173 protein-coding genes, 2 tRNA genes and 1 riboswitch (1 of these 176 cut by a window edge) are annotated in these 173,580 nt (G+C 72.2%); of the genes, 77 read left to right on the top strand and 98 right to left on the bottom strand.

The genetic code is table 11. The features are described 5' to 3' along the window. Positions 1-337 precede the first annotated feature (337 nt). The 3 genes from ACH4OW_RS22515 (at position 338) to ACH4OW_RS22505 (ending at position 3,438) form a co-directional block, all read left to right on the top strand. On the top strand, positions 338-1,189 hold the full coding sequence (locus ACH4OW_RS22515; protein ID WP_398029766.1) for a DUF4097 family beta strand repeat-containing protein: 852 nt from the start codon (positions 338-340) through the stop codon (positions 1,187-1,189). Positions 1,190-1,193: 4 nt separating this feature from the next. Then, complete coding sequence (locus ACH4OW_RS22510; protein WP_398029765.1) at positions 1,194-2,348, top strand: helix-turn-helix transcriptional regulator; 1,155 nt, start codon at positions 1,194-1,196, stop codon at positions 2,346-2,348. 205 nt (positions 2,349-2,553) lie between these two features. Then, positions 2,554-3,438 (top strand): hypothetical protein, encoded by an 885-nt coding sequence (locus ACH4OW_RS22505; protein WP_360141169.1) that lies wholly within the window; start codon positions 2,554-2,556, stop codon positions 3,436-3,438. 56 nt (positions 3,439-3,494) lie between these two features. Here ACH4OW_RS22505 and ACH4OW_RS22500 read toward each other — a convergent pair whose 3' ends face one another. Further along, the gene (locus tag ACH4OW_RS22500) at positions 3,495-4,058 is read right to left on the bottom strand and encodes a Clp protease N-terminal domain-containing protein (RefSeq protein WP_398029764.1); all 564 of its coding nucleotides are present in this window, start codon (positions 4,056-4,058) and stop codon (positions 3,495-3,497) included. Next, positions 4,058-4,267 (bottom strand): helix-turn-helix domain-containing protein, encoded by a 210-nt coding sequence (locus ACH4OW_RS22495; RefSeq protein ID WP_360141175.1) that lies wholly within the window; start codon positions 4,265-4,267, stop codon positions 4,058-4,060. Before ACH4OW_RS22495 ends, ACH4OW_RS22500 begins: the two co-directional genes overlap by 1 nt. A 157-nt stretch (positions 4,268-4,424) precedes the next feature. Here ACH4OW_RS22495 and ACH4OW_RS22490 point away from each other — a divergent pair, with 157 nt between their 5' ends. Continuing rightward, on the top strand, positions 4,425-5,108 hold the full coding sequence (locus tag ACH4OW_RS22490) for an antibiotic biosynthesis monooxygenase (RefSeq protein ID WP_398029763.1): 684 nt from the start codon (positions 4,425-4,427) through the stop codon (positions 5,106-5,108). A 26-nt stretch (positions 5,109-5,134) separates the two neighbouring features. Here ACH4OW_RS22490 and ACH4OW_RS22485 read toward each other — a convergent pair whose 3' ends face one another. Beyond that, entirely contained in the window at positions 5,135-5,893 is a 759-nt protein-coding gene (locus tag ACH4OW_RS22485) for a TetR/AcrR family transcriptional regulator (protein WP_360141181.1), read from the bottom strand. 137 nt (positions 5,894-6,030) lie between these two features. On the opposite strand from ACH4OW_RS22485, the gene ACH4OW_RS22480 reads away from it, so the two are divergent. Continuing rightward, entirely contained in the window at positions 6,031-6,267 is a 237-nt protein-coding gene (locus ACH4OW_RS22480; protein ID WP_398029762.1) for a hypothetical protein, read from the top strand. On the opposite strand, the gene ACH4OW_RS22475 is transcribed toward ACH4OW_RS22480, so the two are convergent. The 3 genes from ACH4OW_RS22475 to ACH4OW_RS22465 all read right to left on the bottom strand — a co-directional run bounded on the left by ACH4OW_RS22475 (position 6,206) and on the right by ACH4OW_RS22465 (position 9,183). After that, positions 6,206-6,850, bottom strand: a complete 645-nt coding sequence (locus tag ACH4OW_RS22475) for a HutD family protein (protein WP_398029761.1) — start codon at positions 6,848-6,850, stop codon at positions 6,206-6,208. The two genes, ACH4OW_RS22480 and ACH4OW_RS22475, sit on opposite strands and share 62 nt — an antisense overlap. Positions 6,851-6,878: 28 nt before the next feature. Next, positions 6,879-7,841 carry a zinc-binding dehydrogenase gene (locus ACH4OW_RS22470; RefSeq protein WP_398029760.1) on the bottom strand — a complete coding sequence of 321 codons (963 nt, stop codon included), beginning with the start codon at positions 7,839-7,841 and terminating at the stop codon, positions 6,879-6,881. 124 nt (positions 7,842-7,965) lie between these two features. After that, positions 7,966-9,183: an NADP-dependent malic enzyme gene (locus ACH4OW_RS22465; RefSeq protein ID WP_360141193.1), complete on the bottom strand. Its 1,218-nt coding sequence runs from the start codon at positions 9,181-9,183 to the stop codon at positions 7,966-7,968. Between the two features lie 525 nt (positions 9,184-9,708). On the opposite strand from ACH4OW_RS22465, the gene ACH4OW_RS22460 reads away from it, so the two are divergent. From ACH4OW_RS22460 to ACH4OW_RS22450, 3 genes are all read left to right on the top strand, one after another. Continuing rightward, entirely contained in the window at positions 9,709-10,683 is a 975-nt protein-coding gene (locus ACH4OW_RS22460) for an ABC transporter substrate-binding protein (RefSeq protein ID WP_360141196.1), read from the top strand. Positions 10,684-10,766: 83 nt separating this feature from the next. Next, on the top strand, positions 10,767-11,714 hold the full coding sequence (locus ACH4OW_RS22455) for an amino acid ABC transporter permease (RefSeq protein ID WP_360141199.1): 948 nt from the start codon (positions 10,767-10,769) through the stop codon (positions 11,712-11,714). A gap of 17 nt (positions 11,715-11,731) precedes the next feature. Continuing rightward, the gene (locus ACH4OW_RS22450) at positions 11,732-12,484 is read left to right on the top strand and encodes an amino acid ABC transporter ATP-binding protein (protein WP_398029781.1); all 753 of its coding nucleotides are present in this window, start codon (positions 11,732-11,734) and stop codon (positions 12,482-12,484) included. A 113-nt stretch (positions 12,485-12,597) separates the two neighbouring features. Here the strand turns inward: ACH4OW_RS22450 and ACH4OW_RS22445 are convergent, their stop codons facing one another. After that, the gene (locus tag ACH4OW_RS22445; RefSeq protein ID WP_360141205.1) at positions 12,598-13,359 is read right to left on the bottom strand and encodes a class I SAM-dependent methyltransferase; all 762 of its coding nucleotides are present in this window, start codon (positions 13,357-13,359) and stop codon (positions 12,598-12,600) included. A gap of 79 nt (positions 13,360-13,438) precedes the next feature. On the opposite strand from ACH4OW_RS22445, the gene ACH4OW_RS22440 reads away from it, so the two are divergent. Next, positions 13,439-14,068: a CGNR zinc finger domain-containing protein gene (locus tag ACH4OW_RS22440; RefSeq protein WP_398029759.1), complete on the top strand. Its 630-nt coding sequence runs from the start codon at positions 13,439-13,441 to the stop codon at positions 14,066-14,068. On the opposite strand, the gene sodX is transcribed toward ACH4OW_RS22440, so the two are convergent. Continuing rightward, complete coding sequence (gene sodX, locus ACH4OW_RS22435) at positions 13,972-14,436, bottom strand: nickel-type superoxide dismutase maturation protease (protein ID WP_398029758.1); 465 nt, start codon at positions 14,434-14,436, stop codon at positions 13,972-13,974. The genes ACH4OW_RS22440 and sodX overlap by 97 nt on opposite strands. A gap of 186 nt (positions 14,437-14,622) precedes the next feature. Here sodX and sodN point away from each other — a divergent pair, with 186 nt between their 5' ends. The 5 genes from sodN (at position 14,623) to ACH4OW_RS22410 (ending at position 19,349) form a co-directional block, all read left to right on the top strand. Then, the gene (sodN, locus tag ACH4OW_RS22430) at positions 14,623-15,018 is read left to right on the top strand and encodes a superoxide dismutase, Ni (RefSeq protein WP_030017226.1); all 396 of its coding nucleotides are present in this window, start codon (positions 14,623-14,625) and stop codon (positions 15,016-15,018) included. A 223-nt stretch (positions 15,019-15,241) separates the two neighbouring features. Next, positions 15,242-15,841 (top strand): chemotaxis protein CheB, encoded by a 600-nt coding sequence (locus ACH4OW_RS22425; protein ID WP_360133006.1) that lies wholly within the window; start codon positions 15,242-15,244, stop codon positions 15,839-15,841. Then, a complete protein-coding gene (locus ACH4OW_RS22420; protein WP_360133009.1) occupies positions 15,841-17,709 on the top strand; it encodes a CheR family methyltransferase in 1,869 nt (622 codons plus the stop codon). Before ACH4OW_RS22425 ends, ACH4OW_RS22420 begins: the two co-directional genes overlap by 1 nt. Before the next feature lie 28 nt (positions 17,710-17,737). Then, positions 17,738-18,595, top strand: a complete 858-nt coding sequence (locus ACH4OW_RS22415; RefSeq protein WP_360133012.1) for a GAF domain-containing protein — start codon at positions 17,738-17,740, stop codon at positions 18,593-18,595. A 22-nt stretch (positions 18,596-18,617) separates the two neighbouring features. Then, positions 18,618-19,349 carry an ANTAR domain-containing protein gene (locus ACH4OW_RS22410; protein ID WP_398029757.1) on the top strand — a complete coding sequence of 244 codons (732 nt, stop codon included), beginning with the start codon at positions 18,618-18,620 and terminating at the stop codon, positions 19,347-19,349. 33 nt (positions 19,350-19,382) lie between these two features. On the opposite strand, the gene ACH4OW_RS22405 is transcribed toward ACH4OW_RS22410, so the two are convergent. After that, positions 19,383-20,339, bottom strand: coding sequence for a LysR family transcriptional regulator (locus ACH4OW_RS22405; RefSeq protein ID WP_360133017.1), 957 nt, complete (start codon positions 20,337-20,339; stop codon positions 19,383-19,385). A 221-nt stretch (positions 20,340-20,560) separates the two neighbouring features. Between ACH4OW_RS22405 and snpA the strand changes: the two genes are divergently transcribed. After that, the gene (snpA, locus tag ACH4OW_RS22400) at positions 20,561-21,211 is read left to right on the top strand and encodes a snapalysin (RefSeq protein ID WP_398029756.1); all 651 of its coding nucleotides are present in this window, start codon (positions 20,561-20,563) and stop codon (positions 21,209-21,211) included. 182 nt (positions 21,212-21,393) lie between these two features. Here snpA and ACH4OW_RS22395 read toward each other — a convergent pair whose 3' ends face one another. The 5 genes from ACH4OW_RS22395 to ACH4OW_RS22375 form a co-directional block, all read right to left on the bottom strand. Further along, a complete protein-coding gene (locus tag ACH4OW_RS22395; RefSeq protein WP_360133023.1) occupies positions 21,394-21,939 on the bottom strand; it encodes a hypothetical protein in 546 nt (181 codons plus the stop codon). A gap of 25 nt (positions 21,940-21,964) precedes the next feature. Next, positions 21,965-22,714: a GAF and ANTAR domain-containing protein gene (locus ACH4OW_RS22390; RefSeq protein ID WP_360133026.1), complete on the bottom strand. Its 750-nt coding sequence runs from the start codon at positions 22,712-22,714 to the stop codon at positions 21,965-21,967. A 110-nt stretch (positions 22,715-22,824) separates the two neighbouring features. Then, positions 22,825-23,184: an STAS domain-containing protein gene (locus ACH4OW_RS22385; protein WP_398029755.1), complete on the bottom strand. Its 360-nt coding sequence runs from the start codon at positions 23,182-23,184 to the stop codon at positions 22,825-22,827. Positions 23,185-23,396: 212 nt separating this feature from the next. Beyond that, a complete protein-coding gene (gene crcB / locus ACH4OW_RS22380; RefSeq protein WP_360133029.1) occupies positions 23,397-23,771 on the bottom strand; it encodes a fluoride efflux transporter CrcB in 375 nt (124 codons plus the stop codon). Then, the gene (locus ACH4OW_RS22375) at positions 23,768-24,205 is read right to left on the bottom strand and encodes a fluoride efflux transporter FluC (RefSeq protein WP_398029754.1); all 438 of its coding nucleotides are present in this window, start codon (positions 24,203-24,205) and stop codon (positions 23,768-23,770) included. Before ACH4OW_RS22375 ends, crcB begins: the two co-directional genes overlap by 4 nt. Before the next feature lie 216 nt (positions 24,206-24,421). On the opposite strand from ACH4OW_RS22375, the gene ACH4OW_RS22370 reads away from it, so the two are divergent. The 3 genes from ACH4OW_RS22370 to ACH4OW_RS22360 all read left to right on the top strand — a co-directional run bounded on the left by ACH4OW_RS22370 (position 24,422) and on the right by ACH4OW_RS22360 (position 27,705). Further along, complete coding sequence (locus tag ACH4OW_RS22370; protein WP_398029753.1) at positions 24,422-25,180, top strand: FadR/GntR family transcriptional regulator; 759 nt, start codon at positions 24,422-24,424, stop codon at positions 25,178-25,180. Further along, entirely contained in the window at positions 25,173-26,462 is a 1,290-nt protein-coding gene (locus ACH4OW_RS22365) for a CynX/NimT family MFS transporter (RefSeq protein WP_398029752.1), read from the top strand. The genes ACH4OW_RS22370 and ACH4OW_RS22365 overlap by 8 nt, the downstream gene beginning before the upstream one ends. A gap of 112 nt (positions 26,463-26,574) precedes the next feature. Continuing rightward, a complete protein-coding gene (locus ACH4OW_RS22360; protein ID WP_398029780.1) occupies positions 26,575-27,705 on the top strand; it encodes a magnesium and cobalt transport protein CorA in 1,131 nt (376 codons plus the stop codon). Positions 27,706-27,744: 39 nt separating this feature from the next. Here ACH4OW_RS22360 and ACH4OW_RS22355 read toward each other — a convergent pair whose 3' ends face one another. Then, the gene (locus ACH4OW_RS22355; RefSeq protein WP_398029751.1) at positions 27,745-29,121 is read right to left on the bottom strand and encodes an FAD-dependent monooxygenase; all 1,377 of its coding nucleotides are present in this window, start codon (positions 29,119-29,121) and stop codon (positions 27,745-27,747) included. Positions 29,122-29,212: 91 nt separating this feature from the next. Here ACH4OW_RS22355 and ACH4OW_RS22350 point away from each other — a divergent pair, with 91 nt between their 5' ends. The 3 genes from ACH4OW_RS22350 to ACH4OW_RS22340 all read left to right on the top strand — a co-directional run bounded on the left by ACH4OW_RS22350 (position 29,213) and on the right by ACH4OW_RS22340 (position 33,240). Beyond that, a complete protein-coding gene (locus tag ACH4OW_RS22350) occupies positions 29,213-29,797 on the top strand; it encodes a TetR family transcriptional regulator (protein WP_398029750.1) in 585 nt (194 codons plus the stop codon). Between the two features lie 59 nt (positions 29,798-29,856). After that, the gene (locus tag ACH4OW_RS22345) at positions 29,857-30,882 is read left to right on the top strand and encodes a helix-turn-helix transcriptional regulator (protein ID WP_398029749.1); all 1,026 of its coding nucleotides are present in this window, start codon (positions 29,857-29,859) and stop codon (positions 30,880-30,882) included. 81 nt (positions 30,883-30,963) lie between these two features. Then, positions 30,964-33,240 carry a heavy metal translocating P-type ATPase gene (locus tag ACH4OW_RS22340; protein WP_398029748.1) on the top strand — a complete coding sequence of 759 codons (2,277 nt, stop codon included), beginning with the start codon at positions 30,964-30,966 and terminating at the stop codon, positions 33,238-33,240. Here the strand turns inward: ACH4OW_RS22340 and ACH4OW_RS22335 are convergent. After that, the gene (locus ACH4OW_RS22335) at positions 33,224-33,640 is read right to left on the bottom strand and encodes a hypothetical protein (RefSeq protein WP_398029747.1); all 417 of its coding nucleotides are present in this window, start codon (positions 33,638-33,640) and stop codon (positions 33,224-33,226) included. The genes ACH4OW_RS22340 and ACH4OW_RS22335 overlap by 17 nt on opposite strands. 254 nt (positions 33,641-33,894) lie before the next feature. Here ACH4OW_RS22335 and ACH4OW_RS22330 point away from each other — a divergent pair, with 254 nt between their 5' ends. Beyond that, entirely contained in the window at positions 33,895-34,833 is a 939-nt protein-coding gene (locus ACH4OW_RS22330; protein WP_398029746.1) for a beta-ketoacyl-ACP synthase III, read from the top strand. A 73-nt stretch (positions 34,834-34,906) separates the two neighbouring features. Beyond that, complete coding sequence (locus ACH4OW_RS22325) at positions 34,907-35,332, top strand: VOC family protein (protein ID WP_398029745.1); 426 nt, start codon at positions 34,907-34,909, stop codon at positions 35,330-35,332. Between the two features lie 34 nt (positions 35,333-35,366). Here the strand turns inward: ACH4OW_RS22325 and ACH4OW_RS22320 are convergent, their stop codons facing one another. From ACH4OW_RS22320 to ACH4OW_RS22310, 3 genes are all read right to left on the bottom strand, one after another. Then, positions 35,367-35,591, bottom strand: a complete 225-nt coding sequence (locus tag ACH4OW_RS22320; protein ID WP_360133060.1) for a hypothetical protein — start codon at positions 35,589-35,591, stop codon at positions 35,367-35,369. Between the two features lie 92 nt (positions 35,592-35,683). Next, the gene (locus ACH4OW_RS22315) at positions 35,684-36,595 is read right to left on the bottom strand and encodes a glutaminase (protein WP_360133063.1); all 912 of its coding nucleotides are present in this window, start codon (positions 36,593-36,595) and stop codon (positions 35,684-35,686) included. A gap of 10 nt (positions 36,596-36,605) precedes the next feature. After that, entirely contained in the window at positions 36,606-37,325 is a 720-nt protein-coding gene (locus tag ACH4OW_RS22310; RefSeq protein WP_398029744.1) for a helix-turn-helix domain-containing protein, read from the bottom strand. Positions 37,326-37,429: 104 nt separating this feature from the next. Between ACH4OW_RS22310 and ACH4OW_RS22305 the strand changes: the two genes are divergently transcribed. The 3 genes from ACH4OW_RS22305 (at position 37,430) to ACH4OW_RS22295 (ending at position 39,432) form a co-directional block, all read left to right on the top strand. Then, a complete protein-coding gene (locus tag ACH4OW_RS22305; RefSeq protein WP_360133069.1) occupies positions 37,430-37,663 on the top strand; it encodes a hypothetical protein in 234 nt (77 codons plus the stop codon). Positions 37,664-37,868: 205 nt separating this feature from the next. Continuing rightward, positions 37,869-38,462 (top strand): peptidoglycan recognition family protein, encoded by a 594-nt coding sequence (locus ACH4OW_RS22300; RefSeq protein WP_360133072.1) that lies wholly within the window; start codon positions 37,869-37,871, stop codon positions 38,460-38,462. A gap of 40 nt (positions 38,463-38,502) precedes the next feature. After that, the gene (locus tag ACH4OW_RS22295) at positions 38,503-39,432 is read left to right on the top strand and encodes a 1-aminocyclopropane-1-carboxylate deaminase/D-cysteine desulfhydrase (RefSeq protein ID WP_398029743.1); all 930 of its coding nucleotides are present in this window, start codon (positions 38,503-38,505) and stop codon (positions 39,430-39,432) included. Here ACH4OW_RS22295 and ACH4OW_RS22290 read toward each other — a convergent pair. Continuing rightward, entirely contained in the window at positions 39,429-41,027 is a 1,599-nt protein-coding gene (locus tag ACH4OW_RS22290) for a Na+/H+ antiporter (RefSeq protein ID WP_398029742.1), read from the bottom strand. The two genes, ACH4OW_RS22295 and ACH4OW_RS22290, sit on opposite strands and share 4 nt — an antisense overlap. Before the next feature lie 99 nt (positions 41,028-41,126). On the opposite strand from ACH4OW_RS22290, the gene ACH4OW_RS22285 reads away from it, so the two are divergent. From ACH4OW_RS22285 to ACH4OW_RS22270, 4 genes are all read left to right on the top strand, one after another. Next, entirely contained in the window at positions 41,127-41,387 is a 261-nt protein-coding gene (locus ACH4OW_RS22285; protein ID WP_360133081.1) for a UBP-type zinc finger domain-containing protein, read from the top strand. Positions 41,388-41,459: 72 nt separating this feature from the next. After that, on the top strand, positions 41,460-41,948 hold the full coding sequence (locus ACH4OW_RS22280) for a GNAT family N-acetyltransferase (protein ID WP_360133084.1): 489 nt from the start codon (positions 41,460-41,462) through the stop codon (positions 41,946-41,948). Between the two features lie 269 nt (positions 41,949-42,217). After that, positions 42,218-42,631, top strand: coding sequence for an anti-sigma regulatory factor (locus tag ACH4OW_RS22275; RefSeq protein WP_360133087.1), 414 nt, complete (start codon positions 42,218-42,220; stop codon positions 42,629-42,631). A 43-nt stretch (positions 42,632-42,674) separates the two neighbouring features. Next, positions 42,675-43,604 carry an RNA polymerase sigma factor SigF gene (locus ACH4OW_RS22270; protein WP_360133316.1) on the top strand — a complete coding sequence of 310 codons (930 nt, stop codon included), beginning with the start codon at positions 42,675-42,677 and terminating at the stop codon, positions 43,602-43,604. A gap of 268 nt (positions 43,605-43,872) precedes the next feature. Here the strand turns inward: ACH4OW_RS22270 and ACH4OW_RS22265 are convergent, their stop codons facing one another. Further along, positions 43,873-44,244 carry a hypothetical protein gene (locus ACH4OW_RS22265; protein WP_398029779.1) on the bottom strand — a complete coding sequence of 124 codons (372 nt, stop codon included), beginning with the start codon at positions 44,242-44,244 and terminating at the stop codon, positions 43,873-43,875. Between the two features lie 306 nt (positions 44,245-44,550). Between ACH4OW_RS22265 and ACH4OW_RS22260 the strand changes: the two genes are divergently transcribed. Both ACH4OW_RS22260 and ACH4OW_RS22255 read left to right on the top strand, forming a co-directional pair. Beyond that, positions 44,551-45,519: a diacylglycerol kinase family protein gene (locus ACH4OW_RS22260; protein ID WP_360133093.1), complete on the top strand. Its 969-nt coding sequence runs from the start codon at positions 44,551-44,553 to the stop codon at positions 45,517-45,519. Between the two features lie 322 nt (positions 45,520-45,841). Beyond that, the gene (locus ACH4OW_RS22255; RefSeq protein WP_003983230.1) at positions 45,842-46,099 is read left to right on the top strand and encodes a WhiB family transcriptional regulator; all 258 of its coding nucleotides are present in this window, start codon (positions 45,842-45,844) and stop codon (positions 46,097-46,099) included. A gap of 502 nt (positions 46,100-46,601) precedes the next feature. Here ACH4OW_RS22255 and ACH4OW_RS22250 read toward each other — a convergent pair. After that, positions 46,602-48,071 (bottom strand): PAS domain-containing sensor histidine kinase, encoded by a 1,470-nt coding sequence (locus ACH4OW_RS22250; protein WP_360133319.1) that lies wholly within the window; start codon positions 48,069-48,071, stop codon positions 46,602-46,604. A gap of 402 nt (positions 48,072-48,473) precedes the next feature. Continuing rightward, on the bottom strand, positions 48,474-49,130 hold the full coding sequence (locus ACH4OW_RS22245) for a TetR/AcrR family transcriptional regulator (protein ID WP_360133097.1): 657 nt from the start codon (positions 49,128-49,130) through the stop codon (positions 48,474-48,476). A gap of 80 nt (positions 49,131-49,210) precedes the next feature. On the opposite strand from ACH4OW_RS22245, the gene ACH4OW_RS22240 reads away from it, so the two are divergent. After that, positions 49,211-49,966, top strand: coding sequence for an SDR family oxidoreductase (locus ACH4OW_RS22240; protein WP_398029741.1), 756 nt, complete (start codon positions 49,211-49,213; stop codon positions 49,964-49,966). A gap of 248 nt (positions 49,967-50,214) precedes the next feature. On the opposite strand, the gene ACH4OW_RS22235 is transcribed toward ACH4OW_RS22240, so the two are convergent. After that, on the bottom strand, positions 50,215-51,288 hold the full coding sequence (locus ACH4OW_RS22235; protein WP_398029740.1) for an SIS domain-containing protein: 1,074 nt from the start codon (positions 51,286-51,288) through the stop codon (positions 50,215-50,217). Positions 51,289-51,848: 560 nt separating this feature from the next. On the opposite strand from ACH4OW_RS22235, the gene nagB reads away from it, so the two are divergent. After that, positions 51,849-52,631 carry a glucosamine-6-phosphate deaminase gene (gene nagB, locus ACH4OW_RS22230; RefSeq protein ID WP_360133106.1) on the top strand — a complete coding sequence of 261 codons (783 nt, stop codon included), beginning with the start codon at positions 51,849-51,851 and terminating at the stop codon, positions 52,629-52,631. A 133-nt stretch (positions 52,632-52,764) separates the two neighbouring features. Here the strand turns inward: nagB and ACH4OW_RS22225 are convergent, their stop codons facing one another. The 4 genes from ACH4OW_RS22225 to ACH4OW_RS22210 form a co-directional block, all read right to left on the bottom strand. After that, the gene (locus ACH4OW_RS22225) at positions 52,765-54,309 is read right to left on the bottom strand and encodes a glycoside hydrolase family 3 protein (RefSeq protein ID WP_398029739.1); all 1,545 of its coding nucleotides are present in this window, start codon (positions 54,307-54,309) and stop codon (positions 52,765-52,767) included. Positions 54,310-54,317: 8 nt separating this feature from the next. Beyond that, a complete protein-coding gene (locus ACH4OW_RS22220) occupies positions 54,318-55,148 on the bottom strand; it encodes a carbohydrate ABC transporter permease (protein WP_360133112.1) in 831 nt (276 codons plus the stop codon). Continuing rightward, on the bottom strand, positions 55,145-56,128 hold the full coding sequence (locus tag ACH4OW_RS22215) for a carbohydrate ABC transporter permease (RefSeq protein WP_398029738.1): 984 nt from the start codon (positions 56,126-56,128) through the stop codon (positions 55,145-55,147). Before ACH4OW_RS22215 ends, ACH4OW_RS22220 begins: the two co-directional genes overlap by 4 nt. A 153-nt stretch (positions 56,129-56,281) precedes the next feature. Beyond that, a complete protein-coding gene (locus ACH4OW_RS22210; protein WP_398029778.1) occupies positions 56,282-57,514 on the bottom strand; it encodes an extracellular solute-binding protein in 1,233 nt (410 codons plus the stop codon). A gap of 347 nt (positions 57,515-57,861) precedes the next feature. Between ACH4OW_RS22210 and ACH4OW_RS22205 the strand changes: the two genes are divergently transcribed. The 6 genes from ACH4OW_RS22205 (at position 57,862) to ACH4OW_RS22180 (ending at position 63,643) form a co-directional block, all read left to right on the top strand. Further along, entirely contained in the window at positions 57,862-58,620 is a 759-nt protein-coding gene (locus tag ACH4OW_RS22205) for a GntR family transcriptional regulator (RefSeq protein WP_360133325.1), read from the top strand. A gap of 76 nt (positions 58,621-58,696) precedes the next feature. Beyond that, positions 58,697-60,853: a carbon starvation CstA family protein gene (locus ACH4OW_RS22200; protein WP_398029737.1), complete on the top strand. Its 2,157-nt coding sequence runs from the start codon at positions 58,697-58,699 to the stop codon at positions 60,851-60,853. Continuing rightward, positions 60,850-61,047 carry a CstA-like transporter-associated (seleno)protein gene (locus ACH4OW_RS22195; RefSeq protein ID WP_398029736.1) on the top strand — a complete coding sequence of 66 codons (198 nt, stop codon included), beginning with the start codon at positions 60,850-60,852 and terminating at the stop codon, positions 61,045-61,047. Before ACH4OW_RS22200 ends, ACH4OW_RS22195 begins: the two co-directional genes overlap by 4 nt. A 125-nt stretch (positions 61,048-61,172) precedes the next feature. Then, complete coding sequence (locus ACH4OW_RS22190; RefSeq protein ID WP_360133123.1) at positions 61,173-61,448, top strand: DUF3311 domain-containing protein; 276 nt, start codon at positions 61,173-61,175, stop codon at positions 61,446-61,448. After that, positions 61,445-63,079 carry a monocarboxylate uptake permease MctP gene (gene mctP / locus ACH4OW_RS22185; protein ID WP_398029735.1) on the top strand — a complete coding sequence of 545 codons (1,635 nt, stop codon included), beginning with the start codon at positions 61,445-61,447 and terminating at the stop codon, positions 63,077-63,079. Before ACH4OW_RS22190 ends, mctP begins: the two co-directional genes overlap by 4 nt. Before the next feature lie 54 nt (positions 63,080-63,133). Continuing rightward, positions 63,134-63,643, top strand: a complete 510-nt coding sequence (locus ACH4OW_RS22180) for a GNAT family N-acetyltransferase (protein WP_398029734.1) — start codon at positions 63,134-63,136, stop codon at positions 63,641-63,643. Between the two features lie 39 nt (positions 63,644-63,682). Here ACH4OW_RS22180 and ACH4OW_RS22175 read toward each other — a convergent pair whose 3' ends face one another. Both ACH4OW_RS22175 and ACH4OW_RS22170 read right to left on the bottom strand, forming a co-directional pair. Further along, a complete protein-coding gene (locus ACH4OW_RS22175; RefSeq protein WP_398029733.1) occupies positions 63,683-65,044 on the bottom strand; it encodes a TolB family protein in 1,362 nt (453 codons plus the stop codon). Positions 65,045-65,093: 49 nt separating this feature from the next. After that, positions 65,094-66,440 carry a TolB family protein gene (locus tag ACH4OW_RS22170; protein ID WP_398029732.1) on the bottom strand — a complete coding sequence of 449 codons (1,347 nt, stop codon included), beginning with the start codon at positions 66,438-66,440 and terminating at the stop codon, positions 65,094-65,096. A gap of 299 nt (positions 66,441-66,739) precedes the next feature. After that, positions 66,740-66,881, top strand: a riboswitch (cobalamin riboswitch). A 159-nt stretch (positions 66,882-67,040) separates the two neighbouring features. On the opposite strand from ACH4OW_RS22170, the gene ACH4OW_RS22165 reads away from it, so the two are divergent. Continuing rightward, positions 67,041-69,479, top strand: a complete 2,439-nt coding sequence (locus ACH4OW_RS22165) for a ribonucleoside-diphosphate reductase subunit alpha (RefSeq protein ID WP_398029731.1) — start codon at positions 67,041-67,043, stop codon at positions 69,477-69,479. A gap of 2 nt (positions 69,480-69,481) precedes the next feature. Beyond that, entirely contained in the window at positions 69,482-70,546 is a 1,065-nt protein-coding gene (locus tag ACH4OW_RS22160; RefSeq protein WP_398029730.1) for a ribonucleotide-diphosphate reductase subunit beta, read from the top strand. Between the two features lie 81 nt (positions 70,547-70,627). Here the strand turns inward: ACH4OW_RS22160 and def are convergent, their stop codons facing one another. The 4 genes from def to ACH4OW_RS22140 all read right to left on the bottom strand — a co-directional run bounded on the left by def (position 70,628) and on the right by ACH4OW_RS22140 (position 74,061). After that, the gene (gene def, locus ACH4OW_RS22155; protein ID WP_360133143.1) at positions 70,628-71,269 is read right to left on the bottom strand and encodes a peptide deformylase; all 642 of its coding nucleotides are present in this window, start codon (positions 71,267-71,269) and stop codon (positions 70,628-70,630) included. Between the two features lie 68 nt (positions 71,270-71,337). Then, positions 71,338-72,324, bottom strand: coding sequence for a hypothetical protein (locus tag ACH4OW_RS22150; RefSeq protein ID WP_360133146.1), 987 nt, complete (start codon positions 72,322-72,324; stop codon positions 71,338-71,340). 643 nt (positions 72,325-72,967) lie between these two features. Continuing rightward, the gene (gene rsrA / locus ACH4OW_RS22145; RefSeq protein WP_398029729.1) at positions 72,968-73,375 is read right to left on the bottom strand and encodes a mycothiol system anti-sigma-R factor; all 408 of its coding nucleotides are present in this window, start codon (positions 73,373-73,375) and stop codon (positions 72,968-72,970) included. Beyond that, positions 73,372-74,061, bottom strand: coding sequence for a sigma-70 family RNA polymerase sigma factor (locus tag ACH4OW_RS22140; RefSeq protein ID WP_360133328.1), 690 nt, complete (start codon positions 74,059-74,061; stop codon positions 73,372-73,374). Before ACH4OW_RS22140 ends, rsrA begins: the two co-directional genes overlap by 4 nt. A gap of 344 nt (positions 74,062-74,405) precedes the next feature. On the opposite strand from ACH4OW_RS22140, the gene ACH4OW_RS22135 reads away from it, so the two are divergent. Next, entirely contained in the window at positions 74,406-74,999 is a 594-nt protein-coding gene (locus ACH4OW_RS22135) for a helix-turn-helix domain-containing protein (RefSeq protein WP_398029728.1), read from the top strand. A gap of 44 nt (positions 75,000-75,043) precedes the next feature. On the opposite strand, the gene ACH4OW_RS22130 is transcribed toward ACH4OW_RS22135, so the two are convergent. From ACH4OW_RS22130 to ACH4OW_RS22085, 10 genes are all read right to left on the bottom strand, one after another. Next, on the bottom strand, positions 75,044-75,670 hold the full coding sequence (locus tag ACH4OW_RS22130) for an alpha/beta family hydrolase (RefSeq protein ID WP_360133155.1): 627 nt from the start codon (positions 75,668-75,670) through the stop codon (positions 75,044-75,046). A 45-nt stretch (positions 75,671-75,715) separates the two neighbouring features. After that, positions 75,716-76,534 carry an SOS response-associated peptidase gene (locus ACH4OW_RS22125; protein ID WP_360133158.1) on the bottom strand — a complete coding sequence of 273 codons (819 nt, stop codon included), beginning with the start codon at positions 76,532-76,534 and terminating at the stop codon, positions 75,716-75,718. Between the two features lie 35 nt (positions 76,535-76,569). Next, positions 76,570-76,809, bottom strand: a complete 240-nt coding sequence (locus ACH4OW_RS22120) for a tyrosine-type recombinase/integrase (protein WP_398029777.1) — start codon at positions 76,807-76,809, stop codon at positions 76,570-76,572. 219 nt (positions 76,810-77,028) lie between these two features. After that, entirely contained in the window at positions 77,029-77,514 is a 486-nt protein-coding gene (locus ACH4OW_RS22115) for a hypothetical protein (RefSeq protein WP_398029727.1), read from the bottom strand. Between the two features lie 79 nt (positions 77,515-77,593). Continuing rightward, positions 77,594-77,824: a DUF397 domain-containing protein gene (locus ACH4OW_RS22110; protein WP_398029726.1), complete on the bottom strand. Its 231-nt coding sequence runs from the start codon at positions 77,822-77,824 to the stop codon at positions 77,594-77,596. Between the two features lie 37 nt (positions 77,825-77,861). Further along, on the bottom strand, positions 77,862-78,038 hold the full coding sequence (locus ACH4OW_RS22105; protein WP_398029725.1) for a hypothetical protein: 177 nt from the start codon (positions 78,036-78,038) through the stop codon (positions 77,862-77,864). A gap of 170 nt (positions 78,039-78,208) precedes the next feature. Then, a complete protein-coding gene (locus tag ACH4OW_RS22100; RefSeq protein WP_398029776.1) occupies positions 78,209-78,718 on the bottom strand; it encodes a DUF5753 domain-containing protein in 510 nt (169 codons plus the stop codon). A gap of 98 nt (positions 78,719-78,816) precedes the next feature. Next, positions 78,817-79,110 (bottom strand): helix-turn-helix domain-containing protein, encoded by a 294-nt coding sequence (locus ACH4OW_RS22095; RefSeq protein ID WP_398029724.1) that lies wholly within the window; start codon positions 79,108-79,110, stop codon positions 78,817-78,819. Further along, positions 79,035-79,553: a DUF6879 family protein gene (locus ACH4OW_RS22090; RefSeq protein ID WP_398029723.1), complete on the bottom strand. Its 519-nt coding sequence runs from the start codon at positions 79,551-79,553 to the stop codon at positions 79,035-79,037. The genes ACH4OW_RS22095 and ACH4OW_RS22090 overlap by 76 nt, the downstream gene beginning before the upstream one ends. Beyond that, a complete protein-coding gene (locus ACH4OW_RS22085; RefSeq protein ID WP_073758361.1) occupies positions 79,534-79,740 on the bottom strand; it encodes a hypothetical protein in 207 nt (68 codons plus the stop codon). Before ACH4OW_RS22085 ends, ACH4OW_RS22090 begins: the two co-directional genes overlap by 20 nt. 328 nt (positions 79,741-80,068) lie before the next feature. Here ACH4OW_RS22085 and ACH4OW_RS22080 point away from each other — a divergent pair, with 328 nt between their 5' ends. The 4 genes from ACH4OW_RS22080 (at position 80,069) to ACH4OW_RS22065 (ending at position 83,686) form a co-directional block, all read left to right on the top strand. Then, positions 80,069-80,782 (top strand): M50 family metallopeptidase, encoded by a 714-nt coding sequence (locus tag ACH4OW_RS22080; protein ID WP_360133174.1) that lies wholly within the window; start codon positions 80,069-80,071, stop codon positions 80,780-80,782. Positions 80,783-80,883: 101 nt separating this feature from the next. Then, on the top strand, positions 80,884-82,251 hold the full coding sequence (gene aroA, locus ACH4OW_RS22075) for a 3-phosphoshikimate 1-carboxyvinyltransferase (RefSeq protein ID WP_398029722.1): 1,368 nt from the start codon (positions 80,884-80,886) through the stop codon (positions 82,249-82,251). Between the two features lie 13 nt (positions 82,252-82,264). Continuing rightward, a complete protein-coding gene (rsgA, locus tag ACH4OW_RS22070; RefSeq protein ID WP_398029721.1) occupies positions 82,265-83,272 on the top strand; it encodes a ribosome small subunit-dependent GTPase A in 1,008 nt (335 codons plus the stop codon). A gap of 90 nt (positions 83,273-83,362) precedes the next feature. Then, the gene (locus tag ACH4OW_RS22065) at positions 83,363-83,686 is read left to right on the top strand and encodes a multidrug efflux SMR transporter (RefSeq protein ID WP_360133183.1); all 324 of its coding nucleotides are present in this window, start codon (positions 83,363-83,365) and stop codon (positions 83,684-83,686) included. A 12-nt stretch (positions 83,687-83,698) separates the two neighbouring features. Here the strand turns inward: ACH4OW_RS22065 and ACH4OW_RS22060 are convergent, their stop codons facing one another. After that, positions 83,699-84,361, bottom strand: coding sequence for a TetR/AcrR family transcriptional regulator (locus ACH4OW_RS22060; protein ID WP_398029720.1), 663 nt, complete (start codon positions 84,359-84,361; stop codon positions 83,699-83,701). A 140-nt stretch (positions 84,362-84,501) separates the two neighbouring features. Here ACH4OW_RS22060 and hisN point away from each other — a divergent pair, with 140 nt between their 5' ends. Beyond that, entirely contained in the window at positions 84,502-85,305 is an 804-nt protein-coding gene (hisN, locus tag ACH4OW_RS22055) for a histidinol-phosphatase (RefSeq protein ID WP_360133189.1), read from the top strand. Between the two features lie 188 nt (positions 85,306-85,493). Continuing rightward, positions 85,494-85,907 carry a CBS domain-containing protein gene (locus ACH4OW_RS22050; RefSeq protein WP_360133334.1) on the top strand — a complete coding sequence of 138 codons (414 nt, stop codon included), beginning with the start codon at positions 85,494-85,496 and terminating at the stop codon, positions 85,905-85,907. 103 nt (positions 85,908-86,010) lie between these two features. Here the strand turns inward: ACH4OW_RS22050 and ACH4OW_RS22045 are convergent, their stop codons facing one another. After that, positions 86,011-87,474 carry a catalase gene (locus tag ACH4OW_RS22045; RefSeq protein ID WP_398029719.1) on the bottom strand — a complete coding sequence of 488 codons (1,464 nt, stop codon included), beginning with the start codon at positions 87,472-87,474 and terminating at the stop codon, positions 86,011-86,013. 156 nt (positions 87,475-87,630) lie between these two features. Here ACH4OW_RS22045 and ACH4OW_RS22040 point away from each other — a divergent pair, with 156 nt between their 5' ends. The 3 genes from ACH4OW_RS22040 to ACH4OW_RS22030 all read left to right on the top strand — a co-directional run bounded on the left by ACH4OW_RS22040 (position 87,631) and on the right by ACH4OW_RS22030 (position 88,634). After that, complete coding sequence (locus ACH4OW_RS22040) at positions 87,631-88,050, top strand: Fur family transcriptional regulator (RefSeq protein WP_360133195.1); 420 nt, start codon at positions 87,631-87,633, stop codon at positions 88,048-88,050. 103 nt (positions 88,051-88,153) lie between these two features. Further along, on the top strand, positions 88,154-88,357 hold the full coding sequence (locus ACH4OW_RS22035; protein WP_360133198.1) for a hypothetical protein: 204 nt from the start codon (positions 88,154-88,156) through the stop codon (positions 88,355-88,357). 82 nt (positions 88,358-88,439) lie between these two features. Next, positions 88,440-88,634, top strand: coding sequence for a hypothetical protein (locus ACH4OW_RS22030; protein ID WP_360133200.1), 195 nt, complete (start codon positions 88,440-88,442; stop codon positions 88,632-88,634). A gap of 108 nt (positions 88,635-88,742) precedes the next feature. Here the strand turns inward: ACH4OW_RS22030 and ACH4OW_RS22025 are convergent. From ACH4OW_RS22025 to ACH4OW_RS22010, 4 genes are all read right to left on the bottom strand, one after another. Further along, positions 88,743-88,816 (bottom strand) — tRNA-Met (locus ACH4OW_RS22025). A 132-nt stretch (positions 88,817-88,948) separates the two neighbouring features. Next, a complete protein-coding gene (locus tag ACH4OW_RS22020) occupies positions 88,949-90,811 on the bottom strand; it encodes a tetratricopeptide repeat protein (protein ID WP_398029718.1) in 1,863 nt (620 codons plus the stop codon). 210 nt (positions 90,812-91,021) lie between these two features. Beyond that, positions 91,022-91,095: transfer RNA gene (locus ACH4OW_RS22015), tRNA-Met, on the bottom strand. A gap of 68 nt (positions 91,096-91,163) precedes the next feature. After that, entirely contained in the window at positions 91,164-94,076 is a 2,913-nt protein-coding gene (locus tag ACH4OW_RS22010) for a UPF0182 family protein (protein ID WP_360133337.1), read from the bottom strand. A gap of 136 nt (positions 94,077-94,212) precedes the next feature. Here ACH4OW_RS22010 and ACH4OW_RS22005 point away from each other — a divergent pair, with 136 nt between their 5' ends. After that, a complete protein-coding gene (locus ACH4OW_RS22005; RefSeq protein WP_360133206.1) occupies positions 94,213-94,767 on the top strand; it encodes a PPA1309 family protein in 555 nt (184 codons plus the stop codon). A gap of 58 nt (positions 94,768-94,825) precedes the next feature. Here ACH4OW_RS22005 and ACH4OW_RS22000 read toward each other — a convergent pair whose 3' ends face one another. The 4 genes from ACH4OW_RS22000 to ACH4OW_RS21985 form a co-directional block, all read right to left on the bottom strand. Beyond that, a complete protein-coding gene (locus tag ACH4OW_RS22000) occupies positions 94,826-95,917 on the bottom strand; it encodes a PDZ domain-containing protein (RefSeq protein WP_360133208.1) in 1,092 nt (363 codons plus the stop codon). 152 nt (positions 95,918-96,069) lie between these two features. Continuing rightward, positions 96,070-96,249: a hypothetical protein gene (locus ACH4OW_RS21995; RefSeq protein WP_030662384.1), complete on the bottom strand. Its 180-nt coding sequence runs from the start codon at positions 96,247-96,249 to the stop codon at positions 96,070-96,072. A 164-nt stretch (positions 96,250-96,413) separates the two neighbouring features. Then, the gene (locus tag ACH4OW_RS21990; protein WP_398029717.1) at positions 96,414-96,875 is read right to left on the bottom strand and encodes a molybdenum cofactor biosynthesis protein MoaE; all 462 of its coding nucleotides are present in this window, start codon (positions 96,873-96,875) and stop codon (positions 96,414-96,416) included. A gap of 128 nt (positions 96,876-97,003) precedes the next feature. Beyond that, positions 97,004-98,155, bottom strand: a complete 1,152-nt coding sequence (locus ACH4OW_RS21985) for an SDR family oxidoreductase (protein ID WP_398029716.1) — start codon at positions 98,153-98,155, stop codon at positions 97,004-97,006. Positions 98,156-98,347: 192 nt separating this feature from the next. Between ACH4OW_RS21985 and ACH4OW_RS21980 the strand changes: the two genes are divergently transcribed. Both ACH4OW_RS21980 and ACH4OW_RS21975 read left to right on the top strand, forming a co-directional pair. Further along, the gene (locus ACH4OW_RS21980) at positions 98,348-99,835 is read left to right on the top strand and encodes a zinc-dependent metalloprotease (RefSeq protein ID WP_360133216.1); all 1,488 of its coding nucleotides are present in this window, start codon (positions 98,348-98,350) and stop codon (positions 99,833-99,835) included. Then, a complete protein-coding gene (locus ACH4OW_RS21975) occupies positions 99,832-100,359 on the top strand; it encodes an NUDIX hydrolase (RefSeq protein WP_398029715.1) in 528 nt (175 codons plus the stop codon). The genes ACH4OW_RS21980 and ACH4OW_RS21975 overlap by 4 nt, the downstream gene beginning before the upstream one ends. A 99-nt stretch (positions 100,360-100,458) precedes the next feature. On the opposite strand, the gene ACH4OW_RS21970 is transcribed toward ACH4OW_RS21975, so the two are convergent. The 4 genes from ACH4OW_RS21970 to ACH4OW_RS21955 form a co-directional block, all read right to left on the bottom strand. Beyond that, entirely contained in the window at positions 100,459-101,217 is a 759-nt protein-coding gene (locus ACH4OW_RS21970) for an AIM24 family protein (protein ID WP_398029714.1), read from the bottom strand. A 21-nt stretch (positions 101,218-101,238) separates the two neighbouring features. Then, a complete protein-coding gene (locus ACH4OW_RS21965; RefSeq protein WP_398029713.1) occupies positions 101,239-101,922 on the bottom strand; it encodes an AIM24 family protein in 684 nt (227 codons plus the stop codon). Between the two features lie 11 nt (positions 101,923-101,933). Further along, a complete protein-coding gene (locus tag ACH4OW_RS21960) occupies positions 101,934-103,646 on the bottom strand; it encodes a TerD family protein (protein WP_398029712.1) in 1,713 nt (570 codons plus the stop codon). 116 nt (positions 103,647-103,762) lie between these two features. After that, a complete protein-coding gene (locus ACH4OW_RS21955; RefSeq protein ID WP_398029711.1) occupies positions 103,763-104,362 on the bottom strand; it encodes a M48 family metallopeptidase in 600 nt (199 codons plus the stop codon). Positions 104,363-104,562: 200 nt separating this feature from the next. On the opposite strand from ACH4OW_RS21955, the gene ACH4OW_RS21950 reads away from it, so the two are divergent. Both ACH4OW_RS21950 and ACH4OW_RS21945 read left to right on the top strand, forming a co-directional pair. Continuing rightward, positions 104,563-105,699, top strand: coding sequence for a ThiF family adenylyltransferase (locus ACH4OW_RS21950; protein WP_360133339.1), 1,137 nt, complete (start codon positions 104,563-104,565; stop codon positions 105,697-105,699). A 34-nt stretch (positions 105,700-105,733) separates the two neighbouring features. Next, a complete protein-coding gene (locus tag ACH4OW_RS21945) occupies positions 105,734-107,131 on the top strand; it encodes an ABC1 kinase family protein (RefSeq protein WP_398029710.1) in 1,398 nt (465 codons plus the stop codon). A gap of 17 nt (positions 107,132-107,148) precedes the next feature. Here the strand turns inward: ACH4OW_RS21945 and ACH4OW_RS21940 are convergent, their stop codons facing one another. From ACH4OW_RS21940 to ACH4OW_RS21920, 5 genes are all read right to left on the bottom strand, one after another. Continuing rightward, positions 107,149-107,349 carry a hypothetical protein gene (locus ACH4OW_RS21940; RefSeq protein WP_398029709.1) on the bottom strand — a complete coding sequence of 67 codons (201 nt, stop codon included), beginning with the start codon at positions 107,347-107,349 and terminating at the stop codon, positions 107,149-107,151. A 162-nt stretch (positions 107,350-107,511) separates the two neighbouring features. Further along, entirely contained in the window at positions 107,512-107,841 is a 330-nt protein-coding gene (locus ACH4OW_RS21935) for a hypothetical protein (RefSeq protein ID WP_360133240.1), read from the bottom strand. Next, positions 107,838-108,191, bottom strand: a complete 354-nt coding sequence (locus ACH4OW_RS21930; protein WP_003984433.1) for a WhiB family transcriptional regulator — start codon at positions 108,189-108,191, stop codon at positions 107,838-107,840. The genes ACH4OW_RS21935 and ACH4OW_RS21930 overlap by 4 nt, the downstream gene beginning before the upstream one ends. 120 nt (positions 108,192-108,311) lie before the next feature. Further along, on the bottom strand, positions 108,312-108,644 hold the full coding sequence (locus ACH4OW_RS21925) for a hypothetical protein (protein ID WP_398029708.1): 333 nt from the start codon (positions 108,642-108,644) through the stop codon (positions 108,312-108,314). A gap of 142 nt (positions 108,645-108,786) precedes the next feature. Further along, on the bottom strand, positions 108,787-111,063 hold the full coding sequence (locus ACH4OW_RS21920) for an ATP-dependent DNA helicase UvrD2 (RefSeq protein ID WP_398029707.1): 2,277 nt from the start codon (positions 111,061-111,063) through the stop codon (positions 108,787-108,789). Positions 111,064-111,260: 197 nt separating this feature from the next. Here ACH4OW_RS21920 and ACH4OW_RS21915 point away from each other — a divergent pair, with 197 nt between their 5' ends. Next, positions 111,261-111,506, top strand: coding sequence for a mycoredoxin (locus tag ACH4OW_RS21915; protein WP_360133249.1), 246 nt, complete (start codon positions 111,261-111,263; stop codon positions 111,504-111,506). A gap of 51 nt (positions 111,507-111,557) precedes the next feature. Here ACH4OW_RS21915 and ACH4OW_RS21910 read toward each other — a convergent pair whose 3' ends face one another. Continuing rightward, positions 111,558-112,661, bottom strand: a complete 1,104-nt coding sequence (locus ACH4OW_RS21910) for a helix-turn-helix domain-containing protein (protein WP_398029706.1) — start codon at positions 112,659-112,661, stop codon at positions 111,558-111,560. Positions 112,662-112,776: 115 nt separating this feature from the next. Here ACH4OW_RS21910 and ACH4OW_RS21905 point away from each other — a divergent pair, with 115 nt between their 5' ends. Further along, a complete protein-coding gene (locus ACH4OW_RS21905; RefSeq protein WP_398029705.1) occupies positions 112,777-112,941 on the top strand; it encodes a hypothetical protein in 165 nt (54 codons plus the stop codon). Between the two features lie 67 nt (positions 112,942-113,008). Here the strand turns inward: ACH4OW_RS21905 and nudC are convergent, their stop codons facing one another. From nudC to ACH4OW_RS21880, 5 genes are all read right to left on the bottom strand, one after another. Continuing rightward, the gene (gene nudC, locus ACH4OW_RS21900) at positions 113,009-113,944 is read right to left on the bottom strand and encodes an NAD(+) diphosphatase (protein ID WP_360133256.1); all 936 of its coding nucleotides are present in this window, start codon (positions 113,942-113,944) and stop codon (positions 113,009-113,011) included. Between the two features lie 253 nt (positions 113,945-114,197). Continuing rightward, the gene (locus ACH4OW_RS21895) at positions 114,198-115,598 is read right to left on the bottom strand and encodes a dipeptidase (RefSeq protein ID WP_398029704.1); all 1,401 of its coding nucleotides are present in this window, start codon (positions 115,596-115,598) and stop codon (positions 114,198-114,200) included. A gap of 10 nt (positions 115,599-115,608) precedes the next feature. Next, a complete protein-coding gene (locus ACH4OW_RS21890; protein WP_398029703.1) occupies positions 115,609-119,391 on the bottom strand; it encodes a UvrD-helicase domain-containing protein in 3,783 nt (1,260 codons plus the stop codon). A 92-nt stretch (positions 119,392-119,483) separates the two neighbouring features. Continuing rightward, positions 119,484-122,765, bottom strand: coding sequence for an ATP-dependent helicase (locus ACH4OW_RS21885; protein ID WP_398029775.1), 3,282 nt, complete (start codon positions 122,763-122,765; stop codon positions 119,484-119,486). A gap of 321 nt (positions 122,766-123,086) precedes the next feature. Beyond that, positions 123,087-123,557, bottom strand: a complete 471-nt coding sequence (locus ACH4OW_RS21880) for an MGMT family protein (protein ID WP_398029702.1) — start codon at positions 123,555-123,557, stop codon at positions 123,087-123,089. 173 nt (positions 123,558-123,730) lie between these two features. On the opposite strand from ACH4OW_RS21880, the gene ACH4OW_RS21875 reads away from it, so the two are divergent. Further along, on the top strand, positions 123,731-126,742 hold the full coding sequence (locus ACH4OW_RS21875) for a lysylphosphatidylglycerol synthase domain-containing protein (protein WP_398029701.1): 3,012 nt from the start codon (positions 123,731-123,733) through the stop codon (positions 126,740-126,742). Positions 126,743-126,805: 63 nt separating this feature from the next. Here ACH4OW_RS21875 and moeZ read toward each other — a convergent pair whose 3' ends face one another. The 12 genes from moeZ to ACH4OW_RS21815 all read right to left on the bottom strand — a co-directional run bounded on the left by moeZ (position 126,806) and on the right by ACH4OW_RS21815 (position 141,592). Next, the gene (moeZ, locus tag ACH4OW_RS21870; protein WP_360133268.1) at positions 126,806-127,984 is read right to left on the bottom strand and encodes an adenylyltransferase/sulfurtransferase MoeZ; all 1,179 of its coding nucleotides are present in this window, start codon (positions 127,982-127,984) and stop codon (positions 126,806-126,808) included. A gap of 99 nt (positions 127,985-128,083) precedes the next feature. Next, a complete protein-coding gene (locus tag ACH4OW_RS21865; RefSeq protein ID WP_398029700.1) occupies positions 128,084-128,890 on the bottom strand; it encodes a spherulation-specific family 4 protein in 807 nt (268 codons plus the stop codon). After that, positions 128,878-129,855: an NAD-dependent epimerase/dehydratase family protein gene (locus ACH4OW_RS21860; RefSeq protein ID WP_360133274.1), complete on the bottom strand. Its 978-nt coding sequence runs from the start codon at positions 129,853-129,855 to the stop codon at positions 128,878-128,880. The genes ACH4OW_RS21865 and ACH4OW_RS21860 overlap by 13 nt, the downstream gene beginning before the upstream one ends. A gap of 333 nt (positions 129,856-130,188) precedes the next feature. Beyond that, positions 130,189-131,451: a hypothetical protein gene (locus ACH4OW_RS21855; RefSeq protein WP_398029699.1), complete on the bottom strand. Its 1,263-nt coding sequence runs from the start codon at positions 131,449-131,451 to the stop codon at positions 130,189-130,191. Further along, on the bottom strand, positions 131,448-133,211 hold the full coding sequence (locus ACH4OW_RS21850; RefSeq protein ID WP_398029698.1) for a glycosyltransferase: 1,764 nt from the start codon (positions 133,209-133,211) through the stop codon (positions 131,448-131,450). Before ACH4OW_RS21850 ends, ACH4OW_RS21855 begins: the two co-directional genes overlap by 4 nt. A 178-nt stretch (positions 133,212-133,389) precedes the next feature. Next, a complete protein-coding gene (locus ACH4OW_RS21845) occupies positions 133,390-135,072 on the bottom strand; it encodes a dipeptide ABC transporter ATP-binding protein (protein ID WP_398029697.1) in 1,683 nt (560 codons plus the stop codon). After that, the gene (locus ACH4OW_RS21840; RefSeq protein WP_360133286.1) at positions 135,069-136,058 is read right to left on the bottom strand and encodes an ABC transporter permease; all 990 of its coding nucleotides are present in this window, start codon (positions 136,056-136,058) and stop codon (positions 135,069-135,071) included. Before ACH4OW_RS21840 ends, ACH4OW_RS21845 begins: the two co-directional genes overlap by 4 nt. After that, complete coding sequence (locus ACH4OW_RS21835) at positions 136,055-137,032, bottom strand: ABC transporter permease (protein WP_398029696.1); 978 nt, start codon at positions 137,030-137,032, stop codon at positions 136,055-136,057. Before ACH4OW_RS21835 ends, ACH4OW_RS21840 begins: the two co-directional genes overlap by 4 nt. Then, positions 137,029-138,774 carry an ABC transporter substrate-binding protein gene (locus tag ACH4OW_RS21830; RefSeq protein WP_398029695.1) on the bottom strand — a complete coding sequence of 582 codons (1,746 nt, stop codon included), beginning with the start codon at positions 138,772-138,774 and terminating at the stop codon, positions 137,029-137,031. The genes ACH4OW_RS21835 and ACH4OW_RS21830 overlap by 4 nt, the downstream gene beginning before the upstream one ends. 210 nt (positions 138,775-138,984) lie before the next feature. Next, positions 138,985-139,080 carry an Ms4533A family Cys-rich leader peptide gene (locus tag ACH4OW_RS21825; RefSeq protein WP_360133295.1) on the bottom strand — a complete coding sequence of 32 codons (96 nt, stop codon included), beginning with the start codon at positions 139,078-139,080 and terminating at the stop codon, positions 138,985-138,987. Positions 139,081-139,169: 89 nt separating this feature from the next. Next, positions 139,170-140,315 carry a DUF3152 domain-containing protein gene (locus ACH4OW_RS21820; protein WP_398029694.1) on the bottom strand — a complete coding sequence of 382 codons (1,146 nt, stop codon included), beginning with the start codon at positions 140,313-140,315 and terminating at the stop codon, positions 139,170-139,172. Positions 140,316-140,539: 224 nt separating this feature from the next. Further along, positions 140,540-141,592, bottom strand: a complete 1,053-nt coding sequence (locus ACH4OW_RS21815) for an alpha/beta hydrolase (RefSeq protein WP_360133301.1) — start codon at positions 141,590-141,592, stop codon at positions 140,540-140,542. Between the two features lie 172 nt (positions 141,593-141,764). Between ACH4OW_RS21815 and ACH4OW_RS21810 the strand changes: the two genes are divergently transcribed. The 4 genes from ACH4OW_RS21810 (at position 141,765) to ACH4OW_RS21795 (ending at position 143,688) form a co-directional block, all read left to right on the top strand. Next, positions 141,765-141,983 carry a hypothetical protein gene (locus ACH4OW_RS21810; protein WP_398029693.1) on the top strand — a complete coding sequence of 73 codons (219 nt, stop codon included), beginning with the start codon at positions 141,765-141,767 and terminating at the stop codon, positions 141,981-141,983. A 148-nt stretch (positions 141,984-142,131) separates the two neighbouring features. Beyond that, positions 142,132-142,773, top strand: a complete 642-nt coding sequence (locus ACH4OW_RS21805) for a TetR/AcrR family transcriptional regulator (protein ID WP_360133307.1) — start codon at positions 142,132-142,134, stop codon at positions 142,771-142,773. A 214-nt stretch (positions 142,774-142,987) separates the two neighbouring features. Beyond that, on the top strand, positions 142,988-143,215 hold the full coding sequence (locus ACH4OW_RS21800; protein WP_360133309.1) for a DUF3107 domain-containing protein: 228 nt from the start codon (positions 142,988-142,990) through the stop codon (positions 143,213-143,215). 200 nt (positions 143,216-143,415) lie between these two features. Next, on the top strand, positions 143,416-143,688 hold the full coding sequence (locus tag ACH4OW_RS21795; protein ID WP_360127866.1) for a hypothetical protein: 273 nt from the start codon (positions 143,416-143,418) through the stop codon (positions 143,686-143,688). Positions 143,689-143,762: 74 nt separating this feature from the next. Here the strand turns inward: ACH4OW_RS21795 and ACH4OW_RS21790 are convergent, their stop codons facing one another. Beyond that, positions 143,763-144,518, bottom strand: a complete 756-nt coding sequence (locus ACH4OW_RS21790) for a ferritin-like fold-containing protein (RefSeq protein ID WP_360127863.1) — start codon at positions 144,516-144,518, stop codon at positions 143,763-143,765. Between the two features lie 463 nt (positions 144,519-144,981). On the opposite strand from ACH4OW_RS21790, the gene ACH4OW_RS21785 reads away from it, so the two are divergent. Then, a complete protein-coding gene (locus tag ACH4OW_RS21785) occupies positions 144,982-147,339 on the top strand; it encodes a DEAD/DEAH box helicase (protein ID WP_398029692.1) in 2,358 nt (785 codons plus the stop codon). A 103-nt stretch (positions 147,340-147,442) separates the two neighbouring features. After that, entirely contained in the window at positions 147,443-148,300 is an 858-nt protein-coding gene (locus tag ACH4OW_RS21780; protein WP_398029691.1) for an alpha/beta fold hydrolase, read from the top strand. Between the two features lie 59 nt (positions 148,301-148,359). Here the strand turns inward: ACH4OW_RS21780 and ACH4OW_RS21775 are convergent, their stop codons facing one another. Beyond that, a complete protein-coding gene (locus tag ACH4OW_RS21775; protein WP_360127854.1) occupies positions 148,360-149,304 on the bottom strand; it encodes an NYN domain-containing protein in 945 nt (314 codons plus the stop codon). A gap of 213 nt (positions 149,305-149,517) precedes the next feature. On the opposite strand from ACH4OW_RS21775, the gene ACH4OW_RS21770 reads away from it, so the two are divergent. Next, positions 149,518-149,670, top strand: a complete 153-nt coding sequence (locus ACH4OW_RS21770; RefSeq protein ID WP_360127851.1) for a hypothetical protein — start codon at positions 149,518-149,520, stop codon at positions 149,668-149,670. Positions 149,671-149,792: 122 nt separating this feature from the next. Here the strand turns inward: ACH4OW_RS21770 and ACH4OW_RS21765 are convergent, their stop codons facing one another. The 3 genes from ACH4OW_RS21765 to ACH4OW_RS21755 all read right to left on the bottom strand — a co-directional run bounded on the left by ACH4OW_RS21765 (position 149,793) and on the right by ACH4OW_RS21755 (position 152,246). Further along, complete coding sequence (locus ACH4OW_RS21765) at positions 149,793-150,398, bottom strand: MarC family protein (protein WP_360127848.1); 606 nt, start codon at positions 150,396-150,398, stop codon at positions 149,793-149,795. Between the two features lie 251 nt (positions 150,399-150,649). After that, the gene (locus tag ACH4OW_RS21760) at positions 150,650-151,504 is read right to left on the bottom strand and encodes a PHP domain-containing protein (RefSeq protein ID WP_398029774.1); all 855 of its coding nucleotides are present in this window, start codon (positions 151,502-151,504) and stop codon (positions 150,650-150,652) included. A 103-nt stretch (positions 151,505-151,607) separates the two neighbouring features. Further along, complete coding sequence (locus ACH4OW_RS21755; RefSeq protein WP_360127845.1) at positions 151,608-152,246, bottom strand: DUF6758 family protein; 639 nt, start codon at positions 152,244-152,246, stop codon at positions 151,608-151,610. A 210-nt stretch (positions 152,247-152,456) separates the two neighbouring features. Here ACH4OW_RS21755 and ACH4OW_RS21750 point away from each other — a divergent pair, with 210 nt between their 5' ends. Further along, positions 152,457-153,716 carry an MFS transporter gene (locus tag ACH4OW_RS21750; protein ID WP_398029690.1) on the top strand — a complete coding sequence of 420 codons (1,260 nt, stop codon included), beginning with the start codon at positions 152,457-152,459 and terminating at the stop codon, positions 153,714-153,716. Positions 153,717-153,767: 51 nt separating this feature from the next. On the opposite strand, the gene ACH4OW_RS21745 is transcribed toward ACH4OW_RS21750, so the two are convergent. Then, a complete protein-coding gene (locus tag ACH4OW_RS21745) occupies positions 153,768-154,364 on the bottom strand; it encodes a suppressor of fused domain protein (RefSeq protein WP_360127839.1) in 597 nt (198 codons plus the stop codon). 510 nt (positions 154,365-154,874) lie between these two features. Between ACH4OW_RS21745 and ACH4OW_RS21740 the strand changes: the two genes are divergently transcribed. Beyond that, positions 154,875-156,011, top strand: a complete 1,137-nt coding sequence (locus tag ACH4OW_RS21740) for a magnesium and cobalt transport protein CorA (protein ID WP_398029689.1) — start codon at positions 154,875-154,877, stop codon at positions 156,009-156,011. Between the two features lie 47 nt (positions 156,012-156,058). Then, positions 156,059-156,622, top strand: coding sequence for a hypothetical protein (locus ACH4OW_RS21735; RefSeq protein WP_398029688.1), 564 nt, complete (start codon positions 156,059-156,061; stop codon positions 156,620-156,622). A gap of 46 nt (positions 156,623-156,668) precedes the next feature. Here ACH4OW_RS21735 and ACH4OW_RS21730 read toward each other — a convergent pair whose 3' ends face one another. Beyond that, positions 156,669-157,361 carry a hypothetical protein gene (locus tag ACH4OW_RS21730; RefSeq protein WP_398029773.1) on the bottom strand — a complete coding sequence of 231 codons (693 nt, stop codon included), beginning with the start codon at positions 157,359-157,361 and terminating at the stop codon, positions 156,669-156,671. A 383-nt stretch (positions 157,362-157,744) separates the two neighbouring features. Here ACH4OW_RS21730 and ACH4OW_RS21725 point away from each other — a divergent pair, with 383 nt between their 5' ends. The 3 genes from ACH4OW_RS21725 to ACH4OW_RS21715 all read left to right on the top strand — a co-directional run bounded on the left by ACH4OW_RS21725 (position 157,745) and on the right by ACH4OW_RS21715 (position 160,876). After that, positions 157,745-159,043 (top strand): magnesium transporter MgtE N-terminal domain-containing protein, encoded by a 1,299-nt coding sequence (locus ACH4OW_RS21725; RefSeq protein WP_398029687.1) that lies wholly within the window; start codon positions 157,745-157,747, stop codon positions 159,041-159,043. Beyond that, the gene (locus ACH4OW_RS21720) at positions 159,033-159,623 is read left to right on the top strand and encodes a DUF1003 domain-containing protein (protein ID WP_360127827.1); all 591 of its coding nucleotides are present in this window, start codon (positions 159,033-159,035) and stop codon (positions 159,621-159,623) included. Before ACH4OW_RS21725 ends, ACH4OW_RS21720 begins: the two co-directional genes overlap by 11 nt. 92 nt (positions 159,624-159,715) lie before the next feature. Continuing rightward, positions 159,716-160,876: an Mrp/NBP35 family ATP-binding protein gene (locus ACH4OW_RS21715; RefSeq protein ID WP_360127824.1), complete on the top strand. Its 1,161-nt coding sequence runs from the start codon at positions 159,716-159,718 to the stop codon at positions 160,874-160,876. A gap of 147 nt (positions 160,877-161,023) precedes the next feature. Here ACH4OW_RS21715 and ACH4OW_RS21710 read toward each other — a convergent pair whose 3' ends face one another. From ACH4OW_RS21710 to sigE, 5 genes are all read right to left on the bottom strand, one after another. Further along, positions 161,024-161,725 carry a hypothetical protein gene (locus tag ACH4OW_RS21710; RefSeq protein WP_360127821.1) on the bottom strand — a complete coding sequence of 234 codons (702 nt, stop codon included), beginning with the start codon at positions 161,723-161,725 and terminating at the stop codon, positions 161,024-161,026. Positions 161,726-161,852: 127 nt separating this feature from the next. Then, a complete protein-coding gene (locus tag ACH4OW_RS21705; protein ID WP_398029686.1) occupies positions 161,853-162,338 on the bottom strand; it encodes a sec-independent translocase in 486 nt (161 codons plus the stop codon). Positions 162,339-162,493: 155 nt separating this feature from the next. Beyond that, positions 162,494-164,407 (bottom strand): trypsin-like peptidase domain-containing protein, encoded by a 1,914-nt coding sequence (locus ACH4OW_RS21700; RefSeq protein WP_398029685.1) that lies wholly within the window; start codon positions 164,405-164,407, stop codon positions 162,494-162,496. A 126-nt stretch (positions 164,408-164,533) separates the two neighbouring features. Further along, on the bottom strand, positions 164,534-165,535 hold the full coding sequence (locus ACH4OW_RS21695; RefSeq protein WP_398029684.1) for a zf-HC2 domain-containing protein: 1,002 nt from the start codon (positions 165,533-165,535) through the stop codon (positions 164,534-164,536). After that, positions 165,532-166,332, bottom strand: a complete 801-nt coding sequence (sigE, locus tag ACH4OW_RS21690; RefSeq protein WP_398029683.1) for an RNA polymerase sigma factor SigE — start codon at positions 166,330-166,332, stop codon at positions 165,532-165,534. Before sigE ends, ACH4OW_RS21695 begins: the two co-directional genes overlap by 4 nt. A gap of 165 nt (positions 166,333-166,497) precedes the next feature. On the opposite strand from sigE, the gene ACH4OW_RS21685 reads away from it, so the two are divergent. Beyond that, entirely contained in the window at positions 166,498-167,181 is a 684-nt protein-coding gene (locus ACH4OW_RS21685; protein ID WP_360127807.1) for an O-methyltransferase, read from the top strand. Between the two features lie 194 nt (positions 167,182-167,375). Here the strand turns inward: ACH4OW_RS21685 and ACH4OW_RS21680 are convergent, their stop codons facing one another. After that, positions 167,376-167,543, bottom strand: a complete 168-nt coding sequence (locus tag ACH4OW_RS21680) for a DUF3117 domain-containing protein (RefSeq protein WP_003985072.1) — start codon at positions 167,541-167,543, stop codon at positions 167,376-167,378. Between the two features lie 315 nt (positions 167,544-167,858). Between ACH4OW_RS21680 and ACH4OW_RS21675 the strand changes: the two genes are divergently transcribed. Continuing rightward, entirely contained in the window at positions 167,859-168,659 is an 801-nt protein-coding gene (locus ACH4OW_RS21675; RefSeq protein ID WP_398029682.1) for an enoyl-CoA hydratase/isomerase family protein, read from the top strand. An 80-nt stretch (positions 168,660-168,739) separates the two neighbouring features. Here ACH4OW_RS21675 and ACH4OW_RS21670 read toward each other — a convergent pair whose 3' ends face one another. After that, positions 168,740-169,348, bottom strand: coding sequence for a DNA-3-methyladenine glycosylase I (locus ACH4OW_RS21670; RefSeq protein ID WP_360127800.1), 609 nt, complete (start codon positions 169,346-169,348; stop codon positions 168,740-168,742). Next, positions 169,345-169,836, bottom strand: a complete 492-nt coding sequence (locus ACH4OW_RS21665) for a DivIVA domain-containing protein (RefSeq protein ID WP_360127797.1) — start codon at positions 169,834-169,836, stop codon at positions 169,345-169,347. Before ACH4OW_RS21665 ends, ACH4OW_RS21670 begins: the two co-directional genes overlap by 4 nt. 90 nt (positions 169,837-169,926) lie before the next feature. On the opposite strand from ACH4OW_RS21665, the gene folP reads away from it, so the two are divergent. After that, the gene (folP, locus tag ACH4OW_RS21660; protein ID WP_360127794.1) at positions 169,927-170,787 is read left to right on the top strand and encodes a dihydropteroate synthase; all 861 of its coding nucleotides are present in this window, start codon (positions 169,927-169,929) and stop codon (positions 170,785-170,787) included. Between the two features lie 6 nt (positions 170,788-170,793). Here the strand turns inward: folP and ACH4OW_RS21655 are convergent, their stop codons facing one another. After that, positions 170,794-171,546 (bottom strand): TIGR00730 family Rossman fold protein, encoded by a 753-nt coding sequence (locus tag ACH4OW_RS21655; RefSeq protein WP_360127791.1) that lies wholly within the window; start codon positions 171,544-171,546, stop codon positions 170,794-170,796. Between the two features lie 135 nt (positions 171,547-171,681). Further along, on the bottom strand, positions 171,682-172,773 hold the full coding sequence (gene dapE, locus ACH4OW_RS21650) for a succinyl-diaminopimelate desuccinylase (RefSeq protein WP_398029681.1): 1,092 nt from the start codon (positions 172,771-172,773) through the stop codon (positions 171,682-171,684). Positions 172,774-172,814: 41 nt separating this feature from the next. On the opposite strand from dapE, the gene ACH4OW_RS21645 reads away from it, so the two are divergent. Next, positions 172,815-173,580: the 5' portion of a heavy metal transporter gene (locus ACH4OW_RS21645; RefSeq protein ID WP_360127785.1), read on the top strand. 245 nt of this gene lie beyond the right edge of the window; the window shows 766 of its 1,011 coding nt (coding positions 1-766); its start codon is at positions 172,815-172,817; its stop codon lies off the right edge, out of view.

Below are 173,580 nucleotides of genomic sequence, written 5' to 3'. Positions count from 1 at the left end.
TTTCCCTCCCCCACCCCCACTCGCGCGGGGCTGCCGAACCGGCCGGAGGGGACGTGCAGGGGGGTGTCCCCGCAGCCGACAGCTCGCAACACCAGGTTCAGCTTTCCAGACATGGCGTCCGCGAGTGCGGTGAGGAGACACCCCCCTGCGCGGCCCCGACCCCAAACGAAACCAGCGCAACCCCGCGCGAAGCGCGAACCGCAACCCCGCGCGAAGCGCGAACCGCAACCCCGCACGACAGCGCGCCCCGCAACCCGGCAACGCGCACTTGACTTCGCGCCGCCGCGATATATCGTGTCGACAGAGACACGATATGCCGCGTCAAGGAGGCCCCACCATGCGCACAGAATGGTCGGTCTCCGACCCCCGCACGCTGGACATCGAGGGCCCCGTAACCGCACTCCACGTGCGAACCATCGGCGGCACCGTCAACGTCGTCGGCACGACGGACGGCAGCCGCCCCCGCGTGGAGATCGGCGAGGTGACCGGTCCGCCGCTGACCGTCCGGCAGGACGCCGGCACGTTGAGCGTCACGTACGAGGACCTGCCGTGGAAGGGCCTCCTGAAGTTCCTCGAACGCAAGGGATGGCGACGCAGTGCGGTCGTCTCGGTGACCGTGCCGGCGGGGACCCGCGTCGAGGTCGGTACGGTCGGGGCGAGCGCCGTGATTTCCGGCATTTCCGGGCGTACGGACCTGCGCGGCGTCACCGGCGACAGCACCCTGGTCCGGCTGACCGGCCCGGTGCGGGCGGAGACGGTGTCCGGCCGGGTGGAGGGCCAGGCCGTCACGGGGGACCTGCGGTTCAATTCCGTCTCCGGGGATCTGACGCTCGTCGAGGGGGCCGGTGGTTCCGTGCGGGCGGAGTCGGTGAGCGGGGACATGGTGCTGGATCTCGATCCGGCCGCCGAGGGGGCGGACATCAGGTTGGTGACGGTCTCCGGGGAGGTCGCCATCCGGCTGCCCGCGTCGGGTGACACCGAGGTCGACGCGAACACCACGAGCGGTACGGTCGCCAACGCCTTCGACGATCTGCGGGTGAGCGGCCAGTGGGGGGCCAAGCGGATCACCGGCCGGCTCGGTGCGGGCAGTGGCTCGTTGAAGGTCACCACGGTCTCCGGTGGCCTGGCCCTGTTGCGCCGTCCGCCGTCCGACGACCAGCACTCCCCCACCGACAAGAAGGTGCTCTGAAGCCATGGCCCCCGTCTTCGCCCACGGCCGTCTCCGCCTCTATCTCCTGAAGCTGCTGGACGAGGCCCCGCGGCACGGTTACGAGATCATCCGGCTGCTGGAGGAGCGCTTCCAGGGCCTGTACGCGCCGTCCGCCGGCACGGTCTATCCCCGGCTGGCCAAGCTGGAGGCCGAGGGGCTGGTGACCCATACGACCGAGGGCGGCCGCAAGGTCTACTCGATCACCGGGGCGGGGCGCGACGAGCTGGCCGACCGCGGGGGTGAGCTGGCGGATCTGGAGATGGAGATCCGCGAGTCGGTGGCGGCGCTGGCTTCCGACATCCGGGAGGACGTGCGCGGTTCGGCCCGCGATCTGCGCCGCGAGATGCGCGAGGCGGCCCAGGAGGCGCGCGAGGCGCGGCGTAGCGGCAAGGGGGACGCCCGCGAGGAGCACGGTTTTCCGGACGCGGCGGACTACTTCGAGGGGCGTTTCGGCGACAAGGAGGCGTGGCGGCAGGCGAAGGACGAGTTCCGGCGCGCCAAGGAGGAGTGGAAGGAGCAGGCGCGGCGGGCCAAGGAGGAGAGCCGGCGGGCCAAGCAGGACGCCCAGCGGGCGCGCAAGCAGGCGCGGGAGGCCCGGCTGTTCGTGCGCGAGGAGGTCCAGGAGGCCATCAAGCGCGTACAGGAACAGGCCCAGGAGCATGTACGTACCGGGGACTGGGCGGGCGCGCTGCGCGAGGCGCTGTCCGAGGTCTCGCGTGAGGTGGGCCGGTTCGCGGGCGTGCCGGACGCGGCGGAGGGCCGGGAGGCGGACGCGGGCCGCGACGGCGGCGCGGCCGGGGAGTCCGGGGCGGCGGGCGAGCGGGTGGACTTCACCAAGGGGGACGGCGCGGCGGAGGCCGGCGCGGACGGTGCGGGTGCGGCGCGTACGGCGGCTGCCGACCGTACGCCGCCGGAGCCGGCGTGGGCGTCCGAGCCCGGGTCCGGGGAGCCGGCCCGTGACTTCGACCGGCTGCTGGACCGGTTCCGCGACGACCTGCGGGACGCGGCCCGTGACCACGGGGTCACGGACGAGCAGTTGAAGGACGTACGCCACCGTCTGGCTGCGACTGCTGCGCACGTCGGAGCCTTGCTGCGTGACCCGGAGGCATATGCGGCCCGGCGGGAGCCGCGCGGCTGACCTCTTCGGCGCACCGCGCGGCAGTTACGCACAGTTGTCTGCGAGGGCCTGGATTCACCCGCCGTAATCGGGGAACTCAGTCCCTCGCACGGCTTTTTGCCCGACGACGGGATCTGCCGCGAGAAAATCGGGGACCTACGGCCGTGTCCGCCTTTACAGTCAACTCTCCCTGTCTGAACGGATCTTGAAGGCCAAGAGGTAAGCGATGTCGGAATACCCTGCCGTGGCCCGCCGGATGTGGCGCCAACTGGAGCCCGTCCACGCCGTCGTGTACTTCGCACCCGAGGCGTTCGAGGAGGCGGCGGCCCTCGGCTACGAGACCGACACGCGCTGGCCCAGTTACTTCGCCTGGCGGACGGCGCCGCTCGGCGCGGCGGGGCCTGAGCTGGTGGCCGCGACCTTCTACAGTTTCAGCCCGCGGATGATCGCCCGGTACGTGCCGTCGATCTGGTCGACGGCCGCGCCGGGCAAGGTGCTGGACGCGCGCTTGCAGGCGGTGGACCGCATAATGACGGGCCTGATGAGAGCCGGCCGGGTGCCCGCCGCCCGGATTGCCGAAGCCGCCCAACTGGCCCGCCAGGCCGCCGAGAACGCCTCTGTCGCGGCCCGTCCGCTGGCCGCCGCCAACCGCGACCTGCCGTGGCCCGACGCGCCGCATCTGGCGCTCTGGCACGCCATCACGGTGCTGCGCGAGCACCGCGGGGACGGCCATGTGGCGTCGCTGCTGACGTACGATCTGGAACCGTGCGAGGCGCTGGTGTCGTTTGCCGCGATCGGGGCCGCACCGAAGGCCAATTTCAAGGGCCGGGGCTGGACTTCGCAGGAGTGGAGCGCGGCGCACGACCGGCTCGCCGCGCGCGGCTGGATCGATCCGTCCGGCCGTCCCACGGAGCTGGCCCGTGAGGGCCGTGACGAGGTCGAGCGGATGACGGACCGGCTGGCCGCGGGGCCGTGGCGGGCGCTGGGCCGGTCCCGTGCGGAGCGGCTCGGCCAGCTGCTGAACCCGCTGCTGGCGGCGATCATGGAGGCGCAGCTGCTGCCGCGCCAGGGGACGTTGGGGATCGGTGCGGTGCAGGTCGCGTATCCGTAAGGTGCCCGGTGCGCGGCGGCGGGCCGCGTTCGTACGGGCCCGCCGCCGCCCGCGTCTCAGCTCGCCGCCGCCGGCCGCTCCAAGGCTCGTATGACGTCGGCGTGCGTGACGCCGTGCTCGGCCAGAACGGCCGCGGCGAGCCCCGGTCCGGTCACCATGGCGAGCAGTAGGTGCTCGTCGCCGATGTACTTGTCGCCGCGGCCGAGCGCGACGCGCAGCGAGCGTTCCAGTACGGCCTTGGCCTCCGGCGCGAACGGTCCGCGGAGCGAGCGCCCGCGCCGTTTGGCCGGGCCGGAGGCGGCGGACAGCGCGCCGGCGCCGTGTTCCCGCTCCACCCGCGAGACGATCTCCGTCATGTCGATGCCGAGACCGGCCAGCGCCTCCGCGTCGGCGGACGACAGGCCGCCCCGCCTGCGCGCCTCGCCGAGCGCGTGCTCAACGGATGCCCGGCGCTCGCGCACTCCGAGGGCGCCGAGCGCCTCGGCGCCCGGGGACCCTTTGCCGTCCAGCAGGGCGAGCAGCAGCTCTCCCTCGCCGACCGTGCCGGGCCCTGTCCCGTTCGCGTAGGCGGGGGCGCCTCGCACCACGTCGCGCGCGCTTGCCGTGAACCTTTCGAACATCAACGCCTCCCGTGCTTCTTGTGGACCGCCTGCCTGCTGACGCCCAGCTCGGCGGCGATTTCCTGCCACGACCAGCCCTTCGCGCGGGCGCTGCGCACCTGTACGGCTTCCAGTTGCTCCAAGAGCCGGCGGAGCGCGGCGACGGCACGCAGCCCGATCCGGGGGTCCCGGTCGCCCGCCCGCTCGGCGAGGTTCGTTGCTTCGCTCATGGTGTCAATTTAGGTTGACACCTCGCCGGCGTCAATAGAAGTTGACGCGCGGGGTCCCACCCTTGACCTCAAGTGCGCTTGATCTTGGAGGCTCCCCGCGGAGAAACGTTCCCGAACAGCGAGGAAGCCCCATGCCCAGCACGCCCGCACCCCCGCCATGCGGCGCCCGGACGCCGGCACCGTTCTCGTCAGCGCCTGGCTCGTGCCCGCGCCGGATCTCCAGCGCCGCGCCGCCGACGCCGTACTCGACGCGTGGGAGCGCCAGCCGCGCCCCGACGCGATGCTCTCCCTCAGCACGTTCCTGAGTGTGGACGGCAGCCACGTCCTGAACTACGCGCAGTGGACGGACGACGACGCGCACCGGGAATGGGTACGCCACCGGCGGCCCGCGACCATCAGCCGTATCGACGAGTCCATTCCCGGAATTCAGCGGCCCGGACTCGTCCGGTACACGCGGTACCGCAGTTACGTATCCCAAGGGACCCCGGATCGACACCCCGGGCTGCTGGTCACCCCCGCCTTCGCGACCACCGGCCCGGCGCCCCAGCGCGCGCTGGCCGACGCCGTCATCGCCTCGCTGGAGGAGGAGCAGGTCCCCGGGCTGCTCGGGGCCCACTTCCACCTCTCCAAGGACGGCAGCCGCGTCGTCAACTTCGCCGAGTGGGAGGACGCCGCGGCCTGGCAGGAGTTCGCCGCCAACGGCACGGCGGCGCGCCTGCACGCGGCCGTCTCCTCCGTCCCGGGGGTAACGGAAGCCCCTGCCGTACCCGCCCTTCCGGGGCGCACCGGCGTGGGGCACTACCGCCTGCACCGGAGCCTGGTGAACGTACCGGCGCCCTGAGGGGCCCGGCCCCGCCCCACGCGCGGTCAGGAGAAGATCCGGTCCAGGTGGTAGTCGATCAGGCCCTCGACCTCGGCCATCGCGCGGCGCCCGTGGAGCACGTCCAGGCCCAGCCCGGTGACGCCGGACACCAGCAGATCCGCCTCGTGCCGCGGATCGACGCCGGGGCGTGCGGCGCCGCCCTCGCGGATCAGGGTGGCGACCAGGGACTCCACGACCTGCTCGCCGTGCAGGAAGACCCCGGCCATCTCGGGGTCGGTCAGGCTGCGCACGAAGTACGCGGTGAACACCCGCAGCGCCAGGGCCCGTTGACCGTCCAGCGGCAGGAATTCGATCAGCACGGCACGCAGCACGGCGCGCGGGTCGCCGGGGTCCGGCAGCCCGGCCATCCGCGCGCGGGCGCGGCGGTCGTTCTCCTCGTGGAGCATCCGCAACGCCTCGACGAGCAGGCGGTGCTTGCTGCCGAAGTGGTACTGGACGACGCGGAGCGACACTCCGGCCTCGGCCGCGACCTCCCGCATGCTCGCGGATTCCAGGCCGCGGTCGGCCGCGATCCGCCAGACGGCCTCGGCGACCTCCCGCCGCCGCCGTTCCCGCGCACCGCCCGGCCGCCGCCCGGGGACGTCCGCGGCCTCTTCGGCACGCTCGGCCGCCCGGCTCTTCCTGCGCTGCCGGTACGCCTTCGCCTGGCAGCTCCGCGAGCAGTACGCGGGGGGCCGCCCACGCGTCGCCGCGGGCAGCGCGGCACCGCAGACCTGGCACCCGGCCTTCTTTTCGTCACGCATAAGGACAGGGTAGCGCCCCTTGGGGAGCGTGACGAATATCAGATCGGGGCAGCACTGTCAAGGTACATAGTGAGGTTTGTTGATACAGTCGTATCCATCGCACGGAATCTTGCCGGCACGGAACACGGAGGCGACCCATGAACGAAGGCTGGTACCGGCTGCTGTCCATCCTGGTGTTCGTCGCGGGCTTCTGGGAGGGGCCGGCGGCCATCCTCTACCGCATCGTCAGCGACGACCGCGGCACCGTCATGCGGGCCGCCAACTACCTCGACGCCCCCTGGAACTACGTCGCGTCGGGCGCGGTGATCGTGGTCACCGTTCTCCTGCTCGGCGTCCTGGACAAGGGCCGCCAGAGGGCGCTCGCGTCAGGGTGACGACGGCGGCGACGCCGTCGGTACGGAGCGCGAATCCCGCGGCGTCCGGCAGCAGGACCGCGTCATAGCGCTCCAGCGGCAGCGGGGACGCGGGCGCCGGGCCTTCCGCGTCCAGGGTCGCGGGGCCGGACAGCGCGACGACCAGCCTCGACCGCTGCCCGCCGGGCGCCGTCGGCGCGGTCGGCGGCGGTGCCGTGTACGCATAATCGCCGCGCGCCATCTCGACCGTCGCCGCCGAACGGCCGCGCCGCAGCATCACGTTGAAGTTGACCACCGGGCCGTCCAGCAACCTGCAACCGGTCTCGGCGTCGCCGGGGAAGGCGAACGGGTGGTATCGACCGTGCAGTTCGTGGCGGGTGCCGTCGACGGTCAGCTCCAGCCCGGCGCCGTCGGCCACGGTCAGGACGCGGTCCACCCCCGGCAGCGCGGAGTACGGGCCGTCCCGGCCCACCTCGGCCAGGCTCACCCGCCAGTCGAAGGCGTCCCAGCCCGCGCCGGACGGTGCGGCGGCGACCTCCCGCGTCGCCCCGCCGCCGTTGCTCCAGGCCGACGCCCTGCGGCCGGCCGCGCGCAGCACCCGCACGTGCGCCCCCTTCTCGTGCTCCCGCGCCTCAGACCGTCAGGACGACCTTGCCGAACATCTCGCCCTCGGCCAGCTTCCCGAAGCCCTCGCGTGCCCGGTCCAGCGGCAGCGTCGTGTCGATGACGGGCCGTACGCCCTTGGCCGCGCAGAAGTTCAGCAGCGAGGCCAGTTCGTCCTTGCTGCCCATGGTGGAGCCGACGACCTTCAGTTCCAGGAAGAAGATCCGGTTCAGTTCGGTGCGCTCGGGGTTGAAGCCGCTGGTGGCGCCCGAGATGACGAGGGTGCCGCCGGGCTTGAGGGACTTGACCGAGTGCGACCAGGTGGCGGCGCCGACCGTCTCGATCACGGCGTCCACCCGCTGCGGCAGCCGCTCGCCGGTGGGCAGAGCCGCCTCGGCGCCCAGCTCGACGGCGCGCTTGCGCTTGTCCTCGCTGCGGCTGGTGGCGTAGACCCGCAGGCCGGCCGCAGCGCCCAGCACGATCGCCGCGGTGGCCACGCCGCCGCCGGCGCCCTGGACGAGGACGCTGTCCCCCGGCCGTACCCCCGCGTTGGTGAACAGCATGCGGTACGCGGTCAGCCAGGCCGTCGGCAGGCAGGCGGCCTCGGCGAAGGACAGCTCCTTCGGCTTGGGCAGCACGTTCCAGGTGGGGACGGCGACCTGCTCGGCGAAGGTGCCCTGGTAGCGCTCGGTGAGGATGGAGCGCGGCTCGTCGGGGCCGACGCCGTGCCCGCTCTGGCCGATGACCGAGTGCAGGACGACCTCGTTGCCGTCCTCGTCGGTGCCGGCCGCGTCACAGCCGAGGATCATGGGCAGGGCCTCCTCGCCCAGCCCCACGCCGCGCAGCGACCACAGGTCGTGGTGGTTGAGGGAGGCGGCCTTGACGTTGACGGTCGTCCAGCCGGGGCGCGCCTCGGGGGCCGGGCGCTCGCCCAGTTCGAGGCCGTTCAGCGGCTGGTCGCGGTCGATGCGGGCGGCGTAGGCAGCAAACATGATCCCAACGTAGGGCGCGCGGGGTCCCGGCGGTACCACGCCGCGGTGTGACACGCGCCGCGCCGCGGAACGGCGGAAGGGCCCCGCGCGGCGGCGGGACCCTTCCGGTGGCATCGGCCTCGGGTCAGCGGCGCGCGACGCCCTCCGCGCGGGCGGCGGCCGCGACCGCCGAGGTCACCGCCGGGGCGACGCGCTCGTCGAACGGCGACGGGATGACGCAGTCGGCGCTCAGGTCGTCGGCGACCACCGAGGCCAGCGCCTCGGCGGCGGCCAGCTTCATGCCCTCGGTGATGCGGGAAGCGCGCACCTGGAGGGCGCCGGCGAAGATGCCGGGGAACGCCAGCACGTTGTTGATCTGGTTCGGGTAGTCGCTGCGCCCCGTGGCGACCACCGCGGCGTACTTGTGCGCGACATCCGGGTGGATCTCCGGGTTCGGGTTCGCCATCGCGAAGATCAGCGCGTCCTTGGCCATCTTCGAGACCGCTTCCTCGGGCACCGTGCCGCCGGAGACGCCGATGAAGACGTCCGCGCCGTCCAGCGCCGATTCCAGCGAGCCGGAGAGGCCGGCCTTGTTGGTGAAGGAGGCCAGTTCGCGCTTGACGTCGGTCAGGTGCTCGTCGCGGTCGGCGGTGACGATGCCCTTGCGGTCGCACACCGCGACGTCACCGATGCCCGCCTCGACGAGGATCTTGGCGATGGCGACACCGGCCGCGCCGGCGCCGGAGATGACGGCGCGCAGCTGTCCGAGCGAACGGTTCGTCAGCTGGGCGGCGTTGCGCAGGGCGGCCAGGGTGACCACCGCGGTGCCGTGCTGGTCGTCGTGGAAGACCGGGATGTCCAGGCGCTCCTGGAGCTTGCGCTCGATCTCGAAGCAGCGGGGCGCCGAGATGTCCTCCAGGTTGATGCCGCCGAAGGAGGGCGCCATCCGCACGACGGTCTCGACGATCTCGTCGGCGTCGGTCGTGCCGAGCGCGATCGGCACCGCGTCCACGCCGCCGAACTGCTTGAAGAGGATGGCCTTGCCCTCCATCACGGGCAGGGACGCCTCGGCGCCGATGTCGCCGAGCCCGAGCACCGCGGTGCCGTCCGTGACGACGGCCACGACCTGGGACTTCCAGGTGTAGTCGTGCACCAGCTCGGGTTCTTCGGCGATCGCGCTGCACACCTTGGCGACGCCGGGCGTGTAGGCGAGGGAGAGGTCCTCACGGTCGCGCACCGGCACCGTCGCCTGGATGGCCATCTTGCCGCCGCGGTGCAGGAGGAAGGCGGGGTCCTGGCCCTTGCCGTCCCGGTCCGTTTCCGTGCTGCCGCCGCTGTGGGAATGAGCGGTCTTGGCTGTCACTGATCCAACCCCTTTGTTCGTCTATCAGTTGAGGGTGACCACTCCCTGGTTAAGGGGTGGGCGGGCACCGCGACCGTGCCCTGCGCGACGGATGGCCGTCCCGCGGGGGGAGGTACGGACGCCGGGCGCGCCGCACACGCGCCCTGAGCCCCGGATGAGGGGTGTAACGAACCTTTCTACCGGACGGGCGCGGGCCCCGACGAGTCGGATTCGTTACCCCCGGTCAACAAATCAGACAATAGCGGCGTACAACGTGAAACGGCGGAAGTGCCCTGCGCATTGTCCGCACTTCGAGACGCGGGTCCGCAGCCGCCGCCGGACCGCCCGCGACCGGGCTCGCGGCACCCAAGGGGCGCCTGGCATGCACGCCCCCGGCTACGTCCGTTATCCGATTTTGACCTGTAGGGCAGTCCGGATAGCGGTGTCCGGATGGCAAGATTCCGTCACCAAACGAGGTCGCGACGCCCGAAGGTGTGTGCCCGGCCCCTGCCAGTCGGCTTCTTTCTCATCCGCAGGAGGATCAGCATGACCGCAAGCCCCACCCGTCGCCCGGCCGCCGGCAGGACTCGTTCAGCCGTGGCCGCCGCGACCGCGGTCGCGGCCTCGCTGCTGCTGCTCACCGCCTGCGGCGACCAGACCGACGCGGCCGTCGCCAAGCGCGAGGCGGCCAAGAACCGCAACCCCGACGCGCCGCTGTTCAAGCTGCTGCCCAAGGACGTCCAGGACAAGGCGATGATCCAGGTCGGCTCGGACATCACCTACAAGCCGGTGGAGTTCCGCACCAACGGCGAGGTCACCGGCATCGACCCGGACCTCGCCGCGGCGATGGGCAAGGAGCTGGGCGTCAAGCTCAACTTCAACAACGCCACCTTCGACACCCTCATGGGCGGCATGAAGTCCAAGCGCTACGACATCGCCATGTCGGCGATGACCGACACCAAGGACCGCCAGCAGGGCGTGGACAGCACCACCGGCAAGAAGGTCAGCGACGGCGTCGACTTCATCGACTACCTCGACGTCGGCGTCTCGATCTACACGCAGAAGGGCAAGACCCAGGGCATCGACGGCTGGGAAGCCCTGTGCGGCAAGAAGATCGCGGTGCAGCGCGGCACCGTCTCGCACGACCTGGCCAAGGACCAGTCCAAGAAGTGCGAGGAGGCCGGCACGGACGCCATCTCCATCGAGGCGTTCGACAACGACACCGAGGCCCAGACCCGGCTGCGCACCGGGGGCGTGGACGCGGTCTCCAGCGACTACCCGGTCGCCGCGTGGGCGGTCAAGACCTCCGGCGGCGGCAACGACTTCCAGCTGGTCGGCGGCGCGCCGGTCAAGGCCGCCCCGTACGGCATCGCGGTGCCCAAGGACAGGACGCAGCTGCGCGACGCCCTCAAGGCGGCCATGGAGGCCATCGTGAAGAAGGGCAGCTACGCCGAGGTGCTCAAGAAGTGGAACGTCACCGACGCCGCGGTCAAGGAAGTCAAGCTCAACGGCGGCAGCTGAGCGCGCCCGAGCCCCGCCCGGCCGCGTGCCGCCCAGCCCGCGCACGGCCCGTCCCTCCCGCCGAACGCTGAAAGGCAACACCCGTGTCAGTTGACGTCGACAAGCCGGCCCAGCCGCCGGCGGACGCCCCGCCGCCCGCTCCCGAGCCGATCAAGGCCATTCCGGTCCGGCACTACGGGCGCTGGATCGCGGCGCTCGTCGTTCTCGCGCTGCTCGCCCTGCTCGTGCGGGCCTTCGCCTCCGGCAAGGTCAACTGGGGCGCGATACCCGAGTACATGTTCAACGCGGACATCCTGCGGGGTCTGCGCAACACCCTGATCATCACGGTGCTGTCGATGGTCATCGGCATCGTGCTGGGCGTGGTCCTGGCCGTGATGCGGCAGTCGAAGAACCCGGTGACCTCGACGGTCGCGTGGTTCTACGTCTGGTTCTTCCGCGGTACGCCGGTCTACGTCCAGCTGTTCCTCTGGTTCAACCTGGGCCTGGTCTTCCAGTACATCGACATCATGCCGATCTACAAGGACGAGTGGTCGGACTTCATGACCCCGTTCCTGTGCGCGCTGCTGGGCCTCGGGCTCAACGAGGCCGCGTACATGGCGGAGATCTGCCGCGGCGGTCTGCTCGCCGTCGACGAGGGCCAGACGGAGGCGGCGCACGCGCTGGGCATGAGCCACGGCAAGACGCTGCGCCGGATCATCGTGCCGCAGGCGATGCGGGTGATCGTGCCGCCGACCGGCAACGAGGTCATCAACATGCTCAAGACCTCCTCGCTGGTCATCGCGGTGCAGTACTACGACCTGCTGCAGTCGGCGCAGAACGTGGGCCGCGACGCCGGTCCGGTCGTCGAGATGCTCATCCTCGCCGCGGCCTGGTACCTGATCGCGACCACGGTGCTCAGCATCGGCCAGTACTACCTTGAGCGTCACTACGCCCGCGGCGCGAGCCGCCAGCTGCCGCCCACCCCGATCCAGCGGGTACGGGCCCGGCTGTCCGGCGGCGCCAACCGTTCGTCGGCCGGAGGTGCCGCATGACCAGCAAGTCCACCCCCATGGTCAAGGCCGAGGGCGTCCACAAGTCCTTCGGTGCCGCCCACGTCCTCAAGGGCATCGACCTGGAGGTCGCGCCCCGTGAGGTGTTCTGCCTGATCGGCCCGTCCGGCTCCGGCAAGTCGACGTTCCTGCGCTGCATCAACCACCTGGAAAAGATCAACGCCGGCCGGCTGTCGGTCGACGGCGAACTGGTCGGCTACCGGGAGGCCAACGGCAAGCTGTACGAGCTGCGCGACCGCGAGGTCGCCGCGCGCCGCCGGGACATCGGCATGGTCTTCCAGCGCTTCAACCTCTTCCCGCACATGACGGCGCTGGAGAACATCATGGAGGCGCCGGTCCAGGTCAAGGGCGAGTCCAAGGCGACCGCCCGGGAGCGCGCCGGCAAGCTGCTGGACCGGGTGGGCCTGGCGGGCAAGGCGGGCAACTACCCCTCGCAGCTCTCCGGCGGCCAGCAGCAGCGTGTGGCGATCGCCCGCGCGCTGGCCATGGAGCCGAAGCTGATGCTCTTCGACGAGCCGACCTCGGCGCTCGACCCGGAGCTGGTCGGCGATGTGCTGGACGTGATGAAGGACCTGGCGGCGGACGGCATGACGATGGTCGTCGTCACGCACGAGATGGGCTTCGCGCGGGAGGTCGGCGACTCCCTGGTCTTCATGGACGACGGGGTGGTCGTGGAGTCCGGGCACCCGCGCGACGTGCTGGGCAAGCCGCAGCACGAGCGCACCAAGTCGTTCCTGTCCAAGGTGCTCTGACACCGCCCGGGACGGTGGAGACGGACGTGACGGGCGGTGCGTACGGGCGTGAACGCCGCCCGGCACGTACCGCCCGTCACGTGTGCGGCCCGCCCGCCGGGCCGTGCGCGGGGCTACTTCAACCCGAGGACCAGCGCGTCGGACGGCGAGCGCCACACCGCGCGCGCCTCGGCGAACCCGGACTCGCGCAGCACCTCGCAGTGCCACGTCACCGAGGGGGTGTCGCCCTCGGCGTGCTCCCCGTAGATCTCGAAGCGCTCGGCGGTCGGCGCGGCGAGCAGCGGGTCGGCTGCGGCCCGCTCCCACCACGCGCGCCAGTCGAGCGCGCCCGCCTCCTTGGCCGCGTCCTGCCGCGCGTGCCGCAGGGCGCGCTCCGCCGCGTCGATGCGCGGGGTGTCCCCCTCGGGCATGTGGTCGGCGTTCATGAAGACGCCGCCGTCCCTGACCAGGGAGCCGAGCTGCCCGTACAGGCCGCGCAGCGGACCGGTGTGCATCCAGTGCAGGGCGGTGGCGGTGAGCACGGCGTCGTACGAGTCGTGGGGCAGGGCGTCGGTCCACGCCGGGTCCTTGAGGTCCGCGCGGACGAACGTGACCCGCTCGTCGCCCTCGAAGTACCCTTCGGCGATGGCCAGCAACGCGGGGTCGAGATCCACACCCACGCTCTCGGCCTTGGGAAAGCGCTTGAGCAGCCGGTCGGAGATGCTGCCCGTGCCGCACGCGAGGTCCAGCACCCGCGGCTCGGTGCCGACCAGCGCCTCGACCATGTCCAGCATCACGCGGAACCGCTCCTCGCGGTCCGGCATGTACCACTCCTGCTGGCGGTCCCAACTGTCCTGCCAGCCCTGCCAATCAGCACCGACGACAGTCTCGGTCATACCGTTACCTCCAGGCCGTAATACCCTCATAGCAACAACACCTATTACGAACCCTAGACCGCGCCCGTAAGGACTACAAGTGGATCTGGCCTATTACTCGGACTATGCCGTTCGGCTGGTCAACACCGAGCAGCCCGAGCGCGGCGGCGACACCCTCACCTCGGTCGAGGCCGTGCGCGAGCTGTTCGGGCCGCCCCAGCAGATGGCCCGCAGGGCGACCGAGAGCGACGTGACACGCCTGCGCGCGGTCCGCACCCGGCTGCGCGCCGTCTTCGAGGCGGCCGACGAGGGCGACGAGGTACGGGCGGTGGACCTGCTCAACGCGCTGATGATGGAGTTCCCGGTCAGCCCGCAGATCTCCGGGCACGAGTTCCGCGACGAGGACGGGCGCCCCAAGTGGCACCTGCACATCGCCGACCACGCGACCAACGCCACCGCCGGCTACACCGCGACCGCCTCCATGGGCCTGGCCTTCCAGCTCACCGAGCTGGGCGTGGACCGGCTCGGCATCTGCCAGGCACGCCCGTGCCGCAACGCCTACCTCGACACCTCGACCAACCGCTCCCGGCGCTACTGCTCCGACCGCTGCGCGACCCGCGCCAACGTCGCCGCCTACCGGGCCCGCAAGCGCCTGGACAGCGGACGGGCCGGCCGCACCGGCCGCACCGCGGAGACCGCCCAGGACACCACGCCGGACAGCGAGCGCTGAATCCCGCGCGGCGGCCGCACCCGCACCCAGGCACGGGCGACCACCAGCTCGTCCGGCACCGTGCCGAACTCCCGGCTGTCGTTCTCGACGAACGGATTGTCCCCCTGGACCCACCAGCCGCCGTCCCGCCGCTCGACGGCCCGCTTGACGATCAGCAGGTCCTGCCGGAAGGGATGGCGCAGGACGACGACGTCACCCGGCCGTACCACCGCTCCGTACTGGACCACCAGCTGGTCGCCGGGCCGCAGCGTCGGCACCATCGACGGGTTGTAGACCTCGGCGAGGCCGAAGGCCCGCAGCAGCCCCGCGCGCTCCCGTCCGTGCTCCTCTTCCTGCTCCGGTCCGCGTTCTTCCACCCGCTCCGGCATCCGCCACACCTCCCGGTCCGGGCCCGGCCTCGTCCGCGGCCCGGTCGCACCCGCTCCGGTCCCATCCTCCATCAGACCGAGCCGTGCACCGGCCTTTTGCCCTAATACCCCCGGGGCACCCGAGAAAAGGCTTCCCGTAGCGAGTAATCTCGCACCTGAGAAGACGATCACGAGGAAGGACTGAACATGCTTTCCCGCCTGTTCGCCCCCAAGGTGAAGGTCAGCGCACACTGCGACCTGCCCTGCGGTGTCTACGACCCGGCCCAGGCCCGCATCGAGGCCGAATCGGTCAAGGCCGTCCAGGAGAAGTACCAGGCCAACGAGGACGCCGACTTCCGCACCCGCGCGGTCCTCATCAAGGAACAGCGCGCGGAGCTGGCCAAGCACCACGTCTCGGTGCTGTGGAGCGACTACTTCAAGCCCCCGCACTTCGAGAAGTACCCGGAGCTGCACCAGCTGGTCAACGACACCCTCAAGGCGCTGAGCGCCGCCAAGGGCTCCAACGACCCGGCGACCGGCCAGAAGGCCCTGGACTACATCGCCCAGATCGACAAGATCTTCTGGGAGACCAAGCAGGGCTGACCTTCCCGCCGGGCGGCCCGATCCGCCCGCGCGAGAGAAGAGACAGCGGCACGGAGCGGCCGGGCGAGGGTGCACACCACTCGCCCGGCCGCTTCCCATATGCCCCCTGCCAGTGCCGGAGCCCCGTACGCGGGTGCGCCACCCGGCCGGCGGACCGGCCGTCCCCTTACCTTGGCGTGTCCGCGTACCCGCCGGTGAGCCCGGGTTTCGATAGGCTCGAAGCGTGACGACAGACCGCTGCGCAGCGGACCACTACGAGATCGTGGCCGTCGCTTCGTCCGCGGGCGGCATCTCGGCCCTGACCTCGGTCCTCGACGCCCTCGGAGCGGACCTGCCGGTTCCGGTCCTGGTGGTCCAGCACCTCGACCCGCGGCACCGCACGGTCATCGCCGAGGTGCTCGCCCGGCGCACCACCCTGCGGGTCAAGCTCGCCGAGGCCGACGAGCGGGCCCTGCCCGGCACCGTGTACATCGCACCCCCCGACCGGCACCTCCTGGTGGGCCCCGGAGGTACCCTGACCCTCTCCGGAAGCGAACTGGTCCACTTCCTGCGCCCCTCCGCCGACCTGCTCTTCGAGTCGGTCGCCGGAGCCTACGGGGCGCAGGCGATCGGCTGTGTGCTGACCGGGACCGGCAGCGATGGCGCCATGGGCGTGGACGCCATCAAGTCACGCGGCGGCACGGTGATCTCGGAGGATCCCCGTACGGCTGAATTCAAGGGAATGCCAGAGGCAGCGGTGGGTACGGGTTCGGTGGACTTCGTGCTGCCCCTGGAAGAGATCGCCGCGGTCATCCGCGGTCTTGTCGAGACCAAGAGGCAGTAATGGGTGAAGCGCGGGACGTCGAGGCGGACGAAGAACTGGAGGAACTGCTCGGTTTCCTGAGGGACGCCCGCGGATTCGACTTCACCGGTTACAAGCGCTCGTCGCTGGGCCGTCGTATCCGCAAGCGGATGTCCGACGTCGAGGCCGACACCTACGCGGACTACCGGGACCGCCTGGAGACGAACGCCGATGAGTTCAACGCGCTCTTCAACACCATCCTGATCAACGTGACGTCCTTCTTCCGCGACGCCGACGCCTGGACGTTCCTCCAGCGCGAGGTGGTGCCCGAACTGCTCGCGGACACCGGCTCCGACGAGGAGATCCGGGTGTGGAGCGCGGGCTGCTCCAGCGGCGAGGAAGCCTACTCGCTGGCCATCATGTTCGCCGAGGCGATGGGCGTCGACGAGGCACTGAACCGGGTCAAGATCTACGCCACCGACGTGGACGAGGAAGCGCTGCGCGACGCCCGCTCCGGCCTGTACACGGCGAAGTCGCTGGAACCGCTCTCCCCCGAGCTGCGCGACACCTACTTCGAGCAGAACGGCACCCGGTTCAACTTCCGCACCGACCTCCGCCGCCGGGTCATCTTCGGCCGGCACGACATCACCCGCGACGCCCCGATCTCCCGGCTGGACCTGCTGGTCTGCCGCAATGCCCTGATGTATTTCAACGTCGAGGCGCAGCGGCAGATCATCGACCGGTTCCACTTCGCCCTGCGGGAGCGCGGCTTCCTCTTCCTGGGGAAGGCGGAGATGCTGCTCAACGACGCCGAGCGGTTCGAAGTGCTCAGCATGCGCCAGCGCGCCTTCCGCCGGCGCCCCGGCGAGGCGGGGCCGCCCTACCACTCGACGCCCGCGAAGATCCGGGTGGGAATGGGCGGCGAGAAGCTGACCGTCGCCGCCCGCAGCCGGCAGCTGCGCGATCTGATCCTCGACGCCGCCCCGTCCCCGTCCATCGCGGTCGACGGCGAGGGCACCGCCGTACTGATCAACAGCCAGGCGCGCGCCCAGTTCGGCCTGACCTCCAACGACATCGGGCGGCCCTTCCAGGACCTGGAGATCTCCTACCGGCCCGTCGAGCTGCGCTCGCTGATCGAGCAGGCCACCCACGAGCGCCGCACGCTGCGGGTCAACGGCGCCGAGCGGCGGGTCGGCGAGGAGATCCAGTACTTCGACATCCTCATCCAGCCGCTGATGGGCGCCAACGGACTGCTGGCCGCCACCAACATCACCTTCACCGACGTCACCGTCTCCACCCAGCTCAAGGCCGAGAACAAGCGGGTACGCGAAGACCTGGAGACGGCGTACGAGGAACTCCAGTCCACCAACGAAGAGCTGGAGACCACCAACGAAGAACTCCAGTCGAGCATCGAGGAGCTGGAGACCACCAACGAGGAACTCCAGTCGACCAACGAAGAGCTGGAAACTACCAACGAGGAACTCCAGTCCGGCAACGAGGAACTGGAGACGATGAACGAGGAGATGCGCACCCGCACGGAGGAGCTGGACGAGGCCCGCGCCTTCCTCGAAGGGGTGGTCACCTCCATCGCCGCGGGCGTCGTGGTCCTGGACAAGGAACTGAAGGTCAAGAGCTGGAACCGCGGCGCGGTGGACATGTGGGGCCTGCGGCCCGACGAGGTGATCGACGAGCCGTTCTTCGCACTGGACTTCGGGCTGCCCACCGAGATGCTGCGCCCGGCCGTCGAGAAGTGCCTGGAGTCGGGCAAGCGCACGGCTCCCTCGCGGCTCTCGGCCGTCAACCGGATCGGCCGGCCCATCACCTGCAACGTCCTGTGCTCCCCGTTCGACCGGCACAACGGCGGTGTCGTCTTGTTGTTGGAGGCGGACCGCACCGATAACAGCGACTGAGAGCGACCGCAGGCGTACGCTGGTGACTATGGTCTGGGGCTCACGCAGGGACGTTCAGGCGGAGCTGGCCCGGCGACGTGCGGCCAGGGCCCGGCAGCGTGCCGAGCACGCCGCCGCGTGCGCCGAGCAGCAGGAAATCCTGGCGGCCTCGGTCGGCGGTGAGTTGCATACGGACCTGGCCAACGCCTACCGCAAGACCGCGGAGTGCCATCTCTCCTCCGCGCGCCTCCAGGAGGCGTACGCCGAGCGGATGGCCGCTTGGGGCGGTGAGGAGTTCAGCAGACCCCGCTTCATGACGGGCGTCGCGGAAGCGTGCGGAACCTCCAGCGCGGCGCTCACCCTGATGGGCACCGACCACGGCCAGCTCTCCGTCGCCTCGTCGGACGAGGCGTCCCGCGCGGCCCAGGACCTGGAGTTCGTGCTCGGCGAGGGCCCCGCACACGACGCGTCGGTGAGCCACCGCCTGGTCTCGGCCGCCGGAACGGCCATCGAGCGCCGCTGGCCCGCCTACGGGCCCGCGCTGACCGCCCTGGGCATCCGCGAGGTGGTCACCGCGCCCCTGCGGACCGACAACCACTGCATCGGCGCGCTCGCGGTCTTCGACCCGGGCAGCGGGCTGGCCGATTCCGGTGCGCTCACCGTGATAGCCGACGCCCTCACCCGTATCGTGCTGCTCGGCCCCGACGCCGACCCCGAACTGTACAACGGCGCCGACCACCGGGACAGCGTCCAGCAGGCCGCCGGCATGCTCTCCGTACAGGCGGGCTGCCTGGTACAGGACGCACTGGCAATGATCAAAGCACGAGCCTTCGCCGACGGGCAGTCACCGGACGCCATCGCCCGGCAGGTCCTCGGTGGCACGCTGAAACTCGCCCAGGGCAGCTGAACCCACCGAGGAGCCTCCACCCATGACCACCGCTCCGCAGCACCTCGCATCCGTCTTCGTGGAACTGGCGGGTGGCGGAGCGCCGGGCCCGCCCGGTGTCCCGACGCTGCTGGCCCGGCTCACCCGGCACAGCAGGGAACTGCTCGGCGTCCGCGCCACCGGGGTCGCCTTCACCCCCACCTCCCGCGACACACCGCAGGTCGCGGGCTCCGACGAAGGCGTACGCCGACTCGAACAGGACTCCGCCGCCTGGGACGAGGGGCCCGGCCCCGCCTGCCGCCGCTCCGGTACGGCGCTGCACAGTACGGCCCTGGCCGGCTCGGTGGCCCGGCAGCGCTGGCCGCGCTACGCGCCGCGCGCCCTGGCCCTGGACTGCACCCACGTCGCGGCCCTCCCCCTACGGGGCCACTCGGGGCCGGTCGGCGCCCTGGTTCTGCTCGCCACCAGCGGCACACCGCTGACCGGTGATCTGATGACGCTGGGCCAGTCGCTGGCGGACTTCGCCGCCGTCACCGTGGTGCGCGAGCACGAGGTCGAGGCCGGCCGCGCCCTTGCCGCCCAGCTGGAGCACGCCCTGGCCCACCGGGTCGTCATCGAGCAGGCCAAAGGGGCCCTGACCGCCCGCCACGCCCTCTCGCCCGACGCCGCCTTCACCGTGCTGCGCAGCTATGCCCGCTCCCACCAGCGCCTGCTGACCGAGGTGGCCCGCGAGGTGGTCGAGGGGCGCCTCGACCCGAGGCGCCCGGCGAGGTGAGGCCGGGCGTGGCCGTGGCTTCCCGCCCCCGCGTTACGTCGCGATCGGCAGCGGCCCGTCGTGCCGTACGAGCCACTCGCGGTACGCCGCGCTGGCCCAGGCCACTTCCATGTAGGAGGCGGTGAGGTCGGCGAAGAGGGCGTCGGCGGGGGCGGCCGGTGCCGCGCCCGGGCGGTGCGCCATGAAGAGGCGGACAGCCAGGGGGTCGCCGCGCAGCGGCCGGATGACCATGCCGTGCCGGGGGCGTGAGGTGGGCTGGCAGGGGGTGACCACTTCGCCCGCCGCGACCAGGTCGGCGGCGGTCAGATAGTCCCCGTGCACCACCCGGGGGTCCAGGCCGGCCGCCGTGAAGATCCGGCGCAGGCCCGTCCACTCGCCGTCCACGGACGGGTCGACCATCCACTGGTCGCCGGCCAGCTCGGCGAGGTCGACCACCGGCCGCGCGGCCGCCGGGTGGTGCGCCGGCAGCGCCACGAACTGCGGCTCCCTGGCGATCAGTTCGCGCTCCACCAGCCCGTCGGGGCGGCGCAGCGGCGCCCCCTCCACCTCGTGGACGAAGGCGACGTCGAGCTGGCCCATCGCCACCATCTGGAGGAGGGCGCTGGCGGACACGTCGATACGTATGGTGGTCTCCGTGTCGGGCAGCCTGGCCCGCAGCCGCCGCAGCCAGCCCGCGACGGCCCGGCTGCTGGTGCTGCCGATGCGCAGCCGGGAGCCGCCCCGCAGGGAGGCCGCGGCGATCTCGTCGACCAGCGCGCGCATGTCGGCCACTATCGGCCGGGCCCGGCTCAGCACGGAGTGGCCCAGCGGCGTCGGCCTGCTGCCGGTCCGCTCGCGGAAGAACAACTGGCCGCCCAGGGCGTTCTCGATGCGGCGGAGCTGGGTCGTCAAGGAAGGCTGGGTCATGCCCAGCTGCCGGGCCGCCTTGCGTACGCTGCCGGCGTCGGCGATCGCGCACAGTGCGCGAAGATGCCTCACTTCGAGCTCCACGACCGGAGCATAACGACGTTTGCGCACGTCACACCAGACTCTCCGGGCCTGCTCGGGCCGCTTTCCCCGCAGGGGTATCACCTGGTGCTATCGCCACCTGGCATCTCCGCGCCCCGGATGATCTCGAACAGACTCTCCGGCACCACAAGTTCATCCGCAGGGCCCCGGCCGCCGCCCCACACGGCGGCCGTACGGCCCCACGGGCGATAAGGAGTCCCCCCATGAGATCTCCCAAGACGGCGCTGTCGGCAGCGCTCGGTCTGGGCCTCGTCGCCGCGCTGGCCGCCTCGGCCCCCGCCACGGCGAGCACCGTCTCCTCCACCACCCCCGGGCACGCCAAGGTGACGGCCGCCGCGTACGTCGGCTCGGCCGCGGAGAAGGCCGACACCAAGGCGTTCTTCGAAGCCGTCATGAAGTCGGTGAAGGCCAAGCAGAAGGCTCACCCGGGCCTGAAGGCCGTCACCGTCACCTACGACGCCAGCGCCGCACCGACATTCAAGAGCCAGATAGCCGCGAGCGCGCAGATCTGGAACGGCGCGGTGCAGAACGTCAAGCTCCAGGAAGGCAGCGGCGGCGACTTCCAGTACCGCGAGGGCAACGACGCGCGCGGCTCCTACGCCAGCACCGACGGCCACGGCCGCGGCTTCGTCTTCCTCGACTACCAGCAGAACCAGGAGTACGACTCCACCCGCGTCACCACGCACGAGACGGGTCACGTGCTGGGCCTGCCGGACCACTACGAGGGCCCCTGCAGCGAGCTGATGTCCGGCGGCGGCCCCGGCCCGTCCTGCACGAACTCCCAGCCGGACCAGAACGAGCGGGCGCAGGTGAACCAGCTCTGGGCCAACGGCCTCAAGGGCCTGCGCCCCTGACCGGTCCGCTCCCCCGGCAGGTCCGGTAGCACGGCGGCAGCCGTACGGACCCGGGAAATTACGGAACGAGAGCGTTACGGTCCGACAGCGCCTACGCGCGCGGCGGGGTCATCAGGACCCTGCCGCGCGCGTACGCGTTCCGCCACGCGCGCCCGGCCCGCTTCGTACCGTTGGGCCGTGGCTCAGTGCGCCAGCACCCGGCTCCACGCCTCCACTTCGGGCTCCCCGTCGGACGCCCCGCGCAGCCGGCCCGTCGGGCGCCAGCCCCACGCCCGCACCGCGGAGCGCGCCGCCCCGTTCTCCGTACCGACCAGGGTGACCACCATCGTGGCGCTGCTGCGGATCAGCAGTGTCTCCTGGAGGCGGGTGGCGACGTGGCCGCGGCGGTGCGCGGGCAGCACCATCAGCTCGGCGACGACGAACACCCGCCCTGAGGCCGTCAGCTCTTCCAGCTCGCGCGGCACCTGGCCGTTGAAGCCCTGCCACCACCCGCCGTCGCGCTCGGCGGGAAAGCCGTAGGCGCAGCCGACCAGGGCCGGTTCGCTGGCGATGACCATCTCGAATCCGGGGCGCTGGACGTGCTCGGCGAACCGTTGCAGAAAGGCCCCCCGGCCGCGGAACTCCTCACCCGAGGGGCCCCGGTACGCCTCGACGTACAGATCGGCGACGGCCTCGCGCTGCGCTTCGGCCTGCCACCTGGTCAGGCGCCGTAAGAAGACTTCTGCCATGCGGTCCTCCAGCAGATCCTGCACATCACCTTCGGTTGAGGAAGTACTCCTTGACGAGGCCGCTGTCGAGCGTGCCGTCGACGATCTGGCGGGCCAGGTCCGCGAGCCGGCGGCGGTGGGCGCGCGCGTAGCTCCGGAAGATCTCGAACGCCTCGTCGACGGTCGTCGCCCAGCGCTCGGCGAGCATCCCCTTGGCCTGTTCGATGACGACGCGGGAACTCAGCGCGTTGCGCAGCTGGGTGCTCTCCGCGTGGCTGCGTTCCAGGCTGCGCTGCTGTACGAGGGTGACGGCCGCCAGGTCGGCCAGCGACCGGGCGAACGCCGCGTCCCGTTCGCCGAGCCGCGCGGTGGTGGTGGACAGCAGGCCCAGGACGCCGATGACGCGGGACCGCAGCCGCATCGGTAGGGCGTGCGCGGTCACATAGCCCAGTTCCCGCGCGCGGCCGGTGAACCGCGGCCACCGTTCGACGGTGCGCGCGTCGAGCAGCGCGATGTCCGTCTCGGGCGCCCCGCTGCGGTAGCAGTCCGCGTAGGGGCTCCGGAGGTCGGGCGGTTCGGCGGGGGGTGGCAGGCCGGCGTCGCCGCCGGTGGTCGCGACGGTGCGCAGCCGGCCGTGCGCGTCGGCGAGGAGGACGGCTGCGGTGTCGACGCCGAGCAGTTCCGCGCAGTGCGCGGACAGGCGGTGCAGGAGTTCTCCGGTGTCGAAGTCGCCGATGAGCCCCTCGGGCACTGCCACCTGCGCCTGTGCCGGGAGTTCCCGGACCATGGAGATCATCCCTTTCCGTCGTCGGCCGGTTGCGGCCCGTGTCCATGGTCTCCCGGTTGGTGCCTGATGACCACCGTGCCTCACGAACCCGGTTCTGGAGGCGGGCGGCCGTGCGCCGTTCAGGGCGAGCAGTTGGCCAACTGGTCGGAGCGCGCGTCGCGGACGCTCGCGTAGCGCGGGAAACGGCTGCTGAGGCGCGTCGCGCGCAGCAGGGTGGCGATGCCGCGCTGGGCGTGCACGACGCGGACCCAGCCCCCTTGCTCCACGGCCCAGGTCTGGGCGTCGCACAGTTCACGCAGCGCGGAGCAGTCCATGAAGGTGACTCCGGCGAGGTCGACGATCAGCCGGGGCGGGCCGGTGACGCGGCTGTGGCCCTGGCGCAGCAGGCTCCGGAAGCGTGGCGCCGTCATGAGGTCCAACTCGCCCTCGGGCCGCACTACTTTGATTTTTTTCGCGCCGATACGGTAGTGGATAAGCATGACCATCCCGCCCCTGATGCGAACGTGCACGTACTTGTCTCGTGATCGTGCGAACCGGGGTCCGGGGCACCGCGCCACCAGCGTATTCCGGCTGGCTGTCGGGCGGCGGTGAAGAAAGGTTCCGTTCGGAACTCGACCTCAATCGTTCACTCTTGTGGGTGTCACGACGTACAGCCGAGCCCATCAGGCGCGCCCGGTCACCCGCGTACCGCTCAGGACCACAGCGCCCGCGCGAGAGCCACACCGACGAACACCGCGCCGAGGCTCGCGGTGACGCTCGCCACCACGTTGGCCACCGCGTGGAACCGCGCGCCGCCGGCGGCCAGCCGCACCGTCTCGTAAGAGAACGTCGAGTACGTCGTCAGCGCACCGCACAGTCCCGTCCCCAGCAGCAGGAGCACCTGCGAGGACGCCGCCCCCGCCGCCACCGCGCCGGTGACCAGCCCCAGGACGAGCGAACCCACGACGTTGACCGCGAACGTGCCCCAGGGGAAAGCCGTGCCGTGCCGGGACTGCACGAAGCGGTCCGCCAGGAACCGCAGCGGCGCGCCGGCCATCGCGCCGGCCACCACCAGCAGCCAGTTCACCGCACACCCCGCCGGGCCAGCAGGAACCGGGTGCCCGCCATCGCGCACCACGTCGCCGCCAGCGCGGCGAGCAGGGTGACCGCCAGGCAGGCCAGGCCGAGGGCCACGCGTCCGGTCTCCACCAGGTGCGCGATGTCCACCGCGTACGTGGAGAAGGTCGTGAAGCCGCCGAGGATTCCGGTCCCCAGGAACGGGCGCAGCAGCCGGTGCGGCGACCCCAGCTCGGTGATCAGCGCCATCAGGACGCCCATCAGCGCGCAGCCGACGACGTTGACGAGGAGGGTGGTGACGGGCAGCGTCCCGGGGGTGGTGGGCCACAGCAGGCCGGCGCCGTACCGGGCGGCCGCGCCGATGCCACCGCCGGCCGACACTGCGGCGACGGCGGCCCACTGGCCGCGCCAGGGCGCCGGCGGTCGAGGGGCTCGGGTGTCCATGCGTCTCCTACTCGCGCGGTGCGCGCGGTGCCGCGCTTCCGCTGTGCAAGCAGGGACCGTTGGCGGCGTGACGTGCCGCGGTTGTGGTCCGGCGGGCCCCACCGCCGTACCGGGATCCGGAGATCACCGGCGGTCCCAGGTTAACGCCGGACGTTTGACACCGCCAAACATGGGATGTTCCCATCACCGGTGGAATCGAGAGGGAGGACGGCGTCCATGCCGCTGCGCAGCACCGCCCGCACCAGCCTGGTGGACCTGGTCATCGAGCAGATGGAACGGCTCATCGCCGACGGCGAGTGGGAGGTCGGCGAGAAGATCCCCGCCGAACCCGTGCTCGTGGAGACGCTGGACGTGGGCCGCAACACCGTCCGCGAGGCGGTCCGCGCCCTGGTGCACACCGGGATGCTGGAGCCGCGCCAGGGCGACGGCACGTACGTCAGGGCCAGCAGCGACTTCGGGGCCGCCGTGCAGCGCAGGCTGCGCCGGGCCGCCGACCTGGAGGCGTACGAGGTCCGCGCCTCGCTGGAGCGCGACGCGGCCCGCTACGCCGCCCTGCGCCGCACCGACGAGGACCTGGCCGCGCTGCGGGCCGCCCTGGCCGAGCGGGACCGCGCCTGGGGGAACAGCGACATCGCCGCGTTCATCGACGCGGACGTGGACTTCCACCGCACCGTCGCGGCGGCGGCGCACAACGGCGTGCTCGCGGACCTCTACGAGCACTTCAGCGACGCCCTGCGCGCCACCCTCCAGGCCGTCATCCGCAGGCCGCTCCCCGATTCCGTACGGCACCAGTTCGACGCGCACACCGCCATCGTCGACGCCATCGAGGCCCGGGACCCCGACGCCGCCGAGCAGGCCGCGCTCGCGCACCTGACCGAGGCCATGGACGCGCTGCGCGAGGCGCGCCCGTACGAGGGCGAACCGGCGGCGGACCCGCGCGACCCGGCACGTTCAGGAGAAGAAGCCCATGCATGACGACGGACCGGCCGCCACCGTGAGCGCCCCCGGCACCGGTGGCGCCGCGCGGCCGGGCGCACCCGCGGAGGACAACGCCCCGCACACCCCGCCGCCGGGCGCCGCCGGACGCCGCGCCCTCTACCTGGGCGCCGGGGTCATCCTCCTGGCGCTCAACCTGCGTCCGGCGCTCGTCGCCGTGTCGCCGCTGGCCGGCACCATCCGCGACGAGAGCGGCATGTCGGCCGCGGCGACCAGCCTGCTGACCGCGCTGCCGCTGCTCTGCTTCGGCCTGCTCGCCCCCGTCGCGCCGCGGCTCGGCCGCCGCTTCGGCATGGAGCGCTCGCTGCTCGGCACCATGGTGCTGATCTGCGCGGGCACGGCGCTGCGGCTGCTGGACCCGGTGGCCGCGCTGTTCGCCGGGACGATCGTCATCGGCGCCGGGATAGCCGTCGCCAACGTGCTGCTGCCCGGCCTGATCAAGCGGGACTTCCCGGCCAGGGCCGGGCTGATGACCGGTCTCTACTCGATGTCGCTGTTCGGCGGCGCGGCGCTGGCGGCGGGTGTCACCGTGCCGGTCCAGCGCGCGGCCGGGCTGAGCTGGCAGGCCACGCTGGCGTGCTGGGGCTCGCTGGCGGTCGTCGCGCTGGTGGTGTGGCTGCCGCAGACCCGGGCCCGTACCCGTACCACTGCGGCCGCCGCCCAGCAGGCGGCACATCCCGTGCGGGGCCTGTGGCGCTCCCCGCTGGCCTGGCAGGTCACCGGCTACATGGGCCTCCAGTCGCTCAGCTACTACGCGGCTGCCGCCTGGCTGCCCACCATGCTCACGGACGCCGGCCTGAGCGCGGGCGACGCCGGCTGGATGCTGTCGTTCTCCTCGCTGCTGGGCATCGCGGGCTCCTTTCTCGCCCCGGTGATCGTCGGGCGGCGGCTGCCGGCGGGCGCGCTGGCGACGCTCGGCGCGGTGCTCTGCGCGGCCGGTTTCGCCGGGATGCTCGCCGCGCCGGCCGGTGGCGCGTACGTGTGGATGACGCTGCTGGGTCTCGGCCAGGGCGCGGCCATCAGTCTGGCCCTGCTGTTCATCGTCCAGCGCGCCCCGGACATCCGGCACACCGCACAGCTGTCCAGCATGGCCCAGTGCTTCGGCTACGTCCTGGCGGCCACCGGGCCCGCGGTGCTGGGTGCCGTGCACGACGTCTCGGGCGGCTGGGCGGCGCCGGTGGCCGTGCTGCTGGTGCTGCTGGTGCCGCAGGTGGTGATGGGACTGGGCGCCGCGCGTCCCCTTCACGTGGCGGGCCGCTGAGCCCGGTGCCTACGCGGCGGAGCGGAGAAATCCATACGGGCGGGAAGCACGCGGAGGAGTCGCCGCGCCTCCCGCCCGGCCGTACGAGCGGGCCATACTGGTGTCCGTGTCGGTGATCAGCAACCTCCGTAAAGCGGTCCGCCTGCCGCAGCAGCGGCACCGTGGTGTCGACCTCAGCCACCCGGCGCGGTCGCCCCTGGGCACCGCCGTCGTCAACTGCGCGGTGTACGAGAACGGCGTGCGCCAGCCCGGCGACCACCCGGCCGAGGTGGCCGTGCGCCGGGTGCGCGAATCCGGCGACGGCTTCGTGTGGATCGGCCTGCACGAGCCGTCGGAGAAGGAGTTCGCCGGCATCGTGGAGCTGTTCGGGCTGCATCCGCTCGCCGTCGAGGACGCGGTCCACGCCCACCAGCGGCCCAAGCTGGAGCGGTACGACGACTCGCTGTTCACGGTGTTCAAGACGGTCTGCTACGTCGAGCACGACCGGCTGACCGAGACCAGCGAGGTGGTGGACACCGGCGAGATCATGGTCTTCACCGGCACCGACTTCGTCATCACGGTCCGGCACGGCGGCCACGGCTCGCTCGGCCCGCTGCGCGAGCAGCTGGAGTCGGACCCGGACCAGCTGGCCATCGGCCCTTCCGCGGTGCTGCACGCCATCGCGGACCTGGTGGTGGACGACTACCTGGACGTCGCCGCCGCCGTGCAGGACGACATCGACGACGTCGAGAGCGAGGTCTTCGCCGAGAGCACCCGCCGGGCCCCGGAGCCGGACAAGCGCCACGGCACGAAGGGCTCCGGCACCGGAGCGGGCCGGATCTACCAGCTCAAGCGGGAACTGCTGGAGCTCAAGCGCGCGGTGTCCCCGCTGGCCCGCCCCCTCCAGGCGCTCGCCACCCAGCCGATGGCGCTGGTCGACCCGGCCATCACCACGTACTTCCGCGACGTCTCGGACCACCTGGAGCGGGTGACCGAGCAGATCAACGCCTTCGACGAACTGCTCAACTCCATACTCCAGGCGCACCTCGCGCAGGTCACCGTGGCCCAGAACGAGCAGATGCGGCGGATCAGCGCCTGGGTCGCGATCCTGGCCGTACCGACGATGGTGTGCGGCATCTACGGCATGAACTTCGAGTACATGCCGGAGAAGCACTGGGCGTTCGGCTACCCGCTGGTCGCGGCCGTCACGCTCACGGTCTGCTTCCTCATCCACCGCGGCTTCAAGCGGAACGGCTGGCTGTAGGACGCGCCCCGGGCCCGCTCACCGCCTCCGGCCCGCCGCTCAGGCCAGGTAGCCGTCCGGGCGGACCAGGAAGGTGTCGCCCGGCGCCGCCGCGTAGGCCGCGAATGCGTGGCCCTCGGCATCGACGACGTACCGCCCGCCGACGGGCCGTTCGCCGGGGCGCAGTACGGCGTGGGCGTGCTCCTCGTCCGGTGCGGGCGCGCCGAAGGCCAGCCGGGTGAAGTGCGGGCCGCGGAACAGGTCGAAGAGGCGCACGTGCTTGCCGTCCGCGTCCAGCAGCGGGGCGTCGGGGGCGCGGTCGCCGGTGACGAGGGGGCCGGTGGCGTCCGCGGCCCGGTAGGTGATGTCGAGGCCGAAGCCCTCCTCGCCGCGCTTGTGCGCGTCCGCGCTGCCCGCCACGTACTTGTCCAGCAGGTCGGTGCTCACCCCGAGCACGCGCGCCGCGACCGCCCGCCGCTCGGTCTCGTAACTGTCGAGGGCGGTCTCCCCGGCCAGCTTCCAGCCGAGGTTGTAGGCGTCCTGTACGCCCGTGTTCAGGCCCTGGCCGCCGGTCGGCGGGTGGACGTGCGCGGCGTCGCCGGCCAGGAAGACCCGTCCCACCCGGTAGCGCTCGGCGAGCCGTACGTTCGGCCGCCACACCGTCGACCAGCCGTGCCCGGTCAGGCGCAGGCCGGCCGAGAACCGGTCGAGTACGGCCTGCATCGTCTCCAGTGAGGCGTCGTCCCCTTCGCCCAGGGGCGGCGAGATGAACTGGAACCTGCCGGTGCCGGGGAGCGGGGTGAGCGCGACGCCCCGCACCGGGTTGTCCGCCGCGGCGAACCAGTGCCCGACCGAGAGGTCGAGGCCCGGCACGGACACGTCGCCGACCAGCACCCGGAAGGTCTCGTCGGTGGCGCCGGGAAAGGCCACGCCGATCTCCTTGCGTACGAGGCTGGCGCCGCCGTCGGCCCCCACCAGGTAGTCGAACCGGGCCTGCTCCCCGGTGGCGAACCGCGCGGTCACGCCGTCCGCGTCCTGCGCGAGGCCGGACAGCTCGGTGCCCGGCTCGACGCGTACGCCGAACTCCTCCAGCCGGTCCCGCAGGATTGCCTCGGTCTGCGACTGGCCCAGCACCCACCCGTTCGGATACGGGACGTCGGGGCGGGGGTCGCGCGGCTCGGTCATCCAGTGCTCGCCGGCGAACCGGCCGTCGAGGTGCACGCGGAGCGGTGCCGGCGGCGCCCCGGCCGCGCGTACGGCGTCCAGCACGCCGAGGTCGTCGAACACCTCCAGGGTGCGCGGCTGGATGGCGTCGCCGCGCGAACCGTCGAAGTACGCGGTCGCCTTGTCGACGACCCGCACCGCGACGCCGCGCCTGGCCAGCTCGATGCCCAGCGTCAGCCCGGTGGGCCCGCCGCCCACCACGAGTACTCGCATAATGAATCTCCATTCCCTGAATCTGCATTCACTGAATCTGCATTCATCCTGTGGGCTGCTAGCGTGCGCTGTCAAGGAAGCTGGAGGGCACGTGAAGCGCGCGGAGCAGGCGGTCGAGACGAGGACGGCACTGATCGAGGCGGCCAAGCGCCTGTTCGCCGACCGCGGCTACCTGAACACGAAGATCACCGACATCACGGCGGAAGCCGGCCGGGCCGCGGGCTCCTTCTACCGCCACTTCGCGAGCAAGGAAGAACTGCTCAAGGCACTACTGGCCGAGCTGGCCGCGGCGAGCGACTCCTTCGCCGCGGCCGAGGAACACAAGTCGGACTTCGCCGACCCGGACGCGATCCGCTACCACGTGGCCGCCCACTGGCGGGTGCACCGGGAGCACGCGGCAACCGTGCTCGCGCTGCGCCAGGCGGCGCTGGTCAGCGAGGACTTCGCGCACACCCTCGAACAGTTCCGCCGCAGGCAGCTCGACGACCTGGCCGACCACTTGGCACACGTACGGAACCTGCCGGCATCCGTCGGGACCACGCTGACGCTGATGAGCGCGATGCTGGACGCCCCCGCGCATCTGCCGCCCGGGATGCCCGAGGAGGAGGCCGTCGAGGCGGCCACCCGGTTCATCTACCGCGCCCTGAACGGCAAGGACTATCCGCCGCAGCCGTAGACATAGACATAGACATGCCGGACAGATGTCGTCCTACATGGCACGGCATCATCGGCGGTATGAGTGAAACCTCGGCACGCCTGCTGAACCTGCTCTCCCTCCTCCAGACGCCACGCGAATGGCCCGGCAGCGAACTCGCCGAGCGCCTGCGGGTCACCCCGCGCACCATCCGCCGCGACATCGGCCGCCTGCGCGACCTCGGCTATCCGGTGCACGCCACGATGGGCGCCGAGGGCGGCTACCGGCTCGCGGCAGGCGCCGCGATGCCGCCACTGCTCCTGGACGACGAGGAGGCCGTGGCCATCGCCGTCGGCCTGCGCTCGGCGGCCGGGCACGCCGTCGACGGCATCGAAGAGGCGTCCGTACGCGCGCTGGCCAAGCTGGAACAGGTCCTGCCGTCCCGGCTGCGGCGGCGCGTGGGCACGCTCGGCACGGCCACCGTCCCGATGCCCTTCGGGGACGGACCGACCGTCTCCCCCGAACACCTGACCGTCCTGGCGGCGGCCGTCGCCAACCAGGAGCGGCTGCGCTTCGCCTACGAGGCGTTCGACGGCACCCGCACCAAACGCCTGGTGGAGCCCCACCGGCTGGTCTCGGCGGGGCGCCGCTGGTACCTGGTGGCGTACGACAACGAGCGCGCGGACTGGCGGATCTTCCGGGTGGACCGGCTGAGCGAGCCGTACCCCACGGGGGTACGGACACCGGCGCGCGAGCTGCCCGCGGCGGACGCCGCCGCGTATGTGACGGAGCGGATGCACGGCCTGGCCCCCGGGGTCGTCGCGGTGGCCACCGTGCACCTGCCCGCCGCGGAGGTGCGCGCCCGGCTGGGGGGCGCGGCGGCCGAGGTGGAGCCGCTCGGCGACGGGTCGTGCCGCCTGCGGACCTCGCCGGACTCCCTGGAGTGGACGGCGTTCCGGCTGGCGATGCTGGGCTGCGAGTTCACCGTGCACGAACCGGCGGAGCTGACGGCGCACCTGCGGGAGCTGGGCGGCCGGGTCCTGCGGGCGGCGGAGAACGAGGGCGAGAGTGAGGGCGAGGGCACCAGCACCGGTTTTACACGGACGGCGGATACCCCGGGGGGGTAGCCTTGATACCCCCTAGGGGTATACAGTCCAGGCAGTGGACGCGGCAGCACCCGCCGCCACCCCCGCCCCCAAGGAGCAGCCATGACCACCACCGTCGACGAACACCGCATCGAGCTGGCGATCGGCGGCATGACCTGCGCCTCCTGCGCCGCCCGTGTCGAGAAGAAGCTCAACCGGATGGACGGCGTCACCGCCACCGTCAACTACGCGACGGAGAAGGCACAGGTCGCCTACGAGGAGGGCGCAGGCATCGGCGTAGCCGACCTGATCGCCACCGTCGAGAAGACCGGCTACACGGCCACCGTCCCGGAACCCCCGGCCCCCGCCCCGACGCCACCCGAACCCGGCGCCGCCCCGGCGCCGGAACCTGACGCCGACGCCCTCGCCCCGCTGCGCCAGCGCCTCACCGTCTCCGTGCTCCTCGCCGTACCGGTGATCCTGATGGCGATGGTCCCGGCGCTCCAGTTCACCAACTGGCAGTGGCTGTCGCTGACGCTGGCGGCGCCGGTCGTGGCGTACGGCGCCTGGCCGTTCCACAAGGCCGCCTGGACCAACCTGCGGCACGGCACGGCCACCATGGACACCCTGGTCTCCATGGGCACGCTCGCCGCGCTCGGCTGGTCGCTGTGGGCCCTGTTCTTCGGCCACGCCGGGATGCCCGGCATGACCCACCCGTTCGAGCTGACCATCGAGCGCGGCGACGGCGGCAGCAACATCTACCTGGAGGCCGCGGCCGGCGTCACCGCCTTCATCCTGGCCGGGCGCTACTTCGAGGCCCGCTCCAAGCGCCGCGCCGGCGCCGCCCTGAAAGCACTGCTGGAGCTGGGCGCCAAGGACGTGGCGGTGCTGCGGGACGGGCGCGAGGTACGCGTACCGGTCGGCGAACTGGCCGTCGGCGACCGCTTCGTGGTCCGCCCGGGAGAGAAGATCGCCACCGACGGCACGGTCGTGGACGGCTCCTCCGCCGTGGACGCCTCGATGCTCACCGGCGAGTCGGTGCCCGTCGAGGTCTCCCCCGGCGACCGGGTCACCGGCGCCACCGTCAACGCGGGCGGCCGGATCACCGTCGAGGCGTCCCGGATCGGCGCGGACACCCAACTGGCCCGTATGGCGCGGCTGGTCGAGGACGCGCAGAACGGCAAGGCCGCCGCCCAGCGCCTGGCCGACCGGATCTCCGCCGTCTTCGTCCCGGTCGTCATCGCGCTGGCCCTCGGCACCCTCGGCTACTGGCTCCTCACGGGTGCGGGCGCGGTCGCCGCGTTCACCGCGGCCGTCGCCGTACTGATCATCGCCTGCCCCTGCGCGCTGGGCCTGGCCACACCGACCGCCCTCATGGTCGGCACCGGCCGCGGCGCCCAGCTCGGCATCCTGATCAAGGGGCCCGAGGTACTGGAGTCCACCCGCCGCGTCGACACCGTCGTCCTGGACAAGACCGGCACCGTCACCACCGGCGCGATGACGCTCACCGCCGTCCACCTCGCCGACGGCGTGTCCGAGGCGGACGCGCTGCGCCTGGCCGGCGCGCTGGAGCACTCCTCCGAGCACCCGATCGCCCGCGCCATCGCCGGCGCCGCGGCCGAGCGTACGGGCGAGCTGCCGGTGCCCGAGGACTTCGCGAACGTGGCAGGGCGCGGTGTCCAGGGCGTCATCGAGGGCCACGCCGTCCTCGTCGGCCGTACCTCGCTCCTCTCGGACTGGGCCATCGAGCTGCCCGCCACGCTCGCGGACGCCAAGGCCGCCGCGGAAGAGGCCGGGCACACCGCGGTCGCCGTCGCCTGGGACGGCGAGGCACGGGCCGTGCTCGTCGTCGCCGACGCGGTCAAGCCCACCAGCGCCGAGGCGATCCGGCGGCTGCGCGCCCTCGGCCTCACCCCGGTCCTGCTGACCGGCGACAACGCGGCCGTCGCCGGCTCGGTGGCCGCCGAGGTCGGCATCGACGCGGAACACGTCATCGCCGAGGTGCTGCCGGAGGACAAGGTCTCGGTCGTCAAGGCCCTCCAGGCGGAGGGGAAGTCGGTGGCCATGGTCGGCGACGGCGTCAACGACGCGGCCGCGCTCGCCCAGGCCGACCTGGGCCTGGCGATGGGCACCGGCACGGACGCCGCCATCGAGGCCGGCGACCTGACGCTGGTACGGGGCGACCTGCGCGCCGCGGCGGACGCCATCCGCCTCGCCCGCCGCACCCTCGGCACCATCAAGGCCAACCTGTTCTGGGCCTTCGGCTACAACGTCGCCGCGCTGCCGCTGGCCGCCGCCGGGCTGCTCAACCCGATGATCGCGGGCGCCGCGATGGCCTTCTCCTCGGTCTTCGTGGTGGCCAACAGCCTCCGCCTGCGCCGCTTCAAGCCGCTCGACTGAGCGGCGGGAACACCGGCACACGGCCCGGCCCCGGCAGAACCACTGCCGGGGCCGGGCCGTACGCGCGAGGGCACGCCGGAAGGGGCATCGCCGGGGCGAGCCCAGGCAGCAGACCGGGGTACCGAACCGACTGGCGCACCGCCTCCTGGCGGATCCGCCCGTAGCGGTGGCAGAGGGCGAGTGCGATCCGGGACTCGCCGAGCCGGCTCAGGTCGGCGGGCAGTGGGGCGGAGGGCTCCCACCCCGGCAGGAACTCCCGGCGGTGCCAGGCCACCTCACGCACTCCGGCGTCCAGCGCGAGCCAGTCGGCGGGGTCGGCGACATCAAGTGTGCCGTGCAGCGGCGCACCTTCCGCGAGCCGCGTTGCTGCCGCTGCCCCGTCCTCGATGTCCCCGAGCATTCCCGCCCCTCCAGCAGTCGTATCAAATGATCGTAGTAGGCGGGGTTCGCGTAGGGCGCCCGGATTTGGGCCCGTGATCGCCGAGGACCGCCGTCCCCGCCCGGCACGACCGACGCCGTACGCGCGGTATACGCGGCGGACGTGGCGTTCCCTCCAGATCTCGCCGCCGAGAATTGGCGGATCACGCAACGCCCACAGGAGCCGCACCCCCAACACTGGACGGGTACCGCCTCCGCACACGCACAGGGGTTCCCATGACGGGGTCACGCGTCCTGGCTCTCGGCCACTACCAGCCCTCCAAGGTGCTCACCAACGACGACCTCGCGACGATCGTCGACACCGACGACGCCTGGATCAGCAGCCGCGTCGGCATCCGCACCCGCCACGTCGCGGCGCCCGACGAGAGCGTGGACGCGATGGCCGCCGCGGCGGCGGCCAAGGCGCTCGCCGTCAGCGGTCTGGAGCCGCGGGACATCGACCTCGTCCTGGTGGCCACCTGCACGGCCACCGACCGCAGCCCCAACACCGCGGCCCGCGTCGCCGCCCGGCTCGGCCTGCCGGCGCCCGCGGCCATGGACATCAACGTCGTCTGCTCGGGCTTCACCCACGCCCTGGCCACCGCCGACCACGCCATCCGGGCCGGCTCCGCCGTCAACGCGCTGGTCGTCGGCGCCGAGAAGTTCACCGACGTGGTGGACTGGACGGACCGCTCGACCTGCGTGCTCGTCGGGGACGGCGCGGGCGCCGCGGTCGTCTCGGCGTCGCCGGAACCGGGCATCGGCCCGGTGCTGTGGGGCTCGGTGCCGGAGATGGGCGACGCCGTCCGCATCGAGGGCGAACCGGCCCGCTTCGCCCAGCAGGGCCAGGCCGTCTACCGCTGGGCGACCACCCGGCTGCCGGCCATCGCCCGCCAGGTGTGCGAGCGGTCCGGCATCGAGCCGGCGGACCTGGCCGGTGTCGTCCTGCACCAGGCCAACCTGCGGCTGATCGAGCCGCTGGCGGAGCGCATCGGCGCGGTCAACGCGGTCATCGCGCGCGATGTCGTCGAGTCCGGCAACACCTCGGCCGCCTCGGTGCCGCTGGCCCTGTCCAAGCTGGTGGAGCGCCGCGAGGTGCCGTCCGGCGCCCCGGTGCTGCTCTTCGGCTTCGGCGGCAACCTGTCGTACGCGGGCCAGGTCATCGAGTGCCCGTGAGGCCGGCCGCCGCTCCGTAACGGTGTCCGATTCCTTCAAGACCCGGGGCGGCCCCGCTTCCTACGCTCCCCGTATGAGCAACGCAATCCACCCCACACCCGTGACCACGACGCCGCGCCTCGCGGCGATCGGCGTGGCCGTCTCCGACATGGCGGCCGCACTCGCCTTCTACCGCCGCCTCGGTCTCGCGGTGCCGCCCGAGGCCGACGCCGCCCCGCACGCCGAGGCGTCGCTGCCCGGCGGGCTGCGCCTGATGTGGGACTCCTACGACACCCTGCGCGCCATCGATCCCGGGTGGACGCCGCCGGGCAGCGGCACCCCTACCGGCCTCGCCTTCGAGTGCGCGGGCCCGGCCGAGGTCGACAAGGTCTACGCGGAGCTGGTCGGCGCGGGGTACACCGGCGAGAAGCAGCCGTGGGACGCGCCCTGGGGGCAGCGGTACGCCGTGGTCCAGGACCCGGACGGGCACGGGGTGGATCTGTTCGCGCCGCTGCCGTGAGCGGCCGGGTGCCGGGCGCCCCGCAGGCGTGCGGCTACGGCACTTCGCGCAGGTAGAGCGCCCCGCACGAGTGGCAGAAGGGTTCGGCCGCCGACGTGCCCCAGGCGTCCGCGGACTGCACCGCCGCATCCGGTTGCAGTTCGCGTCCGCACATGGACAGGGTGCCGTCCAGCCGCACCATGTGCCACATCCGCACCGGGGCGTCCGCCCCGCCCGGCGAGCCGCCCTCCGCGTACTCGGCACGCATCTCGTGCTCCATGACGACGCACCTCCTCGCCACCACGATGCGCCCGGCAGCGCGGGCCCCGCCACTCGTAGGGCGGTCCCGCGTCACCCGTAGGACGGCCCCGCTCAGAACACCGACCAGCCGGTCAGCGTCGTGAAGTGGTCCAGGGCCGCCGCACCGGCGACCGAGTTGCCCCGGCGGTCCAGCCCGGGGCTCCACACGCACAGCGTGCAGCGGCCCGGCACCACCGCGACGATGCCGCCACCGACGCCGCTCTTGGCCGGCAGCCCCACCCGGTAGGCGAACTCCCCCGCCGCGTCGTACGTGCCGCAGGTCAGCATCACCGCGTTGATCCGCTTGGCCTCGCGCGCCTCCAGCAGGCGGCTGCCGTCGGCGCGCAGCCCGTGCCGGGCCAGGAAGCCGCCGGCCGTCGCCAGGTCGCGGCAGCTCATCTCGATCGAGCACTGCCAGAAGTAGTGCTCGATGACGCTGGGGACGGGGTTCTCCAGGTTGCCGAAGCTGGCCATGAAGTGGGCGAGCGCGGCGTTGCGGTCGCCGTGGTCGGCCTCGGAGTCGGCGACGGCCTGGTCGAAGGCGAGGTCCGGGTTGCCGCTCTCCTCGCGCAGGAAGTGCAGCATCGTGGTGCTGGCGTCGCCGGTCAGCGTCTGGAGGCGGTCGGTGACGACCAGCGCGCCCGCGTTGATGAACGGGTTGCGCGGTACGCCGTTCTCCCACTCCAGTTGCACCAGCGAATTGAAGGGCGTGCCGGACGGTTCGCGGCCGACCCGCTTCCAGATGTCGTCGTTGTCGTTGGCCATGACCAGGGCCAACGAGAACGCCTTCGATATGGACTGCACGGAGAACGGGACCTCCCAGTCCCCCGCCCCGTACACCTCGCCGTTGATGTCGGCGATGGCTATGCCGAAACGATCCGCCGACACTTTTTCGAGCGCCGGTATGTAGTCGGCAACCTGCCCATGCCCGACATACGGCCTCGCATAGGCCGCTACCTCCTCAAGAACGGCCTGGTAGTCCATGACGGACACGCTAACCCGGAGCCAGGATCACCCCCAGCGGGGCCCCCGCCAGCGCCTTCACCTCGCGCGCCAGGTGCGCCTGGTCGGCGTACCCGGCGCGGGCCGCCACGTCCGCGTACGGCAGCCCGCCGCGGGCCAGCTCCAGCGCGCGTACGAGGCGCAGCACCCTGGCCAGCGTCTTGGGCCCGTACCCGAACGCCTCCAGGCAGCGGCGGTGCAGCTGCCGCTCGCCGACCCCGACCGTCCGGGCCACTTCCGCCACGGACCGGCCGCGGCCGAGCGCCGCGGCGATCACGCCGCGCGCCGGGTCGGGCGGGTCCGCCGCCTCCCGGAAGCGGCGCAGGGCGATCTCCTCCAGCACCCGTCCGGGTGATCCGTTACCGGCCACTGTCCCGGCCAGCCGCTCCACCTCGCCCCGGGGCCACAGCGCGTCCAGCGGAACCCGCTGATCGCGCAGGACGTGCGCCGGCACACCGACGACGGCGGGCCCCTGACCAGGGGCGAAGCGCAGCCCGACGACGAGTTCGCCGGGCCGTGTGGCGGGCAGGTGCGCGGTGGTGTCCGGCCCGGCCACCATCAGGCGGCCGTCCATCCACAGGAGGTCCGTACAGCCGTCGGGCAGCACCCGCAGCGGCACCGCCGGTACACCGCAGGGCGCCCGCTTCTCCCAGACCACCGCGCCGGACAGCCGCGCGGCCCGCTCCCGGTATCCGCCCGTGTCCGCGCACATGTCCCCAGACTGGCACGGGAACGCGGGTAGCGTCCCGACCGTTGATCCGGTACGACGCCGCGACCCCAGCGGTCCGTCCCTCCCCCAACCTCACGGAGGCAGCAATGGCAGGCTTTCTGGACCGCGCCAAGGAGCAGGCGCAGAGCGCGCTGAACCAGGGCAAGCAGAAGGTCGACGAGGTCCAGCAGCAGCGGGCGGGCAACGACCTGCTGAAGAAGCTGGGCGCGGCGTACTACGCGGAGCGCCGCGGCAGCGGCTCCCCGCAGGCCACCCAGGAAGCGCTCAACGCCCTGGAGGCGCACATCGCCACCCATGGTGACGGCTTCCTGCGCGGCTGACGGCGGGCAGGGCGGCGGCCACCCGGCCGAAAGCTGCGGGTGGCACGGACTCCCCCCGGCTGAAAGCGGTGGATAGCGGCCGAAACCGCTCGCTCAGCCGGTCGCACACGCGCCAAACGGCTGGTCTGGGACCTGACGTTCCAGTACAAGCGTTTTATGAGGCGGTGCGCGGTCGGCGGCCGCCGCGCACCGAACGGAGTCGGCCATGGCCCCACCCATGTCCGCGAACAGCTTCCTCAAGGCCCTCAGAGACGAGGGGCTGGAGATCGTCGAGGTCGGCGAGTGGCGCACGCACAACCGCGCAGGCCACGGCGGCTGGGGCCCGGTGCACGGCGTGGTGATCCACCACACCGTCACGTCCGGGACCGAGAGCACCGTACGCCTGTGTTACGACGGCACCTCGGCCCTGCCGGGACCGCTGTGCCACGGCGTCATCACCAAGGACGGCCGGGTCCACCTCGTCGGCTGCGGCCGCGCCAACCACGCGGGCAGCGGCGACCGCGACGTCCTGAACGCCGTGATCGCCGAGAAGAAGCAGCTGCCCCCCACCAACCAGTACAACGCCGACGGCAACGTCCATTTCTACGGATTCGAGTGCGAGAACCTGGGCAACGGCACGGACCCCTGGCCCGAAGCCCAGCTGGAAGCCATCGAGAAGGCCGCGGCGGCGCTGTGCCGCTTCCATGGCTGGAACGAGTACTCGGTCATCGGCCACCTGGAATGGCGGGCGGACAAGATAGACCCCAAGGGCTTCACCATGGAGGACATGCGCGCCCGTATCGGCGCCCGGCTCAAGTAGCCCGCGCCGAGTAACCCGTCCCGAGCGCGACAATGGTCGCGTGACCGCTCCCGCCCCCGACCTCGCCGCACTGCGGCCGCGCCTGCCGTCCCCCCTCCAGCACACCGAGGACGAACGGTTCGCGCGCCGCGGTGTACGGCTGCTCCTCAAACGGGACGACCTGATACATCCCGAGCTTCCCGGCAACAAGTGGCGCAAGCTGGAGCACAACCTGCGGGCCGCCGCCGAGGCCGGCGAGCACACGCTCCTGACGTTCGGCGGCGCCTACTCCAACCACCTGCGCGCCACCGCCGCGGCAGGCCGCCTCCTCGGGTTCGCGACGGTGGGCGTCATACGCGGCGCGGAGCTGGCCGACCAGCCGCTCAACCCGTCCCTGGCGCGCTGCGTCGCCGACGGCATGCGCCTGCACTTCGTCGACCGGGCCACCTACCGCCGCAAGGCCGAGCCGGAGATCGGCGCGGCCCTCCGGGAGCGCTTCGGCCCGCACTACGCCATCCCGGAAGGGGGCAGCAACGCCCTCGCCGTCCAGGGGTGCACGGCCCTGGGCCGGGAGCTGCGCGACGTCACCGACGTGGCCGCCGTCGCCTGCGGGACCGGCGGCACCCTGGCCGGCCTGGCCGCGGGCCTGGCACCCGGGCAGCGGGCACTCGGCATCCCCGTCCTCAGGGGCGGCACCCCGCACTTCCTCGCCGCCGAGACCGAACGGCTCCAGCTCGCGGCCTTCGGCGCCCGGCGCGGCGCCTGGGACCTGGACGACCGCTTCCACTGCGGCGGCTACGCCCGCAGCACCCCCGAACTGGAGGCTTTCGCCGCCGACTTCGAGGCCCGCCACGGCCTCCCTCTGGAGCGCCTCTACGTGGCCAAGCTCCTGCTGGGCCTGACCACCCTGGCGGAAGAGGGCGCCTTCGCCCCCGGCACCACGGTCACGGCAGTGATCACGGGCGCGCCCTCCCCGCCTGAAACGCCCTAGTCCGCCCCTTCCCGGTACGCCGCCGCCTCCTCCAGGTCCAGCCGCTTCAGCAGCACCCGCAGCATCTCGTCGTCGATCCGCCGCGCGTCCCGCAGCCCGACGAACACCTTCCGCTCCGCGTCGATCATCTCCCGCGCCAGCCGCCGGTACGTGTCGTCCGCCGACTCCCCCGTCACCTCGTGGACCGTCCCCAGCCGCTCCCACACCGCGTTGCGGCGCCGCTCCATGACCGTGCGCAACCGGTCCGCCAGCGGCCCCGGCAGCGCGTTGCGCTCGTCCTCCAGCAGCTCGTCCAGGCGCCGTTCCGCGGCCCGTGACGCCTCGTTCTGCGCCTGCGCCTCGGCGAGCGTCTCGGCCCGTACGTCCCGCGCCGGCAGCCGCAGTGCGCGGATCAGGGGCGGCAGCGTCAGCCCCTGGACGACGAGCGTGCCGATGACCGTCGTGAACGTCAGGAAGAGCACCAGGTTGCGCGCCGGGAACGCGTCGCCGTCCCGCACCGCCACCGGGACCGAGAAGGCGATCGCCAGCGACACCACGCCGCGCATCCCGGCCCAGCCGACGATGACCGGCGCCTTCCAGTTCGTACCGGGCTCCCGCTCCCGTACACGGGCCGACAGCCGCGGCAGGAACGTCGCGGGGAACACCCACACGAAACGCACGATCACCGCCACCACGAAGACCACCACCGCGTACCAGACGGCCTGCTCGCCGCTGAACTCCCCCAGCCCGCGCAGCACCACCGGCAACTGCAGGCCGATCAGCGCGAAGACCGTGGACTCCAGCACGAAGGAGACCATCTTCCACACGGCCTCCTCCTGGAGCCGCGTCTCGAAGTCCACCTGCCAGGACCGGTGCCCGAGGTAGAGCCCGACCACGACGACGGCCAGCACGCCGGATGCCCCGAACTGCTCGGCGACCTGGTAGGCCACGAACGGGATGAGCAGCGACAGGGTGTTCTCCAGCAGCGGCGCGTCCCGCAGCCGGCAGCGCAGCCAGTGCAGCGGGATCATCAGCACCACGCCGACGCCGATCCCGCCCAGCGCCGCGACGGCGAACTCCCGGATGCCGTGGGTCCAGGTCGCGCCCACACCGGCGGCCGCGGCCAGCGCGACCTTGTAGGCGGTGATCGCGGTGGCGTCGTTGACCAGCGACTCACCCTGGAGGATGGTCGTGATGCGGTTCGGCAGGCCCAGCTTGCGCGCGATGGCGGTGGCGGCCACCGCGTCCGGCGGCGCGATCACCGCGCCCAGGACGAGCGCCGCCGCCAGCGGCAGGTCCGGGATCACCAGGTACGCGGCGTACCCGACGACGACCGTCGCGAACAGCACGTACCCGACCGACAGCAGCGCCACAGGCCGCAGGTTGGCCCGCAGGTCCAGGTACGAGCTCTCCAGCGCCGCGGTGTGCAGCAGCGGGGGCAGCAGCAGCGGCAGCACGATGTGCGGGTCGAGCGTGTAATCGGGTACGCCGGGGATGTACGCGGCCGCCAGTCCGGCGGCGACGAGCAGCAGTGGCCCCGGCACGGGCGTGCGCCGGGCGGCCCCGGCGACCGCCGCGCTCCCCGCGACCAGCAGCAGAAGTGGCATCACGTCCATCGGTCTTGTCCCGTCCCGTCCCGCCGTGGCCGCACCGCGCCGCCCCGGTCTCCGCGGTCACGTCTGCCGCGACCGCCCATGCGCTCTAACCTGGCAATCATGAGCGAGTGCACGCACGTTCCCGAACTGCCGCGCCCCGAGCCGGCCCCGCTGAGCGAGACCTGCCCGGAGTGCCTGGCGGCCGGCAGCCACCCCGTCCAGCTGCGGCTGTGCCTGGTGTGCGGGCACGTCGGCTGCTGCGACTCCTCGCCGTACCGGCACGCGACGGGCCATTTCGAGGCGACCGGCCACCCCGTCATGCGCTCCTTCGAACCCGGCGAGACCTGGCGCTGGTGCTTCGCGGACCAGACCCTGGTCTGACACCACCGCGCCCGGAGCCGGGTTTTCCGGTCCCCGGCGCCGGTTGTCAGTGCCGCCCGCTAGCCTTCAGGCATGATCCGTACCGCGACGGTCGACGACGTACCCGTCCTCCACACGATGATCCGTGAGCTGGCCACGTACGAGCGGGTCCCGGAGGCCGCCAAGGCGACCGAGGCGCAGCTTCGCGAGGCCCTCTTCGGTGCGCACCCGGCCGCGTTCGCGCTCATAGCCGAGGGTGCCGAAGGCCCCGTCGGCTTCGCTCTGTGGTTCCGCAACTTCTCCACGTGGACGGGCACGCACGGTGTCTATCTGGAGGATCTCTACGTCCGCCCCGAGGCGCGCGGCGGCGGCCACGGCAAGGCGCTCCTGGCGGCCCTCGCGGAGATCTGCGTCGAGCGCGGCTACGAGCGTTTCGAGTGGTCAGTCCTGGATTGGAACGAACCGTCCATCGGTTTTTACCGGTCGATCGGCGCGGAACCCATGGACGAATGGACCGTCTTCCGGCTCACTGGAGATGCGCTGCACAACCTCGCGGGCGCTCGGAGCGTCAACGCAGCGTAATCAGTTTCGATTTGGCGGTGCAGACCCCTAGCCACTGTCCGTACCCGTAGGCTTACAATGAGTGACAGTCGTACGACTACGGGGCGTTGCGAGTCCGACCGTCGTGCCGGGAGGCGGCCCTGCCCCTCCCGGGCGACACCGCCCCGCAGATCGCGATAGCGTCGCAGGCGAACCATGTGCCGCGCCGGATCGTTCTCCTCTTGTCACGAGAGGGGCCGCGACCGGCGCGAATATCAGCTCAACCAGCTTGTGTCACCTTGGAGGTGAGGGTGTCCCAGATCGCAGGCGAGCCCGGGACCCAGGACTTCGTGGAAGTCCGGCTGCCCGCTGCGGGTGCCTACCTGTCGGTGCTGCGTACGGCCACGGCCGGCCTCGCAGCCCGCTTGGACTTCACCCTCGACGAGATCGAGGACTTGCGCATCGCCGTGGACGAGGCGTGCGCGATCCTTCTGCAACAGGCCGTGCCGGGCAGCGTACTGAGCTGCGTCTTCCACCTGGTGGACGACGCGCTGCAGGTGACCGTCTCGGCCCCGACGACCGACGGGCGCGCCCCCGAGCGCGACACCTTCGCCTGGACGGTGCTCTCCGCGCTGGCCGGCAAGGTCGACTCCACCGTCGCGGACGACCGTACAGTCACGATCAGCCTGTACAAGGAGCGCGGCACCGGTCCCGGACCGTCATGACCGAACAGGGGGCCCCGTGAAGGATCTTGAACGCGGCACGCGGATGGCGCCCGGCGTGGCCATCCCCGAGCAGCATGCCCGGCCGCAACCGGTGGGCGCGGATGACCACGGCGGCCGGTTGGACGCGGCGGAGCAGGCAGAGCGGGCGGACCACATGGACCAGAGCGAGCACAGGCACGAAGAGCGCGATCCGCACACCCCGCACCACCCTCATGACCCCCATGACCGGAGCGGCGCGCGGGCGATGTTCTACGAGCTGCGCAAGCTCCCCGACGGTTCGGCGGAGCGCGCCGAGCTGCGCAACACGCTCGTGCGCATGCACCTGCCGCTCGTCGAGCACCTGGCCCGGCGCTTCCGCAACCGCGGCGAGCCGCTGGACGACCTGACCCAGGTCGCCACCATCGGTCTGATCAAGTCCGTGGACCGCTTCGACCCGGACCGCGGCGTGGAGTTCTCCACGTACGCCACGCCCACCGTCGTCGGCGAGATCAAGCGGCACTTCCGCGACAAGGGCTGGGCGGTCCGGGTGCCCCGCCGCCTCCAGGAGCTGCGGCTGTCGCTGACCACGGCGACCGCCGAGCTCTCCCAACGCCACGGCCGCGCCCCCACGGTCCACGAGCTGGCCGAGCATCTGTCGATCTCCGAGGAAGAGGTCCTGGAGGGCCTCGAATCGGCGAACGCCTACAGCACGCTCTCCCTCGACGTCCCGGACACCGACGACGAGTCGCCGGCCGTCGCCGACACCCTGGGCGCCGAGGACGAGGCGCTGGAGGGCGTGGAGTACCGCGAGTCCCTCAAGCCGCTGCTGGAGGACCTGCCGCCGCGCGAGAAGAAGATCCTGCTGCTGCGCTTCTTCGGCAACATGACCCAGTCGCAGATCGCCCAGGAGGTCGGCATCTCCCAGATGCACGTCTCCCGCCTGCTGGCCCGCACCCTGGCCCAGCTCCGCGAGAAGCTGCTGGTGGAGGAGTAGCCCCACCGCACCTGGATGCGGGCGGCCCACCGACGGCGCCGGACGACCGGCGGCGTACACGGCCGCCCGGACCCGGCTCGTCCCCGCGCCGGCCGACAGCGACCCTCCGGAACCGGAACTTCTACCGCCCGGCGCCTACCGCACCCGGCCGCACCGCCCGGGACACCCACGCTCCGGACCCGGGGCCCGACGACCCGGGCGGGCGGGCCACCACCCCGCAACGCGTACGACGCGTACCTCTTTCGGGCGTACCTCTTCCGGTGCGTCCTCAGTCCCGCGGCGTGATGCCCAGCGCTTCGGTGGCCGTCGGGTTCACCAGCAGGGCGAGCACCACGAGCGCGACCACCGCCAGTCCGATGCCGCCCGCGATCAGTGCGCCACCGCCGTTGACCAGCGTCCAGGCCACCGGCAGCGCGACGATCTGCGTGATCAGCGAGGGCCCGCGGCTCCAGCGGCGCCGCAGCCACAGCCCGCGCGCCGCGATCAGCGGCAGCACCGCCAGCGCGAGCACCGTCAGACCGCCGGTCTCCGCCTGCCGGGGGCTGTCCGGCGAGCCGGTCAGGCCCACGACCAGCATGGAGATGCCGAGCGCTGCCAGTGCGACCCCTTCGACGGCGGTGAGCACCGCGGCGACACCCAGCCGTACCGGACGCGGCCCTTCCGGTACGGGAGCGGCCGCCTCGGCGGTCCGCCCCGGCTTGGCGCCCTTGGCGGACGGGCCGCCCTTCGCGGGTTCGCGGCGGGCACCGGCCTTCGCGCCACCGGCCCGTACGCGCTGTCCGCCCGTTTTGTCCGTCTGCGTCGCCTCGGCCGGCCGGGACTGCTTGGCCGCCTCGGCCGCGGGCCGCTTCTGCTTACTGCTCACCCCAGCAGGGTAGCCCCGGGCCCCCCTCCGCACGGTGGGCAGGGAGTGGGTCGGGTACCGGCAGGTAGGTACCCTCTCCACATGCGCGCACTTCTCGTGGTCAATCCCGCAGCTACCACCACCAGTGCGCGCACACGTGAAGTCCTCACCCACGCGCTGGCCAGCGATCTGAAGCTGGAGGTCGCCGAGACCCGGTACCGCGGACACGCCCGCGACCTGGCCCGGCAGGCGGCCGAAGGCGGCCAGGTCGAGCTGGTCGTCGCGCTCGGCGGCGACGGCACGGTGAACGAGGTCGTCAACGGCCTGTTGACGCACGGCCCCGACCCGGACGCGCTCCCGCGGCTCGCCGTCGTGCCCGGCGGCTCCACCAACGTCTTCGCCCGCGCCCTCGGCCTGCCGAACGACGTGGTCGAGGCGACGGGTGCCCTTCTGGACGCGCTGCGTGACGGCAGCGAGCGCACGGTCGGCCTGGGCCTGGCCGCCGGCACCCCGGGCACCGAGGACGAGGGCGTACCGGCCCGCTGGTTCACGTTCTGCGCGGGCTTCGGGTTCGACGCCGGCGTGGTCGGGCGGGTCGAGCAGCAGCGGGAGCGCGGCAAGCGGTCGACGCACGCGCTGTATATGCGGCAGGTGCTGCGCCAGTACGTCGGCGAGTCGAACCGCCGGCACGGCACGATCACGCTGGAGCGCCCGGGCGAGGACCCCGTGGAGCACCTGGTGATGTCGATAATCTGCAACACCGCCCCCTGGACCTACCTGGGCAACCGGCCGGTCTACCCGGCGCCGGCGGCGTCCTTCGACGCGGCGCTGGACGTGTTCGCCCTGTCCAAGTTGTCCGCGTCTGCGGTGACCCGCTACGCGACCCAACTGCTGGCGTCAACACCGGAGCGCGGCCCCCGGGGCAAGCACGTGGTCTCACTCCATGACTTGACGGACTTCACCTTGCATTCGCAGGCCCCACTGCCCTTTCAGATGGACGGTGACCACCTGGGGCTCCGTACGAGCGTGACGTTCACAGGCGTTCGCCGTGCACTGCGTGTGATTGTGTGAGCAGTAGGGCCTAAAGTCCTTTCACTCGAACGTTTAGGCTGACTTCCACCCCCTAGAAGTACGGCTGTGACCTAGGCGACACCAAGGAATCAAAAAAAAGTTTCCGGAAGGGGTTGTATCCGCCGCCGAGGTTTGCGAGTCTCTTCATGGCGATCGGGACGGCCGTTTCTACCGGCCCCCTTGAGAGCCCGAATCCTCCTCCTCATTCTTCAGGACCGCACCAGTTCTCCAACTGGGGTTCGGCCCTTCCCTTGTGGAGGGATTCGTGAAAGCGTTCACATTCACAAGCAACGATCCCGTCACACGAGGAGATGGAGCAGCCATGGACTGGCGTCACCGCGCCGTTTGCCGCGAGGAAGACCCCGAGCTCTTCTTCCCCATCGGCAACACCGGTCCTGCGCTGCTGCAGATCGAGGAAGCCAAGGCCGTCTGCCGCCGCTGCCCCGTCATGGAGCAGTGCCTGCAGTGGGCGCTGGAGTCCGGCCAGGACTCCGGCGTCTGGGGTGGTCTCAGCGAAGACGAGCGCCGCGCCATGAAGCGCCGCGCAGCTCGCAACCGGGCGCGCAACGCCAGCGCCTGACCGCCAGACGCCCCCGTGGCCCCCGAGCCGCAGCGCGCAGTACCCCCAACGCTCCCCCGGCGCCCTTGAGCGCTCGGGAGAAGCCACCACGCAACGTGAGCTTTGAGCCCCGGACCAGATGGGTCCGGGGCTTACTGCTGTCCGGGGCGGGTTCCGCGTACGGGGCCGGGCGCGGGTTCCGGGTACGGGCCCCGGGTGCGGGTATCGGCCGTCGCTCCGGTCAGGTCCGGACCTTTGCGCCCACGCACCCGGCCGTCAACGGCGATTCACCGTTGTCCATTTGCCACCGCCGCCGTCACTCTTCCGTGACATCGATCTGCCGTACGGGAAACCCGGCGGCCCGCACCCCGCGCGCTCCTCCGCGATACGGACACCGGGTAGGGAGCCGGCGTATTCACGAATAACCCGCGAGAACCGCTCACTTGATGAAAGGCCGCATCATCGGTGCTTCACCGGCACTTCATCGGCGCTTCCCGTCAGTGGTTCCCGTCACTGGTTCCCGTCAGTGCTTATCCGCTCGTACGGGAATATCGAGGATCACCTGAGTGCCCCGCTCGGCCCCGGGCAGCATGTCGAACTTTCCGCCCAACTCGCCTTCCACCAGCGTGCGCACGATCTGCAGGCCGAGGTTCCCGGCCCGGTGCGGGTCGAACCCTTCCGGCAGGCCGCGGCCGTTGTCCTGGACGGTGACCAGCAGGCGGGGCTCCGTACGGCTGCCACCGCGCACCGCGCCGACCTCGACGGTGCCCTGATCCCCTGGAACGAAGGCGTGTTCGAGGGCGTTCTGCAGGATCTCCGTGAGGACCATGGAGAGCGGCGTGGCGACCTCGGCGTCGAGTATGCCGAAGCGACCGGTACGGCGCGTGGTCACCGCGCCCGGGGCGATCTCCGCGACCATCGCCAGCACCCGGTCGGCGATCTCGTCGAACTCGACGCGCTCGTCGAGGTTCTGCGACAGCGTCTCGTGGACGATCGCGATCGAACCGACCCTGCGTACGGCCTCGTTGAGCGCCTCGCGCCCCTGTTCGGAGTCCATCCGGCGGGACTGGAGGCGCAGCAGGGCGGCCACGGTCTGCAAGTTGTTCTTCACCCGGTGATGGATCTCCCGGATGGTGGCGTCCTTGGTGATCAGCTCCCGTTCCCGGCGCCGGAGTTCGGTGACGTCGCGCAGCAGGACCAGCGAACCGATGTGCGTGCCCTTGGGCTTGAGCGGGATGGCGCGCAGCTGGATCACCCCGTCCTCGCCCTCGACCTCGAACTCCCGCGGCGCCCAGCCGCTGGCCAGCTTGACCAGCGCCTCGTCGACCGGGCCGCGCGCGGGCGCCAGTTCGGCGGTGGCCTGGCCGAGGTGGTGGCCCACAAGGTCGGCGGCGAGGCCCAGGCGGTGGTAGGCCGAGAGGGCGTTCGGGCTGGCGTACTGGACGACGCCGTCCGCGTCGAGCCGGATCAGCCCGTCGCCGGCGCGCGGCGAGGCGTCCATGTCGACCTGCTGGCCGGGGAAGGGAAAGGATCCTGCGGCGATCATCTGGGCGAGGTCGGAGGCGCTCTGGAGGTACGTGAGCTCCAGCCGGCTCGGCGTCCGTACCGTCAGCAGGTTCGTGTTGCGGGCGATCACGCCCAGCACCCGGCCCTCCCGGCGCACCGGGATCGACTCGACGCGTACCGGCACCTCCTCGCGCCACTCGGGGTCGCCCTCGCGTACGATCCGTCCCTCGTCCAGGGCGGAGTCGAGCATGGGGCGGCGGCCGCGCGGGACCAGGTGGCCGACCATGTCGTCCTGGTAGGAGGTCGGTCCGGTGTTGGGCCGCATCTGGGCGACGGACACGTAGCGCGTGCCGTCCAGGGTGGGGACCCACAGGACGAGGTCGGCGAAGGAGAGGTCGGAGAGCAGCTGCCACTCCGAGACCAGCAGGTGCAGCCACTCCAGGTCGGAGTCGCTGAGGGCGGTGTGCTGGCGTACGAGATCGTTCATGGAGGGCACGCATGGGAGCCTACCGGCGTACGGTGGGGTTGTTGCCTGTGCAAGGGCATGGACAGATCAGAATGGTCTAGTCCACAATGAGTTGGTACCGCACTCCGATGGGGTGGCCCCCGGCCGCCCGGCGGCGGCGGAACCAGACTTCAGAACTGCAGATACCTCCGCTCTCCCCGCACAGGAGAGCGGATAGAGGCCCAGGCGCTCTCTGCCCTGACTGCGCGGCGGCCTCAGGTCGACCGGCCTTTGGGCGGGCGTGCGTTCCTGCCGCACGTGGGGCGCGTCCCGCCGCCGGGCCGGCCGATGAAGCTCCGGGCTGCGGTGCCGGACAGGTTGAGGGTCCTGTCCCGGCGCCGCGGCCCGCGGGTGTTTCCGGGGCGACCGCGTCATACGGGCACCTCAGCCACCGTCGCGGGCTCCGGCCGCTTCCCCCTTCGCCTCCCCGCCTTCGCCGCGGCCGGGCGGCCAGGCGGCCATCGCCAGCTCGGCCACCCGCTCCAGCGTCGTACGGTCCGCGCCGTCCCGCGCCTGCTGGGACATGCCCTGGAGCACGGTCGCGCTGTAGCTCGCGAGCGCGTGCGCGTCGGTGCCGGCGGGCAGCTCACCGGCCGCGATGTCGCCGCGGATCCGCTCCTCGATCATCTCCACGTTCCGGCCGCGGCGCTCCTGAAGGCTGCGCATGACGTCCTCGGACTGCACCGTGCAGTTGGTGGCGGCCGTGATGACCATGCAGCCGCGCGGATAGCCCGGCAGGGTGTGGAAGGCCGCCGCCTCACGCAGCAGCCGGGCCACGGCCCGGCGCGCGGTCGGCTCCTCGTCCAGGGCGCGGCCGGAGAAGGCGCCGAAGTCCCGGACGTACGCCTCGACCGTCTCCTCGAAGAGCGTGCGCTTGTCACCGAACGCCGCGTACAGGCTCGGCGCCTTGATCCCCATGGCCTCGGTGAGGTCGGCGATGGAGACGGCTTCGTAGCCGTGTTCCCAGAAGGCCCGCATCGCCTGCTCCAGGGCCGTCTCCCGGTCGAAGGACCGGGGTCGTCCACGCTGTTTCGTCGCCATTCCTCAATTCTATAGCGCTCGCTACGGAAAGCCTGCTACCTTCTTTCTATAGCAACCGATACAGAAAGGGGGGCGCGGTCATGGGCGTGCTCACGGGCAGGACGGCGCTGGTCACGGGCGGCAGCAGGGGCATCGGCCGGGCGATCGCGGAGCGGCTGGGGCGGGACGGTGCGCGGGTCGCGGTGCACTACGGCCGTGACGAGGCCGCCGCGAAGAAGACGGTGGCGGCGATCGAGGAGGCGGGCGGCCAGGCGTTCGCCATACAGGCCGAGCTGGGGGTGCCGGGGGACGCCGAGACCCTGTGGTCCGCGTTCGACGCGCAGGCCGAGGGCTTGGACATCCTGGTGAACAACGCCGGCGTCAACACTCCGATCGCACCGCTGTCGGAGATGACCGAGGAAGGGTTCGACCGCATCTTCGCCATCAACACGAAGGCGCCTTTCTTCCTCACCCAGCTGGGCCTGGAGCGCCTGCGCGACGGCGGCCGCGTCATCAACATCTCGACGGGCCTCACGCGCGGCCACGCCAAGCCCGAGCTGATCGCCTACTCCATGTCCAAGGGCGCGATCGACGTCTTCACCTCGACGCTCGCCAAGGACCTGGGCCCCCGCGGCATCACGGTCAACGCGGTCGCCCCCGGCGTGACCGACACGGACATGAACGCGGGCTGGCTGCGCTCCGGCGACGAGGCGTGGCAGGCGTCGGCGGACATATCCGCCCTGGGCCGTGTCGGCGAGTCGCGCGACATCGGCGACATCGTCGCCTTCCTCGCCTCCGACGACAGCCGCTGGATCACCGGCCAGTGGATCGACGCGACGGGAGGCGCCCTGCTCTGAGCTCCGGCGTCCGCACCCGCCAACCGGTCCGCCGCCCAGAACGCTGCTGAGTCTGCCGCCCGGAACACCACCCGGTCCGCCGCCCGGTCCGCCGCCCGGTCCGCCGCCCGGCCAGCCATTCGGCCGGCGGCCGGTCTGCGGCCCGGTCTGCGGCTCGGTGGTCTGCCGTCCGGTCTGCGGCTCCGCCTGCCGCTCGGTCTGCCGTCCGGCCAGCCACTCGGGCTGCCTCCCGGCCTGACCGACTTACCTCAGTGGGTTTCCGTGACCTTGGCCAGGGATCGGGGGGCGTCCGGGTCCTGGCCGCGGGCGAGCGTGACCTCGTAGGCCAGCCTCTGCAGCGGCAGGATCTCCAGGACGGGCTGGAGCTCCTCGGGTACGCCGTGGGTCGGCAGCGCGAAGCCGGCCACGGCGCGGTCGACCTCGGCGCGGCTGCCGACGACCACCAGGTCGGCGCCGCGGTCGCGCAGCCGCTCCAGTACGGGCCGCAGCGCCTCGCCGCCCTTGCCCTCGGTGACGATCGCGATGACCGGGGAGATGTTGTCGACCATGGCGAGGGGGCCGTGCAGGAGGTCGGCGCCGGAGTAGGAGAGGGCGGGGATGTAGCTGGTCTCCATCAGCTTGAGGGCGGCTTCCTTGGCCGTCGGATAGCCGTAACCACGGGAGGTGAGCACCATGCGCTCCGCGAACCGGTAGCGGGCGGCGAGGGCCTTGACCTCGTCGTGGCGGGCGAGGACGGATGCGGCGAGGTCGGGCAGCCTCTGCACGGCCGGTTCCGCCGCGGGGCCGGCGCCGGCTCCGCGTGTGGCGGCCGGGCCGGGGTGGTCCCGGCTGTCGCGCAGGCCCTCGACGAGGAGGTAGAGGGCGAGGAGTTCGGCCGTGTAGGTCTTCGTGGCGGGCAGGGCGCGCTCCGGGCCGGCCAGTACGTCGATGTGGAACTCGCCGGCCTCGGCGAGCGCCGAAGCGGCGTTGTTGGTCACCGCGAGGGTGATCGCACCGGCCTCGCGGGCGGCCCTGGTGGACGCGACGAGGTCGGGCGACCCGCCGGACTGGCTGACCGCGACGACCAGGCAGTCCCGGAGATCGGGCCGCGCGCCGTAGGCGGTGGTCGTGGACATGGAGGTGAGACCGCAGGGTTTGCCGAGCCGCACTTCGAACAGGTACTTGGCGTAGAGGGCCGCGTTGTCCGACGTGCCGCGTGCGGTGAGCAGGACGAACCGTGGCCCGCGGGCGGCGATCCGCCCGGCGACCGTACGGATCCCCGCCGCGCCCTCGGCGAGGATGCGGCGCAGCACGTCCGGCTGCTCGGCCATCTCGGCGGCCATGAAGCGCCCCGGGCGCCCGCCGGGGCCACCGGGCGCGCCGGAACCGCCGGGGCCACCGGGCGCGCCGGAACCGCCGGGCGCGCCACTCGGGGGGCGGCCTTTCGCGCGCTCCTCGATGCGACTCTCCGTGCGACTCTCCGTGCGGCCCTCCGTGCGGCCCTCCGTGCGGTTGTCCGGGCCGTTCTCCGTGCGGTTCTCCCTGCCGTTCTCCCTGCCGGGCATTGCGACCGCCTTCCGACGACTGTGCGTGCCTGCGCGCCCGAGGACCCGAGTGCGCCCGCGCGGCCGGGGGACCCGAGTGTGCCCGCGCGCCCGCGGCCCGCCCGGGGACCCGAGCGTGCCTGCACGGCTGTGCCCCAGCCGGCTGCCGGGGGCCGGGGGCCGGGCCCGATATTCCGGTCGTGGGTCGGGTACCCGCGTAGGGCGGACGTGCGGGGGCGGGGCTCGCGTTCCCTGTCTGTTAACGCCGGAGTTGCCGGATGTCACCGGGTCCGGAGGGGCGGGCTCTGGTAGATTGGTCTATACCACATGGTCCTTTTCTCCAGATCGGCAGGCAAAGCGTGGAAGTTGTCATCGTCCCGGACGCCAAGGCAGGCGGCGAGCTGATCGCGGAGGCCATGGCCGCCCTGGTGCGCCGCAAGCCCGAGGCGCTGTTGGGTGTGGCCACTGGATCGACTCCGCTGCCCGTCTACGAAGCGCTGGCGGGCAAGGTCCGCGGCGGTGAGGTGGATGTCTCGCGTGCCCGTGTCTGCCAGCTCGACGAGTACGTCGGGCTGCCCGCCGGGCACCCGGAGTCGTACCGTTCCGTGGTGCTGCGCGAGGTCGTCGAGCCGCTGGGGCTGGGCGAGAAGGCGTTCATGGGGCCCGACGGCACCGCCGAGGACGTGCAGGCGGCCTGTGAGGCGTACGACCGGGCGCTGAGCGAGGCCGGCGGGGTGGACCTCCAGCTGCTGGGCATCGGCACCGACGGGCACATCGGCTTCAACGAGCCGTGTTCCTCGCTCGCCTCCCGTACCCGGATCAAGACGCTGACGCAGCAGACCCGGGAGGACAACGCCCGGTTCTTCGACAGCCTGGACGAGGTGCCCCACCACGTCATCACCCAGGGCATCGGCACCATCCTGGAGGCCCGCCACCTGGTGCTGCTCGCCACCGGCGAGGGCAAGGCGGACGCCGTCGCGCAGTCCGTCGAGGGCCCGGTCTCGGCCCTGGTGCCGGCCTCCGCGCTCCAGCTGCACCCGCACGCGACGGTCGTCGTGGACGAGGCCGCCGCGTCCAAGCTCAAGCTGGCCGACTACTTCCGCGCCACCTACGCCGCCAAGCCGGAGTGGCAGGGGCTGTAGGCAAGCGGACCGCTGTTCGCACACGACTCGGCCGGGGCGCCCCCGTGAAGGCGCCCCGGCCGAGTCGCGTCATCTCTGCGGACGTGTATCCCCCGCCGGGCCGGCGGCTCCCCTTCCGCGGCCCGGCAGGGGGTCACCCACCCGCGATGACCTCCGCGGCGGCGCGGCCGCAGACGCGGGCCGCGCCGTGGGTGGCGATGTGCAGGGCCCCGCGCGGTGCGGCCTGCGGGACCCCCATCTCGACGACCACCGTGTCCGGGCGCGCGGCGAGCAGCGCGTCCAGGGCGCCGCTCATCCAGGCGTGCCGGTGCGCGTCGCGGACGACGGCGACGATCCGCCGCTGCCCGGCGGCCCGCAGCACCTCGGCGGTCTGCGCGGCCGCGTCCGGCTCGGTGGTGCCGGCGTTCCCGTACGTACCGGTCTCGGTGCCGGGGACGAGGCGGGCCAGTTCGGCGGCGACGCCCCAGGGGGTCTCGTCGCCGACGGCGATGTTGGCGACGGGGGTGAAGGCCGCGACGTAGGCGGGCGTGGTGAGGGGCTCGTACGGGCCGTTGCGGGTGACGCGCAGCGCGCGGCGGGCCGCGATGAGGCCGGCCTCGGGTGCGGGCGCGACCCCTCGCTCCCCGGAGAGGGCCCCCGGTGTCGCGCCCGCGCTCCGGGTCCACCGTGCCAGGGCGCGGACCCTGGCCGCGGCGTCGGCGAGCCGCTGCTCCGCCAGCTCTCCGTCGCGTACCGCCCTGACCAGGGCGTCCCGCAGCCGCAGCACGGTGTCTTCGTCGGCCAGTCCCCCGCCGACGCAGATGGCGTCGGCGCCGGCGGCGATGGCCAGGACGCTGCCCCGCTCGATGCCGTACACCGCCGAGATGGCCCGCATCTCCATGCCGTCGGTGACGATCAGCCCGTCGAAGCCGAGGCCGCCTTCGGAGGCGGGGGCGCGCAGCAGGCCGGTGAGCACGTTGTGGCTCAGGGTGGCGGGCAGCGTGCCGTCCAGGGCCGGGAGCAGGATGTGCGCGCTCATCACGGCTTTGGTGCCGGCGGCGATGGCGGCGCGGAAGGGCACCAGCTCGCGTTCCTGGAGGGTGCGCAGTTCGGCGGCGATGCGCGGCAGGTCGTGGTGGGAGTCGACGGCGGTGTCGCCGTGGCCGGGGAAGTGCTTGGCGCAGGCGGCGACGCCGGCGGACTGGAGCCCTTCGACGTACGCGGCGGTGTGCCGGGCGACCAGGAGGGGGTCGGCGCCGAAGGACCGGACGCCGATGACCGGGTTGGAGGGGTTGGAGTTGACGTCGGCGGACGGCGCCCAGTTGAGGTTGACGCCGCACTCGGCCAGGCGGCGGCCGAGTTCGCGGGCCACGTCGTGGGTGAGCCGGGTGTCGTCGACCGCGCCGAGGGCGAGGTTGCCGGGGAAGGAGGAGCCGCCGCGTACTTCGAGGCGGGTGACGTCGCCGCCCTCCTCGTCGATGGCGACCAGGACGTCCTCGCGCTCGGCCCGCAGCTGGGCGGTGAGCGCGGCGAGCTGGTCGGGCGAGGCGATGTTGCGGCCGAACAGTCCGACGGAGGCGAGGCCCTCGCCGAGCCGGCGCAGCAGCCAGTCGGGCGCGTCGGTGCCGGTGAAGCCGGGCTGGAGGACGGTGAGCGCGTCGCGGGTGAGGGTGTCGGCCGAGCTGAGGAGTGTCGTCATGGCGCGCGTCATCCCTTCACTGCGCCGGCGGTCAGTCCGCCGACCGCCTTGCGTTGCAGGAACAGGAACAGGACCAGGATCGGCAGGGCGAAGATCGAGGCGGCGGCCATCGTGGCGCCCCAGTCGTCGCCGAACTGGCTCTGGAATTGCGAGAGCCACAGCGGCAGGGTGCCCTTGTCTGGCTCCTTGTTGAGAACCAGCACCATCGGGAATTCGTTCCACGCGGTGATGAAGCCGAACAGCGAGGTGGCCATCAGGCCGGGTGCCAGCAGCGGGAAGATGATCTTCACGAACGCCTGCCGGCGGGTGCAGCCGTCGACCATCGCGGACTCCTCCAGCTCCTTGGGCACGGCGGCGACGTAGCCGCGCAGCGTCAGGAGGGTGAAGGGCAGCACCATGAGCATGTAGAAGAAGGTCAAGGGCACCAGGCTGTTGAGCATGTCGGCGTCGCGCACGATCATGTAGACCGAGATGACCAGGACCTCCCAGGGCGCCATCTGGGCGACCATGAAGGTCAGGATGATGCTCTTGCGGCCCTTGAAGCGCATCCGGGCGATGGCGAAGGACCCGCACAGGGCGATCAGCAGCGACAGGCCGACCGCCAGCACGGTGACGGTGACGGAGTTGCCGACGAGGGTCCAGAAGTTCGGGGCGTTCACAGCGGTCGAGAAGTGCTCGAAGGTGCCGTGGAGCGGGAACCACACCGGGTCCTCGGTGATGATGTCGCTGTTCGGCTTGAAGGCCGTGGTGAACATCCAGTACACGGGGAAGACGAAGCCGAGGGCGAGCACGATCGCCGCGGCGTTGGGCCAGATGCGGCCGAGCAGTGAGCGGTTCACAGCTCGTCCTCCTCTTGCTTCAGGGTCAGTCGCAGGTAGTACGCGGTCATGGCGAGCAGGACGACGATCGTCAGCAGCGAGATCGCCGCGCCCATGCCGAAGTGGAGGTTGCCGACGCCTTCGGTGAAGGCGTAGATCGGCAGGGTCTCGGTGAGCCGGTCCGGGCCGCCCTCGTTGATCGCGAAGATCTGCGGGAACGCCTTGAAGACCCAGATGACCTCCAGGAACGTGGTCGCCAGGAAGAACGGCTTGAGGAAGGGGAAGGTGACGCTGGTGAAGACCTTCCAGTTTCCGGCGCCGTCCATCCGGGCCGCCTCGTACAGCTCCTTGGGGATGGTCGTGGTCGCGGCGTAGAGGTTCAGCGCCACGAACGGCAGCGACTGCCAGACGATCAGCACGGTGATCACGAAGAAGGTGGACAGCTGGCTGCCGACCCAGTCGTACTGGGCCATCGAGTGCCAGCCCAGCTTGTCCAGCACCCAGTTGACGACGCCGTAGCGGGCGTCGAACAGCCACTGGAAGACGGTGGTGGCGGCGATGACGGGCATCGCCCAGGTCAGGACGAGCGCGACGGACAGCGTCAGGCGCATCTTCTTGCCGAGGCGGGCCAGCAGGAGGCCGATCAGGACGCCCAGCACCATGATCAGGGTGACGTTGACGGCCGTGAAGACGACGGTGCGGAGGGTGACCCGCCAGAACTGCTCGCCGCCCAGGATCTCCGCGTAGTTGTCGAAGCCGCGCCACTCGGTGAGGTGCTGGATGAGCTGCTTCATGTTCAGGTTCTGGAACGAGATGATCAGGTTCCGCACCATGGGCCAGCCCAGGAAGACCGCGGTGGCGGCCAGGGCCGGGATCAGCAGCAGGTAGGGGGCGCTCCGGCCGGCCCGGCCGGTCCCGCGGCCGCGCCGTGGCGGCGGGGCGCCGCCCTTGCCGATCCGCGGCGCGGAGTCCTGCACCGCGTCCTCGATCTGCACTGACATGTCCCGCTTCTCCCCATCACCCGGTCGTGCTCAAGCTGGTGGTTCCGTACGGGGGCCGGGACGGCCGGCTCCCGTACGGAACCCGTACGGTGGCGGTCCCCGCGGCTGGGCCGTGTCGCCGCCGCGGGGACCGCGTCTCTCGGTGCGGCGCGCTTACTGCTTCTGCGCCAGCCGCTTGTTGATCTCGCCCTCGACGTCCTTGGCGGCGTCCGCGGGGGCCTTGCCGTTCAGAACCGCGGTCATGTAGTTCTTGATCGGGTTCGGGGTGTTCTCGACCTGGGCCCACTCGGGGATCAGCGGCGTGGTGCCGCTGGACTTGGCGGCGCCGGGCGCGGCGGCCGCGGCGGCCGGGTTGCTCTTGGCGGCTTCCTCCAGGTCGGGGGACTTCGGGCTCCAGCCGACCTCCTTGACCATCTGCCCGTCGTTCTTCTTGGACAGCGCGACCTTCAGGAACTCCTTGGCCAGTTCCTGGTTCTGGCCGCCGCCGGCGACGGCGAAGTTGGAGCCGCCGAGGAAGACGCCCTCGGGCTTGTCGGCGGTCTCGCCCGGGATGGGGAAGAAGCCGATGTCGTCCTTGATGGCCGGGTTGGCCTTCACGGCGGTGTTGGCCTCGTAGCCCATCGCGATGAGCGCGCCGGTCTTGCCCTTGGAGAAGATCTCCGCCTGCTGCGGGGTGGCCTCGTCCTTGTTCTTCGGGGCGGAGCTGAATGCCTGGTACTGCTTGTAGATGTCCATGGCCTTGGAGACCTTGGGGTCACCGAGGTTGGAGACCCACTTGCTGCCTTCCTTCTTCACCAGGTCGGCGCCGGTGCCGATGGTCAGGCCGTCGAAGAAGTACCAGTTCTGGCCGGGCAGGTAGAGCGGCTCGGCCTCGGTCTTCTGCTTGATGGTGTCGAAGGCCTTGAACAGTTCCGAGCGGGTCTTGGGCAGTTCCTTGATGCCCGCCTGCGCCCAGATCTTCTTGTTGTACATCACCACGCGGTTGCCCGCGTACCAGGGGAGGGCGTACTGCTTGCCGTCGGCCATGGCCGCCTTGTTGAAGGAGTCGTTCCAGTCGGCGCCGATCTCCTTCTTCAGGTCGCCCAGGTCCGCGAGCGCGCCGGCCTTGGCGTACGCGGCGGTCTGGGTGTTGCCGATCTCGACGACGTCGGGCGGGCTGTCCTCGGACAGGGCGGTGGTCAGCTTCTGCTGGATGCCGTTCCACTGCTGGACGCGGAATTCGACCGTGGCGCCGGTCTTCTTGGTGAAGTCCTCGGAGACCTGCTTGGTCCACTGCGTCGGGTTGGAGCCGTCCATCACCCAGACGATCAGCTTCTTGCCCTTGAAGCTGCCGGCCCCCGCCGACTTGCTGTCGCTGGACCCACAGGCAGCGACACTCACCAACATTCCCGCGACTGCCGTCGCCGCTATGAGTCCACGCTTCATTGCGCTCTCCCCTAAAGGCCGTGAGTGGTCTTTAATGGTTTAGACCAGTGCCCGCAGCTTGGCCTAGACCTTTTGGGGTGTCAAGGGTGTATAAGAGTCGCTGTCAGGTCCGTTACCGGACCGACATCTGGGGCCTGTGACCGCGCCGGTGGCGCCCGTCCGCAGGGCAGCCGCTACGTTGGCGACAGGCCCCACGGACGGGCACGGACCAGCAAGGGAGCATCGGGACCCCACCCGTGCCACGATGTGAGCCGCTACGTACGGAGGAGCCGGTGACGGCAGCGCGACAGGAGTCGGAGAGGCGGGTCATGGAGACCGACGGGGGCAGTGCGGACAACGGCGGCGGCGCGCGCACCGCCCGTGTGCCCAAGTACTACCGCCTCAAGCGCCACTTGCTGGAGATCACCGAGACGCTGCCGCCCGGCACGCCGGTACCGCCGGAGCGGACCCTCGCCGCCGAGTTCGACACGTCCCGTACGACGGTACGCCAGGCCCTCCAGGAACTGGTCGTCGAGGGCCGGCTGGAGCGCATCCAGGGCAAGGGCACCTTCGTCGCCAAACCCAAGGTCTCGCAGGCGCTGCAACTGACCTCGTACACCGAGGACATGCGGGCTCAGGGCCTGGAGCCCGCCTCGCAGCTGCTGGACATCGGCTACGTCACCGCCGACGACCGGCTCGCCGGGCTGCTGGACATCACGGCCGGCGGCCGGGTGCTGCGCATCGAACGGCTCCGGCTGGCCAGCGGCGAGCCGATGGCCATCGAGACCACCCACCTGTCGGCCAAGCGCTTCCCGGCCCTGCGCCGCAACCTCGTCAAGTACACCTCGCTCTACACGGCGCTGTCCGAGGTCTACGGCGTCCGGCCCGCGGAGGCCGAGGAGACCATCGAGACCTCGCTGGCCACGCCGCGCGAGGCCGGGCTGCTCGGTACCGACGTGGGCCTGCCGATGCTGCTGCTCTCCCGGCACTCGCTCGACACCGAGGGCGCCCCGGTGGAGTGGGTGCGCTCGGTCTACCGCGGCGACCGCTACAAGTTCGTCGCCAGGCTCCGGCGGCCCGCGGACTGACGCCCGGGGGTATGGCGCGACCCGCCCTCCTGCCTCTACGGTCCTTCCGTCGTCGCGTCGACGGGAGGACGTACAGGTGAGCCCAGCAGGCCGGCCACGAACCGCCGCCAATCCCCGGAAGATCGCGCTGTGGACGGCCGTGACGCTGGCCGGTGCCGCCGGCTGGACGCTGCTCGCGCTGTCCCGCGGCGAGGAGGTCTCCGCCGCCTGGATGGTCGCCGCGGCCCTCGGCTCGTACGCCATCGCCTACCGCTTCTACGCGCGGTTCATCGCCACCCGCGTCTTGAAGTTCGACAAGACCCGGGCCACCCCGGCCGAACGGCTGAACGACGGCGTCGACTTCCACCCCACCGACCGGCGGGTGCTGCTCGGCCACCACTTCGCGGCCATCGCGGGCGCGGGACCGCTGGTCGGGCCGGTGCTCGCCGCCCAGATGGGCTATCTGCCCGGCACGATCTGGATCATCGTCGGGGTGGTCTTCGCGGGCGCCGTCCAGGACATGGTCGTCCTGTTCTTCTCCACCCGGCGCGACGGCAGGTCGCTGGGGCAGATGGCGCGCGAGGAGATCGGCGTGGCCGGCGGGGCCGCCGCGCTGCTCGCCGCCTTCGCCATCATGATCATCCTGCTGGGCGTGCTGGCGCTGATCATCGTCAATGCGCTCGCCCAGTCCCCCTGGGGCACCTTCTCCATCGGCATGACCATCCCGATCGCCCTGCTGATGGGCTTCTACCTGCGGGTCCTGCGCCCCGGCCGGGTCACCGAGGTCTCTCTGATCGGTGTCGCGCTGCTGCTGCTCGCGCTGGTCGCGGGCCGCTGGGTCGCCGACTCGTCCTGGGCGGACACGTTCACGCTGGAGCCGAAGACGCTGGTCGTCTGGCTGGTGGCGTACGGGTTCATCGCGTCCGTACTGCCGGTGTGGACGCTGCTGGCGCCCCGCGACTACCTCTCCACCTTCATGAAGATCGGCACGATCGGGCTGCTGGCGGTCGGCGTGCTGGTCACGCTGCCGAACCTGAAGATGGACGCGGTCACCCCCTTCGCCGGGCGCGGCGACGGGCCGGTCTTCGCGGGCTCGCTCTTCCCGTTCGTCTTCATCACCATCGCCTGCGGGGCGCTCTCCGGTTTCCACGCCCTGATCTCCTCCGGCACCACGCCCAAGATGGTGCAGAAGGAGACACAGATCCGCATGATCGGCTACGGCTCGATGCTCATGGAGTCGTTCGTCGCGGTGATGGCGCTGGTCGCGGCGTCGATCATCGACCCGGGCCTGTACTTCACGATGAACGCGCCGGCCGGGGTGATCGGCGACACCGTCCAGTCCGCTTCCCAGGCCGTCGCGCACTTCGGATACAGCATCTCCCCCGACCAGTTGGCGGCCGCGGCCAAGGCCGTCGAGGAGCACACGCTGCTGTCCCGTACGGGCGGGGCGCCCACCCTCGCCGTCGGTGTCGCGGACATCTTCTCGCAGGTGTTCGGCGGCGCCGGGATGAAGGCGTTCTGGTACCACTTCGCCATCATGTTCGAGGCGCTGTTCATCCTCACCGCGCTGGACGCGGGCACCCGGGTGGGCCGCTTCATGCTCCAGGACATGCTGGGCAACGTCTACAAGCCGTTCCGCACGGTCAGTTGGAAGCCCGGACTGGTGCTGTGCAGCGCGGCCGTGGTCGCGCTGTGGGGGTACTTCCTGTGGGTCGGCGTGCACGAGCCGCTCGGCGGCATCAACCAGCTCTTCCCGGTCTTCGGCATCGCCAACCAGCTGCTCGCGGCGGTGGCCCTGACCGTCTGCACCACCCTCCTGATCAAGTCGGGGCGCCTGAAATGGGCCTGGATCACGGGCATTCCGCTCGTCTGGGACGCCGTCGTCACGCTCACCGCGAGCTGGCAGAAGGTCTTCTCCGGCGACCCCAAGGTCGGCTTCTTCACGCAGCGTTCGGCCTACCAGGACGCCATCGACGCCGGGAAGGTGCTGCCACCCGCCAAGAACATGAGCGACATGCACACGGTTGTCACCAACTCGACGGTGGACGGCGTGCTGTCCGCTGTGCTCGCGCTGCTGATCGTGGTGGTGATCGCGGACGCGGCCCGGGTGTGCGTACGCCACCTGCGCGACCCGGCCGCCACCCGGCTCAGCGAGGCCCCGTACACGAGGTCGGCGATCGTCGCGCCGGCCGGCCTGGTGGCGTCCGAGGAGGAGAAGGCGGAACTCGCCGCGGCCGGGCGGAGCGCGCCGTGACCACGGTAGGGCGCACCCTGCGCTGGATCCGCTGGTACGTACGGGAATTGACCGGCGAGAGCGCTTACGAGCACTACGTCGCGCATGTCCGGCGGGAGGCGCCGGACGCGCCGGTTCCCAGCCGCCGGGAATTCGAGCGGCGGCGCGCCGAAGCGCGCGAGGGCGACCCCCGTTCCGGGTTCCGCTGCTGCTGAGCCGGCCGGTTCGTTGCCGTACCGATATGCGGACAGGTAGTGACGCGTACAACTTCCCTGGCTTAGATTTCCTGCCCATTACACCCGTGATCACCAAGGGACCGCCAGGGAACGGAGCCACGGCCATGCCAGAGCCGTCCGAATCAGCCGGAACACCAGCGGGCAGAGCCGCCCCGGTCGTCACGCCCACCCGCGTGGTCGCCGGGCTGTGCCTGGTCGCGCCCTTCGTGGCGATGCTGTGGGTGAGCTCGTACGCGAAGGTCGAGCCGACGCTCGCCGGCGTCCCGTTCTTCTACTGGTACCAGATGCTCTGGGTGCTGATCTCGACCGCGCTCACCATGACCGCCTACAAGCTGGTCCAGCGTGAGCAGCGCCTCCGCAAGGGGGGTGCGTCCCGGTGAAGGACGGCGTGAACGGCGTCGCGCTCGCCGTCTTCATCTTCTTCTTCGTGGCCGTCACGGTCATGGGCTTCCTGGCGGCGCGCTGGCGCAAGGCCGAGCAGTCCGACAACCTCGACGAATGGGGCCTGGGCGGCCGCAGCTTCGGCACCTGGGTGACCTGGTTCCTGCTCGGCGGCGACCTCTACACCGCGTACACCTTCGTCGCCGTGCCCGCGGCGATCTACGCGGCGGGCGCGGCCGGGTTCTTCGCCGTGCCGTACACGATCCTCGTCTACCCGCTGATCTTCACCTTCCTGCCGCGCCTGTGGTCGGTCTCGCACAAGCACGGCTACGTCACCACCTCCGACTTCGTGCGCGGCCGATTCGGCTCCAAGAGCCTGTCGCTGGCCGTGGCGCTCACCGGCATCCTCGCCACGATGCCGTACATCGCGCTGCAACTCGTCGGCATCCAGGCCGTGCTGGACGTGATGGGCGTCGGCGGCGGCGAGAACACCCACTGGTTCGTCAAGGACCTGCCGCTGCTGATCGCCTTCGGCGTGCTGGCGGCGTACACGTACTCGTCCGGGCTGCGGGCGCCCGCCCTGATCGCGTTCGTCAAGGACGGCCTGATCTACCTGGTCATCGCCGTCGCGATCGTCTACATCCCGATCAAGCTGGGCGGCTTCGACCACATCTTCGCGGTCGCCAAGGACACCTTCGCGCAGAAGAACCCGGCGACCGGCAAACCGCGCGGCGAACTGGCCAGCGGGCCGAACGCGCAGTGGGCGTACGCGACGCTGGCCCTCGGTTCCGCGCTCGCGCTGTTCATGTACCCGCACTCGATCACGGCGACGCTGTCCTCCCGCAACCGCAACGTGATCCGCCGCAACACCACCATCCTGCCGCTGTACTCGCTGATGCTGGGGCTGCTCGCGCTGCTCGGCTTCATGGCGGTGGCGGCCGGGATCAAGGTCCAGAACGGTCAGCTGGCCATTCCGCAGCTGTTCGAGAACATGTTCCCCGACTGGTTCACCGGCGTGGCGTTCGCCGCGATCGGCATCGGCGCGCTGGTGCCGGCGGCGATCATGTCCATCGCCGCGGCGAACCTCTTCACCCGCAACATCTACAAGGACTTCCTCAAGCCCGGCGCCACACCCGCGCAGGAGCACAAGGTCGCCAAGCTGGTGTCGCTGCTGGTGAAGGTGGGCGCGCTGGTCTTCGTCCTGACCATGGACAAGACCGTCGCCATCAACTTCCAGCTGCTGGGCGGCATCTGGATCCTCCAGACCATGCCGGCCCTGGTGGGCGGCCTGTTCACCAACTGGTTCCACCGGTGGGCGCTGCTGGCGGGCTGGGCGGCCGGCATGCTCTACGGCACCCTCGCGGCGTACGGGGTGGCCAGCCCCACGCAGAAGCACTTCGGCGGCTCCAGCGCGGAGATCCCCGGCATCGGCGAGATCGGCTACATCGGCCTGACCGCGTTCGTCCTCAACGTCCTCGTGACGGTCGTGCTGACCGTCGTGCTGCGCGCCGTGCAGGCCCCGGACGGCGTCGACGAGACGTCCCCCGAGGACTACACGGCGGACGCGGGCGACAAGGGCGTCCAGGTCGAACTGCCCCCGGCCACGGCGGGAGTGCCGGCGGGGCACTGAGGGACCGGGTGCGGTGCCGGGGGCGTTGTCACACCCCCGGTGCACACTTGCCTCATGGACATCATGATCAGGGCCGCACGGCCGGCGGAGTTCGACGCGATCGGTGAACTCCTCGTGGCGGCCTACGCGGCGGACGGACTGCTGGCGTTCGGGGCCGACGACCCGTATGCGGGCAAGCTGCGCGATGTCGCGCACCGGGCCGAGCACGCCGAGGTGCTGACGGCGATCGACGCCGACGGCGCGGTGCTGGGGGTGGTGACCTTCGCCGCCCCCGGCAGCCCGTACGCCGAGATAGCCGGTCCCGGCGAGGGCGAGTTCCGGATGCTGGCCGTCGCCCCCGGCGGGCGCGGGCGCGGCATCGGCGAGACGCTGGTGCGCGCCTGCATGGACCGCGCCCGCTCCCTCGGCCTGTCCCGCATGGTGCTCTCCGCGATGCCCCACATCGACAAGGCCCATCGCGTGTACGAGCGCATCGGGTTCACGCGCATACCCGAGCGGGACTGGGAGCCGATACCGGGCATCAGGCTGTGGGCATTCGCCTGCGGGCTGGGCGACGCGACCTAGCGGCTCAGCACGACCGGTGCCGGGTCTGACTCGCCGGTCTTACGGCCCCACCCGCCGTACGAACACGTCCGAGGCCCCGTTCGTGTCGCCCGGGACCAGGTTCGCCGCGTTGGAGTCGAAGGCGACGAGGCGGCCCGTGGCGTCGGTGGAGGCGTTCGAGGAATAGCCCTGGGCCTGGGTGCCGTCGGTGGCGACGCTGACCCGCTCGACGGTGCCGGCCCGCAGATCGCGGACGAAGATGTCCTGGGCGCCGTTGGTGTCGCCGGGCACCAGGTCGGGGGACGAGGACTGGAAGTACAGGCGGCGGTTGTCGGCGGACAGCACGCCCTGGCCGGAGGAGCCGGACTGCGGCTGCTTGCCGTCGGGGGTGAGGCTCATCTGCTCCGTGGTGCCCTTGACGAGGTCGCGGACGAACAGGTCCGGGCGACCCGTCGGGTGGCCGGGCACCACTTCACCGTACTGGCTGGAGAAGACCGCGTAGCGGCCGTCGGGGCTGAGCGAGGCGTTCCAGGCGCCCACCGGCTCACCGGCCGAGCTGAGGCTCGCCACGCTCGTGCGGCCGGTGTCCAGGTCGTGCAGGAAGAACGGGTAGCTGTGCGGTCTGCGCGGGCCGGCCTCCTGGCGGGCGGCCCGGGCCGGCTTCGGGGGCATGTTGGACGCTTTGGAGATGAAGCCGACCTTGCGGCCGTCGTAGCTGATCACCGGACTGGCGGAGGGGCCTGCGGCCTGCTCGCCGCCGGTGACGGAGACACTCACCCGGGTCACGGTGCCGGTCTTGCGGTCGCGTACGAAGATGTCCTGGGCGCCGTTGGTGTCGCCGGGCACCAGGTCCTCCCGGCTGGAGGCGAATGCCACGTACCGGCCGTTGGCGCTGATCATCGGCATCTGGGCGCCCTGCTTGCCCTGCGGGGGCCGCCCGTCGAGGGTGACGCTCTCGGTCCGCCCGGTCCTGCGGTCGTGGACGAAGATGTCGGTGTCGGCGTTGGTGTCGCCCGGCACGAGGTTGGCCGCGTCGGAGGCGAAGGCGACGTACCGCCCGTCGGCGCTGATGGACGGGGTGGACGACCAGGAGTCGGCCTGGGCGCCGTCGCTCGCCACGTTGACGCGCTGGACGGCGCCCGTGCGCAGGTCCTTCACGAAGACGTCCGACCTCCCGTTGGTGTCGCCGGGCACCAGGTCGCTCGCGTCGGAGGCGAAGGCGACGTACCGCCCGTCGGCACTGATCGCCGGGCCGGACGAGCCGTCGTTGGCCTGCGCCCCTTCGGCGGTGACGCTGACCCGCTCGGTGCCGGACGGCGGCGGGGTCCGGGCGCCGGCCGTCGTCGCGGGCAGCAGCGCGGCGAGCGCGCACACGCCCGTCACGGTGGCGATTCTCCGGGCGGTGGTGCGGGTGGTCCTCATGGTGGGTTCCCCTCCTCGTGGGTACGCCGCCGCGTCAGCGCGCGGTACGTCAGTGCTCCAGCCGCCGGACGAACACGTCGCCCGTCCCGTTCGTGTCGCCGGGCACCAGCCCGTCGTCGCGCGAGTCGAAGGCCGCCAGCCGTCCGGTGGCGTCGGGTACGGCGATGTTCGTCCAGGACGCCGACTGGGCGCCGTCCACGCCGACGTTGACCCGCTCGACCCGTCCGCTGCGCAGGTCGCGGACGAAGCCGTCCACCTGCCCGTTGGTGTCACCGGGCACCAGGTTGGCGGCCGCTGAGGTGAAGAAGAGCCGCCGGTTGTCGGCGCTGAGCCGCCCTTCGGAGGACCAGCCGTTGCCCTGGGCGCCGTCGTGGGCGCGGGACAGCAGCCGGGTGGTGCCCTGTTCCAGGTCGCGGGCGAAGAGGTCGTACGTGCCGTTGGTGTCGTCCGGCACCACGTCGTCGGCCACGGCGGCGAAGACCGCGTACCGGCCGTCGGGGCTGAGCCGGGGGAACGGTGACACGCCGACCACGGCGTCCGTGGTGCTCAGGCTCGCCGCCCTGGTCCGCCCGGTGGCCAGGTCGTGGACGTACATGGGGTCCTGCGGCGGCGGGCGGCGGAAGCCGGGCCGGGCGGGGGTGAGATTGGTCGCCTTCGAGGTGAACGCCACCCGGCGGCCGTCGGCGCTGATCGACGGGAAGGCGGACGGGCCGTCGGCCTGGCTGCCGTCGCTCGCCACGCTGACCCGTTTCGTCGTTCCCTTCTGCACATCGTGGACGAAGACGTCCAGGCGCTCGTTGGTGTCGTCGGGCACCAGGTCCGGGCGGTGGGAGCCGAAGGCGAGGCGGTGGCCGTCGCCGCTGAGGGCGAAGTTCTGGACCCCGTATCCGTACGGGGATGTCCCGGCGCCCGCGGTGGGGCTCACGGTGCGCCCGGTGCGGCGGTCGTGGACGGAGACGTCGCCCTCGCCGTTGGTGTCGCCGGGGACCAGGTTCGTCGCGCTGGAGTAGAAGGCCACATACCGCCCGTCGGCGCTGATCTCGGGCGAGCCGGAGAGGGCGTCGCCGCGGGTGCCGTCACTGGCGACACTGACCAGGTCGACCTTTCCCGTCCGTAAATCCTTGACGTAGACGTCCTGTTGGCCGTTGGCGTCGATGGGTCCCAGATTGGTGGCGTCCGAGGAGAATGCCACGAACCGCCCGTTCGCGCTGAGCCTCGGATCGCCCGAAAAACCGTTTCCCTGCGTTCCGTCCGCGGCGACGCTGACCCGCTCGGTGGCCGGGGCCGCCGCCGTCTCCGCGACGGCCGTGGCAGGCAGCGCGCCCGCCACGACGCAGACCCCCGCCATCAGACCCGCAACCCGGACCGCGCCACGCGCCGCACCGGTTCTTCGCATGTCTCCCCCCTCACACTTGTCCCCCACCCGCCCCATCGGGCGACAGAGCAGACAAGGAGCCAATACGCTTCAGGGGTCCCGGTCAACGCATCAGGGATGTTCCGCGCCACCAATACGCCCCCTGCATCAGCCCCCGTCCAGGCGGCCCGCGAACCGCCCCACGGCAGGCCGGAAGCGGCCCCGGAGCGGACCGCGGGGCGCCTTGCTGGGCCCGGAGAATGGCCTCGGGACGGCCCCCGAATACCACGGCTTCGGACAACCCCGTCGCAACGCGACACAAGATATGGGGGTGGGTGCACGAGGCGGCACAAGATGTATGCTCGTGCTCGCTGTCGTCGCAGGGGAATCCGGTGCGAATCCGGAACTGTCCCGCAACGGTGTACGAAGTGCGTAAATCCGCACCCGTGAGTCCGAAGACCTGCCCACAGCACGCCCGCGCCAGGACCGGCGCGGTCGTCGATACGTCCGGGTCTCGCGGGTTGGACCGGTGGACGCTGCGCGGTGTGCCCGCGCGCCCCTTGCCGTGCCGGGGGTGCCGCACGCCCGCACGCGGCCGTCGCGCTCCTCCCCAGGCCCCCGCCGAGTGAGGGAGAGCAGCACGTGACCATCGCGCCAACGGAGCCCGCAGCAGCCGAGCAGGTCGTGCAGCCCGCGAAGGACACGCAGCCCCGGCAGGGTGCCGACGGCCGGGCCGAGGACGGCCCCGGCGCCGCCCTGCTGCGCACGCTGACCGACCTCACCGCCGACCTGGCCGCCACCGACCCGGGCAAGATCGCCGCCGCCGCGCTGCGCGGCCGCCACCCCGGCTCGGACGAGGCCGAACTGCGCTCCCTGGCCATGGAGGCCGCGGCGGGCCTGATCGGCGACGAGCCGCAGTACTCCAAGCTCGCCGCGCGCCTGCTGACCCGCGCCATCGCGGAGGAGGCGGCCGCGGAGGGGGCGGTCGCCTTCTCCGCCTCCGTCGCCACAGGCCACCGCGAGGGCCTGATCGCCGACTCCACGGCCGAGTTCGTGCGCACCCACGCCGACCGCCTGGACGCACTGGTCGACCGCGCCCTGGCGGACGGCGCCGACGACCGGTTCGGCTACTTCGGCCTGCGCACCCTGCACTCCCGCTACCTGCTGCGCCACCCGATCTCCCGCCAGGTGATCGAGACCCCGCAGCACTTCCTGCTGCGGGTGGCCTGCGGCCTGGCCGAGGACCACAGCGAGCGGGCGCTCGCCGACGTCGCCGAGCTGTACCGCCTGACCAGCACCCTGTCGTACCTGCCCTCCTCGCCCACGCTGTTCAACTCCGGCACCCGGCACCCGCAGATGTCCTCCTGCTACCTGCTGGACTCCCCCCTGGACGAGCTGGACTCGATCTACGACCGCTACCACCAGGTGGCGCGCCTGTCGAAGCACGCCGGCGGCATCGGCCTGTCGTACTCCCGGGTCCGCGCCCGCGGCTCGCTGATCCGCGGCACCAACGGCCACTCCAACGGCATCGTGCCGTTCCTGCGCACTCTGGACGCCTCGGTCGCGGCCGTGAACCAGGGCGGCCGGCGCAAGGGCGCCGCCTGCGTCTACCTGGAGACCTGGCACGCGGACCTGGAGGAGTTCCTGGAGCTGCGCGACAACACGGGCGAGGAGGCCCGGCGCACCCACAACCTCAACATCGCGCACTGGATCCCCGACGAGTTCATGCGCCGCGTCGAGGCCGACGCCGACTGGTCGCTGTTCTCCCCCAGCGACGCGCCCGAGCTGGTGGACCTGTACGGCGACGAGTTCGACGCCGCGTACCGCAAGGCGGAGGCCGAGGGCCGCGCCGTCAAGCAGGTCCCGGCCCGGGTCCTGTACTCGCGGATGATGCGCACCCTCGCGCAGACCGGCAACGGCTGGATGACCTTCAAGGACGCCGCCAACCGCACCGCCAACCAGACCGCCGAGCCCGGCAAGGTCGTGCACTCCTCCAACCTGTGCACCGAGATCCTGGAGGTCACGGACGACGGCGAGACCGCCGTCTGCAACCTCGGCTCGGTCAACCTCGCCGCCCACCTGGGTGACAACGGCGAGATGGACTGGGAGAAGCTGGACGCCACCGTCCGCACGGCGGTCACCTTCCTCGACCGCGTCGTGGACATCAACTTCTACCCGACCGAGCAGGCCGGCGCCTCCAACTCCCGCTGGCGGCCTGTGGGCCTGGGCCTGATGGGCCTCCAGGACGTCTTCTTCCGGCTGCGGCTGCACTTCGACTCGCCCGAGGCCCAGGAGCTGTCCACCCGCATCTCGGAGCGGATCATGCTCGCGGCGTACGAGGCGTCCGCCGACCTCGCCGAGCGGCACGGCCCGCACCCGGCCTGGTCCGCGACCCGCACGGCCCGCGGCGTGCTGCACCCCGACCACTACCCGAACGCCGAGCCGCGCTGGGCGGACCGGTGGGCGGCGCTGCGCACCCGTATCGCGGCGACCGGCATGCGCAACTCGCTGCTGCTGGCCATCGCGCCGACCGCCACCATCGCCTCCATCGCGGGCGTCTACGAGTGCATCGAGCCGCAGGTCTCCAACCTGTTCAAGCGCGAGACGCTGTCGGGCGAGTTCCTCCAGGTCAACGCGTACCTGATCGAGGAGTTGAAGGCGCTGGGCCTGTGGGACGCCCGGACCCGTGACGCGCTGCGCGAGGCCAACGGCTCGGTGCAGGAGCTGGACTGGATTCCCGCCGAGACCCGCGAGCTGTACCGCACGGCCTGGGAGATCCCGCAGCGCGCGCTGATCGACATGGCGGCGGCCCGTACGCCCTACCTCGACCAGAGCCAGTCGCTGAACCTGTTCATGGCCTCGCCGACCATCGGCAAGCTCAGCTCGATGTACGCGTACGCCTGGAAGCGCGGCATCAAGACCACCTACTACCTCCGCTCGCGTCCGGCGACCCGTATCGCCCAGTCCGCGCGCGGCACGGGCGGGGGCGCGCAGACCGCTCCCGTACCCGCTCAGGCGGCCGATCCCGAGGCCGTCGCCTGTTCCCTGGAAAACCCCGAGTCCTGCGAGGCGTGCCAGTAACCATGACCACCGCACCTGAAAAGAACGAGACGACCGCGGCCGCCTCGCACACCGCCACCACCGGCAGCAAGAACCTGCTCGACCCGGGCTTCGAGCTGACCCTGCGCCCGATGCGCTACCCGGACTTCTACGACCGCTACCGCGACGCGATCAAGAACACCTGGACCGTGGAGGAGGTCGACCTCCACTCCGACGTGGCCGACCTCGCCAAGCTGTCGCCCGGCGAGCAGCACATGATCGGCCGGCTCGTCGCGTTCTTCGCGACCGGCGACTCGATCGTGGCGAACAACCTCGTGCTGACGCTCTACAAGCACATCAACTCCCCCGAGGCGCGGCTCTACCTGAGCCGGCAGCTCTTCGAGGAGGCCGTGCACGTCCAGTTCTACCTGACGCTGCTGGACACCTACCTGCCCGACCCGGACGACCGCGCGGCCGCGTTCGCCGCGGTGGAGAACATCCCCTCCATCCGCGAGAAGGCCGAGTTCTGCTTCAAGTGGATGGACTCGGTCGAGTCCATCGACCGCCTGGAGTCGAAGGCCGACCGCCGCCGCTTCCTGCTGAACCTGATCTGCTTCGCGGCCTGCATCGAGGGCCTCTTCTTCTACGGCGCCTTCGCGTACGTGTACTGGTTCCGCTCGCGCGGCCTGCTGCACGGCCTGGCGACCGGCACCAACTGGGTGTTCCGCGACGAGACCATGCACATGGAGTTCGCGTTCTCGGTCGTGGACACGGTGCGCGCGGAGGAGCCCGAGCTCTTCGACGACGAGCTGGAGGGCCAGGTCACCGACATGCTCAAGGAGGCCGTCGAGGCGGAGCTCCAGTTCGGCCGGGACCTGTGCGGTGACGGGCTGCCGGGCATGAACACCGAGTCGATGCGCGAGTACCTCCAGTGCGTCGCCGACCAGCGCCTGCAGCGCCTCGGCTTCGCGCCGGTGTACGGCTCGGAGAACCCGTTCTCCTTCATGGAGCTGCAGAACGTCCAGGAGCTGACCAACTTCTTCGAGCGGCGCGCCTCGGCCTACCAGGTCGCCGTCGAGGGCTCGGTCTCCTTCGACGACGAGTTCTGAGAAGGCCGCCGCTCCGCACGGCACACGAAGGCGGGCCCCGGACATCTCCGGGGCCCGCCTTCGGCGTACGTCTCCGCGCCGTCAGTCGTTGGCGACGACGGGGTAGCGCGGCTCGCGCTCGGACATCTGCTTGAGCGCGTCCTTGCGGTCGCGCTTGGAGAGCCGGTCGATGTACAGGTAGCCGTACAGGTGGTCGGTCTCGTGCTGGAGGCAGCGCGCGAAGTAGCCGGTGCCCTCGATGGCGACCGGGTTACCCTCGATGTCCCGGCCGCGGACGACGGCGTAGTCGGGGCGGGCCAGCTCGGCGTAGGCACCGGGCACCGACAGACAGCCCTCGTTGGAGTCGTCCAGCACCCGGCGCTCGACCGGCACCTCGTCCAGGACCGGGTTGCAGACCGCGCCGACGTGCCGGACGCCCTCGTCGTCCATGCAGTCGTAGACGAAGACCTTCAGGTCCACGCCGATCTGGTTGGCGGCCAGGCCGACACCCTCGGCCGTGCGCTGGCTGGCGAACATGTCGTCGACGAGCTGGGCCAGCTTCTCGTCGAACTCGGTGACGTCCTTGCACTCCTTGTGCAGCACCGGGTTGCCGACGACGGTGATCGGGCGGGACGTGCCGCGCTCGCGGTGCGCCGCCTCCCGCTCGGCCGCGCCGGTCACGTCGTCGACGAAGCCCTCCGCCGCCCGCTCCTCGTTGTGATCAAAAACAGGCTGTTGCGCCATGACCGCCGTACGCCTTCCTGGAAACCCGAACTATTCGTCCTCAAGCCTACGGGGCACCGTGCGCGCGCTCAGCAGACCTCTTCGAGATCGCGCCACTCGCGGGTGTCCGGGCTGTCCGCGACCCAGCCGTCCAGCAGGCCGCGCACCAGGCCCGCGGGGGCCGCGATGCCGCACTCGCGCTCCGGCACCCACAGCGAGCCGGAGCCCGCCGTGCGGTGGCCGAGCGGGCCGGGGTGGCCCGGCTCGCTGTGGTCGTGCGGGTCCAGGTGCTCGCCCTCGCCCTCGTCGCTGGGCATCCGGCTCTCGGAGCAGGTACGGCACAGCAGGCGTACGGAGGAGGACCAGTCCTCGGCGGCGAAGCCCGCGTCGGCGGCCAGGCGCTCCAAGGCGTCCCGGTCGGTCTCCGTGGCGGCCTCCAGGAGCACGACCCAGGTGGGCACCGGGGACGGCGCCCACAGTTCGATCTCGTCGAACACGGGGAAGGAGGGGCCGGCCGCGGTGGTGCGCTCGCCGTTCGGCACGCCGTCGTGGAGCACCACCTCGCCCCAGCGCCGCCCCGAGGACGGCAGCGGGATGGAGAGCACCTCGATACGGGCCGGGTCCAGCCGGCGGCCCCAGACCACCTCGGCCTCGCCCTCCGGGGAGAGGCGGACGGCGGCGCTGCCCAGTTCCATGCCGACCGGTTCGGCGGACGGCGAGCCCTCGCCGGGGACCTTGAGGCCGTACGCCTGCCAGGCCCGCCGCGCCAGCGGCCAGTCCTGCAGGGCGGTGGCGGCGATGCCCACGTTCCACCAGTCGGGGGCCCCGGCCTCGCGGTCCAGCAGGGCGACCGCGCGGAGCCCGGCGGCGCGCGCCTGCTCCCAGTCGTGCCGGAATTTGTGCAGCAGCGCGAGATTGAACCAGGACTCCGACAGCCACGGCTCCATGTCGGCCGCCCGCGTCAGCAGCGCGCCCGCGTCCTCGTAACGGCCGTCGCCGATCAGCGTGAAAGCGCGGTCGGTCGCCTGCCGCCACGAGGCGGAGGGCCGGTGCCGTACCTTGCCGAAGATCCTCACGATTCCCGCCTGCCGGTTGCTCTCTGGATGCCGCCCCGGGCGGTGTCCCGGACGGAGGCCGAAGGCCGCTCGGGGGCCCACTCGACAACCTGCCACAGATTGCCGCCGGGCTCAGCCCGGTTGCCGCGCCGTCCGCGGCCCGCTGCCGGCCCCCTCACCGGCTCCTTGCCTTTCGCCGACCCCCTGAATCCCCCTTCGCGGGGGTTCCTTCGCATCCAACCATGCCCATCTGCGGGGGCGCTCATTACCCATGGGTTCCATGGTCTTGCGTACGGTTTTGTAGGGGTCTGGGCAGGGACGCCGGGAACGGACGAGCGAGCGCCGGGTGGCTCGTACGGGGGACAGCCGTCCGGCTCCCCCGCCGCCGGGCCGCACGGTCCGCCGCCGCCCGACGTCGCGCGTCCGCACCGCGCGCTCAAGTACCGGGGTGCGGTGTCCAGTTCGTCCGCCCCGTGGGCAAGGCCGTGCGAGGCGCAGCCGGCGATCTCGACGGCGCGGGCCGGTGGGCAGCGGCGGCAGGCGGCGGGGCGTGCGGCAGCTGCGGCTCCGCGTAAGGGAGTTGACCCACGACGGATGGTGGGACCGGGCGGGACGCATCGCCCCGCCCCTCACCCCATAGGGTGATATGCCGTTTTATTCGGCTTCATTCGGCTCGCGCGGTCTCACCACGCGCGTCGAGCGTGGCGTCCGGGCCGGGCCCGGACGGCTGCTCGGGGGCCTTGGCAGCCGCGGCGGCACGGGCCGCAGCCTGCTCCTGCTTGGCCTGCTCCAGCACGCTCTGCTCGGGCACCGCCTCGCCCGCGCGGATCAGGTCGATCCGGCCCATAACCTTCGAGCGCAGGTCGACCGGTACGTCGTCCTGGCCGCAGCAGCGCTTGACGAGCTTCTTGACGGCCTGCTCCAGCCCGTACTTCTCCAGGCAGGGCGAGCACTCGTCGAAGTGCTCCTGGAACTTCTCGCACTCACCGGCCGGCATTTCGCGGTCCAGGTACTCGTACAGGTGATCGAGGACCTCTGAGCAGTCCTTCTCGTGCGGCTCTCCGCAGCTCATGATCCCGAGCCTTTCCGATCGTGCGACTGCGCGGTCGCAGCGCCTGCCCCGGCGGGGACCAGCCCACGCTCACGGGCGTAATCCTCCAGCATGCCGCGCAGTTGGCGCCGGCCGCGGTGCAGACGGGACATCACCGTGCCGATGGGTGTACCCATGATGTCGGCGATCTCCTTGTACGCAAAGCCCTCGACGTCCGCGAGATAGACGGCGATGCGGAATTCCTCCGGAATGGCCTGGAGCGCGGCCTTCACATCGGAGTCGGGCAGGTGATCCAGCGCCTGCGACTCAGCGGAGCGCAGCCCCGTCGACATGTGCGACTCGGCGCGCGCCAGCTGCCAGTCCTCGATCTCCTCGGCGGCACTGCGCTGGGGTTCGCGCTGCTTCTTGCGGTAGGAGTTGATGAAGGTGTTCGTGAGGATGCGGTACAGCCACGCCTTGAGGTTCGTTCCCTCACGGAACTGGTGGAACGACGCATACGCCTTCGCGTACGTCTCCTGAACCAGGTCCTCCGCATCGGCCGGGTTGCGCGTCATGCGCAGCGCGGCCGAATACATCTGGTCCAGGAAGGTGAGCGCGTCCCGCTCGAAACGCGCGTTGCGCTCGGCGTCCGTCTCCCTGTTCCCGCGTCCAGCGTGTCCCTCTGCCGTGCCGTCGGTCCCTGCGTCGGTACCGGTGACCGGACCCACCTCCTCCAACACCGTGACGGATCCGGATGCGGACCCGCTCGAATCGGAGAATAGACGACGATCCGGTATGGCCGCCGCTCCAGCCATGGCGGTCTGCGTGCCCCGCAGCTGTGTCCACTGCAGGTCAGCGGCCTGCGGGCGGGCTGGGCAAGCGATTCCCATGCGGCGGACTCCCATTCCTCAAAGGTTCTCCCGGCGTTCCTACAACCCGCACAACAGCCGCACCCCGCACGTCATTCCCGCACCGCGCGACCGGGCCGTGAGGCCGGTCACGGCGATGTGGGCACCGACCGGATCCGGCCACAGCACTTGACAAAAGCCGTTGCCGCTTCGGCAATGAAGAGATGGACGACAAGGCGTACGAACGGGTGCTGGCGGACGTGGGGCCGCGGCTGCGGCGGCTGCGGCAGGAACGGGGGGTGACGCTCACGGCCCTCGCGGAGACCACGGGCATCTCGGTGAGCACCCTCTCGCGCCTCGAATCGGGCGGCCGCAAGGCCACCCTCGAACTGCTGCTGCCGCTCGCCCAGGCCCACCAGGTGCCGCTGGACGAACTGGTCGGCGCTCCCGAGGTCGGCGACCCGCGGGTGCGTGCCGTCCCGCACCGCAGGGACCACATGACGTACGTGCCGCTCACCCGGCAGCCCGGCGGGCTCCAGGCGTACAAGATGGTCATCGAGCCGGCGCCCGGCCCGCCCGAACAGCGCACCCACGAGGGCTACGAGTGGATGTACGTGCTCTCCGGGCGGCTGCGGCTGCTGCTCGCGGACCGGGACGTGGAGCTGCGCTCGGGCGAGGCCGCCGAGTTCGACACCCGGCTGCCGCACTGGTTCGGCCCGGCGGGCGACGAACCGGTGGAAGTCCTCAGCCTCTTCGGGCGGCAGGGCGAGCGGATGCACGTACGCGCCAAGCCGCGCGGCCGGGACAAGGAGGACTGAGAGCCTCCAGGGCGTGTCTTCCGGATCACCCCGGGCCCGGCGCGTCAGGCGAAGAGGCCGTCCAGCCAGTCGCCCGCCGCGTCCGTGATCACGGCCATGGCCGCCGGCTCGTCGAGGTCCGCCTTCTTCGGTACGGCGAACCCGTGGTCCGCGTACGGCACCTCCGTGACGCGGGTGCCCGCCGGGAACTCCGGCGGCCGCCCGAACGGGTCGCGGCCGCCCTGGACCACCAGCGTCGGCACCCCGGCACCGGTCAGCTCGTCCGCGCGCGACTTCTCCGGCTTGCCCGGCGGATGCAGCGGGAAGCTCAACGCCAGTACGGCGTGCGCGCCCAGGTCGCGCGCCGTACGGCAGGCCACCCGCGCCCCCGCGCTGCGCCCGCCCGCGACCACCGGCAGCCCCGGCTTCGCCAGCGCGGGCCACAGCGCGGTCCACGCCGCGTCCAGCGTCTTGGGGGCCGGCGCCAGCTTCTTGCCCGCCACCCGCCACGGCTGCTCGACGAGCGCGACGGTGTACCCGCGCGCGGGCAGCGCGGCGGCCAGCGCGCGCAGGTCCCGGGCCTCGATGCCGCCGCCGGCGCCGTGGCTCACGGCGAGGACGGCCCGCGCGCCCTCCGCCGGATGCCAGGTGATCCGCGCCTCACCCACAGGAGTCTCGACTGTTTCGCTCACGGGCCCATCCTGCCGCCTCACAGGCCCCCTGCGGTGCGGCGCGCGTCAGAACAGCGTCTCCTCCTCCGGCGCCGGCAGCTCCTTGACCAGCTCGGGCCCGTTGTTGCGGACATTGCTCACATCGGTCGGCACCGGGTAGGCGCGCATCAGCCCGGCGGGCGGCGGCGCGAGCAGCGGCAGCAGGTCGGCCACGTCCGTACGGGCCGGGTCGAGCCAGGCGTCCCACTTGTCGGGCGTCATGATCAGCGGCATCCGCGGGTGGATGTCGGCGAGCGCCTGCGGGCCCTCGCCGCCGTCCGCGTTCGCCAGCGGCGTGGTCTCGGCCTCGGTGGTGACGACCGTGCAGGTCGCCCACCACGCCTGCGGGTGGTCGTCGGGCAGCGTGCGGTCGCGCCAGAACTCGTACAGGCCGGCCAGCGCCATCACCTGGCCGTCCGCCGGTGTGACGAAGTACGGCTGCTTGCGCGGCCGCTTCTTCTTGCCCTGCTCCTCCAGCTGCCGTTCGGCCGCGGCGGTGACCCACTCGTAGTAGCCGTCGCCGGGCAGCAGGCAGCGGCGGGCCGCGAACGGCCGCCGGAACGAGGGCTTCTCGTGCACCGTCTCGGCACGGGCGTTGATCATCTTCACCCCGACATCGGGTGATTTCGCCCACGAAGGGACCAGCCCCCAGGTCAGTCTCCGCAACTGGCGAACCGGACGCCGGTCTTCCGCGTCTTTAAGGGGACGTTCGAGCACCGCGTGGACGTGCTTCGTCGGCGCGACGTTCCAGTCGGGCGCCAAGGTCTCCGCCGGCTCCCACTTCTCGACCTCGAACAGCCCCACCAAATCCTCAGGACTCCGACTCGCTGCATACCGTCCGCACATCTAGAACCACCCCTCTGACCTGCGGATTCCCCCAGTCAGGCCGCCATAATCAGCACCAAGTCAGCGCGGTGCCGGGTAATCGCCACATCCATGACCGTGATGGCTCGTCCGGTCGAGTCCGGCGTGAGGTGGCCGTACGTGTCGGCCGTCTCGTCGATGGACTCGTGCCCGAGCCACCTGGACACATCCAACAATGACAGACCGCTGCCGAGCGCCATCGAGGCGAACCAATGCCGGAGGTCGTGAGGCGACCAGTCGCACCCAAAAGTCTTGATGACCTTCCGGAACGCCGTCGAGCAGTCCGCATCGCCGCAGGTCAGAAACCCTCTTCGGGATTAGCGTCGGAGGCCGCACAGAGTGCGCGGACCGAGCATCACGCCGGCCGGCGCGGAGGGTGAGCGAAGCCGAGCCCCGTGGCCGGGCAGGTGGGCGCCTGACGGTCCTGCCAAGCAAGCCCCGGCCCGTGACGGGCCTGGGACTCCTCACTGAGGGGCCTACCGCAGCGGACACATCAGTTCCGGCTCGGCCTGGTTCGGAGAACAGCACACCAGAGCCAGAGACAGGAACGAGGGGCGTTCGAGATAGAAGCCGTGGGAAACGTCCCCACCCCAGCAGAGCCGTTCGGCAGCAGAGCTGACCAGTACCGCCAGCCGCGTCGTGTCGCGGTCCGACTCGGAAGCGAACCGGGACGCGTACGCGGCGAGCTGGTCCCCGAGCCATTGTGCGGCCTCTTTCGGCTCGTCCCAGGTGCCCCGTACCAGCCTGCCGGGCTTGATGAGCCAATAGGCCGTCTCCAGCGGAGGAAGGTCCACGACAGGGAACTCCGCCTTCACCAGCCGATAACGTTCAACGAGCCGCTTGCCTGCCATGTCGTCGCCACCGGCCGGAGCAGGGGGCGGAGCAGGGTGGGCAGGCCGCCTCAAAGCCTCCTCATCGAACCGTTTTTTGGAGCCGGTCCACAAATAGCCGTGGTAGTGCAACTGATGATCCTCGTCAGAGCAGTTGAAGGCGGCCCCACCCTCCCTGGAAGACAAAGGCCGCCGGTCAGGGAACGGCCATTCAGGCCGAGAGGCCGAAGCGGGCCGGGTCGATACCGGCCGCGTCCAGTTCGGCAGTGGTGAACCTCAGCGGCTCCGCACTGGGCCGCTTGCTGTCGCCCAGCGCCCACGCATCGGGGCCGATCTTCGCGAGGGTCGCGCAGGACTCACCGTCCGGGTGCGTGTTGCCCCCGCACGCCTTGGCGAATGTGGCTCCGTCGATGGGCAGGCTGTAAAGGTCGGTTCGGGACATGGGTGCGCCTTCCTGCGAGATCAGTGAAGGGGCAGGCTCAGAACGGGTACTGCTCCGGCTTCCGCACGTACACGACGCCAGGGGCAAGAGCCGTCGCGGACTCCCGAAAGAGTTCGTCCAGCATCGACCTGGGACCGTCCCGCATGGCATTGGTCAGACTCTCGGCCAATAGAGCGGCCTCGGACGGAAGCAGGACCATTTCTGTGTCTGCCATATGCCGACCGTTCTTCGTCAACCACATCGGGACACGAATGTTCCCATCATCATCCCGGTACACCTCACGGCTCGGGATCGGGTCCATCCGCCAACCCTGCGGTACGCCCTGCCTGTGGTTCTTCGGTTCGGACGGCATGGGTACATCCTCGGGCCGCAGAGGCGGAACCTCTAGTCCGTTTCCTGTTGTCTCAAGAAGTCATCCCGGATGCCTGCCACGAGGTCCCGCATGTCGTCGCCGCTAACAGCCACTCGCTCAAATTTCCGGAACTTGTTCAGATACAGCTCGATATCTGGAATTTCGGTAGTGGTGATCTCGGCGTGAGGGACTTCGATGGTGGCTAGCCGGGTATCGAAAAGAGCGAATGCCGATGCAGGCAATCCTGGCTTGACTCCCCGTTGCGGGATCACACCGATGTTGATGTTAGGGAATCTCGACATGCCGATGATCTTGTCTAGCTGCATTGCCATCGGCCGCACCCCCATGATCTCGCAGCGGAGCACTGATTCGGTAATCAGAAAATGGAAGCTTCGCCCCTCGTCGTGCAACACATCGTGCCGCTTGAGTCGAGCGCCGACCATCTTCTCCAGTGCATCCTCGGTAAGATCCCAGTCTTCGAGAATTCCCCTCACATATTCGGGGGTCTGGAGTAGCCCGGGAACGCATGACGGCTGAAACAGCCTGAGTAGCGTGGTGCCGGCCTCAATGGCCCTGATCTCTTCCTGGTGCTTGTGGAGTCCCGAGCGTCGGTAGATACGCCATGCAGTGGCTTCTGTGGCTACCTGCCGGGCAATCTCATGAGCCGGGCCTTCATCTCCCCGGAAACGCCCAAGGCCGCCAGGACGCGTTCTGCGTCGATGACGCTAGGCGCAAGGGCCCCGTTCTCAATCTTGCTGAGTTTGCTTGGCGACATGGCAGCGCCACGGGCCACGACTTTGGCCTGCTTCCCACTGGCCTCTCGTAGTTCCCGCAGCGCCTGCCCGATATCAACGTTGTTCACTCGCCGTGCTGTGCCCACCAGTCGGAGAACGGCACGGCATGTCGCATCGCGACATCCCGAATTCCGCGCCATTCGGATGCGTCGGACTGTAGTTCAGCTCCGAGGAACTTTCCATTCTCGACGTAGTTCATCGAGGCGACCTGAGATTCGTCGAACATCCAGAAGTCCGGCACACCGGAAACCGGGTTCTCCTGGTCGGTGGTGTCGAGAATGAAGAACTCTTCCCCTGCCGTCTGATTTTTGACGTAACCCCATCCGAGTTCGAAGCGGAGATAATCCGTGAGCGGTCGCGAGACCACGTGGACGCGATACATCCGCTTGCCCGCTTCAATGTGTGCGCGCACGTCGTCAACCCACTGCTGGTTGTACTCGGCAGGCTGAGGGTCACCGGCGAGGAAAGCTCGGATCATTTCCGGGTTGGATGAACCGCTGTAATCGTCCAGCGTTTCCAGTCGGAACGCTTCCCGCTCGAAGGTGGTGAAGAGTTTCCCGAACTCATCCGTTGAGATATTCACGGGCGTACCTCTCGATGATGTGGGCGGGGATGCGGACTACGGACTCCCCCGCCGGAACGTCGATTCCGGCCGTCTCCGCCTCGCTGGTGTTGTACCCCTGGACGAGTAAGTCACCGGTGCCGTCAACGGCGTACAGGGTGGCGCAGGTGCCGCCCTCGCATTCGCCGACGAGTCGCCTGGCGGGCATGTCTTCCCCCTGATGTGAGGTTGTGCGTCCGATGCTCCCGAGCGCATGACAGGGGGTCAAGGTGTGCCAGTTGAGAGAACAGGAAACCGCGCTCCCCGACAGAGCGTCTTGGTCAGCACGACACCATCGCAGTGCCCCCAACCACTCCGAAACGGACTCCACCAAACCCGGCACGGAGTCGGCACGGGTACGCGAAGAGCCCCGGAACGAACCGGGGCTCTAAGCCTGTGACCTGCGGGTGTGGTGTCACAGGGGGTCGTGTTGGCTGGACGGCTTCCATACCGTCCGCACATGCATGCCACAGTGCCACGCCAGACCAAGGGGAGAGATGGACACCGGTCATATCACCGACGTATGGGACAGGGTTTTCGGCATCCAGCCCGATCCGCCGACCTGGCTGGTCGTCGCCGCGGCGGTCGTCGCTCTCGGCGCCATCGCCCCGTACAACGCCTGGCGGCTCTCCCGTAACGCCATCACCATCGCCCACGAGGGCGGACACGGCCTGGTGGCGCTGCTCAGCGGCCGCCGGCTGTCCGGCATCCGGCTGCACTCGGACACCTCGGGGCTGACGGTCTCGCGCGGCAAGCCGACCGGCCTCGGCATGGTCCTCACCGCGGCCGCCGGGTACGTCACCCCGTCCCTGCTGGGGCTCCTCGGCGCCTGGCTGCTGGTCTCGGGGCACATCACGGCGCTGCTGTGGGGCGCCACCGCGCTGCTCGCCGCGATGCTGCTGATGATCCGCAATGCGTACGGCGTGCTGACCGTCGTCCTCTCCGGCGCCGCCTTCTTCCTCGTGTCCTGGCTGACCACGCCCGACGTGCAGGCGGCGTTCGCGTACACGGTGGTGTGGTTCCTGCTGCTCGGCGGCGTACGGCCGCCCTTCGAGCTCCAGGGCAAGCGGCGCCGCGGCCGGGCCGGGGACTCCGACCCCGACCAGCTGGCCCGCCTGACCCGCGTACCGGCGGCCGTCTGGCTGGGTCTCTTCCACCTGGTGACGCTGTGTTCACTGGCCGGCGGCGGGCGCTGGCTGCTGAACATCTGAGCCCCCCGCGCCCCGGCCGCACTACCAGTGCCGTGTTTCCTGCAGGTTGCGCCACTTTTGATCAAGATCTGCACCCCGGCCCAGCCATTAAAGTGAGGGACATGACCGAGAGCCCCGTGCACCCCGCCCTCTGGCCCGCCCCCGTCGCTGCCGGGGCGGTCGACGCGACCGTCACCGTACCCGGCTCCAAATCGGTCACCAACCGTGGCCTGGTCCTCGCCGCCCTGTCCTCCGAACCCGGCTGGCTGCGCCGCCCGCTGCGCTCCCGCGACACCCTCCTGATGGCCGAGGCGCTGCGCACGATGGGCGTCGGCATCGAGGAGACCGCTCCCTCCAGCGACGCCGCGACGGCCGGCGCGGACGGCGGCGGCGGCGAGGCGTGGCGGGTGATCCCGGCCGGGTTGCACGGCCCGGCCACGGTCGACGTCGGCAACGCCGGCACGGTCATGCGCTTCCTGCCCCCGGTCGCCGCCCTCGCCGACGGCCCCATCCGCTTCGACGGCGACCCGCGCTCCTACGAGCGCCCCCTCGACGGCGTCATCAACGCGCTGCGCTCGCTCGGTGCCCGCATCGACGACGACGGCCGCGGCGCGCTGCCCATGACCGTGCACGGCGGGGGCGCCCTGGACGGCGGTGCCGTACAGATCGACGCCTCCTCCTCGTCCCAGTTCGTCAGCGCGCTGCTGCTCTCCGCGCCGCGCTTCAACCAGGGCGTCGAGGTACGGCACGTCGGCTCGGCGCTGCCCTCGATGCCGCACATCCGGATGACCGTCGACATGCTGCGCAGCGTCGGCGCCCAGGTGGACACCCCCGAGTCCGGAGGCGAGCCGAACGTCTGGCGGGTCACCCCCGGTGCCCTGCTGGGCCGCGACCTGATCGTCGAGCCGGACCTGTCCAACGCCCAGCCGTTCCTGGCCGCGGCGCTGGTCACCGGCGGCCGGGTGACCATTCCCGACTGGCCCGAGCGCACCACCCAGCCCGGTGACGCGCTGCGCGAGATCTTCACCGCCATGGGCGGTTCCTGCGAGCTGACCGAGCAGGGGCTGACCTTCACCGGCAGCGGCCGCATCCACGGCATCGACGTCGACCTGAGCGAGGTCGGCGAGCTGACGCCCGGCATCGCCGCGGTCGCCGCCCTCGCCGACTCCCCCTCCACCCTGCGCGGCGTCGCCCACCTGCGCCTGCACGAGACCGACCGGCTGGCGGCGCTCACCAAGGAGATCAACGAGCTGGGCGGCGACGTCACGGAGACCGAGGACGGCCTGCACATCCGGCCGCGCCCGCTGCACGGCGGCATCTTCCACACGTACGAGGACCACCGGCTGGCCACCGCCGCCGCGATCATCGGCCTGGCCGTCCCCGGCGTACAGGTCGAGAACGTGGCGACGACCGCCAAGACGCTCCCCGACTTCCCCGCCCTGTGGGCCGGGATGCTCGGCGAGGCCACGGCCCCCGCGCGGAGAGGCTGAGGCTCTTCCGACCATGCGGCGCTACGGCAAGAACCCCGACGAGGACGACATCCGCGTCCGTCCCAACCGCAAGGGCAACCGCCCCCGTACGAACATCCGGCCCAAGCACGAGGACGCCAGCGAGGGCCTGGTCCTGACCGTCGACCGCGGCCGGATCACCTGCCTGATCGAGGACCGCACGGTCACTGCGATGAAGGCCCGCGAACTGGGCCGCAAGTCCGCCGTCGTCGGCGACCGGGTCGCGGTCGTCGGCGACCTGTCCGGCGCGAAGGACACCCTCGCGCGCATCGTCCGGGTCGAGCCGCGCAGCTCCACGCTGCGGCGCACGGCGGACGACGACGACCCGTTCGAGCGGGTGGTCGTCGCCAACGCCGACCAGCTCGCGATCGTCACCGCGCTCGCCGACCCGGAACCGCGGCCGCGGCTGATCGACCGCTGCCTGGTCGCCGCGTACGACGCGGGCCTGGACCCGCTGCTGGTCCTGACCAAGTCCGACCTGGCCTCCCCCGACACGCTCCTGGAGTCGTACGGCGCGATCGGCGTCCCCTATATCGTCACCAACCGCGACGAACTCACCGACGGCTCCGCCGCCGACCGGGTGCGCGAACGGCTCCACGGGCGCATGACCGCCTTCGTGGGCCACTCGGGCGTCGGCAAGACCACCCTGGTCAACGCCCTGGTACCGGACCGGAAGCGGGCCACCGGACACGTCAACGCGGTGACAGGGCGCGGCCGCCACACCACGACGTCCGCGCTCGCCCTGCCCCTGCCCGACGACTCGGGCTGGGTCATCGACACGCCGGGCGTCCGGTCCTTCGGCCTCCACCACGTGGACCCGTCCCGGGTCGTCCTCGCCTTCCCCGACCTGGTGCCCGGCACCGCCGACTGCCCGCGCGCGTGCAGCCACGACGAGCCGGACTGCGCCCTGGACCAGTGGGTGGCCGACGGCCACGCGGACCCGGCGCGGCTGTACTCGCTACGGCGTCTGCTGGCCACCCGGGAGCGACGCGAGGGGGACTGACGGCCCAAGTTTGCCGCCCTCCTGCCGAGGTAAATGCATAATCACACCAAGGCTGGCGAAGCGGTCACGGACCGTACGGAGGCAATGGACATGGCGTGGCTGCTCGTCGTGGTGGCGGGACTCCTGGAGACCGGGTTCGCGGTCTGCCTCAAGCTCTCGCACGGCTTCACCCGCCTCTGGCCCACCATCGCCTTCGCCTGCTTCGCCCTCGGCAGCTTCGGCCTGCTGACGCTGTCTTTGAAGAAGCTCGACGTGGGTCCGGCCTACGCGGTCTGGACCGGCATCGGCGCCGCCGGCACCGCCATCTACGGCATGATCTTCCTCGGCGACCTCGTCTCCACCCTCAAGCTGGTCTCGATCTCCTTCGTCATCGTCGGTGTCATCGGCCTCCAGCTGTCGGGCTCGGCCCACTAGACACGCCCGTGCTCACCCCCGGTGGGCCGCCTGGGCGAAGGCCGTGTGGAGCTGGCGGGTGAGGTCCTCCGATTCGGCGGGGGCGACGACGTACGACAGGGTGAGGCGGGCCGCCGTGGCGCAGGCGGTGCCGAGTCCGGGGAGGTCCTCCTTGGGCCAGTCGGCCTCCAGCGCGGCCACCGCGCAGTCGCAGAACCGGCCCACCAGTTCCGTGGGCCCCGGCGGCGGCCCGTCGGAGTGCGCCCCGCCGAACGGCGCGCCGGCACCGGTGTGCGCCCCGCGCTGCCCCGGTACGCCCGAGCCGTACACCGCGCCCGCCGGCGTGGGCAGGCGCTCGCTCCAGCACCCCGTCAGCGCCGCCCGCACCAGCGGGTTGGTCCGCGCCGCCCGTACGGTCCACGCGGCCGCCGCCACGACCCTGGCCTCGGCGCCGGCACCCGCACCGGCCGGCGGCGCCGGTTCCTCCAGGGCCCGCGCCACGCCGGCGATATACCCCTCGGTCTCCCGGCGCACCAGGGCCCTGGCCAGCCCTTCCTTGCTGCCGAACTCGTTGTAGAGGGTCTGCCGGGACACCCCGGCCTCGGCCGCGACATCGACCATCCGGACGCCCGCCCACGGCCTGGCCGCGAGCGCCGCGTAGGCGGCGTCCAGCAAGGATTCACGCGCTGTAGGCATCGTCGCCTCCCAGGCCGCCGGCCCAGATGGCCGGTGTGCGCACAGAATTGACTCGCCACCAGGGGCTGTCAAGGGTCCGTACGCGCCGGGCAATCGTGGTCATGTGGCTCGTGTCGTATCCCAATCGATACTGTTCGCACATGCCCGACTATCACGATGACCTCCGCCTCGGTCACGTCCTGGCGGACGCCGCCGACGCCGCGACCATGGAGCGGTTCAAGGCTCTCGACCTCAAGGTCGAGACCAAACCGGACATGACCCCGGTGAGCGAGGCCGACAAGGCGGCCGAGGAACTGATCCGCGGTCATCTGCAGCGCGCCCGTCCACGGGACGCCGTCCTGGGCGAGGAGTTCGGCAGCGAGGGCTCGGGCCCGCGCCGCTGGATCATCGACCCCATCGACGGCACCAAGAACTACGTGCGCGGGGTCCCGGTCTGGGCCACGCTCATCGCCCTGATGGAGCGCGGCGAGGGCGGCGACCGCCCGGTGGTCGGCGTCGTCTCCGCGCCCGCGCTCAACCGCCGATGGTGGGCGGCGGAGGGCCTGGGCGCGTACACGGGCCGCAGCCTGACCTCGGCGAGCCGGCTCCAGGCGTCGCAGGTGGGCCGCATCCAGGACGCGTCGTTCGCGTACTCCTCGCTCACCGGCTGGGAGGAACAGGGCCGGCTCCCCGGCTTCCTCGAACTGTCGCGGGACTGCTGGCGCACCCGCGGCTACGGCGACTTCTGGCCGTACATGATGGTCGCCGAGGGCTCGGTGGACATCTGCGCGGAGCCGGAGCTGTCGCTGTGGGACATGGCGGCCTGCGCCGTCGTCGTGCAGGAGGCGGGCGGCCGCTTCACCGGCCTGGACGGCGTACCGGGCCCGCACAGCGGGAACGCCGCGGCCTCCAACGGCCTGCTGCACGAGGAGCTGCTGAACTACATCGGCGACGGCCGCCGCTGAGAGAGACCTCGGCTCGAACCCGTATACGAACCGGCACCCGGGGGCGTGAGAACGGCAACCGTCCGTTCCGCGCCCCTTGTTGCTCCTCCGGGCGCATGTGAACATGAGAACACCGACGCTTGTGAACTTGTGAATCGATTCGCAAGGTGCACCCGCAAGCACGAAGGAGGTGGCTCCATCCCATGCCCATGTACGTGCGCAACGCCATGAGCACGGTGGTCCTCACCATCGGGCCCGCCCATACGCTCCGCCAGGCAGCCCACCTGATGGCGGCACGCCGGGTCGGCGCGGCCGTCGTCCTCGACACCGACACCAGCGGACTCGGCATCCTCACCGAACGCGACATCCTCAACTCCCTCGGCGCGGGCGAGAACCCGGACCTGGAGACCGCACAGGCGCACACGACCTCGGACGTGGTCTTCGCCGCGCCCGGGTGGACCCTCGACGAGGCCGCCGACGCCATGGTGCACGGCGGCTTCCGGCATCTGATCGTGCTCGACGACCTGGAGCCGGTGGGGATCGTGTCGGTCCGCGACATCATCCGGTGCCGGGCCTCCGTCTCCGAGCGGCACGAGGAGCGGGTCGGCGCCGTACCGGCGTGACGGCACGCGAACGGGAGTGACGGCGCGCGGGGCGCCCACCGCGTACGCGAAGAGGCCGGAGCCCACTGGCGTCCGGCCTCTTCGGTGTTACGGCAAGGGAGGGTCAGCCACGCAGGGCCTGGACCGCGGCCTCCAGCCGCTTGCCGTAGTCCGGGTCCGCCTTGCGGAAGTTCTCGATCGCGCGCTGCGCTATGTCGTCGCGCGAGACCTTCGAGATGAAGCCCGCCAGGTTGTTGACCAGGCGCTCCTTCTCGTCCTCCGTCATCAGGCGGTAGAGGTTGCCGGCCTGTACGTAGTCGTTGTCCTCGGCGTGCGAGGGCGCCTCCGACTCGCCGGTCGTGCCGCTCACCGCGATCGGCTGCCACAGCGCCCGGCCGGTCTCCACCGGGCCGCCGAAGCTGTTCGGCTCGTAGTTCTTCGCGCGGCCGTGGCGGCCGTCGTAGAGCGCGCCGTCCCGGCCGTGCGAGCGCGCCTCGGTGGCGTGCGGGCGGTTGACCGGCAGGTGGTCGGCGTTGATGCCGACGCGGTAGCGGTGCGCGTCGCCGTACGCGAACAGGCGGCCCTGGAGCATCTTGTCGGGCGAGGGGCCGATGCCCGGCACGAAGTGGTGCGGGGAGAAGATCGACTGCTCGACCTCGGCGAAGATGTTCTCCGGGTTGCGGTTGAGCTCCAGCTTGCCGATCTCGATCGTCGGGTAGTCCTCGTGCGGCCAGACCTTGGTCAGGTCGAACGGGTTGAAGCGGTACGCCGCCGCCTCGGCGACCGGCATGATCTGCACCTGGACGGTCCAGCTCGGGTAGTCGCCGCGCTCGATGGCCTCGCGCAGGTCGCGCTGGTGGCTGTCGGGGTCCTCACCGGCGAGCTTGTCGGCCTCGGACTGGGTGAGGCACTTGATGCCCTGGTCGGTCTTGAAGTGGTACTTCACCCAGAAGGCCTCGCCGGCCTCGTTGTTCCACTGGTAGGTGTGCGAGCCGAAGCCGTCCATGTGGCGGTAGGACGCCGGGATGCCGCGGTCGCCGAAGAGCCAGGTCACCTGGTGGGTGGACTCGGGCGACAGGCCCCAGAAGTCCCAGACGTTGTCCGCCTCCTGGGAGCCGGTGTAGGGGTCGCGCTTCTGGGTGTGGATGAAGTCGGGGAACTTGATGGCGTCCTTGATGAAGAACACCGGGGTGTTGTTGCCGACGAGGTCGTAGTTGCCGTCTTCGGTGTAGAACTTCAGCGCGAAGCCGCGCGGGTCGCGCACCGCGTCGGCCGAGCCTAGGTTGCCCGCGACCGTCGAGAAGCGCAGGAACGTCTCGGTCTGCTTGCCGATCTCGGAGAGGAACTTGGCGCGGGTGTACTTCGTCACGTCGGCGGTCACCGTGAAGGTGCCGTACGCGCCGGCGCCGCGGGCGTGCACCACGCGCTCCGGGATGCGCTCGCGGTTGAAGTGCGCGAGCTTCTCCATCAGGAGCTGGTCCTGGACGAGTCCGGGGCCGCCGATGCCGGCCGTCTCGCTGTTCTGGTTGTCCGCGACCGGAGCCCCGGCCTCCGTGGTCAGCGGTCCGGTGCTGCTCTGTACCGACACGTGCGCCTCCTGAGTCTTCTGCCTGCCCTTGGCTTGCGCCGAAATGAATCCTACATTGGACATTGTCTAAGTCAAGATGCTCCCGAAACTCGTACCGGATCCGGTGATGGACGAGCCACTGCTACCCTTGCCTTATCTGACTGATAGGTGATTGGCATGAGTGACCTGCTGGAACGACTCCGGGGACGCGGCTGGCGGCTGACCGCCCAGCGACGCGTCGTCGCCGAGGTCCTCGACGGGGACCACGTCCACTACACCGCTGACGAAGTGCACGCGCGGGCGATCGAGCGACTGCCGGAGATCTCGCGCGCGACCGTTTACAACACCCTGGGCGAGCTGGTCTCGCTCGGCGAGGTGATCGAGGTCAGCACGGACGGCCGCGCCAAGCGGTACGACCCGAACGCCCACCACGACCACCAGCACCTGGTGTGCTCGCGCTGCGGGACCATAAGGGACGTGCACCTCGACGGCGACCCGCTGGCCGCGCTCCCGGTGCCGGAACGGTTCGGCTTCCAGGTCTCCGAGGTCTCGGTCACCTACCGGGGCATCTGCCCCAACTGCCACTCGCACTCCTGAGCCGCCGCGTCACCACGGCGACACCCTTCGCGCCGGGGGTTACGTCCCCGGCTCCGGGTACTCGGGCTTGACCCGCATCCCCGCACCCGAAGGGACCGTAGTCATGGTGCGCAAAAAGGTCGAAGGTGACGAGAACCAGCGGCGCGCGGCAGCCCGCGAAGCTCGCCGGGCCGGCGAGGCGCCCAGCGCGCGGCAGGCGACCACCGGCGCCTCCAAGCAGCGCGCGCACGAGCCGGAGAAGGCGTCACACGAGGAGAAGCTCGCCACGCAGCACCGCGGCAAACAGGACGAGCCGCCGGAGCAGTGACCGGACTCCGAAGCGGAACATCCCGGTACGGGCGTTTTCTCCCCATCTGCTAGGGCACCCAGGGGCCCAGGAGGTGGTCACCGTGCCCGAGCCCGGTAGCAAGAAGTACGACACCCGCCGCGCGCGGCTCCGCAAGGACGCCGAGAACAGCGGGATCAACGACCAGCAGGCCAACGAGGAGGCCAACGAGACCCTCCAGAACGAGGAAGGCATGCGCAGCAGCGGCCCGCGGACCCGGCGCGGCCGGGGCCCGAAGGGCGAGCGCCGCGGCGAGTGACGCGGTGGGCCGTTCGGGCCGTGGCCCGCCCACCGGACGCGCCGCCCCGGGCCCGTACGCTCACACGACGAAGGCCCGGATCCCAAGGATCCGGGCCTTCGTCTTCAGTAGCGGGGACAGGATTTGAACCTGCGACCTCTGGGTTATGAGCCCAGCGAGCTACCGAGCTGCTCCACCCCGCGCCGTTGTGTTTCAACCCTACCCCCACCACGACGACCAGCGCAAATCACTGTCCGTTGCCCTGGGGCCAGCGGCAGCTGGGCGCGCGAGGGCGGCGGGTCCACGGGCCCGTGGCGGCGCCCGTAGGACGTGCCCTACGCGGTCAGCTCCTCCTGGAGCGCCTCGCGCAGCCGTGCCGCGCGCTCCGCCACCTCGGGCGGCCCCAGCTCGACCGCCCGCCGGCACCACTGGTGCCCCTCGGCGAGCGCGCCGCGCCGGGCGGCGAGCAGGGCCAGGCGCAGCGCGGCGCGCCCGTGCCCGTCCTCGGCCGCCCGGGTCCACCACAGCGCGGCCTCGGGAAGGCTGCCCTCGCGAGCCAGCAGCAGGCCGAGGTTGAAGGCGCCGTTGCGGCTGCCCGCCTCGGCGGCCGCGCGGTACCAGCGCGCGGCCTCGACCACATCGCCCCGCGCCGCCGCGAACATGCCAACCCGGACCTGTGCGCGCCGGTGCCCCTGGCGCGCCGCGTGCTCGTACCACCGGGTGCACTCGTCGTCCTGCCGCCGTTCGACCGCACCGCCGTCGCGGCGGTCCAGCAGGTCGGCGAGCCGGAACGCCGCCTCGGCGCTGCCGCCCTCGGCCGCGCAGCGCAGGTTCCGCTCGGCGCCCGACGTGTCGCCGTCGCGCAGTTGGACGATGGCGACCTGGAGGGCCGCCTCGGTGTGGCCGGCCGCCGCGGCACGCTCGTACCACTCGTGCGCCATCCGGTCGGCGCCGCGCTCCGCGTACAGGATGCCGAGGTTGAACGCGGCGTCCACGCTGCCGGCCTCGGCGGCCTTGGAGAACCACGGCTCGGCGCCGGCCGAGTCGCCGCGCTGGAGCAGCATGATGGCGAGCGCGTTGGCGGCCTCGCGGTGCCCGGCGTACGCGGCGCGGCGGTACCACTGCTCGCCGCGGCCCGCCCGGCCCTGCTCGGCGCAGAGCAGGCCGATGTTGTACGCGCCGTTCACGTCCCCCGCGTCCAGCGCGGCGCGGTACCAGCGTTCGGCGGTCTGCGTCTCACCACGGTCGGCGTGCAGCGCGCCCAGCGCGTTGGCGGCGTTGCCGTCACCGTCCTGGGCGGCGCGGCGCCACCACTCGGCGGCGCTCTCCTCGTCGCCCGCGTCGCGCAGCAGGAAGCCGAGGGCGCACGCGGCCCGCGCCTCGCCGCCCTTGGCGGCACTCAGGTACCAGCGCCCGGCCTCCTGGCTCTCGCCGCGCTCCTCCAGGAGCGTGCCCAGGTGCAGGGCGGCGCGGCGGTGCCCGCGCGCGGCGGCCTGGCGGTACCACTGCTCGGCTTCGGCCTCCAGCGCGCCGTCGCCGCCCGGGGCCTTCGCGCGGTCGTCCAGCAGGCGCGCGAGACGGTACGCGGCCTCGCGGTGCCCGCGCTCGGCGGCGGCGCGGAACCAGCGCTCCGCGCCCACGTCGCCGCGGTGTTCCAGCAGGTCGGCGAGGGCGTACGCGCCCAGGCAGTGGCCCGACTCGGCGGACTGGCGCAGCCAGTACTCGGCGGCGGGCTCGTCGCCGCGCTCGCGGTAGTGGCGGCCCAGGGCGTGGGCCGCGGCGGCGGAGCCCGCGACGGCCGCGATGCGCCACCAGCCCGCCGCTTCGTCCCCGTAACCCCGCTGGTGCAGCAGGACGCCCAGGTTGTTGGCGGCGGCGCGGTCGCCCGCCGCGGTCGCGGACCGCAGGTAGGGCTCGGCGCCGTCCAGGTCGCCGCGGCGCAGCAGCAGCGCGCCCAGCACGCTCATGGCGCCGGTGTCGCCGGCGTCGGCGGCCCGGCGGTGGTTGATCTCGCTCACGGCTTCGGACGCCTCGGCGGCGGCGTCGGCCTCGATCGCGTCCATCGGCATCCCGGCGTCACGCGGGCCCGGAAGGGCGGTGTCCCGCCCGTCCGCCATCTCTGATTCGCGCCCGTCGTCGGGCGCGTGCACAAACCGGCCTGTCTCCAACAACCTTGCCTTGTCCCCCATGAGGGCCATCGTCGCACCACCCGCAACCCGCGTACACCTGGTATACCGCAGCCAGTGAGGTCACTACAGCGTTTTGTCGACTTCCCGATACAGAGACATGTCAAACTCCGTTCCACAGACTTCCGTTCACACCTGGAGAAGACACGCCGCCCGGAACGGGCCGGGCGTGTCGCACATGACGAAGGCCCGGATCCCAAGGATCCGGGCCTTCGTTTTCAGTAGCGGGGACAGGATTTGAACCTGCGACCTCTGGGTTATGAGCCCAGCGAGCTACCGAGCTGCTCCACCCCGCGCCGTTGTGTGTCCACGGTACCACGGCAGGGAGGTGGCGCCCGGCCCCGCGCGGGGCCGGGCGTCGGCGTCAGCCGCCGTTCTTGCCGGTGTCGCCCTTCTGCGCGGCCTTCTTCGCCGCCTCGGTGGCCCGGTCCAGGGCCGCCTTCAACTTCTTCTGCGCCTCGCCGTACCCGGCCCAGTCGCCGTCCTTGCGGGCCTTCTCGCCCTCCTCGTACGCCTTCACGGCGTCGTCGAGGGCCTGTTGCGCCGTCTGGTCGGCCGGCGGCTGCTTGCCCGTGTCGCCGCCACCGGACGGCGGCTGCTGCGTCCCGGAGCCCGGCGGCTTCTTGCCGAAGACGACGTCGAGCGCCTCGTCCAGGTTGTTGCCCAGGACGGGGTCGTTCTCGCCGTAGCTGACCAGCACCTTCTTCAACAGCGGGTAGTTGGTGCCCGCGCCGCGCAGGTAGACCGGCTCCACGTACAGCAGGCCGCCGCTCATCGGGACCGTCAGCAGGTTGCCGTACTCGATCTCGGAGTCGCCGAGTTTCTTCAGGATGTTCAGCTCGTTGGCGATCTTCGGATCGGAGTTGAACTTCGACTGGACCTGCTGCGGGCCCGGCACCGGTGTCTGCGACGGCAGTTTCAGCACTCTGATCTTGCCGTAGTCACCGCTGGTGGCATTGGCGTCCACCGCCATGAAGGCGCCCAGGTTGTCCCGCTTGTTGGGCGTGAACGTCGTGGTGAGCGCGAAGGTCTGCGCCTTCTGGTCCGGCATTTTCAGGCTCTGGTAGTACGGCGGCACCGAGTTGCCCGACTTGTTCGTCGGGTCGTTCGGGACCTGCCAGCGCTCGCTGCCCGTGTAGAAGGTGTTCGGGTCCGTGACGTGGTACGTCGTCAGCAGCTGGCGCTGCACCTTGAAGAGGTCCTGCGGGTAGCGCATGTGCTCCATCAGGGACTTGCTGATGGAACTCTTCTTCTCGACCGTCCCGGGGAACGACTTCATCCAGGTCTTGAGGACCGGGTCCTTGGTGTCCCACTGGTAGAGCTTGACCGAACCGTCATAGGCGTCGACCGTGGCCTTGACCGAGTTGCGGATGTAGTTGACCTGGTTCTGCTGGGCGACGACCGCCCGCTGTCCGTCGGTGAGCGAGTCGGCCGTGGTGTCGCCGAGCGTGGTGCGCGAGGCGTACGGGTAGCCGTTGCTCGTCGTGTAGGCGTCGACGATCCACTGGATGCGGCCGTCGATGACCGCCGGGTAGGCGTCGCCGTCGATGGTCAGCCAGGGGGCGACCGCCTCCACGCGCTCCTTGGGCGTGCGGTTGTACAGGATCCGCGAGCCCTTGCCGATGGCGCCGGAGTACAGGATCTGCGGCTCGCCGAACGCCACCGCGTAGGCGGCGCGGTTGACCGGGTTGGCGAGGTTCACCCCGCTCTTGCCGGTGTAGCTGTAACTCTTCTCCCCGCTCTTGTCGGAGGAGTAGTCAAGCTCCTGCTGCGGCCCGCCCACGATCGAGTACTGGGTGGTCTTCTCGCCGTAGTAGACGCGCTGCTCGTACGGCCCGAACTGGCCCTTCGAGGGCAGCTCGCTCTCGGTGTAGGCGGGCTCGCCGCCCTCGGCGAACGTGGTGCCCTTGGCCGCCACCGCGCCGAAACCGTGGGTGTACTTGAAGTGGTCGTTGATCCAGTTCCGCTCGGAGACGCCGTTCAGGTTCAGCTCGCGCAGACCGATGACGGTGTCCTGGTCCTTGCCGTCCTTGTCCTTGTACCGGTCGACGTCGAGCGTGGACGGGAACTGGTAGTAGCTGCGGACCTGCTGGCGCTGCTGGAAGGACGGGGAGACCACGTTCGGGTCGAGCAGGCGGACGCTGGCCGTGGTGTCGGCGGCGTCGCGCAGCTTCTGGCGCTCCGCGTCGTCCTTCGGCTTGTAGTTGCCGTCGTAGCCCTGCACGTCGACACCGTCGATGTCGTACGCGTCGCGGGTCGCCTTGATGTTCTGCTTGATGTACGGCGCTTCCTTGGCCTGCTCGTTCGGCTGGACCTGGAACTTCTGCACGATCGCGGGGTACAGGCCGCCGATGAGGACGGCGGAGAGCACCATCAGGCCGAAGCCGATGACCGGCAGCTGCCAGGTGCGCCGCCACAGCGTCGCGAAGAAGAGCACCGCGCAGATCGCCGCGATGAAGAACAGGATCGTCTTCGCCGGCAGATAGGCGTTGGCGTCCACGTAGCGCAGGCCGGTCCAGCCGTCGGCGGATTTCAGGCCGCTGGACTTCACCGCCAGGCCGTACCGGTCGAGCCAGTACGCGACGGCCTTGAGCGACACGAAGATGCCCAGCACCACGGAGAGGTGGCCGGTGGCGGCGGCCGTCGCGCGCGAGCCGGGGCTCGTGACGCGCAGCCCGCCGTACAGGTAGTGCGTGAGCGCCGCGGCGATCAGGCACAGCACCGCGCACGCGAAGCCGAAGCTGAGCAGGAAGCGGTACCAGGGCAGGTCGAAGGCGTAGAACGAGACGTCCTTGCCGAACTGCGGGTCCTTCTGGCCGAACGGAACGCCGTTCACCCACTGGAGCCACGTACGCCACTGGCCCGAGGCGGACGCACCGGCGATCAGGCCCACCAGGGCGGTGACCGCGATCAGCACCCACTTCTTGTAGGGCGCGACACCCATCCGGTAGCGGTCCAGGCTCTGCTGCTCCATGGACATCGCGCTCAGCGGCGGCCGCAGGCGGTGCGCCAGCCAGATGTTGACGCCGACCGCGACGGCCATCAGGGCGCCGAAGGCGAAGAAAAGTCCGATCTTGGTCCACAGGGTGGTGGTGAAGACCGAGGAGTACTTGACCGACCGGTACCAGAGCCAGTCGGTCCAGAACCCGGAGAACATGACGAAGAGCATGGCCAGCACGGCCAGCACGCCCAGTGTCATGAGCAGGGTCCGGACCCGCCGGGACGGTCGGCCGACTCTGATCCGTGGCCCTGTCGGGCCTCCGCCGCGGTCCGGCATCTGGAAAGCCAAGGTGCGCACCTCGAAGTTCGCTGTCGTGTTGAGCAGGCCCGGCGATAGTAGGACCCACTGTTGCAACTTACTAAGGCTTTACTCGGTTCCCGTTTTCCGGGGTCCGCAGGGCACGATATTGAGCATGAACAACCTTCCCGTCGACGGCACCCCCCTTGCCGCCAGCCCGCTGACCCGCGCCGTGCTCGAAATCGACGAGTACGCCGCCGGGCTCGGCTGGGACCAGCCCGCCCGCCTCTTCGCCCTCGTCGACACCGCCCGGCTCCGTGAACAGGAGCCCTCCCTCGCCGAACAACTCGGCATCGACGACTCCACCACCGCCTCGCTGACCCCGGTCGAGCAGGACGAGATCCCCGCCGGCGCCCCGCTGGACGAGTTCCTGGCCACCATCGGCTGGCCGGACGCGGTGGCCGGCTGTGCGATGACCGTGGAGCGGCTGATGCTGCCGCCGTCCGCCGAGGACTCCGTACCGGCGGGCATGGACGAGTCGCAGCTCGCCGAGTGGGTGGCCGGCCACCCGGACCGCCAGGAGGTGCGGATGACGGTGGCGGTGCTGCGGGACGGCACGCGCGAGTCGGCGCTGCGGCTGCGCGAGAAGGACTCCACGTCGGAGGTGCTGACCGGCTCGCAGCTGGTGCCGGGGCTGGCGGACGCGCTGGCCGCGACCTTCGAGAGCTGAGGGGCGGGCGGCCCGGGGCGGGGACCACGTCCCCGCCCCGGCCCGGCCGCCGGTGCTCCTACTTGTTCGCGGGGCAGCTCGGCAGCCCCGCCGTGTCCCCCTTGCGGATCTTCTCCAGGGACTTCATCGCGTCCTCGATGGTGTCCACCTTGACCAGCCGGAGGCCCTCGGGGTGGTCGTCCACGACGGCCGAGCAGTTGTCCTTGGGCGTCAGGAAGTACTCCGCGCCCTGTTTCCGCGCGCCGACGACCTTCATCGCGATGCCGCCGATCGGGCCGACCTTGCCCTCGGTGTCGATCGTGCCCGTACCGGCTATGAACTTCCCGCCGGTCAGGTCCCCGGGCGTCAGCTTGTCGACGATGCCGAGGGCGAACATCAGCCCGGCGCTGGGGCCGCTGACGTCGGGCAGCTTGATGTCGACGTTGAACGGGAACGTGTAGTCGATCCCCGCCTGGATGCCGACTATGGAGCGGCCGTCCTTCGCCTTCGCGACCGGGACGGCGACCTCCTTGGTGGGGCCCTCGGGCCGCTTGCCCTTCTTCTGGGCCGCGGCCGCTTCCTTGGCCGGGATGACCGTGAAGACGGCCTTCTCGCCCGGCTTGTGCCGGGTGACCAGCTTGGCGACGTCGGTGTTCGCCTTGATCTCCGTGCCGTCCACGGCCTTGATCACGTCGCCGGCGTGCAGCTTCCCGTCCGCGGGGGCGTCCTTGACCACGGACGCCACGACCGTCTGGGAGCCCACCGGGATCTTGAGCTGCTTGAGCGCCGCCACCTTGGCGCTCTCCAGGGACTGGGTGAACTCCTCGGCGTTCTGCTGGTCGGACTGCTCCGCCGTCTGGCCCTCCGGGTAGAGGATCTTGTGGGGCACCACGATGCTGTCGTGCTCCAGCCAGCCGTAGACCGCCTCGAAGAGGTTCATGTTGTACTCGGCGCCGGTGACCCGGACCGTGACCATGTTGAGGTTGCCGGTCGTCGGGTACGTTTTGTGGCCGGAAATCTGCAGCACCGGCTCGCCGTCGTGCTCACCCAGCGTGTTGGTCGTCGGCCCCGGATACATCTTCGAATACGGAACGGGGATCAGCACCCCGGCGCAGAGAAGCGCGATCAGCATCAGGGTCGAAGCGAGCAACGTCGCGGTGCGGCGGGGCATGGAACGACAGTACGGGACGCCTCTGACAGCCGGTCCCCGGGGCCGTCCGTACGGGGCGGATGCGAGCGGGCGGCAGCGCCGGGGCAACCGGAGCCGGGGCGGCCGCTTGCGGCTGCGTACGCCCGCCGCGGCCCCGGATCATCCCGTCATGCTCATGCCGCGTCAGAACCGGAATGTGCCTTCTCGGGCTTCTCCATCGCCTCTCGGAACCGCGCGTAGCCCGCCAGTTCCGCGACATCCCCGGTCCTGCGGTTGCGTGACGCCCAACTGCTCCACACGACGGCGGCGATGGCGGCGAGAACCGGAATCAGCAACCAGAGGAGCGCTCCCATAGCGGCCTCCCGACCCCTTGTAACAACCGCAACGACGAATAAGCAGATTAACCACCTGCCGGCTCAACGCTTACGCCAGGGGGCGGGTTACGCAACTGGAGCGCACGTAAAGGCTTTACCGGATACCGCCCGGAACGTGCGCCACCGGCCGGAACCGGACACCCCTAACAAGTACCTACCCACTCTTCGGTCCCGTCAGAGAACCTCTGGTGCTTCCAGATCGGCACCTCGTGCTTGAGGTCGTCGATCAGCCGCCTGCACGCCGCGAACGCCTCCGCCCGGTGCGGGCAGGAGACCGCGACGACGACGGCCAGGTCGCCGACCACCAGGTCGCCGACCCGGTGCACGGCGGCCATCGCGCTGACGGGGTAGTCGGCCGCCACCTTCTCGGCGACGCGCCGCAGTTCGGCCTCGGCGCTCGGGTGCGCGGAGTACCCGAGGCCCTCGACGTCGGCGCCGCCGTCGTGGGAGCGGACCGTACCGACGAACAGGGCCGTGCCTCCGGCGGCCGGGTCGCCGACGGCCGCGAAGACCTCGTCCAAGGACAGCGGGGTGTCACGGACCGCGAGGAGGCGGATCGGTTCCGCCGAGCCCCGCTCGCCCGGGTGGTCATTCGTGCCTGGCATGCCCCCATCGTGCCGTACTCGGAGGCGGCGCGGGCCATGGCCGTTCCACCGGGACCACGCGAAGCCGTATGGAGGCTCCTACAGGACACCGGCGGGAACGGCGGCCGTACGCGGCCGGGGCCGTCGCGTCAGATGCGGCGCCGGGCCTTGCGGGCGCGGCGCACCAGGGCCGCGGTGCCCAGGAGGGCGACCGTCGCGCCGGCCGCGCCCGCCGCGGTGGCGTCCTTGCGGCCCAGGCGGCGGCCCGCGACCGTGTGCCGGCCCGCCACCTCCTCCAGCAGCTCGGCGAGCACCTCCTCGTTCGTCCACCGGGGACGCCAGCCCGCCTCGTGGAGGCGGCTGCCGCTGACCACCCACGGGTGCATCGTGTACGCGAGGTCGCCGGCGGGCGACGGCGTGAGGCCGATGCGGTGCAGCCGGGCGGCGGCGCCGAGCGCCACCGAGGACGGCAGCTCCATGCGCCGGATGCCGGTCAGCTCCTCGACCTCCTCCTGCTCCAGCCACCCGTCGCAGCCCACCGCCAGCTCACCCTCGACCTTCTCCAGCGCGGCGTACTGCAGGGCGCTGACCAGGTCTTCCACGTGGCAGAACTGCCAGGCGGGGCGGGATCCCGCGACGACCAGCAGCCGCGGCGACTCGAAGTACCGGGTCAGCGCGGTGTCCGTGCCGCCCACCAGGACGGTGGGGCGCAGGACGGTGACGTTCAGGCCGGGGTGCGCGCGGGGCGCGCGGTGCGCCAGGCGCTCGATCTCCAGGAGGTCGCCGACCCCGGTGGCGTCGGCGGTGGCCCGCAGCTCGGCGTCCTCGGCCAGCGGTACGTCGTTGTCCGGAAGTGCGCCGTAGACCATGGCGGAGGTGCAGAGCACGACCCGGTGCACGCCGGCGGCCGCGGCGGCCGTGAGGACCGTCTGCGTACCGCGCACGTTGTACGCAGTACGGGCCGCGGCGTCGGTCTCCAGGTCCAGGTCGACGGCCAGGTGTACGACGACGTCGGCGCCGCGCAGCTTGTCGGCGATGGCCGGGTCCCGTACGTCCAGGACGTGCCAGTGCGCCTCGGCGGCCTCGCCGCGCCGCTCGTCGATGGCCACCACCTGCTTGACCTCGTCGGACTCGGTCAGGGCCTGGGTCAGCAGGGCGCCCACGCCGGAGGCGGCGCCGGTGACGGCCACGACGGGGCGGCGCAGCGGCCTGCCGGGCGTGCCGGGCGCCTCCTTGCTTGCCTTCTCGGTCTCGGCCGCAGCGTTTCGCGCTGCGCGAACGGTCGGATCTGGGGAACTCACCGGGCGTCTCCAGCGGTTGTCTTCAGTGCGTAGGCGTGCTGACGCGTACGTACCAGGTGGCGTCCATCCTGCCGCAGGCGCCGGGACGGCGAAGCACCGAGCCCCGAAGCGGGACAGGTGTCTAGGCTGGAAGAGAATGTCGGGCAGCCGCCGCCGGCCCCGGGCCGGCGGCCCTACGAGCCGAGGAAACCCGTGAGTGACACCCCATTTGGATTCGGCCTTCCGCCGGAGGAGCCGGAGGACGGCGACAACGGCAAGAAGAAGGGCGGCCAGGGAGGTAGCCAGGGCCCCGCGAACCCGTTCGGATTCGGCGGCGGGAGCGGCGGCGCGGACAACCCGTTCGCGGCGCTCTTCGGCGGCATGGGCGGTCCTGGTGGCGAGATGAACCCTGGCGACCTTGGCGCCGCCTTCCAGAAGCTCGGCCAGATGCTCTCGTACGAGGGCGGCCCGGTGAACTGGGACATGGCCAAGGACATCGCGCGGCAGACCGTCGCGCAGGGTGCCGAGGACGGCACCAAGGACGCGAGCGTCGCCCCCGGTGAGCGGGCCGCCGTCGAGGAGGCCGTACGCCTCGCCGACCTGTGGCTGGACGGTGTGACGTCGCTGCCGTCGGGCGCCGGCACGGTCCTGTCGTGGAGCCGCGCCGAGTGGGTCGAGGAGACCCTGCCGGTCTGGAAGGACCTGGTGGACCCGGTCGCGGAGCGCGTCGGCGCGGCCATGGGCGACGTGCTGCCCGAGGAGATGCAGGCCATGGCGGGCCCGCTGCTCGGCATGATGCGCTCCATGGGCGGCGCGATGTTCGGTACGCAGATCGGGCAGGCGCTGGGCGTCCTGGCCGGCGAGGTCGTCGGCTCGACGGACGTGGGGCTGCCGCTGGGGCCGGCCGGCAAGGCCGCGCTGCTGCCCGCCAACATCGCCAACTTCGGCTCCGGGCTCGGCGTCCCCGAGGAGGAGGTGCGGCTCTACCTGGCGCTGCGCGAGGCCGCCCACCAGCGGCTCTTCGCGCACGTGCCGTGGCTGCGCTCGCACCTGTTCGGCGCCGTCGAGGGCTACGCCCGCGGCATCAAGGTCGACACGACCAAGCTGGAGGACGTGGTCGGCCAGCTCGACCCGCAGCACCCCGAGGAGCTGCAGAACGCCCTGCAGCAGGGCATGTTCCAGCCCGAGGACACCCCGGAGCAGAAGGCGGCGCTGGCCCGCCTGGAGACGGCGCTGGCCCTCGTGGAGGGCTGGGTGGACGCGGTGGTGCACGCCGCGGCCTCCCCGCACCTGCCGTCCGCCGACGCGCTGCGCGAGACGCTGCGGCGGCGCCGGGCGACCGGCGGCCCCGCCGAGCAGACCTTCGCCACGCTCATCGGCCTGGAGCTGCGTCCGCGGCGCCTGCGGGACGCCTCGCGGCTGTGGGCCTCCCTGACGGACGCGCGGGGCCTGGACGGCCGCGACGCGCTGTGGGAGCACCCCGACATGCTGCCGACGGCCGCCGACCTGGACGACCCGGACGGGTTTGTCCACCACGAGCAGATGGACTTCTCCGAGCTGGACAAGATGCTCGGCGAGGCCGCCGGCGGCGCCGCGAAGCCGGACCTGACGAAGGAGACCGGCGAGGGCGGCGGCCAGGGCGGCCCCGAGGAGGGCGGCAAGCCCGGGGACGAAGACGGCAAGGGCGACGGCGGCAAGTGACCCTTCACGACGACGCGGCGCGGGTCCTCAAGGAGTGGCCCGCAACGTCCCCTGAGCAGGAGCGGCTGCGGCTCTCCTACCTGGATCACCTGGCCACCTACCCGGACGGCATGGGCAAGCCGTGCAAGGCCGGGCACATCACGGCCAGCGCCCTGGTGATCGACCCGGCGCGCGGGCGGGTGCTGCTCACGCTGCACCGCAAGCTGAAAATGTGGCTCCAGATGGGCGGGCACTGCGAGCCGGAGGACGCCACGCTGGCGGACGCGGCGCTGCGCGAGGCGCGCGAGGAGTCCGGGATCGCCTCCGGGCTGACGCTGCTGGGCGGGCCGGTGCGGCTGGACCGGCACCACACACCGTGCGCCTGGCACTTGGACGTGCAGTATGCGGCGCTGGCGCCGGAAGGGGCCGAGGCGGTGATCAGCGACGAGTCGCTGGACCTGCGGTGGTTCCCGTACGCGCAGGTCGCGGACGTGGCGGACGACTCGGTCGTACGCCTCGTGGAGCGCACGCGCGCGCTTCTCTAAGACGCGTTCGGCCACCGTGCGGCCCTCCTGGCGAGGAGCGCACGGTGGCCGGTACAGGCGCATGGCGGGCCGATGCGCGGGGCGCGCGGCCCGCGCGCCTCAGTTGCTGAAGATGTTGCCCTGGTTCTGCCCGTGGGCGCCCTGCTGCCCCATGCCGAACTGGGCGGCCAGGCCGGACCCGATGACGGCGTTCTGCGGCGGCAGCAGCTCGCTGGGCTGGACGAGCGCGTAGCCCTGTCCCAGGAAGCTCAGCTCCCAGCCCTCCCCCGTCCCGCCGCGGCGCCGCCACACGCCCGAGGAGTGCGTCTGCGCCTGCATCTGCACCCGCAGCGAGGCGGACCAGGCCACCACCGCGTCGGCGTCGGCGTTGACGTACTTGTCGGGGGTGACCTGCATCATCAGCGGCTGGCCCGAGGTCATCAGCACGACCTTGCCCCGGCCGGAGATGTTGAGCTGGTACTTGCCCGTGCCGGAGATCCCGTGCTGGCTGTCCACCGAGATCACCTCCCAGTGGAGGCCCGAATCCAGCGCCAGCACATAGCTGCTGTCCACGGTCAGGCCGTCGTGGTCGACGTCCATGACGTGCACGTACTGGGCGAGGTTGGCCAGGTAGACCGTGCCCTGCCCGGAGACGCGCATCAGGTCCAGGCCCTCGCCGGACATCGCGCGGGCGTGCTGCTGGCCCGGCGTCTGGTAGTTGCCGTCGAACTCCAGCAGTCCCTGGTAGGCGACCATGGCGCCCTTACGGGCGAGCAGGTCCTCGTGGCCCTGTAGGGCGACCCGCAGCAGCTGCGGGTTCTGCAGGACGTACCGGTCCTGGGTCTGTGCCTCGGTGTAGGCGAAAAGCGGACTCTGCATGATGGCTTGACGTCCTCCCCCTCAGCCCCGGGCCCGGAGCCGGTCGGTGCTGTCCTCACTGGGCTGTACGACGACGAAGCCCTGGCCGGAGAAGCCGAGCTGGTACGCCTCGCCACTGCCGCGCCCGATCATCGAGGACGCCTTGAAGCTGCGCTTGCCCTTCATCTTCAGGTTGGTCGACCAGGCGACGAGCGCGTCGGGATCGACGTACGTCTCGTCCTCGCCGCGGCCGCAGTCCACCACGATCGGGGTGCCGCGGGAGGTCAGCGCGACCCAGCCGGTGCCCGAGATGCCCACGTTGAAGAGCCCCTGTCCGGCGAACTTCGCCATGCCCTTGACGCGCTGCACGCCCCACTGGAGGTGGGCGTCGAAGGCCAGGAGGTTGGTGCCGTTGACGGAGATCGAGTCGCCGTCGAGGTTGATGCAGACGACGTCCGCGCCGTAGTCGGCGAGGTAGAGCAGGCCGTCGCCGGTGCACTTCATCAGGGGGGCGCCCTCGCCGGTCAGCCACTGGGAGGCCATCTGGCGCACCGCCGGCGGATTCGGCTCGTACTGGACGAAGCCCTCGTAGGCGACCATCGAGCCGGTCCGGGCGAAGACGTCCTGGCCGCTCTGCATGGCGATCTTCACCATCGCGTTGCCGTGGTTCTCCATGCGCGCGGCGGGCGCGGTCGGGGCGTAGCCCGTGGCTTGCTGTTCGAACATGACGGGCTCCCTCAGACCTCGTAGGGCTGGACGACGACGAAATTGCCGGGCGCGCCGCGGAACTGGAGGTTCACGGTCTCGCCCGAGTGTCCCGGATACGCGGCGCGGCGCAGGCTCACCTGGCTGGAGACGATCACCTGCGAGGCGGCCGACCAGGCGACGATGGCGTTGGCGTCCACGAAGGTGGTCGGTGTGACCGGAAGGACGACCGGGGTGCCCTGGGTCTTGACGACGATCGTGCCGGTCCCCTGGAACTGCATGGTGAACAGCGCGCCGCCCGGGATGCCGTGCCCTTCGATGCGGCGGACCTCGTGCTGGAGCGACTCGTCGAAGGCGAGGACGCTCTCGGCCGACACACAGATCGCGTCGCCCTGGAGCTCGATCGGGTGCACGTGGGCGCTGTTGTCCGCGAAGAACACCTGGCCCTGGCCCGTGCAGCGCATCAGCTGCATCTCCTGGCCGGTGGCGTTGCCCACGATGCGGCCGCGGATGCCGGCGCCCTTGTAGCTGAAGTCGACCTTGCCCTGGTAGAGGACCATGCTGCCTTGGCGGGCGAGCACCGGCTGTCCGTCGATCCCGAGGTCGGCGCGGATCAGCTTCGCGTTCTGCGGCGTCCACCGCTGCCCCGTGGGGGCCTCGCGGTACTTCTCCAGGGCGACGCTGAGGCCGGGGCCCGCGCTCGGGACCTGCGGCTGGCCGTATGCGCCGGGCTGCCCCTGAGGGGCGCCGTACGGGGCTGGGGGCTGCTGGCCGGGGAACTGGCCGCCCGGCTGTCCGTAAGGCGCCTGGGGAGGCGCCTGCGGCGGCTGTCCAGGCTGGCCGTACGGGGGCGCCGGTGTCTGCTGGTACGGGGCGTGGCCGGGCGGCGGCTGCTGGCCGGGGAACGGGGCGGGCTGGCCGTGCGGTGCGCCGGGCGGCGCCATCGGGGCCGCGATGGTCGGCGCGCCGTGCAGCTGCGGGGTCGGCGGCTGGGGCGGCTGGGCCTGGGCCGGGACCTGCGGCTGGGGCGGGGCCGGGGGCTGTTGGCCCTGCGGGGCGCCTTGAGGTGCACCCTGAGGTGCGCCGAAGGCGGGGGCGGGCTGCGGTGCGGCGGGGGCCGGGGCGGCGAAGCCCGGGGCCGGCTCGGCGGCGGCGGGCGGCGCGAAGCCCGGCACACCGCCCTGCGGCGCCGGCTCGGGCGCTGCCGCGGGCTCCTCCTCCGCGACCTCGCCGCCGAAGTTCTTCAGCAGCGCCTCCAGGCCGCCGTCGAAGCCCTGCCCGACCGCGGCGAAGCGCCACACGTCCTTCAGGTAGAAGTCGCCGAGCATGACGGCGCGCTCGGTGGTGAACTCGGCGCCGTTGAACGCGTAGCGGGCGACTTCCTCGCCGCCTGCGACGATGCGCAGGTAGCCGGGGCCGACCTGGGACATCTGGCCCGCGCCGTCCACCGTGGCGGTGAAGGAGAGCTTCCGGATGTGCTGCGGTATCCGGTCGAGCGTGACCCGGAAGGACTCGGTGTCGCCCGCCTGGGCGCCCAGCAGCTGGATCGACCCCTCGGGCGACGCGGGCTGGTTGAAGAAGACGAAGTACCGGTCGTCGGAGAGCCGCTCGTCAGCGTCGAGACCGAAGCAGCTGATGTCGAAGGTCAGTCCGGAACCGGCGATCTGCACGCCTACGTACAGATCCGTCCCGGCCGTCAGGTCACTGATCCTGGCCTTGTGGCCCCGCTGGAATTCCCTGGCCATACGTAACGACCGTCCCCCGCTCCCGCTTTGCGCTCTGATGACGTTGCGCGTCAGGCTAACCGCTGCCGCCGACAGCGGGCGATGCCGGGGCGCGGCCGAACCGGCCGGAACCGTCCCTATTCCGTACGGGCCGCGGGCAAATGCGGCAGCCGCTCCGCCGCGGCCACCCCTTCGAGGTAGCCGCGCGCACGCTCCGTGCGCGGATACGACTCCAGGAGCTGCCAGAAGCGCCGGCCGTGGCCGGGGACGAGAAGGTGGGCCAGCTCGTGCAGGAGCACGTAGTCGATCACGTACTCCGGCATGCCCTGGAGGCGGTGCGAGAGGCGGATGCTGCCCTCGGCTGGCGTGCAGGAGCCCCAGCGCGTGTTCTGGTTGGTCACCCAGCGCACCGTGGCCGGCCGGGCCCGGCCGCCCAGGTACTGGTCCGACAGCCGCTCCGCGCGCTCGGCCAGCTCGCCGTCGCCGGGTTTGCGCCTGCTCTCCTGGGCGGCGAGCTTGTCCAGCATCACCGTCACCCAGCGCCGCTCCTCGGCCTCGGACATCCGGGCCGGGATCAGGACGATGGTGCGGTCGCCCTCGCGGTACGCGGAGACCGTCCGGCGCCGCCGCGAGCTTCTGCGCACTTCGACCGCGCTCGTGCCGGGGCCACCGGTCGCGGGGCGCGTGGCGGTCCTGTGTTGGGGATCTGCGGCACGGCGCAAAGGGTCGGCGGGCACGCCCCGACGTTACCCGCTGCCCCTGCGTGAAGTCCCGTCGCCGGGTTTTTGCCGGACACCCGAAACGCTCAAAGGCAGACACGGCTTGTACGACTATTCCCCGGTGGCTGTGGATAACTTCCGGCGCCCGCCCGGCGGCGGGGGCATGCTGAAACCCGCTGGACGAGATCCGATCGACGGGGGACGGATTCATGTATCCGATGCTCAAGCCCGCGCTGCGGCGCGGATGGCGGGACCGGGAGACGGTGCGGTTCGGGGTGGCCCCGGCACACGCGGTGGAGCTGGGCCCGGTGGACACGGCGACCGGCAGTTTCCTGGCGCTGATCGACGGCACGCGCAGCATGGAACAGCTGGTGGACGCGGCCGGGGCGCTCGGCCTGCCCGCCGGGCACGCGCGGCGGGTGGTGGAGCGGCTGGGGCAGGCGGGGCTGCTGGACGCCCCGTCGGCGGGCGGCCCGGCGGCCGAGACGGTGCGCGCGGACGCCACGGCCTTCGGGCGGCTCCGTCCCGACCTGGCATCGCTGTCCGTGCGGCATCCCGAGGCCGCGGGCGGACTGGAGCGGATGGGGGCGCGCCGCGCCATACGGGCGCGCGTGCGCGGCGCGGGACGGGTGGGCGCCTCGGTCGCGGCACTGCTGTCGGCGGCGGGAATCGGCCGGGTGGAGGTACAGGACGGCGGGAAGGTCGAGCCCTGGGACGTCGTCCCCGGCGGCGTCCGGGCCGAGCACATCGGCGTACGCCGCGACACGGCCGCCCGCAGCCTGGTCCACCGCTCCTCGCCCTGGTCGCGCGGATCCCGGTCCGGGAGCGGGCCGCCGGACGAGGGCGACCCGGGTCTGGCGCTCGTCGTGATCACGCCGCGCGACGGCCTCGCCGCCTACGCGCCCGACCCGGTCCTGTGCGAGCCCCTGCTGACCGCCGGCATCCCGCATGTGTTCGCCGGGGTCGTCGAGGGCACGGGAGTGGTGGGCCCACTGGTCCTGCCGGGCGCCTCCTCCTGCGCCGGCTGCTTGGAGCTGCGGCGTACGGACGCGGAGCCGGCCTGGCCGCGGCTGCTCGCCCAATGGCGGTCGGGGCGCGGTTCACCGGCCGTGCCGGCCTGCGACGCGGCGCTGGCGGCGACGGTGGCGGGGCTGGCCGCCATACAGGCGCTGGCGTTCCTGGACGGCGGGCTGCCGCCCTGCACGGGCGCCCGGATGGAACTCGCCCAGCCCTGTGCGGGCTGGCAGACGGTACGGATCGCGCCGCATCCCGAGTGCGGCTGTGGCGCTGCGGAGACGGCCGGCGCCACGGGTGCCTCGGATCCTCGTGCGCGACACGCAACAATGGCGGAGTAACCCCGGTTGGGGACAGTGTGAGTTGGAGGGGCGAATGTCAGATCTTCCCCGCAAGGCGGTCACCCGCACCGCCAAGCTGGCCGCGCTGCCACTGGGATTCGCCGGCCGCGCCACCTGGGGGCTGGGCAAGCGGATCGGCGGCAGGTCGGCGGACATCGTCGGCCGCGAGCTCCAACAGCGGACCGCCGAACAGCTGTTCCGCGTCCTCGGCGAGCTGAAGGGCGGCGCCATGAAGTTCGGGCAGGCGCTGTCCGTCTTCGAGTCGGCGCTGCCCGAGGAGATCGCCGGCCCGTACCGCGCCGCGCTCACCAAGCTCCAGGAAGCCGCGCCGCCGATGCCGACGGACACGGTGCACACGGTGCTGGCGGAGCGGCTGGGCGCGGACTGGCGCGAGCTGTTCACGGAGTTCGAGGACAAACCCTCGGCCGCCGCCTCGATCGGGCAGGTGCACCGCGCGGTCTGGCACGACGGGCGCGAGGTGGCCGTCAAGGTGCAGTACCCGGGAGCGGGAGCCGCCCTCCTGTCCGACCTGTCGCAACTGGGCCGGTTCGCCCGGCTGCTCGGGCCGCTGATCCCCGGCATGGACATCAAGCCGCTGATCTCCGAGCTGCGCGACCGGGTCTCCGAGGAGCTCGACTACGCGCTGGAGGCCGAGGCACAGCAGGCGCACGCCGACGAGTTCGCCGACGATCCCGACGTCATGGTGCCCGCCGTGGTCCACCAGGGCGAGCAGATCCTGGTGACCGAGTGGATGGACGGCGTCCCCCTCTCGGAGGTCATCGCGAACGGCACCACGGAGGAACGCGACCGGGCCGGGCAGCTCCTCGCCCGCTTCCTCTTCTCGGGCACCGCCCGCACGGGTCTGCTGCACGCCGACCCCCACCCCGGGAACTTCCGGCTGCTGACCGGCGACCACCCCGACGGCCCGGCGGAGAAGTGGCGGTTGGGCGTCCTGGACTTCGGCACGGTCGACCGGCTGCCGGACGGCCTGCCCGCGACCATCGGCACCTCGCTGCGCATGACGCTCGACGGCCGGGCCGAGGCGGTCTACGAGCTGCTATGCGCGGAGGGCTTCGTCAAGGAGTCGATCGAGCTGGACCCGGACGCGGTGCTGGACTACCTGCTACCGATCATCGAGCCGGCCCAGGCGGACGAGTTCACCTTCACCCGTTCCTGGATGCGCAACCAGGCCGCGCGCATCGCCGACCCCCGCTCCCCCGCCTACCAACTGGGCCGCCGGCTCAACCTGCCCCCCTCCTACCTCCTCATACACCGTGTGACGTTGAGCACCATCGGCGTCCTGTGCCAGTTGGGTGCCACCGTCCGCATGCGTGACGAGCTGGAGGCCTGGCTCCCTGGCTTCGCCCCGGACGGGGAGTCCGCACCGTCCGTTCCCGGGCAGAGCCGGACCACCGAGGAGACATCGGCCTGACCAGGGCACCGGCCTGACTACCGCGTCGCGATCGGGTCCAAGTGGGACTCGATGGTGCGGAGGTTGAGGCGGGTACAGGCGTCGCAGAGGTGCTGCCGGGTGCCGTTGCCGATGGTGCATGTCCAGGTGGGCGGGGTGCCGTCGGCCGTGGCGCCGCACTGCGCACACTGCGCGTTCTCGGTGGTCAAGTCCGCCTGTTCGTACGTCTTCTGGTTCATCAGCCGACAATATCCCCGTCACCGCCGGGAAAGGGGGCACAACGCCCCAGGGGCTGCCCGCTTGGACAGCCCCTGGTTCTGGTGGTGTTGCGTTGTCGCAGGATGCGGCGGTGACACCGCCGGGAGAACCCGGCACCGTTCGGGCGCCGGGCTGCCGGTGGATCACTGCATGACGGCCATGGCCAAGGCACGCCGGGCACGCAGCGACGCCCGCTCGGCACGGCGCTGCATGCGCCGCGCCGTGACGAGGCTCTGGGCCCTGCGTTCGGACTCGGCCTCCTTGAGGCGCTCTTGCATATGCGCCCGGGCCAGGGCTTCTGGGATGAGTTGCATTTCACGGGTCCTGTTCTGGCGCGACTCGATCACGCCGGAGTTCACGGGTGCGGGTGTTTCGGTGAGGGTGGGGTTCATCGGGTCCTGCTTCTGGGGGTCCCGTTTGGCGGGACGGTCGATCGTTCCGGTGCCGCTGGTGTAGGTGCCGCGGAGGTTCATGCCGCGACCGGGTTCTTGCGCGGACGGCCACGCGGACGCTTGCGGGGCACCACGACGCCCTGGACGAAGAGCTCGCCGCCCCAGACACCCCACGGCTCGCGGCGGTCCTTGGCGCCGGCGAGACATGCCTCGCGCACCGGACAGGTCTGGCACAGGGACTTGGCGTACTCCACGTCGGCCGGGGTCTCGGCGAAGAAGACCTCGGGGTCGTAGGTACGGCACGGCACGGCGGCGCCGAGTCGGTCGATCTCGTCGTCGAGCTCGGTGAGGGGCAGCAAAGGGGTCTCCTGGGAGTCGGGCGGGGGGATCAGGTCGGTGGCGACGGACGGGGTGTGCGTCTGGAGTTGCACGGTGGTGTGTTCCTCGTCTGTTCGGCCCGGCTGGTGGCTGGGCTCATTGGCAAAACAAAAGGGCCGCGGATCCCGGTGTGGGTTCCGCGGCCCTGGAAGGTGCCGACCTGATCGTGCCGATCAGGCTGGATCTCTCCAGGGTTCGTGCCCGCGGTGGGCCCACGTGTCCTGCTGCGTCTGGTACTGCTTCCGGGATTCGGCACCGTTGGCCGCCGCGCGGTCAAAGGCATGCGCATTCGCTGCCAGTGCCGCTACTGCTGCTGCGGGTGCCTGGGTCGGTCGCTCGTCGCGCTTGGCCTGGGGCATCAGCGCCAAGGAAGCGGCAGGCGAGACCTCAAGACCGGACACCCGGCCGGAGCCGGACACACCGGTGCCCAGGAACGAGACGTCGAGCAGGCAGGTGGCGACGACCGAACGATCGGTCATTTTCTGGGTCTCGATGAAGCTGATCACTGGTCTCGCCTCCTCTCGGCGTCTCGGCGGACCGGAAAATCCGGTCCGAGCTTGTTCAGTACAACACGAATCCAGCGGATCCCGGAAGGCCCGTTGTCTTCGTGCCTGTGAAGGCTATGGGGATGCGCTCCGCGCGCGCAAACTATTTTTCTGACGACTTTCCGGAGCTTCTTGCACCACCCTCCGGAAGATCGTCCGGTGACGGCTCCCCCGCTGCCGGGGCGAGCTCCTCACCTGCGCACAGCGCGAGGACGTCGGAGCCGAACCTGCCCAGCTTGCGTCCCCCCACTCCGGGGATGCCCGCCAGCTCCCCTTCAGTTCCCGGAACGGCCTCGGCGATCGCCATCAGGGTCTTGTCGGTGAAGACGCAGTACGCGGGCTGGCCCAGCTGCCGTGCCCGCTCGGCCCGCCAGTCGCGCAGCCGTTCGTACAACGCCTCGTCGAGGTCGCAGGGGCAGTCGTCGCAGCGCATGAGCTTCATCTCGCCCGCGTCGGTGAGCGTCTTGCCGCAGACCCGGCAGCGGGCCGGGGTCCGGCTGCGGCGCCTGCCCGCCCCCTTGGCGGCACCGCTGCCCCGGTCGACGCCGCCCGCGGCGGCGGCCGCCGTACGCCGCCCGGCGGCCCCGGAGCCGGGCCGCAGGCCGTCCAGGAAGCGGCTGGGGCGCCGGACCGCCCGGCCCCCCGGAGAGCGCGACAGGGACCACGACAGGCTCAGGTGCAGGCGGGCCCGGGTCACGCCGACGTACAGCAGCCGGCGCTCCTCCTCGACCTGCTCGTCCGACTTGGCGTATGTGATCGGCATCATGCCCTCGGTGAGGCCGACCAGGAAGACGGCGTCCCACTCCAAGCCCTTGGCCGCGTGGAATGAGGCGAGCGTCACACCTTCGACGGTCGGTGCGTGCTGGGCGTTGGCCCGCTCGTCCAGCTCGGCGACGAGATCGGCGAGGGTGGCCTCCGGTCGGGCCTTGGCGAAGTCCTCGGCGAGGCGGACCAGCGCGGCCAGCGACTCCCAGCGGTCCCGTACGGCGCCCGACCCGGCCGGCGGCACGCTCGTCCAGCCCATGTCGCTCAGCACCGCCCGCACCTCGGACGGGAGGTCCACGGCGTCGTCGAGGAGTGCGTCGTTGGCGCCGAAGCGGGCGGCGCCGCGCAGCTTGACGCCCGCCTCGCGCACCTCGGGCCGCTCGAAGAACCGCTCGGCCCCGCGCAGCTGGTAGGGCACGCCGAGGTCGGCGAGGGCCTGCTCGTAGACCTCGGACTGGGCGTTGATGCGGAAGAGGACCGCTATCTCGCTCGCCGGCACGCCGGAGGCGATCAGGTCGCGGATACGGCGGGCGGTGCCCTCCGCCTCCGCGGGCTCGTCGCCGTACTCCACATACGCCGGCTCGGGGCCCGCGTCCCGCTGCGAGACCAGCTCCAGGCGGTGCTCGGCGGCGCGGCCGCGCGCCTGGGACAGCAGGCCGTTGGCGAGGTGCACGACCTGGGGGGTGGAACGGTAGTCGCGGACCAGCTTGACGACCGTCGCGTTCGGATGGCGGGTGCGGAAGTTCAGCAGGTGTTCGGGCGTGGCGCCGGTGAAGCTGTAGATCGTCTGGCTGGCGTCGCCGACGACGCACAGGTTGTCGCGGTCGCCGAGCCACAGGTCCAGCAGCCGCTGCTGGAGCGGGCTGACGTCCTGGTACTCGTCCACGACGAAGTGCTGGTACTGGGCGCGGACCTGCTCGGCGATGTCGTGCCGGTCCTGTAGGACGCCGACCGTCAGCAGCAGCACGTCCTCGAAATCGATGGTTCCCCGGTCGCGCTTGAGCTGCTCGTACGTCCCGTAGATCTGCCCGATCTCGGCCGGGTCCCGGGGGGCCTCGCGGCCCGCCTTGTGGACGGCGGCCGGATAGTCGGCGGGCACGGTCTGGGTGACCTTGGACCACTCGATCTCGCCCGTGACGTCGCGCAGCTCGTTGCGGTCCAGGCGGACGCGGCAGCGGGCGGCGGCCTCGGCGACCAGCTGGACCTTGCGCTCCAGCAGCCGCGGCACGTCACCGCCGACCGCCTTGGGCCAGAAGTACTGGAGCTGGCGCAGGGCGGCGGAGTGGAACGTACGGGCCTGGACCCCGCCGGCGCCCAGCTGCCGCAGCCGCCCGCGCATCTCCCCCGCCGCGCGGGCGGTGAACGTGACGGCGAGCACCGTGGACGGCTGCAGGATGCCCGCCCGGACGCCGTACGCGATGCGGTGGGTGATCGCACGGGTCTTGCCCGTCCCGGCGCCCGCCAGGACGCACACGGGGCCGTGCAGCGCCGTGGCGACCTCGCGCTGCTCGGGGTCGAGGCCGTCGAGCACCGCGTCGGCACCCTCGGGCGTGGCCGGGAACTGGGTCGCGGCCGCAACCTGAGGGAAGAGAGTGGAGTCCGATGCTGCTGTCACCCCGCCATGCTGCCAGGTCGAGCGGGGCAGCCGGGAAAGTCGTCCACAGCCGCCACCGTCCGGTCATACGAATACGCGGGTCTACGGAAGCGAAGCCGTACGCTTACCGGAGCGGTCCGGGGCGGACGGGAATGGTCCGGGCCGGGCAGGCGTTCCCCTTCTGCATACACGCCGAGCTTGAAGGAGCGCGAGGACCCATGGCGGGCACTGTGACGATGTACAGCACCACCTGGTGCGGCTACTGCCGCCGGCTGAAGGGCCAGATGGACCGCGAGGGAATCGCGTACACCGAGATCAACATCGAGCAGGACCCCGAGTCCGCGGCCTTCGTGGAGAAGGCCAACGGCGGCAACCAGACCGTCCCCACGGTCCTCTTCCCCGACGGCTCCACCCTGACCAACCCGTCCTTGGCCCAGGTCAAGCAGGCCCTCGGCGCCGCCTGAGCCGTCGGCGCACCCGGCTGACTCCCCCGGCCACCACGGCCGGGGGATTCGTCATGCCCTGACCTCGTCCATGAGCATCCGCAGCGTGAGCGAGTGCTTCTCGGACGGCAGCGCGTCCAGCGCCGCCCGCGCGTAGGCCACTCCCCCGGCACGGTCACCGGACCGTGCCAGCATCAGCCCCCGGTGCATCTCCAGGTGCGTGGCAAACCTCGGCAGACTCACCGGAAGCTCGCGACGGGCCTGCTCCTGGGCCTCGACCGCCCCCTTCTCGTCCCCCAGACGGGCGAGCAGCAGCGACAGGAAGACGTTCATACGCCACCAGGGGACCGCGTAGTCCGACGTCTGCTCGTGGCTGCCGACCCGGTCGAAGAGGCGGCGGCCTTGGTCGGCAAGGCGTACGGCGGTTGTTCCGTCGCCTCGAACGGCTGCTGCGTGGGCCTTCCCCATCACGGCGTTCACGAGCCCGAGAGACGGCTTCCCGGAGATCGCCATGGCCTGGTCCGCCAGTATGTCCGCGACGCCCAGGGAAGCGCCCTCGTAGCCAAGGGCGATCGCAGCCCGGCCGCGCACCCACACGCGAGCCCGCTCGTCTCCGGACCGGTCGGCGGCCCGGGCAGCCGTGCGGTACCAGGAGACGGCCTTGGAGCCGTCCGAGCCGGGGAACGTCTTGGCGTACAAGGTCATGAGCCGCGCGGCCACCGACCACAGGCGGGGGTCGTCGAGCTGCTGCTGCACCACGACCAGCTCGCCGGCCACCCGGCGCTGGATGTCGGCAGCCCCCGTCGACATGTAGTCGGTGCCGTACGCGGCCAGCGTGGCTTCCCAGTGTTCCGCCGACGGGCCGCCGCGCAGGCGTGCGGCAAATCCCACGCTGAGCAGGTCCGATGCCACGACGGGAGCTATCGCGGTGGCAACGATGTCGCTGATGAAGGTACGCCGGTCCGCTTCCCCCTCAAGGACGGCCAGCGGAACGTCCAGAACGGCCGACAAGTGGCGCAGGTGGTAGGCCCCCGGCGCGACCTTGGAGCATTCCCACCGGCTCACGTACTCACGCGTCAGCCCGGCGCCGAACGCCTTGTTGATCTCCGACGCCAGGCGCCCCTGGCTCCAGCCGCGAGCTTGGCGCAGGTTCCTGATCAGCTCCCCGATGGGCATGGACCCATGATGCTCTCCCCCTCGCCGTATCGGAGAACAACAAACGGCGGTTCACCGGAACTTGCCCCTAGGTATGCCACTGGGCGAGGGCCTCGTACGGGTCGATCGTGTCGGCATGACAGAAAATCCGACGGACGCATGCGAAACGTGTGAGCTGCTGAAAGCGCTCGAAACCGAAGGGCGGGAGAGCCGGGATCCCTCGGTGGAGGTGGATGCCCGGGTGCGGTTTCGGCGGCATGTGCGGGACGCGCACCAGCGGGAGATTCCGCTTTCGATGTGAGCGTCGAGGGGCATGTCTTTGGCGGCGTGTCGCCGGGGCCCCGTAGGGCCCCGGCGTCAGGCGCGGGCTACGGCTTCGGCAGGGGCTTGCCGTACCAGAGTTCGATGAGGCGGGCGGCGATGGAGATGCCGTACGGGGGGAGGACCTCGCCGGATTCGAAGGCGGCGCGGAGGTCTTCGCGGGAGAACCAGCGGGCCTCTTCGATCTCCTCGCCGTCGACCTGGATGTCGGAGGACGTGGCGCGGGCCATGAAGCCCAGCATCAGGCTGGACGGGAAGGGCCACGGCTGGCTGGCGACGTATTCGACGTCGCCGACGACGACGCCCGCCTCCTCGAAGACCTCGCGGGCCACCGACTGCTCGATGGACTCGCCCGGCTCGACGAAGCCGGCGAGGGTGGAGAAGCGGCCTTCCGGCCAGTGGACCTGGCGGCCGAGGAGGGCGCGGTCCTCCTCGTCCGTGACGAGCATGATCACGGCCGGGTCGGTGCGCGGGTAGTGCTCGGCGCCGCAGGCGGGGCAGCGGCGGATGTGGCCGGCGGCCGCGATGACGGTGCGCTCGCCGCAGCGGGAGCAGAAGCGGTGCAGGCGCTGCCAGTTCTCCAGGGCGACGGCGTGGACGAGCAGCCCGGCGTCGCGCGGGGAGAGCAGGAGGCCCGCCTCGCGCAGGCCGGCGGGGCGCGCGGACTGGTCCATGCGCCCCGGCAGCGAGTCCTTCTGGAGCGCGAAGTAGCGGACGCCGTCCTCGTCGGTGCCGAGGAAGTAGCGGTGCGTCTCGGTGAGTGGCGCCTCGAAGGACGGCGTCATGACCAGTTCGGTGCGGCCGTCGGGGGTGTCGTCGACCAGGGCCTGGCCTCCGGAGACCACGAAGACGCGCGTCGTCGGGTGGCTCCAGGCGGCCGCGAGCCATGCCTCGTCGAGGCGGTGGTGGGCGGCTCTGTCGATGCCGCTCGGTGCGCTGAAGGTGATCGGCCGGTCGGCGCTGTGGTCGGTCCAGGTGGTCACTGCGGTTTCCAACTCCCCCTATGGCGTGGGTGATTGCCGGCTGCGGGTGCGGTCGCCCGGCGGGCGGCGGTCCGGGCGGCAAGGGTGGTACGAGTGGTACGGCTCGGGCGCGGGCCCGGCGGTGGCGTGCGGGCGGCCACCGCCACCCGGGGGCGGGCCCGCACCCTGGCCGCGGAGCAGGTCACCGGGCGGGCCGCCGGCCGGGGCACGGGCGCGGCTGCCGGTACGGCCCGGTCGGAGCCTGTGTCACGGGTCAAGCGGCACGCCAGTTCTCCGCCAGGTCGCCCCACAGGTGCGCGGCGGTCTCGACGCCCTTCATCAGCAGGTCCAGTTCGACCTTCTCGTTCGGCGCGTGCCAGCCGTCCGAGGGGATGGATATGCCGAGGAAGAGCACCGGCACGCCGAGGACGTCCTGGAGGTCGGCGGCCGGGCCCGAGCATCCCTCGCGGGTGTAGCGGATCTTCTGGCCGAAGGCGCGGCCCATGGCCCGTACGACGGATTGCAGGGCGGGGTGGTCGAGCGGGGTCAGGCAGGGGCGGGTGGCGCCCCAGAAGGTGATCTCGTGGCGGATGCCGTCGGGCAGGCGGGCGGCGGCCCAGTCCCGTACGGCCTGCTGGATCGCGTCCGTGTCCTGGCCGGCGACCAGGCGGAAGGACAGCTTCAGCTGGGCGGCGGACGGCACGATCGTCTTGCCGCCGGGGCCCTGGTAGCCGCCGCTGATGCCGTTGACCTCGGCGGTGGGGCGGGCCCAGATGCGCTCCAGGGTGCTGTGGCCGGTCTCGCCGAGCGCGGCGTGCGAATGGGCCGTGCGCAGCCACTCGGACTCGTCGAAGGGCAGCTCGGCGAAGAGCTCGCGCTCGCGGTCGGTCAGCTCGACGATGCCGTCGTAGAAGCCGGGGACCGCGACGCGGCGGTCGTCGTCGTGCAGCGCGGCGGCCAGGCGGGCGGCCTCGGTGGCGGGGTTGGGCACCGCGCCGCCGAAGGAGCCGGAGTGGAGGTCCTGGTCGGGGCCGTACAGGTCGATCTGGCAGTCGGTGAGGCCGCGCATGCCGGTGCAGACGGTCGGGGTGTCCTTGGACCACATGCCGGTGTCGGAGACGATCACCGCGTCGCAGGCGAGGCGGTCCGCGTACTTGGTGATCAGGGCCGGGAAGTTCGGGGAGCCGGACTCCTCCTCGCCCTCGATGAGCAGCTTGAGGTTGACGGCGGGCGCGGTGCGGCCGGTCGCGGCGAGGTGGGCGCGCACGCCGAGTGTGTGGAAGAACACCTGTCCCTTGTCGTCGGCGGCGCCGCGCGCGTACAGCTTGCCGTCGGTGATCTGCGGCTCGAAGGGGTCGGTGTGCCAGCCGTCCTCGCGGGCGGCGGGCTGCACGTCGTGGTGACCGTAGACGAGCACGGTGGGGGCCGTCGGGTCCCCGGAGGGCCACTCGGCGAAGACGGCGGGAGCGCCGTCCGTCTCCCAGATCTCGGCGGTGGGGAAGCCCGTCGCGGTGAGCCGGCCGGCCAGCCATTCGGCACTACGGCGTACGTCGTCGGCGCGCTCCGGGTCGGCGGAGACCGAGGGGATGCGCAGCCAGGCGGCGAGGTCGTCGAGGAAGGCTTCGCGGTGGACGTCGATGTACGCGCGGACGGCGCTGTCCGAGGTGGTGCTCATGGCTCCGAGCCTATCCGGCCGCGGGGCGCGGTCCGCCGCCGGTCTCGTCGGTCCGGTCACCGCCGCCGCCCCCTTCCTCGCCGGCCGCCGGCCCGTGCTCGCCGAGCAGGATGCGCTCCAGGCCGGCGCGGTCCGGCAGGTGCGGGGGCCGGACCGTCTCCCCGCTGCGCACATACAGGAACGCGGCGTCGACGGCGGACAGCGGCAGGCCGTGCCGCTCGGCCCAGGCCACCCGGTAGAGGGCGAGTTGGAGCGGGTCGGCGGTCTGCGCGTGGTGGGTCTTCCAGTCGATGATTTCGTACCGGTCGCCTTCGGGGCCGCGGGTGCGGTAGACGGCGTCGATGCGGCCGCGGACCACCCGGCCCGCGAGGGTCAGCTGTACGGGGGCCTCGATGCGGTACGGGGTGCGCCGGGCGTACGGGGTGCGGGCGAAGGCTTCCTTGAGGGCTTCCAGGTCGTCTTCGTCCGTGATCGGTGCCGCCTCGCCGGCCGCCTCCTGCGCGAGCGCCTCGTGGCCGTACGCGCCGCCGGGCAGCTCCTCGGGGCCGAGCAAGGGCAGCGTCAGCTCCTCGAAGCGGGACTCGACCCAGGCGTGGAAGCGGGTGCCGCGGCGTGCGGCGGGCCGCGGCGGGTGCGGCATGGGCCGGGCCAGTTCCCGGGTGAAGCCGTCGGGGTCGGACGCCAGCCACAGCAGCTGCGAGGCGCTGAGCGAGGCCGGCAGGGGCACGTCGTGGACGGTGGCGCGGGCGCGGCGCAGCTCGTCGGCGAGCGCGTCCAGGTCGCGGTCCCAGGAGGCCACGGTGCGGCGCTCCTCGGGGAGGAGGGCGGGCGCCGCACCGGGCGCCGGGGCCGCTTCCGGGGCGGTGGCCTGTGCCGGTACGCGGGCGCGCCCGTCTTCGGTGCGTAGGCCCGTGTCCTGCGGGTGCGCGGGCCGTTCGGCGGTCCAGGCGTCCCAGTCGGCGAGGTCGTGCTCGGGAGTGGATTCGGGGTCGGGGGCGGGGGCGGGAGCGGGGAGGGGTGCGGTGCCGGGTTCCCGCGGGGGCTCGTCGGCGTACGCGCCGGTGTCCGCGTACGCCTCCTCGTACGGGTCGTCCTCGGGCGGTGGCGGCCACTCCGGGTCGTGGACGGGCGGCGCCTGCCCGGGGACGGCGGCGGATCCGCCGCCCGAGGCGGGGTGCGGGGCGTCGTGGGCGGCTGCGGCCTCGGTCCCGTCGGCGGCGGTGGCGTGCGGCGGCGTGGCGGCGCCGTCCGCCGGCATCCGGTCCAGGTACGCGCGGACCGCCGCGGCGGCGGCGCGGCGGCGCCCGGTCGCCGCCGCGTCCAACGGCAGCGGCCACTCCAGCTCGGCTTCCGCCGCCTTCAACGACGGGTTCTCCGCGCCCTCCCCCGGCGCCTCGGCCCACTCCTCGATCTCGCCGTGGCCCGCTTCGCAGTGTGCGCGCAGCGCCTCCAGGAAGGCGGACGGGCCGCGTGGCCGCTTCTGGTCGGGGCCCCACCAGTGGCCGGAGCCGAGGAGCAGGGAGCGGGGGCGGGTGAAGGTCACATAGCCGAGGCGCAGTTCCTCGACCGACTGGTGGTCCTTCATCGCCTCCTTGAAGGACTTCACGCCGCGGCTGCTCCAGTCGGCCACGTCCGGCAGCGTCGCCGCGTCGCCGCGCAGGGCGTGCGGCAGGACCTTGGGCTGCGTGAGCCAGGAGTCGCGGGACTGCTCGCTGGGGAACTGCTTGCCGACCAGGCCGGGGACGGCGACCACGTCCCACTCCAGGCCCTTGGACTTGTGCGCGGTGAGCACCTTGACCGTGTTCTCGCCGCCGGGCAGGGAGCTGTCCAGGCCCTTCTCGTGCTGGACGGCCGTGCGCAGGAAGCCCAGGAAGGCGAGGAGCGTGGCGTCGCCGTCCAGGGCGGCGCCGCCCTGCTTGGCGGCGAAGCCGGCCGCGATGTCCAGGAAGGTGCCCAGGGTCTCCCGGCGGCGGGCCGCGAGGGCGTGCGGGGAGGCGGACAGCTCGACCTCCAGGCCGGTGACGGCCAGCACCCGGTGCAGTACGTCCATCAGCGGGTCGGCCAGGGAGCGGCGCAGGTCGCGCAGCTCGCGTGCCAGGTAGGCGAAGCGGACCCGCGCCTCGGGGGAGAACGGCAGCTCGTCGTCGGGACGCCCGTCCGCCTCCAGGAACGTGTCGAGGGCGTCGGCGAGCGAGACGGTTTCGGCCGGGTCCACGCCCTCCACGGCCTCGGCCAGCCGCCGGTCGGGGTCCTCGGACCGGCCGTCGCGGTGGACGAGCAGCCGCGCCCTACGGCCCAGGAGGGCCAGGTCGCGGGGGCCGATCCGCCAGCGCGGACCGGTCAGCAGCCGTACCAGGGCGGCGTTGGCCGTGGGGTCCTGGAGGACTTCGCACACCGCCACCAGGTCGGCGATCTCCGGCAGGTGCAGCAGCCCGGACAGGCCGACGACCTCGACCGGGACCTCCCGCGCGACCAGCTCGCCCTGGATACGGGCGAAGTCGCCGGCGGTCCGGCACAGCACGGCGACCTCGCCGGGCTGGGTGCCCGTGCGCACCAGGTGGGCGATGCGGTCGGCGAGCCAGGTCAGCTCCTCCGCGTGGGTGGGCAGCAGCGCGCAGCGCACCATGCCGTCGCGCTCGGCGCCGGGCGCGGGGCGCAGCGCTTCGACGCCCTCGTGCATGCCGCGCAGCGGCGCGGCGAGGCCGTTGGCCAGGTCGAGCAGCCGGCCGCCGCTGCGGCGGTTCTCGCTGAGGGCGAAGCGCCGGGCCGGGGTGCCGTCCGCGAAGGGGAAGTGGTCGGGGAAGTCGTCCAGGTTGGCGACGGAGGCGCCACGCCAGCCGTAGATGGCCTGGCAGGGGTCGCCGACGGCGGTCACCGCGTGGCCCGTGCCGCCGCCGAACAGGCCGGACAGCATGATCCGCTGGGCCACGGAGGTGTCCTGGTACTCGTCCAGGAGGACGACCTTGAACTCCTCGCGCAGCTGCGCGCCCACCTCGGCGCGTGTCGTGGCGAGCGTCGCCGACAGGGCGATCTGGTCGCCGAAGTCCAGCAGCTCGCGCCGCCGCTTCTCCTGCCGGTAGGACCCGACCAGCTCCAGCAGCTCCCGCCGCCCGCGGGCCGTCTCGGGCACCTTGCGCAGGTCGGCGTTGGAGAGCTTGACTTGCTCCAGGGCGGCCAGCAGCCCGGTGTCGTACGCCAGCAGCCGGTCCGGCTCCACCAGGTGCTCGGCCAGCTCGCCGTCGAGCGCGAGCAGGTCCTCCACGAGCGCGGGCAGCGACTTCGTCAGCTCCGGGTACGGGCCGGGGGCGGCGCGCAGCACCCGGGCGGCGAGCTGGAAGCGGGTGGCGTCGGCGAGCAGGCGGGCGCTGGGCTCCAGGCCGATGCGCAGGCCGTGGTCCTTGAGGAGCTGGCCGGCGAAGGAGTGGTACGTCGATATCCGGGGCTCGCCGGGGACGCCGTCCGCGTCGGCCCGGCCGCCTTCCGGGGCGCCGGCGCCGAACGGATCGGCCGGTTCGCCCACGCCGGCCGCCGCCAGTGCCTTGCGGACGCGCTCGGCCAGCTCGCCGGCGGCCTTGTTCGTGAACGTCAGCCCGAGGACCTGCTCCGGGGCGACCTGGCCCGTACCGACCAGCCACACCACGCGCGCGGCCATGACCGTGGTCTTGCCGGAACCGGCGCCGGCCACGATGACCTGCGGGGCGGGCGGTGCGGTGATGCAGGCCGTCTGCTCCGGGGTGAACGGGATGCCGAGGAGCTCTTTGAGCTGCTCGGGGTCGGTGATGCGAGCTGACACATCCGAGACCGTATCCGGCCCCACTGACAATCGCCCCAAACCGCAGCTGAGCGGGCCCGCGGACGCGTGCGGGGCGGGCCGTGGCGGGTCCGTCATTCCACGATGTGCCGGCCTTCGGGCAGCGCCGAGCAGGCGTTGCGGAACGTGCAGTGGGTGCAGTGCTGTCCCGTGGTGGGCGAGAAGCGTTCCTCCAGGACCCGGCCGGCGGCGGTGGCGAGCAGTTCGCCCACCCAGTCCCCGTCCAGGGGCGCCTGTGCCTGGACGGCGGGCAGCGCGTCCCCGCCTTCCTTCTGTGGGGCGCCCAGCCTCAGGTGTACGAGTTCGGCGCCGCCCGGTTCGGGCCGCTGCTCTTCGAAGACGGCGTCGACCGCGCCGGCCCGCACCGCCAGCTGGTACACCGCGAGCTGCGGGTGGCGGGCGACCTCGGGTCCTGTGGGCTTCTGCTTGCCGGTCTTGAAGTCGACGACGTACGCGCGGCCCTCCGCGTCCCGCTCGACGCGGTCCATGCTCCCCCGGATGCGGACCGCGTACTCGCCCGCTTCGAGGGTGACGTCGAAACCGTGTTCGGTCGCGACGGTCTCGCGCCCCAGTGTGCCGCGCTCCATCACGTGCCAGCGCAGGAAGCGTTCCAGGGCGGCGCGCGCGTTGTCCTTCTCCTGCCGTGACTTCCAGGGTGCGTCGAACGCGAGCGCGTCCCACACGGAGTCCAGGCGCTCCATCAGGACCGACAGGTCGGCGGGCGTACGGCCGGAGGCGACCTCGTCGGCGAGGACGTGGACGACGTTGCCGAAGCCCTGGGCGGCGGTCGCGGGGGTGTCCGCCTTCACCTCGCGCCCCAGGAACCACTGGAGGGAGCAGGTGTTGGCGAGCTGGTCCAGCGCGCTGCCCGAAAGGACCACCGGGCGGTCGCGGTCGCGCAGCGGAACGGTGTTGTGCGTCGGCTCGTACAGGCCCCACCACTGGTCGGGGTGGGCGGCCGGCACCAGCGGCCGGCCGTCGTCGTCGCGCAGCGCCGCGAGCTTCGCCAGCCGCCGCGCGGCGGCCTCGCGCAGCGCCGGGGTGGCGTCCGGGTCGACGGTGGTGGCCCGCAGCTCGGCGACCAGCGCGGCGACCGACAGGGGGCGGCGGGGGCGCCCGGTGACGTCCTGCGGCTCCACGCCCAGCTCGGTCAGGAAGCGGGACGGCTGGTCGCCGTCGTCGGAGGCGGCCTTGACGGCGGTGACCACCAGGCGCTCGCGGGCCCGGGTGGCCGCCACGTAGAACAGCCTGCGCTCCTCGGTGAGCAGCGCGCCCGGCGGCAGCGGTTCGGCCAGCCCGTCGCGGCCGATCCGGTCCGCCTCCAGGAGCGAGCCGCGCCGCCGCAGGTCGGGCCAGAGCCCTTCCTGTACGCCGGCGATCACGACGAGCCGCCACTCCAGGCCCTTGGAGCGGTGCGCGGTCATCAGGCGCACCGCGTCGGGGCGTACGGTCCGGCGGGTCAGGGTGTCGGCGGCGATGTCCTGGGCGTCCAGCTCCTCCAGGAAGTTCAGCGCGCCGCGGCCGCCGGTACGGGCCTCCGCGCGGGCGGCGGTCTCGAAGAGCGCGACGACGGCGTCCAGGTCGCGGTCGGCGTTGCGGGCGGCGGCGCCGCCGCGCCGGGCGGTCCGCTCCAGCCGCTGCGACCAGGTGGGCGTGCCGTTCCACAGCGCCCACAGGGCCTCTTCGGCGGTGCCGCCGCCGGCCAGCAGGTCGCGGGTGGTGCGCAGCAGCGCGCCGAGCCGCTGAGCGCCCCGCGCGTACGCCGGATCGTGCGCGACCAGGCGCTCCGGTTCGGTGAGCGCCCGGGCGATCAGTTCGTCGGAGGGCCGCGGTACGTCGTGCCCGGCGGCCCGCTCCTCTTCGCGCAGCGCCCGCCCCAGCCGCCGCAGGTCGGCGGCGTCCATGCCGCCGAGGGGGGAGGTCAGCAGCTCGATCGCCGTCTCGGCGGACAGCCCGTCCGCCGCCCCGGAAGGCGCCACCGCCGAAGCCGCCACCCGCAGGGCCGTCAGCAGCGGCGCCACCGCCGGCTCCTGCCGCAGCGGCAGTTCGTCGCCGTCGATCTCCAGCGGCACTCCGGCCGAGGTCAGGGCCCGGCGCACACCGGGTATGGAGCGGCCGCCGGCGCGTACGAGAACGGCCATGTCGCGCCACGGCACGCCGTCCTCCAGGTGCGCGCGGCGCAGGATGTCCGCGATGTTGTCCAGCTCGGCGCCCGGCGTCGGGTACGTGAACACCTCGACGCGGCCCCCGTCCCGCACGGCCGCGAGGTCGCGGTGGGCCCGTACCGCACGGGCCGGCAGGCGGGTCAGCGGCATACGGGCGGTGAGCCGCCGGGTGGCGGCCAGGAGAGCCGCGCCCGAGCGGCGGGAGGTGCCGAGCACCTCGACCGGCGCCGGGGTGCCGTCCGTACGCGGGAACATCGCCGGGAAGTCGAGGATGCCGTTGACGTCGGCGCCGCGGAACGCGTAGATCGACTGGTCGGGGTCGCCGAAGGCGACGAGCGAACGGCCGCCGCCGGCCAGCGCGCGCAGCAGCCGTACCTGGGACGCGTCGGTGTCCTGGTACTCGTCGACGAACACCGTGTCGTAGCGCGCCGCCAGCTCCGCCGCGACCTCGTCGCGCTCCGCGAGCAGTACCGCCCGGTGCACCAGTTCGGCGTAGTCCAGCACGCCCTGGGCGTCCAGCACGTCCAGGTACTCGGCCAGGAATCCGGCCGCCGCGCCCCAGTCCGGGCGCCCCGTACGCCGCGCGAAGTCGCCCAGCGCCTCCGGGCCCAGCCCCAGTTCGCGGCTCCGCGCGAGCACCGCGCGCACCTCGTCGGCGAAGCCGCGCGTCGTCAGGCAGGCCCGCAGCTCGTCCGGCCAGCGCACCCGGGCCCGGCCGGCGGCCGCCAGCACGGCCTGGCCTTCGAGGAGCTCGCGCACGACGAGGTCCTGCTCGGGTCCGGACAGCAGCCGCAGCGGGTCGGCGAACAGGTCGGCGTCCTGGTGGGCCCGTACGAGCGCGTAGCAGTACGAGTGGAAGGTGGTGGCCTGCGGGGCGGCGGCGCCGCCCAGGCGCGCGGCGATCCGGTCGCGCAGTTCGACGGCGGCCTTGCGGCTGAAGGTCAGCACGAGCAGCCGCTCGGGGTCGGCGCCGTCCCGTATCCGCCGGGCCACCGCCTCCACGAGCGTCGTGGTCTTGCCCGTGCCCGGTCCCGCGAGGACCAGCAGCGGCCCGGCGCCGTGGTCAACCACAGCGCGCTGGCGTGCGTCCAAAGCAGGAGGGTCCACCGGCCCCGGCCGGGTACGCACCAGTCGGTACGCGCCGGTGGCGTCCCGCCGCGCCGGCCGCCGGTGCGGCTGCGCGGACGGCACGGCCGAGGCCGAGAAGGAGGAACTCACGTGGATCGCCGGTCCTGGGAGGAGGTGCTGGTCGTGGTGTGCGCCGCGGTGCGGGGCGTGCCGTTGCGGCCACCGCGCCGGATGCCGGGCGGCGGGGCGGTGGTGCGGGCCGTGCCCGACGCTACGCCAGGTGGCGCACGAGCCGCAGCGCGTCTCACGACCGTACGACGGATGCTGGCGTCTGTGTCGGGTGTCCTGGATGTGTCGCGCGTGACAGTCGCGCCGGGTGGTGCGCCGAGTGGCGGACGCGCGGCCGCCGCTACGAGCGCGCCGCGGGCCCGGCCGCGCCCTGTCTCAGCCGCGTGGCGCCGGGCCGCCGCCGTCCCAGCGGGCACGCCGCATGTCCAGGCGCGGTATGTGGCCCTCGGCCGACCCGGCCGCCTCCCGCAGCGGCGTGCCTTCCTCCCGGTAGTGCGCCAGCGCACGCAGCTCGCTGCCCGGGAGCAGCTGCCCGTCCGCCCGCACGACGCGCCACCACGGCACGGCGCCTCCGTAGAGGGCCATGACCCGTCCCACCTGGCGCGGTCCGCCCACGCGCCGCCCGGCCCCCGCGGCGGCGGCCCCTTCGGGCGGCTCCTCCCCCGCGAGCCATTCGGCGACGTCGCCGTATGTCATCACGCGGCCCGGCGGGACCAGCTCGGCGACCGACAGGACCCGCTCCGCGTACTCGGGGATCCCGCCCGCTTCCGGTCCCGGCGCGCCCTCCGCGTCCTCGGGCACGCCACCGCCGTCCCGCTCGGGAAGGTCCTTTGCTGTCCCACTCATTCGGCCCATCCTGCACCACGCCACCGACAGTCGCCCACGGCCGGCGCGACGGCCTCGCGGCGGCGCGCGCGGGCGGTCCCGGTGGCGTATGTTCCGTTTCCTGACCCTTCGAGATGCACCCTGATGCCCCCCGCCTCCCCTCGGTCATGCCACCATCTTCCGGGCGGTGACTGGTGATACGAGATCAAGAAGAGACGGCCGAACAGCAGGGTGCGGTGCCTCCACGGGAGGCCGGCACCCCTGAGGCGCTGTCCTCCGGCACCCCCGCCCGGGGGGACGGGAAACAACGGGGGAAGCCGTCACAGGCTTCCGAGACCGAAAAGGCGAGCACGATCGAGAAGGCGGGAAGAGCCGACGAGTCCGCGCGTCCGGAGGGGCCGGACCGGCCAGGACGGGCCGACGCGTCCGCTGCCTCCGGAGCGGGGGCGGCGGCAGAGGAGAGCCCCGGCGGCGAGGCGGCGGAACCTACCGGAACCGGCATAACACCCGGGCCGGACATCCGGAAGTCGGCCGAGCCCGGCGACTCCAGGAGGTCCGGCGCCTCCGCCGACCGCCCGCCACGGGACCGCGTCGGCAGCGAGTTCCACGTGGACCAGGTCTCCGGCGACGAGCCGCTGCTGCCGGCCCGCGTGCACCGCCCCTCCGACCTGATGCGCCTGCTGCTCGGCATCGTGGGCATCGCCCTGGTGCTGCTGCTGGCCATCTTCGCGCACGGCACGACACAGGGGCTGCAGAACGACATCGGCGAGGGCGCCGGGCTGGCGCCGCGCCTGCTGATCAACTTCGCCGGGCTGGCGTCCAGCGTGGCCGTGCTGATCGTGCCGGTGGCCTTCGCCGTCGAACGGCTGATCAAACGCGACGGCCTGCGGATCGCGGACGGCGTGCTGGCCGCGGTCCTCGCGCACGGCGTCTCGCTCGCCACCGACCTGTGGGTGGCCGAGGCCGCCCCGGAGTCCATCCAGGTCGCGCTGACCCAGCCGCTGGCCGACGGCGGGCTGACCCCGCCGGTGCACAGCTACCTGGCGCCGGTCATCGCCTACATGACAGCAGTGGGCATGTCGCGGCGCCCGCGCTGGCGGGTGGCGATGTGGTTCGTCCTGCTGCTGGACGCCTTCGCCGTGCTCGTCGGCCGCTACACCACGCCGTTCGCCATCGCCACCACCATCCTCATCGGCTGGACCGTGGCCTTCGGGACGCTGTACGCGGTCGGCTCGCCCAATGTGCGCCCCACCGGCCAGCACCTGCTGGCCGGCCTGCGCCGGGTCGGCTTCCACCCGGTCAGGGCGGTACGCGCCGAGGACATCGGCAACCCGGAACACCCCGAGCACGCCGACCGCGGCCGCCGCTACATCGTCACCCTGGAGGACGGCCCGCCGATCGACGTGACCGTCGTGGACCGCGAGCGGCAGGCCCAGGGCTTCTTCTACCGCGTCTGGCGCCGCCTGTCGCTGCGCGGCATCAACCAGCGCCGCAGCCTCCAGTCGCTGCGCCAGGCGCTGGAGCAGGAGGCGCTGCTGGCGTACGCGGCCATCGCGGCCGGCGCCAACGCCCCCAAGCTGATCGCCACCTCCGAGCTCGGCCCGGACGCCGTGATGCTCGTGTACGAGCACATCGACGGCCGGCCGCTGGACTCGCTGCCGGACGCGGAGATCACCGACGAGCTGATGCGCAACGCCTGGCAGCAGGTGGCGGCGCTCCAGTCGCGGCGCATCGCCCACCGGCGCCTGGTGGGCGACGCGCTCCTGGTGGATCGTTCCGGCACAATCTTCCTGACCGACCTGCGCGGCGGCGAGATCGCGGCCGGCGACCTCGTCCTGCGGATGGACATCGCGCAGCTGCTGACCACCTTCGCGCTGCGGGCGGGCGCCGAGCGGGCGGTGGCCGCGGCCGTCGACGTACTCGGCCCCGACACGGTCGCCGACAGCCTGCCGCTGCTCCAGCCGATCGCCCTCAGCCGCACCACCCGGGCCACGCTGCGCCAGCTGGCCCGCGAACGCTCCGCACGGGAGCGCGAAGCGGTCCTGGAGGCGTCGCGCGCCGCCAAGGAGCGGAAGGCCGCCGAGGCGGCCCGGCGGGAAGGCTCGGACGCCCGTGAGGGACCGAGCAACCGCAAGGTGCTGCGCGCCGAGAAGCACGCCGAGAAGCGGGCGGTCGACGAGGCACTGGAGGAGGCCCGCGAGGAGGACCTGCTCTCGCAGATCCGCCAGCAGGTGCTGCTGATCCGGCCGACGGCACCGGTCGAGCCCGCCCGTCTGGAACGGATCAGGCCGCGCACCCTCGTCACCTGGATCGCCGGCGCCTTCGCCGCGTACTTCCTGCTCTCGCAGATCACCCACGCCAACTTCGGCCAGGTGGCCGGGCAGGCGCAGTGGCTGTGGGTGGTGGCGGCGCTGGCCTTCTCGGCGCTGACCTATCCGGCGGCGGCGATGAGCCTGCTCGGCTTCGTACCGGAGAAGGTGTCCTTCCTGCGGACGGTGACCGCGCAGGTGGCGGGCAACTTCGTCAAGCTCGTCGCGCCGGCCGCGGTGGGCGGCGTGGCGCTCAACACCCGCTTCCTCCAGCGCTCCGGCCTCCGGCCCGGCCTGGCGGTGGCGAGCGTGGGCGCGTCCCAGCTGTTCGGCCTCGGCTGCCACATCGTGCTGCTGCTGACCTTCGGCTACCTGACCGGCACCGAGCGCACGCCGTCGCTCTCGCCGTCCCGAGCGGTCATCGCGGGCCTGCTGACGGCCGCCGTGCTGGTGCTGGTGGTCACCGCCGTCCCGGCGCTGCGCAAGTTCATCTCCACGCGCGTGCGGTCGCTGTTCGCGGGTGTGGTGCCGCGGATGCTCGACGTGCTCCAGCGCCCGAAGAAGGTGGCCGTCGGCATCAGCGGCACGCTACTGCTGACCGCGGCGAACGTGCTGTGCCTGGACGCCTCGATCCGCGCGTTCGGCGGTGGCGGGCAGCTGAGCTACGCGGCCATCGCGGTGGTGTTCCTCGCGGGCAACGCGGCGGGCTCGGCGGCGCCCACCCCCGGCGGCGTGGCGGCCATCGAGGCCGCGCTGACCGGCACTCTGACGCTGGCCGGGCTCACCCCGGACATCGCCTTCCCCGCGGTGCTGCTGTTCCGGCTGATGACGTTCTGGCTGCCGGTGCTGCCGGGCTGGATCTCCTTCACACAGCTGACCCGCAAGGGCCAGATCTGAGCGCCCGGTACGGCGAAGGGCCCGCACCCCGAGGGGTGCGGGCCCTTCGCCGTGTGGAGCCGCTCAGTAGACCGGCTTCTCCGGCTCGACCGTGTTGACCCAGCCGATGACGCCGCCGCCCACGTGCACCGCGTCCGCGAAGCCGGCGGACTTCAAGACGGCGAGCACCTCGGCGGAGCGGACGCCCGTCTTGCAGTGCAGGACGATCTTCTTGTCCTGCGGGAGGTCCTGGAGGGCGCTGCCCATCAGGAACTCGTTCTTCGGGATCAGCTTGGCGCCGGGGATCGAGACGATCTCGTACTCGTTGGGCTCCCGGACGTCGATGATCTCGATCTTCTCGTCCGTGTCGATCCACTCCTTGAGCTGCCGCGGAGTGATCGTGGAACCGGCCGCCGCCTCCTGGGCCTCCTCGGACACGACGCCGCAGAAAGCCTCGTAGTCGATGAGTTCGGTGACGGTCGGGTTGGTGCCGCAGACCGCGCAGTCGGGGTCCTTGCGCACCTTGACCTGACGGTATGTCATCTCCAGCGCGTCGTAGATCATCAGACGGCCGACCAGCGGGTCACCGATGCCCGCGAGCAGCTTGATGGCCTCGTTGACCTGGATGGAGCCGATGGACGCGCACAGCACGCCCAGGACGCCGCCCTCGGCGCAGGAGGGGACCATGCCGGGCGGCGGGGGCTCCGGGTACAGGCAGCGGTAGCAGGGGCCGTGCTCGCTCCAGAACACCGAGGCCTGGCCGTCGAAGCGGTAGATCGAGCCCCAGACGTACGGCTTGTTCAGCAGTACGCAGGCGTCGTTGACCAGGTAGCGGGTGGCGAAGTTGTCGGTGCCGTCGACGATCAGGTCGTACTGCGCGAAGAGCTCCATGACGTTGCTGGAGTCGAGGCGCTCTTCGTGGAGGTTGACCGTGACGTACGGATTGATGCCCAGCACCGTGTCCTTGGCCGACGCGGCCTTGGAACGGCCGATGTCCGCCTGGCTGTGGATGATCTGGCGCTGGAGATTGGACTCGTCGACCTCGTCGAACTCCACGATGCCGAGGGTTCCGACGCCGGCCGCGGCCAGGTACATCAGCGCGGGCGAGCCCAGGCCGCCGGCGCCGACGCACAGCACCTTGGCGTTCTTCAGCCGCTTCTGCCCGTCCATCCCGACATCCGGGATGATCAGGTGGCGGGAGTACCTGCGGACCTCGTCGACGGTGAGCTCCGATGCGGGCTCGACCAGGGGTGGCAGCGACACGGGGACTCCGTTTGTCGGTATCTCGATGGGCGTCCCCCCGCCCCGGAAAGGCCCGGAGCAGGGGACGGTGTTCTTCCCGTAACACTGCCACGCCCTTCTTCATTCCGAGATACCAGGTCCGATACGCGAGACGAATTCGTCCCAGTAGCCGGGCAGCGACTCCCAGGCGGCCTCGCGGTCGTCGAGCCGGTCGGTGAAGTAGACCGTGCCCGCGCCCTGCCAGCGGGCGATGCGCAGGGCCTCCTCCAAGTGGGTACGGGGCACGCCGTGCACCAGGTGGCAGAAGCGCGCCGGCGGGTAATCGGCCGTCCACTCCGCCACTTGCGACCAGCGGTAGTCGGACCAGCGGCCGGCGAAGGTGACGAGCTGGTCGGCGGCTTCCGCGTAGCCGGGGTGGGGGTGGCCGCCGTGCCCGGTGACGAGGTGGGCGCCGTCCCGCAGGGCCCGCAGGGTGGTGGTCAGGCGGCGGGTCTCGGACAGCAGTGTCCGGTCCGTGGGACAGCGGTCCACATAGAAACCGTCGACCTTGTACCACTCCAGGAAGCGGTGTGCGTCGGACACCAGCTCGCCGAAGGGGCGGGCGCCGTGGCCCATGTCCAGGTAGCCCAGCAGCCGGGTCCCCGCGTCCCGCAGCTGGGCGGCGGCCGGCAGGCAGTACGGGTCGGGCAGCGCCCCGGGGCCCCGCGCGACGTTCAGCACCGCCCAGTGCAGTGCCGCCGCGCCGCCGCGGGGCCCCGCCCCCCGATGGCCCGTTCCCGAGCACGTCAACCCGCGTGCGAGCCGCAGCAGTTCGGCCCACTCGGCGGGCGCCAGCAGCGGGTGGGCGAACCCCGGGACGCCGACGCCCAGCGGCGCGGCGTCGGTCACGGCACGCCCGGTGTGCAGGGGAGTCGTCAGATACGACATGCGGCCTCCATCCAGATGTCGGCGAGGGACTCCTCCAGCCCGATCCGCGGCCGCCACCCCAGGCGGTCGCGTGCGGTGCGTACGTCCGCCTGCTGCCAGCTCCCACACCCGTCCGGATAGGGGTACGCGGGAGGGACGGCCCCGTGTTCAGAGGCCGGGCCGGGAATGGCGAGCCGGGCGGCGGCGGGCCCGCCCCCCGCGTAGCCGGGCGGGGTGTCCAGTTCGTGGAGCGAGCCGCCGAAGCCGGCGACCCTGGCGAGCAGGGCGGCCGCCTCGCGCAGCCGTACGGCGTGCCCGGTACCGATGTTGACCACGCCCTGGGCGGCGGAGAGCGAGGCCGCGTGCACGGCCCGCGCCACGTCCCGTACGTCCACGAAGTCGCGCTGCACGCCCAGGCCGCCCAGCTTCAACTCGCTGTCCCCCGACTGCATCGCGCGGCGCATCGCCTCCGCGAGCCGGCCGAGCGGCGAGCCGGCCGGGGTGCCGGGGCCCACCGGCGAGAAGACCCGCAGCACGACGGCGTCCAGCCCCGATCCGAGGACCAGTTCGGTGGCGGCCAGCTTGCTGACGCCGTACGGGCCGCCGGGCCGCGGCACGGCGTCCTCGGCGGTCGAGGAGCCGGGCTGCGAGGGCCCGTACTCGGACGCGCAGCCCAGGTGCACGAGCCGGGCGCCGCAGCTGCTGCGCCGCAGCGACTCGCAGACGGTGGCGACCGCGACGGTGTTGTGCCGGGTCAGATCGCGGGCGCCGCCGCGGGTGGTGCCCGCGCAGTTGACCACGACACCGGGGTGCACGGCGTCCAGGAAGCGGGTCAGCGCCCCCGGGCTGCCGGAGGCCAGGTCGAAGCGGACGTCCGCGTCGTCGCCGCGCCCGAGGGCGGTCAGCTGGACGGCGGGATCGGCGAGCAGCCGGTCGGCGACATAGCGCCCGAGGTACCCGTTGGCACCGATGAGCAGCACCCTCATCGCGCGACCCCCCGGTCCCGGCGTGCTTCGGTGGGATGGACGTTCATGATGGCGTTCTCCTCAGGGGAATTCGTGGACGTACTTCGGCATCTGCGGCGGTGACGGCGGCCGCCGCGGGGCCGGGGGGTGACGGGGTGCGCCGCGCGGTCGGCGGCGGACGCCCGGAGGGCGACGGCCGGCGCTCGCGGAGCGCCGGCGGATGTCCGGCGCACGCCCGCGCGCCCGCCGGGGGTGCCGGTGTGCGCGCGGGCGGCGACGGCACGCACGCCGGGAGTGGTGGCGTGCGTGTCTCGGGGAGCGGCATGCGTATCGCGGGCGGCGACGGGCGGGCGGTCACGGCCGGTCCGCCTCCGCCGGTGCGGGTACGCCCGGGGCCGCCGCGCCGGTCGCGGGTGCGTGCGCCGAGGCGCCGGCCAGGGCGCGCAGCGCGTACAGCAGCAGGCCGAGCGCGGGCACCGCGCAGGCCGCGGCCGGTACGGCGGCCGGGCCGAGGAGGGTGACGGCGGCCTCCACCGGCCGGCCGGCCGGTGCCAGGCCGGGGACCCGCGCGGCGAGCACGGTGGCCAGGGCGGCGGCCTCCAGCGCGACGGCTGCGGCCGGTCCGGCGGCAGCCGCGGCGGGGAAGCCGTGCCGGGCGAGCAGCCGCCCCAGGAAGAGCAGGCTGCCGAGGGCTGTGGTGGCGGCCACCGGGACCGCTCCCCCGCCGCCGACGACGGCGCTCGTGGCGGCCGTCAGCGCGAGCAGCGCGGCGAGCTGCACGGCGGTGGCGGTCAGCAGCAACGGCCGTACTCCCGAGGCGAATCCGGCGAGGCTGCGGCCCTCCGCCAGCCCGCGTCGCGCCCGGGCCGCGAACCAGTGCGCGCACCCTGCGGAGGGCAGGACGGCGCACGTCAGGGCGAGGGCGGTGGCGATGGCGAACTGGGGGCGCGCGTACGGCAGGTCGGGGCCGCCGGCCAGTAGCTGCCGCAGCAGCCAGTCGCCGCCCAGGGCGTACCCCGCCAGCCAGCAGGTCCACAGCCCGGCGGCGCGGGCGGACGGCTGCCGGGGGCGCAGCGGGCCCACGCGGACGCACAGGCGCAGGGCGAGGACGACCAGGCCGGCGCCGGCCACGCCGACGGCTGCTTGTACGAGTACGGGTGACGGCGCGCCGGCCAGGCGTAGCGGTACGGGTGTAGGCGCGCTGCCGGATGCGGTGACGGCCGCCACGGTCGCGGCGCACACCGCGCCGGGCAGCAGGTGCAGCGCCACCCGGACGCCCCGGCCCCTGCGGACGGGTTCCCGGACGTGCGCGGCGGGCGGCGGCGCCTCTTCGCGCGGCACCCGGGCGTACAGCTCCTCGGCCAGCGAGAACACGTCCCGGTGCCGGAAGCGGGCGGCCGTGCGGTCGGTGACGCCGTGCGCCTCCAGTCCCGCGGCGATCTCCAGCGGGTCGACGGCCCGTTCGCACAGCGCCCGGTGTTGGTGCATCAGCGTGCGTACGGGGTCGGCGGGGCCGCGACCCGGCGGCCGCGCGTGGGTAGCGCGGACGGGCAGGGGGGCGGTGCGGGCGGGCTCGGGGCCCGGCCCGGCGTCCGTGCCGGTCTCGGCTGTCGTCACGGTCGCGCTCCTCTCGGGCCGGCCGGCGCCGCGCCCGCGGCGGCCGGTTCCGCCCAGGACGGGGCGCGGCCGGTGGGCGGGGCGGTCTGCCGGACGCCGCGCGCCACGGCCCAGCGGCCCGGTACGTGGGACTCGGCGGGCCGGGCGAAGGGGCGGGGCGCGCCGGCCGCCGGCCCGGCGCCGCCCGCCGTATGGGAGATCAATTCCAGGTAGATGCCACGAAATGCCGCGACATTCTGCTCCACCGTGAACAGTTCGAGGGCGCGGGCGCGCGCCGCCTCGCCCAGCCGGGCCCGCCGGCCGGGGTCGCGGAGCAGTTCCAGGCACGCGTGGGCGAGCGCACGCGGGTTGCGCGGCGGTACGACCAGGCCCGTACCGCCGATGATCTCGCAGACCGCGCCGACGTCGGTGGAGACCGTGGCCCGGCCGCTGAACATCGCCTCCACCAGGGACCGCGGGAAGCCTTCCGCCACGCTGGAGAGGACCAGCACCGAGCCGGCCGCGTAGACGTCCTCCGGGCGCGGCAGGTCGGGGCCGCCGGCCTCCTCGAAGGAGACCGGGTTGTCGCCGGCGCTGAGCGCGTCGGCTGCTTCGTCGGGGAAGAGCTGCGCGGCGAGCGCGCGGCAGTGCGCCAGGTAGGCGCGGTCGTCCCGGCCGGGCCCCGCCGCGCCGACGACGCGCAGTGTGGCGTCCGGTTCGGCGCGGTGGACGCGTGCGAAGGCGTGCAGCAGGGAGACGAGGTCCTTGTCGGCGTCGGCGGTGCCGGTCCACACCAGCGTCTTCGACAGGTCGGCCGCCGCGTCGGGGACGGCCGTGAAGGCGGCGGCGTCCATGCCCGGGTGGACGGTGCGCTGGCGCGCCCGGTCCGCGCCGCAGTGTTCCTGCCAGCGGCGCGTGTGGGTGGTGCCGGGGGTGATGAGCGCGGCTTGGGCGTACGTCTCTTTGGCGAGGGCGTTCTCGAAGGCGCTCAGCAGGGCGCGCACGGGAGCGCTCAGGGGCGAGCCGGGGCCCGCGAGGTAGTGCTCGCGCAGCCGCACGCCGTACTCGGTGAGCAGCAGGGGCGTACCGAAGAAGCGTTTGGCCAGCAGACCGGGGAGGGCGGCGGCACCGCCGGCCGTGGCGTGGCAGAGGTCCACCGCGGCGAGCCCGGCGGGCGCGCCGGCGCCTCCGGCGGCGCACGTACCGGCGGCGCCGCCGTACCAGTCCAGGGACAGCGGGCGCAGGGTGCGCTCCAGCTCTTCGGTCACGGCCAGCAGGTCGCCGACGCGGGCGCTGTGCGCGGCGCGGAGTGCGCCGGGGGCGCGGCAGGCGGTCTCCAGGAGGCGTACGGCCTGCTCGGAGCGGAGCAGTTCGGGCAGGTTGCCGTGGTCGCGGGCCAGCGCGGCGAGCCCGTAGAGCCCTGCGGCGAAACGGTCCGCCTGGCCTCCGGCCGCCTGCGCCGTGACGAACCCCGCCGCGACGAACCCCGCCGCGAGGTCGCCGAAACACTCGGCGAACCGCAGCCGCGCGCGCCGCCCGCGCACCACCGCGCGCCGCCCCGGCCGCCACCGCAGCGCGCCGGGCAGCTCCCCGTACAGCGGCGCGGTCCGCACCGCCCGCACCCGGTCCGGCGCGCCTTCCCCGCCGGCCCCCGGCCCGCGGCCGAGGGCGTAGATCTCGAACTCGTGGCTGGTGAGACCGCGCACGAGCCGGTCGCGCCAGCGCCGCGTCTCACCGGACGCATACGGACAGCCACCCTCGGTGAGCAGACCAATGCGCACGAGCGCACCCCCGTTCTTCCCTGTAGGCGTCCAACGACGGCGGCCGCATCGAGGGCCCGCCGCTACCTGCAGGAAGAAGCTACGCAGAGATCCCGGTGAGGCGGCGGACGGTTGTCCGTCGCGCCACCGGAAGGGGTGAACAGACGTAACTTTCCACCCGTGTGGGCGTTCTGGCGCGCTATGCGATCGACGGCGTCCGGGCCCGCAGCGCCCGGCGCCCCGCGGACGCCTCCGGGTCCAGCACCGGCACCGCCGCCAGCAGGCTCTTCGTGTACGGGTGCCGCGGGCGCTCGTACACGTCCTCGGTGGCGCCCTCCTCCACGATCCGCCCGTCGCGCAGCACCGCGACCCGGTCGCTGACCGCCCGCACCACCGCCAGGTCGTGCGCGATGAAGACCAGCGCGAGACCCAGGTCCCGCCGCAGCTCGCCGAGGAGCTCCATGATCTGCGCCTGCGTGGTGACGTCCAGCGCCGAGACCGGCTCGTCGCAGACCAGCACCCGGGGCCCGGGGGCGAGCGCCCGCGCGATGCCGACGCGCTGCCGCTGCCCGCCGCTGAACTCGTGCGGGTAGCGGTGGTACCACGCCGGGTCCAGGCCGACCCGCTCCAGCAGCTCGCGGGCCTTGCGCACCACGCGCGCGTCGTCCCGGTCGCCGGCCGCGCGCAGCGGGTCGGCGACCGATTCGCCGATGCTGCGCCGCGGATTGAGCGAGGACACCGGGTCCTGGAAGACCATCTGCAACTCGGCCCGCAAAGGGCGCAGTTCGCGGTCGCCGAGGGTGCCGATGTCCCGGCCCCGGTAGCGCAGCGTGCCTGCGGTGGGGTCCAGCAGCCGTACGAGCATCCGTCCGAGCGTGGTCTTGCCGCTGCCCGACTCCCCTACGAGGCCGACGGTTTCGCCCTCGCGCACCGTCAGCGACACGTCGTCGACCGCGGTCTTACGGTGGCGCCGCCCGCCGAACTCCCGCCGCAGGCCGGTCGCTTCGAGCAGCACCTCGCCGGGTGGCGCGGCCCGCCCGCCGCGTACGGCCGGCTCCGCGTCCACGCGCGGTACCGCCGCCAGCAGCTCCTTCGTGTACGGCTCGCGCGGGGAGAGCAGCACCTCGCCGACCGTGCCGTGCTCGACCGCCTGCCCCGCGCGCATCACCAGCACCTCGTCCACGCTGCCCGCGACCACCCCCAGGTCGTGGGTGACCAGGAGCAGCCCCATGCCGGTCTCCGCCCGCAGGTCGTGCAGCAGGTCGAGGATCTGCGCCTGGACGGTGACGTCCAGCGCGGTGGTGGGCTCGTCGGCGATCAGCAGGCGCGGTTCGCAGGCGAGCGCCATCGCGAGCAGGGCGCGCTGGCGCATGCCCCCGCTGAACTCGTGCGCCCGTGCACGGGCGCGCCGGGGCGCGTCCGCGATGCCGACGCGCTCCAGCACCTCGACGGCGCGGGCGCGCGCCGCGCGCCGGGACGCCCGCGGGTGGTGCACCCGGTACACCTCGGCGATCTGGTCGCCGATCGCGTAGTACGGGTCGAGGGAGGACAGCGGGTCCTGGAAGACCATCGCGGCCCGGCCGCCGCGCAGCCGGCGCAGCTCCCGCTCGTCGGCGGCCCGTACGTCCGTGCCGGCGACCCGCACCGTGCCGGTCACCCGCGCCCCGGTCCCCCGGTGCAGGTCCAGCAGGGCCGCGGCGACGGTGGACTTGCCCGATCCCGACTCGCCCACGATGCCCAGGGCCCGGCCCCCGGCCAGCGAGAAGGAGAGCCCGTCCACGGCCCGTACGCCGTCATCTCCCCCGGCGGGGAAGGCCACGGACAGGTCCCTGACCTCCACCAGCGGTGCGGGCGCCGCTGCGGTGACGTCCTCATGGGTCATGTCAGGGCCACCCTTCGGTCGGCGAGTGCGTAGAGGATGTCCGCCGCCACGTTGGCGACGACGACGGCCGCGCCGGTGCCCAGCACCACACCGACGACCACGGGCAGGTCGACGACGCGTACCGAGTGCACGAGGAGCTGCCCGATGCCCGGCAGCCCGAAGAGCGTCTCGCTGAGCATCGCGCCGCCGAACATCGTCCCCACGTCGAGCGCGGTGAGGGCGATGACGGGCGGCAGGGCACCGCGCAGCGCGTGCCGCGTGACGACGGAACGTTCGCGCACGCCGTACGCGCGGAAGGTGCGGATGTGGTCCTCGGCCAGCGTCTCCAGCGTCGAGGAGCGGGTCAGCCTGGCGTACCGGGCGGACTCCAGCAGCGCCAGCGCCGTCCAAGGCAGCAGCAGGTTCCAGGCCCACTGCTCCGGGTCCTCGGACAGCGGCACGTAGGAGGGGAACGGCAGCCACCGGAGGTACGCGCAGAAGACCATCAGCAGCAGGAGACCGGTGATGAAGACCGGGGTGGCGGTGCCCGCGAGGGTCAGCACGGTCAGCACCCGCTCCGTCACGCCGCCGCGGCGCAGTGCGGACAGCAGCCCGGTGCCGACGCCGAGCACCAGCCAGAGCACCATCGCGCCGGACGCGAGGGACGCGCTGACCGGCAGCCGGTCGCCGAGCAGCGTGGTGACGGGCACGCCGTTCTGGTAGGAGAGCCCGAGGCAGGGCGCGTCGCAGTGCAGCACCCCGGTGCCGGACGAGAAGTCGCGGCCCGCCACCAGCCCCTGGAGGAAGTGCAGGTACTGCGTGAGCAGCGGCTCCCCCAGCTCCAGCCGTTCGCGTACCTGCTGGATCTGCGCCGGGTTGCAGCGCGGGCCGCAGGCCAGCTTGGCGGGGTCGCCCGGCGCCACGTAGAAGAGCGCGTAGACGGCGACGGTCAGCAGGAAAAGGACGACGAGCGCGCCGCCCAGCCGGCGCAGTGCGTAGCCGGTCATACGGCCCCACCTTCTTGAGTGCGTACCGCCGTGCGGGCGGCGCGGGTGCCGACCCGCAGCCGGGAGCGCTCGCGCGGGTCGAGCGCCGTACGGACCTGGTCGCCCAGCACGGTGAAGGCCAGCACGGTCACCAGCAGGCAGCCCGCGGGGAGCAGGACGTAGGCGGGGTCGGCCCGGAACCAGGTCGTCGCGGTGGACAGCATCTGGCCCCACGACGACGTGGGCGGCTTGACCCCGATGCCGAGGAAGGACAGCGACGCCTCCACCACGATGTTGGTCGGCACCAGGACCGCCGCGTACGTGATCACCGGCGCGGCGAGCGACGGCAGCAGCTCGCGCCGGGCGATGCGCACCGGCCCCGAGCCGCCGAGCCGGGCCGCCGCCACGTGGTCCAGCTTCTTCAGCGCCAGGGTGCGGGCCCGCACGATCCGGGAGGTGCCGGACCAGCTGAGCAGCCCGATGACCAGGACCAGCAGCAGCGGCCTGGGGAAGTCGTCGGGCACGATCGCGGTCAGCGAGATCGCGACGACGAGCATCGGCAGCGCGGTCAGTACCTCGGTGAACCGCGAGAGCACCTGGTCGGCGAGCCGGTTGCCCAGCCCGGCCGCGAGCCCGGTCACGAGCCCGAGCACCACCTGTACGGCCGTGGCGCCGAGCGCGACGAGCAGGGACACTCGGGCCCCGTACAGCAGCCGCGCGAACAGGTCCCTGCCGGTGCCGGGTTCGACGCCCAGCCAGTGGTCGCCGCTGATCCCGCCGTACGGGCCGAGCGGCACGCCGCCACGCGCCGAGTCGACGAGTCCGTCGTGGTACGTGGTGGGGTCCTGGCCTTCCAGTGCCGCCAGCAGCGGGGCGCAGAGGGCGAGCAGGACGAGTGCGAGCAGGACGGCGGCGGAGAGCACGGCGGCGGGCCGCCGCCGCAGCCGGTGCCAGGCGCTCGCGTCCCGGCGGCCGGTCACCTCGGTCGTCGTCACTTGACCGCGACCTGCGAGATGTCCAGCACGCCGTCCCAGTCGCTGATGACGACGTTCTTGACGTCCTTGCCGTAAAGGCGCTTGTAGACGGGGTGGAAGAGCGGGACGGACAGGGCCTGGCCGCCGATCTTCTTGTCCAGCGCGCCCCACCGGACGGCCGCCGCCGGCAGGTCGGTCAGCTTGTTGATCTCGTCGATCTCCTGGTTGACCGCCGGGTCGTCGAGCTGCGCGTGGTTGAAGTTGGCGGCGCCGCGGACGATCTGGCGGCCGTCGAAGACCGGCGCGAGGAACGGGCCGCCGGACGGCCAGTCGGCGCCCCAGCCGCCGATGAACAGGCCCGGCTCGTCCTGGACGCTGTGCACCTTCTCCTTGTAGTCGTTGTCCTCCAGGCCCTGGAGCCGGACCGTTATCCCGGCCTTTTTCAGGGCTTCCTGGACGGCGGTGGCGATTTCCGGGCCGGTCTCGAAGTTCTTGGCGGTGGAATGGGTGAGGGTGATGGCCAGCCCGTTCTCGTAACCCGCTTCCTTGAGGAGTTCCCCGGCCTTCTGCGGATTTCCGGTGCGGCCGGCCGGGAACGGGTCGTAGGGGGTGTAGCCGAAGGTTTTCCGGTCGGGCAGGAAGGTGGTGGCCGGTTCGGCGAGCGCGGAGCCGCCCGCCGCGTTCACCACGCTCTGCCGGTTGACGGCGTACGCGATGGCCTGGCGTACCTTCGGATCGTCGAAAGGCTTCACCTTCGGGTTGAAGGCGAGGTAGTTCGTGTAGCCGAAGTGGCCGGTGCCGACCCGTTTGCCGAGTTCGGCGTCGCCGCCGATCCGGGCGAGTTCGGCGGGCCCGAGGTTGGTGTCGGTGGTCACCGCGGCGGCGTCCGCGCCGGCGCCGGTGGCCAGCCGCTGGTTGACGACCGCGGAATCCAGGCCGGACTTCACGTCGATCGTGTCGGGATAGGCGTGCCGTTCGGAGTCGGTCTTCTCGGACCAGTGCGGATTGCGCTCCAGGACGAGATGTTCGCCGTCGCCGGTGTTCTCGACCACCTTGTAGGGGCCCGAGGCGACCGGGTGTTCCTCGTATTTCGTTCCCGTGTCCTTCGCCCTGGGCACCGGCGCGAACTGGGTCTGCGTGGCGAGCAGCGGGAATTCGCCCTCGGGTTTCCTCAGGTGGAAGACGATGGTTCTCTCGTCCGGGGTCTCGATGGACTTGAGCCCGTCCTTGCTCTTGTCCTTGTACGGCCCCTCGTAGGTGTCGCCGCCGACCAGCCAGTCGCGCAAGTACGGTGCGCCGCCGGAGAGTTCGGCGGCGAAGGAGCGCTCGATCCCGTACTTGACGTCGGCGCTGGTGATCGGCGAGCCGTCCTCGAACTTCACCCCGTCCTTGAGCGTGTACGTCCACACCGTGGCGTTCTCGCTGGGCCGCCCGGTGTCGGTGGCGAGGTCCGGCACCGCCTTGGCGCCCGCCGCGCCGTTCTCCCGGTTGCGGGTGGTCAGCGTACGGAAGACCAGGGTCGGTACCTTGCCGCCGCCGGAGGTGTAGAGGCGTGCCGGGTCGAAGTTGGTCTGGGGTTCGGAGTTCAGGACGGTGAGTGTGCCGCCCTTGGCCGGCGCGGCGCCGGCACCGCCGCCGTCGCCCGCGGTGGCGTCCTTCGGGCCGCATGCGGTGGCCCCGGCGGCCAGGGCGACGCTCACCGCGAGGGCGGCCACCCGCCTGGCGGGCACGGACGGTTGACGGTTTCGGGAGGGTTCGGCCATGACGACGCGGTGCCTTTCGGGGCAGGACGTGCCCGCGGAAGGCGGCGGCTGCGGAACGCGGTGCGACGCGGGACCGCCCCTGCGGACACGTACGGGTGAGATACGTGGATACGCGGGGGTGCCCCGGCCCGGGGTCATGCGTCGCCGCGCGGTGCCGGACCCGCGGTGCGCGGGCCCTCGCGGCGCGCTTCCGCGCGGCCGGGACGGGCCTCAGCGACAGTGGACGTCGGCCACGGACTGCGCGGACACGCCGATCAACGCCAGCTCGAAAGCGGCGTCCTCGTAGGCGGCGGCAGGGTGCGACATGCGGAGAAGACTGGCCGAACGATCACTTTCTGGCAAAAACGTCCCATGTAGGGAGACAGGTCGTCTCGCATCATGGGACGCGCCATGGCTCAGGACCCGCCGGGGAACGGCCAGGCGTTGGGCCGGCACGTCGCGCCGCCCGTCGTCAGGAACTTGGTCTGCTGCATCATCACCGGCGCCAGGGCGCCCTGCCGCGCACAGCTCTCGTGGTTGTGCCCGAGCCGGTGCCCCACCTCGTGGTTGATGAGCATCTGCCGGTACGCGTACATCTTGTCCGGCCCGTACGTCTCGGCGCCGTGCGCCCACCGGTACGCGTTGATCATGACGCGCTCGGTCGCCGCCGAGTCGCACGACACGTTGTCCTGGGTCGTGTCCAGCCCCGACTTGGCGCACCACTTGGCGGTGGTCCCGGGACTCGCCAGCGTGATGACGAAGTCGGCGTCGCCCGACCCCACCCGCTGGAAGGCGCGCCGGCCGCCGTGCGCCCAGCTCCGCTCGTCGTTGAGGGTCTTGTGCACCGCGTCGGCGAACAACTCCCCGTCCAGGCCCATCCCCTTCTCGACGTCGACCCGGTAGCGCTTCACCTCGCCGCGCCCCGGCGCCTTGGCGTCCCCGCCGACCGGCTCGAACTCCCCTGCGGCCGTCAGCTTCTCGTCCAACGGGAAGACCTGTGCCATCTTCTCGCCGTACGAGGCGGGGGCCGCCGGCTTTGTCGGCCGCGCCTGCGACCGCGAGGCCGCGTCGCCGCCGTCCGACCGCTCCTTCGCCCCCAGTGCCTGTGGTTTGCCGTCGTCCTGCCGGTGCCCGGCGACCTGCCCGGCCACCACGACGGCGAGCACCGTCGTCACGGCCGCAGCGGCCACGCCCGTGAAGGTGCGGGCCTTGACGCTCTTCTTCCGGGAGCTGAACTGCGGGCCTTGGGCGCCGATTTCGCCGGACGCCGGCTCGCCGTCCGGGACTTCGTCCGCGTCGCCCGCGCGCTCGAAGGCGTCCACGTAATCCTGACGCGGCGCCGGTGCCGGTGCCGGCGCCCGGTTCTGCGGGGTGAAGGGGTAGCCGAGCGATCCGGTGCCCGTGACGACGGGGCCGTCGGGGGCGCGGACCGGGGTGGATTCGTCCGGGACGGATTCGTCCGGGACGGATTCGTCCGGGGCGCATTCGTCCGGAGCGGGCCTGACCGCGCCCCCGGTGTCGTCGCCGAACGGCGCGAAACCGTGCGCGGGCGTGGCAGGCACGGGAGGCGCCGCCTGCGTTCCACCGTCCCGCGGGCGCGGGACGCTCGGCGCGGCCTGGGCCTCGTCCGCCGGCCGCCGGCGCCTGCGTCCCGTACCCGGCCCCGGAACGGGTACGGCACCGGCTGCCGCGCTCGCCGCTTCCGCGCCGTCCGCCTCGGCTATTCCGGAGGTGCCACCGGCGGTCGCGGCCGGGTCCCGGCGGCTGTGACGTCCCACTCGGCCTGTCAGCTCCTACCCACGTCGGAGGGCGCGTCCGCACCGGCGGGCTGACCCGCGCCGGCGGCCTCGCCCGCCCCGGCCGCGCCCCGCGCGGCCGCGTCGTCGTCCAACAGCTCGCGGAAGGCCCGCGCCACCGTTTCCGGGCACTCCATCATCGCCACGTGCCCCGCCTCCGGCAGCGTCAGCAGCCTGGAGCCGCGGAAAGCGGCGGCCGCCCGGCGTGCCATCCGGAAGGAGACCAGGCGATCGCGCCCACCGTAGACGAGAAGCGTGGGCGCCAGCACCCGCTGCGCCTGACGCCACAGATTGTGCTGCCCGCCGAGCGTGTACGCATGGACAATGCCACGAGCGGAACGTTCCATCACCTCCCAGAAGTACGGCAGTTCGAGCCGGCGTGCGTACTCCTCGGCGGCGGCGGTGAAGCCGTCCGGGGTCACCAGGGCGGGGTCGCCGTAACACAGGGCCAGCACCTCGCGGGTGCGCCGCTCCGGCGTCCAGTCCCGCGTCATCCTGGCGAACAGCCTGGCCACGCCCGGTACCGCGAGCAGCCCGGTCGGCAGCGCCGACAGCTGCGGCCGCAGCTCGGGCAGCGCGGGCGAGATCAGCGTCAGGGTCCGTACGAGGTCGGGGCGGACCGCCGCCACCCGCGTCACCGCGGCGCCACCCATCGAGTTTCCGAACAGGTGTACGGGCCCGCGGCCGCTCGCGTCCAGGTAGCGGATGACCGCCCGCGCCTGCGCGGAGACCGAGTAGTCACCGTCGTCCGGCGGCGGCGCGTCGCCGAAGCCCGGAAGGTCCAGCGCCTCCCCCTCGACCCGGCCGGCCAGCATCGGCATCAGCGCCGACCAGTTCTGGGAGGACCCGCCGAGACCGTGGACGTACAGCGCGGGCGGCAGCCCGGCCCGCTCGCCCGGCACACCCCGCACGCTCAGCGTCAGGCCCGGAAGGCTCACGGAACGCACCGTCTCCCCCGCGCCGATGCGCGAGGGGCGGCCCGCCGGGGGCACCGGGAGCACGGCACGGGTGTCCGGCGATCCGGTCGACTCCGTCGAAGACATGGATTCGATGTTACGAGACGATCACGCCGCCGATCGTGTGTTCGCGCTCACACACCACATCGCAATTCGGAACCCGCTCTCTTAGGCTCGGCCACAGAGGGCACCCGTGAGATGAGCGCTCGTGTGCGGACGCTCACCCCGGCCTCCGAAGTACGAGAGAGAGGGAGCCACCATGCCCGTCGACCCGACCGACCCGGACACCTTCGAGGACGAGACGGACACCGCGGAGTTCGACGTCGAGGCACCGGAAGCCGATGCCGCCGAGCAGCACACGGACCTCGCCCCGCATCGCGACGAGCCGCTGACCGGCGTCGATCCGGGCGCCGCCAACGAGGCGGACCGCGCCGAGCAGGCCCGCGTCGTGGATCTCGACGAAGACGATTACCGATGACCTGGGGCCATATGTCGGCTTCCCACAGCGTTCGGCGGCAGATTTTCTCGTCCTCGACCACGCAAAGCCGGGTTACTCAAAAGTACGATGGCGGGCGCGGCGCATCGCTGTGTATACGCCGCGGACGGAACCACACCTGGGAGGCAGCGTGAGCGCCATCGAGCAGACCGAGGCGGCACGCCCGCGGGGCACACGCCTGCCACGCCGAGCCCGGCGCAACCAGCTCCTGGGCGCGGCCCAGGAGGTCTTCGTGGCGCAGGGCTACCACGCGGCCGCGATGGACGACATCGCCGAGCGCGCCGGCGTCAGCAAGCCCGTGCTCTACCAGCACTTCCCCGGCAAGCTGGACCTGTACCTGGCCCTGCTGGACCAGCACTGCGAGGCCCTGCTCCAGTCGGTCCGCACCGCCCTCGCCTCCACCACCGACAACAAGCAGCGCGTCGCCGCGACGATGGACGCCTACTTCGCGTACGTGGAGGACCCGGGCGGCGCCTTCCGCCTCGTCTTCGAGTCCGACCTCACCAACGAGCCCGCCGTGCGCGAGCGGGTCGACAAGGTCTCCCTGGAGTGCGCCGAGGCGATCAGCGAGGTCATCGCCGAGGACACCGGCCTGTCCAAGGACGAGTCGATGCTGCTGGCCGTCGGGCTGGGCGGCGTCTCCCAGGTCGTGGCGCGCTACTGGCTCTCCTCGGAGAGCACCGTGCCGCGCGGGACCGCCGTCCAGCTGCTGACCTCGCTCGCCTGGAAGGGCATCGCGGGCTTCCCGCTGCACGGCGCCGAAGGCCAGTGAGCCACTGAGCGGCGCCGCGGGCCGCCGGGCGCCGCGGGCCGCCCGGCCCGCCCCGTCCGGCACCGGCGTCCCGCCGCTGTTCGCTTCTGGCGTGCTCCGCGGCGTCCTGTCCGTCCGCGTACCGGGCTAATGTGTGCTGCGTACGGCGCGGATTGCCGCGCATCTTCCCGTGGCTGCGCCAGGGGAAAACCGAGACCGTCGGAGGGACAAAGCCGTGGAGGTCAAGATCGGCGTGCAGCACGCGCCCCGCGAGATCGTTCTGGAGAGCGGGCAGACCGCCGAGGACGTCGAGCGAGCGGTGGCGGACGCACTGGGCGGCAAGTCGCAGCTGCTGAGCCTCGTGGACGATCACGGCCGCAAGGTCCTGGTCCCGGCGGACCGGCTGGCCTATGTGGAAATCGGCGAGCAGACCGTTCGCAAGGTCGGTTTCGGCACGCTGTAGCCGGCCGCGGGCCCGGAAGGGCCCGCGCACCCGTCACGCAAGCGGCGGCCCGGAGAGATCGTCTCCGGGCCGCCGCTTCCGTGTCCTGCCGCCCCGCCGACTCCGTGCGCCGGCGAGGATTGCCGCGCATTCCCCCTGGGTACGACGGCTGTGACCGATTTGTGTCGGCCAACCGGTCGTAACCGCGGGAGGGATACACCATGGTCCTGGAAGCTCTCGGCTCCGTGATCGTCGGGCTCGCCATCGCACTGGCCGCCACGCGCCGCCTGCCGGACCGGTTCCCCGCACGCCCCCTGACCCTGGCGACGGGCCCCGGCGCGGCCCTCCTCGGTGCCTTCCTCGCCCACTCGATCATGGGCCCCGGCCACCCCGTCCAGATCCTCCTGGCCGCCGCCGGCCTGAGCGCGGCCATGCTCTCGCTCCTGGTCCGGCCTGGCCGCGGGCTGCTGCCGGTCCGGGGAATGGCGCGGTAGCGGACACAAGCGGTAACGGACACAAAGACGGGCCCGCCGCGTACGCGGCGGGCCCTGACGCGTTCGTGAGCGCCCTACGCGGCCAGGCCCAGCGCGGCCATCCGCTTCGTGTGCGCCTCGGTGATCCGCGAGAACATCCGCCCGACCTCCGCGAGGTCGAACCCGTCGGCGACCCCGCCGACCAGCATCGTCGACAGCGAGTCCCGGTCGGCCACGACGCGCTGCGCCTGGGACAGCGCCTCGCCCATGAGCCGCCGCGCCCAGAGCGCGAGCCGGCCGCCGACCCGGGGGTCGGCCTCGATCGCGGCCCGTACCTTCTCGACGGCGAACGTCGCGTGCCCGGTGTCGTCGAGGACGCCGAGGACCAGGTCCCGGGTGTCGGAGTCGAGCCGGGCCGCCACCTCGCGGTAGAAGTCGCTGGCGATCGAGTCGCCGACGTACGCCTTGACCAGACCCTCCAGCCAGTCCGAGGGGGCGGTCTGGCGGTGGAACTCGTCCAGCGCCGCGGCGAACGGCTCCATCGCCTCGTTCGGCTCGGCCTCGATCTGCGCGAGCCGGTCCCGGAGCCGCTCGAAGTGATGGAATTCGGCCGACGCCATCTTGGCCAGCTCGGCCTTGTCGTCCATGGTCGGCGCCAGCTTCGCGTCCTCCGCGAGCCGCTCGAAGGCGGACAGCTCGCCGTAGGCGAGGGCGCCCAGCAGGTCGATCACCGCGGCCCGGTACTGCGGTTCCTCGGAGGCGGCGGCCCAGTCCCGGGCGGCGATCCCGGTGTGTTCTCGATCATCTTCGGCGGTGTGCGCTGCGTTGTCAGGCGTCTCCATGAAGCGCACAATAGCCCGCTGCGCAAGCGGGGGAAGTGGCTGGTCAGCCACTCCCGTCCCACCCGACCGAACGATTGCCCGGACACACGTGTGCGTATCCGGGGTATGGTGGTAATGCACCCGCCGAGTATCGGTGGGTTGTTCCACGCATGCGGATGCCCGGTCGGTGGCCCGATCGGCTCCAACCCGACCGCCCTCTTTCGCGGCGCGTACGCGACGTACGTACAGCGAGAGGGACACCGCTCGCGGTTCGAGTGCTTGAGCGAAGGCAGTGGTCCCGCGCCATCCGGCTGATCAAAGGCCGGCCCGTACGAAACCGTGCGAGGGCGCGGTACGACCCCCTTGGCCGCCTCGGACCGCGTCTCACAGAAGAGGCAAGATTCTGTCTACGTTCCGAGACCTCGGGATCCTCCCCGAGACCGCCGAAGCACTTGAGGCCGTCGGCATCACGTCCCCCTTCCCCATCCAGGAGATGACGCTCCCCGTGGCCCTGGCGGGCTCCGACGTCATCGGCCAGGCCAAGACCGGCACCGGCAAGACCCTGGGCTTCGGGCTCCCCCTCCTGGAGCGCGTCACCGTCCCCGCCGACGTCGAGGCGGACCGGGCCAAGCCCGAGCAGCTGACGGACGCCCCGCAGGCCCTCGTGGTGGTGCCCACCCGCGAGCTGTGCCAGCAGGTCACCAACGACCTCCTGACCGCCGGCAAGGTCCGTAACGTGCGGGTGCTGTCGATCTACGGCGGCCGTGCGTACGAGCCCCAGGTGGAGGCCCTCAAGAAGGGCGTCGACGTGGTCGTCGGCACCCCGGGCCGCCTGCTGGACCTGGCGGGCCAGAAGAAGCTGAACCTCTCGCACGTCAAGGCGCTCGTCCTGGACGAGGCCGACGAGATGCTGGACCTCGGCTTCCTGCCCGACGTCGAGCGCATCATCAACATGCTGCCGGTCCGCCGCCAGACCATGCTGTTCTCCGCGACCATGCCGGGCGCGGTCATCGGCCTGGCCCGCCGCTACATGTCGCAGCCCACTCACATCCGCGCCGCGGCGCCGGACGACGAGGGCCAGACCGTCGCCAACATCAAGCAGCACGTCTTCCGTGCCCACTCGATGGACAAGCCGGAGCTGGTCTCCCGCATCCTCCAGTCGAACGGCCGCGGCCTGGCGATGATCTTCTGCCGTACGAAGCGGACCGCCGCCGACATCGCCGACCAGCTCGCGCGCCGCGGCTTCGCCTCCGGCGCGGTCCACGGCGACCTCGGCCAGGGCGCGCGCGAGCAGGCGCTGCGCGCCTTCCGCAACGGCAAGGTCGACGTGCTGGTCTGCACCGACGTCGCCGCCCGCGGCATCGACGTCGAGGGTGTGACGCACGTCGTCAACTACCAGTCCCCCGAGGACGAGAAGACCTACCTGCACCGGATCGGCCGGACCGGCCGCGCGGGCGCCAAGGGCACCGCGGTCACGCTGGTCGACTGGGACGACATCCCGCGCTGGAAGCTGATCAACAAGGCGCTGGACCTGCCGTTCGACGAGCCGGAGGAGACGTACTCCACCTCCGCGCACCTCTACGAGCTGCTGGAGATCCCGGAGGGCACCAAGGGCGTGCTGCCCCGCGCGGCCCGCACCCGGGCCGGGCTGGCGGCGGAAGAGGTCGAGGACCTGGGCGAGACGGGCGGCCGCGGCCGCGGTCCGCGCCGGAGCGCGCCCGCCGTCGAGGAGGAGCGTCCGCGCCGCACCCGTACGCCGCGCCAGCGCCGCCGGACGCGGGGCGGCGCCCCGCTGGACGGTACGGAGGCCGAGCAGCAGACCGGGACGGCGGCGCCGTCCGAAAGCGGTACCGCCGCTTCCGACGGGCCGCGCCAGCCGCGCCGCCGCCGCCGTACGCGCACCGGTGCCGGCCAGGCACCGGCGGCCGTGACCCCGGCCCGTGACGAGGCGGCGCCGGACGCCGCCGGGAACGCCGCGCCCGAGGCCGGCCAGGCCGCCGAGGCGACCGCCGCGCCGGCCAAGCCGCGCCGCCGCCGTACGCGGGGCGCCGCGAGCGCCGCCGCCCCGGCGGAGACGGCGGCCCGTACCGCCGTGGACACGGCCGAGGCGCCCGCCGAGACCGTGACGGTCCCGGCCCAGGCCACCGCCGAGCCGGTCGTCGCGGAAGCGCCGGCGGCCGTCGAGGCCGAGGCACCCGCGAAGCCCCGTCGCCGTACGCGCAGCACCAAGCCCGCGGCGGAGGCCGCCGTGGAGACGGTGGAGAGCACGGAGCCGGTCGCGGCCGAAGAGGCCCCGGCCAAGCCGCGCCGCACCCGCAAGACCGCTGCCGCCAAGAAGGCGGAGGCCGCGGTGGAGACGGTCGAGAGCGCCGAGCCGGTCGCGGCGGAGGAGGCCCCGGCCAAGCCACGCCGTACGCGTAAGACCGCCGCCACCAAGAAGGCGGAGGCCGCGGTGGACACCGCCGAGGCCGCCGAGCCGGTCGTCGCGGAGGAGGCACCCGCCAAGCCGCGCCGCACCCGCAAGACGGCCGCCACCAAGAAGGCGGAAGCCGCTCCGGCCGCCGACGCCACCGCGGACGAGGAGGCCCCGGCCAAGCCCCGCCGCACCCGCAAGACCGCCGCGACCAAGAAGGCGGAAGCCGCGGTGGAGACGGCCGAGAGCACCGAGCCGGTCGCGACCGAGGAGGCACCCGCCAAGCCTCGCCGCACCCGCAAGACCGCCGCCACCAAGAAGGCGGAAGCCGCTCCGGCCGCCGACGCCACCGCGGACGAGGAGGCCCCGGCAAAGCCCCGCCGCACCCGCAAGACCGCCGCGAAGAAGGCCGTCGCGAAGGCCCCGGCCGAGGGCTGATACCGACCGCACGAACGGCCCGGCTTCCCGCACCGCGGGGGCCGGGCCGTCGGCGTGTGCGCCCGCGCGTGTCGGTGCCGCACGCCCCGGATAGCCTCGCCCCATGAGCAGGCCGCCCTTCCTCACCTTGCCCTCGTGCGCCCGCGCGCGCCGACTCGTCACCACGCGTGGCGAGTTCGCCGTCCACGAAGCCCGCCCCGACGGGGCACCGGCCGGTACCGCGCTGCTCGTACCGGGGTTCACCGGCAGCAAGGAGGACTTCGTCGCCCTCCTGGAGCCACTGGCCGCCGCCGGTTTCCGGGTGGTGGCCGTGGACGGCAGGGGGCAGCACGAGTCACCCGGACCGCGCAACGAATCCGCTTACGAGCAGCGCGAGTTGGCGCAGGACGTACTCGCCCAGGCGCGCGCCCTCGGCGCCGGCCAAGTGCACCTCCTGGGACACAGCCTCGGCGGCCTCCTCGCCCGCGCCGCCGTCCTGCGCGACCCCGCGCCCTTCTGTTCGCTGACCGTCATGAGCTCGGGCCCGGCCGCCATCGCCGCGTCCCAGCAGGCCCGCGTACGGATGCTCATCGACGCCCTCGCAACGATGGACATGGAGACGGTGTGGCTGGCCATGCGCGAACTCGACCCGCCGGAGGCCGAGGACGCGGCCACCCCGCCCGAGACCGGCGCCTTTCTCCACCAGCGCTGGATGAACACCGTCCCGGAGCAGCTGATCGCCACCGGACGGCAGATGACGGCCGAGCCGGACCGGGTGGCGGAGCTGGCCGCCGTACCGCTGCCCAAGCACGTCGTGTCGGGCGTGGCCGACTACGCCTGGCCGGTGCCGCAGATGGACGCGATGGCCGAGCGCCTGGGGGCCCGCCGTACGGTCGTCGAGGGCGCGGACCACTCCCCCAACGCCGAACGCCCGGCCGAGACGGCGGCGGCCCTCGCGGACTTCTGGCACGGCGTGGGCTGACCGCCGCGCGGCCCCGCGCGGGGCAAGGCCGTCCTCGCCGTGACGCCCGAAGCGTCGCCCTAACGCCGCGCCTGTACGTGCTCCCAAAAGCCGTCCCGCAGCGCCCGCCGCAGGTCGGCATGGCCGCGCAGGGAGTGCCGTAGCAGTCCTTCCGCGGCCGTCAGCAGCTCCTGGTCGACCGAGCCCGGCAGGTACGGGTGGCCGGGCAGCAGCTCGGTGACCCAGGGGACGCCGCGCTCGGCGAGCCAGGTGGCCGCGACCCGCGCGCCGACGAAGCGCACCTCGTCGCGGCTGGGCGCCTGGACGCCGCCGGCGGCGTCGGCCGCGGGGTCCCCGTGGTCGTGCGCGACGGTCCGCCGGGTCACGTAGGGCTTGCAGAACTCCAGGTCGAAGGTGCGCTGGCTGTCGACCTCCCACAGCAGTGGCTCGGCCTGGTTGCGCCCGTCGGCCGCCTCGATGCCCCACAGGTGGACCCGGGCGCCGTAGCCCTGCGCCGCCTCCACCGCCGAGACCAGGTCCTCGTCGCCGCCGATCAGGACCGCGTCGCTGATCGCGCGGTGCCGGGCCAGCGACTCCAGGTCGGAACGGATCAGCGAGTCGACGCCCTTCTGCTGGTTGCTGGCGTTCAGGTTGCCGAGCCTGACCTTGACGTCGGGCAGTTCGGCGACGCGCTGCTGCTCCATGGTGTGGATGCGGCGCCGGGCGCCGTCGTACCAGTACACGCGCAGGAGGCGGCTGTCCGGGAAGATCGTGCGTGCCTTGTCGATGAACGCCTCGATCAGACCTTCGGCGTCCAGGTCGAACGCCTTGCGGTCCTCCGTTCCGGCGACCAGCCGGCCGGCGGCCGCGTACACATAGCCGGCGTCGACGAAGGCGGCGTGGGTGGAGGGGGTGGTGGCGACCTCGGCGAGCACCCTGGTGAGCAGCTCGTTGGTGCGCTCGATGCCCGCGAGCACCGCGGCGAGGTCGGTCGGTGGGCCGGTGGTCCGGACGTCGTCGTTCATACCGGTCCCATTGTCCGGCCGGTCACTCTGCGCGCACAACCGGTCTCACTACCCGTCAGTACTTAGACGACCGAAAATTTTCTTTAGCGTAGGGAATGATTGCAGGCAGCATGTCGTTGTACCCACTGGGAACGCCGGGCAGCGAAGCCTCGCGCGCCCCACCTACAACACAAAAGTTCTCCGCAGGAGGATCAGACGAAGGGAGAAGCCGTTATGCGCTTCGAGATCATGCGCCTGGACGACGTCGACGGCACCGCCGTGGACACCACCGTCGTGGACGCCGCCTCCGTCAACCGGATCGTGCAGCAGGCCGCCGCAGTCGGCCAGCGCATCTACATCCGCCCAGCCGACACCGCCGCCCGATGACTCAGACCGCGTCACTCATGCGCGCGTAGCGCGCCATGTCCGGCGCACGGAGCGCCCCGCACGAAGACTTTCGCGCGGGGCGCTTCGCGCGTCCGGAGACGGCCGCGGACGGCCGTACGCCGTCAGCCGCCGCGCACCACCTGCGTGACGCCGTTGATGATCTGCTGCACCGCGAGCGCGGAGAGCATCATTCCGGCCAACCTGGTCACCAGCACCACACCGCCGTCCTTGATCACCCTGATGATCACCAGCGAGAAGCGCATCACGAGGTAGAGCACCACGTGGATCGCGGCGATCGCCGCCCACACCGACAGCTCGCCCTTGATCCCGTCCGCGTGCTGCACCGCGAGAATCACCGACACGATCGCCCCGGGCCCCGCCAGCAGCGGCATGCCCAGCGGGACCAGCGCCACGTTGACGTCCTTGGTCTGCGTCGGCTGCTCCGACTTGCCGGTCAGCAGGCTGAGCGCGACGAGCAGGAGCAGCAGCCCGCCCGCGATCATCAGCGCGGGCGGCGTGATGTGCAGCCGGCCGAGGATCTGCTCCCCGAAGAGGCCGAAGACGGCGATGACGCAGAAGGCGACGGTCGCCGCCTGCCAGGCCATCTTGCGCTGCACCTTGGCGGGGCGCCCCGAGCTGAGGGCGAGGAAGATCGGGATGATCCCGGGCGGATCCATGATCACGAAGAGCGTGACGAAGAGGGTGCTGAAGACAGCGAAGTCGAACACAGTGATGGCCTTGCGAGAGGTGGTACGAGAGCGGTGGTGCTGACGATGCGGTGCTGCTGAAGAGGTCAGTGGTGCTGAACAGGTCAGTGGTACTTGGGGACAGCGGTGGTACGGGGAAGGGGCCCGAAGCCGTCAGGAGAACGGGGCGAGGCACAGCGCACGGACCCGCACACGCGGGCGCGGAAGCGGGCGTGCGCGGCCGGATACGGGCGCGGCGGGACCTACGCCCGCCGGCCGGAGCGCGGGACGGGTCAGCCGCCCGCGCCGGGCACGGGGAACGCGCCGAACGCACGGCGCACGATCTCGCCGTATATCTCGGGGTCGGTGGTGTACTCGCCGAGCGCGACGGTCTTGCGGCTGCCGTGGTAGTCGCTGGAGCCGGTGGTCAGCAGGCCGAGGTCGGCGGCGAGGCCGCGCAGGCGCGCCCGCGCCGGGGCGTCGTGGTCCATGTGGTCCACCTCGATCCCGTCCAGCCCGGCCGCCGCCAGCTCGGCGATGACGCTCTCGGGGACGGTCTGCCCGCGCTTGACCGCCAGCGGGTGCGCGAAGACCGTCACCCCGCCCGCGGCCTTGACCAGCCGGACGGCGTCGAAGGGGTCCAGCTCGTGCTTGCCGACGTAGGCCCGGCCGTCGTTGGCGAGCCACTGCGGCGTGAAGGCGTCGGAGACGGTCTCGACGACGCCCAGTTCCACCATCGCGGCGGCGACGTGCGGCCGCCCCACGGCGCCGTCGCCGGCGATCCGCGCCACCTGCTCCCAGGTGATCGGCACGCCCAGTTCGCGCAGCTTGGCCACCATGCCGCGGGCCCGCGGCTCGCGGTCGTCGCGGACCAGCTCCCGCTCCCGGGCCAGCTCCGGCTCGTCGGGGTCGAAGAGGTAGGCCAGCATGTGCATGCTCACCTCGCCGACGCGGCAGGACAGCTCGGCGCCGGTGACCAGCGTGAGCCCCTCGGGCAGCGCGGCCCTGGCCTCGGCGTGGCCGCCCACGGTGTCGTGGTCGGTCAGCGCGACGACGTCCAGCCCGGCAGCGGCGGCGTTGCGTACCAGCTCGGCGGGGGTGTCCGTACCGTCGGAGGCAGTGGAGTGGGTGTGCAGATCGATGCGCACGACGCTGACTCCAGACTGCTGCGGGACCGGCCAGAGGGACATCAGAAGGATACCGGCCGCCCTCCGGCCCCTCGAACACGCGCCCGCCGGGCCCGCCCCCCTCTCAGGTGAGCAGGCGCGGGGACAGCGCTCCGCACGGCAGCAGGTCCACCTCGGCGCCCGCGTCCCGCAGGTCGGTCAGCACCAGTTCGTCGTAGAGCAGCAGTCCCGACTCGGCCGGCCAGACCACCGCCCACAGCCACAGCCCGCGCGCCTCGCCCGCGAAGACCGCGCGGTCCTCGGGCGCGCCCTCGACGTGCCACAGCGGCGTCGGGCGCCCGGCCGCCAGCACCTTGACGTGCGGCGACTTGTCCACGCACATGTGCGGGCCGGGGTCGGGGCCGTCGATGCCCGCGTACCGCGCGCCGAGGCCGACGCCCAGTTCCTCGGCGATCAGCAGCAGTTCGCCCGGCCCGCCGAGCGGCCCCGGGCCCGAGCAGGCCACGGCCGTGGCGCGCCCGCCGCTGCGGTCGTCGCCCGCGCAGGCCACGCCCGTGAACAGCCAGCCGACCGGCAGCGGCCACGGCATCCACACGGGAACCCGGGCACGGCGTACGACCACGGCCAGCGCTTCGACGCTGGGCGGGACGACCGGTTGCAGAGGATGCACGGTGCCGTGCACGCCGCACTGCCAGGAGTCGGCAAAGAGACCGGGCGCCCGCACCCGGCCACCGCACTTCGGGCAACTGGGTTCGCCCCTCATAGAGCCCCACGGTCCTCTTGGCCGGCTGCCGCGTCAAGGACGATCACCCATCCGGCGCCCCGGCCGCCCGCACCCGCATTAGTTGTAGCTTGCACTCTTTAGGGCGACTAACTTATTGTGTGTATACGTCAACGTTTTCCGCGGACGCGGCGGCCGCGCCGGACGCAGCGCCGCGCGACGGACGCGGCCGGACAGGAAGGGGACAGCGGTATGCGGGCAGCCGACACCAGCGGCCGGAGCGCCGGAGACGATCCGTTCGACGAGGGCGGTACCGGCATCCTGCGGCAGCCGATGGCCGTCTGGGCCACCGCGGGCGCCTCGGTCGTCGCCTTCATGGGCATCGGCCTCGTCGACCCGATCCTGCCCTCCATCGCCAAGGGCCTGCACGCCTCGAACAGCCAGGTCTCCCTGCTGTTCACCTCCTACTTCCTGATCACCGCGGTCGCGATGCTGGTCACCGGCTTCGTCTCCAGCCGGATCGGCGGCCGCAAGACGCTGCTCGCCGGGCTGGCGCTCGTGGTGGTCTTCGCGGCCCTGTCCGGCACGTCCTCCTCGGTGGGCGAACTGGTCGGCTTCCGGGCCGGCTGGGGGCTGGGCAACGCGCTGTTCGTCTCCACCTCGCTGGCCGTCATCGTGGGCGCCGCGGCCGGGGGAAGTGCTGCGGCGATCTTGCTGTACGAGTCGGCGCTCGGCCTCGGCATGGCCTGCGGGCCGTTGCTCGGCGCGGTCCTCGGCGACATGAAGTGGCGCTACCCCTTCTTCGGCACCGCCGTCCTGATGGCCGTCGGCTTCATCGCCATCACGGCGCTCCTCAAGGAACAGCCCCGGCCCGCGCGCAAAACGTCGATCCTGGACCCGCTCAAGGCCCTCGGCCACGGCGGACTGGCCTCCGCCGCCGTCTCCGCGTTCTTCTACAACTACGCGTTCTTCACGGTGCTGGCCTTCACGCCGTTCGTGCTCGACATGAGCCCGTACAAGTCCGGCGGGGTCTTCTTCGCCTGGGGTGTGCTGCTCGCCGTCTTCTCCGTGCTGGTCGCGCCGCGCCTCCAGGAGCGCTTCGGGTCGCTGAAGGTCCTGGGCGGCTCACTGGTGCTGCTCGCCGCCGACCTCGTCGTCCTGGGCTACGGCAACCACACCACGGCCGTCGTCTGCACGATCCTGTCCGGCGCCTTCATCGGCCTGAACAACACCGTCTTCACGGAACTGGCGCTCGGCGTCTCCGACGCGCCGCGGCCGGTGGCGAGCGCGGGCTACAACTTCGTGCGCTGGTTCGCCGCGGCGGCCGCGCCGTTCCTGGCCCCGAAGATCGAGGAGTGGACCGACATCCACGTCCCGTTCGTGGTCGCCGCCGTCGCGGCACTGGCCGGCGCGGCCATCGTGGCCGTACGGCGCCGGGCACTGACCGTACGGGCACACGACCTGGAGCTGCGGCACGCCACGGAGGACGGCGTCTCCGTCTTCGCCGACTGACGGCCCCTCACACGGCCGCGTACGGGTCCGGGCCGGTCAGGAAGGCACGCCCTACGTCAGCGCCACGCCCGTACGCAGCGGGTCGCGCAGATCCGTGCCGCCCTTGAGCCAGCGCTCCTGGAGGGCCTCCGCGCCGTGCACCCGCTTCCAGGCGGCCTCGTTCGGGGTCATCGGCAGGAGCGGGAGGAAGCGGACCGGGTCCAGCGGGTCGTCCAGCTCCAGGTCCTCGACCAGCCCGCCGGACTCCGCGACCAGAACGGACGTGAACGGCGCGCCGGGCCACAGCGGCCCACCGACGTCCAGCGACGCCCCCGGCGCCACGATCACGCCTTCGACCTGCGGGGACGCGGCGAGCACGGCGAGCGCGCGGAGCACCTTGTCGGTGTCGGCGCGGCCGGCCCGCACCGAGAGCACCAGTTCGGCGCGCGGGCCGCGCACCGGGTCGGCCAGCACCGCGGTGGGGTCGGTCATCGGCCGGTCCGACATTCCGAGGGTGACGTAGCGCACGAGATCGCCGTCGGGTCCGCCGCCGAGGAAGCGCAGCACCTCGATCCGGTCGGTGCCGAGAAAGGTGACGGCGGCGCGCGCGTCCGGCTCGCCCAGGGTCGTACGCAAACGGGCTTCGACCAGCTCAAGAACGTCAGACATGCCGCGAGCATAGGCCGGGCCGGGCGCCCTGGCGGGACCGCCCGGTGACCGGCGGCGCCGGGCCCGCGGCACCGTACGTATGAAACGGGCAAAGGCGCGCCGGATCGGTTCTGTCGGCTGATAGCCTTGCCGTCTGGTCAGGGAATGACGTCGTCCCCCAGCGGGGACCGGCCGGAGGAGGTGGGGCTGCGGTGGATCCAAGTCGACCGTGCAGTACCGACAGTTCTCCTGTCATCCCCCCCGCGCGCGCAGCGACTCCCTTGATCCAGAGGCTTCCGTACCCCCGCCGTCCGCGGCGAAACCCGTGAAGTGCCTTTGCGCCGGAAGTAGATGACGGAAGAGCGCCTTCGACTCTCGTTTCCGTGTTTTCTGCGAACTGCCGTCAGACCTGCGCACGGAGCGCCGCCCGCTTTGCGGACGTACGGCCAGTGCCGTCTCGTACGTCCTCGTTCCGGGCAGCGTTACGCCGCGCGCCCGCAGCTGGCGGCCGGCCCGTGAAGGAGCCTGCCCATGTCGATGATCCGCGACCTGCGTGCCGCCGTCCGCCCCTCCCGGCGGCGCGATGACTCCCCGTACAAGTACGAAGCCGACCGCCGCGCTGCGGCCCACGCCAACAGCGCCATCGTGGACTGCGGCGTCTACCGCGACGGCCGGCGCGTCAGCGGCCACGTCACCCCGTCCCACGCCATGGGGGACGTACGGGCCGAAGGGGGCTTCACCTGGATCGGGCTGCACGAGCCCACCGAGGCGGAATTCGCGGAGATCGCACGGGAGTTCGGGCTGCACCCGCTGGCCGTGGAGGACGCGGTCCACGCGCACCAGCGCCCGAAGCTGGAGCGCTACGACGACACCCTGTTCACCGTCTTCAAGACGGTCCACTACGTCGAGCACGCCGAGCTGACCGCCACCAGCGAGGTCGTGGAGACCGGCGAGGTGATGTGCTTCACCGGCCGGGACTTCATCGTCACCGTCCGGCACGGCGGCCAGGGCTCGCTGCGCGCCCTGCGCCACCGCCTCCAGGACGACCCCGAGCTGCTGGGCAAGGGCCCGTCCGCGGTGCTGCACGCCATCGCCGACCAGGTCGTGGACGGCTACATCGCGGTGGCCGGCGCGGTGCAGGACGACATCGACGAGGTGGAGATCGACGTCTTCAGCTCCGGCTCGGACGGCAAGGGCGCGAACTCCGGCAAGGGCTCGGCCAAGGGCGGCGACGCCGGGCGGATCTACCAACTCAAGCGCGAGGTACTGGAGTTCAAGCGCGCGGTGTCGCCACTGCTGCGGCCCATGCAGCTGCTGAGCGAGCGGCCGATGCGGCTGGTCGACTCCGACATCCAGAAGTACTTCCGGGACGTGGCCGACCACCTCGCCCGCGTCAACGAGCAGGTGCTCTCCTTCGACGACCTGCTCAACTCGATCCTGCAGGCCAACCTGGCGCAGGCGACGGTGGCGCAGAACGAGGACATGCGCAAGATCACCTCGTGGGCGGCGATCTTCGCCGTGCCGACGATGATCGCCGGCATCTACGGCATGAACTTCGAATACATGCCCGAGCTGAAGTGGAAGTACGGCTACCCGCTCGTCCTGCTGGTCACCGTCGGCATCTGCTTCGGCATCCACCGCGGCTTCAAGCGCAACGGCTGGCTGTGACGCCCGGCGGCCGGGGCGTCCCGCCCGCCGCCTATTAGGCTGCTCCCATGACGGAGACCGTGTCGCAGGCGCTGCTGGACCGAGCGCTCATCGAAGAGGCCACGAAGAAGTCCGGCCTCATCTGGGTGCAGGGCACCACGGGCCCGGCGCGTGCCCTGTGGCACGTCTGGCACGACGGCGCCGCGTGCCTGGTCGGTGCGGGATCCGAGGGCGGCAGGACCGCCGGGTCCGCCAACGAGCAGCCCCTGCACGACCTCGGCCTCGTGGACGGCGGCACCGCGACCGTCACCGTGCGCAGCAAGGACAAGGGCGGCCGGCTGGTCGCCTGGCAGGCCGAGGTCACCGAGCTGGCACCGGACAGCGAGGCGTGGCAGGCCGCCGTGGAGGACCTCAAGGGCAAGCGGCTCAACGCGCCGGACGCGGAGACGATGCCGCAGCGCTGGGCGCGCGAGTGCCGCGTCCTGCGGCTGGCGCCGGCCGCCCCGGCTCCGGCCCGTACGGACTTCGGCGACGCCTCGCACGCCGCCACTCCCCTGCCCACCCCGGCCACCACCCGCCACCCGGTCCCCGCCGCCCTCCCCAAGCTCCTCCGGCGCAAGCGCACCCGCTGACGCGGGGAGGGGGCGGGGCGAGGGTTGCGGCCTGGGGCCCGGCGCCCTAATCGCCGATCGTGATCTGCTTGCCGTAGTCGATGACCTGGCTCGCCTCCGGCGCCCGCAGTTCCACCGGCTGCCCCCAGTCGGCGAGCCGTACCTCGCCCGCGCCGCCCGCGCGGCGCAGCCGCAGCGGGTAGGGCTTGCCTTCGAGGGAGACGTCGAGCGTGCCGCCCGCGCCCTGGCTCGCGGCTATGCGGATCGTGCGGGTGCCGCCGAGGGTGCCGCGCTCGCCTGCGGCCAGCTTCCCGTGCAGGCCGAGCAGGCTGCCGAGCAGGACGTCCTTGTCCGTGAAGCCGCTGAAGCGCTTGTACACGGGGTCCGTGGCCGGCACCTTCACGTACTTGCCGACGAGCTTGGAGGCGGCCGCCTCGTCGTTCTTCGAAGGGTTGGCGTTCTTCTCGCGGGCCCAGAAGCCGGCGTCCGCCTTGAGGTAGAGCGCGTCGCCGACCCGCAGCAGCTGGAAGGTGGCCGCCTTCGTGGACAGCTCGCCGCGGCCGCCGTCCTTGCCGAGCCGCATGTCCAGCTTGTAGGTGCGGCCCTGGCTGACGAGGTTGCCGGAGAGCCGCACCGTACCGGCACCGCGGGCGGCTTCCTGCGCCTTGGCCTGAATCTTGTCGGCGGGCAGTTTGCCGACCCCGTTCGTACCGGCGTCCGGGTCCTCGGCCGCGCACCCCGCCAGCGCCGCGACGAGCACCGCGCACACCGCCCCCGGCAGCGCCCCTCGCCTGCGGTGCGGCACGGCCCGGCGGCGGGAGCAGGCCACCGAGGGGCCTCCCGAGGGGAATGCGGTCACGACTGCTCTGCCTCCTGCTGCTGCGGACGACCTCGACGGCAGTACGGCAGCGTACCCGGGCCCGTGCACGTCGTACGGCGGAGTGCCCGGTGGACACCGTACGGACCTTCCCGCCGGGGCGGCCCCGGCCCGCGCACGTTAGCCTGAATTCGGATCAAGGCCCTCAACAGGGCTTTACATGCGGAGAAGCGGCAACACGTAACGCCAGGGAAAGAGGGGCGCGGCCGCGGAGCCACGCGGCGGCCCGGACACGGCGCGGCAGCAACGGAAGCGAGGCACTCGGCATGGCGGTGGTCACTCCCCGCGTGTTCGTCTCCCATCTCTCGGGCGTCGCCGTCTTCGACCCGAACGGCGACCAGGTGGGCCGGGTCCGCGACCTGGTGGCGATGCTGCGGGTCGGCGGCCGGCCGCCCCGCCTGCTGGGCCTGGTCGTCGAGGTGGTCAGCCGCCGCCGGATCTTCCTGCCGATGACCCGGGTGACGGGCGTGGAGTCCGGCCAGGTCATCACCACCGGCGTGGTGAACATGCGGCGCTTCGAGCAGCGCGCCTCGGAGACCCTGGTCCTCGGCGAGCTGCTGGACCGCAGGGTGCGCCTGGTGGAGACCGGCGAAGAGGTCACCGTCCTGGACATCGGCATCAGCCAGCTGCCGGCCCGCCGGGACTGGGAGATCGACAAGGTCTTCGTACGGAAAGGGAAGGGGGGAGCGCTCAGGCGCAAGGGAGAGACGCTGACCGTCGAGTGGTCGGCGGTGACCGGGTTCTCGCTGGAGGAGCACGGGCAGGGCGCGGAGAACCTGCTCGCCACCTTCGAGCAGCTGCGCCCGGCGGACCTGGCCAGCGCGCTGCACCACCTGACGCCGAAGCGGCGCGGCGAGGTCGCCGCGGCCCTGGACGACGACCGGCTGGCGGACGTCCTGGAGGAGCTGCCGGAGGACGACCGGGTCGAGATCATGGGCAAGCTCGCCGAGGAGCGGGCCGCCGACGTGCTGGAGGCGATGGACCCGGACGACGCCGCCGACCTGCTCTCCGAGCTGCCCGAGGAGGAGAAGGAACGGCTGCTGGGCCTGATGCGGCCGGACGACGCGGCGGACGTACGGCGCCTGATGGCGTACGAGGAGCGGACGGCGGGCGGACTGATGACGACCGAGCCGATCGTGCTGCGGCCGGACGCGACGATCGCGGACGCGCTGGCCCGGGTGCGCGACCCGGACCTGTCGCCGTCGCTGGCGGCGCAGGTGTACGTGTGCCGGCCGCCGGACGAGACGCCGACGGGCAAGTACCTGGGTCTGGTGCACTTCCAGCGGCTGCTGCGCGACCCCCCGTTCACGCTCGTCAGCTCCGTCGCCGACACGGACCTGCCGCCGCTGCCGCCGGGCACCGGGCTGACCGAGGTGACCAGCTATCTGGCGACCTACAACATGGTCGCGGCGCCCGTGGTGGACGAGAGCGGGTCGCTGCTGGGCGCGGTGACCGTGGACGACGTACTGGACCACCTGCTGCCCGACGACTGGCGCGAGGCGGAGATGCACGGCCCGCCCGGCGTGGCGGGGGTCAGGGAGGGAGAGCCGGACGATGGGCGCTGAGGAACGCGAAGGTGTGAAGGAGCGCGCGCGGGCGCTGGGGGCCGCTCCCGGGCCCGGCCTGGGCGGCGGGCGCCCCCGGGTGCGCCTGGACCAGCCGCGCGCACCCCGCCGGAGTCTGCTGCCGGAGTACGACCCGGAGGCGTTCGGGCGGCTGTCGGAGAAGATCGCCCGTTTCCTGGGGACCGGCCGTTTCATCGTCTGGATGACGGTGATCATCGTGCTGTGGATCATCTGGAACGTTGCCGCACCCGATCATCTGCGCTTCGACAACTACCCCTTCATCTTCCTGACGTTGATGCTCTCCCTCCAGGCGTCGTACGCGGCCCCGCTGATCCTGCTGGCCCAGAACCGGCAGGACGACCGGGACCGGGTCACCCGCGAACAGGACCGCAAGCAGAACGAGCGGGCCATCGCGGACACCGAATACCTGACCCGGGAGGTGGCGGCGCTGCGGCTCGGGCTGGGCGAGGTGGCCACCCGTGACTGGATCCGCTCCGAACTCCAGGACCTGGTCAAGGAGCTGGAGCTGCGCCGGATGGTGGACGCGGAGAGCGAGCGGGAGAGCCGCCGAGGGGAGTAGACGGGCCGGAGGCGCGGCAGGCACCGGGAGTGACGAACACGACCGTCACCAGGTCTTTCCGGAGGCCCCCACCGCCCCCGTACCCTTGGGGCATGCCTACCGACACGCCCCAAGGCGCAGCGCCCAGCGAGGACGCGGTCCACGCCGCGCTCGCCACGGTGAACGACCCCGAGATCCACCGCCCCATCACCGAACTGGGCATGGTCAAATCGGTGCAGATCGCGGCGGACGGTACGGTCGCGGTGGCGGTCTACCTGACGGTCGCCGGCTGCCCGATGCGCGAGACGATCACGTCGAACGTGCGCGAGGCCGTGGGGCGCGTCGAAGGCGTCACCGGCGTCTCGGTCGAGCTGGACGTGATGAGCGACGAGCAGCGCAAGGAGCTGGCCTCCTCGCTGCGCGGCGGCACCGCCGAGCGCGAGGTGCCGTTCGCCAAGCCGGGCTCGCTGACCCGGGTGTACGCGGTCGCCTCCGGCAAGGGCGGCGTCGGCAAGTCCTCGGTGACGGTCAACCTGGCCGCGGCGATGGCGGCCGACGGCTTGAAGGTCGGCGTGGTGGACGCCGACATCTACGGGCACTCGGTGCCCCGGATGCTGGGCGCGGACGGCCGTCCCACCCAGGTCGAGAACATGATCATGCCGCCGTCGGCCAACGGCGTGAAGGTGATCTCCATCGGCATGTTCACCCCGGGCAACGCCCCGGTGGTCTGGCGCGGCCCGATGCTGCACCGCGCGCTCCAGCAGTTCCTCGCGGACGTGTACTGGGGCGACCTGGACGTCCTGCTGCTCGACCTGCCCCCGGGCACCGGCGACATCGCCATCTCGGTGGCACAGCTCGTCCCGAACGCCGAGATCCTGGTCGTCACGACGCCGCAGCAGGCCGCCGCCGAGGTCGCCGAGCGGGCCGGCTCCATCGCCGTACAGACCCACCAGAAGATCGTCGGCGTGGTGGAGAACATGTCCGGGCTGCCCTGCCCGCACTGCGACGAGATGGTCGACGTGTTCGGCACCGGCGGCGGCGAGCGGGTCGCCGAGGGCCTGACGAAGACGACCGGCACGCAGGTGCCGGTGCTGGGCGCCATTCCGATCGACGTACGGCTGCGCGAGGGCGGCGACGAGGGCAAGCCGGTGGTGCTGACCGACCCGGAGTCCCCGGCCGGCGCGGCGATCCGCGCCATCGCGGGCAAGCTGGGCGGCCGGCAGCGCGGGCTGTCGGGCATGTCGCTGGGCATCACGCCGCGCAACAAGTTCTGAGGCGGCCCGGCGCGGCCGGGACATGTGCGGAGGGGCGGGCCCGTCGGGCCCGCCCCTTCGTCGCCGTACGGCCGGTACGGTTTCGTCGCCGTACGGCCCGTGCGGTGGCCCCGGGCGTGCTGCCCGGTACGCGGCCGCCGGACGGGCTCAGTCCGCGGTCACGCCGTCCGTCCGCACGCCGCCGGCGTCCTCCGTCCGCGCGCCGCCCTCGTAGGCGGCGAGGTCCTTGACCACCGCGAAGCCCAGGCCGTACGCGCTCATGCCGCGCCCGTACGCGCCGATGTGCACGCCCCCCGGGCCCTCACCGGCCGAACCGGCCAGCACCCAGCCGTACTCCGACTCCCGGTAGCGGAACGGCGTCGGTACGCCGTCCACGGGCAGCGTCAGCGCGCTCCAGCCCTCGCCCCCGAGGTCGTCCGCCAGCTCCCAGGCGAGCATCGTCTGCTGGTCCAGCCAGTCCTGGCGGAGCGTGCGGTCCATCTGCGTCGGCCAGGTGCGCGACAGCAGGCCGGAACCGGCCAGCCAGGCCGCCGTGGCGGTCGAGGTGGCCTCCAGGACCCCCGTGCCGTCGGCGCTGCGCCGCACCGGGCGGCTGGCGACGGTCACCACGACCGCGAAGCGCTCCGCGTCCGGCGCGGTCTCCACCTTTATGGTCGGCTCCTCGCCGTGGCCGGTCGCACCGTGCTCGACCGTGCCGTCCGCGGCCGCGCCGACCTGCATCAGCCAGCGGGGTCCTGTGAACGCGTCGTCGAGTCCGTACCACGGGAAAGCAGCCGACAAGTAGCCGTCGACCTTCCGTCCGGCGTCGGCGGTGACCGCCTGCACTCCTGCCCGACTCGTCGTCTCCATCTGCGCGGAGCCTCCTAGTTGCCCTGCGTCGTGGGCGGCCCGCCCCCCTCAGGCGACCTCACCCCGGACACGGGGAGCATAGTCAACCCGGTCGGCACCAGCGGGCATAAGGCTTGCATAAGACGGTTCAGGTGGCATCGGGATCGAACGGCGGGCGCTCGCCCCCGGACGGCTTCGCGCCCTTGCGGAACATGTCGGGCCCGGGGGACCCGGAGTCGCCCGCGGCGGGCGACTCCTTGCTGAAGCTCACCCGGGACGCGGACCCCCGGTCGGCGGAGGAGGCGCTGTCGGTGCCGTGCACCGCGTCCGTGACCTCGGCCATCTCCTTCTTGAGGTCGAAGCCGTTGCGGATCTCCTGGAGGCCGTACTGGTCGTTCTCCAGCACGTGCTTGCGCACGAAGTTCCTGGGCTTGAGGTCCTCGAACTCGAAGTCCTTGAACTCGGGTCCCAGCTCGCTGCGGATGTCCTCCTTGGCGTTGTCCGAGAACGCGCGCACCTTGCGCACGAATCCCATGACATCCGAGATCACCTTGGGCAACTTGTCCGGCCCGAAGATCAGCACCGCAAGGATCACGAGCGCGATCAGCTCTAGGGGTCCTATGTCGAAGAACACCTTGCAGCTCCTTGGGTAATCCGCGGCCTACCGGGACCTAGGGGGGTCTAGAGGGGTCTACGGGGACGTGTCGGGCCTATGGGCCAGGCCGCCTATCACGGTACCTGGCCCGGGGTGGCCGACGGGAGTCGCCCGTGCCAACACCGTTCAAACGCTCACCCCTGGCTGGCGGCGCCGAGCGTCAGCTGCGCGGTCCGTTCCCTGCCGTCCCGCCGCAGCGTCAGCGTGAGCCGGTCCCCCGGCCGGTGGCTGCGGACCTTGACGATCAGCTCCTCGCCGCTGTGCACGGGCTGCCCGTCGACCTTGGTGATCACGTCGCGCGGCTCGATGCCCGCCTTGGCGCCCGGCCCGCCGGGGGTGACGGGGGCGCCGCCGTCCTTGCTCTTGGCGCTGACCCTGGCGCCGTCGCCCGCGTACTCCATCTCCAGCGTGACGCCGATCACCGGGTGCAGCACCTTGCCCTTGTTGATCAGCTCTTCGGCCACCCACTTGCCCTGGTTGATCGGGATGGCGAAGCCCAGACCTATGCTGCCGCCCTGGCTGCCGCCCTCCAGGCCGTCGCCGCCGCTGCCGGCCGCGCGGATGGCGCTGTTGATGCCGATCACCCGCGCCCGGGAGTCGACGAGCGGCCCGCCGGAGTTGCCCGGGTTGATGGGGGCGTCGGTCTGCAGGGCGTCCACGTACGAGACGTCGCTGCCGTCGCCCTTCTTGCCGCCCGCCGTGATGGGGCGCTGCTTGGCGCTGATGATGCCGGCCGTGACGGTGTTGGCGAGGTCGTACGGGGCGCCGATCGCCACGACCGGGTCGCCGACCCGCACGGAGTCGGAGTCGCCGAGCGCCAGCGGGCGCAGCCCGGAGACGCCCTCGACCTTGACGACGGCCAGGTCGTACCCGCCGTCCCGGCCGATGACCTTGGCCTTGGCCGTCTCGCCGCCGCTGAAGGAGACCGATATCTCGCCGCCGGTGCCGGCCGGCTCGACGACGTGGTTGTTGGTGAGGATGTGTCCCTGCTTGTCCAGGACGAAGCCGGTGCCGGTGCCCTGCTCGCTGTTGCCGCGCACGTGCAGGGTGACCACGCTGGGCAGGGCCGCCTGCGCGATGCCCGCGACGCTGTCCGGCTTGCGGCCGCCCCGGTCGCCGCCGGACTGCGGCAGCTCGATGGCGCCGAGACCGCCGTTGCGCTCGATGTACGCGCCGACGCCGCCTCCCACGCCGCCGGCCAGCAGCGCCAGCGCGACCGCGCCGGCCGCCAGCTTCCCGCGGCCGCCGCTCCGGGGCTTGGGCGGGGGCGGGGGCGGCGTGCCGAGGGGCATCGGCGCGCCGTGCCGCGGCGCTTGCCAGGGGTCGTACTGCTGCCAGTGGCCCGGCCCGTCGGCCGGTGCCTGCTGGGGCTGGGCCGGGGAGGGCGCGTCGTGCGCCTCGGGGGGCAGCGGGGCGCCGGACGCGTCGTGCGGCAGTACGGCGGGCAGCGGTACAGCGGGCGGCAGCGAGCCCTCCGCGGCGGCAGGCAGGGCGGTGTCGTGGCCGGCCGGCGGGGCCTCGCGCGGGGCGGGCGGCTCGGACTGAGGCATCGGCGTACGGGCCGCCGGGCCGCCGTGGGACTGCGGCGGCACCTGGCCGGCGGGGGCCTGCGGAGGGGCCGGGTACGGCTGGTGGGGCGGGACGCCGGTGCCCTGCGGCGGGGTCGCCATCGGGCGCTGCACCGGCGGCGCGGGGGCCCAGGGGCCGGGATCGCCGTACGGGGGTGTGCCGTACGGGTCCTGCGGGTGCAGCGGCTGCTGCCGGGGTGGCGCGGGCGGCGGGGCGGGAGCCCGGGGCCCGGCGGCCGGAGGCGCGCCGGAACCCGCGGCGGGCGTGGCACCGGACGCGTCGCCGTGCTCCGCGGGAGCCGGCGCCCCGGGGCTCTCCTCGGTGGGCAGAGCCGTGAACTCGCGTGTCGCCGCGTCCTGTTCGGCTGCGGGCGCCGGGGGTCCCGGCGCGTCGGGCGCCGTCTCCGCCGGCTCCGCGGGCTGCCGGTCCGGCCGGCTCCACCCGTTCCGCTTCGGCCCGGCGGCCGTGCCCTCGTCCATGTTCTCCCCACCGATTCGCCCGCTGTGTCAGGCGGGCACCGCCACCTCGCCAACGGCGCGCCCCCGCGGGGGAACGCCGCCCAGAGGCGATTCAACCAGGTCTGCGCGGCCTCGCGCAGGGCCCGGTCAGCGCTGGGCGGGGCGGTGTGCCGTCAGGCCCTCCCGGGAGGCGGGCGCGGGCGGCGCGGCGGGCCCGGCGAGGGAGTGCCCGGCCCCCGCGGACGGCGGGTACGGGCCCACGACGCGCGTGCCGGCCGGCGGTGCCCCCGCGGTGCCCGGCGCGGGGTGGTACGGCAGGGCCTGACCGGTCTGGAGGGTCAGCGCCGGCAGCCCGGACCGGCCGTCGGACGGGAAGGCGACCAGGGACAGCGGCGGGGAGGGGCGCACGGCGGGCGCCGAGGGGCCCAGCGCACGCGGGGCGGGGCCCGGGGAGACGCCCGCGCCCGGCGCCGGACGCGCCCAGGGGGCGCCCGGGGCGGTCGTCGCGAGCAGCGCCTCGCCGCGGGTCAGGGCCGGCCGGCCGAGGGGCCCGGGGGTGGCGCCGAGCGGCGTCGTCTGGGTGCCCGTGCCGTCGGCGCGGCCGCCCGGTGTGTCGACCGCGGCCTCCAGCGGCAGCGCGCCGCCGAGCGCGAACGCCGCCAGCGAGACCGCGCCGGCCGCCGCGAAGGCGAAGCGCCTGCGCTGCGGCGCGGGCCGCTCGCCCTCGTGGATACGGAAGCCGCGCTGCCGCGGCTGCCGCGGCACCCCGCCGATGGCGTGGCTGCCGGACGGGACGTAACGGAACGAACCGCCGCGCGCCTCGAACTCGCCGCCCCCGGTGAAGTCACCGCCGAACGCGCCCCTGCCGAACCCGCCGCCGACCGGCCGACTTCCCGAGCCGTCGGCATCACCTCCCGGCAGCCCCTGGAGGCGCGCCAGCAGCCCTTCCGAGGGGCCGGGCGGCGCCGCCTCCGCGAAGACGTTCTTCAACTGCCGCTGGTCGTCCGCCTCCGCCTTGCACTTTCCACACGTAGCGAGATGCGCGAGCACCCGCTCGCGCGCGTCATGCCCCAATTCCCCGTCGACCAGAGCCGCGAGGCGGTCGCCGAGATGATGCTCGGCGGGGGACGGACCGCCTGTACCGCTCACGCGATTCCGACCTCCCCTGTAGCGACCGAGGCGAAGGTCCGCTGCTCGCGCTCGCGCTCCTCCGCCCGCGCCGCCGGGGAGCGGTGCTTGAGCGCCTTGCGCAGGTGGGAGCGGCCGCGGTGGATGCGGCTGCGGACCGTGCCGAGCTTCACGCCGAGCGTGGCGGCGATCTCCTCGTACGACAGCCCCTCGATGTCGCAGAGCACCACGGCGGCGCGGAACTCGGGCGCGAGGGTGTCCAGCGCCTGCTGGACGTCGGCGTCGAAGTGGGTGTCGTTGAAATGCTGCTGGGGGGAGGGCTCGCGGCTGGGGAGGCGCTCGGCCGCGTCGTCGCCGAGCGCGTCGAAGCGGATGCGCTGGCGGCGGCGGACCATGTCCAGGAAGAGGTTGGTCGTGATGCGGTGCAGCCAGCCCTCGAAGGTGCCGGGGGTGTACGTCGACAGCGAGCGGAAGACGCGGACGAACACCTCCTGCGTCAGGTCCTCGGCGTCGTGCTGGTTGCCCGTGAGGCGGTAGGCGAGGCGGTAGACGCGCGCGCTGTGGGTGCTGACGATCTCCTCCCAGCTGGGCGGGGTCCACGCCTGCGCGTCCGCTTCGGCGGCAAACGTCGCGGTCGCGGTGGTGTCGGAGGCCCCTCCCCTACCCTTAAGGCCGTGGGAGCGGGAACGGTCAGCAGTGTCTGTCACGGATTTCGGCTCGACGACCGACCGCCTGAAACGCCTGAGCGCCCATCGGTCACCCGTCGCAGCCGCACCTCCCCTGGTGGCTCTGGTGGTGTCCAGTAGAGCCCCTACCATATCCACCTCGCCCGTTAGCTCCGGATAAGCAGATTTGACCTGCTTTTGGCCTGGCTTCGCGTCATCCCACACGTCTCGCTGGGTCTTCACCGATGCATCCCCCCTGCCTTGCTTCAACGCCCGGTCCCATCTGCGGGTTCCCGCACGCAGCGGATACAGTCACGGTTGCGTCAACTACGGGGACAGGAGAGGGCCATTACCGGCAACCGGCAGACGAACTTGGCATTCGCCGAGGCGTACGGCGCCGGGACCATCGACGACAAGGCCGACGCCGCCCTGCACTGGTCCCGGGACCGGGCGCGGGAGGCGGGCATCCGCGCGGTGTCCACGGGCACCGGGACCGCGCTGCGCATGCTCGCCGCCACGGCGGACGCCAAGGCGGTCGCCGAGATAGGCACCGGCACGGGAGTGTCGGGCATCTACCTCCTGCACGGCATGCGGCCGGACGGCGTCCTGACGACGGTCGACCTGGAACCGGAGCGGCAGCAGTTCGCGAAGCAGGCGTTCCGCGAGGCGGGCTTCGCCGGCAACCGCGCGCGCTTCATCCCGGGGCGCGCCCTGGACGTCCTGCCCCGCCTCGCCGACGGCGGCTACGACCTCGTCTTCTGCGACGGCGACCGCATGGAGTGCCTGGACTATCTCGCTGAATCGTTGCGGCTGCTGCGCCCCGGTGGCCTGGTCTGTTTCGAGGGCGTCTTCGCCGACGGCCGCACCGTCGACTCTGCGGCGCAGCCCGCCGAGGTGCTGCGGCTGCGGGAGCTGCTGCGGACGCTCCGCGAGACCGACGCGCTCGTCTCGTCCCTGCTGCCGGTGGGCGACGGCCTGCTGTGCGCCGTCAAGCGCGGCTGAGGACGGCCCCGTAGCGTACGGGGCCGTGCGCGTACTGGGGGGGGGCGCCCGCGTGCCGCGCGGGCCCGCGAACGAATGTGGCCCCGGTGGGCGTCGCGCGACATGCACGCGGCGCCCACCGGGGCCCAGGTATTCGGCTGGGGGTCCAGGGGTCATCACTCCCGGGAAACCGCAGCATCAGGGCGACTGCCCTGTCAGACGGTGACCTTCTCCAGGGCCTCGCCCAGGGCCTTGGCCTCGTCGGGAGTCAGCTCGACGACGAGTCGACCGCCGCCTTCGAGCGGAACGCGCATGACGATGCCCCGCCCCTCCTTGGTCACCTCGAGCGGGCCGTCGCCCGTCCGCGGCTTCATGGCCGCCATGCTCGTTCCCCTTCCTGAAACCAGCTCACGCAGCCGACAACCCAGGTGTCACCGGCATCGAACACATTGCTTCCAGGTCATTATCCCGCATCGCACGACCCGATGACCAACATCGGGGAGCATCCCTTCGGCAACGCGCTCTCGCAAAACCACCCAATTCGGGGAGTGGGCTGCGATACTTCGCCATCCACCGGCGTCCGGCCGGCGCCGGATGTTTGACGTACGTCACATGACGGGCACCGATGATCTCCGGCATCCTGAGCGCTGACTGCCCACCGCCGGGCAGGACGAGCCGCGACGGAGGGGACCCTCACCATGGCCGACACCGTGCTCTACGACGTGACCGACGGCGTCGGGACGATCACGATCAACCGCCCCGACGCGATGAACGCGATGAACACGGAGGCCAAGGCCGCCCTGCGGGACACGCTGCGGGAGGCGGCGGCCGATCCGGCCGTACGGGCCGTCCTGCTGACCGCCACCGGGCGCGCCTTCTGCGTGGGCCAGGACCTCAAGGAGCACATCGGCCTGCTGGCCGAGGACCGCGAGCGGGGCACCGGGCAGACCATGAGCACGGTGCGGAAGCACTACAACCCGATCGTCACGGCGCTCGCCGGGATGCCCAAGCCGGTGGTGGCGGGGGTCAACGGGGTCGCGGCGGGCGCCGGCGCCGGCTTCGCGCTGGCCGCCGACTACCGGGTCGTCGCCGACACCGCCTCCTTCAACACGTCCTTCGCCGGCGTCGCGCTCACCGCCGACTCCGGGATCTCCTGGACGCTGTCCCGCCTGATCGGCCACGGCCGCGCCGCCGACCTGCTGCTCTTCCCGCGCAGCATCGGCGCCCAGGAGGCGCACGACCTGGGGATCGCCAACAAGGTCGTCCCGGCGGCGGAGCTGGCGGCCGAGGCGGCCGCGGTGGCCCGCACGCTGGCCGCGGGGCCGACCGCCGCCTACGCCGCGATCAAGGAGTCCCTCGCCTACGGGGCCGGGCACTCGCTCGCCGAGACGCTCACCAAGGAGGACGAACTCCAGACCCGGGCGGGTGCCTCCGAGGACCACCACATCGCGGTCGAGGCATTCGTGAAGAAGGAGAAGCCGACGTTCCTGGGCCGCTAGGCCGCCAGGCCGCCAGACCGCCAGGACGCCGGGACGCGGGAGCGCGGGGCGGCGGGGCGCGGGGCGGCCGGCTCCGCGCCTCAGGCCCCCGCCGCCGCCTCCACCTCGTCCCGCACGTGGCAGTCCGCCAGATGGTCGTTGACCAGGCCGCACGCCTGCATCGTGGCGTACGCCGTCGTGGGGCCGACGAAGCGGAAGCCGCGCTTCTTGAGGTCCTTGGCCAGGGCCGTGGACTCCGGGGTGACCGGCGCCACGTCGGCGACGGTGCGCGGCGCCCGCCGCCCGGCGCGCTCCGGCGCGTACGACCAGATCAGCCGGTCCAGCTCGCCCGGGGACAGCTCGGCCGCGACCCGCGCGTTGTTGATCACTGCGCTGATCTTGGCGCGGTTGCGGATGATGCGGGCATCGGCGAGCAGCCGCTCGGCGTCCGCGTCCGTGAAGCGGGCGACCGCCTCGATCCGGAAACCGGCGAACGCGGCGCGGAAGCCCTCGCGGCGGCGCAGGATCGTGATCCAGGACAGCCCGGACTGGAACGCCTCCAGGCACATCCGCTCGAAGAGCGCGTCGTCGCCGTGGACCGGCAGGCCCCACTCGGTGTCGTGGTACGTGCGGTAGTCGGCCATTTTCTCCGACTCCATGCCCCACGGGCAGCGCGGCACCCCGTCCGGAGCCGTGACCACTCCTGTCATGAGCCCGCCTTCCCTTCCGCCTCGCCGCCGGTCACCGGCCGCTCCTTCCCGGCCGGGTCCGCCGGCGGCCCGTCACCGGCCGGAGTCCCGGGCGGCCCGCCCTCCGGCGGCTCCCCCGGACGCTCCGCCCGGCCCTCGTCACCGTCCCCGCCCGTGCCGTCCGCCACCAGCCCGGGCCCGCCCATGGCCGCGGCGTGCGCGCCCGCGAGGGCGGCCTCCAGCTCGGCGATGCGCGCGTCCCGCTCGGCCAGCTCGGCGCCGAGGCGGTCCAGGACGTCGTCGACGTCGTTCATCCGGTAGCCGCGCACGCACACCGGCAGGCGGACCGCCTCCACGTCGGCGCGGGAGACGGGCCGGTCGGCGGGGAGCGGGTCGTGCAGCCGGTCCGGCTCGGCCTCCGCCAGCCCGCCGTCGCCCCCGCCGCCGACCACGGCGAGGGTGACCGCGGCGACCACCACGACCATCGCGATCAGCAAGAACCAGAACACGACCATCTCCCCGAGCTAAGCGTCTGCACTGATCGTGCCATGCGGGTGTGACAGTTAGGGTCGCTGGCGGACCACGGAGAGGGAGAAGGAATGCTGCGGCTGGGGAATCGAGAGTTCGCCGAGCACGAGCCGGTGATCATGGCCATCGTGAACAGGACCCCGGACTCCTTCTACGACCAGGGGGCCACCTTCACCGACGAGCCCGCGCTGGCCCGGGTGGAGCAGGCGGTGGCGGAGGGCGCCGCGATCATCGACATCGGCGGGGTCAAGGCGGGCCCCGGCGAGGAGGTGAGCGCCGAGGAGGAGGCGCGGCGCACGGTCGGCTTCGTGGCCGAGGTGCGCAAGCGCTACCCGGACGTGGTGATCAGCGTGGACACCTGGCGGCACGACGTCGGCGAGGCGGTCTGCGAGGCCGGCGCCGACCTGCTCAACGACGCGTGGGGCGGCGTGGACCCGAAGCTGGCCGAGGTCGCGGCCCGTTACGGCGCGGGCCTGGTGTGCACGCACGCGGGCGGCGTCGAGCCGCGTACCCGGCCGCACCGGGTGGCGTACGAGGACGTGATGGCGGACATCCTGCGGGTGACGCTGGGACTGGCCGAGCGCGCGGTGGAGCTGGGCGTCCGGCGCGACGCGATCATGATCGACCCGGGCCACGACTTCGGGAAGAACACCCGGCACAGCCTGGAGGCGACGCGCCGGCTCGGCGAGATGGCCGACACGGGGTGGCCGGTGCTGGTCTCGCTGTCCAACAAGGACTTCGTCGGCGAGACGCTGGACAAGCCGGTCAAGGAGCGGCTGCTCGGCACGCTGGCGACGACCGCGGTGTCGGCGTGGCTGGGCTCGCAGGTCTACCGCGTCCACGAGGTCGCCGAGACCCGGCAGGTCCTGGACATGGTGGCCTCCATCGCGGGCCACCGGCCCCCGGCGGTCGCCCGCCGGGGACTCGCCTGAGGGTCCTTACTTCCCGGTCTCCTTGGAGACCAGCGCGACCGCCTCGTCCACGTCGTCGGTGACGTGGAACAACAGCAGGTCGTGCTCCGACGCCTTGCCCTGCGCGACCACCGTGTCGCGCAGCCAGTCGACCAGGCCGCCCCAGTACTCCGTACCGAAGAGCACGATCGGGAAGCGGGTCACCTTCCGCGTCTGGACGAGGGTCAGCGCCTCGAACAGCTCGTCGAGGGTGCCCATGCCGCCGGGCAGCACGACGAACCCCTGCGCGTACTTCACGAACATCGTCTTGCGGACGAAGAAGTAGCGGAAGTTGACGCCGATGTCGACGTGCGGGTTCATGCCCTGCTCAAAGGGCAGCTCGATGCCCAGGCCGACGGAGACGCCCTTGGCGTCCCTGGCGCCGCGGTTGGCGGCCTCCATCACGCCGGGCCCGCCGCCGGTGATCACCGCGAAGCCGGCCTCGACCAGGGCCTGGCCCAGCGCGACGCCCGTCTCGTACTCGGGAGAGCCGACGGGGGTACGGGCCGAGCCGAAGACGCTGATGGCGCTCGGCAGTTCGGCCAGGGCGCCGAAGCCCTCCACGAACTCCGACTGGATGCGCATGACCCGCCAGGGGTCGGTGTGCACCCACTCGGTGTCGCCCTCGGCGGTGTCCAGCAGCCGCTGGTCCGTGGTGCCCTTCTGCACCTGTCCGCGCCGGCGCACCACGGGACCCAGCCGCTGTTCCTCCCACGCCCGCTCTTCCTCGGGGCTGGCCATATCGTGCTCCCTCCGCTGCCGGTCAGTGTCCGGCAAGGGTAGATCGGCGCAGGTGGCGGGCAGGTGGATTCCGGCAGCCGGGAGACAACCGCGGCAGGTGTGTCCGGTGGGAGTGCCTCCCGGCGGCCGAGGGAGCTACGCCGTGAGCCAGGCGCGCAGGCGCTCCTCGCAGTGCAGGATGCGGTCGGTGGCGACCCTTTCGTCCTTCTTGTGCGCCAGCAGTGCGTCCCCGGGGCCGTAGTTGACGGCGGGCACGCCCAGCGCGCTGAAGCGCGAGACGTCGGTCCAGCCGAACTTGGGCTTGGCGGTGCCGCCGACCGCTTCCATGAAGGCGACGGCCGCGGGGTGCGACAGGCCCGGCAGCGCGCCCGGCGAGTGGTCGTCGACGACCAGTTCGGCGACGCCGCAGTCCGCGAAGACCTCGCGGACGTGGGCGAGCGCCTGCTCGGGGCTGCGGTCGGGCGCGTAGCGGAAGTTGACGGCGACGGTGCAGGCGTCGGGGATGACGTTGCCCGCCACGCCGCCCTCGATCCGTACGGCGTTCAGGCCCTCGCGGTATTCGAGCCCGTCGATGACGGGCCGCCGCGGCTCGTAGGCGGCCAGGCGCGCGAGGATCGGCGCCGCCGCGTGGATGGCGTTGCTGCCCATCCAGCTGCGCGCCGAGTGGGCCCGCTCGCCCTCGGTGCGCAGCAGCACCCGCAGCGTGCCCTGGCAGCCGCCCTCGACCTGGGTGTCGGAGGGCTCCAGCAGGACGGCGAAGTCGCCCGCCAGCCAGTCCGGGTGGTGCTCGGCCAGCCGCCCGAGGCCGTTGAACTCGGCGGCGATCTCCTCCGCGTCGTAGAAGACGAAGGTCAGGTCGCGGTTGGGCGCGGGGACGGTGGCGGCGATGCGCAGCTGTACGGCGACGCCGGACTTCATGTCGGTGGTGCCGCAGCCCCACAGGACGCCGTCCTCGTCGAGCCGCGAGGGCACGTTGTCCGCGATGGGCACGGTGTCCAGGTGCCCGGCCAGTACGACCCGCTCGGCGTGGCCCTGGTCCGTGCGCGCGACCACGCAGTTGCCGTCGCGCTCCACCGTCAGGTGCGGGAGCGCGCGCAGCGCGTGTTCGACGGCGTCCGCGAGGACCTTCTCGTCCTGGCTGACGGAGGGGATGTCGACGAGTTGAGCGGTGAGCTCGGCCGCGTCGCGGGACAGGTCGAGTGCGGGGGACTGCGTAGCGGGCTGCATGAATCCGACCCTACCGGCGGCCCTCCAGTACCGTTGGCTGCGTGTCCTCCCAGCCCACCGCCCCCGCTCGCCGCAAGCGTCTCGTGCGTATCGGCGCGGCCTTCGCCGTGCTCGTCGGGCTGGGCGTGTACCTCTTCGTGCAGTACGTCACCGGCGGCCCGGGGGCGCCGCGCTGCTCGGTACGGACGGCGGACGGCGGCAAGCCGTACGAGATCTCGCCGGAACAGGCCGCGAACGCCGCGACCATCTCGGCCGTCGGCTCCTCGCGCGGGCTGCCGGAGCGGGCGGTGACGATCGCGCTGGCGACCGCCATGCAGGAGTCGGGGCTGCGCAACATCGGCTTCGGCGACCGCGATTCGGTCGGCCTCTTCCAGCAGCGCCCTTCCCAGGACTGGGGCACCGTGCAGCAGATCATGGACCCGGTCTACTCGGCCGGGGAGTTCTACACGCACCTGGTCAAGGTGCCGGGCTACTCGCGGCTGCCGCTGACGGTGGCGGCGCAGAAGGTGCAGCGCAGCGGCTACCCGCAGGCGTACGCCAAGCACGAGCCGAACGCGGCGCTGCTGACCGGCGCCCTCACCGGGCGCGACGGGGCCGCGATGACGTGTTCGGTGAACCGGCCGGCGGACGAGAAGCACCCGGGCGGTACGAAGCAGGTGCGCGAGAAGCTGGTGCGCGAGTTCGGCCCCGACGTGCTGCCGCACCCGGCCGGCGCCGCTCCGGACGGCGGGAAGGGCCAGGACGGCGGGCGGGTGCTGACGGTGCCCGCGCGGCCGTCCGCGCCCGGTGGCGAGGCCGGGGACGAGG

The sequence above is a fragment of the Streptomyces sp. NPDC017056 genome, assembly GCF_044332485.1.
GTDB lineage: Bacteria > Actinomycetota > Actinomycetes > Streptomycetales > Streptomycetaceae > Streptomyces.
This window is presented reverse-complemented; position numbering and strand designations above follow the sequence as displayed.

Bases quoted from the DNA above. Each gene is read 5' to 3' on its own strand.
- ACH4OW_RS22515 (WP_398029766.1), top strand. From the start codon at position 338: ATGCGCACAGAATGGTCGGTCTCCGACCCCCGCACGCTGGACATCGAG.
- ACH4OW_RS22510 (WP_398029765.1), top strand. From the start codon at position 1,194: ATGGCCCCCGTCTTCGCCCACGGCCGTCTCCGCCTCTATCTCCTGAAG.
- ACH4OW_RS22505 (WP_360141169.1), top strand. From the start codon at position 2,554: ATGTCGGAATACCCTGCCGTGGCCCGCCGGATGTGGCGCCAACTGGAG.
- ACH4OW_RS22500 (WP_398029764.1), bottom strand. From the start codon at position 4,058: ATGTTCGAAAGGTTCACGGCAAGCGCGCGCGACGTGGTGCGAGGCGCC.
- ACH4OW_RS22495 (WP_360141175.1), bottom strand. From the start codon at position 4,267: ATGAGCGAAGCAACGAACCTCGCCGAGCGGGCGGGCGACCGGGACCCC.
- ACH4OW_RS22490 (WP_398029763.1), top strand. From the start codon at position 4,425: ATGCGGCGCCCGGACGCCGGCACCGTTCTCGTCAGCGCCTGGCTCGTG.
- ACH4OW_RS22485 (WP_360141181.1), bottom strand. From the start codon at position 5,893: ATGCGTGACGAAAAGAAGGCCGGGTGCCAGGTCTGCGGTGCCGCGCTG.
- ACH4OW_RS22480 (WP_398029762.1), top strand. From the start codon at position 6,031: ATGAACGAAGGCTGGTACCGGCTGCTGTCCATCCTGGTGTTCGTCGCG.
- ACH4OW_RS22470 (WP_398029760.1), bottom strand. From the start codon at position 7,841: ATGTTTGCTGCCTACGCCGCCCGCATCGACCGCGACCAGCCGCTGAAC.
- ACH4OW_RS22460 (WP_360141196.1), top strand. From the start codon at position 9,709: ATGACCGCAAGCCCCACCCGTCGCCCGGCCGCCGGCAGGACTCGTTCA.
- ACH4OW_RS22450 (WP_398029781.1), top strand. From the start codon at position 11,732: ATGGTCAAGGCCGAGGGCGTCCACAAGTCCTTCGGTGCCGCCCACGTC.
- ACH4OW_RS22445 (WP_360141205.1), bottom strand. From the start codon at position 13,359: ATGACCGAGACTGTCGTCGGTGCTGATTGGCAGGGCTGGCAGGACAGT.
- sodX (WP_398029758.1), bottom strand. From the start codon at position 14,436: ATGCCGGAGCGGGTGGAAGAACGCGGACCGGAGCAGGAAGAGGAGCAC.
- sodN (WP_030017226.1), top strand. From the start codon at position 14,623: ATGCTTTCCCGCCTGTTCGCCCCCAAGGTGAAGGTCAGCGCACACTGC.
- ACH4OW_RS22420 (WP_360133009.1), top strand. From the start codon at position 15,841: ATGGGTGAAGCGCGGGACGTCGAGGCGGACGAAGAACTGGAGGAACTG.
- ACH4OW_RS22415 (WP_360133012.1), top strand. From the start codon at position 17,738: ATGGTCTGGGGCTCACGCAGGGACGTTCAGGCGGAGCTGGCCCGGCGA.
- ACH4OW_RS22410 (WP_398029757.1), top strand. From the start codon at position 18,618: ATGACCACCGCTCCGCAGCACCTCGCATCCGTCTTCGTGGAACTGGCG.
- snpA (WP_398029756.1), top strand. From the start codon at position 20,561: ATGAGATCTCCCAAGACGGCGCTGTCGGCAGCGCTCGGTCTGGGCCTC.
- ACH4OW_RS22395 (WP_360133023.1), bottom strand. From the start codon at position 21,939: ATGGCAGAAGTCTTCTTACGGCGCCTGACCAGGTGGCAGGCCGAAGCG.
- ACH4OW_RS22390 (WP_360133026.1), bottom strand. From the start codon at position 22,714: ATGATCTCCATGGTCCGGGAACTCCCGGCACAGGCGCAGGTGGCAGTG.
- ACH4OW_RS22385 (WP_398029755.1), bottom strand. From the start codon at position 23,184: ATGCTTATCCACTACCGTATCGGCGCGAAAAAAATCAAAGTAGTGCGG.
- ACH4OW_RS22375 (WP_398029754.1), bottom strand. From the start codon at position 24,205: ATGGACACCCGAGCCCCTCGACCGCCGGCGCCCTGGCGCGGCCAGTGG.
- ACH4OW_RS22370 (WP_398029753.1), top strand. From the start codon at position 24,422: ATGCCGCTGCGCAGCACCGCCCGCACCAGCCTGGTGGACCTGGTCATC.
- ACH4OW_RS22365 (WP_398029752.1), top strand. From the start codon at position 25,173: ATGCATGACGACGGACCGGCCGCCACCGTGAGCGCCCCCGGCACCGGT.
- ACH4OW_RS22355 (WP_398029751.1), bottom strand. From the start codon at position 29,121: ATGCGAGTACTCGTGGTGGGCGGCGGGCCCACCGGGCTGACGCTGGGC.
- ACH4OW_RS22345 (WP_398029749.1), top strand. From the start codon at position 29,857: ATGAGTGAAACCTCGGCACGCCTGCTGAACCTGCTCTCCCTCCTCCAG.
- ACH4OW_RS22340 (WP_398029748.1), top strand. From the start codon at position 30,964: ATGACCACCACCGTCGACGAACACCGCATCGAGCTGGCGATCGGCGGC.
- ACH4OW_RS22335 (WP_398029747.1), bottom strand. From the start codon at position 33,640: ATGCTCGGGGACATCGAGGACGGGGCAGCGGCAGCAACGCGGCTCGCG.
- ACH4OW_RS22330 (WP_398029746.1), top strand. From the start codon at position 33,895: ATGACGGGGTCACGCGTCCTGGCTCTCGGCCACTACCAGCCCTCCAAG.
- ACH4OW_RS22325 (WP_398029745.1), top strand. From the start codon at position 34,907: ATGAGCAACGCAATCCACCCCACACCCGTGACCACGACGCCGCGCCTC.
- ACH4OW_RS22320 (WP_360133060.1), bottom strand. From the start codon at position 35,591: ATGGAGCACGAGATGCGTGCCGAGTACGCGGAGGGCGGCTCGCCGGGC.
- ACH4OW_RS22315 (WP_360133063.1), bottom strand. From the start codon at position 36,595: ATGGACTACCAGGCCGTTCTTGAGGAGGTAGCGGCCTATGCGAGGCCG.
- ACH4OW_RS22310 (WP_398029744.1), bottom strand. From the start codon at position 37,325: ATGTGCGCGGACACGGGCGGATACCGGGAGCGGGCCGCGCGGCTGTCC.
- ACH4OW_RS22305 (WP_360133069.1), top strand. From the start codon at position 37,430: ATGGCAGGCTTTCTGGACCGCGCCAAGGAGCAGGCGCAGAGCGCGCTG.
- ACH4OW_RS22300 (WP_360133072.1), top strand. From the start codon at position 37,869: ATGGCCCCACCCATGTCCGCGAACAGCTTCCTCAAGGCCCTCAGAGAC.
- ACH4OW_RS22290 (WP_398029742.1), bottom strand. From the start codon at position 41,027: ATGGACGTGATGCCACTTCTGCTGCTGGTCGCGGGGAGCGCGGCGGTC.
- ACH4OW_RS22285 (WP_360133081.1), top strand. From the start codon at position 41,127: ATGAGCGAGTGCACGCACGTTCCCGAACTGCCGCGCCCCGAGCCGGCC.
- ACH4OW_RS22280 (WP_360133084.1), top strand. From the start codon at position 41,460: ATGATCCGTACCGCGACGGTCGACGACGTACCCGTCCTCCACACGATG.
- ACH4OW_RS22270 (WP_360133316.1), top strand. From the start codon at position 42,675: ATGGCGCCCGGCGTGGCCATCCCCGAGCAGCATGCCCGGCCGCAACCG.
- ACH4OW_RS22260 (WP_360133093.1), top strand. From the start codon at position 44,551: ATGCGCGCACTTCTCGTGGTCAATCCCGCAGCTACCACCACCAGTGCG.
- ACH4OW_RS22255 (WP_003983230.1), top strand. From the start codon at position 45,842: ATGGACTGGCGTCACCGCGCCGTTTGCCGCGAGGAAGACCCCGAGCTC.
- ACH4OW_RS22250 (WP_360133319.1), bottom strand. From the start codon at position 48,071: ATGAACGATCTCGTACGCCAGCACACCGCCCTCAGCGACTCCGACCTG.
- ACH4OW_RS22245 (WP_360133097.1), bottom strand. From the start codon at position 49,130: ATGGCGACGAAACAGCGTGGACGACCCCGGTCCTTCGACCGGGAGACG.
- ACH4OW_RS22240 (WP_398029741.1), top strand. From the start codon at position 49,211: ATGGGCGTGCTCACGGGCAGGACGGCGCTGGTCACGGGCGGCAGCAGG.
- ACH4OW_RS22235 (WP_398029740.1), bottom strand. From the start codon at position 51,288: ATGGCCGCCGAGATGGCCGAGCAGCCGGACGTGCTGCGCCGCATCCTC.
- ACH4OW_RS22225 (WP_398029739.1), bottom strand. From the start codon at position 54,309: ATGACGACACTCCTCAGCTCGGCCGACACCCTCACCCGCGACGCGCTC.
- ACH4OW_RS22215 (WP_398029738.1), bottom strand. From the start codon at position 56,128: ATGTCAGTGCAGATCGAGGACGCGGTGCAGGACTCCGCGCCGCGGATC.
- ACH4OW_RS22210 (WP_398029778.1), bottom strand. From the start codon at position 57,514: ATGTTGGTGAGTGTCGCTGCCTGTGGGTCCAGCGACAGCAAGTCGGCG.
- ACH4OW_RS22205 (WP_360133325.1), top strand. From the start codon at position 57,862: ATGGAGACCGACGGGGGCAGTGCGGACAACGGCGGCGGCGCGCGCACC.
- ACH4OW_RS22190 (WP_360133123.1), top strand. From the start codon at position 61,173: ATGCCAGAGCCGTCCGAATCAGCCGGAACACCAGCGGGCAGAGCCGCC.
- ACH4OW_RS22180 (WP_398029734.1), top strand. From the start codon at position 63,134: ATGGACATCATGATCAGGGCCGCACGGCCGGCGGAGTTCGACGCGATC.
- ACH4OW_RS22175 (WP_398029733.1), bottom strand. From the start codon at position 65,044: ATGAGGACCACCCGCACCACCGCCCGGAGAATCGCCACCGTGACGGGC.
- ACH4OW_RS22170 (WP_398029732.1), bottom strand. From the start codon at position 66,440: ATGCGAAGAACCGGTGCGGCGCGTGGCGCGGTCCGGGTTGCGGGTCTG.
- ACH4OW_RS22160 (WP_398029730.1), top strand. From the start codon at position 69,482: ATGACCACCGCACCTGAAAAGAACGAGACGACCGCGGCCGCCTCGCAC.
- def (WP_360133143.1), bottom strand. From the start codon at position 71,269: ATGGCGCAACAGCCTGTTTTTGATCACAACGAGGAGCGGGCGGCGGAG.
- rsrA (WP_398029729.1), bottom strand. From the start codon at position 73,375: ATGAGCTGCGGAGAGCCGCACGAGAAGGACTGCTCAGAGGTCCTCGAT.
- ACH4OW_RS22135 (WP_398029728.1), top strand. From the start codon at position 74,406: ATGGACGACAAGGCGTACGAACGGGTGCTGGCGGACGTGGGGCCGCGG.
- ACH4OW_RS22125 (WP_360133158.1), bottom strand. From the start codon at position 76,534: ATGTGCGGACGGTATGCAGCGAGTCGGAGTCCTGAGGATTTGGTGGGG.
- ACH4OW_RS22110 (WP_398029726.1), bottom strand. From the start codon at position 77,824: ATGTCCCGAACCGACCTTTACAGCCTGCCCATCGACGGAGCCACATTC.
- ACH4OW_RS22105 (WP_398029725.1), bottom strand. From the start codon at position 78,038: ATGGCAGACACAGAAATGGTCCTGCTTCCGTCCGAGGCCGCTCTATTG.
- ACH4OW_RS22095 (WP_398029724.1), bottom strand. From the start codon at position 79,110: ATGGCGCGGAATTCGGGATGTCGCGATGCGACATGCCGTGCCGTTCTC.
- ACH4OW_RS22085 (WP_073758361.1), bottom strand. From the start codon at position 79,740: ATGCCCGCCAGGCGACTCGTCGGCGAATGCGAGGGCGGCACCTGCGCC.
- ACH4OW_RS22080 (WP_360133174.1), top strand. From the start codon at position 80,069: ATGGACACCGGTCATATCACCGACGTATGGGACAGGGTTTTCGGCATC.
- aroA (WP_398029722.1), top strand. From the start codon at position 80,884: ATGACCGAGAGCCCCGTGCACCCCGCCCTCTGGCCCGCCCCCGTCGCT.
- rsgA (WP_398029721.1), top strand. From the start codon at position 82,265: ATGCGGCGCTACGGCAAGAACCCCGACGAGGACGACATCCGCGTCCGT.
- ACH4OW_RS22065 (WP_360133183.1), top strand. From the start codon at position 83,363: ATGGCGTGGCTGCTCGTCGTGGTGGCGGGACTCCTGGAGACCGGGTTC.
- ACH4OW_RS22060 (WP_398029720.1), bottom strand. From the start codon at position 84,361: ATGCCTACAGCGCGTGAATCCTTGCTGGACGCCGCCTACGCGGCGCTC.
- hisN (WP_360133189.1), top strand. From the start codon at position 84,502: ATGCCCGACTATCACGATGACCTCCGCCTCGGTCACGTCCTGGCGGAC.
- ACH4OW_RS22050 (WP_360133334.1), top strand. From the start codon at position 85,494: ATGTACGTGCGCAACGCCATGAGCACGGTGGTCCTCACCATCGGGCCC.
- ACH4OW_RS22040 (WP_360133195.1), top strand. From the start codon at position 87,631: ATGAGTGACCTGCTGGAACGACTCCGGGGACGCGGCTGGCGGCTGACC.
- ACH4OW_RS22035 (WP_360133198.1), top strand. From the start codon at position 88,154: ATGGTGCGCAAAAAGGTCGAAGGTGACGAGAACCAGCGGCGCGCGGCA.
- ACH4OW_RS22020 (WP_398029718.1), bottom strand. From the start codon at position 90,811: ATGGCCCTCATGGGGGACAAGGCAAGGTTGTTGGAGACAGGCCGGTTT.
- ACH4OW_RS22010 (WP_360133337.1), bottom strand. From the start codon at position 94,076: ATGCCGGACCGCGGCGGAGGCCCGACAGGGCCACGGATCAGAGTCGGC.
- ACH4OW_RS22005 (WP_360133206.1), top strand. From the start codon at position 94,213: ATGAACAACCTTCCCGTCGACGGCACCCCCCTTGCCGCCAGCCCGCTG.
- ACH4OW_RS22000 (WP_360133208.1), bottom strand. From the start codon at position 95,917: ATGCCCCGCCGCACCGCGACGTTGCTCGCTTCGACCCTGATGCTGATC.
- ACH4OW_RS21995 (WP_030662384.1), bottom strand. From the start codon at position 96,249: ATGGGAGCGCTCCTCTGGTTGCTGATTCCGGTTCTCGCCGCCATCGCC.
- ACH4OW_RS21990 (WP_398029717.1), bottom strand. From the start codon at position 96,875: ATGCCAGGCACGAATGACCACCCGGGCGAGCGGGGCTCGGCGGAACCG.
- ACH4OW_RS21970 (WP_398029714.1), bottom strand. From the start codon at position 101,217: ATGCAGAGTCCGCTTTTCGCCTACACCGAGGCACAGACCCAGGACCGG.
- ACH4OW_RS21965 (WP_398029713.1), bottom strand. From the start codon at position 101,922: ATGTTCGAACAGCAAGCCACGGGCTACGCCCCGACCGCGCCCGCCGCG.
- ACH4OW_RS21960 (WP_398029712.1), bottom strand. From the start codon at position 103,646: ATGGCCAGGGAATTCCAGCGGGGCCACAAGGCCAGGATCAGTGACCTG.
- ACH4OW_RS21950 (WP_360133339.1), top strand. From the start codon at position 104,563: ATGCTCAAGCCCGCGCTGCGGCGCGGATGGCGGGACCGGGAGACGGTG.
- ACH4OW_RS21945 (WP_398029710.1), top strand. From the start codon at position 105,734: ATGTCAGATCTTCCCCGCAAGGCGGTCACCCGCACCGCCAAGCTGGCC.
- ACH4OW_RS21940 (WP_398029709.1), bottom strand. From the start codon at position 107,349: ATGAACCAGAAGACGTACGAACAGGCGGACTTGACCACCGAGAACGCG.
- ACH4OW_RS21935 (WP_360133240.1), bottom strand. From the start codon at position 107,841: ATGAACCTCCGCGGCACCTACACCAGCGGCACCGGAACGATCGACCGT.
- ACH4OW_RS21915 (WP_360133249.1), top strand. From the start codon at position 111,261: ATGGCGGGCACTGTGACGATGTACAGCACCACCTGGTGCGGCTACTGC.
- ACH4OW_RS21910 (WP_398029706.1), bottom strand. From the start codon at position 112,661: ATGCCCATCGGGGAGCTGATCAGGAACCTGCGCCAAGCTCGCGGCTGG.
- ACH4OW_RS21905 (WP_398029705.1), top strand. From the start codon at position 112,777: ATGACAGAAAATCCGACGGACGCATGCGAAACGTGTGAGCTGCTGAAA.
- ACH4OW_RS21895 (WP_398029704.1), bottom strand. From the start codon at position 115,598: ATGAGCACCACCTCGGACAGCGCCGTCCGCGCGTACATCGACGTCCAC.
- ACH4OW_RS21880 (WP_398029702.1), bottom strand. From the start codon at position 123,557: ATGAGTGGGACAGCAAAGGACCTTCCCGAGCGGGACGGCGGTGGCGTG.
- ACH4OW_RS21865 (WP_398029700.1), bottom strand. From the start codon at position 128,890: ATGTCGTATCTGACGACTCCCCTGCACACCGGGCGTGCCGTGACCGAC.
- ACH4OW_RS21860 (WP_360133274.1), bottom strand. From the start codon at position 129,855: ATGAGGGTGCTGCTCATCGGTGCCAACGGGTACCTCGGGCGCTATGTC.
- ACH4OW_RS21845 (WP_398029697.1), bottom strand. From the start codon at position 135,072: ATGACCCATGAGGACGTCACCGCAGCGGCGCCCGCACCGCTGGTGGAG.
- ACH4OW_RS21840 (WP_360133286.1), bottom strand. From the start codon at position 136,058: ATGACCGGCTACGCACTGCGCCGGCTGGGCGGCGCGCTCGTCGTCCTT.
- ACH4OW_RS21830 (WP_398029695.1), bottom strand. From the start codon at position 138,774: ATGGCCGAACCCTCCCGAAACCGTCAACCGTCCGTGCCCGCCAGGCGG.
- ACH4OW_RS21825 (WP_360133295.1), bottom strand. From the start codon at position 139,080: ATGTCGCACCCTGCCGCCGCCTACGAGGACGCCGCTTTCGAGCTGGCG.
- ACH4OW_RS21815 (WP_360133301.1), bottom strand. From the start codon at position 141,592: ATGTCTTCGACGGAGTCGACCGGATCGCCGGACACCCGTGCCGTGCTC.
- ACH4OW_RS21810 (WP_398029693.1), top strand. From the start codon at position 141,765: ATGCCCGTCGACCCGACCGACCCGGACACCTTCGAGGACGAGACGGAC.
- ACH4OW_RS21795 (WP_360127866.1), top strand. From the start codon at position 143,416: ATGGTCCTGGAAGCTCTCGGCTCCGTGATCGTCGGGCTCGCCATCGCA.
- ACH4OW_RS21785 (WP_398029692.1), top strand. From the start codon at position 144,982: ATGACGCTCCCCGTGGCCCTGGCGGGCTCCGACGTCATCGGCCAGGCC.
- ACH4OW_RS21780 (WP_398029691.1), top strand. From the start codon at position 147,443: ATGAGCAGGCCGCCCTTCCTCACCTTGCCCTCGTGCGCCCGCGCGCGC.
- ACH4OW_RS21775 (WP_360127854.1), bottom strand. From the start codon at position 149,304: ATGAACGACGACGTCCGGACCACCGGCCCACCGACCGACCTCGCCGCG.
- ACH4OW_RS21770 (WP_360127851.1), top strand. From the start codon at position 149,518: ATGCGCTTCGAGATCATGCGCCTGGACGACGTCGACGGCACCGCCGTG.
- ACH4OW_RS21755 (WP_360127845.1), bottom strand. From the start codon at position 152,246: ATGAGGGGCGAACCCAGTTGCCCGAAGTGCGGTGGCCGGGTGCGGGCG.
- ACH4OW_RS21750 (WP_398029690.1), top strand. From the start codon at position 152,457: ATGCGGGCAGCCGACACCAGCGGCCGGAGCGCCGGAGACGATCCGTTC.
- ACH4OW_RS21745 (WP_360127839.1), bottom strand. From the start codon at position 154,364: ATGTCTGACGTTCTTGAGCTGGTCGAAGCCCGTTTGCGTACGACCCTG.
- ACH4OW_RS21740 (WP_398029689.1), top strand. From the start codon at position 154,875: ATGTCGATGATCCGCGACCTGCGTGCCGCCGTCCGCCCCTCCCGGCGG.
- ACH4OW_RS21735 (WP_398029688.1), top strand. From the start codon at position 156,059: ATGACGGAGACCGTGTCGCAGGCGCTGCTGGACCGAGCGCTCATCGAA.
- ACH4OW_RS21725 (WP_398029687.1), top strand. From the start codon at position 157,745: ATGGCGGTGGTCACTCCCCGCGTGTTCGTCTCCCATCTCTCGGGCGTC.
- ACH4OW_RS21720 (WP_360127827.1), top strand. From the start codon at position 159,033: ATGGGCGCTGAGGAACGCGAAGGTGTGAAGGAGCGCGCGCGGGCGCTG.
- ACH4OW_RS21715 (WP_360127824.1), top strand. From the start codon at position 159,716: ATGCCTACCGACACGCCCCAAGGCGCAGCGCCCAGCGAGGACGCGGTC.
- ACH4OW_RS21710 (WP_360127821.1), bottom strand. From the start codon at position 161,725: ATGGAGACGACGAGTCGGGCAGGAGTGCAGGCGGTCACCGCCGACGCC.
- ACH4OW_RS21700 (WP_398029685.1), bottom strand. From the start codon at position 164,407: ATGGACGAGGGCACGGCCGCCGGGCCGAAGCGGAACGGGTGGAGCCGG.
- sigE (WP_398029683.1), bottom strand. From the start codon at position 166,332: ATGGTAGGGGCTCTACTGGACACCACCAGAGCCACCAGGGGAGGTGCG.
- ACH4OW_RS21680 (WP_003985072.1), bottom strand. From the start codon at position 167,543: ATGGCGGCCATGAAGCCGCGGACGGGCGACGGCCCGCTCGAGGTGACC.
- ACH4OW_RS21675 (WP_398029682.1), top strand. From the start codon at position 167,859: ATGGCCGACACCGTGCTCTACGACGTGACCGACGGCGTCGGGACGATC.
- ACH4OW_RS21670 (WP_360127800.1), bottom strand. From the start codon at position 169,348: ATGACAGGAGTGGTCACGGCTCCGGACGGGGTGCCGCGCTGCCCGTGG.
- folP (WP_360127794.1), top strand. From the start codon at position 169,927: ATGCTGCGGCTGGGGAATCGAGAGTTCGCCGAGCACGAGCCGGTGATC.
- ACH4OW_RS21655 (WP_360127791.1), bottom strand. From the start codon at position 171,546: ATGGCCAGCCCCGAGGAAGAGCGGGCGTGGGAGGAACAGCGGCTGGGT.
- dapE (WP_398029681.1), bottom strand. From the start codon at position 172,773: ATGCAGCCCGCTACGCAGTCCCCCGCACTCGACCTGTCCCGCGACGCG.